A 228743-nucleotide genomic window follows, 5' to 3' on the forward strand; every position below is an offset into this window, starting at 1 on the left:
CATCCATGCCGGCAACATCTATGTCAACCGAAACCAGATCGGCGCCGTCGTCGGCTCGCAGCCCTTCGGCGGCGAGGGTCTGTCCGGCACCGGGCCGAAGGCCGGCGGGCCGCATTATCTGCGCCGCTTCCGCAAGGGCCCCCAAGCCGGCACGGAAGTCGGCGACGGCCACAAGGTGACGGCGACGGAACTCGCCGACAATCTGCCGGACCCGACGCTTGGCGGCTGGTCGACGCGACCAGATCGCGTGGCGATTCTGAGAAAACATCTGCGCGGCAAGGGGGCTGCGGCCATCGCCGCCGCAGCGAGCCTCGATTTCGGGCAGGTCGACCTGCCGGGCCCGACCGGCGAGGCCAACACGCTGTCGCTGGCGCCGCGCGGACGGGTGCTCTGCCTCGGGCCGGATGCCGAGGCGCTGCTTGCGCAGACAATCCAGGCTTTAGCCGCAGGCAATGCCGTTCTGGCAGTGGCCCCAGGCGCGCCGGCGGCGCTGTCGGCGCTGACCGGCAAGGGCCTGCCGCTGGCGGCGATCGACGGCCGGCCGGACCCGGTCGAGGCACGCTCGCTGCGCGTCGACGTCGTTGCCTTCTCCGGCACGCCGGAAGCGGCGCGCATCGTGCGCAAGGTGGTTGCCGAGCGCGCCGGGCCGATCGTGCCGCTGGTCGGCGAAGTGCTTAATCCGGCGGCTTATGCGCATGAGCGCGCGGTCTGCGTTGACACGACGGCGGCCGGCGGCAATGCCAGCCTGCTTGCTGCGGCCTAATCAGGTGCGGGAAGGCCGCCGCGTTAGCGGCGGTCAGGCGCCCTCGACGACCGAAAACCCTTCGAACTGGGGGTGGCCAAGATAATGCACCTTGGCGGTGCCGGCGTTGCGATGGGCGGCGCGGAAGTTCTCCGACTTCGTCCAGGCGATGAAATCGTCCTGGCTTGCCCAGACGGTGTGCGAGGCGAACAGTGTATAGCCCTCGGTCTCGTTGACCGGGCCGCGCAGCAGGTGGAATTCCTTAAAGCCTTTCATGTCGGAGAGGCTGGAATCGCGGCTCTTCCAGACGTTCTCGAAAGCCTCCTCCGAGCCGTTCTGGACCTTGAAGCGGTTCATGGCGATGTACATTGGCTTCCTTTCGAAATGGACGAATTCTGACGTTTAGGGTGGCGGAGGCTTTAAAAAGGGCCGATCCGCGCCTTGAACACCCAACTTGATTTTCCGGTCTCGGGTGGAATGGGAGGGAACGGGGCTTGCTTGCGCACCAGCGTCAAAGCGAACTGATCGAGCTCGGAGGACCCTGAACTTTCAGCGAGCTGCAGGTCGCTGACGCTGCCGTCGGCCGCGACGACGAAAACCACCCTGGCGTTGTTGCGAGCCTTGGCCTGGATCGATTTCGCAACGCGACGGTTGGCGCGCGCAAGCTTCTTCTGGATTTCACCGCTGTAGTGGGATTCCAGGGCATTGCCGGCAGCGGCCTGTTTCTTGCCCTTGCTGGCGGCAACAGGCGCGTCGCGTGTATCGCCATCCGCCGTGCCGCCGGTTGCATTGGTCCGGTCTGCCGCTGCCGATGGGGCTGGGGCGCTCGATGTCGCACTGGGGACCGGTGGCTGTTGAGGCTCGGCAAGGGGCGCTTCAGCGCTTTGCAGTTCGGTCGCGGGCGTAGGTTTGCTGTCGTCGGGGACAGTCTGGTCATCCTGGCGTGGGCTGGTGGCCGCCACGATATCCGGCGCGGAAGCGGCTTCCTTGACGGCTTGCGGCGGAAGCTGAGGCGTCGAGGGTTCGCTTGCTGGTTGCTGCGCTTCGACCGGCGGTGCGGGCTGCGCGGCCTGGCGTTTCACCGGCTGCAGATCGGGCACCAAGGTGACATCCACGGCGCCGGACGACTGGTCGTCCAGGGCGCTGCCGGTGACGTTGGCGCCGGACTGATCTGTGCCCTCGGCCCGAATCGCGTCCATGGAGTCGAATATCCCGGCAGGCGCGAGCAGGAACGCGGCCGCCGCAGCGCCATGTAGCAGGCCGGAAGCGATGATCGCCACCGGCCATTTGCGATGCCCGGCCGAGTGCCGCGGCTGCATGAGCGGCTCGGCCGGCGTGATCGCCGGTTCGCTGCCTGCATCGGAGGAGTGATTGATGTCCTGCATGTCTCGCGCCGAGACCTGCCGTACGCGATAAGAAATTGTCAAATCAAGATCGGTTGCCGCCCATGGCCCACGCCATGGCGTCTCCTTGGCGGGCCGGATGCACTCCCCACCTCTATACGCCGAAGGCGATGGCGGTTTTAGTCGAGGTCTTCAGGTCGCGCATGCAGGCCGTCGGCTCGACGCCGGTTCCAGCGCATTCCGTCGCGCTGTTGATCAGCACGCGGCCGAGCTTGCCGCATTCGGCGCCCGCGAGATAGAAGCGCGTGACTTTAGTCTTGCCGAGCGGCAGGTCCTTGAAATCGAGCACGGTGAGGCGGTCGACAACGCCTGACTCATTGAACAGCGCGATCTCGAAAGCGGCCTTCGACAGGTCGGCGCCGAGCGCGTTGCTGACGACGAAGGTCAGCCGGCAGCCCTTGTCCGAAGGCTGCACGGCGTTGAGTTCGAGATTAAGGGCCGGCGCCGGCGCGGACTGGGCGCATGCCGGCACCGGGCCGAGCGACATCGCCAGCGCCGATGTCAAGAGACGGAGCGATGTCGTCAAGTTCATGGTTCTCAGCCTCCGAAACGCATGGTTGCCGCAAGCTTCAGCGTGACGCCCGGTTCGTAGAGGACGGCAGTCGTGCTTGCGTTGAGCGGATTGGTGTATTTGACCTCGAACAGATTGTCGGCGCGGACGTCGAGCCTGAGGTTGTCGGTCGCCTGGTAACTGGCAAAGGCATTGACCAGCGTATAGTCCTTGGTCACCGGATTGCCCTTGGGCTTGCCGTTATATTGCACCTCACCGCCGACGGTGAGCCTGTCCTCGAGGAAGCGAAGGCCGAGCTGCGCCGTCACCTGCGAGGAGGGGATGGTGGCAAGGTCGGCCCGCTCGCCCTCATACGAGATGGTGTGGCCGTTGACGATCGAGGCCGAGAAGCCCGCATAGCCCCAGCCGGCGTCATAGACGCTTTCCAGTTCGAAACCGTTGATCTTGGCCTTGGCGAAGTTCTGGTACTGGAAGCAGATCGGGATGCCGGGGCCGAACGGGCAGCCGCTGGTCGGGTCGAAGGCCGACAGCGTGACGCCGTCGATATAGTCTTCGACATTGTTGTTGAAATAGGCGGCCTTGAGCCGCAGAGCGTCGCCGCCTTCGAAAATGTCGTTCTGCTTGTAGTTGACGCCGAACTCGACGGTCTTGCCGGTCTCAGGCTTGAGATTTGGATTGGGCAGGAAGGGGAAGGTGACGCCGGCCGGATGGTTACCGCTGATCAGCGTCTCCGTCAGCGAGGGTGAACGGTAGCCTTCCGCAAAGGTGCCGTAAAACTGCAGGCCGGCGAAGCCAGCGCTTTCGAAGGGCGATACGCCGACGGTGATGCGCGGCGACAGCCGGTCGCCCGAGGTCTCGTGCTCGGAGTCCTTCAGGCTGTACCTGTCGTAGCGCAGGCCGGTGATGACCTCCAGCCATTCCCAGGTCAGCTTGTCCTGGACATAGGCGCCGGAGACGTTGCGCTTACCTGACGGCGTGTAGAAGCTGTCGCCGCCGGCTGTGCCCCCGGTTTCGACGTCGTCGCCGACCCAGTCACCGCCGTAAGTCAACTCATGCGCAATGCCGGCGGTCTCGAATCGCGACGTGTTCCATATGTCGATGCCGGTCGTCCCGACATCGAAAGTCGAGAGCGACCCGGCGGGCAGCACCACGGGCAGGCCGGTCGTCGGATCGAAACGGTTCTGCGGGACGAGCGTCGTCAGATCGAGAAGCGTCTTGTTGTAAGAGGCGTTGATGTGGAGATCGAGCCAGCTTTTGGCATCGTCGGTGATGTTGTAGCGGGCGGTGAAGGTATTCGATTTCAGGTCGACATCGTTGGCCGGAACGCCGCCACTGGTCTCCGTCCACCCGTCCTTCGAGCCGACCCAGCCGAGCTTCAACTCGCTGTTCTCGGTCGGGCGAATGGTGGTCTTGAGCAGGCCGCTCAGCACGTCGAAGCCGGTGCCGGCAACGGTGTCGCCGCCACCGTTCTTGTAGTCGCCGTAGTCGCGGTAGACGATGTTGCCGAGAACGTCCCAGTTCTCGTTGAAGCGATAGGCGCCGCTAGCGCTGGTGGTCCAGCCCTTGCCATTCGTTTCATAGCGACCGGTCAGCGATCCGGCCCAGGTCTCTTCCGGCTTGAGGAAATCTCCGACGTCCTTGGTTTCGAAGAAGACCACTCCGCCGATGGCGCCGGAGCCATAGGTGTTGGCGACCGGGCCGCGGATCACGTCGACCGATTTGATGAGCTCGGGATCGACATAGAAGGTGGACTGCGTGCCGTGGTCGGAGCGCTGGAAATCCTGCCTGGTGCCGTCGACGATCACCGCCACGCGGCCGAAATCCTGCAGGCCGCGGATGTTGATGCTGGAGCTGACGCGTCGCGCGTCGGCCTGCACTGCAACTCCCGGCACGCCAAGCAGCATCTCGTTCGGCGTCGTCGCCATGCGGCGCTCAAGCTGTTCCTTGTCGACATGGCTGGCCGAGGCCAGCGACTGGATCGCCGTCTCGCCGGTGCGGCTAATGACGAGGATCTTGTCGAGCAGCGTCGAGTCGCCTGCACTTTTCTGGTCAGCCTTCTTTGTCTGGTCGCTCTGCTGGTCAGCCGCCGGCTGGGTGGCCTGTTGCGCTTTGGCCGCCGGCATACAGAGCGCGATTGCCGCCGCGCCAGCCAGCAAGGCCGCCATTTCCTTCGCCATCGGCCGATCTGTCGGCCGTCCCCAATTCACCAACCCCATGCCCCAACTCCAGATTCTCAGGCTCGATGCTGGCTGGCGCGGGGCTCGCTCGCATTTTTGATCGCGTCCGGCGTCTTAAATGTTGACTCATTTAGTCCGGTAATGCACGACTAGTAAACATGAGAAATCGACTCAAGAATTTAATCGGCATTTGACGAGGCGACCGGCCCGGTGGCCGGCACAGGAAAAAGGGACCGAATGAGATGAACAGCCATAACCCAAGCGACTTTCGCTACCGCGGCCGCCGCTCCGACGACGTGCCCGCGCGTTTTGACCGCGTGGCGATGTCAGTGCGCACGCTCTCCAGCAACGCGCTGTTCCAGGGCGAGCATGAGATCGGCATCGAACATCATGGTGCTCTCTACCGTCTGAAGATCACCCGCCAGGGCAAGCTGATCCTCAACAAGTAAGCACGATCGGCAGGCGAACAGGGCAGACAAAAAGTGGGCAGGTGAACGATATGGACCAACGCGTGAAGCCGTCGCCGGACGAGATCCGGGGTTCGCGGGAAAACAATCCGAAGATGCGCGAGCGCGATTTGGCGGCCCAACTCGGCATTTCGGAAGCAGAGCTGGTCGCGGCACATTGCGGCCATGGCGCCGTGCGCGTCGAGCCGCGCGTCAATGACTTGCTGAGCGGCCTCGAAGCGGTCGGCGAAGTGATGGCGCTGACCCGCAACGAAAGCGCCGTGCACGAAAAGATCGGCGTCTACGACAAGGTCGTCACCGGCAATCACAACGCCATGGTGCTCGGCGAGAACATCGACCTGCGCATCTTCCCGAAAGTGTGGGCACATGGCTTTGCCGTCGAGAAACGCGACGGGGGCGAGATCCGCCGCAGCCTGCAGTTCTTCGATGCGGCCGGCGAGGCCGTTCACAAGGTGCATCTGCGGGCGGCCTCGAACCTCTATGCTTACCAGAAGCTGGTCGCGAGCCTTGAATCGTCGAACCAGGAGCCGACGATCGCAATCGCCTCAAGCGCGCCGGAAGGCGAAGTGGAGGTGCAAGCCTCGGTAGCCAGCATCGACGACCTCCGCGACCGCTGGAGCCGGATGACCGACGTGCATCAGTTCTTCGGCATGCTGAAGACGCTGAAGCTCAGCCGCCGTGAGGCGGTGCGCATGGTCGGCCAGGACTATGCATGGCTGCTCGACAATGATGCCGTCAGCGCCATGTTTCACCACGCGGCGGAAGGCGAGATGCCGATCATGTGCTTCGTCGGCAACCGCGGCTGCATCCAGATCCATTCCGGCCCGATCAAGTCGGTCAAGCCGATGGGGCCGTGGATCAACGTGCTCGACGAGACCTTCCACCTGCATCTGAGGACCGATCACATCCATGAAGTCTGGGCGGTGCGCAAGCCGACCAAGGATGGCCATGTCACGTCGCTCGAGGCTTATGACGCCAAGGGGGGCATGATCATCCAGTTCTTCGGCAAGCGCCATGAAGGCGAGGGCGAGCGCGAAGACTGGCGCTTCCTGGCCGAGAACCTGCCCCGCATCCCCAGCCCGACCGCTGCATGAGGCGAGACTCGATGCGTGTCGTTCACCGTTTCCGCTCTACGCTTGCGCCGCTGATCGGCGTTCTGCTTGCCGCCGCCGCTCTGCCTGCCGGAGCCGATGAAGGTAGGGCCGTCTTCTCCGACACCTCGCGGATTGCCTCCATCGGCGGCTCGATCACCGAGATCGTCTATGCGCTCGGCGAGGAAGGTCACCTCGTCGCCCGTGATTCGACCAGCTCTTTCCCGCAAGCCGCGCAGAAATTGCCCGATGTGGGCTATATGCGCGCGCTGTCGCCGGAGGGCGTTCTGTCGGTCAATCCATCGGGGATTCTAGCCCTGCATGGCAGCGGCCCGAAGGAAACCGTCGACGTGTTGAAGAAATCGAGCGTGCCCTTTATCGAGGTGCCAGAGCGCTACAGCCATGAAGGCATCCTCGAAAAGATCCGCACCGTCGGGAGGGCGCTGGGGGTTGAGGCCAGGGCGGAGAAGCTCGCTGCGGAGACGGACGCGAAGCTGAAGTCGGCCGAAATGCAGACGGCCGCGATCAAGGAGCGCAAGCGTGTCCTGTTCGTGCTGTCGATGCAGGGCGGCAAGATCCTGGCCGCGGGCAGCGATACGGCTGGCGACGGCATCATCAGGCTTACCGGCGCCGTCAACGCAGTCGAGGGTTTTTCGGGCTACAAGCAGATGTCCGACGAGGCGATCGTCACTGCAAGGCCGGATGTGATCCTGACCATGAAAAACGCCGGTCCGCCGATCTCGGAAGATGAGCTGTTGGCCAATCCATCGATCACCTCAACGCCCGCGGGAGCTGCTCGCAAGCTGATCAGCATGGATGGCGGCTACCTGCTGGGCTTCGGGCCGCGCACGGCCGCGGCCATCCACGACCTCGCCGTCTCGCTTTACGGCAATCAGGTCACGGACTGAGCGGTGATGGCCGAACAGTCGATTGCGGGGCCGGCGGGCAGGGTGAGGGCATCCGATGGCGACCGCTCGGCGCGGGCAAGGATCGTCATCCTGCTTTTGTCTGTCGCGCTTGCGCTGTCCATATTCCTGTCGCTGACCTCGGGCGCTTCGGACGCGTCCGCCCTTCGCGTCATACGCGACTGGCTGACCGGAGGCGTGCCGGTCGATACGGCGCTCGCCGCGCGCGACCGGCTGATCGTCTATGACATCCGCATGCCGCGCGTGCTGCTCGGCGTGCTGATCGGCGCCGCGCTCGCCGTCTCCGGCGCGGTGATGCAAGGACTGTTCCGCAACCCACTCGCCGATCCCGGCCTGATCGGCGTCTCGGCCGGCTCGAGCCTTGGCGCGGTGGCAATCATCGTGCTCGGCACAACCTGGCTTGCGCCTGTCACGCTCGCCCTTGGCACGCTCGCCCTGCCGCTGGCAGCCTTCCTCGGCGGCCTGGCGGTGACGCTGCTGCTCTATGCCATTGCGACGCGCCACGGCCGGACGTCAGTCGCCACCATGCTGCTCGCCGGCCTGGCGATCGCCGCCCTTGCCATGGCGCTCACCGGCATACTGGTCTTCGTGGCCGACGACAGGCAATTGCGCGACCTCACCTTCTGGCAACTCGGCTCGCTTGGCGGCGCCACTTGGCCGAAAATCGGCACGGTCGGGCCGGTGATCTTGCTGGCATTGGCGACGATGCCGTTCCTGTCGCGCGGCCTCGATGCGCTGGCGCTCGGCGAGGCGACCGCCGGCCATCTCGGCATTCCGGTTCAGCGGCTAGAATACACGGCCATCGTTGGCGTCTCGGCGGCGGTCGGTGCGTCGGTCGCCGTCAGCGGAGGCATCGGCTTCATCGGCATCGTCGTGCCGCATCTGTTGCGCCTCGCCATCGGTCCGGAAAACCGCTACCTGTTGCCGGCCTCGGCCTTGCTCGGCGCCTCGCTGCTTCTGCTTGCCGACGCGGTCGCCCGCACCATCGTCGCTCCGGCCGAACTGCCGATCGGCATCGTCACGGCAGTGGCCGGCGCGCCGTTCTTCCTGTGGATCCTGCTGCGCAAGCGCGGCGTCATTGATCTGTGAGCAGCCGATGATCGAAGCCCGGGACATCTCCGTAGCGATCGGCTCCAGGCGCATCGTGTCGCATGTCGATTTCACGGCGCGGCCGGGCGAGGTAACGGCAATCGTCGGGCCCAATGGCTCGGGCAAGACGACGCTGCTCAAGGCGCTGACGGGCGAGCTCTCCTATACCGGCACTGTCATCCTCAATGGCCGAGACCTGGTTTCCATGAAGCCGGTGGAGGCAGCGACGCATCGCGCCGTGCTGCCGCAGTCCACCACGCTGTCCTTTCCCTTCACGGTGCTAGAGGTCGTTCGTCTCGGCCTGATCGGCGGGCGTTCCGGGGTGCTGTCCGGCGAGGATGCGCGCTTGCCCGAGCGGGCGCTGGCGCGTGTCGATCTCGACGGCTTTGCCGGCCGTTTCTACCAGGAACTTTCAGGCGGCGAGCAGCAGCGCGTCCAGCTTGCCCGTGTGCTTTGCCAGGTCTGGGCCCCGGTTCTCGAGGGCAGGCCGCGCTACCTTTTCCTGGACGAGCCTGTCTCCAGCCTCGACGTCAAGCACCAACTCATCATCATGAATATCGCGCGCGATTTCGCCCGGCGCGGCGGCGGCGTGGTGGCGATCCTGCACGACCTCAATCTGACGGCCATGTATGCCGACCGGATTTTCGTGCTCTCTCGTGGCCAGCTGGCTGCCGCCGGCTCACCGCAAGACGTGCTCAATGACGAGCTGATCGAAAAGGTGTTCGACTGTCGGCTCAAGGTCGGCGCACTGCCTGCTGGAAGCGTTCCGTTCGTGTTGCCGCAATCGGCAGCTTAGGCGGCCGGGGCGCGCTGCTCCAGGAGGTCGATGCCAAGCAGGTGGCGCACATTCGGGCGCGCCGCGACGAGGTCGGCGATCGTGTAGCGGGAGAGCACGGCGAAGAAGGCGTTGAGCGCTTCGCGCAGCGCCGAATTCAAGGCGCAACTGTCGACCAGCGGGCATTCGGCGGCGTCGTTCTCGAAGCACTCGGCCATGGCGAAGCTCTCTTCGGTGACGCGGACGACGTCGAACAGGCTGATCTGCTCTGCGGGGCGGCCGAGCCTGACGCCGCCATTGCGGCCACGCACCGTCTCAACCAGGCCGGCCTCGACCAGCGGCTGCAGGATCTTGAACAAAAACAGCTCCGAAACCGAATAGGCGGTGGCGATCTCGGGGATGCGGCTCAGCCGGTCGCTGTTCGCTGCGCAATACATCAGTATGCGCATCGCATAGTTCGTCTGGCGCGTGAGCCGCATGGTGATCCTCGCGAAATGAGCTTGGGCCGAATATGGCCCATAGTTTGGAACAATTCCAGACTGGACCGCTAGATAGCTGAATAATCTTGTCAACTTTTTGTGCGTGTCCGCCGCATCGCACCGCAATGCGCTTTGAGCGAGCGTTTCCCCGGCGCAGGCCCTAGATAAGTCCGGGTGCAATAGGGAAGACCTTTCCATGTCACAATCAGCTCAGGCCCTCGCGCCGGTTCGATTCGACGCCGATGCGCAGGCAAAGCTCTCGGCATTGCGGCGGACCAAGTTCGTCGCCGCCGCAGCGCTTGGCCTATGCATCCTTGTCTTCGCGCTCGCCAAGTCGTTGGAGGTCACCCATCCGTGGCTCGGCTTTGTTGCCGCGTTCGCCGAGGCGGCGATCATTGGCGGGCTGGCCGACTGGTATGCGGTCGTGGCGTTGTTCAGGCGCCCGCTCGGCCTGCCGATCCCGCACACGGCCATCATTCCCGAGAACCAGCACCGCATCGCCGACAATCTCGGCCGGTTCATCGAGGCCAATTTCCTTGCGCCGGAGCCCGTGCGGGAAAAGCTCGCCGAGGTCGACTTTGCGGCCCTCGTCGCCGACTGGCTGGCCGACGCCGAACGCGCCGCCGACCTGTCGCGATTCGTCGCCCGCCTGGTGCCGCAGACGCTGACCGCCGTGGAGCAGTCCGGGCTGCGCGACTTCGTCACCAGCCGCTTGCTGGAGCAGATCGAAAAAGTGCCGCTGGCGCCTTTAGCCGCGGAGCTGTTGTCGGCGCTCACCGACGACCGGCGCCACCAGAAACTGTTCGACGAGTTCACCAGGGTGGTCGGGCGCTTCCTGAACGACGAGAAGGCGCTGGCGACGATGCGCGAAAAGATTCGTGAGGAACTGCCATCGCTGTTCAACCTGTTTCGCGCCGACGCCTATCTGCTCAAGAAGATTGTCGCTTCCGCCGGGTTGCTACTGGAGGAGGTGCGGGCCGATCCCGATCATCCGGCGCGCACCGAGTTCGACCGTTTCGTACTTCGCTTCGTCGAGCGGCTCAGGACCTCGAAGCAATATGCAAGGCGCGCCGAAAAGCTGAAGCGGGATTTCCTGGGCCGTCCGGAAGTCAGGGCTCTCGCCGGCGACACTTGGGCAAGCCTGCGCTTGTTCATCGAGCAGGACGCCAACGCGGCCAATTCGACGATTCGCGAGCACCTCGCCAATCTGTTCGTCGAGGTCGGACGACATTTGGCCGACGATGCCCAGATCAGGGCCGACATGAACCAGGGTTTTGTTGTGGCGTTCGCCTCCTTCGTCGAAAGCCAGAAGAGCGGCGTGTCGAAATTCATCGCCGATCAGGTCAAGCGCTGGGATCTGGCCCAGCTGACGCGGCTGATCGAGATCAATATCGGCAAGGACCTGCAGTATATCCGCTTCAACGGCATGGTAATCGGCGGTCTGGCCGGCTTGGCACTCTATACGGCGGAGCGGCTGCTTCTCCTCAATTGACGCGGACCGGGCGCGCACTATTCTCCCTAGTGGGCGCTGTAAGAGCGGCAGATCGGGAGGCGACGACATGGCAAGACAACCGGAATCCGACTCTTTTCTGGACATCTTCAGCAGGTTCGGCCGCGACTTGAAGCTGCCGAAGGTCGACATCCAGGCGATCCTGGATCACCACCGCAGGAATCTCGAGGCTCTGGAGAAGTCGGCCCGGGCAAGCGCCGCCGGCGCGTCATCCATTCTGTCGAGACAGCACGAAATGGTGCAGGAGGCGCTCGGCGAAATTACCCGGATGGCACGCAACTACCAGCCTCCGGGCAATCCGCAGGAGTTGATGACGAAGCAGGTGGATTTCGCCAGGAAATCCTTCGAGACAACGCTGAAGAATGCCGGCGAGGTCGCCGACCTGGTTCGGAAATCCGGCACCGAATCGGTCGAAATCCTGCGCGACAGGATTAAGGACGCGATGGCGGAAATCCGGGCCGGCTACGACGGGAAGTGAGCAATCCAGGGCGCCTATTCGGGTTTTCCGGATCGGGTTCAGGCGGCTGAGCAATCGGCGCGTGCGGCTGCGCGTTCGCTGCTTGCCGTAAAACCGCCAAGTCTGAGGGTGAAATCGAGGCGCCGCGAATTGACAGGAGCCGCCGGTTCATGGTCGGGAGATTGGCAGAAGCCAGCAGGAAAGCAGGAATGACGGAAAATCGGCCGAGGACGCCGCCGACCTTCGAACAGTTGCGGACAATGGCCGGCCAGGAGATCGGCGTGTCGGACTGGACGACGGTCGACCAGCAGCGCATCGACCAGTTCGCCCAATGCACGGGCGACCACCAGTGGATACATGTCGATCCGGAGCGCGCGAAGCGGCAGAGCCCGTTCCGCACTACGATCGCGCATGGCTATCTGACGCTTTCGATCATCGGCGCGCTGGCGCTGGAGATGGGCATCGTGCCGGAAAACACGCAAGCCGCCTTCAACTATGGCTTCGACAAAGTGCGCTTCCTCGCGCCGGTGAAGTCCGGCGCACGTATCCGGCTGCGCACGACGCTGCTCACCATGGAAGATCGCGGCCCCGGCCAATATCTGATGAAGGCCGCGAACACCGTCGAGATCGAGGGCGAGCAGAAGCCGGCGCTGACTGCCGAGACGCTGGTGATGATGTATGAGCGCCGCAAGCGGGCAGGCGCCTAAACTCTGCCGCTGCCGGGCTGCGACGCGCCTTTGCGGCGGGACGCGGCCATTGCCCTTTCAAGCACTCTGAAGTTGCGCTCATCGGCGCATTGGGCGACGTTGAAACGCATGAAGCGGCCGGCGGAGTGCGACAGGCTGAAGGCGTTGCCGGGCGCCAGCACGACATTATCCGCCAGCGCATGGCGGGCGACATCGGCGGCGTCGGTGGCGTCGGGCAGGCGGCACCACAGGAACATACCGGCCCCCTGATCGATCCAGGGCATAACGTCCATTGCTTTCAGCCTGCCGGCTGTTTCGGCCATTGCGCGCGACAGGCGGGCGCGCAACTGCTCGACATGCTTGCGGTAGCTGCCGTCCTTCAGCAGAGTCAGCACCAGTTCCGAGGAGAGCCTCCCGCCGCCGAAAGTCGTGGCGATCTTGAGGTCAATCAGCCGTTCCATCCAGTCGCGGGGCGCGGCGATGAAGCCGCATCGCACCGAAGCCGACAGCGTCTTCGAGAAGGAACCGATCTGGACGACGCGGCCGAGGCCATCGAAGGCCGCCAGCCGCGGCGCCGGCGTGTGCTCGAAATCGGCGAAAATGTCATCCTCGATGATGGCGAGATCCGGTTGATCGGCAAGCTTGAGCAGCCGGTGCGCTATAAGCGGCGAGAGCACCGCGCCGGTCGGGTTGTGAAGCGCGGAATTGGTGATGTAGAGGCGCGGCTTGTGCTCGGCGAGCGCTTGCGCGAAGAGGTCGATATCGGGCCCTGAGGGTGTCATCGCGACACCGACCACTTTGGCGCGGTGCGCGCGCAGCAGCGCATGGAAGTTGAAATAGCAGGGGTCATCGACCAGCACCGTATCGCCCGGCTCGAGGAGCAAGCGGCACAGCAGGTCGATCGCCTGCGTCCCGGACTCGGTGAGCATGATCTGGTCCGGCGAAGCCTCGACGCCGTGTGTCGACAGGCGGCGGGCAAGCAGCTGCCGCAGTGCCGGCAGGCCAAGCGGCGTGCCGTAGTCGGCAAGCGTCGCATCGCCGGCTCGGGCGGCGCCGCGCAGTGCTTGCCGCAACGCGGCCTGAGGCATCCAGGAAGCCGGCAGCCAGCCGCAGCCCGGTTTCAGCATATCGTCGCCTGCCTCCAGTGCTTGCCGCGAGACCCAGAGCGGGTCGACGGCGCGGTCGAGCCGCGGGCCGATCTCGGCCAGCGACAGCGGCGCAAGCGGGCCGGCGGCAAAGAAGCCGGAGCCCGGCCGCGAGCGGATCGTGCCTTCCGCCGCAAGCCGCTCATAGGCCTCGACCACCGTAGATTTTGACACCTGCATCGTGCCGGCGAAGGCGCGGATCGAAGGCAAGCGCGCGCCCGGCGTCAGGATGCGCGCGGCGATCCGCTGCCGGATTGCCGACATGACGGCTTCGACGAGCGTTCCGGCATTCGTCGCCTTCGGGTCGGGCGTGTCCATCTGTATTTCCCTGCTGACCAATACAGTTTTGCAGAATTGTACCCCACTGTCTCTGGCAAGGCCATGCGCTGCGCCGGTACAGAAGCGCAAACGGAGCGGATGATGGATAAGAGTTTCAACGGCTGGCTCAACGGCTTCATCGGCGTGCTGATCTTCAGCGGGTCGCTGCCGGCGACGCGCGTGGCGGTGGTCGATTTCGACCCGACCTTCCTGACGTCGGCCCGTGCGGCGATCGCCGGCCTGCTCGGCATCGCAATGCTGTTCCTGTTCCGCGAGAAGCGCCCGGATCGCGGGGATCTGGTCTCGCTGGTCGTCGTTGCGCTAGGCGTCGTGGTCGGCTTTCCTCTCCTGACGGCGCTGGCGCTCACACATGTTACTGCGGCGCATTCCATCATCTTTGTCGGCCTGCTGCCGCTGGCGACGGCGATCTTCGGTGTGCTGCGCGGCGGCGACCGTCCGCGCCCGGCCTTCTGGCTGTTTTCCTGCCTGGGCAGCACGCTCGTCGCGGGTTTCGCGCTGTTGCAAGGCGTGACGGCCTCACCGGTCGGCGACGGCTTGATGCTCGCCGCCATCATCGCCTGCGGGCTGGGCTATGCGGAAGGTGCGGCGCTGTCGCGCAAGCTCGGCGGCTGGCAGGTGATCTGCTGGGCCTTGGCGCTGTCGCTGCCGGTCATGTTGGCGCTGAGTTTTGCGACCCTGCCGCCGTCTTTTGCCGCTGTCGGCTCCGGCGCATGGATCGGCCTCGCCTATGTCTCGCTGTTCAGCATGCTGATCGGCTTCGTGTTCTGGTATCACGGCCTGGCGCAGGGCGGCATCGCCGCGGTCGGGCAATTGCAACTGTTGCAGCCCTTCTTTGGCCTGGCGCTCGCGGCGAGTCTGCTGCACGAGCAGGTCAGCCCGCTGATGGTGGTGGTCACGCTCGGCGTGGTGGCCTGCGTGTTCGGGGCGAAGAAGTTCGCCAGGTAGGGAGCCTACTCAAAACTTCGTCACCACGCCGATGCCGATGCCCTCGAAACCGCCCATCGCCATCAATGCGGCCGGCGCTTCCTCGAGGCTGATCCTTTTGCCGACCAACAGTTCGGGCTTCAGCTTGCCGGTGCGGATCATGTCCATCATGGCGGAATAGCGGTAGGCCTGCATGCCGTGGCTGCCGAGGATTTCGAGCTCGAAGGCGATGACCTTGTCCATCGGCACTTGCGGGCGGGCATGGTCGCCCAGCATCAGCCCGACCTGAACATGGCGACCGCGCCGGCGCAGATTGGCGATCGAGTTGAAGCACGTGGTTGGATGGCCGAGCGCGTCCATCGACATATGCGCGCCGCCGTTGGTGATCTGCTTGACGGCCTTGACGACATTGGGCGTGGTCGAAGCGTTGATGGTCGCGACCGCGCCGATCTTTTTCGCAAACTCCAGCTTCTCGTCGGTCAGGTCAATGGCGATGACATTGGCGCCCATGGCGCTGGCGATCATGATCGCCGAGAGACCGACACCGCCGCAGCCATGCACCGCCACCCACTCGCCGGGCGTCACTCGGCCCTGGTCGACGATGGCGCGGAAGGAGGTGACGAAGCGGCAGCCGAGGCTGGCGGCAGTGGCGAACTCCATCTCGTCCGGCAGGCGTACGAGATTGGTGTCGGCATGCTCGATGCCGACATATTCGGCGAACGAGCCCCAGCCCGTGAAGCCAGGTTGGGTCTGGTGCTCGCAGACCTGATGGTTGCCGGAGTTGCATTCGAAGCAGCGGCCGCAGCCGACGGCGAAAGGCACGGTGACGCGGTCGCCGGCCTTCCAGCGGCTCACCTGCTTGCCGGCGGCGACGACGACGCCCGCCAGTTCATGGCCGGGGACATGCGGCAGCGTGATGCCGTCGTCATGACCCATCCAGCCATGCCAGTCGCTGCGGCAAAGACCGGTCGCCTCGACCTTGATGACGACGCCATCCCCCGCCGGCTTGGGGTCAGGCACGGTCTGGATCGTGGGAGCTTCGCCGAATTTTTCGAAGACGACAGCTTTCATGGGAGTGCTTTCTATCCAGTTCAAAGGGCAGGGCGATTTTGGGTAATAGGTCCCAAGCTAAGTCGGCCATGGTGGTTGGTCGAGCAATGGTTGCCGCTTCCAAAACCACTCGCCGGCTTCGGCATCCCATGGCCAAACACCGGAGTTTGTCGGAAGATAAGCTGCATAATCCCGTCGTAAAACCATAGGCCCCAACCGAAATATTCAGGGTAGTGGTCGGGATGGACCGCACCGAATTGACAGTCGAAGCCACCTCCCAGGAAACCCGGCGCCCGCTCTCCAACCTTGAACCTGTCGCCGCTGCGCACTCGTCGGCAATACTCGTTGATGATGGTCTGCGAAAGCTCCGGCTTGAGCCCGATGACGACCAGCTCAGGGGCTTTGAAATTGTACTCTATCCCCACCGAGTAAGCGAATGGCGGGTGCTCGCCGTCCTCCAGCACGTAGAGAATATGACAGCCATACTCCTCGATATCTGCGAGCGTCTTAGCTTCGTCGGGATCCCTGGCTACTCTATTCGGCATCGATCTGGTTCTGCGGCGCAGCCTTCTGGAACGCCGGCAGCGCCATGCAGGCGGCGTGGATGCGCGAGATCACCGGATAGGCCGCCATCTCGACGCCGAAGCGGGCATTGTTGGTGACCTGGGCGGCAAGGCAGATATCGGCGAGCCCCGGTGTATCGCCATGGCAGAACCCGCCGGTCTCGGGCGAGGAGGCCAGAATCTTTTCAAGCGGCTGGAAACCTTCATTCACCCAATGCCGGAACCAGTTGACGACATCCTCGTCGCCGGCGCCGAACAAGGTGCGCAGCGAGGTGAGCACGCGCAGATTGTTCACCGGATGGATGTCGCAGGCGATCATCTGCGCCAGCATCCGGACCCTGGCGCGTCCCAGCGCATCCTTGGGCAGCAGCGGCGGCTCGGGCTCGATCTCGTCGAGATATTCGATGATCGCCAGCGACTGGGTTAAGAGCGTTCCGTCGTCGAGCACCAGCGCCGGTACCAGCCCTTGCGGATTGACCGCGAGATAGGCGGGCTCGAGATGCTCGCCATGGCGCAGATGGTGGGGCACATAGGTGTAGACACGCCCCTTCATCTCCAGCGCGATCCGCACCCGGTAGGAGGTGGAGGAGCGATAATAATTATGGAGGACGAGGTCGCTCATCGCTTCGGCTGCCCGATGGTGACCTCGACGGCGCCGATGCCGTCGACGCCACCAGTGATCTTGTCGCCCGCCTGAACCGCACCAACGCCGGCCGGCGTGCCGGTGAAGATCAGGTCGCCGGGCTGGAGCTCGACCGCTTCGCTGCAGATCGAGACGACATCGGCGACGGGCCAGATCAGCTCGGCGAGGTCGCCGTCCTGTTTTATGTCACCGTTTACAGCGAGCCAGATGCGGCCCTTTTCGGGATGGCCGGAATTTGCGACGGGAAGCAGCGGGCCGCAAGGCGCGGAGAAGTCGAAGGCCTTCGACCAGTCCCAGGGGCGAGCCGCTTTCTTCGCCTGGTCTTGCAGGTCGCGGCGAGTGAGGTCCACGCCGACGCCATAGCCCCAGACATGCGCGAGCGCCTCGGTGAGGGGGATGCGGAAGCCGGCCTTGCCGATCGCCACGACCAGCTCGATCTCGTGGTGGAGATTGCCAGTCAGCGGCGGGTAGGGGATCTCTGCGCCGCTGTCGACCACGGCGTCGGCCGGCTTGGTGAAGAAGAAGGGCGGATCGCGCTCGTCATTGCCGAGTTCTCGCGCATGCGCCGCGTAGTTGCGGCCAACGCAGAAGATGCGGCGCACGGCAAACCGTTCCGCCGAGCCGGTCACCGCGACCGAAGCGATCGCGGGCGGAGGGAGGACGAAGTCTGCCATAGGCGGTCTCTGCGTTGGATATGAATCGATCCGCACATTCGGCCGATTTCGGCAGGCGGGCAAGGCATTAGGCCACGAAACATTGCCGACTATGGCGGCTTCACCAAGCGGCGGCAGGACCCGCCCGCGGCCCCTTTTTCTTTTGTGTTCGCAATCGCTTGGCAGGAACTGCCTGTGAATTCGCTGCTTCGCACTTGCACAAGATTATTCCGCACTGCAAAATAAATGCGGCGGGGAAAACGAAGCGGTTCCAGGCACGGCTTGCCGGGACCTCGAGTTGCAAGGGACGGGCATGACCGACATCTCCGCGACGGCCGGCGTCCTGCCGCGGGCCGCAGCCGACAAAGCGGCACGGGCAAGGCTGGCCTATCTCGACGGCTGGCGCGGCCTGTCGATCGCCCTGGTGCTGATCGGCCATTTCTTTCCGATTCGCGGCATCAACCTCGGCGTGCTCGGCGTCGAGTTCTTCTTCGTGCTGAGCGGCCGGCTGATGGGAGAAATCCTGTTCGTCGAGCGCTTTCCGCTGAAGAAATTCTTCAAGCGCCGCTTCGCCCGCGTCTATCCAGCCCTGCTGGTGTTCGTGATTGCCGTCATGATCGGGCTCTCCGGCACCTTCATTGCCTTCAAATGGAAGGCGGCGCTTACCGCGCTGACATTCACCTACAACTATGCCGGCATTCTCATCAATCGCGCGGGCGCGCTCGACCATATCTGGTCGCTTGCCATCGAGGAGCATTCTTATGTCATCCTGGCGCTGATCAGCGTGGCGGTTTCCAGGCGCGCGAATGTCGTGCGCTTGCTTGTCATGCTGTCGCTGCTCGCTATGGCCAACGGCGCTATTTCCTACTGGGTCTTCGGCATGGACTACGAAACCAGCTACTGGCGAACCGACGTGCATATCGCCTCGATCCTGCTGTCGGCGGCGATCTGCCTGCTCAAGGCCGATGGACACCTGCCGGCATTTGTCAGGAACCGGCATCTGGCGCTGGGGGCCGCCGTGGGGGCAGCCTTGCTGTTCCTCGATCCGGTGCCGACGCCCTTGCACTATCTGCTGGGCGTGCCGCTGCTGGCGCTCGCCGTCAACACGCTCGACTTCGCCGGCGGCTATCTGACCGGCCTACTGTCGTCGCGGCCGATGGTGATGCTGGGGCTGTGGTCCTACTCGCTCTATCTGTGGCAGCAGCCCTTCTACAAATTCGTCCATGACCGCGACGTGGCGCCGATCCCGATGCTGGCCGCAGTCTTCGCCTGCGCCCTGGCGAGCTACTACATCGTCGAGAAACCGGCGCGCGGCTGGCTCAACCGCAATTGGTGAGGAGGTCAGGCCTTGCCGGTTTTTTGTGCGGCGAGATAGCGCCGAAGCCCGGCTTCGCCGCGAGGTGTGGTCCAGCGGTGATTCCACGCGAAAACCGGTCTGAGCAAGGGTGCCAGGAGTTTGAGGATCGGCCTCTCCACGATGACCTGCCAGGTGAGCTTCGCATGCGTTCCGCTTCCGGCTGGCGACAGTTCGGCCCGCCACAGTCCGTCGAAATCGCCGAAGGTCTTGACCACCACCAGCCGGCCAGGCTCGAGCTCTGCGGCCTCGATGATGAAGTTCAGCTCGTAGGGCAAGGCGCCTCGCGCCCTGGCTCTTGCCCGTGACCCGACGACGGCCTTGCCTTTCTTGTCGAGCGGCTCGACTTCCTTGTAGGCGTCGCCCCACCAGAGCGGCAGCAACTCGGCGTCGGACAGAACGTCCCACACTTCCTGCGGCGTGGCATCGGGAATGTTCCAACTCTCGTCGAAGCGGAAGACGTTGCTTGGCATGATGTCACGCCCCCAGCACACGAAGGCGATACATTAGCTGTAGCTTCTGTTTGTGGCCAGTGCGGCCGTCGCACGAACCTTGTTTGGCTCATGGTTGAAAGCCTCTGGCTTTCAGGGCCATGCGCTAGTCGATCGGCTTGGCGTAGTAGCGCACCGACTTCCTGCCGCCGTGGATCACGGCATCGCCGACCTCGGCAAAGCCGAGCGCGGCGTGAAAGGCATCCGATGTGGGGTTCGGGGGATCGGCATTGACCTCGCAGGTTACGATCGTGTGGCATGCGCGCCTGACATGCTCGAACAGATCCTCGTAGAGACGGCGGGCATGGCCACGGCCGCGCGCTTCGGCCGCGACCACCACCCGGTCGACATAGACGAAGCGGGGGTAGCGCTCACGAAACCAGAGGAAGTTCGGGCTTTCGTAGCTGGCATCCTGATCGAAGCACATGATGAAGGCTTCGAGCGTCCCGATGCGGCGCGTGTAGAAAGCCTGCCCGATCAGGAATGACAGGCGCTCCGGCTCCAGCCAGGACAACTCGGCGGCATGCTCGTTGTTGAGAGCAAGAATGGCGGCCTCGTCGGCAGGCGAAACGCGTTCGATCGGCACGCGATCTTTCGACATCGTCACTTCCGGCATCAGACCCTCGCGGCCGCGATCGTTGCCGCCGCCAAGTCCTGGTCGGTCACCGTGTTGCGGTACTCGCGATCGAGATCGGTGCCGCCCATGCCGACATGCGGGTTGCGGTAGCGCATGGCGCTCGGCACGTCGGCAAGCGCGGCAAAATGCATCTCGGTCAGTCCGGTTTGCCGGCGAACCTCGCCGATATTGTCGGGCGCCAACCCGCCGCAGCCGAGGATGATGATGCGTGCGCCGGCCTGGCGAACCAAGCGCGCGAGCAGATCGACGCCCTCCAGCGCCGTGTCGCGTTGCCCGCTGGTCAGCACGCGGCCGACCTTGCAGCGGATCAGCGCTTCGAGCGCCTCGGCCGGGTCACGCGTCATGTCGAAGGCGCGGTGGCAGGTGACATTGAGGGGACCGGCGGCGCGCACCAGTTCGCTCATTCTCGCTTCATCGATTGCGCCGTCAGCGGTCAGGCAGCCGACGACGATGCCGGCGACGCCGAGATCGCGCAGCGCGCCGATATCGGCCAGCATCGATTGGTATTCCGCCTCGCTGTAGAGAAAATCGCCGCCGCGCGGGCGCACGATAACATGAAACGGGATGGTCGCACGTTCGAGTGCTACGCGCACCGTGCCGAGGCTCGGCGTAATGCCGCCTTCGACGAGGCTGGCGCAAAGCTCGACCCGGTCGGCGCCGGCGGCCTGCGCGGCAAGCAGCCCGTCAATGCCTTCGACGCAGAGTTCGATCAGGGGCCTTTGAGCGTCGGTCACCATCATCCATCCATGTTGAAGAGAAAGCGCAGCCCTAGCATCGGGGCGATCGAGGCGGAAGCCGCATCAATCGGTCCAGCAAGCGAAAGCGTCACTTTGCACTTTCGGTTTTGTTCGGCGCGCAGTTATTGATTGCTCAAGCCTTGGAGCGCCCGCCCTACCGCGGAACAGCTGAGCCCCGTTGCCTCGCTACTGCATCAGGATTGTGTTCTTGGCGCCTTGTTCGACCTGGTCGATCACCAGCAGCTTCACCGGATCGCTGCCGATATTGGTCGCCTGATGCCACTGGCCGATCATCTCGACGATGAAATCGCCGGTCTTGTAGGTGTTGCTGTTGCCGGTCTCGACGTTGGTGACCTTGAGGGTGCCTGCCTCGACATAGGCATAGCGCGGGAAGGGATGTTTGTGCACCGGCAGCGTCGCGCCGGGCGCGATCTGATAGGCCGAGACCTGGACCTCGACATTCTTCTGGGGCAGCTTGATCGGCTGGCCGGATGCCGTCGTCGTCTTGGACGCCAATGGCGTCACGACAACAGGTGTGGCCGAACTGTCCAGAGCGTCGGCGGTGGTTGCATAAAAAGCGGCCGCCAGCAGCAGCGCCGATGCCGGAATGTTTCGCACGATTTCCTCCCGAAATGATCGCAAAATCGCCTAAGCGCTGTCGACTCGCAAGGAGAAAGGATTTTGGGGCTTCCCGGGCTGTATGAACTATCAGCTGCCAGGTCCTTCAAATCTGCCCCGCACTTGGGTGCTGCCGCACCCAGTCCCTTGATAGACCGGAATCATCCCCTAGTTAGTTTCCCTGGCGTAGTCGCGAGTTGCCTGGGGGCTACTGCGCCGTTCTGACGGCATGCGGCGGAAGGACGGCCGGCCGAAGCGCCTTTGGAGGGTGCCGTGCGTCAATATCTGGGATCCAGCTTGGTCCGTTTCGCGTTCGCGTGCTCTGTCGCGATAGCTTGCGCGGGAGCCGCGGCCGCCGGCGAGCGCGGCCAAGGTCATAACGCTGGTGGCGATCACGGGAATAGCGGAGGTCATGGCGCTGGCAGCAACAACGGTCAGCACAACGGAACTAGCGGCGATCCCGGCGGCTCCGGCGGCAGTCCGCCGTCTGACCCACCGTCCCCACCGTCTAACGATGACGGAAGCAGCCCCACCACAACCGGGTCAGTGACGTCAAGGGCGGGCGTAGCCGGCAACGGCGGAAGGTCGCTCGACCTTCCGCCCGCCCTGCTGCCCTTCGAAGACAGCGCCATTCCACTGGCAGTCCATCCAATCGAAGTGCTGCCGGGTGTCCCGGACAACATCGTTCGGGCCTGCCGTGAGGCAATCGAGCAGGCCGCAGCTCAGTTTGGCGCGACCAGTGTGCGCGTCAGCAGTGCAGGTTCCGTACGGCGGTTGAGCCGTCAGAGGATATCGGCTCCCGTCCAGGTCAGCATCGACTACGGGTATCAAAACGGCGTCGAGACGCGCCAGGCGCCGGTCGGCTGCGAATTGAACGCGAAAGGCAGCGTGATCGGGCTGACATAGCGCACAGTGGGAGCCCTCGCCGTAGACGTCCGAGTTCATGCCGCCCAGCGCCCGATTTTCCAGGGCAGTCGTTCCAGCTCAGTCCAACGTCGAATGGCTTGGCCGGAGGGAAAACGGAAGCGTGATGGCACGCACACGGATTTCGCGCGACGGTTTGCGAACCTTGCTGGACGTAGTCTTCTTTTGGCTGACAGCTTTCGTCTGGCCTGCGCCGGCCGATGCGCGGCCAGTGCGCGGCTTCAGCGGCGGCTCGATCTGAGCGTCGCGGCGCTGAGCCCGAAGCTTGTCATTGTCGGCGCGCGCGGCGGCCAGCTCGCGGGCGAAAGAAACCGTCGCTTCACGTTGCTTGTCCAGAGCCTCCTTCAGCCTCATGGCGGCCTGTCCCAAGAGTTGGCGGGCTGTGTCACGCTCGAGGCGGGCTTTGTTGAGGTTGTCTCCGGCCGACACTGCTGAAGCGCGTTCTCGTTGCAGAGCCTGCGCCGTCTCGGCAGCACTCTGCTCCGCATGCTCGCTCGCTGCGGCTGCCTTGGTGCGCTCCTGCAACGCTGCGTCGCGCTCCAGCCGGGCTTTGTCGAGGTCCTCCCGGGTCGCGACTGCCGAAGCGCGTTCGCGCTCCAGCGCCTGCGCCGTCTCGGTAGCAGTCTGCTCCGCACGTTCTCTCGCTACGACAGCCCTGTCTCGCTCCTGCAACGCCGCGTCGCGCTCCAGCCGGGCTTTGTCGAGGTCCTCACGGGCCGCGACTGCCGAAGCGCGTTCGCGCTCCAGCGCCTGCGCTGTTTCAGTTGCAGCCTGCTCGGCATGCACTTTCGCCGAGACAGCCTTAGCTCGCTCCTGCTCAGCCGCGTCGCGCTCGAGGCTGGCTCTGTTGACGTCCTCTTGGGCCGATATTGCTGAAGCGCGTTCGCGTTCCAGAGCCTGCGCCGTCTTGGCGGCAGTCTGCTCGGCACGCTCTTTGGCTAAGACGGCCTTGGCTCGCTCCTGTTCGGCCGCGTCGCGCTCGAGCCGGGCTTTGTCGAGGTCCGCACGGGCCGCGACTGCCGAAGCCTGTTCCCGCGCCAATGCCTGCGCCGTCTCGGCAGCAGTCTGCTCAACCCTTGCTCGCGTCGCGGCGGCACCGGTCCGTTCCCGCTCAGCCGTGTCCGCGATCGCGGCCTTGGACTGCTCCATTTCAGCGATGTCGCCACGAAGGTCCTCCGACTTCCGGCGCTCCTCGTCAAGCATCCCGCTCGCTTGCGCCAGCGAAGCCTCGGCTCTGGCGCGATCCCCGGCGGCTTTGGCTTCCAGCTGTTCAATTTGCGCTCGCGCTTGCGCTAGGTCGCGCGCCATCTGTTCGGTTCGCTCCCGTTCGAGGCGAGCAGCGGGCATCTGTATAAAGACATGGTCGATGGTTTCGCTGATCCGCGCGCGGACATCTTGCGCAATCCACCGCAATGCCTCGAGCGTGCGGGCTGCCACAAGTTCGTTGCGCAAACGGTCCTCGCTGGCGTCGTCGGCGGCTGCCATGCTTGTCTTCAGCACTTCGATCTGCTTGCGCGTCTCAGCGAGCGCACTCTCCAGAGAGGCACTCCTGGCGCGCTCCTCCTCCATCGCTCGGTGCTCTTGGCCAGCCAATTCCGTTGCAGCTGCTGCCTGAGCACGAGCTGCCTCGACCTGTGCTTCGGCAGCGTTGAGATCCGGTTTGGGCAATTCGCCGTTCGTGGGTGCGTCGGTTGATGCCGTGCTGGCAGGAATCTCCAAGGGGCGTGAAAGATCGGGAAGGGAGTAGCTATCGGCCCGCGAAACAGCGGGGGCGCTTTCGACCGGCTTTTGTCTCGTCAACGCATAGCCAAGCGGCACGGCCAGACAAATTGCGGCGACGCTCAAGCGTAACAAGGGGCTCGTTCTGCGAACACGGGGAGGTAAGGCCAAAGCATCGGGCAGGTCCTCGCGCGAGTTCTCGCCCGCTTCGGGCGTCGTGTTGAGATAATCCTTTCGCACCCCGGACTTACCGGAGTTTAGACCCTGAACATCCGGGGCTGGGGGGACGGCGGCCCGGGAAGAAGCCGGCTTGGCTGCACGATTGCGTGGGCGATCCCAGGCCCAAGAAGCCTCATCGAGGGGAATAGGCGTACTTTCGCTCAGGTAGCCATACTGGTGACGCCGTCTCGCTGCGATGAGGATACGCCGGACCACAAGGAAGAAGCCGACCAATACAAATATTGTCATCCCGCCCAGGAGAGCGAGACCTGTGTCGTCTGCGTAAAACCCGGCAAGATCTGACATCGCGGTACCTGCGCGGTTTCCGATGTAACTTTAAGCTCGTGAAGCGGTGTGTGGCTCCTCGCCCTGGCTAACTGCCTGCCTTCGAAGCTGTCATCGCTTCGGCCCCAGTACTGGGGGAATTTTGGCGATGCATGGCTGGGCGCCGGTCGAAAGCCAGCTCGCGCCTCTCCATCCTCAACGTCCCGGGGAGTTCTCCCACGGTGCGCGCCATGCCACCATTTCGGAGTCTGGGACGCTCCATTGTAAAGCTAGGTCACAGACCTCGGTGGTCAACCATCTGGGCGACAGTTCGGCCATGCAAAATGGCCATCGCGGTGCCCGGCACGAGCGCCAAGACTCCCGCGGCTACCTCATCAAGCTCGACGAACTGGTGACGATGCCGAAATCGGCAGGCCATTTGGTCCTGCTGCTGAGAGAGGATCTGGCGGATCTCAGTAGATCGTCATGAGGATCGGCAGGTAACTGCCTGCTCGCAGTTGTTCGATTGCTTCAATGGCGGGATAGGCTGCGGGGAAGTACAGTCCATCCTGGAAGTTGCGCTTGAGCGCTTTCGGGGAGAAGACAACTTCGGCAGAGTCCGTATATTGGGACAGTTTCGGCCAGAACAGCGGCGTATAGCGCGCATAGGAATCGTATTGCGAGCCGAAGATCGTCTTCAGGTGTTCGGCCTCTTTGGCTGCCGTGATGACCAAGATCCAATAGCTGAAAAATCCCAGCGCCAGAGCGACGGCGATCGATCCATGGATCAATCCGATCCCAGCTGCTCCAAGCGTAGAAAAGAGATAGAGCGGGTTTCTGGTCAACGAGTAGGGGCCGGAGGTAATCAACTCCAGATTCTTCTTTGAACCGATATAGAGAATGCTCCACATTCTGCCAACGAAGCAGGTGAGGACCAGGCCGAGACCCGCCATCTGGATCAGTTCATGTACGCCCCCACCCAATCCGGGGTGCGAAAACAGGATAACAGTTGCAGCAACCAGCCCCGCTGCCCGAGCGGCGTTTATTCGCATCCTTTGATTGACTGACTGAACTCTCATCGAGGCCCCCGGGAATGAAGAGGCCGCGTTTCTGGGCTCCGCATTTTGACGGCACCCCCCGATATGCGGCTCGCTTGCGCTTGCCAGGCTTTGCTGGCCGTGCGGTTGAACAGGAGGGGTATCGATCATTGGATCGTCTCCTCGGTAAGCTGAAGGAAGACGTCCTGGAGCCGCCCGCCCTCGGCCTCGAAGGCGAGAATCGGCATCTCGGCGCGGATCAGGACGTTCGGGATTTCGTTGTTGAGATGGCGGCTTGGAGGTGTTTTGGTCGGATCAAGAAGCTCGACGCGCAGCCAGCCCGCGTCTCCGTTGACAAAATGTCCCGTGATAGGCTGCAGAATGGTCGTCAGGATGCGGATGGAGGTCGCTTCTGTGTCGATCGTTCCGCCTGCGCGCCGGCCGGGTTCTTGGCTTCCTCGGCCCAAACGGCGCTGCAGGCAAAACGCCTTTCGTGACCCATAGGACTTGTTAGGGTCTTCGGGCACGAAGACGTGAGCAGACGAGCCGGGCGCTACGGCGACACTTCCGCGAGACATTCAGTGCAGGCTCCCTCGTGCCTGCCAGCACGCTTTCAGGTTGACGCGCCTATTTATCGCTGCAGTCGTTAGGCTTTACGATTCGGCAGTTGAGCTGACTCGCTTGCGACGGGATTACCCCTTTTTGCGAAGGGGCCTCGTTCGTGATGTCCGACATCAACGCCAGAGTGGGCTTAACCGACAGCGGGATTTCGGCTCATTGTAGCGCTTGAAGGAAGTCGTCGCCGAGCAGGCGCTGGAGCTGCGGCTGCAAAAAGGCATGATCGCGACGGGAGCGACGACGGTCCCCGGAACGGCGCCACCTCCCGCTGGGGGCGTCCGGAACTTCGCATGAGCCGCTACGGCTTTCGGTTAGGCCGGCAAAGCCGTTTTGGGCTATCGGTCCGCCGGCGCGCTTTGTCCTATCTTGGGTTTCCAACGTCGGGCAACGGTCGCTCAGGCTGCCTTAGCCAGCCTACGCTCCGCTGGGTAGCGCGGCGCGTGGGTTCCGCAACACTTGCCATTGGTGGATCGCAGTGCTGCAGGCGAAGCTCGCGCAAATACGTACAGCCGCACACCGCCGCAGAGCCACTAGGAGTAACCCAACTCGGCGCCGCGGCAGAGGCGGCAAAGCGGCACCGCTGCTTGTCTGGTCGACTCCAGTGTTGGTGCTCCGTGAAAGCCGATGAGGTCATATGAAGGAGGTCCCCCCATGAAACCTGTTCGTTACTGCCTGGCGCCCGGCGCGTTCGTCCTCGTGCTTGCCGGGGCGACCGGCGCGTCGGCCGCGGAACAGCCGATCGCCTGCAAGAAGGTGCCGTTGGTGGTGCGGGACATGTTCCACAAGGATTTTCCCGTCGCCAAGGTCAAGGCATGCGCCCGCGAGGTCGAGAACGGAGAACTGGTTTTCGAGATAGCAAGCGTCGAGGGCGCAATGACGCGCGATGTGCTCTACCATAAAGACGGCAAGGTCATCGTCGTCGAGGAATCAATTCCGATGGAAGCGGTGCCTCAATCGGTGCGTGCGGCCGTTGATACGAAATTCGCAGGTGGAAAGATCAAGCTTGCGGAGAAGCTGATGCGCGACGGCAAGGTGAGTTACGAGTTCCAGATAAGCTACAAGGGCAAGAACGTTCAGCCCGTCTTCGATCCGGATGGAAAGGAAGTGAAGGGCTGATGGGCGAAACTCTTGCACTGAAGGGTCGCTGACATAGCTTCAATCAGCCTGAGAGAAGAAACAAGTCCGGCGCAGGCAGACGGGCTTGCGGACCTCACTCGAGTTCAGCAGAAGGCAGCCGTCAACAAGCGCCGGACATCCGGACGATCGAACCTACCTGCCTAACTTCACGTGTCCGCCGAATTGGAGCGTCGCGCGCACACTGAAGGTGTGCGTTCTCTCGTCCTCAGCATTCTCCGCGAATGTGTAGGCGGCGCCGAGGTTCCATTTCGCCGCGCCGGACGGCGCGTCTTCTTCTTCCCCAGACGCATAAATTACTTCGAAATCCGCCAATTGCTCGCGGGTGTCCGGACCGTCGGCGACAAAGTTCCGCTGATGCGTGTAGGTGGCTATGTAGGTCATAGGTTGCACTTCCAGCGCGACAGATCCGGTGAGAAGCAGAGCGTCGTCCGGACCGCCATCGAAATGCTTAAGGTAGGCCGATTCGCCGAGAAGCCTCAGTGTGTTCCCGTTGAGGTCGAAGCTTCCAGTGGCGGCAGCAAGGTAGGCCAATTCATTGCCGGTCCCCGGCAGCGGTTCCTCTTCTTCTTCCTCCTCCTCCTCCCCTGTGTCGACGGCCAGCCCGGGCTTCTGGTATCGGATGCCAAGGCGATAGCCGAATTCACCGTCCTTGTAACAATCGCCCTTTTCCGCCCCTTTGCAGCCATCAAGGGTAACTGAGAATGAGGATAAACCGGTGGTGTTGCCGGCACCGCCATCCGCCAGCGCGAGCCGTCCACGGTTGGTAAAGAGCGACTCGCTGAGGAACGTCCGGTCGGTCGTAAATACCGTCGCGGCCAGGGCATGGTTCAGCCCAAAGCCCTCGAAGCCAACAACAGCTTCGCCACCCAGACGTTCGTCAGCGTCGAAAACAGACGCCAGATCCGGGGCGTGTATCCCCGGCAGGGCTTCGCTGGCCAGGCTGAACACCGTGTCGAACTTTCCGGCCCTCACGGTCAGGGGATCGACCTTAGTGAGAGCGTAGAGCTCACCGACATAGGTGCCGATCCCTTGAAAGGCCGCATCCTCCCCGGGTTCCGGGTCGACCACGGGCTCGGTAACGATGGCACTCACGAACCGAAGATAATCCGTCGGCGCGTAGAAAAGATCGAGTTCGAACTTCGGAAACAACACATTGGACCTCAGGAAAGACGGATGTGCGCCAAATATCCAGTCGTTCTGCAACTCCGCGGTAGCCTCGTACCCCGCGCAGGGCGCGGCGCATTCTTCGGCCAGAGCCGGTATCGTTTCTTCGGCCAGAGCCCGTTCGTGCTCCTCCGCCAGTGCAGAAGCCGAAGAGTACAGCAGCCATATGCCACTAAGCGCTAAGATAAAAAGGCGAATGACCGTCGAGCCCCCATGAGATGCACCACGCGTCGATGATATCCGATGAGTCCACTGCGGCAACTGCGATTTCGTCATTTTGTCCCTTACAAACGCGGCTTGTCTCATACAAACGCAAACGTGTCGCATCTCTACAACACTTCTTCGCTATTCCGCGCCCGGTACGCTCCCCCAAGGACCGCCGGCGCAGCAAATTGGCGGTCCCGCTTCGCCTTCCTCGAATGAATATTCGGGCACTCCCCGACCGAGGCAAATTGCGCCAGAGCACGTCCAGCCTTTCGCTGGAAACAGACACACGCGCATGCAACCGACGCGAGCACTCACGGCGTGAGTGGCTATCCTAATAAATTTGTATGAACTATTTCTCTACTCCAAAAGTTAGAGACCCGCCGGATATACGGTAATAGCGCCTTGCAATATTGATTAATTATGCGGCGCCCTCCCGCATGATACGCTTTGGGACTGTCTCTGATCTGTCGCAGGCGCGCTTTCGCGCGCCGCGGAATCGCGGGGGGTTGCCGTGCTGCAAACGCTCGTCAAGCTGAGTCTCGAATTTCGGCATCTGGTCCTAGCAGCCGCGCTACTCTTGGTAGCGGCGGGTGCCGTTCTGCTTCCCAAAGCCAAAACCGATGCTCTTCCCGAGTTCGGGGCGCCGGTCGTGGAGGTGCAGACCGAGGCGCTCGGCTTGTCGACAGGCGAAGTGGAAAGCCTGGTGACCATCAATCTCGAAGAGATTCTGACCGCGACGCCCTTCCTCAAATCAATTCATTCCAAGTCGGTGCCGGGGATGGCTTCGGTGTTGCTCACCTTCGAGCCCGGCATGGATCCGATGAAAGCCCGACAAATGGTGCAGGAGCGTCTTACGATGGCTTGGGCCCTGCCCAATGTCTCGAAGCCGCCCACCATGCTGCAGCCGAAGTCGGCGGCAGGCCGTGCCATGATCGTCGGACTGTCGTCCAAGACCGTGTCGCTGATCGACATGTCGGTGCTGGCCCGATGGACGATGACGCCGAAGCTGCTCAGCGTGCCGGGCGTCGCCAACGTCGCGATCTGGGGCCAGCGCGCTCGCCAGCTTCAGGTGCAAATCCAACCTCAGCGCCTCGAATCGGCCGGCGTCTCGCTCGATGAGGCCGTAGAGAGCGCCGGGGATTCGCTCTGGGTCTCGCCGCTCAGTTATCTGGAAGCGTCAGTACTCGGAAGCGGAGGCTGGATCGACACGCCGAACCAGAGGCTCGGCATCCAGCATGTGCAACCGATCAGCAAGGCCAGCGACCTGACGAAGGTTGCTGTCCCGTCTTCCGCGCTCAGGCTAGGAGACGTGGCCGAGGTCGTCGAAGGCCATCCGCCGCTGATCGGCGATGCGATGATCAACGGACAGCCTGGCCTCATCCTCGTTGTCGAGAAGCTTCCCAACGTCGACACCAAAGCGGTCGTAGCGGGGGTCGAAGCTGCGCTCGCGGAGTTGAGCCAAGGCATGCCGGGCATCGACATCGACGCCTCCCTCTACCGCGCCTCCGACTATGTCGACAGCGCCTTGGCCAATCTGGTCCGGATGGTGATCGCCGCCATGGTGGTCGTGTCCGTAGCCCTCTTCCTGTCCTTGACGCCGGTCGGCGCGGCGAGCATCGCCGTCGTCGCGATCGTCCTGTCGTATGTCGCGGCACTTGTCGCTCTCTATTTCAGCAGCCCGATCTTCAACCTGATCCACCTGGCCGGCCTCGCGGCCGCGCTTTCCCTCGTGGTCGACACTGCGGTAGTGGCTGCCGAGGCCATCGGGCGGCGCCTCCGCGCCGGTGGCGGCCGTCCGCTCGCCGCGCCTCTATTCGATGCGATCGGCGAGATCGGCAAGCCAATGATCTATGCAGCGGTGATCGGTCTGCTGGCGGTTGCTCCGATTCTCGGACTCGACGGCGAAACCGCGGCATTCTTCCGGCCGCTGGCTCAGGCCTATGGCGTCACGGTGGCCGCTGCCATGGTCGTCGTGCTCTTGGCGGCGCCCGCCCTCGCGATGGTTTTTTTCCGTTCGGGCAGCGCAGCAGGAAACAGGTCCGAACCTGTGGTGGCGCGGCTGTTCGGTGCGGCCTATGGGCGGCTGCTGGGGAGGTTCTCGGCGACGACCGGTCCTGCCTATGCGATCGTGGGTCTCGGAGCGTTGGCGCTACTCGCGGCGACGCCCGCCCTGAAGTGGTCGCCGTCGCCGTCCTTTGACGAAGGCACCGTCCGCGTTTCGTTCAAGGCCGCGCCGGGTGCATCCTTGCCCGCCATGATCCGCACGATGGCGCGACTGGAATCCGAAGTCCGCGCAATCGATGGAGTCAGCTCTGTCGCTGGCCATCTCGGCAGGGCCATCACGGGCGACCAGGTCACCGGCATCGAATCCGGGCAGCTCTGGATTGGGCTCGACGAGCGGGGGAACCGAGCCGCCGCACTGTCGCAAATTCGCGACACGATGGAAGGCTTCGCGGACCTCGAGGTGAAGGTTGAAGGCTATCTGGCCAGTACGGCCGGGCGGATCTTCGCCGACGCCGGCGAACCAGTGGTGGTCCGCATCGAAGGGGCCGAGACGGCCGTGCTTGAAGAGCAGGCAAAGCTCGTCGCGGCGAGAATCGCCGCCGTTGACGGCATCAACTCCGTACGCATCGACAAGAACGCTTTCTCGCCCGAAATCGAGGTCAAGGTCGACGTTGCGGAGGCTGCCGCACGTGGACTGAAACCGGGAGACATCCGGCGCGCGGCAGCGACGGTCTTCGCCGGGCTCGAGGTTGGCAATCTGTTCGAGCAGCAAAAGGTCTTCGAAGTGGTCGTTTGGGGGGCTCCCAACGCACGAAGCAGCATCGCCGACGTCGAGAATCTTCTGATCGAAACGCCTGATCGCCCGCATACACGCCTTGGCGATATCGCCGAGGTGCGGATGGTGCCGCAGTTGAGCACCATCGAGCGTGACGGCGTCACGCGCAGCATGGACGTTCACGCCAGCGTCGCAGGCCGCAGCGTCACGGCAGTGGCGGAAGACGTGGCGGCAGAGCTCAAGAAGGTGCAGCTCCCCTTCGAATACCATGCCTACGTTCGGGGCGAGTATGCCGAGAGCCGTGCAGCCATGCTGCAGGTGACGCTCTTCGCAGCGTCGGCGGCAGTGCTGATCTTCTTCCTGCTGCAGGCGGCGCTGCAAAGCTGGCGACTGGCGACCGGCATGTTCCTTTCGCTGGTGGCAGTGTCGGGTGGCGTCGCGGCGATCCTCGTGGCGGTAACGGGCACCGTTTCGGTTGGGGCGCTTGCCGGACTTCTCGCCGTCCTCGGGCTTGCACTCCGCAACGGTCTGGTTCTGGCCAGCCGCGTCGATCAGACCCGGGAGGGTGACGAATCCTGGCCGGACCATGTCGCGGCGGCCGCGCGCGAGCGCTTCGCGCCCATGCTGACGAGCACGCTGGTCACCTGCCTCGCCTTCCTTCCCGCAGTGGTCATGGGCAGCGCCGCTGGTCTGGAGATTTTGCATCCAATGGGATGGGTCGTGATCGCAGGCGCAGTCATTTCAGTCCTGATCAATCTGTTCGTCCTACCGGCCATGATGCTCCATTCCGGCCCGGTTTCACGACGCCTTGGAGGAGTTGCACATGCTTCGCAATAGGCTTTTTCTTAAGTCATCCCTCGTCGCCGGTGTGGCTTTCGTCGTGGTAGCCACGGGACCCCTCGCGGCCGCGGAGTCGCCCGCAGGCGCGCCTGCCAAGCTGGTAGAGGTCGCAGGTTCCCCATTTCCACGCGTGGTTCTGACCGAACAGGCTGCCAAACGACTGAGCATCCAGACCGAAGCGCTGCGGGAGGAGACGGCCAAGCGGTGGATGATGATGAACGCCCAGGTCGAGATTGCGAGCTTTGAACCGTCGGTGAATGCAATTACGGAGACGGCTTCCATCGCGCCGGCCGGTGAAAGCGGCCAAGCACGGCAATCCCTGATCAAGGTGCCTGTGGACGCGGCGAGCCAGATGTTGATCGCGGTTGTCGACGACGAGGATGACGAGGACGAGACCGGCGACCACGACGAGTTTGCCGAGATTTTCGGCGTCGCCAACCCGGCGGACGAGGATAAGGACGGTCTAGTGGTCGTGCTGCTGACCGGCCAAGGCCGCTCCGGTAAATATTACACGGCGCGGCCGGTGGCGGTGAAGGACCGGGACGACGGGCGGTTCTTTGAATTCCTCGAGGCAAGCAGCGGCGTCAAGCCAGGCGATCATGCGTTCGTGGCGATGAAGGCGCCGGAGAGCGGCAGCATGGCGAAGATCGTGCCCTACTCGTCGGTTGTCTATGACGAGCACGGGGACAGCTGGCTCTACTCCAATCCGGAGCCGCTCGTCTTCGTCCGCCAAAAAGTGGCTGTCGAGCGCGTCCTTGGCGACATAGCAGTGCTGTCGGACGGACCAGCGCGCGGTACGCCGGTCGTGTCGGTCGGCGCGGTCGAGCTGATGGGGGTTGAATTGAAGTTTGGCGGCCACTGAGCGGGCGTGAAAGACATTCCGTCGCTTGCGAACGCCTGAGTTAGCCGGCGTCCAATCATCCGAACAAAGGACAGGGCCATGTTCCGCTGGATCATCGGCACGAATCTGAAATACCGGTATCTGGTACTGGCCGCGGCAGCGCTGATGGTGCTGCTGGGTCTGGACGTGTTCCGCAAGATGCCCGTGGACGTCTTCCCCGAATTCTCCCCGCCGCTGGTGGAGATTCAGACCGAGGGTATCGGCATGTCGACCGCCGAGGTCGAGGAGCTGATCACCATTCCCCTCGAGGATGCACTGCGCGGCACACCGGAACTCGACGTCATCCGCTCGAAGAGCGTGATGTCGCTGTCCTCCATTGTCATGATCTTCAAGCGGGGAACCGACATCATGCACGCCCGGCAGCTCGTCCAGGAGCGCGTGCAGCTTGCGTCGGCCAGACTGCCGTTCGGCTCGAGCCCGCCCGTCATGCTGCAGCCCTTGTCGTCGACCAGCAGGACCATGAAGATCGGCCTTTCGTCGAAGGAGCTCACTCAGCTCGACCTGTCGATGACCGCCTATTGGAAGATCCGCTTCCGCCTGCTGCGCGTGCCCGGCGTCGCCAACGTGGCGATGTGGGGCGAAAAGCTCAAACAGCTGCAGATCCAGGTCGATCCCGCACGCATGCTGAAACACGGCGTGACGCTGAACGAGGTCATGGAGGCTTCGGCCGATGCGCTGGACTTCGGCCTGCTGCCGATGTCGAGCTCAGCCAAGAGCCAGACCGTAGGCTTCATCGACACTGACAACCAGCGGTTGTATGTCGGCGCCGACATAGCGTCCAGCGTGAAGCTGGAGGACGTCAAGAGAATTCCGGTCGAGTCAAAGGCCGGCGAGCGACTGGTACTGGCGGACTTTGCCGACGTCACCTGGGGGGAACCGCTGCCGATCGGCGACGCTGTGATCAATGACGGTCCCGGCATGATGCTGATCGTCGAGAAGTTCCCGTGGGCGAATACGCTGGAGGTCACGCGCGGCGTCGAGGCCGCCTTCGCCGAAATGAGGGACGGCCTCAAGGGCATCGACGTCGACCTGCAGATCTTCCGCCCGGCGACGTTCATCGAGCTCTCGATCCATAATCTGACAATGGCCTTGCTGGTGGGATCGGTCCTGGTCGTCTGCGTTCTCGGCGCCTTCCTGTTCGAGTGGCGGGTGGCGCTCATCAGCCTGCTGGCGATTCCGCTCTCCCTGGTCGCGGCGGGACTTGTTCTCTACTGGCTCGGAACGACCATCAACACGATGGTGCTGGCCGGCTTCGTCGTGGCGGTGGGATCGGTGGTGGACGACGCTATCATCGACGTTGAAAACATCACGCGGCGATTGCGCGAGAATCGCCGCAGCGGCGCTGGCAAATCGGTGGCATCAGTTATCCTGGAAGCATCGCTCGAGATCCGCAGCCCGATCGTCGCCGCGACCCTCATCATCGTCATCTCGGTCGTCCCTGTGTTCTTCATGGGTGGTCTGTCGGGCACTTTCTTCGTACCGCTGGCGACGTCCTATTCCATCGCGCTCCTCGCTTCGATGGCCGTGGCGCTGACGGTGACGCCGGCACTCTGCCTTATCCTGCTTCAAGGAGCGCCGATCGAGCGCGTCTCGCCGCTTGTCGGGCGGTTGCAGCGAGGCTATGCCGCCATGCTGTCGCGGATCATCGCGGCTCCTCGCACGATCTTTGGGATCACCGCGTTCGTCGTGGTCGCGGGATTGGCCGTTTGGCCGCTGCTCGGAACCTCGCTCCTGCCCTCCTTCAAGGAACGTGACTTCCTCATGCACTGGCTGACGCCGCCCGGGACATCGCATGCAGAGATGTACCGGATGACGGTGGCTGCCAGCAAAGAACTGAGATCCATTCCCGGGGTGCGCAACTTCGGCGCTCACATCGGCCGGGCGCTGGTGGCCGACGAGGTGGTGGGCATCGACTTCACGGAGAACTGGATCAGCGTCGATCCGAAGGTCGATTATGACGAGACCCTGAAAGCGGTTCAGGACACGGTCGGCGGCTATCCCGGTATCTATCGCGACGTCCAGACCTACCTTCGCGAGCGCGTGAAGGAAGTGCTCACCGGGTCGGGCGAGTCGATAGTGGTTCGGATTTTCGGGCCTGACGCGGCGATGTTGCGGGAGCAGGCGGTGAGGGTCCGCGACGCCCTGACCGGCATCGAGGGCCTGATTGACCTACACGAGGAGCCGCAGAAGACGGTACCGCAAATTCAGGTCACCGTGGATATCGCCAAGGCGGCTTCCAGGGGTCTCAAGCCCGGCGATGTTCGTCGCGCTGCTGCCGTGATCTTCGCCGGTCACGAGGTGAGCGACGTTCATCGCATCGGAAAGGTGTATGACGTCATGGTATGGTCGACGCCCAAATCGCGGCGCGGCCTTGACGACGTACAGAACGTTCTCCTGGATACCCCCGACGGCGGTCAGGTCCGGCTCGGCGACGTTGCCGAAGTCAAGATTGCCCCGGTGGCCAGCACCATAAAACGTGAGAACGCCTCGCGCCGCCATGACGTGCATGCCAACGTGCGCGACCGCGACCTGGGCTCGGTCGTCCATGAGGTTGAGGAGCGCCTGGCCAAGTTCGAGTTTCCGCTCGGCTATCATGCCCAGCTGCTGGGCGAGGCGGCGGAACGCAGGGCTGCGCAAAGCAGGCTCGTCTATGCCTCTGTTGTCGCCGCGGTCGTGATCTTCATGCTGCTGCAGGCCTCCTTGAGAAGCTGGAGGCTCGCTGCCCTGGTTTTCCTGTCACTGCCGGCCGCTATGGTCGGCGGGGTCATCGCCGCGTATCTGGGCGACGGCATCATCTCGCTAGGCGGCCTCGTGGGGTTCCTGACGGTGTTGGGCATCGCGGCCCGCAACGGGGTGCTTCTGATCCACCATTTCCTGTATCTGGAGCGCGAGGAGGGCGAGCCCTTCGGACCGGAACTTGTCCTGCGCGGCGCGCGTGAACGCCTTTCGCCCATTCTCATGACGACGCTGGCGACCGGTCTTGCGCTCGTCCCCCTGGTTGTCACCGGCAACATTCCCGGGCAGGAAATCGAACATCCGATGGCTATCATCATTCTGGGCGGGCTGATCACGTCAACGCTTCTGAACCTCTTCGTCGTGCCTGCCATCTATCTCAGACTCGGTTCGCTGCAGGCGCGATCGCCGGCGCGGACCACAGGTCTCGGCCTGGAACCATCTCCCCTTTGATGCAAAGCCCGAGATTTAGACCAGAACGTTCGTGACTCTACCGCATCCAATCCACCGGCTATACCGTTGGCGATCATCTCGATCGCGCAGCGAAAGAGCATGACAACTTACAAAACTCGGAGGACTTGGAGCAGCAAGGAAAGCGTCCGTGTTCACAAAGCAGGCGGACAGAGCCGGGGCTAGCCGGCGGGGGCTAGGAAACGAAATACGGCACCGGCTGACGACAAATATACGCTCCTGCCGCTATGATGGGGCACGCATCCATAGGTGAAGCAGCGTCGCTAATTCCCGCGCGGTCTGGGTTTTGGTCCTGGTAGGCTTTCGCACGGATTTGCGGCCAATCTGGCGATTCGCGGATCTCTTAGCCAGACAGTCTTCTTTCTTCTTTCTAGAATCTCGTTGCGGCCCACATCGACGGCCGATTGGCCTTTCGCGGCAAGGGCATAGTCGGCTCGGTTCGTGCGATAGTCTTCCTTTTGGATGGACATCTTTTTCCTCCCGGTCCGCGGCTCCCTCCACTAGCCTGGACGCAGAACACTAGCTGCCGATGCATGGCAGGAGTCTACAAATTGAGGATTGTATTAAAATGATACACTCCACCCGCTCGTCTCACGCGCACGCCACCCAGCATTGCCCTGAACCGGCCTGTATGCCGCGCCTATTATCCTCGTCCTCGCTTTCGGGATGCTGTTCCGGACCGCATCGTCCGCTTGCTTTTCAACGTGCGCTTGGCAGCCTTGGTCATAGCCGTGGAAAGTTTCTTGCGCATTTGCCGGGGCGGCAACAAGGCCGGGTTGTCGCCGTGCAAGATGGTCACACCACAGCACCGGCTCCCAGGCGGGCAAGCAGGGTGAGTTATGCTATATACGTCGCGTTCTTGGTCGGATACGAGCCGATGGATCAGGAAAGACTTCTGGCCGCAGTCCTCCTAGCTGATGTCGTGGGCAGCACGCCGCTCTATGAGCGCATCGGCGACGATGCCGCTCTGCAGCAGATCTCGGATTGCCTCGACGCGATACGCGAGATCGTCGCCCGGCACGGCGGTGACTTCATTTACTCGAAGGGCGATGACGTGCTCAGCCTGTTCGACAGTTCGGAGGCGGCGCTGAGGGCCGTCTTCCAAATCAGCAGCGAACTGACGAAAGGGCCGTTGCACGCCCGGATCGGATTGCATTTCGGGGCGGTCATTCGCGCGCGGGGCGCGGTATTCGGAGACGTTATCAATGTCACCGCAAGGTTGTCCACCACGGCCAACCCCGGGGAGGTGCTGATCAGCCAGAGCTTCTTCGAAGCCCTTTGTGCGGATAGCCGCAGTGCCTTGCGGCTCCTCGACAAAATGGCTTTCAAGGGAAAGCAAGAACTCTTCGATGTCTATACCCTGGGGAGCGAGGATCGGGCCCTCAGTACGCAGATCGTCAGCCGGGGCACCGTTATCGAGAGACGCTCCGCCCCGCCGCGGCAGATCAATCTGGTCATCCGCTATGGAGATCAGTTGCGATCCTGCCGAAACAACGAATTGGTGACGATCGGCCGATCCCCGGAATGCAACATCGTCATCCAGCGGCCCTGGGTCTCAAGGCACCACGCGACCTTCACCATTTCGAATGGCAAGGCGGTGCTTATCGAGCGAAGCTCGTCGGGCACATTTGTGTCGATGGGACCCGACCATGAAGTATTCGTGCGCCGCGAAGATATTCTTCTCTTCGGCTCCGGCGTCATCTCGCCTGGACGCAGATCGTCCCTCGACGACGCCGAAATCCTTTACTACGAAATTACCTCAGACTGGCCCGGCCCGGCTTGACCGTTGCCGCATGCTGCCGGATCCAGCGCCGCGCGCTTGCAGAATCGGAAGTTCATTCAATCAAATGAAACAATGGCAATTGGCTCCCCGGGCCGGATTCGAACCAGCGACCAACCGGTTAACAGCCGGTTGCTCTACCACTGAGCTACCGGGGAACGGAGGCTCTGACGTGAGTGGCGCAGCCTATAGCAAACACCTTTCGGCTTTGCAAAGCAGCAATTCGCAATTTTTCTGCAGTTTTTCGTGCGGCGATTTGTGGCATCGCTTCGGCGTGCCCACATATGAGCGGCTTGACACCGGCATGGAACAATGCGGCTGGTCGTCCTTTGGTATTTATGACATCGGCCGCGCAGATGGGATCTGGCTTTGAATGACGGCAACTGACGACGATAACCCGCCGGCGCGCAAGATCACGGTCTTCGGCCGCGACTTCTCCATGCCGCGCTCGCGGGGATTGCGGATCGCGATCGGCGTGCTGCTCACAATCGGCGGGATTCTGGGCTTTCTGCCGATTCTCGGTTTCTGGATGGTTCCGATCGGCCTGCTGGTCCTGTCCTACGAATTCGCACTGGTGCGTCGTCACAGGCGCCGCTTCGTGGTCTGGTGGGAACGCCGCCGCCGGCCGGATTGAGAGCTTTGCAGGGAGAGAGTCCGGCAGGTGCCGGCGACACCATCGGGATCGGCCGCAAGCAATCGGCAACCACTGCCTTCGATGAGGAATGGGAAAGCATCGGGAATGACTTGCCGGTGCTTGACGACCTTTCACCGCCAACATATTGAGTTGCCCCGGAACGCCGGGAGCATGGAAGGCCTCGTGGCGGAGTGGTTACGCAGAGGACTGCAAATCCTTGCACCCCGGTTCGATTCCGGGCGAGGCCTCCAATGCCCGGGCTCCGGCGCTGTCGCGCCGGGGCGCTAGGTTCCGGTCGAATTGGCCCGCGTCATTTGCCTGGAAAATCGGATCGGGCGCGGGGCACGAATTGGGCGCGGGAAGCGGGTTGGTTGGGACATGAACGCTGATTTCTCCGAACGCCGCGTGAAGATGGTCGATGGCCAGATCCGCACCACCGATGTGACCAGCGCGCCGCTGATCGAAGCGATGCTTTCCGTGCCGCGCGAGGCTTTTGTCGGCGCCGGGCAGCGGGACCTGGCCTATATCGACGAGGACATCCGCGTCACCGATGGCGTCAGTGGCGGCGGTGCCCGCTATCTGATGGAACCGTCACCGCTCGCCAAGCTTTTGCAACTGGCCGAAATCAGCGACACCGATTCGGTGCTCGATGTCGGCTGCGGCACCGGCTATTCGGCCGCGCTGCTTTCCCGAATCGCAAAATCGGTGGTCGCGCTCGAAAGCGACCCGGCGCTTGCCGAAGCGGCGAAGTCGACCCTTTCGGCACTGGATTGCCAGAACACCACCGTAGTGATCGGGCCGCTACCGCAGGGTCATGCCGCCGCGGCACCCTATGACGTCATCTTCATCGGCGGCAGCGTCGAGGAGGTGCCCGCGGCATTGCTCGGCCAGCTCGCCGAGGACGGACGGCTGGTTGTGGTCGAGGGGCAGGGCAACTCTGGCGTTGCGCGTCTTTTTGTCAAGGCCGGGGGGGTTGTAACCGGCAGACGCGCATTTAATGCGGCAATTAAGCCACTACCGGGGTTCGAACGTGCTCATGCGTTCGAATTTTGAGCGGTTTTGCCTTGCAGCGAAGGCGCTGTCATGATCGCTTGCGCTTGAACAATCGTTGCTGATTTGCTTCACGTGCATTTTCGGGGGCTGTCAGCGGGGGACGATAAACACGCGGCGCTAGCTGATCCGGATGGAAAAGGTGCGCGGCGTGGTTCCCATGCAAACGAATGAGGGATAATACGTGCCGCCCCTACACAAGACTTTTCTATCAGCCATACTTGTTTCGGCGACCGCGCTTTCGCCGCTGGCAGCATCCGCCGAAACTATCACCGGCGCGCTCGCCAAAGCCTATCAATACAATTCCCAGCTGAATTCCGCCCGCGCGGGCACCCGTGTCACCGACGAGGGCGTGGCCATCGCCAAGTCCGGCTACCGCCCGACGATCAGGGGATCGGCAAGCATCGACTACACCAGCAGCCGCAACAACAACCTGGGTCAAACCTTAAATATCACTACGGGCAATTTCGGGGTTGAGATCGACCAGACGCTGTTCGACGGCTTTCAAACCAAGAACAATGTCGCCGCCGCCGAAGCGCAGGTCAGGGCCTCGCAAGAAAGTCTCCGCAACACCGAAGAGAACATCCTGTTCAACGCGGCAAGCGCCTACATGGATGTGATTCGTGATCGCCAGATCGCGGTCCTGACCGCACAGAACCTGCAATTCCTGACCGAGCAGGCGCGCGCCGCGCGGTCGCGCTTCGAGGTCGGAGAGGGCACCCGCACCGACGTCGCACAGGCCGATGCCTCGCGGGCGACCGCGGTGGCGCAACTCGCCAGCGCTCGCGCGACGGCGCTGGCGAGCGCTGCGACCTACCACCAGATCATCGGCGACGAGCCGGGCAAGCTCAAGGCGGCCGCGCCGGTTGGAAAGCTGCTGCCGGGAAGCCTCGATTCGGCCTTCACCATTGCCGCCGCGGAGCATCCGGCCATCCTTGCCACCGAGCATCTCGTCGACGCCGCGGCCTTTTCGGTTAAGTCGGCCGAAGGGGCGCTTTTGCCGCAGCTTTCCGCCAGCGCCGGGATTTCGAGCCAGTATCGCAACACCTCGCCCGGCGTTTTTGCATCGGCGGGTTCCGAAGGAACGACCAATTCGGCCAATATCGGTGCAACGCTTACCGTGCCGATCTATTCGGGCGGGCGCACCTCTGCGCTGGTTCGCCAATCGAAGGAATCGCTCAGCCAGGCCCGCATCGAGGTCGACGTCAGTCGCGACCAGGTGCGCCAGGCCGTGGCTTCGGCGTGGACGCAATACACCGCCGCGCGCGAAAGCGTGGATGCCAACAGGCAGGTGATCGCCGCCGCGCAACTGGCGCTCAACGGCGTCATCGAGGAACGCAATGTCGGCCAGCGCACGACGCTCGACGTGCTCAACGCGCAGAACGCCGTCATCACCGCCAAGATCAACCAGGCGAGCTCCGAGCGCGATGTCGTCGTGGCGAGCTACGCCATCCTGTCGGCGATCGGCCGCCTGTCCGCCGGCCAACTCGGCCTGGCGGTCACGAAATACAACCCGGAAGAGCACTACAACGCCGTCAAGGACAAGTGGATCGGGCTGCGCACGCCGGACGGCCGCTGAACCTTTGGCATTTCCAAAAGCGCCGCGTGTCCAATGGATGCGCGGCGCTTTTGCATTGGAACCAGACGGTCGGCTGCCGGCGGCGTAGCGAGCTAATCTGTTGAAATCCAACGTCTCCCCAGATTGGGGATTCTCGGATGACGATCGGTCGGTTACGCTGTCCGCATTGATTCGAATTCCGGTCTTGCCGGAATGGAAATCTTGAACAAGTCACAAAGGCGGCGGATGTGACGATGGCGACAGCGAGCAGCGCGCAGCGCGAACCTTCCATGGAAGAGATACTTGCTTCCATCCGAAGGATCATCGAGGACAGCGATACCGGCCGCAAGCAACCGGCGGCGGACAACGGTGACGTTCGCCAGGACCTCCGGCCGACGCCGGCGGCGCAGACGGCCGACCTTAACCCCTTCCGTTCCGAGCTCAACGCCGGATCCGCTCCCAGCAAGCCGGTGAGTTTGGCGGAGATACAGTCCCAGCTTGCGGCGTCCGATCCGACGATCGCCGAGACCGGCCCTGAACCGGTGAAGACCGCGCCCGCTCCCACCACCCTGGCGGAAGTCGGGGCCAGGGTAGCCGCCGAGCCGGACACCCCGGCGGTCGCGAGGGCAGCGGAGAGCGTGCCGCAAAGTGCCGATACCATCGTCGCCGATTGGCGGCGCGAGATCGCCGCCGTTGGCGGAAGTTCCGTCAAGGCGAAGGTAGCAACTCCGGAAGTGGCGCCCGAAGTCGAGATCGACGAGGAGGATCTTGCGGCGCCAACGGCCGAAACCGCGGCGCCTGGCAACGTTTCGGCGCCATCCTCGTCCGACCTGCCGCCAGCCCGGCCGGCAATCCTGTCCGAGCATGCGGGCCGTCAGGTCGCGGCGGCCTTCGGCGAGCTTTCCGATGCCTTCGCCAGCCGCAGCAAGAAGAGCTTCGACGAGATGGCCGAGGAGATGCTGCGACCGATGCTGCAGGACTGGCTCGACAACAACCTGCCGACACTGGTCGAACGGCTGGTGCGCGAGGAAATCGAGCGCGTGGCGCGCGGCGCGCAGTGATTTCGTCTGGGCTTTCAGCGTAAAAGCGCCGCCGTCGGGCCATGCTTTTTATCTACGCGAAAATGCGGCCGCGCGATTTGTCTTGCGATGCGTCGTGGGCTTGCCGCTGATCGCCGCAAGCCTATCTGGGCAAGGCGGCTCATCCTTCTCGCGGTTGACTCGGCCAAGAGCTTCCGATTTACACCGGACGCTTGTTCCCGACAGTTCGGACTTCCTCCATGCTTGATAAAACCTACGACGCCAAAACCGTCGAGCCGAAGATCGCCAAAATCTGGGAAGAGGCCGATGCGTTCCGCGCCGGCGCCGGCGCGGAGGAAGGGGCGGAAGCCTTCACCATCGTCATCCCGCCGCCGAACGTTACGGGCTCGCTGCATATGGGGCACGCGCTCAACAACACGCTGCAGGATATCCTGGTGCGGTTCGAGCGCATGCGTGGCAAAAATGTGCTGTGGCAGCCGGGCATGGATCATGCCGGCATCGCCACGCAAATGGTGGTCGAGCGGCAGTTGATGGAGAGGCAGATCCATCGCCGCGACCTGTCGCGCGAGGAGTTCATCGAAAAGGTCTGGGAGTGGAAAGCCGAATCCGGCGGCGCGATCTTCAATCAGCTGAGGCGGCTCGGTGCCTCGGCTGACTGGAGCCGAGAGCGCTTCACCATGGACGAGGGTCTGTCCAAGGCGGTGCTGGAGGTGTTCGTCACCCTCTACAAGCAGGGACTGATCTACAAGGACAAGCGGCTTGTGAACTGGGATCCGAAGCTGTTGACGGCTATTTCCGACCTCGAGGTCGAGCAGCATGAGGTCAACGGCAATCTCTGGCATTTCCGCTACCCGGTCGAAGGCCTGGCGTTTGATCCCGAGAATCCGCAGACGTTCATCACCGTCGCCACGACACGCCCGGAAACCATGCTGGGCGACACGGCGGTGGCGGTGCACCCCGACGACGAGCGGTTTCGCGACCTGGTCGGCAGGAACGTCATCCTGCCGATCGTCGGCCGCAGGATACCCGTTGTGGCGGATGAGTATTCGGATCCGGAAAAGGGTTCCGGCGCGGTCAAGATCACCCCGGCGCATGACTTCAACGACTTTGAGGTCGGCAAGCGCCACAAGCTGCCGGCGATCAACATCCTGACCGTCGAGGCCTACATCAAGCTCAAGGATAACGAGGAGTTCCTTGCCGGTCTTGAAGTGACGCCGCAGCGCCAGTCCGTCTGGGATGAACTCGACGGGCTGGATCGCTTCGTGGCGCGCAAGAAGATCGTCGAGCTGATGGAAGCGGGCGGCTTCCTGGAAAAGGTCGAGCCGCATCGCCACACCGTGCCGCATGGCGATCGCGGCGGCGTGCCGATCGAGCCGTTCCTCACCGACCAGTGGTACGTCAACGCAGCGGAGCTCGCCAAGCCGGCCATTGCCTCTGTGCGCGAGGGCCGCACGAACTTCGTGCCGAAGAACTGGGAGAAGACCTATTACGACTGGATGGAGAACATCCAGCCCTGGTGCATCTCGCGGCAGCTGTGGTGGGGGCACCAGATTCCGGCCTGGTACGGGCCGGACGGACGCGTCTTCGTCGAGAAGACCGAAGAGGAGGCGCTGGCCGCGGCGGTCGAATATTATTTGGCGCTGGAAGGCCCGTGGAAGGCCTGGGTCGAGGACAAGCTTGAAAATTTCAAGCCGGGCGAGATCCTGACGCGCGACGAGGACGTTCTCGACACCTGGTTCTCCTCGGCGCTGTGGCCGTTCTCGACGCTCGGCTGGCCTGACCAGACGCCGGAGCTGAAGACCTACTACCAGACCGACGTGCTGGTGACCGGCTTCGACATCATCTTCTTCTGGGTGGCCCGGATGATGATGATGGGCCTGCATTTCATGAACGAGGAGCCGTTCCACACGGTCTATGTTCATGCGCTGGTGCGCGACAAGAACGGGCAGAAGATGTCGAAGTCGAAAGGCAACGTCATCGACCCGCTCGAACTGATCGACGAGTATGGCGCCGACGCGCTGCGCTTCACCTTGACCGTGATGGCAGCGCAGGGGCGCGACGTGAAGCTCGACCCGGCACGTATCGCCGGATACCGCAATTTCGGGACCAAGCTCTGGAACGCCACGCGCTTCGCCGAAATGAACGAGGTCGCCAGGAACGACGATTTCTGGCTGCACGACGCCAAGCTCGCGGTCAACCGCTGGATCCTGACCGAGCTGACGCGGGCGGCGCGGGCGATCACGGAGGGCATCACCACCTACCGCTTCAACGAGGCGGCGGGCGCCGCCTATCGCTTCGTCTGGAACTTGTTCTGCGACTGGTATCTGGAACTGCTCAAGCCGGTGTTCATGGGCACGGACGAGGCGGCCAAGGCGGAGAGCCGGGCCTGTGTCGCCTTCGTGCTGGACGAGATCTACAAGCTGCTGCACCCGATGATGCCGTTCATGACCGAGGAGCTGTGGGCGCAGACCGCGGGCGAGGGGAAGGTACGCACCTCCCTGCTTTGCCACGCCGCCTGGCCCGCACCCGATTTCGAGGATGACGAGGCTGCCGCCGACATCAACTGGCTGGTCGAGCTCGTCTCCGGCATTCGCTCGGTGCGCTCGGAAATGAACGTGCCGCCGGCGGCGATCGCGCCGCTGATGGTGATCGGCGCCAATGCCCTTACACAGGAAAGGCTGGAGCGCCACACCCAGGCCATCAAGCGGCTGGCGCGCGTCGGCGACATCGCGCTGGTCGATGCGCCGCCGAAAGGCTCGGCCCAGATCGTTCTCAACGAGGCAACCGTCTGTCTGCCGCTCGGCAGCCTGATCGACCTTCAGGCCGAAGCGACGCGGCTGCAGAAGGAACTGGCCAAGGTGACCGAGGAGATCGCCCGCCTGCACAAGAAGCTTTCCAACGAGAAGTTCGTCGCCAACGCGCCGCAGGAGGTGGTCGAGGCAGAGCGCGAAAAGCTCGCCGAATATCGCGAGGCGCAGGAGAAGCTTTCAGTCGCTTTGACCAGGGTCCGAGACGCCGGGTGAACGGCAAGATTCGGCTCCGCTGGAGGGCGCTTTACGAAGCGTCACTACACTCGGATACGGGCCTGCCGTTGGGTTAATTTTGACGTAAACGGAAAGTTTTGGCCCCATTGTTGCCGTAATGTAACAATGGGCACCATTCCGTTCAAAATGGCCCGTTTTTGAGCTGTTTCGGACCGTTTTTGCAATTTTTTCTCTCGCTCCGATGCCGAGCGAGCCGCTTTTAGGGCTCAATTGGTGGTCGATGACCATGGCGAAAATGCGGGCTGTCAAGGTGTACATGTACAGCTCACGAATTCGTTGTTGCGCCGTTAACCTGAATTGGTTCTAGCTTGCCCCACTTAGTGTTTCGGGGAGGGATTTCCATGGACGTTTTGCGGCTCAAAGCACTGCTGGGGGCAGGGTGCTTTTCGTTGGCTTTGATCGGATCGGCGATGCACCCGGCGCATGCCGGCGGGCTCGAGCGCGGCGGCTACGACATCGACCTGCTGTTCGACCCGGCGCCGTTCGCGACGGAAGCGGAAGCTACCTATGTGATGCCGGATCGCAAGTACAAGAATGCGACTGGTCTGAATGGGACATTCAATTTTCTCAGTTCCACGGCGGATGGCGCCGAGGGTTATTGGGTGCCGCGCATCGGGGGCAAGGTTCAGGTTGTGCCGGGCGTCGACTGTATGATCGACTATTCACAGCCGTGGGGCGCTCACACCGCCCCTGGCGCGTCGTGGAATGGCGCTTTTTCCAACGTTGAAACGGATATCAAGAGCAATAACTACGCCGGTACCTGTTCATACAAGTTCGATGTCGGTAAGGGCCAGCTCCGTTTTATCGGCGGCGCGTTCTACCAGGATATTTCAGGCTTCAAGGAAAGCTTAGTGGGTTTCAATCCATTTGGGCCGTCACCGATTGGCCGCGTCGACCTGGAGGCCAGCGGCTGGGGCTGGCGCGCTGGCGTTGCCTACGAAATCCCTGAGATCGCACTCCGCGCCAGCTTGGTCTATAATTCGCAGGTCAAGCTCGACAACATCTCCGGCACACTGACGTCACCGACATTACCCACGGGCTCTGCGCCGATCTACGGCAGCACCCAGTACATGCCGGACTCCGTGGAGTTGAAATTGCAGTCCGGCATCGCGCCAGGCTGGCTTGCTTTCGGTTCGATCAAATGGGTGAACTGGAGCGTGCTGCAGAGCGTTCCCATTTGTATTGTCGGGACTCCCACCGCCGCATGTTTTACGGGCAATGATGCTTCCGGCTCTCTTCAGGCCACCTCGCTGGACCTGATGTATCGCGACGGTTGGACGGTGTCGGGCGGCATAGGCCATAAGTTCAACGATCAGTGGAGCGCCGCCGGTCAGCTCACCTGGGATCGCGGCACTTCGCACGGCTATGGCGCGCAGACCGATACTTGGACACTTGGGGGCGGCGTCGCCTACACGCCGCGGCCGAACATCGAGGTTCGATTGGCTGGTGCATTCGGTGTGCTGACCAGCGGGCATTCCGGCATCGTGACCGGAGACAACGGTTATCAGGCCGGCACCGACGCCAGCTACGACTTCGGCAACGATCTGGTCACGGCGATCTCGGGTGGCATAAAGATCAAGTTCTAAGCCGCTCCCGCAATTCCGCGAAGAAGGCCGGGCACCGCCCGGCCTTTTTCTATTGGGCAATCAACGGCCTGGGCTGGTTGGCCGATCCTGTGTTGCAAATTAGCTGCACAGCCGGCGCTTCAGACGATTGTGACGTTTCAGCAACAGTTTATGAACAACCCCGAAGCTAAAAGGCTAGCCGAGGGAACTGCCCATTTCCCGCCATAAACCCGGAGCAACTCGAGTAGGTCTCGGGACGCGTGCCAGGTTGGCCCGGCGATGGGACCGGCCGCGGGGTGTGCGGCAAGGACGACGATGGACGCCAAGGCAATCTCCAAGGCCAAGCTGCCCAGCCGCTACGTGACCGAAGGTCCGGCGCGCGCGCCGCATCGTTCATACCTCTACGCCATGGGACTGTCGGCGGCCGAGATCGCGCAGCCGCTGGTCGGCGTCGCCAGTTGCTGGAACGAGGCCGCACCCTGCAACATCTCGCTGATGCGCCAGGCGCAGGTGGTGAAGAAGGGCGTCGCGGCCGCCAATGGCACGCCGCGCGAATTCTGCACCATCACCGTCACGGACGGTATCGCCATGGGCCACCAGGGCATGAAGTCGTCCCTGGTGTCGCGCGAGGTGATCGCCGATTCAGTCGAGCTCACCATGCGCGGCCATTGCTATGACGCGCTGGTCGGGCTTGCCGGCTGCGACAAGTCGCTGCCCGGCATGATGATGGCGATGGTGCGGCTCAACGTGCCGTCGATCTTCATTTATGGCGGTTCGATCCTGCCCGGCAGCTACCGCGGAAGGCAGATCACCGTGCAGGATGTGTTCGAGGCGGTCGGGCAGCATTCGGTCGGCACGATCTCCGATGCCGAGCTGCTCGAGATCGAGCAGGCCGCCTGTCCGTCGGCAGGGTCGTGCGGCGCCCAGTTCACCGCCAACACCATGGCCACGGTCGCCGAGGCGATCGGGCTGGCCTTGCCCTATTCCTGCGGCGCGCCTGCGCCCTACGAAATGCGCGACCGGTTCAATTTCGCCTCCGGCGAAAAGGTCATGGAGCTGATCGCGAAAAACATCCGGCCGCGCGACATCGTTACCCGCAAGGCTTTGGAGAATGCCGCGACGGTCGTGTCGGCCACCGGCGGCTCGACCAACGCGGCACTGCATCTGCCGGCGATCGCGCATGAGGCGGGTCTCAAGTTCGACCTCTTCGACGTGGCGGCGATCTTCGAAAAGACGCCTTATATCGCCGACCTCAAGCCCGGCGGCAAATATGTCGCCAAGGACATGTTCGAGGCCGGCGGCATTCCGCTCTTGATGAAGACGCTGCTCGACCACGGCTATCTGCATGGCGACTGCATGACGGTCACTGGCCGCACTTTGGCCGAAAACATGGAGCACGTTGCCTGGAATGAGAGCCAGGATGTTGTGCGTCCCGCCAATCGGCCAATCACCAAGACAGGCGGCGTTGTGGGCTTGAAGGGCAACCTCGCCCCCGAAGGCGCGATCGTGAAGATCGCCGGCATGTCGGAGCTGAAATTCTCAGGCCCGGCGCGCTGCTTCGATTCGGAAGAGGAGTGCTTCGAAGCGGTCACGCAGCGCAATTACCGGGAGGGCGAGGTCCTCGTCATCCGCTACGAGGGGCCGCGCGGCGGTCCGGGCATGCGCGAGATGCTGTCGACGACGGCAGCGCTCTACGGCCAGGGCATGGGCGGCAAAGTGGCGCTGATCACCGACGGGCGTTTTTCCGGTGCTACACGTGGTTTCTGCATCGGCCATGTCGGGCCGGAGGCGGCGGTCGGCGGGCCGATCGGGCTCATCAAGAATGGCGACGTGATCTCTATCGATGCCGTGAATGGCACGATCGAGGTGGCGCTGTCGGATGCCGAACTGGCGGCCCGGGCCAAGAAATGGAAGGCGCGCAAGACCGACTATCAGTCCGGCGCGATCTGGAAATATGCGCAGACCGTAGGGTCGGCCCGCGACGGTGCGGTCACCCATCCGGGCGGCGCAAAAGAAACACACTGCTATGCGGACATTTGAGGTGTTGAGGTCATTTGTCTTGCCGGCACTGGTCGCGGTGGCGACCTTGGGCGCCGTCGGGCAGGTCATGGCCTTCGACGACAAGGTGTTCGACGACAAGACCGGGGTCAAGCCGCAGTCGAGCCCGTGGGCGGTGTTCCAGTTCGGCTTCTCCGCCTACAAGAACGGCCACAAGGACCAAGCGGTCGAGGCCTATAAATATGCCGCCGAGAACGGCCAGATCGGCGCCACCTGGAAGCTTGCGCGCATGTATGCCCAGGGCGACGGCGTGGCCCGCGACGACTATGCGGCCTTCAAGTTCTTCTCGGAGATCGTCGACCAGGATGTCGAGCCCGGCTCGCCCGAGGAAAGCTATGTCTCCGACGCGCTTGTCGCGCTCGGCGACTATCTGCGCAAAGGTATCCCCGGCAGCCCGGTCGAGGAGAACGAGGTTGCGGCGCAGGAATACTACATGCGCGCCGCCGCCAACTACCGCAACCCGAACGCGCAGTTCGAGATCGGTCAGATGTTCCTGAAAGGCGAGGGCGGCGTGAAGGCCAGCGTCAAGCAGGCCGGGCGCTGGCTGCAACTCGCGGCCGAAAAAGGCCATGCCGGCGCGCAGGCGACGCTCGGCAACCTGTTGTTCCAGAGCGGCAAGATCGTGCGCGGCCTGGCGATGATGACGGCTGCCTTGGAGCGTGCCCCGCCGGCGGATCAGCCCTGGATCCGCAGCATGCAGGAAGAGGCCTTCGCCGCGGCTGGCGAAGCCGACCGTCGCACGGCGATTTCGCTCGCCGACGACATCCTGACCAAGGGCAACAACGGCGACCAGTAGGCCGCAGCTTCGGCTTCAATTTTCGGTAGGTTCCGTCGGCGCCGTGATTGAGGTCGGGTGCAGTTTCGGCGCCTGATTCTCGCCGGGGCAGTCGTCCTGGACCTTCGTCCAGGACGTGTTGTTGAGAACCATGTCGCAGCGGGCGAGGTGACTTTCGCCGGCAATGGTCAGGCAGGCCGTCTCACCGAGCTTGAACGATTTGCCGTTGGCAAGGCACTCCGGGGCCGCGAGCGCCGGCGCGGCAAATGCCAGCGCAAGGCCGACCGGGCAAAGAACAAATCGGATCGCCATCGAACCCCGCAACAATCCCGCATCAGACACACGATTTGTGGCGACATCAGGGTTCGGCAAGAGTCCGCAAGCAGCGCCTTCAGGCCGGCTGCAAGCGCAGATCGATGGCCACTGGCACGTGGTCGGAAGGTTTTTCCCAGGCGCGGACGTGCTTTTCAACCGAGGCCGACGAGAAGCGGTTAGCGGCTTCGGGAGACAGCAACAGATGATCGATGCGGATGCCGTTGTTCTTCTGCCAGGCGCCGGCCTGATAGTCCCAGAAAGTATAGACATCCGGCGAATCGGTCACGGCGCGCACGGCCTCCGTGAAACCGAGATTCTTCAGGCGGCGGAAGGCCTGCCGCGTCTGCGGCTGGAATAGTGCGTCACTGCGCCAGTTTTCGGGGAACCTGGCGTCGGCGGGCTCGGGGATGACGTTATAGTCCCCGGCCAGCACCAGCGATTCCTCGAGCCTCAGCCGCTCTTCCGCCCAGCGCTCTAGCCTCGCCATCCATGACAGCTTGTAGGAAAACTTCCGCTCGTCATCGACTGGGTTGCCGTTCGGCAGATAGAGGGAGGCGACCCGCAGCGCGCCCTTATCGGTCGAGAAGACGCCTTCGATGAAGCGCGCGTGGTCGTCGGCATCGTCGCCAGGCAAACCGCGATTGACCTCGTCGAAGGGCAGCTTCGACAGGAGAGCGACGCCGTTGAAGCTCTTTTGGCCGTTGGTCTCGACATTATAGCCCAGCGCCTCGATCTCGGCCCGCGGGAACTGGTCGTCGACGGTCTTGATCTCCTGCAGGCACACGATGTCCGGCGCGCTCTCGGTCAGCCAGTGGGTGAGGTTGCCGATGCGGGCGCGAACGCCGTTGATGTTCCAGGTGACGATCTTCATGCGGACCTCAATGTTCTTCCGGCGCAAGGCGCTCGACGAGGCCGATCGTATTGCCTGCCGGATCCTTTAGAAAGGCCATCCATTCGCTTTCCCCCGCCGGACCGAACCGGCCCTCGGTGTCGCGATGGACCAGCGCCGGCGACGCGGTGAAAGGAACACCGGCGGCTTTCGCCTCGGCATGGAAGGCCTCGAGGCCGGCAATATCGAGATAGACGGTGCCAGGGGGCACGCCGTCGCCAAAGAACAGCCGCACGCCGCCCGCGATGATGAAGGCGATGCCCGGCGGATCGTAGCGCGCATGCACGCTCATGCCGAGCACATCGTGCCAGAAAGCCAGCGTTCTATCGAGATCGCGCCCGGCCGACAGCGCGACCTGACGGACCGCGCCTATCGTGGGCATGGCGGCCCGCTAGACGGAGAAGCTGGTGCCGCAGCCACAGGAGGCGACGGCGTTCGGGTTTCGAATCTGGAAAGACTGACCCATAAGGTCATCGACGAAATCGATCACCGAGCCGCCCATATAGACCAGCGAGAGGTCGTCGATGAGGATCGTGGCGCCATCCTTCTCGATGGCTACGTCGTCGTCGTTGCGACTGTCGACGAGATCGAACTTGTAGGAGAAGCCGGAGCAGCCGCCGCCTTCGACGGAAACGCGCAAGGCATTCTTGCCCGGCTCGCCGGCCAGAATCCTGGCGATCCGCTTCGCGGCCGCTTCGGTCATTTCGACCTTCATGGCAGTCTTGGCATCCGCGCCCATCGGCGTCACCTTGCTTTCGGTTTCCCATGATAGGTATGAAGCTGAGGGGGGCAAGTCAACTGGTGGGCGAATGGGCAAGGGTGCTCTCGGCGATATCGGTTTCGGCTACCGGCCGCGCGCCGTTTACGCGAGCGATCCGGCGCGCTCGCGCGGCCGCCTGTTCGATGAGCCGGAAAGTCCGACCCGGACGCCATTCCAGCGTGACCGCGACCGCATCATCCATTCCACCGCCTTCCGCCGGCTGAAGCACAAGACGCAGGTGTTCATTGCGCATGAGGGCGATCACTACCGCACAAGGCTGACGCATTCGATCGAGGTGGCGCAGATTGCCCGCGCCCTGGCACGCGCGCTGCGCGGCGACGAGGATCTGGCGGAGGCAGTGGCCTTGGTGCACGATTTCGGTCACACGCCTTTCGGCCATACCGGCGAGGAGGCGCTGAACGAAAAGATGGCCGGCTGGGGCGGCTTCGATCACAACGCGCAGTCGCTGCGCGTCGTCACCCGGCTCGAGCGGCGCTACGCCGAGTTCGACGGGTTGAACCTCAGCTGGGAGACGCTGGAAGGGCTGGTCAAGCATAACGGGCCGCTTACCAATGCAAGCGGGAAGGGGCTCAAGGGCGCCGTGCCGCAGGCGATCCGCGACTATTCCGCACTGCACGACCTCGAGCTCGACCGCTTCGCCGGAATCGAGGCGCAGTGTGCCGCGATCGCCGACGATATCGCCTACAACACGCATGACATCGACGACGGCCTGCGTGCCGGCCTGCTGACGCTGGACATGCTGGAAGACGTCGGCCTGCCGGGCTCGATCCTGAGTGGCGTGCGCGCCCGCTACCCGCAACTCGACAACGTTCGCACCGGCCACGAGCTGATGCGGCGGCAGATCACGCTGATGGTGGAGGATGTCATTGCTGCCGCTACCGCCAATATCGAGCGCCTCAAGCCGGACAGCGCCGATGCGGTGAGGGCCGCGGGTGAGACGATGGTCACCTTCTCGGCCAAGATGGCGGCAGCCGAAAAGGAGCTGAAGGCCTTTCTCTACAAGCATCTCTACCGGCATGCCGAAGTGATGCGCGTGCGGGCCGATGCCGAGCAGATCGTCCGCGACCTGTTCGATGTCTATTTCGCCGACCCGCGCGCCATGCCGGACGGCTGGCGCGAAGGGCTCGACAGGGCGCAGGATCGCATCAAGGCGCGCAGCGTCGCCGATTTCCTGGCCGGAATGACCGATACCTATGCGCTCAAGGAGCACAGGCGATTGTTTGACCATACGCCGGATTTGGGCTAGGGCGAGCCACGATTTTGTCGGCCAAGCAGCCGGTCCCTCTTAAAGCCCAGAGCATACCCGATGAATATCTTCGCCGATTTCAACGCGCGGATCGTAAGAGCCGTCGAAGCCCTTGATCTGAAGGACAAGGATGGCGGAGCGCTGGATCTGTCGCGCATCGCGGTCGAGCCGCCGCGCGACGCCAGTCATGGCGACCTTGCCACCAATGCGGCGATGGTGCTGGCAAAGCCCACCGGCCAGAACCCGCGCGCGCTGGCCGAGCAGCTGACCGCAGCGCTGCGCAGCGATGCCGACATCGCTTCCGCCGATGTCGCCGGCCCGGGCTTCGTCAATCTCCGGCTGAAGGACGGCTTCTGGCAGGCGCATTTGGCAGTGCTGCTCGGCGAGGGCCGCAACTATGGCCGCTCCAAGATCGGCGGCGGCCGCAAGGCCAACGTCGAGTATGTCTCGGCCAATCCGACCGGCCCGATGCATGTCGGCCATTGCCGGGGCGCCGTCGTCGGCGACACTTTAGCCAACCTGATGGCCTTCGCCGGCTACGACGTGACCAAGGAATATGTCATCAACGATGCCGGCTCGCAGATCGACGTGCTTGGACGCTCGACCATGCTGCGCTATCGCGAGGCGCTCGGCGAAGCCGTCGGCGAGATTCCGCCAGGCCTTTATCCAGGCGACTATCTGATACCCGTCGGGCAGGCGCTGGCCGAACAGTTCGGCCTCGGCCTGCTGGAGATGCCGGAAGACGAAGCGCTGGCGATCGTCAAGGATCGCACGGTCGACGCGATGATGGCGATGATCCGCGATGATCTGGCGCTGCTCAACGTGCATCACGACGTGTTCTTCTCCGAACGCACGCTGCATGCCGACAACGCCAAGAAGATCCGCGCGGCAATCGCCGACCTGACGCTGAAGGGTCATATCTACAAGGGCAAGCTGCCGCCGCCGAAGGGCGAGAAGCCGGACGACTGGGAAGACCGCGAGCAGACGCTGTTCCGCTCGACCGCGGTCGGCGACGACATGGACCGGGCGCTGGTGAAGTCGGATGGCTCGTTCACCTATTTCGCCGCCGACGTCGCCTATCTCAAGGACAAGGTCGAGCGCGGCTTCGTCGATCTCATCTATGTGCTCGGCGCCGACCATGGCGGTTACGTCAAGCGGCTCGAAGCGCTGGCTCGAGCGGTCGCCGGCGACACGGTCAAGCTCACGGTCCTGCTCTGCCAACTGGTGAAGCTGTTCCGCGACGGCGAGCCGGTCCGCATGTCGAAGCGGTCAGGGGATTTCGTCACGCTGCGCGACGTGGTGGAGGAGGTCGGCCGCGACCCGATCCGCTTCATGATGCTCTACCGCAAGAATGATGCGCCGCTCGATTTCGACTTCGCCAAGGTCACCGAGCAGTCCAAGGACAATCCGGTGTTCTACGTGCAATACGCTTCGGCGCGCTGCCACTCGGTGTTCCGGCAGGCGAGCGAGCAACTGGGCGAAGCGAATTTCGACCGCGACCGGCTTGTGGCCTCGGTTGCGTCGCTGACGGACGAGGGCGAAATCGGCCTGATCCGGAAACTCGCTGAATATCCACGGCTAATCGAATCCGCGGCGCTTGCGCTGGAGCCGCACCGGCTGGCATTCTACCTCTACGATCTGGCGTCGAGCTTCCACGCACACTGGAATCGGGGCACCGACAACCCAGACTTACGTTTTGTTAAGGTTAACGACCCACAATTGACGTATGCCAGACTGGGGCTGGTGCAGGCTGTTTCGGATGTTTTGACCTCCGGCCTGACGCTGATAGGAGCTGATGCGCCTACCGAAATGCGTTAGGTTTGACTAAAAAGCCTGTCACCTTTTGCCCACATTGCGCTGGTAAGGGCCAACCCTGCGCGACGTCCATGGCGTCCGACTGTGTGCGAGTTCGGGAACAATAATGGCAGACAGAACCCAGCTGAAAGTAGCCGCAAGCAATCACATCGCCGACGACGATCCGTTCGCCGAACTGACCCGCATCATGGGTTTCGATCCGCGTCAGCCGGTCAGGCCGCAGTCGCCGGCGGCCGCAAAGGCTGCGTCCGCGAACCAAGCTGCCGATGGGGCCGACTTCGACATCGACCTCGAAAAGGAGCTGATGGGCGACTTCGACATTGCCGAGGAAAGCGAGCCGGTGGCGCAGCAGGCTGCCCAGGCTGTGCCGGCCTACTGGGCTGCCACTCTCAGCGACGACGAGCTCGCCGCTTCCCTCGAACGGGATTTCGTCTTTGACGATGCGGCGGATCACGCCCATTTTGCCACGCCCGCTGTTGCCACGCCCCCTGCGCCGGAGCCGGCCGCGGACACGGCATTCGACGATGATTCCGACAAGGCGGTCGCGCGTTCGTTGGAAGTCTCGCCCGTGCAGGACGACCTTTCCGTCGATCAGGAAATGGCGGCCTCCCTGGATGAGGGCTTCTGGATCGACGACCAGCCTGACACGGACGAGAGCGCCGCCGCGGCCGCCGAGCCTGCTGTCCTTGCGCCTGCGGACGAGACGGCGTTCGACGCTGATTTCGACACTGCGGTCCAGATGTCGCTCGAGGACGAGTTGGCCTTCGATGACCGTGATATCGAGCAGCCCGAAGGCGCCGACGTGCAGCCGATCGAGGCTCACGCCGCTGTCGACCAGCCGATCGCCGCTGAAGACTACGAGAGTGGGTCCGATCAGGCCGAATTCGTTCGGGCCGCAGTTGATCAGGCCCATCTCGATCAGGCTCAATTTGATCAGGCCCAATTTGAGCAGGCGACGGCTGATATCGCCATGGATATCGATCAGCCGCAGCACCTGATCCTGGAACAGGAACTGTCGGTCGATGACGAGCCATCGCCGGCCCTCGAGGCGCCTGTCGAGGCCGAGCATTTCGCCGCCGATCCCGAGCCCGCCTTCGATCCCCAACCCGATCACGGAGCTGTAGCCGATCAGGTCTTCGAAGACGATTTCGAGCTCAGCTTCCGTGACGCGCTTGCCGAGGAGCCGGAAGGCCCGGCTGTCGATCCTGAACCGGTCGCCGGTCACGAGGCTGCGGCTGAAGAGGTCTTCGGAGACGATTTCGAACTCAATTTCGACAACGTGCCGTTCGGGGAACCGGAAGCGCCGGCTGCCGAGCCCGTCGCCGCGGCGGAGCCGTCAATCGCGGAGCCTGCTCCTTCTGTATCGGCACCGGTTCCGCCGGTTGCGGCAGTCGAGCCGGCTAAGCCGGCCGCAGGCGAGCGCAGCCTGGAAGACGAACTCAATGCGCTGCTTGGCGCCATGACGGCGCGGCCGATTCCGGTTGCGCCGGTCCCGGTTGCTCCTGTTCCGGCCGCCGCATCGGAACCGCGGTCGGTCGTTCAGCCAGCTGGCGACACCGACCAGAAGGCTGGCGTGGCCGATGAGCTCGATTGGGACCTCGACGCACGCAACGAGCCCGCCTACGGCACGCAGACCGCCCAGTCCGCCGATGCCGATCTCGATAGGCTGCTCGCCGGCGAACTCGACCGGCAGGGCTTCGAAGGCGCGGCTTCCGAACAGGATGCCGAACCCAGCATAGATTTCGATGACGAGGCTTTCGACGCCGCCTTCGCCAAGGGCATCGAGATGGACGCGCCGGTCGCGCCTGCCGAACCGCCAAAGTCGTGGAGCCGCGTGACCCCGGTCGCAGCGCCGGTGCACGCCTCTTATGCCACGCAGCCTGCGGCTACGGCGCCGCAAACCGCGGCCCCTGCCTACGAACCGGTGAAGGATTATTCCGCATACGCCAAGCCGGCGCCGCAGATGCCGACGCCTGCCTATCGTGCGGAGCCGGCGAAGGACTATGCCGGTTACGCCACGCCGGCCCCGGCGCCGCAGATGCCGACGCCTGCCTATCGTGCGGAGCCGGCGAAGGACTATTCCGCTTACGCCAAGCCAGCCGCGGCGCCGCAGTCTCGCCATCAGGAGGAAATGCCCGATGTCGAGACGGTCGACGTGCCGGAGCGCGTGGTAGCGTTGGCCGACGACCTCGACATTCCGGAGCTCAGCTTCGAGGAGGATCAGCCTGCGGCGCCTGCCTATGACGATCTCGATGCCGAGTTTGCCGGCCTGCTTAGCGAGATGAACGCAACCGAGATCGCTCAGGCGCCTGTGCAGAGCCGGGGCTATGAGGACGACTCCCTCAATGCCGGATTCAAGACCGGCTACGACCGCCGCGAGTTGCGCGCCGAGACGGCCGCTGCGCCGGCGACCCTGTCCCATTCCGCAGCTGCAAGCCAACTCGATGCAGACGATTTGCCCGGCAGCCGGCCGGTCTCGCAGGCGGACGACTTCGCCGTCGACGAACTTGACTACGATCCTGAGCTCGACGAGGCGATGACTGTGCCCGGCTTTGCCGAGCGCGAAGCCGCGAAGCCGCGAAGCCGTGGCATGATGCTTGCCGCGCTCGTCGGCGCCGTTGTGGTCGCGGGCGGTCTCGGCGCTCTCGCCTTCTCCTTTGGCGGCAAGGGCGGCAGCGAAGCGCCCGTGATCGTGAAGGCGGACAATTCGCCGATCAAGGTCAAGCCGCAAAATCCGGGTGGCACTGTGGTGCCGAACCAAGACAACAAGGTCTATGACGCCGTGGCCAAGGGTGGGGCGGCCAAGCCCGCCGAACCGGCGCAGCAGAAACTGGTGACCAATACCGAGGAACCTATCGACGTGGCGTCGAAGGAACCCCCGCAGAGCCGGATCGTCGACCTTTCGCCTGACGACACCGACGCCGCGCCTGGCACCAACTCAGCCGGCAATGCGGCCGCGGCAGCGCCGGTTCCGGACACAGCAGCTCCGGCCGCAGCCGCGCCGGCACCGGCCGAAGCCGCGCCGGCTCCGGAGGCCGCAGCGCCGGCACCGGACGCAGCAGCGCCGGCACCGGACGCAGCAGCGCCAGCGCCGGCTGACGCCCAGGCCGCCGCCCCCGCAACCCCACAGCAGGCCGCTCCGGCGCCGAAATCGGAAGACCGCATCGCCCAGGTTCTGCAGGAGGCAGACAAGGGGACCAACAACGATGTCGTCGCCGTGGCGCCGCGCAAGGTGAAGACCATGATGGTGAAGCCTGACGGCTCGCTGGTTCCGCGAGACGACCCGGCTCCCGCGCCGCAGGTCGCGGCGACCGAACCGATCGATCCGGCGCCGCAGCACGTCGCTTCCGCCGGGCAGGGCGATGCCCAGCCGACAGGCGCCGTCACGCCGGCAACCGATCAGGCTGCCGACCAGGGCGGTGATGACCAGAGCGATGCCGCAGCGGTGAAGCCCGCCGCCGCGCCGAAGACCGAAGCCAGGGTCCAGTCCGCCAACACGCCGGCGAAGGTGCCGGTGGCGCCGCCGCGTCCGTCCGATCAGCCGGTCGATATCGTGGGCGAGGTCAAGCCCGACCAGGTCGCCTCCATCGATCCGGCGGCGGCAGGCGGCGGCTCGTGGTCGATGCAGATCGCTTCGCAGCCGACGGTTGAAAGCGCCCAGTCCACCTACCAGGACCTGCAGCGCCGTTACGGCAGCGTGCTTGCCGGACGCACAGCCAACATCGTCAAGGCGCAGATCGCCGGCAAGGGCACTTTCTACCGCGTCCGGGTTCCGGCCCAGTCGCGCAACGACGCGATCAATCTGTGCACCAACTACAAGGCGGCCGGCGGCACCTGCTTCGTGTCGCGCTGATCATCTAGCACCGTTCAGAGCCGGCGCCGCCGCGAGGCCGCGCCGGCTTTTTCGTTGTGGACGGCTATCGGCATTCATGCGGCAGCGGTCAGGGTCAGTCCCTTTGCTTTCGCAAATCTTAGGGCGGTTCAGCGCCGGCAGAAACGCAGAACCGCATAACTCCTTGTTTTTGCGCAATTCCGGGCACAAAACGGTTACACATTGTTCCTGGAATTGCTCTAAGCTTCGATTCATGACCGAATCAAAATCCATGATCCTCGGCTGTGCCGGGAAATCCCTCACCGAAGATGAAATCCGCTTCTACGGCGACGAACGTCCTTGGGGCTTCATCCTGTTCGCGCGCAATGTCGGCGAGACCGAGCAGATCCGCGACCTGGTCGCCTCGATGCGCGAGAGCGTCGGACGCCCGGATGCCCCGGTCTTCATCGACCAGGAGGGCGGCAGGGTGCAGCGCCTGCGGCCGCCGCTGGCGCCGAACTATCCTGCAGGCGGAGCGCTCGGCGCGCTTTGGCGCGACGATCGCGAGGCCGGCCGCCGCGCCGCGTGGCTGCTCGCGCGGCTTCACGCCTTCGATCTGCTGCGCCACGGCATCACCGCCGACTGCCTGCCGGTGCTCGACGTCCCCATTGCGGGCGCCAGCGATGTCATCGGCGCGCGCGCCTATGGTATGGAGCCCAATGCCGTGATCGAGCTTGGCCGGGCTTCGGCCGAGGGCCTGATGTCGGGTGGCGTCCTGCCGGTCATGAAGCATATTCCCGGCCACGGCCGCGCCTTTGCCGATACGCATTTTGCGCTGCCGACGGTCGACACGCCCCTCGCCGAGTTGCGGCAACATGATTTCGCCCCGTTCAAGGCGCTCAACCACCTGCCGATGGCGATGACGGCGCATGTCGTCTACAGCGCGATCGACCCGGACAATCCGGCGACGACCTCGGCCAAGGTCGTCAACGAGGTGATCCGTGGCGAGATCGGCTTCGACGGGCTCCTAATGAGCGACGACACCTCGATGAAGGCACTTTCTGGGGATTTCCCGACAAAGGCGGCCGCGATCCTTGCGGCGGGCTGCGATCTCGTCCTTCACTGCAACGGCGTTTTCGAGGAAATGTCGGGGATCGCGTCGCGTACGACGGTGCTCGAAGGCAAGTCCTTGGCGAGAGCGGAGCGGGCGCTGGCCTATATAAAGGACCGCGACGTCGCGGACGAAAGCACCATACGCGCGGAATTCGCCACCTATTTCGACGCGGTGGCCTGAACCGAAGGGAAAGCAAGGCAAGTGGCGGAAACATTGGACAGCAAGGCCGCGAAGGCCGCACCGATGGACCGTCTGTGGGCCGAGAACGACGAGTCACGTCTGACCGGCGATCCGTCGCTCGTGGTCGATGTCGCCGGCTTCGAGGGCCCGCTCGATCTTCTGCTGCATCTGGCGCGCAACCAGAAGGTCGATCTCGCCCGCATCTCGATCCTGGCGCTCGCCGAGCAATATCTGGCCTTCATCGAGAAGGTGAGGGCGCTGAGATTGGAGCTCGCGGCCGACTATCTGGTCATGGCGGCATGGCTTGCCTTCCTCAAGTCGAAGCTGTTGATCCCGAAACAGCCGGGCGAAGAGGGCGAGAGCGGCGAGGAACTGGCAGCGGTGCTGCAATTCCGGCTGAAGCGGCTGGAGGCGATGCGTGATGCCGCTGCGCGGCTGGTCAACCGCAACCGGCTCGGCCGCGACGTCTTCGCGCGCGGCATGCCGGAAATGGTGATCGTCGAGAAGCGCAATGCCTATTCGGCCTCGCTCTACGATCTGCTGACCGCCTATGCGCAGCAGCGCCAGCGGCAGGCGATCAGCAACGTGACGATCGCCAGACGCGCCGTATGGTCGCTGAAGGACGCACGCGACGTGCTGGCACGGCTGGTCGGAACGATTGGCGACTGGACGGCGCTCGACAGCTTCCTGATCCAGTATCTGGCGGCGCCGGAAGAAAGGCGCACGGCAGTCGCCAGTTCGTTCGCCGCGACACTCGAAATGGTGCGCGAGGGCAAGCTGGAAGTGCGGCAGGATCAGGTCTTCGCGCCGATCTATCTGCGCGGCCGCGCACAAGGGGTCAAGGCAGTCGAGGTGGCATCATGAGTGAACGCGCCAACGCTTCGGTCATCCCGTTCAAGGTCGAACCGGAAGCCGAGATGGCCGAGCAGGGTTCTATCGAGAACCCCGCCGAGCGGCTGCAATTGTCGGAAGCAGTCCGCATGGCCGAGGCGATCATCTTCGCCAGTGCCGAGCCGGTCAGTGAAAGGCAACTGGCGGCGCGCCTGCCCGAGGGCGTCAACATCGCGGCGGCAATGGCCGATCTGCAGGAAATCTACGCCAAGCGCGGGGTCAACCTGGTGCGGGTCGGCGACGCCTGGGCGTTCCGCACCGCCGGCGACCTGGCTTTCCTGATGAGCCGGGACTCGGTCCAGCAGAGAAAGCTTTCGCGCGCGGCGCTCGAAGTGCTGGCGATCATCGCCTATCATCAGCCGGTCACCCGCGCCGAGATCGAGGATATCAGGGGGGTCGAGACCTCGAAGGGCACGCTGGACACGCTGCTGGAGACGGAGTGGGTCAGGATGCGCGGCCGGCGCCGCACGCCCGGCCGTCCCGTGACCTACGGTACGACCGACGCTTTCCTCGATCACTTCGCGCTGGAGGAGATCCGCGACCTGCCCGGCATGGAAGAGCTGAAGGGCGCCGGATTGCTCTCGACGCGCATGCCGTCCAATTTCTCGATGCCTGTGCCGCCGGCCGATCCGGACGCGCTGGCCGAGGACGAGGATGCGCTGACCGATATCGACCTCGAGGAGCTCGGATTGCTCACGCCGCGCGTCACCGAAGAGTGAGTGCGAAACCGATACGAATGGTTTATTAGCAGGGGCTGCGCGGATTCGTAGCAAGGCGCTCACGCCGAAAGTGCGTGACATCCGCTAGCCATTTTACCAACTTCATTGCGGTTGTGTTTGAATCCCCGAGCGAAAACGCATAGATCATCGCCGAGGGAAAACATTCGAGAGAGATTGTTATGGGTTCACTATCGATATGGCACTGGCTGATCGTTCTGGTCATCGTGCTGCTCCTGTTCGGCCGCGGCAAGCTGCCGGAGCTGATGGGCGACATGGCCAAGGGCATCAAGAGCTTCAAGAAGGGCATGGCTGAGGACGATACCGACGACAAGCGGACCGTCGAGCACCGCGCCGACGAGACCGTATCGCCGGGCAAGGAAAAGGTCAGCAAGAGCTGAGTCCGGTTGTTGCTTTGAGCATGTCGTTGTCCCAGAACCCTTTCGTGTTTTTGGGCGACAGGCTCTCGTTGGAATAGATTGCCATGTTCGAAGTCGGCTGGAGCGAGCTGCTGGTGATCGCGGTCGTCATGATCGTGGTCGTCGGGCCGAAGGATTTGCCCAACATGCTGCGCACGTTTGGCCGCACCGCGGCCAAATTGCGCGCCATGGCGGGCGACTTCCAGAAGCAGTTCAACGACGCCCTGAAGGAAGCCGAGCTTGACGATGTCAAGGACTCGGTCGACAGCCTTCGTGGGCTCAGCCCGATGAACGAAATCCGCAAGCAGCTCAATCCGTTCGAGCAGGCGGCGGCCGACGTGCGGGCCGGCGTCGATACGATGATGAAGCCCAAGCCGGCTTCCGATCAGGCGCCCTCGGATGCAACGACCCCGCAGCCTGCCGAGCCGCTGAAGAACGGCGCGACGGAAATCCCGGGCATCAACGGAACCGACGTCGCCCCGGCTGTGCCGATGTCCCCGCCAGCTGCGCCGATCTCCCCGGCCTTGACTGAGGCCTCTGTGACCACGCCCATTGCGGAGACCGCCGGGTCCGCCCAGCCGGCGAAAAAAGTGGCCGCGTCGAAGACGAAAGCCGCCGGTGCAGCGGCGAAAGCCGCATCGGCCAAGGCTCCGGCGCCTAAAGCCCCGGCAAAATCTGCGCCGGCGCCCGCAAAGGCCGCAGCGCCTGCTAAGAAGGCGGCACCCAAGGTTGAGGCCAACCCCGCGGCGAAGAAGCCGGCCGTGAAAAAGGCGGCCGATGCCAAGAAGACGGCAGGAGCCGCCAAGTGAGCGTCTCGGACAAGGAGAGGGAAGAGATCGAGAAATCCTCGGCGCCGCTGATCGAGCACCTTGTCGAGCTGCGCCGGCGGCTGATCTGGTCGCTGGGCGGCTTCTTCATCGCCTTCCTCGCCTGCTTCTTCTTCGCCAAGCGCCTGTTCAACCTTCTGGTCGTCCCGTTCAAATGGGCGACGCAATGGGCTGGGCTCGACCCGCACAAGGTCGAGCTGATCTACACGGCGCCGCAGGAGTTCTTCTTCACCCAGGTGAAGCTCGCCATGTTCGGCGGCATGGTCATCGCTTTCCCGCTGATCGCCACGCAGATCTATAAATTCATCGCGCCGGGTCTCTACAAGAACGAACGCAGCGCCTTCCTGCCGTTCCTGATTGCGTCGCCCATCTTGTTCCTGATGGGCGCCTCGCTGGTCTATTTCTTCTTCACCCCGATGGTGATGTGGTTCTTCCTCGCCATGCAGCAGGTCGGCACCAACGACCAGGTGCAGATCTCCTTGCTGCCGAAGGTGTCGGAATATCTCAGCCTGATCATGACGCTGATCTTCTCCTTCGGCCTGGTGTTCCAGCTGCCGGTGGTGACCAGCCTGCTGACGCGCGTCGGCCTTCTGTCGTCGCAAGCGCTGGCCGAGAAGCGCAAATGGGCGATCGTCATTGCCTTCGTCGTCGCCGCGGTGTTGACCCCGCCAGATCCGATGAGCCAGATCGGCCTCGCTCTTCCGACCATCGTGCTCTACGAGGTCGCGATCTTCACTTCGCGCCTGATCGAGCGCAGCCGGGAGCGCGACCGTTTGGCGCGCGACAGGCAGGAAGAGGCAGACAGCGCTGTCGCCGGAAAGACGCCGGACGCGCCGTCAACCTAGCGCTAAAACCTGGTCCCGGGCCTGAAAAACACGGCTGCCGGCTGCTGCTGTCTTGCATCGATCAGGGATGCGGTTTACGCCCTCGAACCTTACTCGAGGACGGAAAGCCATGCTTGACATCAAATGGATTCGCGACAACCCGAAGGCCCTTATCGAAGCGCTGGTGAAGCGCTCGTGGTCGGCTGAGGACGCCCAGTCCGCCGTCGAGGATCTGATCGCCAGGGACGAGGAGCGCCGCACCCATCTCAGCGAATTGCAGGTCAAGCAGGAGCGCCGCAATGCCGCTTCGAAGGAAATCGGCAATGCCATGCGCTCGGGCGAGGCCGTGCTTGCTGAAAAGCTCAAGGCCGAGGTCGGCGAGATCAAGGCGTTCATCCAGAACGGCGAGGCGCGCGAGCGCGAGCTCGACCAGGCGCTGAACGACGCGCTTGCGGTCCTGCCCAACGTGCCGCTCGACGACGTGCCGGTCGGCAAGGACGAGCACGACAATGTCGTCAAGCGCGTCGTCGGCGATGTGCCGACCCGCCCGAACTGGGTGAAGGAGCATTTCGAGATCGGCGAAGCGCTCGGCATGATGGATTTCGAGCGTGCGGCGAAGCTGTCCGGCTCGCGCTTCACGGTGCTGAAGAGCCAACTGGCGCGCATGGAGCGCGCGCTCGGCCAGTTCATGATCGACCTGCACACGACAGAGCACGGCTATGAGGAGATCCAGCCGCCGCTGATGGTGCGCGACGAGGTTCTCTTCGGCACCAACCAGCTGCCGAAATTCGAACTGGACCTGTTCTTCACGCCGCATGGCGACGGACGGCTGGGCCTGATCCCTACGGCGGAAGTGCCGCTGACCAATCTGGTGCGCGAGGAGATCACGCCGCATGAGAAGCTCCCGCTGCGCTACACGGCGCTGACGCCGTGCTTCCGCTCGGAAGCGGGCTCGGCCGGCCGCGACACGCGCGGCATGCTGCGCCAGCACCAGTTCTACAAGGTCGAGCTGGTGTCGATCACCGACCAGGAAAGCTCGCTCGCCGAGCATGAGCGCATGACGCAATGCGCCGAGGAGGTGCTGAAGCGGCTCGGCCTGCCGTTCCGCACGGTGACGCTCTGCACCGGCGACATGGGCTTTGGCGCACGCAAGACCTACGACATCGAGGTCTGGCTGCCGGGCCAGAACGCCTATCGCGAAATCTCGTCCTGCTCGGTCTGCGGCGACTTCCAGGCGAGGCGCATGGATGCCCGCTACAAGGACAAGGACGGCAAGGGCAACCGGTTCGTGCACACGTTGAACGGCTCCGGCACCGCGGTCGGCCGCGCTCTCATCGCCGTCATCGAAAACTACCAGAATGAGGACGGCGGCGTAACCATTCCTGAAGTGCTGCGGCCTTACATGGGTGGTCTTGCCAAGATCGAATCGAAATGAGTTCATGCGCATCCTGCTGACCAATGATGACGGCATCCACGCCGAAGGCCTTGCGTCGCTCGAGCGCATCGCCCGAACGCTCTCGGATGATGTCTGGGTGGTGGCGCCCGAGCAGGACCAGTCCGGCTACGCGCATTCGCTTTCGATTTCGGAACCGCTCAGGCTGAGGAAGGTCGGCGAGAAGCATTTCGCCGTGCGCGGCACGCCGACCGACTGCGTCATCATGGGCACGAAAAAGATCCTCCCCGGGCCGCCTGACCTCATCCTTTCGGGAGTCAATTCCGGCGCCAACATCGCCGACGACGTTACTTATTCGGGCACGGTTGCCGGCGCCATGGAGGGGGCGCTGCTCGGTATCCGTTCGATCGCGGTCAGCCAGGCCTATTCCTATCTGGGCGAGGACCGCGTCGTCCCTTACGAGACGACCGAAGCGCTGGCGCCGGCGCTGCTCGAAAAGCTGATCGCAACGCCGCTGCCGGAAGGCGTGCTGCTCAACGTCAATTTCCCGAACTGCGCACCCGACGAAATCGAGGGCACGGTCGTCACCGCGCAGGGCAAGCTCGTGCACAGCCTTTGGGTCGACGAGCGCCGCGACGGTCGCGGTCTGCCTTATTACTGGCTGCGCTTCGGTCGGGAGCCGGTCGAAGGCAAAAAGGGCACCGATCTTTACGCGCTGCGCAACCGGCTGGTGTCGGTGACGCCGCTGCACCTCGACCTCACCGCCCATGAACTCCGCGACCAGCTGACCAAGGCGCTGTCATGACCATGGCTATCGACGACCGTGAAGGTTTCGCCGCTTTCCTGCTGCGGCTGCGCGGCAGGGGCACGGCGCCGAAGGCACTGGTCGCTGCTTTCGAGGCGACGCCGCGGCGCGGCTTCCTATCCGCGCAGTTCCATTCGATCGCCTGGTCGGAAGGCATGCTGCCGATCGAATGCGGCGAGGCGATCGAGGGCGCGGACCTGCAGGCGGCGGTGGTTGCGGCTTTGGCCATCGAGCCGGGCAACCGCGTGCTCGAGATCGGCACCGGGTCCGGCTATACGGCAGCCGTGATGTCCAGGCTTGCCGCGCGCGTCGTCAGCGTCGACCGCTACAAGACCTTGACCGAGCAGGCAAAGCAGCGATTCGAGGCGCTCGGCATCAGCAATGTCATCGTACGCCAGGCCGACGGCTCCAACGGCCTGCCCAACGAAGGGCCGTTCGACCGCATCATCGCCTGGGCGGCCTTCGAAAGCCTGCCGCGCTTCCTGCTCGATCAATTGTCGAGCGGTGGCGTCGTCATCGCGCCGATCGGCCCGGAGGAGGGCGAGCAGGTGCTGGCCAAGCTCACCAAGGTCGGCAGCCGTTTCGAGCGCGAGGACATCGGCATGGTGAGGCTGCAGCCGGTCCTGCGCAGCGTTGCCGCGGTGATCTAGCGCGCCAGCCCTGCGATCGACGGCTAACCGCGTCGAACGCGCCTGCGACCCATCACTGTAGTCAGCCACCCCAGCGGTAGTTCAGGTGCAAACCAACGAGATCGACATCCTGATCGATGCGCTCGGTGCTGAAGGGGCCCCCGGGCGCGCCAACGACCGTGAAGGTGGTGGTCTTGTCGGGCATGAACAGGTGATCGTATTCGATCGCGAGTGACCAATTCGGGGCAAAGCCATATTCAAGACCGGCACCCAAGGCACCGCCCCAGCGGGTCTGATCGTCTGTCTCGCCGGCGGGCGTGTCGGGTGAAAAGAAAACATCGAAACGGTCGTGAGTCACGGCCGCGCCTCCCTTGACGTAGAATAGGGCGTTGTCGACGCTGTACCCGACTTGGGCGGTCAGCAAGCCAAACCAGTCGACATGGGACCGATTTATGAAGACGGGAACAACGATGTCGACGTTGGAACCTTTCAAATCGGCCCAATTCCCTTGAGCCTCCAGGCCGAAGACCCAATCGCTGCGCTGCCAGCGGTAGCCGAGCTGAGAGCCGGCCGTCCCGCCGGTGGCGTTATGACAACCTTCGCTGCCAAAAAACGCTGAGGTCCAGCAGGAGTGGCTCGAGCCCCAGCCGCCATTGGCGCCGATGTAAAAGCCGCTCCAATCATACCCAACGTCGGTCTTCGTAGGGACAGGAACGGCGAGATCGGCGGCGGACGCGTGCGCAACGGCGCTTAGAGCAGCAGCAAAAGCCGCTGCGGCGATCAGAACTCGTTTCATCAGGGTACCCCTCCCGGTTGCATCCACGTTAGCCGAACTCAACCGAAAAATGCTGTTACCTCGGCGCAACAGCAAGGATATTTCCAGAAGCCTGGACGATTCTGGCAGGCACCGCTTTGGCAGCGCAGGCGTGGTCAAGTGAGGGTGGTGCCGCTGCTCGCCCGGTCTCATTTCGTGCGCTTCGCCGGCTCCCGAGACGTCCCTCTCGTCTCGATCGGCACGATCTGTCCGGACTTCGTCGCGCCTGTCGAAAAATGTTTTAAGAAAATTTTCGGCGGATTCTAATGGGTTAACCGGCCAGTAACATTAACGCGCTTTAATCATGACCAGTTTGTACCGGGTCTGTGCGGGTTAGTGCGATGCAATTCAATGGTTTGAAGGCAAACGGACGCAATCTGGCGCGCGGCTGCGCCGTCCTCATGATCGCCGGTGCCGCGGCAGGCTGCAGCTCCCAGGCGATGCGCTTCAATGGTGTCGACGACGTCTTCACATCGTCCACCAACAATCAGCGCGCCATCATCAACAAGCAGAATGTCGACCAGCCCTATCCGGGCGATACGGTCGCGCCGGCGCCTGTCGACGGCAGTCACACCCAGTCCGTGAGTCGCTCCAGTCTCGAGCCGGTGACGTCCCAGCAATTGCCGCCGCCCTCGGCGCCGGCCGCCGCCAAGCCGATGCGCACCGCCTCGGCCCCGGCACTCGCGCCGGCGCCTGCCGCGCCGCATCTGGACAGGACGGCCACCAATACAGTCGCCCCGGCCGCGAAGCCGTTCAAGACCGCCGAGCCCGACGCGGTGCGCAACGCAAGCGCGGCGCCGCACGCGACCGAGATCGTGGTGAGGGAAGGCGAGACGATTTCCGGTCTGGCCCGCCAATATCATGTGCCGGCCGATGTGATCATCAAGGTCAATGGGCTCGATGCCAGCAAGGGCATCAGAACCGGCCAGAAGATCGTCATTCCGGCCTATGCCTATTCGAGCAAGGGCGGGCCGAAGGTTGCCGACGGCACCAAGCCCGCCAACACGCCGAAGCAGCCCGCCGGCGCGCCGGAGAAGGTTGCCGTGCTGCCGCAGCAGCCAAAGCTCAAGGACGGCAAATCCCTCGCGCAGGTCGATGCATCGGCGGCGGCCAGCGGTTCGAAGAACGCCACGCCCGCCCAGATGGCCGAGGCAAAGCCGGCCGGCGCCGGCGGTACCTACACCGTTCAGCAGGGCGATTCCCTGTCTTCGATCGCCCGCAAGACCGGCGTCGGCGTCACGGCGCTCAAGCAGGCCAACGGCATGAAGGACGGCCTCTTGAAGATCGGCCAGACGCTCAAGGTTCCGGCCGGCGGCACCGTTGCCGTCGCTGCCGCGAAGCCTGTCGCGACCAAGCCGACCGTCGATCCGGTGACGACGGCAACCACGCAGCCGCCGGCAAAGACCACACCGTCGGAGACGCTCGCCTCCTACACGCCGCCGAAGAAGGACGCCAAGGTCATCCAGCAGGCCGAGGACGACGATGCAGTGGCGCCGGATGCGACCGGCATCGGCAAGATGCGCTGGCCGGTGCGCGGCCGCGTCATCTCCGGCTTCGGCTCCGGCAAGGACGGGGTCGACATCGCGGTGCCGGAAGGGACGCCGATCAAGGCGGCCGAAAACGGTGTCGTCATCTATGCCGGCGACGGTCTCAAGGAGTTCGGCAACACGGTGCTGGTGCGCCACGAGAACGGCCTGGTCACCGTCTACGGCCACGCCAGCTCGATCGAGGTGCAGCGCGGCCAGAAGGTCAAGCGCGGCCAGGAGATCGCGCTGTCCGGCATGAGCGGCACCACGGACTCGCCGAAGCTGCACTTCGAGGTGCGCAAGAACTCTGCCCCGGTCGATCCGAGCGGCTATCTCGAATAGAACAAGAATAAATTGCGGGCCGCCTGACCTCCAGTCCGGCCCGCCGGCTTCAGCCCGCTCCGCCAGGAGCGGGCTTTTTCAGTGCAGCCGGTGATATGGGCTATCAGTCCTTAAGCGGCTTGCCGAGCCGTCCGGCAAGATCCTGGGTGAACTGCCAGGCGACGCGGCCGGAGCGGCTGCCGCGCGTCGTTGCCCATTCCAAGGCTTCCGCGCGCAACGTCTCGGGATCAATCGCGAGGGCATGGTAACGGACATAGCCGTCGATCATGTCGAGATATTCGTCCTGCGAGCACTTGTGGAAGCCGAGCCACAGGCCGAAGCGGTCGGAGAGCGAGACTTTTTCCTCCACCGCTTCCGACGGGTTGATGGCGGTCGAGCGCTCATTGTCGATCATATCGCGCGGCAGCAGGTGCCGACGGTTCGACGTGGCGTAGAAGATGACGTTGGCCGGGCGGCCCTCGACGCCGCCTTCGAGCGCCGCCTTGAGCGACTTGTAGGAAGTGTCCTCATGGTCGAAGGAAAGGTCGTCGCAAAACAGGATGAAGCGGTAGGGCGCCGCCTTCAACAGGCTCATCAGCTTGGGCAGGGTGTCGATGTCCTCGCGATGGATCTCGATCAGCTTCAGGGGCCGGTCAAGCTTGTCCGAGGCATTGACCTTGGCGTGCACGGCCTTGACCAGCGACGACTTGCCCATGCCGCGCGCGCCCCAGAGCAGCACATTGTTGGCGGCGAAGCCGGACGCGAAGCGCTCGGTGTTGTCGAGCAGGATGTCGCGGACCCGGTCGACTCCGCGGATCAGGCCGATGTCGACGCGATTGACCTTGTGGACCGGCTCCAGGCAGCCGGGATCGGCCTGCCAGACGAAGCAATCGGCCGCGCCGAGGTCGGTCTCGGGAACCGGTGGCGGGGCGAGACGGGAGACCGCATCGATCAGGCGGTCGAGCTTTTTGTTCAGGGCATCCAGGCTATCGGTCATTTCCGGTCTTTTTAACTTGGCAATCACGGAACGTGAAACGGATCCGCGGCTGCGCACCAAGAACCAACTGCAAGCTTCTGTTGTAGCACGATCTTTTCGGCCGGCTCCAACCGGCTTCAGACTGCGACGCTCTAGCACGCGCCAAACGGCTGGAAAAGCAACGGATTCGGCGGGTCGCGCAGTTGCATTGGCAACTTTACCGACTATATTCCGGCCAAAATTTCGCGGGGCCGTCCCGGCGGTATTTCACCATCCAGGAGTTTCTTGATGTTCGTCACACCGGCATACGCCCAAGGCGTCGGCACCTCGCCCGATATGTTCATCAGCATTTTGCCGTTTGTCCTGATTTTCGTGATCATGTATTTTCTGATCATCAGGCCGCAGCGCACGCAGCTGAAGAAGCGCCAGGAAATGCTGGCCGCAGTGCGCCGCGGCGATACGGTGGTGACCGGCGGCGGCTTCGTCGGCAAGGTGACCAAGGTGATCGACGACAATGAGCTGGAGATCGACCTTGGCGGCGGGACCAAGGTGACGGCGCTGCGCTCAACGATCTCCGACGTGCGGGTCAAGGGCGAGCCGGTGGCGAACCAGAACGCCAAGAAGTAATCACCACCTCGATGGCGGAACGCTGCCGCTTGTACGCCTGAACGGATAAGAACTAATGCTTTATTTCTCGCGCCTGAAGATGATCCTGATCTGGCTGGCCGTGGCCGTGACAGTGGTCCTCGCCGCGCCCAACCTGTTTCCGGCAAGCATGCTGGCGCAACTGCCGAGCTGGGTGCCAAAGCGGCAGATGACGCTCGGCCTCGACCTTCAGGGCGGCTCGCACATCCTGCTTGAAATGAATCAGAACGATCTGATCAAGGATAGGATGGAGACGACGCGCGACGAGATCAGGACGCTGCTGCGCGAGGCCAATCCCAGGATCAACTACACCGGCCTTTCCGGCTCCGGCCGCACCGTGCAGGTTCGCATCACGGACCAGGCTCAACTCGACCAGGCCAAGAAAGTCCTGAAGCCGCTGACCGATCCGGTGGCGGCGGGACTGTTCAGCGGCGGCTCCATCCAGGAAATGTCGCTGGATGACTCCGAGCCCGGCCTGCTCAAATTCACGGTCACCGACGCCGGCCTGAAATACCGCACCTCGACGGCTCTGTCGCAGTCGATCGAAGTGGTCGAGCGGCGCGTCAACGAGCTCGGCACGACCGAGCCGATCGTGCAGCGGCAGGGCGACGACCGCATCCTTGTCCAGGTGCCGGGCCTGCAGGATCCGCAGCGACTGAAGGAAATCCTCGGGCAGACCGCCAAGCTGACCTTCCAGATGGTCGACCAGTCGATGCCTGTGCAGGATGCGCTGAAGGGCCGTCCGCCCGCGGGCTCTTCCGTCCTGTACTCGCAAGACGATCCGCCCGTCCCGTATCTCATCGAAAACCGCGTCATCGTTTCCGGCGAAAATCTGGTCGACGCGCAGGCGACCTACAATTCGCAGACCAACGAGCCGGTGGTTTCGTTCCGTTTCGATTCCAAGGGAGCGACACGGTTCGGCCAGGCGACGGCGCAGAATGTCGGCAAGCTGTTTGCCATCGTCCTCGACAACCAGGTGATTTCGGCGCCGCAGATCCGTGAGCCCATCCTGGGCGGTACCGGGCAGATTTCCGGCAATTTCACCCCGCAGAGCGCCAATGACCTTGCCGTGCTGCTGCGCGCCGGCGCGCTGCCGGCAACGCTGACGGTCATCGAAGAGCGCACCGTGGGTCCAGGCCTCGGCCAGGATTCCATTCATGCCGGCAAGGTGGCGGGCGTGATCGGTTCGATCCTCGTCGTCGCCTTCATGTTCGTCGCCTACGGCTTCCTCGGCTTCCTCGCCAACATCGCTCTGGCTGTCCACGTGGCGATGATCGTTGCGCTACTGTCGCTGCTGGGCGCCACGCTTACTTTGCCCGGTATCGCCGGCATCGTGCTCACCATCGGCATGGCGGTGGACTCCAACGTTCTGATCTATGAACGCATTCGAGAGGAGCGGCGACTTGGCCGCTCGGTGATCCAGTCGATCGACACCGGCTTCGCCAAGGCGCTGGCAACGATCGTCGATTCCAACGTCACCTCGCTGATTGCCACCGTGGTGCTGTTCTGGCTGGGCACAGGACCGGTCAAGGGTTTCGCCATCACCTATGCGATCGGCATTCTGACCACCGTCTTCACCGCCTTCACCTTTACCCGCATGCTGGTGTCGATCTGGCTGCGTCGCGCCCGTCCGAAGGAATTGCCGCGCGCGCCGGTCACCTTCATTCCGCCCGGCACCAGGATCCCATTTATGGGTATCCGCCGCTGGACGTTCGCTTTGTCCAGCATCTTGTCGATCCTGTCAGTTGTCGGGTTCCTCACCATCGACATCAATTACGGCATCGACTTCAAGGGCGGCTCGATGATCGAGGTGCAGTCCAAGCAGGGCGACGCCGATCTCGGTGACATCCGCAACAGGCTCTCCGAGCTCAACATAGGCGAGATCCAGGTGCAGCAGTTCGGCGCGCCGAACGACGTTCTGATCCGCGTCGGCACGCAGGACGCCGGCGAGAATGCCGAGCAGACCGTCATCGACAAGGTGCGCGGCGAACTGCAGGACCAGTACGACTTCCGCCGCGTGGAGGTGGTCGGACCGACGGTCTCCGGCGAGCTCGCCAAGCAAGGCACGATCGCCATGCTCATCGCGCTGGTCGGCATCCTGCTCTATGTGTGGTTCCGCTTCGAGTGGCAGTTCGCCGTCGGCGCCATCATCGCCACGGTGCACGATGTGGTGATGACCATCGGCTTCTTCGTCATAACCGGACTGGAATTCAACCAGTCGTCGCTCGCGGCGATCCTGACCATCATCGGCTACTCACTCAACGACACCATCGTCGTCTATGACCGCGTCCGCGAAGACTTAAGAAAATACAAGAAGATGCCGTTGCCGCAGCTGTTGAACAACGCCATCAACGAGACGCTGTCCAGAACCACGCTGACCTCGGTGACCACCATCCTTGCGCTGTTGGCACTGGTGCTGTTCGGCGGCGAGGTGATCCGCTCCTTCACGCTGGCGATGCTGTTCGGCGTGGTGTTCGGCACCTATTCGTCGATCTTCATCGCCGCGCCACTGCTGATCCTCTTCAAGCTCAGGCCGCAGGCCGCAACCGCCGAAGAGACCAAGCCGGCGAACGGCAAGGCCGTGGCGACCTGAAGCCGTCAGAGCCGGATGATCTCAGGTCGAGTCGACCTGAGATCTGAATCCGCTCTAAATCAAAGAGATAGAGCATGATGTCGTCCGAAAACCGCTCCACCCTTTTCGGCATCATGCTCTAGCCCCATGGCCAAAGGCATCGTCATCCGAGAGGCGCATTTCCCGGGCAGGGCGCCGGTCGAGGCCTATGGCAATGGCGGGTTCCGCTTTGCCGACATGTCGCATCGAGGCTCGCTGCTCTGCCTGCCGTCCGGTATCCATGGCTGGGAGCCGGCCGATCCGTCGGCGCTGAAGGCCTCCGACTTCGACAAGCTGTTCGCCCAGGCCGACAAAGTGGAAATCCTGCTGGTCGGCACCGGCAAGGATCTGCGGCCGCTGCCGGCTGCACTCCGCTCCGCGCTGAAAGAGGCCGGCATTTCGGCCGACCCGATGTCGACGGGCGCGGCCGTGCGCACCTACAACGTGCTGCTGGCCGAGGACCGTGCCGTGGCAGCAGCGCTCATTGCCGTCGATTGATGGTCGGCATGCCCAACATCGTCATGGATGCGGTGCGTGTCGCAGACCATGATCGCTATCTATCCGCGCTCTACGCGCCCGCCGACAGGCGTGACGCGTTGCTTGCGCTCTATGCCTTCAATGCCGAGGTCGCCGGCGTTCGCGACCGCATCCACGAGCCGCTGCCGGGCGAGGTCCGGCTGCAATGGTGGCGTGATGTCATCTCGGCCGAGGGCGAGGCGGAGACAGGTCATCCGACCGCCGACGCGCTGAGGGCGGCGATTGCCGCCAACCATCTGCCGAAGGCCGCTTTCGAGAACATGCTCGAAGCGCGTATCTTCGATCTCTACAACGACCCGATGCCGTCGCGGACCGACCTGGAGGGTTATTGCGGCGAGACGGCCGCGGCGCTCATCCAGCTTGCGGCGATGGTGCTCGATCCGAATGCCGCGCCGCGCTTTGCCGAACTGGCGGGCAGGGCGGGCTGCGCGCAGGCCATCACCGGCTTGCTGCTTTTGTTGCCGCTGCACCGTCGCCGTGGACAGTGCTTTATCCCCTCCGATATGCTGGCAGCCGCCGGCTCCTCGCCGGAAGAGTTCGTCAAAGGAGCGGGCGATGCTGCCGCCGAGCGCGCGGTTGCGGCGATGATCGCGCTGGCGCGAGAGCATCTCGGCGCTTTCGAGAAGGGCGCGTCGGCTCTCCCCGGGACGTTGCGCCCCGCCTTCCTGCCGCTGGCGCTCACACATGCCTATCTCGACAGGATGGAAAAGCCGGGTCGGTCTCCACTCGGGGGCACTTCGACAATCTCAACCTTGCGCCGGCACTGGCTGCTCTTGCGTCATGCCATGCATGGCTGGACGCCCCTTTGACGTAAACGTCAACCATGCTAGGGGTTCTGCGCGTGGACTCGCATCAGAGAAATGCGAGCCAGCGGAGGACCGCCTTTCCATGAGCCTGCCAGTTTTGGTCGTCCTTGTCGTGTTCGGCATCGCGCTGTCGGTGGCGGCCGTGCATTTCACCGGCGGTACGACGACCGCGACGCTTGCCGGGGCTGAACACGCGCTCGCACGTTTTGCCGAAGACTTTCCAGACGAAAAGCCTGGGGCGGTCAGGCTGACATCCGACAGGCAAGCCGCCATTCTGGAACTCGACCCGCAGCGCTGCGCCATCGTACAGAGCATCGGCGACTGTTTCCTAACCCGCATCGTCACGCCGCGGGATGTGCTCGCCCTGGTGCGGGAAGGTAATGTCTTGTCGCTGAAAATGGATGATTTCACCTGGAAAGGCGGGCGGTTTGCCTTCGCCGACGAGGCAGACGCGCTGAGCGTGGGGGCGGTGCTGCTGAGGCACGATCAGATCCGAGAGGCGGCGTGATGGACGATTACAATTTCCCGCAGGTCACCCAGCTTGCCATCCCGTTCTTCGTCACGGCGATCCTGATCGAGCTCTGGCTGGTACGCACCGGCCGCGCCAAGGGATCGTTCGAGACGCGCGACACGTTGGCCAGCCTGATGATGGGGACGGGCAATGTCGTCGCCGGCCTGCTGCTCGGTGTCGTATCCTACTGGGCGCTGCTGTGGCTTTGGCAGTTCCGTTTCTTCAATCTCGGCCTGTCGATCTGGGTGTTTGTCGCCGCCTTCCTGCTCGATGATTTGCGTTACTATGTCTACCACCGCATCGCGCATCGGGTGCGCTGGGTTTGGGCCGAGCACGTCAACCATCATTCCAGCCAGCATTACAATCTCTCGACGGCGCTCCGGCAAAGCTGGACCGGCCTCTTCACCTTCATGTTCGTGCTGCAGGCGCCGCTGGTGCTGCTCGGCTTCCATCCGGCCGTCATTGCCTTCGTCTTCGGCTTCAACCTCGTCTGGCAGTTCTGGATCCACACCGAAACGATCGGCAAGATGTGGGGCTGGTTCGAATTCGTCTTCAACACGCCCTCGCACCACCGCGTCCACCACGCCACCAATCCGCGCTATCTGGACGCCAACTATGCCGGCACGCTGATCATCTGGGACCGCATGTTCGGCACTTTCGTCGCGGAACTGGACGAGGACCGGCCGCGCTACGGCATTGTCAAGAACATCGGCACCTTCAACCCGCTGAAGGTCGCCTTCCATGAATGGATCGGCATGTTCAAGGATGCGATGATGCCGGGACTGACGCTCGGCCAGCGTCTCAGCTATCTGATCCGGCCGCCAGGCTGGAGCCATGACGGCTCGCGCGATACGTCGGAGACGTTGAAGGCGGCCTATGTGCGGAGGAATCCGTCCGAAGCAGGAAAGCCGGGATTGCCGGCGGCGAGTGCCGAGCCGGCGGAGTAGCTATTCCGCTGCCTGCGCCTGCGAAGGCAGGCCCAGCCACACGCGACAATCGGCCAATGCGCGCGCCGTGATCGCGCGGCGCTTGGCAACGGTCTTGTCCTTGCCGCGCAGGCGCTTGCCTTCAGACTTTGGAGCCTCGACCGGCGGGAACAGGCCGAAATTGACGTTCATCGGCTGGAAGGAGCGCTTGCCCGGCTCGTCGTCGGAGACGATGTGGCCTCCGGTAATATGGTTGAGCAGCGCGCCGAAGGCCGTGGTCGACGGCGGCAGTGAGGCCGCCCGGCCGAGCCGTTCGGCCGCGGCGAAGCGGCCGGCGAGCAGGCCGATCGCGGCGCTTTCGACATAGCCTTCGCAACCGGTGATCTGGCCGGCAAAACGCAGGCCGGGGCGCGACTTCAGCTGCAGCGACGGATCGAGCAGCGTCGGCGAGTTGATATAAGTGTTGCGGTGCAGGCCGCCGAGGCGGGCGAATTCGGCATTCTCCAGTCCGGGAATGGTGCGGAAGATGCGGACCTGCTCGGCATGCTTCAGCTTGGTCTGGAAACCGACCATGTTGTAGAGCGTGCCCAGCGCATTGTCCTGGCGAAGCTGCACCACTGCATAGGCTTTGACCGACGGATTGTGGACGTTGGTCAGCCCCATCGGCTTCATCGGCCCGTAGCGCAGCGTCTCGACGCCGCGCTCGGCCATCACCTCGATCGGCAGGCAGCCGTCGAAATAGGGCGTGCCTTCCCACTGCTTGAACTCGGTTTTTTGGCCGTCCAGCAACGCCGCCACGAAGGCGAGATATTGCTCCTTGTCCATCGGGCAGTTGATGTAGTCCTTGCCGGTGCCGCCGGGGCCAACTTTGTCGTAGCGCGACTGGTACCAGCAGGTGTTCATGTCGATGGTGTCGAAATGCACGATCGGCGCGATGGCGTCGAAAAAGGCGAGCGCATCGGCGCCGGTTGCTTCGGCAATCGACTGCGCAAGCGAAGGCGCGGTCAGCGGACCGGTGGCGATGATCGCCTGGTCCCAATCCGCCGGCGGAAGTCCAGACACTTCCTCGCGCTGGATGGCAATCAGCGGATGCGCTTCGATTTTTGCGGTTACTGCCTCGGAAAAAGCGTCGCGGTCGACGGCTAAAGCGCCGCCGGCCGGGACTTGGTGCGCGTCGCCGGCGCTCATGATCAGCGAGCCGGCGAGCCGCATTTCGGCATGGAGCAAGCCAACTGCATTGGTCTCGGCGTCGTCCGAGCGGAACGAGTTGGAGCAGACGAGCTCGGCGAGCCCGTCGGTCTTGTGCGCGTCGGTGCCGCGCACCGGGCGCATCTCGTGCAGCACGACCGGCACGCCGGCTTCTGCGATCTGCCATGCGGCTTCGGAGCCGGCGAGGCCGCCGCCGATGACGTGAACGGGATCTTTGCTCATGAGCGCCGAGATAGTCGCTTGGCGCGGCGAATGCAATTGCCGGCTTCGACGGGCCGACTACCTCCAAAACAACAACACCCGCCGGGGGAGGAGGTCCGGCGGGTGTCGTTTTGGGGGTCGATCCTCGGGAGGAGGTGAAGATCGACCATATTCGTCATTGCCGGGGAGGAGGTCGGCTTTGACGAAATTCCTTCCGCCAATTGAAGGGGCGGATCCTTTCGGAGAACAACGCCCGCCGGGGGAGGAGGTCCGGCGGGCGCCGTTTCGGTGGTCAACCTTCGGGAGGAGGTAAAGGCTGACCGTATCCGTCAGGGTCGGGGAGGAGGTCGACCCTGGCGAGATTCCTTGTCAAACCGCCTTGCGGGCGATCATCTTGATCTCGTCGCGAACGATGCCGAGATCATTGAGCTGGCGGTTCGAAAGCCGACCCAGCTCAGAAACCGTCTCGCGATAAACGCGCCAGTTACGGTAGCTGCGGATCAGGTTCATTGTCTTGCTCTTCTCAAAAACTGGTTCGGACCATTCGCGGTCCGAAGCGGATTAGACCGCCTTGCGAGCGACGTAGTGAATGTCGCTGCGGCTGATGCCGAGGTCGGTCAGTTCACGGTTCGACAGGCGGCTCAGCTCGGAAACGGTGTCCCGGTAGCGGCGCCAGTTGCGGTAGTTGCGGATCAGGTTCATGGTAGTGCTCGTTTCGTCTTTGGTTCGGATCATTCCGTTTGTGTACGAACGGAAAATAGGCGGGGTCATATCGGTTTAAAAGTGCCATTGGTGCATGGCAGCAATGCAAATTGTGCAATGCAACATTAACGGCGATTCACGCTTGCGCCATAAGCAAGACCGAATCGGAAAATGCCGTTGCGTCAACGATTTGCGGCGCGCGGTTGTAAAATGGCCAAAGCTCGGGGGAACGGATGGCGGGCTATGCGACGAAGGTGAGGGCCGATATCGCCCGCTGGCGGGCGGCGGGCCTGATCGACGCGCCGACGGCCGACGCATTGACGCGTGACGTTGCCGCCAACGATCGCGCCTCGCTGAGCTTCGGCTCTATCCTGGCGATGATGGCGGCGTTACTGTTCGGTGCCGCGATCCTGATCTTCGTCGCCGCCAACTGGGAAGCCATTCCGCGCCTGGCGCGCGTGACGGCGCTGTTTGCTGTCATCCTCGGCGGTTACGTCGCTGGCGCCGTTCTGAAGACACGCGACCATGCGGCGATCGGTGAGGCGCTATGGATCGTCGCCGCCGCGGCCTTTGGCGGGTCAATCGCGCTGATCGGTCAGATGTATCATCTGTCGGGCGACGAGGCTTCGGCATTGCTGACGTGGTGCGCCGGCACGGCGCTGGCGGCGGTCGCATTGCGCTCGAACCCGCTCACCGTCGCCTCCGTCGGCATCGCCGATGCCTGGCTGTTCCTTAAATGGGGAGGATTTTTCCGCCGGGCCGAGTTCCCGCATCTCTTCGCCGCTATCGTGCTGGTGCTGTTCGCCATTTCATTCTGGACACGCAGCCAGGCGGCGCGGCACGTCATCATCCTTTCGATCGTATTCTATCTCCTGCTGCTGGCGATCGACCACAACACGCTCCAGGTCGCGATTCCGCTCGTGCTCGTCTCGATGCTGCTGTTCGCGGCAGCGATCTTTGTCGCCGAACCCGTCGACAGCGTCGTGCAACTCGGCGGCAGGCTGCCATTGCATGCGCTCATCGGCTTTCTTGCCGGCCTCGCAATGGTCCAGTTCGAACTGGCCGATGAGGCGAGCTACAACAGCGGCTTTGCCATTGCCTCGGCAGCCGCGCTTGCCGGCATCGTCGCGGCGATCATGCTCGGCGGCCGTGAAAGCAGAGGCTTGCGCTGGGTGGCCTATGCCGGCTTTGCCTTCGAGCTTGCCATTATCTATGTGGTGATGTTGCAGTCGATGCTCGACACGGCGGGCTTCTTCCTGTCCGCGGCCGTGCTGCTGGGGATACTGGCGCTGGTCATCATCCGCGTTGAAAAACGAATGAAGACGCCCGCCGGAGGAGCAGCGGCATGAGCGGCAAAAGACTGATCATCGCGGCGCTGGTGACGGCGCTTGTTCAGATCGGCTTGCTGGGCTGGATCATCGCCGGACGCGCGGCGATCCTGCGCAACGGCAAGGAGGTCCTGCTCAAGGTCGAGCCCGTTGACCCGCGCGATCTTCTGCGCGGCGATTACATCTCGCTTGGCTATGACATCTCGCGCATCCCGGTGAAGCTTATCGCCAACATTCCGCCGGGCAAGTTCACCAGCAACGACTCCGAGATCGTCGTCAGGTTGAAGAAGGCTGTGGACGGCTACTGGCAGCCGAGCGCGGCATGGTTCGATCAGGTGCCGGCGCCTGCCGCTTCCGATGAGGCCGACATTGTCGGGCATGTAGCGGATGGCTGGGATCTGCGCTCACCCGAGATGACGATCACGCCGGAATACGGGATCGAGCGTTTCTACCTGCCGGAGGGCAAGGGGATGGCGATCCAGAACGACATGCGCGTGCGGCCGTTCGGCGTCAAGCTGGCGCTCTCCGCCAATGGCAAGGCGCAGATCAAGGCGCTCATGGACGGCGACAAGACGCTGTTCGAGGAGCCGCTTTATTAGTGTGTTCGGGCCTGGGCGTCAGCGCGACGGTCCGCGTTAACGACGGTCATGGTTATGGCCGGACATCGCCCGTCTCGGCGGTGATTTTGGGATAGGGACCGATCGATATCGTATAGCTGAAGTCCGCTAGGCCTTTCTCCTGCTTGTGTGTCGAGGGGCTGCGCACAATCCAGTCGTAGATGCCTGAGACCTTGCAGCGATCGTTGGCGCAGCTGACCGCAATGCTGTCATTGCGGACGTTGTATCCGCGTTCAGGCCATCGCTGGTAATAGCTCCTCTTGTCCTCAATGATCGAACTTAGGTTCGTCAACTTGCCATGATAGTCGACCGTGGGAGCGTAGGACGCCCGAGCCTGAGCAAGAGCGAAATCGTTGTTATCGCCATGATGCTCGATGAGATCCCTGACGAAGGCGACCGCAACGCTTTCCGGCTGTTGCCTGGCGTCGGGGCAGGAGCGGACACGGACGCAGGATCCGGCGTCGTTGATACCTGCAATGCATCCGCTTGCGGCTGGTTCGCTGCGGCATTGGTCACACGCAACTCTGCCATTTCGCTGGCCGATAGGTACCGTATGTCATGCTTGTCATAGCTCGAAGCCAATTCCATCAGCTTGGGATCCGCTCCCATCTCGACCACATAGGATATGATTGCGGCCGTGCCGAACTGGAAACGGGCCTCCGCGTCTTCATTTGACATCCCGTCGGCCGGTTTGAGGGACGGCCGATGAACGCCGATGGAACCTGGTTCGGCAACGCGGTGGACGCCGCCAGGAAGGCCAGTGAGCAGGCTGAAGCGCACTGCAATTGGCGAAGCTGAAGAGTATCCGACCCCGCCGCCTGGATCATTCGCCCCAAGCGAATCGCACTGCCGACGTTACCGCCGGGGGAGTTGAATACGATCATCCTGGCCCTGCTGCTCGCAACCGCGCTACTGAAGGCGTTCAGGGGTTCATTGGCGCCAAATTCACCGGATACAAGAGCATTGGCTGCTGGCCCGGAGAGGAAATCGAAGTGTACTCCACGGCCTCAACGTGACATGTCGCTGCCGCGACAGCCGACCCAACCGCCAGAACCAGAGAAACTACGCGCACAACCTGACAGAGCCCCAACCTGCCTGTTGCTGCGACTAAGAACCTGTCGACAGGCTATTTCAAGGGCATTGGACACGAAAAAGCGGATTGTCTGCTCGAGCCTTGCGTGCGCCGCCAGGAGTTGATGGCTCCGGTCCTTCCTGCCAAAGGTTCGGAGGACACCCTTCGCTCTGACGACCATGGGGTGGCCTACCAACAGAAGCTCGCAGGCGAAGGGTGGTGCGGATGAAGGGACTCGAACCCCCACGCCTTTCGGCACTGGAACCTAAATCCAGGGCGTCTACCAATTCCGCCACATCCGCGTTCCCCGGCAATCCCATGTAGCCATCATTCTGTCAATGTCGGGGTCCAAGTCACCGTCATTCTCGTAATCGCGAAGATGGTTGAAAATTAGCCTAGCCTGTGACAAAAGGCGTGTCGAATGTGACGGGACGCGACTATCCGCTTCTGCCGAATGCAAGAAGAAGTAGGAAAAACAAAGACTTCTTCACATTTTGGAAGCGCAGTTCAGGAGAGTTTGAGCCGCATTGGCGGTCAAATCACCAGGTTCCGTACCAAAGCCATTTCCGGCAAGATTATACCGGCAGGCTGTGAACGGCTAAGGACCGTTTGGCAGCCTCGTTGGTGAAAACAAAGGTTTTAGGATGCAGGTCACCGAAACGCTCAACTCCGGTCTCAAGCGCGAGATCAAGATCACCGTGCCGGCCGGTGACATGGAAGCCAAGCTGATGGCGCGGCTGAACGACGCCCGCGGCAAAGTGCGGATCAATGGTTTCCGCCCGGGCAAGGTACCGGTGCAGCACCTGCGCAAGATGTACGGCAAGTCGTTCATGGCCGAGGTGGTCAACGAGATCCTCAACGACTCGACCCGCTCGATCATCTCGGGCCGCGGCGAAAAGGCCGCCATGCAGCCTGAAGTCATCATGACCGAGGACGAGAAGGAGGCGGAGAAGATCCTGGCCGGCGGCGCCGACTTCGAGTTCCGCCTCAATTACGAGGTCATCCCGGCCATCGATGTCAAGGATTTCTCCGACATCAAGGTGACGCGTCAGGTTTACGACGTGCCGGAATCGGAGGTCGACGACCAGGTGAAGCGGGTCGCTGAATCGGCTCGCAGCTACGAGCCCAAGGAGGGCAAGGCCGCCGAAGGCGATCGCGTGAGCATCGATTATGTCGGCAAGATCGGCGGCGAGGCGTTCGCCGGCGGCGCCGGCACCGACCAGCCGCTGGTGCTGGGCTCGAAAGAGTTCATCCCGGGCTTCGAGGACCAACTGGTCGGCACCAAGGCGGGCGATGAGAAGCAGGTCACGGTGACCTTCCCGGAGAACTACCAGGCAGCGCATCTGGCCGGCAATGAAGCCACCTTCGACGTCACCGTCAAGGAAGTGGCCAAGCCGGGCGCGCTCGAGATCAATGACGAGACGGCCAAGAACCTTGGCCTGGAATCGCTGGAGCGCCTGCGCGAGATCGTGCGCGGCCAGATCGAGAACCAGTTCGGTTCCATGACCCGCCAGAAGGTGAAGCGCCAGCTGCTCGACCAGCTCGATGCCGCCTATTCCTTCGAGGCACCGTCGAAGCTCGTCGAGGCCGAGTTCAACAACATCTGGGCGCAGGTCAACCGCGACCTCGAAGCCGCCGGCCGTACCTTTGCCGACGAAGAAACGACGGAGGAAGAGGCGCGCGCCGAATATATGCGCCTGGCCGAACGTCGCGTGCGTCTCGGCTTGGTTCTTGCCGAGATCGGCGAGAAGGCCGGGGTCACCGTGTCGGACGATGAACTGCAGCGCGGCCTGTTCGAGCAGGTTCGCCGCTTCCCGGCCAACCAGCAGCAGGAAGCTTTTGAGTTCTACCGCAGCAACCCCGAGGCGATTAATTCGCTCCGCGCGCCGATGTTCGAGGAAAAGGTCGTCGACTATTTGCTGGGCCAGATTTCGGTTGAGGATGTGAAGGTCAGCAAGGAAGAGCTGATGGCGGACGACGAGGAGGCCGAGAGCGCCAGCAAGGCGAAGCCGGCGAAGAAGGCTTCCTCCAAGAAAGCCGAGGCCAAGGCCGGCGAAGCAGCCGGTGAGGCGGAAGAGCCCAAGAAGAAGGCCGCGCCGAAGAAGAAGGCCGCCAAGGACGCCGAGTAAAACCGGCGATAAGCTGATTTCGAAAGGCCGCCCACGAGGCGGCCTTTTTCGTTCATGTTCTCTGTTGTTGCTGCGGGGCAACACCACCCGCTTCAGATGAATGCACGCTGCTGGCGATACCGAACATTGATGATTATCTGCTCGATATCACATTGCGCAGGGTCGTTTGGAGGCGTCGGTGGGTGTGGCATTCACGATGAGGGGCGTGGTCGTTACCGCGGCGCTCTTGCTTGCCGCGGCCGGTGTGGCAGAGGCCGGACCCGATCTCGGCAACTGGCGCGTCGACGCCGGCAACGACGGCCAGGTCACTGCGTCGCTATACGCCACCAACAAGCTGATCACCGGCGGCGGCGCGCTGGGCTACAGTCCGGTGCTGACGCTGGCTTGTCGACCGGGCGGCGAACCGCGTTGGAGCGAATGGCTGCAACTCAACGATTCAGTCTCCGCCAGCCGCAAGATCACCATGTCGGTCATGGTCGATGGCGGCGGCAAGTTCGATGAAAGCTGGTCTGTCGGCCCACGCGGTAAAATGCTGGTCAGGGACGGAGCCGATGGCATCAAGCGGCTGGTTTCGGCGAGCCGGCTGTTGCTGTCATGGCGCTTCGGCCTGCTGTCGGGACGCGGCGAGGCCGACTTCGAACTCGCCGGACTGTCCGAGGCGATCGGACAGATGGCTGCAAGCTGCAATACCGATCCGCCGTGAGTCTCAATACACGGCCTAAAGGGCGTCGCGAGGAGCCGGACTCAGGCGACGCGCTTTAGGTCCGTGTTTTTGATGCATGTCGTTCTGCCAGAACCGCTGCGCAGCTTGGGCGACGTGCACCTTCGCACAAATTGCCGTTTCTACCCATTGGCTTGATACTGTGGTATGTAGATGCCGCAATTCCATTGGTGGGACCACGGATATTCCGCTGTACCGTGCAGGCCGCCCCAGCGCGGCTGGCGTGGTGCGGATCGTCCGGCGCAGATGACGATCGATCAGGGAGGAATGCCATGCGCGCAATCGCACTTTTCATCGCCTCGGCGGCCACGATCTTCATTGCAAGCCCTTCGCGGGCGCAGGATGCAGCCGCAGGCGAGAAGGTCTTCACCAAGTGCAAGGTCTGCCACATTGCAGACCAGGACCAGAACAAGGTCGGCCCGTCTCTGCACGGCGTCATCGGGCGCACGGCGGGCACGCATCCCGGTTTCACCTTTTCCCCGGCTATGATCGAGGCCGGAAAATCCGGCATCAAATGGGATGAGCCCACGCTGACGAAGTATCTTCAAGACCCCAGGGGCATGATCAAAGGGACGAAGATGGTGTTTCCCGGCCTCAAGAACGATCAGGACGTAGCCAACGTCATTGCTTACCTGAAACAGTTTTCGAAGTAAGCGGGCCCTTCCAGGCCCGTCGGTGGCGCCGGCTCGCTCCGACCGAGGGCGGCCGGCATGACGCTGCTGGAATGCCGCCGCCGGCCCTGTCATGCAGGCAGCGCAAAGAATCCCAGCACCAACAGAATGGCTATGCCGAGGCCGAGTATGAGAAGCGTTCGCGTGTCCATGACGTTCGCCTTCGACCAGGCGCATGACCCGGAAAACAGGGAAAGGATCACGGGCCAATCAAAGTGATCCAGCCTCCTTGCGCGTCCCGGAGGGCGCTGCGTTGTAGCTGTATAAGAATACCGCAAAAAAACCTCTGGAACCAGCGTGCAGCTCTGGCCGGCCACCGCACCCTCGTTCCAATGAAAAGAGACAAATCGGGCGCAATGGAGTATGTTGGCTGCCGGTGCAGGTCGCGGTTTTGCGTGGCCAACCATGCAGAGCGGTAGCACCGCGAATTCGCGACCTTGCCGGACCCTGGTCTGGAGGAATGGTCATGGCAAGCTTTCACGTCATTGCAGGCGCTAGCGAAACGCTCGAGCATACCAGAGTGAGAAAGATCGGCCTTTCCGATCTTTTCGACGCGCTCAGGCGCGGTATCGACGATTTCATGGTGAAACCCTCGCATATCGTGTTTCTGTGCATGATCTATCCGCTCGTCGGCGTGGTGCTTGCTACCTGGACATCGGGAGCGAACGCGCTGCCACTGCTGTTTCCGCTGGTGTCCGGTTTTGCGCTGATCGGCCCATTCGCGGCGATCGGTCTTTACGAGATCAGCCGCAGACGGGAAGCCGGGCTCGATGCATCCTGGCGCCATGCCTTCGAGGTCAGGAACTCCCCGGCGCTGCCGGCCATCGCCGCGGTCGGGATCATGCTGTTCGCGATCTTCATCGCGTGGCTTTTGACCGCCAAAATCTTCTACGAGCAGCTGTTCGGTCCCGCGCCCCCGGCATCGCTGTCCAGTTTCATCGCTGACATATTCGCCACCGGGCGCGGTTGGACCCTGATCGTGCTGGGTCACGCCATCGGATTCGTCTTCGCCGTGGTCGTGTTGTGCACCACCGTGGTGGCTTTTCCGCTGCTGCTTGATCGCGATGTCGGCGCCTACGAAGCCATTCACACTTCCGTACGCGTAGTGCTGGCGAACCCCATCGTAATGGCCGTCTGGGGACTGATCGTCGCCGTTGGGCTGATCGTCGGCTCACTGCCGGTGTTCGCAGGGCTGGCGGTTGTGCTGCCAGTCCTCGGCCATGCCACCTGGCACGTGTATCGCAAGGTCGTGGAAGCGCCGGCCGCCCCAAGACCGGCGAACTAGCAAACCCTGTCGAGCACGGGCGGGAGTGCCGGTGTCTCACAGGGCCGGGTGGCTGAAGCGTGCCCGACGCGCGCCTGTGGTCAGGTCGCGGAAATCCTTGCCGCTGACATGCACAAGGGTCTTGTGGTCGCCGCCCTCGAAATAGATATCGGCGGCATCGCCGAGGCTTTCGTCCAAAATGACCGGCACGTCATAGGCCGCGCCGATCGGCGGTACGGCGCCGATATCGCAATCATCGAAGAGCGAGACCAGCTCTTCCTCGGAAGCGAGCCCGAGGCGCTTGTCCATGACGTCCTGGAGCTTGGCGAGTTCGATCCTGTGGGTGCTTGGGACCACGGCCAGCGCATAGCCGAGCTCGTGGTGAACGACCACGGACTTGGCCATCATGCTGCCGGGCACGTGGGCGGCAATGGCGGCCTGCCTGCTGGTTGCAGTCCGATGATGCGCGACGGTGTCGTACGGGATTCCCTTGCCGTCTATGAAATTCCTCAGTCTGTTCGCTATCGTCATTTTCCGCGTCCTTTGCTTGAGTTCACGACGCATATCAAAACCAAACCGCCGGTTGTTTCGAGGCACCGGCCATTTCGGGCTGATTAGGCTGCGGTTTATCCAAACCGCGCGTCAGGGGCCGGGCCCGAAAAACGCGATACGGGTCAGCAGCGTATAGTCGGCCTCGAAGACCATCATCGCCACGAAGACCAGCACCAATATCGGCGGCAAGATGATCGCATACATCATCGCCAACCGTTCCCAGGCCATGTGCATGAAGACGGCCACGATCAGTCCTGCCTTGAGCATCATGAAGATCAGGATCAGCGACCATCTGAGATAGCCGTGCAGGCCGAAATAGTCGACCATATAGGAGCAGGCGCTGAGTATGAACAGCCACACCCAGACCACCAGATAGAGCTTGATCGGGTGTTCCTGGTGCGTGTCCGATTTGCCGGCGGTCGCCGCATCGTGGGTGGAGTGCAGCGCCTGTTGTCCGAGACCGTTTGCGGTTGCTTCAGCCATTTCGTCCTCTCAGCAAAGCCTGCCTCTCACCAAAGATAGAAGAAGGCGAAGATGAACACCCAGACCAGGTCGACGAAGTGCCAGTAGAGTCCCATGATCTCGACATTCTCGTAGTGGCCCCGGCGACTGGTGAAAAACCCTGGACGCCCGATGTCGTAATCGCCGCGCCAGACTTTTCGCGCCACGATTATCAGGAAGATGACCCCGATCGTGACGTGCGTGCCGTGGAAGCCGGTGATCATGAAAAAGCATGAGCCGAATTGCGCGGCTCCCCAGGGATTGCCCCAGGGCCGCACTCCTTCGGTGATGAGCTTGGTCCATTCGAAGGCCTGCATGCCGACGAAGGTTGCGCCGAGCGCGGCGGTCAAAAGCATCAGGATCGCGGTTTTGCGGCGATCGCGGCGGTAGCCGAAATTGACCGCCATGGCCATGGTGCCGCTGCTGGAGATCAGCACGAAGGTCATGATGGCGATCAGGATCAGCGGGACCTCCGACCCGCCGATGTGCAGCGCGAAGACCTTGCTTGGGTTGGGCCACGGCACGCGCGTCGACATGCGGGCGGTCATGTAGGAGAGCAGGAAGCAGCCGAAGATGAAGGTGTCGCTGAGCAGGAAGATCCACATCATGGCCTTGCCCCAGGACACGTTCTTGAACGCGCGCTGATCCGAGGCCCAGTCGGCGGCAATCCCGCGCCAGCCCTGGGGGCGATCCAACTGGCTGCTATCCGTCAGTGTCGTCTCGGCCATCGCCAGTCTCCTAGGTCAGCAGCCGTTGGCAAATGCTCACGAATGTCGCCGCCCAGCCGGCCAGAACGGCGAAGATGCCGAGCCAGACGAAAAGCAGGAAATGCCAGTACATCGCGCAGAGCTCGATCCCGAGGCGAAGCCGTTGCGGCCGGGCGCCCGTCCAGGCGCCGATGCTCGTCCTGCCAAGGCCGACCAGCCCGCCTAGTATGTGCAGGCCGTGCATGGCGGTGATCAGATAGAAGAAGCTGTTGGCCGGGTTGGAGTCCAGCAGGTAGCCGTCATCGGTCAGCTGCCGCCACGCGATCAGTTGGCCGATCAGGAAGGCGAGGGCGGTCAGCCCGGCCGTCGCAAGACCGAGCCTGACCATGTCCGTCTGGCCTCTGCGCGCCGCGATCACGGCGCATTGCAGCGCGACGCTGCTCAGCACCAGCACGCCGGTGTTCAGCCAGAGCAGGCGCGGCAGCGGCAGAGGCCGCCAGTCCGGCAGACCCATGCGCATGAAATAGGCGCTGGTGAACAGCGAAAACAGACAGCCGACAACCGCGAGGAAGACACCGAGGCCGATCTTGGCGGTGGGCAGGGCCGATCGCTCGAGGCCGACGAAATCCCCGGCCAAGCCTTGCTCGAGCCACGGCTTCGCGGTCAGCCGCTGGTGCGAAAGCCACCATCCGGCAAAGCCGGCGATCACCAGCAGGAAGACCAGGATGACGCTCATGCCGGCTCCCTCGATGGGATGAAGGAGCCCGGCACGTTCTGCGGGATGAAATCCTCCTTCGCGCCCGGCACGCTGTAGTCATATGCCCAACGATAGACGATCGGCAGTTCCTTGCCGAAATTGCCGTGCGCCGGCGGCGTCTGTGGCGTCTGCCACTCGAGCGTCGTTGCCCGCCACGGATTGCCGCCGGCGTCACGGCCGTGACGGATGCTCCAGATCAGGTTGAACAGGAACACCATCTGGGCGAAGCCGACCAAGAAGGCCATGATGCTGATGAACGAATTCAGATGATGGGCCGACTCCGTCATGATCGTCATGTCTGTCAGTTCGGCGTAGCGGCGCGGTACACCAATCAGGCCGATATAGTGCATGGGGAAGAAGATCAGGTAGGCGCCGAGGAAGGTGACCCAGAAGTGAAACTGGCCGAGCGCCTCGTCCAGCATCCGTCCGGTGACCTTCGGATACCAGTGATAGATCGCGCCGAAGATCACCAGGATCGGGGCGACACCCATCACCATGTGGAAATGGGCAACGACGAACATCGTGTCCGACAGGGGAACGTCGACGACGACATTGCCGAGGAACAGCCCCGTCAAACCGCCATTGACGAAGGTGACGATGAAGGCGAGCGCGAAAAGCATTGGTATCGAGAGATGGATGTCGCCGCGCCACAGGGTCAGCACCCAGTTATAGACCTTGATGGCGGTCGGAACGGCTATGATCAACGTCGTCGTGGCGAAGAAGAAGCCGAAATAGGGGTGCATGCCGCTGACATACATGTGGTGCGCCCAGACCACGAAGCTCAGCGCGCCGATGGCGATGATCGCCCAGACCATCATTCGGTAGCCGAAGATGTTCTTGCGCGCGTGCGTGCTGATGAGGTCGGACACGATGCCGAAGGCCGGCAGGGCCACGATGTAGACTTCCGGATGGCCGAAGAACCAGAACAGATGCTGAAACAGGATCGGGCTGCCGCCACTGTGCTGCAACTGTTGGCCCATCTCGACGATCGCCGGCATGAAGAAGGAGGTGCCGAGCGCGCGGTCGAGCAGCATCATCACACAAGCAACGAACAGCGCCGGGAAGGCGAGCAGAGCCATGACGGTGGCGGTGAAGATGCCCCATACGGTGAGCGGCAGGCGCATCAAGGTCATACCCCGCGTGCGGCCCTGCAGCACCGTCACAACATAGTTCAAGCCACCCATGGTGAAGCCGATGATGAACAGGATGAGCGAAGAGAGCATCAGGATGATGCCCCAGTCCTGGCCACCGGGCGTGCCGGTCATGATCGCCTGCGGCGGGTAGAGCGTCCAGCCGGCGCCGGTCGGTCCGCCGGGCGCAAAGAAGCTTGCGACGAGAACGAGCACCGCCAACAGGTAGACCCAGTAGCTCAGCATGTTGACATAGGGGAAGACCATGTCGCGGGCGCCGACCATCAGCGGGATGAGATAGTTGCCGAAGCCGCCGAGGAAGAGTGCGGTGAGCAGGTAGATCACCATGATCATGCCGTGCATGGTGATGAACTGGTAGTAGGCCTCCGGAGTAATGAAATCGAACGTGCCGGGGAAGCCGAGCTGCAGGCGCATCAGCCAGGACAGGAACAGCGCTACAAAGCCGATCGCCGTTGCCGTTGCCGAATACTGGATCGCTATGATCTTGGCGTCCTGCGAGAAGACGTATTTCGTCCACCAACTGTGCGGATGGTACAGTTCCATTTCCCCGACTTCGGCGGGGGGAACGGCATCTGCGGGTGTGACGTCGACCATGGGAGCACCTCCCTGTTCAGCGGGCCTCGACAGTTTCGACTTTTGCCCCGACGTCCAAAGCGGACGCCATTGTCTTTCCTGGCAGCGGGTTCGCCGAGCCCGTTTGCTGAGGCGCCGACAGTTGCGCAAAAGTCTGCTGCTGCCCGAGCCAGGTCAGGTAATCCTGCTCGGTGTCGACCATCACCATGCCATGCATCAGCGGATGTCCCTGGCCGCAGAGCTCGGCGCACAGGACCTGGAAGGTTCCGGTCCTTGTTGGAGTGAACCAGAAATAGGTGACCGATCCCGGGATCATGTCCATCTTGGCGCGGAATTCCGGGATGTAGAAATCATGCAGCACGTCGATCGAACGCAGCAGCATCTTGACCGGTTTGCCGACCGGCAAGTGCAGGTCCGCCGCCTCGACCACGACGTCGTCCTGGCCGTTGGGATCCTTTGGGGCGATGCCTAGCGGGTTCTCAGCGGCTACTTCACGGGTGTCCGAAGTGCCGAGCTTGCCGTCCTTGCCCGGCAGGCGATAGCTCCACTGCCATTGCTGAGCAACGACCTCGATTTCGGTCGCATCGCTCGGCACGTTGACGAAGCGGCTCCAGACGAACAGGCCGGGAACGAGCAAGGCGGTGACGCCGATCGCAGTGACGATCGTCAGCCACCATTCGAGACGCTTGTTCTCCGGTTCGTATACCGCGCGATTGCCTTCGCGATGGCGAAAGCGGAACACGCAATACGCCATGAAGAGCACAACGGCGGCAAAAACGACGCCGGTGATCCAGAAGCTGATGATGATGGTGTGGTCGATATAGTCCCAGTTCGAGGCAATCGGCGTCCACCACCATGGGCTCAGGAAGTGGAACAACACCGAGCCCACGACGATCAAAACGAGTACAAGCGCGATGGCCATGTCCCGTCCTCCGGTATTTCATGGGAGCGCGAAGCATCCAACGCCAATACCAAGCCGCATCATGCTCGATTTCCGGTTGAAATTCCAGAGCCGACTAGCTGATGTGCAAAACGTTGCTGCGCGCCCGGACCTTTTGGGGCGGGGGGCCTTGGCGCAGCGGGCCCTTCGTCGAAGCATTGCCCTTGCGGACGATGTGCAGAGGGCTGAATGGCCGGCTTGATGCCGCTGGCGGGTAGATCAACTAGTTCATTTTAGGCGTGCGGACGGCTGCCCTGGCCTTTTGCCGGCGAGATTTGACCGCCTCCAGCAGTTCGCGTTCGCTGGTGTGAGCATTTCGAAAGATGGCCACAACCAATACCGCTAGAATTTCGGCGTCCGGGTCCAAAGGATCGAGCTGTTCATCTGCGCAGACCTGATTGAACACGCGTTCGCAAACGGCCAGATCGAGAGGGCTAAGGCAGGTGCGATTGAAACGCCGACGCAGCATTTGAGCGAACCTTTCAGCGCCCGCCGCCCGTGCTTTGCGGCGGGGCCTTGTCACCGAGGCTTGAAAAGATGTTGTCCCCAGCTTCTAGTAACGTTACTCCATGCTCGGCGATTGTGTTGTCAATAATCCCAAAATCTGTGCGCAGTCCCGAGATCTATATTGGCCGACCCGCATGAGCTGGTAATAGTCTTGCCGTTTGTTGTCGGGTATACGGAAGCCGCGTCGAAAGTCAGCCGCCTCTTTCGGGGCGCGAGTGCAGCCAAGTTTGCTGGCGCTGACTTTCAAACTCGCCAGTGAGCATCCGAGCTTTGCCGCAATGTCTTTCAATGGCTCGTTGTTGACATATCCATCAAGAATTATCTTGCGGCGAGCTTCTCCTTTGACTTTTTCATTCATTACCTGGTCTCCTCAACGTCGCTTTCACGATGTCGGAATCTATAGGCGCCGGTCTGAAGTGTGTCGTTAGCCTCGTATCCAGAAACTTATCTCGGGATGCATTTCTTATTGTAACCCAGCGTGATCGACGATGCGGTCCACAGGCTTGCCAGATCCCGGGATACACCACATGATTGCGGGGGCATGGGCATACCGGAATCGGATATGGCACCACGCGCGATGGACGCTAAGGAGCAAGACGAGGCGCATACCGGGCCTGTACCGGAGCGTGAGCGACGGCGTTGGCCTCGCGACGTTCAACCCGACAACGAGGCGGCTCGGCCAATCGCGCCGGCACTGGAACCGCTGTCCTTTTCAACACTCGAACTGGCAGCAGAGGATCAATTCCCCGCTTGGCAAGCGCATGTGGCACCGCTTGTCGAGGTCAGGCTGCCGGATGACAAATCGCTGGACGACGGCTTCCCCGCAGCGCACAAGGCTTGGAATCTCGGCGGCATGCTGATCGTCGAACAGCGGACGCCGGCGCACAGTTATATCCGTTCCGCCGCAAAGCTTCGGTCCAGCTCGATCGATCATTGGTATGTCGTCTTGCCACATACCGGCCGGTCGTGGACGGAGGTCAATCGACGTGTCGCGGAGGGCCAGCCGGGCAAACTTGAGATCAGGTCGCTAGGTTACCCGTTTCGCGGGAGGATGACCGAATCCGAAAGTCTCGTTCTATATTTGCCGCGTGATTTGTTCGCCGACGCGGCGGCAACCCTCGACGCAAACAACAATTCAATTCTTTCCGGCAATTTTGCAAACCTTTTGATCGACTATGTCGACGGCATCGTAACAAGACTGCGCAGCCTCACCGCTGACGACCTGCCTCGCATCGTACACGCAACCCGCAGCATGATCATTGCGTGCCTAGCGCCGCCGGCCGAACATGCGGCTGCGGCCGAACAACTGGCGAGTGTCGCGCTGATGGAGCGGGCCCGTCGATACGTCCAGAACAACCTGGAAGCGGCTCATCTGACGCCGGATTCAATGTGCCGGGCGCTCGGTGTTTCGCGATCTCGTCTCTACCAGCTGTTCGAACCGAGCGGTGGGGTGCTCCATTACATTCAAAGTCGCCGACTTCTAGCGGCCCATGTTGCGCTCAGCGATCCGGCGGACAGCCGGCGCATCGTTCAAATTGCGGAGGCCTTCGGGTTCAGTTCAGCGGCAAATTTCAGCCGGGCGTTCAGCAAGGAGTTCGGTTACAGCCCCCGCGAAGGGCGCAGGACGACGGTGTTGCCGCGCCCCGCCCACTCTGTTTCGCTTGGCGAGCACGAGAAGACCTCCTCGTTTGAAGGATGGCTCAAGGCGCTTGGAAGCTGATCATAGCATCCGCGGCGGACGTTTCATCAGTATGCCCGGAGTGATACTGGATCCGGCGACAATCCTTGCCGGGCAAGCGATCCTTGGCTGGCGGTACCCCATTGGGCAAAATCCCTGGCGAGAGATGCCGTGCCGATCGAGATATGTACGCCCGGATAAGTATCTGGATGCGCAGCTAACGACAGCGCGGCCTTATTCGTAGATGTTCGCTGTGACTTAGCGGGGGGCTCGGCACAGGCGGCAGGTTTCCAAGTTGGGGGGAATATCGCACCGCCTGTGCCGACCGCGCCGCCGCAAACCGTCAAAGGCGTAAGTGAGTTAGCGTGCCAAGGCCGAGGCGGCCGGTTGGTGTTCATTCCGCCGCAAAATAGCTTAGTGGGGGCTCGATGGCTTGGGGGCTCGGCACAGGCGGCAGATGTCCAAGTTGGGGAAATCGGATCGCCTGTGCCGCTCGCGCTACCGCTATCCGTCGAAGGTGTGGCGTAGTTGAGTAAGCGTGCCAATGGCCGGGGGGCGGCTGGCCGGTGTTCATTCCGTCGCAGAATGGCTTAGTGGGGGCAAGGCACAGGCGGCAGGTGTCCAAATGGATACCAGATCGCCTGTGCCGCTCGCGCCACCGCTATCCGGCAAAGATGGTGGCGTAGTTGAGTCAGCGTGACAAGGTCGACGACGAACGGCTGGAGTTCATTCCGCCGCAGATACCAACTCTTGTCGAGCGGCCGCCCGAAGATGAAGGGTGGGTCCACGAGGCCAAATTCGACGGCTACCGCACGCAAATCATCATTGATAAGAACGGCGCGCGTCTTTACAACAAGAACGGACGCGACTGGACGACTAAATACTGGCCCATCGCGCTAGCTGTCGACCTGCCATGCCGGGCTGCCATTCTCGACGGCGAGGTGATTGTCTCAGGCGAGCGGGGCTCGCCCGGTTCTCCTGATCTGGAAGCTGCGATCTGGAACGAGCCGAGCCGGCTGGTGTTCGTCGCTTTCGACATCCTCCATCTCGACGGTCGCAATCTTATCCCCTTACCCCTGCTGCAACGCAAGCAAGCGCTGTGGCGACTGGTTGAGCCTGGCCTCGGCAAGATCCAATACAGCGAGCATTTTGAGGGCGACGCGCTCGCGATCTTTCGCGCCACCGAGAAAACCGAGCTCGACGGCGTCATCTCGAAACGCGCCGATAGCCCCTACCAGAGCGGACCGTCGAAAACGTGGCTGAAAACCAGATTTTTGAGAAAGCCGATTTCGAAACACTAGGTCTGTGATCGATCCCAGGCCGCGAACTCCGCTCTGTCCTGTGGGTCGCAATATTTCGAATCAGGCCTGGCGCGACGCCGATTATCTGTCGATCCGCGATTTATTAACAATGAATGAACCTCCATCGTGGAATAACCTGCCGCCAATCACAGCGGAGCAGCCATTGCAATTACAGCGCATGCCGCGCTTGTTGAAATAGCGAGTTGAAAGTTTGCCAAGCTTGTTACTTATGCTATTTCTAAACTGGGGGACGCTAATTTTCACCGCCTACGGAGGTGGCTTTTGCGTTCAGAGGCATCAGGCGTCGGCACGCTGAATGAGGAGTCGTCCTCAAGCGATGGTTCACGTGCCGGCGAAGCGCTTCTCGCTAACCTGTTGGCGAATACGACCGAACTTCTATCGTTCTATGATAGCGACTTCCGCCTAACTCACTACGCCGCCAGGCTTAAACGCCTGTATGGAGGTGCGGTGGTGCCAGGCGCAGCCATTTGGGAGATCTATCCAAGCTTCCTCGATACGAGGTGCCGCGACGAATTTCTTCGGGTGTTCCAGGGCGGCTCTGCGGCAAGCATTGACCTGCCGCGATCATCGGGCGAAGCGCTCCGCTCCGTTTTCGTCTTCGGCACTGCAGATGGTGTGGGAATCATTGAATCCCGGGAGCAGGCGGAGCGCAGCGCGGCGCAGGAGCAGGAGCATATGATTCTGCTCCATCAGGCGACGCACGACGTGCTGACCGGACTGCAGAATCGACGGCGATTCGGTGAGCGGCTGCAGCAAGCGCTGGCGGCCATCGGCGGATCTCAGCCGAAAGCCGCCCTGCTGCAAATCGATCTTGACGATTTCAAAGCGGTCAACGACACGCTCGGCCATGGGGCAGGCGACACGCTTCTGCAACTCGCGGCAGGTCGAATCCGCGACGCGCTGGAGGACGGCGAATCTGCGTACCGGTATGCCGGCGACGAGTTCGCCGTCATCCAATTGGGCAAGGAGCAGCCCGCGGAAGCCGAGCGCCTCGCCACATCGCTGGTCAACGCGTTCAAGGACCCTTTCGTCATCAACGGCATTCCCGTCTTCGTCGGTTCAAGTATCGGAATCGCTTTCGGGCCGGAGCACGGGACCGATGGCGAGCAGCTGATGAAAGCCGCAGATATTGCTCTTTACGCAGCCAAGACGGATGGTCGCGGCTGCGCTCGAACGTTCAATCGCTCGATGCTGTTGTTGCTTGAGCAACGCGAAAATCTGAGGCGCAGCCTTCGAACCGCGCTGGAGCGGGGCGAGCTTTACCTGGACTATCAGCCGCTCATCAGGCCTCCTTCGTCGGTGATTGGTTTCGAAGCGCTGCTGCGGTGGCGACACCCCGAGATCGGAATCATTCCGCCCGGCGTGTTCATTCCGATCGCCGAAGCCGACGGTCTGATGGACGAAATTGGACGATGGGTGCTCGAGCAAGCCTGTCGCCAGGCATTGGCGTGGCCTTCCGCGCTGACAGTCGCAGTCAACCTGTCGCCGGCTCAGTTCCTGAGCGGTTCGCTGACGGATACGGTCGCTCAGATCATCGACGCAGTTGGAATCCGGGCTGAAAGGCTTGAACTCGAGATAACCGAAACGGTTCTTCTTGAGAAGACTATCGACAATATAGATACATTGAATACGTTGAACGTCCTGGGAATACGAATCTCGCTCGACGATTTTGGAACATACTATTCATCCTTGAGCTACCTTAAGAATTTTCCGTTTGATACCTTGAAGATAGATCAATACTTCATCGCGGACCTGGAGACGGATCTGAAGAGTCAAACGATTGTGCGATCGATCATAAGTCTGGCGCACGGCCTGGGAATAAGCGTCACCGCCGAGGGGGTCGAGACGTCGGCGCAGGCACGGTGGCTGATCAAGGAAAATTGCGATTACCTGCAAGGCAATTTCATGGGACGGCCGCTCGGATCCGAGGCAACCGGCGATTTCATCAGGCGGTCGCCGGCGAAGGGGCTGGAAGCGATGGAGGAATCAAATCGGGCGCGCTAGCCACTTGCACCGTTTGTAAATCGGAGGGCTGTAAAAACGATCGAGCTAGATGCCGCGCAATGCGGGACTGGCTCATCACGAGGCGGTCAAATTTCCGTCCCGGAGTTCATCGCGTCACCTGGGCTCAAATACGGATGGAATAGGAGAGGATGCGGATGGGATCTGTTCATGACCCGGTTGGCGAACCGACTTTTGAGCCGATGATCCAGATCGACATGGAAATCAAGACTTTTGTCTCCGCTTGGAAACACTGCGATTATGTCTCGACGTACATCGCCCGGATGATCAGTCAAAACAGATCAGACTCGGTGCGGCATTCGAATCTCTTTTCCTCTGCGTTCAACGAATTACTGGAAGTCGCCTTTCGTACCCGCCACGCCGACGGCGAACTGGCATGCAGGGTGTCTCGCCATGGCGCGACGGACAGGATCGAGCTGACATTTCCCTGCATGCCGGAGGAGCGCCAATTCTACGAAGAAGCCGTTTCGCAAGTCGCGGGATTTGAGGCCAAGGAGCTATATCTCAATTCTGTGTCTGGGGATCTGGCGCCCAGCCGGGAGGTGGTACTCCTGGAACTAGCTGTCGACTACAACGCGGCACTCAGGGTCGAGGAGGCCGACGGCGATGCGATCACGCTCGTCGTGGATCTTCCGCTTGAGGGCCTGCAACATTGAGCCCTTACAACCCGCACCCGCGCTTCAAGGCGCAATACGATGCGAACAACCAGGAGTTCTCCATATCTGGAGTGGTCCGGCCTCAGGCGATCGATGAGCTTGGGCCCAGCCTGGCATTGCTTCGCGATGCGATTGGCCGAGTACGCGGCGTTCTCTACGTCAATGTCAGACGCTTGGCGCAGATGAACAACGCCGCATTTCACGCTTTTTCGAGGATCATCATCGATGCCTGTCGCGCTCGACCCGATCTCAAATTTGTTGTCATCACGTCGAGCGTCGTCGGATGGACCTCGCGAAAATTCGGTCGGCTGAGCGGAATCGAACCGAACATCACGGTCGAGGAGTATGACAGCGAATTCTATCCAGGGCAGGGCTTCCTCGAGGAAGGCGGGTTCGTTCCAATCCTGCGCACGCAGACAAAGATGACCTGGCGCCACGAGCGTGCAATCCTGCCGCGGCATGGCATGAGACCCGGGATCGTTATGGCCGACATCTGTTGCGGGATCGGCGATTTCGCCGTGCTCGTGCAGAAAGAGTTCCAGCCGTCGCGGATTGTCGCCCTCGACCACTCCATATCAAGCCTGGACTACGCCAGACGCGTGATGCGGGAGTTCGATATCCGGGGCATCGAATATACTTATGGCGATGCCTCGGAAATGCTGCTCGACGAGGAGCAGTTCGACTTGGTCACCTGCCGACATTCGCTTCAAATCTTCAATCGACCGGAACTCATCCTCAAGGAACTCTACCGCATATGCAAGCCAGGCGGGCGGGTCTACATCACCAACGAGAAGAATTCGCATTGCCTCGGCGAGCCGCGCGCCGAAAGCATCCGTTGGACATACAATGAAGTGGCGAAGCTGTTCGCGCATTTCGAAATGGACGTTGAGCTCGGGCCCAAGAGTCGCCGATATCTGATCGAAGCCGGATTCGACGACATACGTGTCGAGACCTTCACCGTCACCAACTTGGACGGAGATGCGCAGGACTTCGCCGATGTCATTGTAGCATGGGCCGATGTGTATGCCGGCGAGATGGCAACCAAACGCGGCGACGGGCCGGAGTTCGTTGCACGGTTCCGGCAGGGCTTCCAGGATCACATATTCGCTGCGCTACACCCCAAGGGTTATGCGGGTTGGCCGATCTGGGTCGCATCGGGGCGAAGGCCGCAATGAAAGCCGACGATCAGCCTACACCGCGCTTCGGCCTGCGCTCCTTCCGGGCGAAATTCGTATTGGTCGTCGGCGGCGCCGTGCTGTTCGACCTCCTGCTGAGCGGTGGCCTGGCGCTCTGGAACGTTCAAAAGCTGTCGCGCGACGCCACGTCGGAAGTCGGTGAGGGCCTGACCACCGCAAACCAGGAATACATTCGCTCCTATGCCGACTCGACAGCGTTAAGCGTCGACCTCCTGCTCGATCGAGTTCATGGGGACGTGAAAGCGCTGGCCGGCGTCCTGCAGGCCCAGACCGACGATCCGAGCCGGCAGCGACAGGTCGGAGCAACCCTTTCGCATGAAGCACCCGGCTCGGTGAAGGTCGTCTATGACGCGAAGGGCGATTGGGCGCAGAACCTGCCGGGCGCGCCTTCCGTGATTAGCGTCTGGGGCTACCTGCTGGGCGCCGACCACACGCCGCTGCCGAGCGTTGAGCAGGAAATCGAAGACAGTACCGTTCTGGATCTCGTCGCGCCGACCCTTATGGCCAGCGGATCGCCAAAACTGCAGATGTACTATATTGGTCCGAAGGAACGGCCGATCTTCAGGACGGTACCGTATACGGACCAGGCGCAGACCTTCGATCGACTCTATCCAGGCCACAACAAGGCGGAGTTCTGGGAGTTCTTCTTTCCGGGGATCTACGGGTCATGGCAGCAATGGGCGAGTGATCCAGCCTCACGTCCAGTCCCCGACGACATCACTCAGACAGCGCCCTACACCGATGCGATCACGGGAAAGCTGATCGTCAGTTTCTTCCACCCGCTGTGGACGCGCGACCGTACCGGTATCGCCGGTGTAGCGGGTGCAGACATCACTCTCGATCAACTCGCGGAAGTCGTCGAGCGCGTCAAGATCGCCGAAACCGGGTTCGGCTTCCTCACCATGTCGACCGGCAATGTAGTGGCGATCAATCCATCGGGCGAGGCGATCATAGGCCTGACTTCATCCAACGATGCGGGCACGCAGGGCGTCACCGGCCTGGAGAGGTCGCTGCGGGGAAGCACGCAGCCGGCCATCGCGTCGCTGCCGCTCGACCAGAACAATGACGGTGTCATTCAGCATATCATGCTCGACAACAAGGGCGAACACGTACCCTACATAGTTGTCCTCAAAAGATTGAAGCCGACCAATCTGTGGAGCTCGGGACCGATCAAGTCTGAAACGATGTCGGTCGGAATCGTCGTTCCAGAACGCGAAATCTATGCGTCCCTGGTCGCCGCGCAAAAGAGTATTTCCCGCGCGACCAATCGTATCCTGCTCTTTCAGGTCGCCGCCATCGTCGTTTCGCTTCTGATTGTCTTTGCGGCAGTGCTCGGGATCTCCAAGCGGATCACGGCCGGCCTCAGGGCGCTTGCCAGCGCCGCCCAGAGGCTACAGTCCAAAGATTATTCGGTCCGCGTTCGCGTTCCAACGCGCGACGAGGTTGGAGCGGTCGGAGTCGCCTTCAACCGTATGGCCGAGCAGATCAGCTTTCACACGGAAAACCTCGAGCAACTCGTCGACGAACGAACCAGGGAACTCGGCGACGCAAATCAGGAGATTTCCGCGCTCAACGAAAAGCTGCGGGACGAGAACGTCCGTCTCGGCGCCGAACTCGCGGTCGCCAGGCAAATCCAGATGATGGTCCTGCCGAAACCGTTCGAACTCGAAGCGATTCCGGGGCTGGAGATCGCGGCCTACATGCGGCCGGCCGACGAGGTCGGCGGGGACTACTACGATGTCCTGCAGAACGGATCACGGGTCAAGATAGGCATCGGCGACGTGACCGGTCATGGTCTCGAGAGCGGCGTGCTGATGCTGATGGTCCAATCCGTTGCACGCGCGCTGCAGGAGGCCAACGAAGGCGATCCGCACCAGTTTCTGGTTCGTCTGAACAGAGCCATCTACAAGAACATCGAGCGGACGAACACCGACAAGCATCTCTCGCTGGCCTTTCTCGACTTTGAGGATGGGCGGGTAACGCTATCCGGCCAGCACGAGGACATTCTGGTCGTGCGTGCGGATGGGGACGTCGAACGTATCGACACGCTTGATCTGGGTCTGCCCGTTGGCCTGGAGAACGACATCTCGCAGTTCGTTGACACGCGAGACATCGTGTTCGGGAGCGGCGACGTAATCGTGTTGCACACCGACGGTGTGACCGAGGCGGAAGATGAAGACAGAAGACTGTTCGGGTTCGATCGCCTCTGCAAGAGCGTGCAAAAGCGCCATGGCAGGAGCGCCGAGGACATCAAGACCGGGATCATCGAGGATTTGATGGCCCATATCGGAATCCAGAAGATCCACGACGACATCACACTCGTGATCATAAGGCATACGTAGGATGACAGCGCTGTTCGGTACGCCTGACATTGCAATCGGGATGAAGGGGAGCGTCAGTCGCGTGCGGCTGTTCGACGGACCTCTCGACTTGAGTTGGCGTCATTGCGCCACGACCTCGGACTTCATTGCCGATCTTTTCGCGTTGCGCTTTCAGTCGTCGCGCAATGACTACATGGAGGTGCGGCATAGCATCGGATATCTGATCAACGAACTCATCGAAAACGCCGTCAAGTTCCGCGCACCAGGCGAGATCGTGGTTGAGGCGTCGATGGATTCGGAGTGCTTCAAGCTCAAGGTGTCGAACGACGTCCTTGGTGAAATCGCGTCCGAGTTCCAAAGCCTCCTGGCGGACATCACGGTTGGCGACCCAAAGGACCTGCTGATACAGCGGATTGAGGCGAATGCCGCGAACCCCGACGTGGGGAGTTCCGGGCTTGGATTGCTGACGTTGATGAGCGACTATGGCGCACGCTTGGCCTGGATATTCAGCCCCGCCGATGAAAACGATCGTATTTGCCTGGAAACATATGCCTCCATTCCGATCTCGCCAACTCACAACTAGATGAAACGAAGCCAGATATGGAAATCAAGACAGACGACTACCGCGTGTGGACTGAGGGAAGCGATATCTTTTTCGACGGTGCAATGCGGCTTGCCAGTTCCGAGGCGGGTGCGCCGATCACGGCTTTGGCGACCAGTGTTCTTGCCTCAAATCCCGCTTCCATCACACTCAATTTGAAGGACCTTCACTTTCTCAACTCTTCCGGCATCAACCTGCTGGCGAAATTTACCATCGAGGTGCGCAAGCATCCCGATGTTCGACTTGTCGTGCGCGGAACGCCCGACATACCCTGGCAATCGAAATCATTGCCGAACCTGAAGAAGCTGCATCCCGCTCTGGTGCTTTTGATGAACTAACCTGCTTGTCTGAACTGTCGCGTGTTCTCTCGAAGCTAGTTTCGGCTTCGCTCGTAGAATGCCATCCACATTGCGGGGTTGTTGGCCTTGTCTTCCATGTTTGCAGTTGGATGACTAAAAAGAAAAACCCGCCGGCCATAGCCAACGGGCTTCCCAAATCGCCTCACGCCATCGACGATCTAAAAACGGTAGTTGAGGCTCAGCGACACAGTGTGCGTGCTGGGTTTCACGATCGTCGGTCCCACGGCCGCGCTGTCTTCCGAGAAGTCGTGCTTTGCGAAATGCGAATAGGCGTAGTCGACGCCCACCACCCATTTCTCGTTCAAAGCGTAGTCGGCTCCGAATCCAACCGTCCAGCCGGTGTAGGTACGGTCAAATTTGGCAATCCCGAAACCCGATTCGTAGCCAGTGTCGTGAAGGTGCAGGAAAGCTACGCCGCCCTTGAGGTAAGGGAGAAAATTGCCCATACCGTAGCCGGCTTTCGCCACGATGTTGCCTTGCCAGTTGGCACCGGTTTCAAAGGTTTCGTCGTCGTGGGTCGGCACAGTCTTCTTGTTGAACACTGCCACCAGTCGCGCTTCGGCTCCGAGGACGACGTTGTTGTCGAACTGGTACTGATAGCCGATCTGCCCGCCGATCGACGCGGATGTACTATCTCCGTCATAACCAGTGGGATCGTACGCAGGTATCGTCACATCCCCCTGCAAAAAGTTTACACCGGCGACGGCGCCGATGTAGCCGCCACTCCAGTTGTATGAAGCAGGGCCTCCAACCGAGAGGGCATCCGCCGCGAACGCTGACGAACTAAATGCACAGTAGAGAGCTATAGAGCCTATTAGCTTTTTCAAAGTCGGACCCGCCCAGGTTGTTACAAGCAGTGGTTGTTTTAGCAGAACGTTCGGGATTGGCTGTACCCCGACCGCAACACTCGCTTGCGAATGACGCAGGCTGAGGTTGGGGATCACGCAAACGTGAGAGCAAAGGCCGTGAATCCATGCAGGCCTGATGGGACGGGGGCTTGCCTACACCGGAACTCGTCAATCTCGCGCTTCACGTTCTGGATGACGTCGCGGATGCCCACCTACGCTGGCGGCTCTGGCGGCCGACGCAACGACTACGGCCAGCAAAAAACACCCCTTAAAGGCGCGCTAAGCCGCGCCTTCCATTCGTCGCATATGGTCGGGTTCGCCAGCAGACAACCTATTTCTATCCGGCTATGTCCGCTGGTTCTACTCCCGCGCACGGAGGCCTCCGACCAATGTGGGCGACAGCCATTCTTAGCTGCGAGACCCTGAGGGACTGAGGGAAGCGATATGTTTTTCGACGGTGCAATGCGGCTTGCCAGTTCCGAGGCGGGTGCGCCGATCACGGCTTTGGCGAGCAGTGTTCTTGCCTCAAATCCCGCTTCCATCACACTCAATTTGAAGGAGCTTCACTTTCTCAACTCTTCCGGCATCAACCTGCTGGCGAAATTCACCATCGAGGCGCGCAAGCATCCCGATGTTCGACTTGTCGTGCGCGGAACGCCCGACATACCCTGGCAATCGAAATCATTGCCGAACCTGAAGAAGCTGCATCCCGCTCTGGTGCTTTTGATGAACTAACGTCAACGCGTCTCGATCGAGCCATTGCCCGCGAGGTGCCCGCCGTCCGATGATTTCCTGATCGGTATCCAGCTGATATTCGGGACTGTCAGATCAGCAGCAGGCCCTTCATCGAGGCATTGCCCTTGCGGCCGATGATGATGTGGTCGTGCACGGCGATGCCGAGCGGCTTGGCCGTCTCGATGATCTGCTTGGTCATGTCGATGTCGGCGCGCGAGGGCGTCGGGTCGCCGGACGGGTGGTTATGCACCAGAATGATCGCGCTGGCGGAAAGTTCGAGCGCGCGCTTGACCACCTCGCGCGGATAGACAGGCGTATGGTCGACCGTGCCGGTCTGCTGCACCTCGTCGGCGATCAGCCCGTTCTTCTTGTCGAGGAAGAGAATGCGGAACTGCTCGCGGGCCTCGAAGGCCATGGCCGAGCGGCAATAATCGAGAAGCTGCGTCCAGTTCGACAGAACCTCGCGGCCGCGCACTTCGCCGCGCGCCATGCGCTGCGCCGTGGCGGCGATGACCTTGAGATCGGTCGCCACCGTCGGCCCGATGCCCTTCACTTCCTCGAGCAGGGACGCCGGCGCGCCGAGCACTTCGGCAAGCGAACCAAAGCGCGCGATCAGCGCCTTGGCGATGGGCTTGGTGTCGACGCGCGGGATCAGCCGGAAGAGAAGCAGCTCAAGCAGTTCGTAGTCGGGCAGGGCGTCCGGACCGCCGGCCAAGAAGCGTTCGCGCAGACGATCACGATGGCCGTGGTAATGCGGCTTCTCAACAGGCGCCACCTCTTTCTTCGGCGGCTCTACCCAGGCTTCAGAGAAAAACGCCCGCTCGTCCTCGACTTTTCCCATCGCCCGCCCACATCGCTGATCGAAAGAAGACCTTTGCCGGAGACTAAAGCATGATTCTGAAACGCGAAACGGTTCTCGATCATTTCAAGAAAGTAGCCGGGAGCGTTGCTGGGACATATCAAGACGCCGTGAGGATGAGGGCTGCATCGCCTATTGGCGAGCGTTAAACATGAGCACCCTCCGCAGCCTGCTTCTTCACTGTTCTTGCCCCGCTGACCGAAACAGCGATGCCGAGGACGACAAGGGCGGTTCCGAGAATGTGGATCGTCGTGATGGTCTCGCCGAGAAGAAGAAACGAGAGCGCGAGTGCCGCGACCGGCAGCACTGCCATGAACACGCCAGCCTCTCCGCCGCTGGCGCGCGCGGCTCCTGAATACCAGAGCCAGAAGCCGATCACGGTGGGAAAAATGCTGATATAGACTGTCGCCAATAGGGCGGCAGGTGCTGCTGCAACGGTGCTAGACGCGGCAAGGGCGGCGGCGAGCGGCAAGGTCAGCAGAAGTGAAATGCTGCTCATCAGCGCCGCGAGATAGAGCGGCGCCAGCGGCTTGCTGATTCTCTTGTTCAGGATCGCAAACAGTGCTTCGCCGGAAACAGCGAGGACCACCAGCAGGTTACCCGCTAGCAGCTTCAGATCGAGGCCAAAGCCCTTGGCAGAGGCGACATTGACAAGAAGTGCGCCTGCCGTGACAGCGCCGACGGCGATCCATAGCTTGGCGCCAAGCCTCTCCTTCAAGGCCAGCGTTGCAACGAGGGCAGCCAATACAGGCAAAAGGCCGTGGATGACGCTGGCATTGGCACTCGTCGTCAAGGTCAAGGCGAGGATCATTAGAATGCTATAGCCGGCGCTGCCCGCGGCCGCCTGAATCATCACAATCACATATTCCTTTGCCAAGAGCCGCGGCCGCGGCGTGCTTGTCAGGAAGACGAGTCCCCAGAGGATCGGCGTCGAAATCAGGAAACGCAGGGGAACGGCGAGGAAAGGGTGCATGCCGCCGGCAATGATTTTCGAGGCCACCACGCCGGATCCAACCAGCGTCATGGCTATGGTCATGAGGGCGCCTGCAATGATGCGTTGCGAATCCATGTGTTAGCCTACGGTATAGGGGCCGCGCGAACGCGCCTCCTTCAGCGCAAGAGCCCACCACTTGAGTTGGTGGAGCATGGTTGCGACAGCGCCGGAGCTGCGCTTCGGATCGAGCGGGCCCGCACCATCGGCAAAATGCTCCCACACCCCGTGAAAGCTTACTGCGTCCCGGACGGTGACGGCGTGGAGTTCGGCAAATACCTGCCGAAGATGTTCGACCGCCCTCAACCCGCCGGAGACGCCACCGTATGAAACGAAGCCGACCGGCTTGGCGTGCCACTCGTCAGTAGCTTGGTCGATAGCGTGCTTAAGATGGCCGGGCATGCTGTGATTGTATTCGGGGGTGATGACAACGAAGGCGTCTGCCTTGGCGAGCTTACCGGTGAATGCCTTCATCGCCGGTGTCGGCTCCGCCAAGTGCCGGCTGGGCAGATCAATGTCTGCAACATCGATGAGGGAAAGCTCGAAATCGCCCAGTCTCTGCGCCTCCTGGGCAAACCAGTGTCCGACCTTGTCGCCATAGCGTCGTTCCCGCGTGCTGCCGATCAGCGCTGCGAGCTTGAGCCGTTCAGTCACTTCGCTCTCCTGTCTCAGGCCAGGAAACTGATGACACATCGGGACGATCGATGGGATTGCTAAAAGTTGGCGCTTTCTGATCTAATTGATCGATCATGCTCGACGCGCTCACTCTCGATCAGATGCGGATGTTCCTAACCGTGGCGGACGCGGGTAGCTTTCGCCTGGCCTCCATGCGGCTCGGTCGCGCCCAGTCGGCGGTAAGCCACGCGATTGCCAATCTGGAGACCGAACTCAAGACGGTCCTGTTCGACCGGTCGACTCGTCGGCCGACCTTGACCTCGGACGGACGGGCCCTGCTGGACGACTGTCGCTCGCTGGTTCTACGCGCCGATCTGCTGCGCGCGAAGGCGCAGGGTATGGGCAGCGGCATTGAAATCGAGCTTGCGCTCATGGTGGACACGCTTGTTCCATTGCCGGCCGTCGGCAGGGCTCTTGAAGCCCTCCACGCCACCTATCCGACGGTTGGCGTCCGGTTGCAGATAGGTACCCTTGGGGAACCGATCGATTGCCTCCTGCAAGGCACGGTCGACCTCGCGATAACGGTGGGCGAAGACCTGCGCGATCCGCGCCTGGAATTCGATTCCCTCGCGCCGCTGTCGATGGCGGCGGTCGTCGGTGCTGGGCACGCTCTGGCCTTGATAGCGAAGAAAGGCCGGGTGAGTACGCCAGAGCTGGCCGATCACATCCAGATCGTCCTGATGGACCCTTCTCCTCGCTCCCATGGCCGCGACTATGGCGTGCTCTCCCAGCGCAAGTGGCGGGTGGGTAGCCAAGAGGCGAAACTGGCGTTGATCAGAGCAGGCATCGGTTGGGGGCGGCTTCCACTTTGGTTGATCGAGCAGGATCTTGTCGAAGAGCGGCTCGTGCAGCTTTCAGCCGCTGCGCTTGGTGAAAATGGGACAACGAAGAGCTGGGTCTATCTTGCCCGACGGCTCGACAAACCCTTGCTGCCAGCAGCCAGGTGCCTCAGGTCCGCGCTTCTGGCCGGAGCCGGGCTTGGTGATACTGCCGGGCTTCCAGCCTAGGCGCGCCTCGCCAATTGTTATGGACATCAGACCGTGCCGATGCCGTGCCTGCGGCAGACTAATCCGGCAAGCCGGGGCGGTCGAGCTTCTTTGGCGACAGCGTGAAGATCTCGCAGCCGCTATCGGTGACGCCGATCGTATGCTCGTACTGTGCCGACAGCGAACGGTCGCGCGTCACCGCCGTCCAGCCGTCAGAGAGCACCTTCACATGCGGGCGGCCGAGATTGATCATCGGCTCGACGGTGAAGATCATGCCGGGCCGCATCTCGACGCCTTCGCCGGCGGTGCCGTAATGCAGGATGTTCGGCGCGTCATGGAAAAGCTGGCCGACGCCGTGGCCACAGAAGTCGCGCACCACCGAGCAGCGCTCGGCCTCGGCATAGGTTTGGATAGCGGCGCCGATGGCGCCGGTGCGAGCGCCCGGCCTGATTGCGGCGATGCCGCGCATCAGGCATTCGTAAGTCACCTCGAGCAGGCGCTCGGCGGCGCGCTTGATCGTGCCGACCGGATACATGCGCGAGGAATCGCCGTGCCAGCCGTCGAGGATGTAGGTGACGTCGATGTTGACGATGTCGCCGTCCTTGAGGGGCTTGTTGTCAGGAATGCCGTGGCAGACCACGTGATTGATCGAAGTGCAGGACGATTTGGTGTAGCCGCGATAGTTGAGCGTGGCCGGCAATGCACCGTGATCCATGCCGAACTCGAAGACGAAACGGTCGATGGTCTCGGTGGTGACGCCGGGCTTCACCATCGACACAAGCTCGTCAAGACAGCGCGCGGTGAGATCGCAGGCCTTGCGCATGCCCGCAAACCCTTCCTCGCCATAGAGGCGGATCTGGCCGGTGTTTCTCAAGGGGGCCGTTGCGGCGTCGAGATAGGTAACCATTCTTGTCCGTTCGCGGGTTGGCTCCTGACGCGAGCCGGTGCGGAAATTTTCTCCAGATTTGGCACCGGAAGCCGCAAGGTTCAAGGACGAAGTGCCTGCAACCGGTTTGCCGCGGGAATATTCGCTGGGCGCGCGCGTCTGGGCGTCGCAAGCTTTCCTTTCACCATCCCATGAGGTAGGCCGGGACCGCATGCAGGAGATTTACGCCCGTTGACGGCACCGGAACGCGCAAGATCGACGGTGCTGCCAAGCAGGACCGCGTGCTCGGCCCTGATGGCGCTGCTTGCGCTTGCGCTGGTGAGCTTCGCCCAGGCTGAGGTCTCCGCCTCGACAGCGTTTGCCTCGGGCGGCGCCGGCATCAGCGCGACGCGGCAGGGCGAAACGCTTGCCTTGCTGAGGATCGCCGGCAAGGCGCAGGCCCTCGAAGCCCGCGCCGGCCGGCCACTGCCAGTAAAGCTCGTCAGCGGCAATCCCGGCATTCTCGCTCCGGCATCCGATTTCCTTGTCGCTGGCGGGGCTTTGCCGGCGGAGGGCGGCATCACGCCTGCCTTTGTGGCCGCGCCGCTCTCGCATACCAATCAGCCTCGCGCGCCACCAACTGCCTGAGCCAGGCGGTCGCAGACCTTTCTCACCTCAACTATTCCTTTCGCGCCGCGACCTGGCGACGGCTATCGGCTGTCGGCAGGTTGCGTGGCGCGTGTCCATTGGACATTTCTCGATGCAACGTATCAAGACATTCAAGACACTCACGCGCGCTGCTTCGGCAGCCGCGTTTCTCGCCGTCCAGGCAGTCATCTGCATAGGCACCGTCTATTGGGCTGTAGCCGCAACGCTTCGCGTGGAAGGAACGGCGGTGATCGTGCTCGGCGTCATCTTCGCCGTGCCGTCCGCCAATCTGCTGATGGTGGTCTCGCGCATGGCCTACGAGGCGGAGACGGACCCGGCGAACCAGTAGACGCAACCTCGACAGGGCGATGCCGGTTGCATCGCCCGGTCGAACGATGTGGCCAGAGCGCCGATCTGCCGCGGCAGTCGCCGGGCCCGCACCGCACTGAGGTCACATTCCTGCGTCAAAAACCGGTCAAAGAACTTTTCAGAACGAACGGCGTTGCTCCGACTTCGCCAGTTCGGGAGACAGGGAATGGACAGACTGCAATTCGAGGTGCCGGTGCGCATCACGCCCGCGCCCGGCCTGCCGGTCGAGGAAATCTACAGCGTCGAGCAGGCGCTCGATTTCCTGCAGAACTGGCCGAAGCGCCGGCAGGGCAAGGTTTATGACGCCGCGTTTAACGCCTGCTTCGGCGCGACAGTCGATGTGGCAAGCGCCGAGGAAGCGTGCCGGGCCTTCATGGGCTTCTGCCGCGTCAGCGGTTTGCTCGCAAGGGACATGATGTTGCCGCTGAAGCGCGGCGGCAGCGCAAGAGGGTTTCGCGAAGCGAGAGCGTGACGCTTTAACCGGCGAAAGATACCCCTCTGTAGTGCATTCCCACCTGCACGCCTCGAACGATCAACCTGGACAGGATCTCCATGTCCAGCGGCATATCCGGGCGCCACACATCAAGCAACAAGGCGATACGCGCCTGATCGGCGCTGTTCATGACCTCGTGCTCGAAAGTGTCGTCCCACAGCAGGCATTCGCCGTCGGCGATCCGCTTTTCCTCATGGTTGATCATCATGATCGTTGCCGGGCGGCCGTCCGCCAGTTTCGGAATGACAAGGCCGAGATGAAATCTCATGATGCCGCGAAAGGGGCCGCGGTGGGGCGGGATGTGCTTGCGCGGCGCCAGGAATGAAACAGCCGCCGATTTGACCTCGGGGCACTCGGACAGCAACCGGCTGAGGGTAGGCATCTTCCCAAGGTTTTCCGGGATCGTCATGTCGTAGGCCTTGAGCACGAACATGCGCCAATCGAGGCCGTCATTGGCCGAAATCTCGGCCTGTTCCGGCATGATGTCGTGAAAACGCGGCACCCGGTTCAGTTGCAGGGACAGCGCTTCATCGCGAATACTCTGCCAGACGGCCGCGAACTTTGTCGCGTTGGGAAAATGCGTGGAGGCATCAAGAATCGCCGGTGCATCTATGCGTTTTTCATAGATACGACGCACCAGATCGCTTCCAAGATCGTAGACGTTCGACATCGCATCGCCTCGACCATGTTATAATATAGTGCACGATTGCTTTCAGCTATGGGTCACGGAGATTTGTTCCGAGGCGTCAGGCAGAGGTTCGGTTTTGTATCACTGCGTCTTGGATGTCATCTGCGGACCAGTCGTGACGCCTCGATGACTTCGGGCGTCGTGCTGTCGATCGTGGCGTCTCAGCGCCAGCGGCACACTTCCCATACGCCATGCCTGAAACGCGCCGTCTTCCTAGCCTGTCCCTATCGAACATGAATCGGGCAGCGCACCCCAAAACCTAGTGTGGTAGCGCCGCTACAGCATTTCGCTGTCACGTCGGCTATGGGTGAGCTTACGGGTGGGGATGATTTCATGATCAAGATTTTCTATGCGTCGGTCGCCTTGGCTGCCCTGGCAGCGCCAGCGAACGCTCAAGACGGTAGCTGGGCGGGATATTACGCTGGCGCGGAGATCGGAGCCGGGTTTTCGCATCCCGGGTTCGATGGGCCTTCGGCCGTCAGCAGTTCGGATTTCAGCGACACGGCCTTCATAGGTGGCGTCTACGTCGGCCACGACTGGCAGGCAGGCCAATTCGTCTACGGCGGCGTCGCAAGTTTCGATTTCCTGGGCTTTCACAACCAGAATTCGTCTCATGTCGTGGTGGACCCGATCTTCGGCGGAAAGACCCACTCATACAATTACGATTTGGATTGGGTAGCGTCTGCTCGCGCGCGTGCGGGCTTCTTGGCGTCGGATCAGTTCTTGCTGTACGGCACAGCCGGCGTTGCCGTTTCCCGTTTTGAGACTTCCTCATCGACAACCGGAATCTTGGGCGGGGCGGACGCAGTCAACACGACCAAAGTCGGCGGGGCATTCGGTGCAGGTGTCGAATACGCTTTCGCTCCGCATTGGGCGCTCAAGACAGAATACGTCCACTACGTGTTCAACAATGTTCACGTGGGCGGCAATGGCGCCGATCAGGTGACATTCAAACCGTCGTTTGGCACCTTGAATTTCGGCATTTCCTACCGCTTCTAGCGAGTAAAAGCGCGTCCCGCTTTCAAGTCTTTGATTTTGACGCCTGTCGGTCCCCCAAAAGCGCTGCGCACTTTGGGCGCGACATTCACTAGGAAAAGTTGCGGCCGAATGACTTGGCTGTCTCGCGCACGAAGTGGCGCGACAAGCCGGGTCCCTCAAAAACCGGAAGGGACGGAACAACTCGCACGCGCTTCTTGAACTCGTCCACAGTCAACGCAAAGACAAGCTGATCCAGGCGTTCACCCGTTTTTATGTCGAGTCGGTGGGACAGCAACGTCCCCTCTTGGCGCAGCATTCCAAGCCGGCAAGCTGTCACTGCTGCTTGATTTCGAGCCAGCGGCTCAAACATCAGCTTTTCCAATCTGCGTTCGACGAACAGATGCCAGATTGCGAGACGAGTGGCCTCGATTGAAATCTGGAGCTTCCGCTGTGCTTTGTCCCCGACGATGATGTGCAGAGACCCAATGCGGTGACGTGGATCAATCTCGATCATGATCAAGCCGATCGGGTCTTCGTCGAGCAGGCGGATGGCCAGCAGGTTACGCCGTACATTGTCGAAACTATTGACATACGTGCGGAACGATTCGAGCCCCATTGCCGTGCCAGCCATGTTCAACCCGGCGCTGACAGCTGGATCGGCAAGCCACCTTGTGAAGCGCTCATTCACTTCATTCGGCCGCAAGGTGCGGATCCGGCAAGTTTCGCCGGACCGGTCAACAAACATCGGTTTTTGAGCTGCGGCTATTGGTGGCAAACTTACGCGTTGGCCGGCGTGAGGCATCTTGGGCATCTGCGGGACTCATATCAAGACTCTGACCGGACAATGTCATCAAACTCCCGCCAAGGGGAGGATTCAATTCCGCCGGACCTATTGGAAAGGCCTTCGGAGCCGTTCTTCCGGGTCGATCCGGCGCGTACGCAATTCATTCCAGGCGCCGGGCGGGGGGCTGACGATAGCCAAGGAAGATTATTGAGCGGTATGGCGGGTGAGAACCGGCAAGGCGGCGGTGGTGTTTGACGCTGCTTCCTAGCGGATCCGCGCCGATAAGACCGCATATCTGTGCTGTTCAATCACCGGAGCCGTCGGCTGCATGCGTCCGGCGTGCAACTCAGAACCCGCTCCGCTGACGCTTGGGCAATGCGCGACGTGCTGTGTCAAAAAAATTGCCAGGACGCACAAAGCCCCGCCGGCAACTTGCCAGCGAGGCATTTGTTGGAACCCGATCGTCAATCAGTGGCGATCGTGTCCGCGGCCGCCGCTCTGGTGGCCGTTGTTTGCGGCACCCAGGCACTGGTTCCAGTAGCCATTGTGATTGCTGCAAGAAGTGATGGTCTGCTGCTGAGCATAAGCCGCACCGACCAAGCTGAAAACCGCGACAGTAGCCAGAATCGCATTACGAGCGATGTTGGTCATTTGAGTTTCCCTTTGCTCTCATTTCCGGCAGTGCCGGTCGACGCCGTTTTTGCAGCGATCATGTTTCGATCTGATGGTGTGCAATTTCGGCTTTGTTTCGAGGAGGCAACGGCACACGCTCCCTGTGCGTGGGATGCCTGGGACAACTCCGATCACCTCAAAACCTTCTGACCAGCTTGGTTGTGTGAGAGCGTTTCAGGGGCAACTGTTTGGTTACAGCCGGTGAGCTTGCGTGCGACGCGTCGGAAACAATCATCGACCATCTAGTACCGATCGAAAGCAGCCGAAGATCGTTCGCGGGACGGCTTCGGCACATGGAAGGATGATGAGCCATGCCGATCTTAAAAACGTTCAACCGCATGGGAGTGGCCCTGAAATATGCGCATGATGCCCAAAAAGCGAGGCGGATGCTGAACGGCCCGCCACGCGAAATGCAAATGGATCTTGGCTGGGCAGTTATGCCGACCACCAAGTATCTTTCTTCCAACACTTGGGACGGTATCTGACGAAATTCAGCGTAGAGCCGGCTCAAGCCGCCTGTTGGGCAGGAAGGACAAATCCGCAGCGTGCTGATGCCATCACCGACGGAGCCGCAGAGGTCAAGGCGAAGCTGGCCCAAGTCGATCTTGCTGCGCGATTCCTAGCCCACCCGATGGAAACCCTGCACGGCGATCCCTACCGGATTGATATCGACCACTCCACTGGCTTCGTCTTGGATCGGGTGGAGAATGTTTGGCGGCGGAAAGAGACGGGCTGCTGATCGATACTCTTCGGACGAGGTTCGGCTGCTCAGGTGGCCCGGCTATTCCTTGTGCGGAACAATATACCTGACATTGCTGTCGCCGCGCGTAACCGTAACTGTCGTATAGCCGGCTGGCAAAGAGCCCGTGATGGTCGGATCGACCACCTGGCATCGGCCGACCATTCTTCCGCTAGGAGCGCCAGCGAGTTCAGCTTCCAATGTGACACGGCATTCGTTGAGGGAGGCGAAAACCCGAGGCGGCGTATTAAGCGGTTTGCAGATCGAAGCCTCGCCTGGGCTGCACAAAAGCAAAACCATCACCGCTGCCGTAGCCGGGTCCATCGTCGAAGCTCCTTTGTGGAGCTTTAAACGCTCGCGAAATCCCTTTGTTTCAGATGTCGCTAAAATACGAGGCAATTCCCGGCGACCTCGGTGGCCGGGCCTGTCGATCCTCGGGAACAAGACGCGTTAGTTCGCTGTTATTATTAGCAGAGGCTAATACGATGCCTTTTAGCGTCACCAGTGCGACTTCGGATGCTGTTCTCGAAGCCAGGAACACTGACGCTGAGATCCTTGGAGTCGTCGACCTCGCCAACAAGACTGATGCCAAGATCGGCACCATGCGTCTGGGGCAAGCTATCCAGTTCGTTGCGAATGCATCCGTGCTTGGATACGGAGTTCGCGGAGCGATGGTGTTTTACGGAAAAGCAGGAACACCGAGCCTCAGGGCGAGAGAATGTGAGCAGTTGTGGGCGCTATATGGTTTCGCACTCCTTGAGCCATAATGTCTGGCTCGATGGAGCGCTGGAAGGCGTTCACGTTATGAAAAGCGCGAACGGATGACAGGAGCCGCCACGGATTCTCAGAGCGGGCCATTTCGCGGTCACCCGTCGGCCGTAATACGCAGTCGCTATTTGACGCTTATTGGATGATTTGCCGGGAGAGGGTGCTAACTCCCTGACATTTGCTGGTACGCCCAAGGGGAATCGAACCCCTGTTACCGCCGTGAAAGGGCGGTGTCCTAACCGCTAGACGATGGGCGCGCTCAGACGAAGCGGCTTATAATTGCGTTGTTCGCAACCGGCAACCCATCTGCCGCCACATGCGACAACTTTTTTCGCGAGCCTGCAAAACGCATGTTTGGCAACCGGAAAACAGTTCGATTGAAGGCAGGCAAGCCGCTCAGTTATCGCCACCGCCGCCGCGCCGGCGGCAGCGCCAGTTCCAGTCGCGCTCGGGGCCGACGTCGACATGGACGGATTCGGTGTGGCAGTAGGTTCCGACGCCGCCGCGGCCGGGCATCGAGCGCACATAGCTCGCCAGCTCCCACTTGGAGACGCCGGGCACCTGGATGTCAGCGGCGGCGCAGTACATGTGCAGCGAGTTCTTGGCGCCGTTGGCGCGACGGTTGCGGGCAGGGTCGCGATAGCCGGAGGTGACGATCATCTTGCGGCCGAAATGACCCTCGATCGTCTTCAGCACGCGCACCAGCGAAGGCTTCAGGCAGGCAACGTCGACGCTTTCGTTCTGTCTCAAGAGGCCGTTGGGCGCGAGCCTCGCCATGCCGGCGGCCGACGCCACCTGGTAGGAGCCGCCGCCTTCGTCCTCATTGAGATCGACGTCGCTCTCGTCGTCGATGCCGGACTTGCGCTTGATCTCGAACAGCGCCGTCTGGCGCACGCCGGGCAAGGCATCGGCGCCGGTGATGTGGTTGCTGCTGTCGTCACCGAGGGAAGCCAGTTGCACCGGCTTGTCGCCCGGGGTCGCGGAGGCGAGGGTGACGATCGGCTTTGTCGCCGGCGACGTGGTCTTGGCCTGGGCGGCGGGCTGGTCGCTGGAGCGCGTGTTGATCAGCGGGGCAGGCGCGGCCGAGGCCGGCGTGGTGCTGAACAGAGAAGCAAACAGCCCCTTCTTCGGCGCGGCGATCGGCTGCTGCTGGGACTCGCCCGCTGTCACGTAGACGCCTTTGCTCATCGCCTGCACGGTCGCCTGCGCTTGCGATGCGACCGCGGCGGCATCGCCGGCAGCGACTTTGTCGGCGGCCGCTTTCGTCTCCTCTGCCGTCTGCGGCGGATGTACCAGCGGTTGCGGCGTGTTGCCGGCGATCGAGCCGGCGTCAGCAGGAACCGCTACCGCGGGGAAGGCTGCTCCGGGCCGGGTTTCCGGCACATAGGCAACTTTTTCAGGCAACGGTTTGTCGTCTTCGCCCATCACGGTCGATGCCGCCTCCGGGGATGCCGGGGAGGTCGACGCCGCCTGCGAGGTCGAATCGGCCGACGCCGCGGACTGGGCGCTGGAAGCCGCGCTCATCTCTGTGGCGGTTGAATTGTAGGCGGGCGTGACGACCGACATCGTCGGGTCGCCGGTCGAGGTGCAGGAGGCCAGAAGCACGGATAAAAGCGCTGCCACGATGCTGCGGCTTTCCCTTCGTGCGAGGCGCCAACCTGCTGATTTCAAAATAAAATTCCCCCTCGGCATCCGGTCCGTACATCGTCGCCGCAGCACTCCAGTGCCTCTGGCGGCGACCTCCTGTTCCCGAACCGGAAACGGGATCTGTATCGATCTGCAAAGCCTCGGATTTATTGTTTGTCTGCAGGCGAGCTGAGGCTACGAAAACGATTAACATCACCATTTCGCCCTGTTTGGGCGGCCCGTCAACTCACCAGACATTACAGCCGGTTACACACGCACCTTGACATAGGTGCCCGGCGCGTCCCCCAAGGTTTTCATACGCTTGCCCGGTTTGCGGGCGGGCACATGGATGTTGTCCTGGCATTCGATCCAGTGCTGCCAGTGCGTCCACCATGAGCCGGCATGCTCGTGCGCGCCGGCGAACCAGGTGCTGAAATCCCCCACCGGCTTGCCGCCGGTCCAGTACTGGTACTTGTGCGCCACCGGCGGATTGACGACGCCGGCGATATGGCCGGAGCCCGCCATGACATATTCGACGTCGCCACCGAAATAGCGCGAGCCGAGGAACACCGAAAGCGCCGGCGCGATGTGGTCTTCCTTCGTGGCGAGGTTGTAGACAGGGATCGTTATGTCGGCCAGCGAGACGGTGCGGCCGGCAAGCTCCATCGTGCCGCGGGAGAGATTGTTCTCGAGATAGCAATTGCGCAGATAGAAGGAATGGTTGGCCGCCGCCATGCGGGTCGAATCGGCGTTCCAGTAGAGCAGGTCGAAGGGCAGGGGGTCCTTGCCGCGCATATAGTTGTTGATGACATAAGGCCAGATCAGGTCGCCCGAGCGCAGCATGTTGAAGGCGGTCGCCATCCTGGTGCCGTCGAGATAGCCCTTTTCGCTCATCGAGCGCTCGACCGCGGCAACCTGGTCCTCGTCGACGAAGACCTTGAGATCGCCGGCATAGGTGAAGTCGACCTGGGTGGTGAAGAAGGTCGCCGACCTGATGCGGTGGTCGCCTTCCTGTGCCAGCAGCGCGAGCGCCGCGGCCAATAGCGTGCCGCCGACGCAATAGCCGATAGCGTTGACCTCCTTCTCGCCGGTCGCCTTCTCGACCATGTCGAGGCCATATTGCAGGCCCTCGCGGATATAGGCCTCCCAGCCTTTGGCGCCGTGGCGCTCGTCCGGGTTGATCCAGGAGATGACGAAGACGGTGTGGCCCTGCTCGATCGCCCAGCGGATGAAGGATTTCTGCGGGTTGAGGTCGAGGATATAGTATTTATTGATCCAGGGCGGGCAAATGAGCAGGGGGCGCTTCAGCACCGTCTCCGTCGTCGGATCGTATTGGATGATCTCGGCGACATCGCTGCGGCCGATGACCTTGCCGGGTGTCGTGGCGATGTTCTTGCCGATCTCGAACGGCGCGTAGTCCGCCTGGCGCAGCTTCAGGTCGCCCCTGCCGGCGGCGATGTCCTCGGCCAGCATCTTCATGCCGCGCACCAAATTCTCGCCGTTGGAGGCGACGGTCTCGCGGAACAGCTCGGGATTGGTCAGAATGAAATTCGACGGCGCGATAGCGTTGGAAACCTGCTTGACGTAGAAGCTCGCCTTGTGGCGGGTGTGCTCGTCCAGGCCCTCGGCATGATCGACGAGATCGGAGGCCCAGCGCGAGGTGACGAGATAGGCCTGTTTCAGGAAGTCGAAGAAGGCATTGCGGCCCCATTCCGGATCCTGGAAGCGCTTGTCGCCGCGCTCGGGCTTGACCGCGTCCTCGGGGGCTTCGGCGTTCGGGCTCGGGCTGACCTTCTGAATGGCGTTCGCCCAGACCGTCATGTAGCCGGCGAACAGACGCGTCTGCGCTTCAAGCGCGCGCTGCGGGTCGGCCAGCCAGTACTCCGAGAGCTTGGAGAAGGTCTTGACCATGTCGACCACGGGTTCGGCGACGTGGTCGCGCACTTCACCCTTTTCGCGCGGCTCGGCCCAGGCGGAGGCCGCCTTGCCGGCCTGCTCGATCATGCGCGCCATGTTCAACGCGAAGCGTTCGGGATCTTTCACCAGATATTGCTCGACGGTCGAAGGTCCGCCATTTTCCGCTTTGTCCGAATCGGGCGCTTTGGACATGGTTCGCGGGGTTCCTCCCGGAGCGTTTTCTTGACATATTACCATGGGACATCTGACCGGGTCCAACACGCTCTAACCCGGCTGCCAGGAAAACAATATGACGATTAATGTTGGCGGGACTTATTTTCTCGGCGCCGGTTCGATTTGCCGCATCGCCGCCGCAGCCGCGGTGCTGTGCACGCCGTTGCTCGCGGGCGGCTGCGAGACCAGCAGCAACGCCAGCAATGCGAGGCCGACCGCGGTGACCGAGGGGCCGAAGGACACCGGCTCCTATCCGAACCTCAACATTCCGCCGCCGGTAGCGGCCAAGCAGCTCACGAAGGAAGAGACTGCCGCCAAGCTTGCCCAGCTCAAGGCCGAGCAGCAGGCGCAGCTTGCCAAGGGCGGCCGCGCGAAGCCAGCCGCCAATACAGCGGCGCTGAACACGCTCGCCAGGACGCATGGCGACGACGCGCTGAAGCAGATCGAAGGCAAATGCGATCCCGCCCTCGACCCTAACTGCAATTAGGTCTATATCGCGCGCCGAAAAGCGCCCCCTTTGCTCGTCTGGAACTCCAATGGAAGAATTTCATAAGGTCCGCCGGCTTCCGCCTTACGTGTTCGAGCAGGTCAATCGGCTGAAGGCCAGCGCCCGCTCGCGCGGTGCCGACATCATCGACCTGGGCATGGGCAATCCGGACCTGCCGACGCCGAAGGCCATCGTCGACAAATTATGCGAAGTGGTGCGCGATCCGCGCACGCATCGCTATTCGTCCTCGCGCGGCATTCCGGGCCTGCGCCGGGCCCAGGCGAACTACTATGCCCGCCGCTTCGGCGTGAAGCTCAATCCCGACACGCAAGTGGTGGCGACGCTCGGCTCGAAGGAGGGCTTTGCCAACATGGCGCAGGCGATCACCGCGCCCGGCGACGTCATCCTGTGCCCCAATCCGACCTACCCGATTCACGCCTTCGGCTTCATCATGTCGGGCGGCGTCATCCGCTCGCTGCAGGTGGAACCGGATGACGGCTTCATCCCGGCGGTCGAGCGCGGCATCCGCCACTCGATCCCAAGGCCGCTGGCGCTGATCCTCAACTATCCGTCGAACCCGACGGCGCTTGTCGCCTCGCTCGATTTCTACAAGGACGTGGTCGCCTTCGCGAAGAAGAACGACATCATCATCCTGTCGGACCTTGCCTATTCCGAGATCTATTTCGATGGCAATCCGCCGCCTTCGGTGCTCCAGGTTCCAGGCGCGATGGATGTCTGCGTCGAGTTCACCTCGATGTCGAAGACTTTTTCCATGCCCGGCTGGCGCATGGGCTTCGCGGTCGGCAACGAGCGGCTGATCGCGGCGCTGACGCGCGTCAAATCCTATCTCGACTACGGCGCCTTCACGCCGATCCAGGTGGCGGCGGCGCATGCGCTCAACGGCGACGGTGCCGACATCGCCGAGGTGCGCGAGGTCTATCACAAGCGGCGCGATGTGATGGTCGATTCCTTCGGCCGTGCCGGCTGGACCATTCCGGCGCCGGCGGCCTCGATGTTCGCCTGGGCGCCGATTCCGGAACAGTTCCGCCAGCTCGGCTCGCTCGAATTCTCCAAGCTGCTCATCGAGCACGCCGACGTGGCGGTGGCGCCGGGCATCGGCTTCGGTGAGCACGGCGACGATTTCGTTCGTGTGGCGCTGGTCGAGAACGAGCACCGGATCCGCCAGGCGGCGCGCAACATCAAGCGCTTCCTGGCCTCGACCGCCAAGCAGCCCAACAATGTTGTGCCGCTGACCGCGCGCCGCTGAATTTACCGCACACCACACCGACCAATCTTTGAGGGGCGTCGCCGGACATGGCTGAAGCGTTGCGTGTTGGAATTGCCGGCCTTGGCACGGTGGGCGCCTCGGTGGCGCGCGTGCTCAACGACAAGGCCGCCGAGCTCACCCGCCAGTGCGGTCGCGACATTGTCGTCACAGCGGTTTCGGCGCGCGATCCGAAGCGGGACCGCGGTGTCGATCTGGGCGACACCAAATGGTTCGACGATGCCGCAAAGATGGCCGAGAAGGCCGACATTGATGTCTTCGTCGAGCTGATCGGCGGCGACGAAGGGCCAGCGCGTGCATCGGTGAAGGCGGCGCTCGAGGCCGGCCGCCATGTCGTGACGGCCAACAAGGCGCTGTTGGCCAAGCACGGCGTGCAACTCGCCGAGATCGCCGAGAAGAAGGGCGTGCTGCTCAACTACGAGGCTGCGGTGGCCGGCGGCATCCCGGTCATCAAGACGATGCGCGAGGCGATGGCCGGCAACCAGGTCACCCGCGTCTTCGGCATCCTTAACGGCACCTGCAACTACATTCTGACCCGCATGGAGGCCGAAGGCATCTCTTTCGATGCCTGCCTCAAGGACGCGCAGCGCCTCGGCTATGCCGAGGCCGACCCGACGTTCGACATCGAAGGCCATGACACGGCGCACAAGCTGTCGATCCTGACCAGCCTTGCGTTCGGCACGAAGATTGCCGCCAACGACATCTATATGGAGGGCATCTCCAACATCACCCAGGCCGACATTCGCGCGGCAGCCGACCTCGGCTACCGCATCAAGCTGCTCGGCGTCGCACAGCGCACCGACAGCGGCATCGAGCAGCGCGTGCATCCGACCATGGTGCCGACGGCCTCGGTCATCGCGCAGGTGCATGGCGTCACCAATGCCGTGGCGATCGAGACCGACATCCTGGGCGAGCTTTTGCTCTCCGGCCCCGGCGCCGGCGGCAATGCCACCGCCTCGGCTGTGGTCGGCGACATTGCCGATATCGCCAAGAGCCGGCCGGGCTTCCAGCACGGGCCGGTCTTCGGCTGGCCGGCGAAGGAATTGAAGCCCTACAGGAAAGCGCAGATGCGCAGCCATGCCGGCGGCTATTTCATCCGGCTCACCGTGCACGACCGCATCGGCGTCTTCGCGGCGATCGCCAAGCGCATGGCCGACAACGATATTTCACTGGAATCGATCGTCCAGCAGGCCGCCGGGCCGGCAACCGAAGAGCAAAAGACGGTCATCCTCGTCACCCACGAGACAACGGAAGCGGCGGTGCGCAAGGCGGTCGAAGGCGTCACCAAGGACGGCCATCTCACCGACAAGCCGCAGGTGATCCGTATCGAGCGGGCGGAATAGTTCGAGTCATACTTCACCTTTAATCGATTGATATTGCTGCCATTTCAAAAATTGAAATGGCAAGTCTTGCCGTTGTCATGGAGCTTTGCCAGAAGAAGCGCGCTTCTGGCGGGAGGCAAAGCGCAGTTTCAACGAGGAATGCCCATCCATGAACATGGCCCAAAACATCGTAGCCGGCCTCGATCGTATCCTCACCATGGAAGTGGTGCGTGTGACCGAAAGGGCCGCGGTCGCCGCTGCCAGGCTGCGCGGTCGCGGCGATGAGAAGGCGGCCGACCAGGTCGCGGTCGATGCGATGCGCCAGGAACTCAACCGGTTGGCCATCAAGGGTACCGTGGTCATCGGCGAGGGCGAGCGCGACGAGGCGCCGATGCTCTATATCGGCGAAGAGGTCGGCACCGGCAAAGGCCCGGCCGTCGACATCGCGCTCGATCCGCTCGAAGGCACGACGATCTGCGCCAAGAACCTTCCCAACGCGCTCGCCGTCATCGCCATCGCGGAGAAGGGCAGCCTGCTGTTCGCGCCCGACGTCTACATGGACAAGATCGCCATCGGGCCGGGATACCCGGACAGCCTGATCGACATCGACGCGCCGCCGGCCGAGAACATCGCCAATCTCGCCAAGGCCAAGGGCGTGGCGGTGCCCGACATCACCGCCTGCATCCTGGACCGGCCGCGCCATGCCAAGCTGATCGACGCGGTGCGGGCCACGGGCGCCGCCATCCGGCTGATCGGCGACGGCGACGTCGCCGGCGTCATCCACACCACCGATCCGGAAGAGACCGGCATCGACATCTATCTCGGCACCGGCGGCGCGCCGGAAGGGGTGCTGGCCGCGGCGGCGCTTCGCTGCACGGGCGGACAGATGCAGGGCCGGCTGATCCTCGACACGCCGGAGAAGATTGCACGGGCCGAAAAGATGGGCATTTCGGATCCGAAGCGGGTCTATCGCGCGCAGGACATGGCGCGCGGCGACGTGCTGTTCGCGGCGACCGGCGTCACCGACGGCAATCTGCTCGGCGGGGTGAAGTTCGGGCGCACCTTCATCACCACTCACACCATCGTGCTGCGCTCGTCCTCGCGCACAGTGCGCGAGATCAAGGCGCGTCACCAGGATCTGGAAAAGTTCTGATTTCGTCCTTGTAGACACTTTCGCGCAATTACGGTCGGAGCGCCCTTCCACAGTTTTCCGGGGTGGTTCGCTTTCCCGGAATTGCTAGGGCTGTCGCATCTTGATATCTGCCGAAGGATGGTGTGCAGACGGCGCGTCTCATGATGGGCGAGAGACGCTTCTTCCTCGATGTCAGGCAGTCGGCGACCGGTGTTTCCTGGGAGCACCGGCTGACCGAGCGGCAGGACATGGCCGCTTTGGCCATCGCGCAGGGTCATGGCGTGCCGGACATCGTCGCAAGGGTGCTGGCTGGCCGCGGCGTGACGGTCGAGCAGACCGAGCGCTTCCTCGATCCGACCATTCGCGAGCTTTTGCCGAACCCGGCCTCGCTGACCGACATGGAGAAGGCGGCGGCGCGCATCGCGGATGCGGTCGTGGCCGGCGAGAGGGTGGCGATCTTCGGCGACTACGATGTCGACGGCGCCGCGTCGTCGGCGCTGCTGAAGCGCTTTCTGGCGCATTTTTCGGTGCCGTCCGAGATCTATATCCCCGACCGCATCTTCGAAGGCTACGGCCCGAATCCGGAAGCTATGCGCGAGCTGATCTCGCGCGGCGCGAAGCTGATCGTCACCGTCGACTGCGGCACCAACAGCGCCGTGTCGATCGAGGTGGCGAAAGATGCCGGCGCCGATGTCGTGGTGCTCGACCATCACCAAGTCGGCGGACCGCTGCCGGCGGCGGATGCGGTGGTCAATCCGAACCGGGAGGACGACCTTTCGGGGCAGGGGCATCTCTGCGCCGCCGGTGTGGTCTTCCTGTGCCTGGTGCAGACGGCGAAGGTGCTTCGCGAACGCTTGCCAAACGTCGCGCCGGTCGATCTGCTTTCGTTGCTCGACCTCGCCGCGCTGGCGACCGTTTGCGACGTGGTGCCGCTCACCGGCGTCAACCGCGCTTTCGTAGTCAAGGGGCTGCAGGTGGCGCGCCAGCAGAAAAATGAGGGGCTGGCGGCGCTTGCGCGGGTCTCGCGCATCGGCGAGCCGATAAATACCTTCCATCTCGCCTATCTGATCGGGCCGCGCATCAATGCCGGCGGGCGCATCGGCGATGCCGCGCTCGGCAGCAGGCTGCTTGCCACCGAGGATCCCGTTGAAGCCGCAAGCATTGCCGAGACGCTCGACCGGCTGAACCAGGAACGGCAGCAGATGGAACTGGAGATGCTGGCGCAGGCGCGCGCCGAGGCCGACGCGGAGCTTGCCGGCGGCACCGGCCCTGGCATCGTCGTGACCGCAAGCAACAGCTGGCATCCCGGCATCGTCGGGCTGCTGGCCTCGCGGCTCAAGGACCATGCGCGCCGTCCCGCTTTCGCAATCGCCTTCAATGCCAATGGGATCGGCACCGGCTCGGGGCGCTCGGTCTCCGGTTTCGATCTCGGCCGGCTGGTGCGCGAGGCGGCGCAGGCCGGCCTGATCGCCAAGGGCGGCGGTCACGGCATGGCGGCAGGCATCACCGTGGAACGTGCCAAGCTCGGCGCGCTTCGGGCTTTCTTCGAGGAGCGCGCGGCGGCGGATGTGTTCCGGCTGCAGAGCGAGGAAAGCCTGGCGATCGACGGCGCCTTAGCCGCGGAGGGCGCGACGCTGGCGCTGCTCGATGCGCTGGAGAAAGCCGGCCCGTTCGGCGCCGGACACATCGCGCCGGTGTTTGTGCTGCCGCGCCACAGACTCATCGATGCGCGGCCGATCGGCACCAACCACATCCGCGCCGACCTGCAGTCGCAAAGCGGCGGCAACCTCCAGGCGATCGCGTTCCGCGCCGTCGACACCGCGCTCGGCGAATTCCTGTTCAAGAACAGGGGCAAGACCGTGCATATAGCCGGTTCGCTGTCGGGCAATTACTGGAACGGCAACCGCTCAGTGCAATTCCGCATCACAGATGCCGCGATTGCTTGACTGACGCTTCGGATCAGGCGAGCACCGTCTGCAGCCGCCGCAATTCGCTGATCTGGGACATGGTCGCCTGATAGCCGATGCGGATCGCCTCGTCTGCGCGGTGGAACTCGGTCAGTCCGATATGGCTGAGCTTCGGCTGCAGCGACATGTCGGGCGGATCGCCGGCGAGCCTGGCGCGCGAGATCCGGTCCTGGATGATGTTGAAGGCCTCGACCATGACGCCGGTGATGCCGAGGCGGGTCTGGTGCGGCGGGTGCTGGGGATTGACCTGACCGGGACGCGGCGCGTCGTTCTCGATGACGAGTTCACCCGCGCTGTGCTTGATCACCGCGGCACGCCCGAACAGATCGTAGTGGAGGTTGACGGCCACGACCAGCGGCTGCTCGTAAGCGCGGCAGACCGAGACCGGCACCGGATTGACCAGCGCGCCGTCGACCAGCACGCGCCCGTTGCAGTTCACGGGCTCGAAGACGCCGGGCAGCGCGTAGGACGCGCGCATGGCGGTGATGAGCGAACCTTTCGACAGCCAGATTTCGTGGCCGGTGCGGATTTCGGAAGCGACGGCGACGAAGGGCTTCGACAGTTCCTCAAAACGGATACCGTCGACATGTTCGCGCAGCCGCGCATCGAGCTTCATGCCGCCGAACAGGCCGCTGCCGCGCAGATTGAGATCGAGCAGTCCGAAGAGGCGCCGCTTGGTCAGGCTTCTGGCGAACTCTTCCAGTTCGTCCAATTTGCCGGCGAGATAGCAGCCGCCGACCAGCGCGCCGATCGAGGTGCCCGCTATCATCGAAACTTCGATGCCGGCTTCGTCCAGCGCGCGCAGCACGCCGATATGGGCCCAGCCACGAGCACAGCCGCCGCCGAGCGCTAGCGAGATGCCCATCTTCTTCGCCGATTTCGGATCGAGCACGCCGCCGGACGATGCAAGGCCGTTGGCCTCCTGAACGTCAGGTCTGCTGCGCAATGACGCCCATTCGAGCATCATGATCTCCCTTGTCCCGTGTCCCTTCTATCACAAGGATGTTTGAGAATAGTGAATATGAGTGGTTTGTGAATATCGAATGGTTCACGCCGGCTTCCGATACGTTTCTTGCGCATCGAACAGCGGCTTGCTGCCATCGTCGGCAAGCACCGCCTTGCCGTCGCTGAGCCCCACCGTCCGATAAAAGCAGGAACGCCTACCGGTGTGACAAGTTGCGTCCTGGCCCAATACTTTGACGCTCAACCAAATCGCGTCCTGGTCACAATCCGTGCGCATCTCGAGGACGCGCTGGACGTTGCCCGAGGTCTCGCCCTTTTTCCACAGCGCGTTGCGGGAACGCGACCAATAGTGGGCGATGCCGGTTTCGAGCGTCAGCGCCAGCGCCTCGGCATTCATATGCGCGACCATCAAAAGCATGCCGTCGCCGGCGTCGGTGACGACGACGGTCACGAGGCCGGCAGCATCGAAGCGCGGAGAAAGGACGGTGCCTTCCTCCAGCGCCTTCTTGTCTGCCGGGGCTTTGGGAAATTGCAGTGCCGACATTGCCGGTTCGTCTTTTTGTTGGACCATGATCTTATCCGAAAACCGGGTCCCGCTTTTCGGGACCATGGTCTGAAGGCCGGCAGCAGGCGGCGATCAGGCACGCACCATGGTGACGAAGCGCACCTGTTCCTCGGGCGTGTCCTTGAAGACGCCGGTGAAGGTAGAGGTGAGCGTGGTCGAGTCCTGCTTGCGGATGCCGCGCATGGCCATGCACATATGCTCGGCCTCGATCATGACGGCGACGCCGCGCGGGTTGAGCACGTCCTGGATCACGCCTGCGATCTGCGCCGTCATCGCTTCCTGCGTCTGCAGGCGATGGGCGAAGATGTCGACGACGCGCGCGATCTTGGACAGACCCACGACCTTGCCGTCCGGCAGGTAGCCGACATGCGCCTTGCCGATGATCGGCACCATGTGGTGCTCGCAATGGGAGTGGAACTTGATGTCCCTGACGATGACGAGATCGTCATAGCCGGCCACTTCCTCGAAAGTGCGGCCAAGCTCCTCGGCCGGGCACATGTCATAGCCGTTGAACATCTCGCGAAAAGCCTTGGTGACGCGCTTCGGCGTGTCGACAAGGCCCTCGCGATCAGGGTTGTCGCCGGTCCAGCGCAAAAGCGTGCGCACGGCGGCCTGGACCTCGGCCTCGCTTGGGCGATCGGTGACAGGCTTCTCCATATAGGAGGAAGGGGGCATGAGTTTCTTGATGACGGCATCCATAAAGGCGTCTCCCGTAGTCCCACTCAGAGGTGGGACGAGTTGAACGGACCACGACCTTTCGGGTGAAACTCGCCCGGTTTCCAGCCCGTAAGCGGCGTGAACAGATGAGCAATGACAATGGTTTGAGTTTGCCTTGTCGATGCCCGGCTGCCATCATTATATATGGTCGTGCACAGCGAAAGGAAGACGCAACAGCGGCAAAGCCTGTTCGCTTGGCGGCGACGGATTGGAAAAAAATGATCGACGACATCTACAATGCGAAAATCCTGAGCTTCGCCGGAAACATCGCCAAGATCGGCCGGCTCGACCACCCCGATGCGACCGCCAGAGCGCAGTCCAAACTGTGCGGCTCGACCGTCACCGTCGACCTCAAAATGGATGGCGACGTGGTGACCGATTTCGCTCATGACGTGAAGGCTTGCGCGCTTGGTCAGGCATCCTCCTCGATCATGGCCCAGCATGTCATCGGCGCGAACGCCGACGAGTTGCGCTCAGTGCGCGAGACCATGCTGAAGATGCTCAAGGAAAACGGCGCGCCGCCGGAAGGCCGGTTCGCCGATCTGAAATATCTGGAGCCGGTGCGCGACTACAAGGCACGTCACGCCTCGACCATGCTGACCTTCGATGCAGTGGTCGACGCGATCGGCCAGATCGAGAAGAAGCGCGCCGGAGAGGCTGCTTGAGGGCGATCTCCTGGGCTGCTTGCCTGGTCATGGCGAACTCGCTTCGTATCCCGGCGCCATGCTGAGTGGACAGACAAGCGACCCGTCCGGCGTTCCAGGCGATGAGCGATAAAAGGTCGTTGCGTTCCCGGCTCGAAGCCCACATCTAACGCACAAGGAAGCTGGCTGCGGAGAAGTGGATGGGAGACCATCCAGGACATATCCATGACGTCCGGCCGGTCCGGCATGGGCGAAACTGGCAAGGACCCTGGCGCAAGACGCCGGGCCGCGTCCTCGGCACGTCGCTCGTGCGCCTCTACCAACTGATGCTTTCCGGTTTCGTCGGCAATAGCTGCCGGCATCTGCCGACCTGTTCCGAATATGCGCATGAGGCAATCGCCCGCCATGGATTATGGGCCGGCGGCTGGCTGGCGCTGTTCCGGGTCTCGCGCTGCGGGCCGTTCGGGACGCATGGCATCGACCGCGTGCCGGAGACGCTTGCGCCGCGCTATGTCTGGTTCATGCCGTGGCGCTATTGGCAAATCGGCAGGAAGCGCGACGACGACGCATATGGCTGACTGCGGCAGCGTTTCGCAGCCCGTGTTTACGATCCGGTAGGGTTAACGTCAGCCTGCACAAACACTGCCAATTTGAGACAAAATCGAGACAAGACGCCTCGCTAAGCCGCTCCGCGTAATCCCTTTTCCGGAGTGAGTTTCGATGCGCCAGATGGACCGGTATCCGTTCTTCATTGCCATTATTCTGTTCCTGCTGGCCTGGATGCTCGGCCTGCCGATGCGGGCGCAATCGGCGCCGCTGACGGATATCCACTGCACTTTGATCGAGGATTCGGCGAGCGGCGTGACGCTTTACCAGGAGGGCGTCTGCGACCAGCGCGCCAGCCCGGCTTCCACCTGACCGAAGGGGCTCGTGACGCGGGCGGCTTCCTGAACGATCTTCCCGGGCTCATCAAATAGAACGGCTTGCGGCTTTACGGCGGCGGAAACTCCTCATAAAAGACTGCCGCCCGCCAGCGTCCAAGTGATTGGCGCCTCCGGCCAACCCTGCATGCTCCAGCACATTCCTGCGACATGCATTCACCACCCGCGCTCGTTTGCGGGACTGGATAGGACAACTCTGATGCTGAATTCCGTCTCCCTGACATTTCCCGATGGTTCCGTCCGCGAGTACGACGCGGCCGTGACCGGCGCCGCCCTTGCCGAATCGATCTCCAAATCGCTGGCGAAAAAGGCTGTTGCCTATAGCCTCGACGGCACCGTCCGCGATCTTTCCGATCCGCTCGGCAGGTCCGGCAAGGTCGAGATCATCACCCGCGAGGATCCGCGCGCGTTGGAACTCATCCGCCACGACGCGGCGCACGTGCTGGCCGAGGCCGTGCAGGAGCTTTGGCCGGGAACGCAGGTGACCATTGGGCCGGTGATCGAGAACGGGTTCTATTACGACTTCGCGCGCAACGAGCCGTTCACCCCGGACGATTTCCCGGTGATCGAGAAGAAGATGCGCGAGATCATCGCCCGCAACAGGCCGTTCACCAAGGAAGTGTGGTCGCGCGAGAAGGCGAAGAAGGTCTTTGCCGACAAGGGCGAGCGCTACAAGGTCGAGCTGATCGACGCTATCCCCGAGGATCAGGATATCAAGATCTACGCGCAGGGCGACTGGTTCGATCTCTGCCGCGGTCCGCACATGGCTTCGACCGGGCAGATCGGCAACGCCTTCAAGTTGATGAAGGTGGCGGGCGCCTATTGGCGCGGCGATTCCAACAACCCGATGCTGACGCGCATCTACGGTACCGCCTTTGCCGACCAGGCGCAGCTCGAGGCATACCAGATGCTGCTGGAGGAAGCCGAGAAGCGCGATCATCGCAAGCTCGGCCGCGAGATGGATTTGTTCCATTTTCAGGAGGAGGGACCGGGCGTCGTCTTCTGGCACGCCAAGGGCTGGAAGATGTTCCAGAACCTGGTCAACTACATGCGCCGCCGCCTCGACGAGCACGGCTACCAGGAAGTCAACGCGCCGCAGGTGCTGGACAAGAGCCTGTGGGAGACGTCGGGGCACTGGGGCTGGTATCGCGACGCGATGTTCAAGGTGACGGTTGCCGGTGACGACACCGACGACGACCGCGTCTTCGCGCTGAAGCCGATGAACTGCCCCGGCCATGTGCAAATCTTCAAGCATGGGTTGAAGTCTTACCGTGAACTGCCCGTAAAGCTTGCGGAGTTCGGCAATGTGCACCGCTACGAACCGTCGGGCGCGCTGCATGGGCTGATGCGTGTGCGCGGCTTCACCCAGGACGATGCGCATATCTTCTGCACCGAGGAGCAGCTCGCCGCGGAATGCCTGCGCATCAACGATCTGATCTTGTCGACCTATGCCGATTTTGGCTTCGACGAGGTCGCGGTGAAGCTGTCGACGCGGCCCGACAAGCGGGTCGGCACAGACGAGGCCTGGGACCATGCCGAGGCGATCATGAGCAATGTGCTGGAGACGATCCGCACGCGCTCCGGCAATCGCATCAAGACCTCGGTCAATCCGGGCGAGGGCGCCTTCTACGGGCCGAAGTTCGAATATGTGCTGAAGGACGCCATCGGCCGCGAATGGCAGTGCGGCACCACGCAGGTCGACTTCAACCTGCCGGAACGCTTCGGCGCCTTCTATATCGGCTCGGATTCGGAGAAGAAGCAGCCGGTGATGGTGCATCGCGCGGTGTGCGGCTCGATGGAACGCTTCCTCGGCATCCTGATCGAGAACTATTCCGGCCATTTCCCGCTGTGGTTCGCGCCGCTGCAGGTGGTGGTGGCGACGATCACCTCAGACGCGGATAAGTATGCAATGAAGGTGGTCGAGCGGCTGAAGGCTGCGGGGCTGCTCGCCGAAACCGATCTGCGCAACGAGAAGATCAACTACAAGGTGCGCGAGCACAGCCTGGCCAAGGTTCCGGTCATTCTCGTTTGCGGCAAGCGGGAGGCGGAAGAGGAAACCGTCAATGTCCGCCGGCTCGGCTCCCGCGACCAGGAATCGCTGAAGCTCGGCGACGCCGTGAAATTGCTGGCGGACGAGGCCGTCTCTCCGGACCGCAAGCGCCGCGCGGCCTAAAATCGTTAATCTCCAATCGCTTCTCGAATGGCGGTGGCACATAGGTCCACCGCCATCTTCACACGCCTGTCACGCCAACCTTGTAACCGAGCCGCCATGCTCAAGCTGAAACCGCGGGAAAGGCCGTTTCCCGAGCTCTCCTACGCCAACCGGCATCAGCCGGCGCTGACTCGGTGGTTCATCCATTCCGTCGAAGGCCTGTCGGGCCGCGACCGCTTTGCCGTGCTCTACGACTTGTGGCGGCGCCAGGTCGCTCCAACGGGCGAACGTGTGTTCAGCCGCATGCTGGACTTGATCGACGTCAGGGTGCACCACGCCGGCCGTTGGCCGCCGGCAAATGTGCCGGCTAGTCCGCTGGTGATCGTCGCCAACCATCCCTTCGGCATCGGCGACGGCATTGCAGTGCTGTCGCTCGCCGAGCAGCTCGGCCGTCCGTTCCGGGTCATGATCCACAAGGACCTGCTCAGGATCCGCGAGATGGAAGCCTATTCGCTGCCGATCGATTTTTCCGAGACCAAGGAAGCGCTGAAGAACAACATGGCCGTGCGCCACGAAGCGGTGCGGCTGTTGAAGGAAGGCGTCATGATCGTCGTTTTTCCGGCCGGCGGCGTCGCCACGGCGCCGAAGGGGTTCGGCCGGGCGATCGACCTGCCGTGGAAGATGTTTCCGGCCAAGCTCATCCAGGAGGCCAAGGCCTCGGTCATCCCTTTGCATTTCTCCGGCCAGAACGGCCGTCTGTTCCATCTCGTCAGTGGGCCGATGAACATGGCCGAGCGCGACAACCGCGTGGCGAAATTCGTCGGCAAGGCGTCGCTGACGCTGCGCACCTCCTTGCTCATCCGCGAATTCGCCCGGCTGTCCGGCAGGGCGATCGAGGTGCGCATCGGCGATGTGCTGAAGTGGAGCGAGCTGGAACCGTTGCGCGACCGCAAGGCGCTGCTCGACCGGCTCTACCAGGCGGTCTTCGATCTCGCTCCGGCGGCGGCGCGGCGCGGACGCGTGCCGTTTCTAACCAAGCGGATGCGCAAAGCCGCCTGAGCAGACCGCCTAGTCCGCGCCCTCCTCGGGATCGATGGCGGACGATTCGTTGGCCACGACCTCGATTTCCTGGTTCTGGCCGGCCACGACGGTGAAATCCTTCTGGTAGATGCGGTCGCGGTTCTTGGCGATGATGGTGTATTGGCCCTCGGCCAGCACCATCGAGGCGAAGGCGCCGACGGCTTCCTTGATCGGATCGCCGGATTCGTTGAGCAGCGACCAGGAGGTGTCGGCAATGGCTTCGCCGCCGGGCTCGCGCACCAGCTTCATCGTCATCTCGGCCGCGCGGTGCTCGACGGTGGCCTCGGTCAGCTTGCCGGCCTCGACGCGGATATCGGAGCGGATCACGGCGTTGACCGCGCCATAGGTGGAGACGACATGGTAGGTGCCTGCATTCAGCCGCACCACCGTGTTCGGCTCGACATCGGGGGCGATCAGCGCGCGGTCGCCATTGGCCTCGGCCTGGCCCTCATAGATCGCGAAGCGGAGCTTCTTTGGCGCGATATGCGCGCCGCCGGACGTCACCGCGTCGAGTTTCAAGCCGCCGGCATCGAGAACGAGGCTTTCGCGCTTTGCGTCCTTGCCGACGGTGATGCGCTTGGTGGCGCCGGCCCGTCCGTAAGAGGCGTGGACCAGGTAGCTGCCGGGGTCGAGCTGGAACACCGCCGTGCCGCCATGCGCGGACGCCACCATCGGCAGCTTGCCGTCGCTGGCCGGTTCCGGCTTGAAGACGCGCCAGACGATGCCGCGGGTGATGTCGGCGCCCTTGTCGGTCAGTTGCGCAGAAAGGGTGATCGCTCCGCCGCTGCCGAGCGCCAGCGACCGCTCGCTCTTCGGCGTCGCATAGCTCGAAATGCCCGGCAACTTGATATTGCCGACATCGTTGGCGTTCTGGGCCAGCGCGAACGAAACCGGCACCGCAAGCAACGCGGCGATGAGCCCGATCACGAAAAGGCGCAGAGTCCCCTCAAACATGCCTTGCGTTGAAGCCCAAGGCGGTGGCAATTTCAAGGCTCAAGAGCCTGCCGCCCTCCGCCAGGGCTCTTTATCCGCCGTATAATTGCGCCATTGCCCGAGCCGCCCGACCTCCCGATGGCGCGCTTCAGCTCAAAATTGAATGCTAGGAGACTTGCGCCCATGGCGTCGCCGATCATCGACTTCCTGCTGACCCGCAATTCAGCGCCGATTCCCGACCTCAAGGAGCCGGCGCCGAGCGATGCGGAAATCGCCACGATGATCGCCGCGGCGTCGCGGGTGCCAGACCATGGCCGCCTCGAGCCCTGGCGGTTTATCGTCTACCGCGGCGATGCGCGGGTCGAGATCGGCAAGAAGCTCGCGGCGCTTGCCGAGCAGCGCGAAGGACCGTTGCCGGAGGGGCGCCGCAACCAGGAACTGGCGCGCTTCTCGCGCGCCCCGCTGGTGATCGGCGTCGTCTCCGTGCCGCGGGAGAACCCAAAGATCCCGCAATGGGAGATGTTCCTGTCGGGCGGAATGGCGGCTATGAATCTGATGATCGCGGCCAATGCGCTGGGCTATGGCACCAACATGATCAGCAACTGGTATTCCGACGTTGCGGAGGGCAGGGCGATTCTCGGGCTGTCGCCGCAGGAGCGCGTCATCGGCTTCGTCCATATCGGCTCGTACCAGGGACCGGCGCCGGAGCGGCCCCGACCCGATCCGGCGAAGCTCTATGCCGATTACGCCGGGCCGTGGGCCGGCTGACATGTTCTACGAGCCATCCAAGGGGCACGGCCTGCCGCACGATCCGTCGAAGGCGATCGTTGCACCCCGCCCGATCGGATGGATCTCGACATTGAACAAGGCCGGTGAGATCAACCTGGCGCCCTATTCCTTCTTCAACGCCTTTTCGACTCGTCCCTTCATCGTCTGGTTCTCATCCGAAGGCGCGAAGGACAGCGCCACCTTCGCTGATGAAACCGGCGAATTCGTCGCCAATCTCGTCAGCCGCGAGCTTGCCGAGAAAATGAACCGCACGGCCGTCGATGCGCCGCGCGGCGTCAGCGAGTTCGCCTATGCCGATCTCGCCATGGCGCCGTCGCGCCTCGTCGCGCCGCCGCGCGTGGCGGAAGCGCCCGCCGCCCTCGAATGCAAGGTGACCGAGATATTTCGGCCGCGGGCGCTGGACGGCGCCGAGACCAGCGCCATCGTCGTCGCCGGCGAGGTCGTCGGGGTCCACATCGACGATGCTTATCTCAGGGACGGCCTGTTCGACATCGTCAGGGCCGGCAATGTCGCCCGGCTCGGCTATATGGACTATGCCAGCGTCAACGAGATTTTCTCGATGCGGCGGCCGCGCTGGAGCAAGGATTAACCGAAAGGGCTACACGGCTCACGTCCGCTACAAACTGATCCCCATGGTCTGGCAATTGGCGGTTCAGGCTGAAAGTCCCGCCGCTCTCGCGCGTGCCAGCAGCCGCTCCGCAAGCCGCAGGTGCGGCCGATCATACATCTTGCCGTCGATGCCGACGACGCCCGGATTTCCCGCCGCCGCGAAGGCGTCGACGATCGCCCGCGATCGTTCGACCGCTTCCGGCGACGGCGTGAAAGCGGCGTTGATGACCGGCACCTGCACCGGATGGATCGCCATCTTGCCGGTAAAGCCGTCGCGCTCGGCTTCTCTGCATTCGGCTTCGAAAGCGGCCATGTCGCGAAAATCCGGAAAGACGGTATCGATCGCGGCGATTTCCGCCGCTCCGGCGGCCAGGATGGTCGTCGCGCGCGCCAGGCGGAACACGTCGGTGTAGCGGCCGCTCTCGTCGCGCGCCGAACGCGCGCCGATTGCGGCCGACAGATCTTCCGCGCCCCAGGTAAGTCCGGCAAGCCGGCTGCTTGCTCCGGCGTAGCTCGCGGCAGCCAGCAGTCCGGACGCGGTTTCGGTGATGATCGGCAGGATCTTTATGCCGCCATCCGGCAAGCCGCATTCGGCCTCGTGCACCCGAAGCTTGGCCGCGAGCTGCTGGACATCCTGTCCGCTGTTCGACTTCGGCAGCATGATGCCGTCGGGTTTCACCGGGACGAGCGCCGCAAGATCATCGTCGGTCAGGCCGGTCGACAGATCGTTGACGCGTACGTAGATGGCGGAGTTGGTCTGCCGTCGGTGGCCGGCGATGAAGTTCGCCGCGACTTTGCGGGCGGCCGCCTTGTTGCCGGCGGCTACCGAATCCTCAAGGTCGACGATGACCACGTCGGCGCCGGCGCCAAAGCCCTTTTCCAGCTTGCGCTCGGAATCGCCCGGCACGAAGAGCAGCGAGCGCATCAGGACGCCTTCTTCATCATCATCGCCTGCCTCGTGCATTTGGCGACAAGAACATCGTTCTGATTATAGGCGCGGTGCTCGAATTCGACGATGCCGCGATCGGGCTTCGACCTGGACTCGCGCACCGAAACGACCGTCGTCTCGACGCGAATGGTGTCGCCGTGGAAAACCGGGTGCGGGAAGACGGTCTCCTTCATGCCGAGATTGGCGACAGTGGTGCCGACGGTGATATCGTTCACCGAGATGCCGATCATCAGGCCGAGCGTGAACAGCGAATTGACCAAGGGCTTGCCCCATTCGCTCTTCGCGGCGAAGTCGAAGTCGATGTGGAGCGGCTGCGGGTTCAGCGTCATCACCGAGAACAGCATGTTGTCGCTTTCGGTGACGGTCTTGCGCAGCGTGTGCCGGAAGACGCGGCCGACGACGAACTCCTCCAGATAAAGCCCGGCCATGGTCGATCTCCTCCGCTATTCCTGTTTGATAGGCGTTGGTTGCAAAGCCATCAAGCCGGTTAAGAAACATGGTGAACCGTTCGTAAACCATTTCCAGCTTACCGTTCCCAACGGGGCCGAAACGTTTCGGCAAGGGCGTAGCTGATCGGCATGGTTGTTTCGCATTTTCTAAAGTGGATCGATAAGGCAAGGGTTTCCGAGCGCGCCGCCGCCGCGAGCGCGCTGGCCCGCGCCTACATCAATTCCGACCTGCCGTTCGAGGATCGCTGCGCCGCCGAGGCGGCGCTCACGCTGCTGCTCGACGACGTTTCCGCCAAGGTCCGGCAGGCGCTCGCCGAAGCGCTGTCGATGAGCCATCACGCCCCGCCGCAGGTGATCGCAGCACTCGCTTCCGACCAGCCGGAAGTGGCGGCGCTGGTGCTGGCGCGTTCGCCTCTGCTTACCGATGTCGATCTCATCGACCGCGTCGCCTGCGGCCAGAAGGCCACCCAAAAGCTGATAGCCAACCGTCCCGTCGTCTCGATGTCGCTGGCGGCAGCCATCGCCGAGATCGGCGAGCCGGAAGCCTGCGCCACGCTGGTCGCCAACAGCGGCGCCGATATTGCATCGCTGAGTTTCCGCCGCATGGCCGAACGGCACGGCCACCTGCCGCTGGTGCGTGAGGCGCTGATCGCCGACGCGCGGCTTCCCGCCGACTGCCGGCACATGCTTCTGGTCAAGCTCGGCGAGACGCTGAAGGGATCGCCGCTGGTGCTGGCGCTGATGGGAGCGGCACGGGCAGACCGCGTGATGCGCGACGCCTGCGTGAAGGCCTCGGTGACGCTGATCGAGGGCACGCGCGCCGAGGAGCACGCGGCGCTGATCGAGCATCTCAGACTGCGCGGCGATCTCACCGCGAGCTTCATCATCCGCACCGTCGCGCATGGCAAGGTCGACTTCTTCGGCTCGGCCCTGGTGGCGCTTGCCCAACAATCCGAGCAGCGGGTGAGGGCGTTGCTGGCCGGCGGGCACGACGTTGCGCTGCAGGCGCTGTTCCGCAGCGCAGGCCTCGCCGCCGCCACGCACGGCATCATCCTGCGCGCGCTGAAGATCTGGCGCGAGGTCGCCAACGGCAAGCGTGTCGCCGGCGTGCAGGAGGTGAGTTGGCTGATGCTGAAGGAACTCGGCGGGCAATCGGCCGAGGGCGATCTCGCCGGACTGGTGAAGTCGATCCATCTCGACGCGCTGCGCGAGAACGCGCGCGGGCATGCGCTGGCAATTGCCGCCGCCTAGTTAGAGCGCTCCAGCGTTTCACAGAAAGGCCGAACCGCTCTATCCCTTTGTTTTTACGCAATTCCGGGCGGAAAATCGCTAGAACCTTTCTTAGAATTTCTCTAGTCTGGCATGCCTGCTAACCGCCAGCCCTCTACGAACGGCTCCGCAGCAGTCATACTCTTAAAGGGTATATTCTTAATGAAATCAGCGATTTTCCAGTCTGGATTCCCAGCAAGAAATAGGCGGGCTTCCTCCTGTGCCTCAGAGACTCGACCGGCAAGGGCAAGCGCGACAATCAGGGCCTCCCTCGAACCCGTCCCGTATGTTTCGTCCCGGCTCAAAGACGCTACAGCTTCTTCATGTTGACCGCAGGAAATTTGTGCCAACCCCATGATCCAAAAATACCAACCAGGTGGATGCGGGTTTAAGCGCAGCGCCTCTACACAAGCTGTTAGCGCCGCCTGGGGATCGCCTAAGTAGATTTGAAGCTCAGCCATCCAAGCAACCGCATCTGCATCGTTGGGATTTTGCCGAAGGGCAGCGTCAAACTGGAATTTTGCTTCATCCCAGTTTCGCTCATAAAGCTGAACGCAGCCGAGGATCGTGTGAGCGCGAGAATCCCCGGAATCAATTTCCACAGCTCGTTGTGCGTGCATCAGAGCCCTTGCCCGGCCGGGTATCTGTGGGCCCCCCCAGATCATCCAGCCGAATAGCAGTGAGATGGCAAGATTGCTGTGCGCTTCGCAGTAATTTGGGTCGATCTGAACTGCCCGTTCCAAATCAGCACACGCCTCATGATTGTCTGATTTCGAAATGTTCCATTTGTTTCGTGACCTAACACAAAGATCATAGGCTTCGAGATTTGACGGCCGGGAACGGGCAACAATATCCTTGACACCAAGCTTACCCGAAGTCGCTTCAACAACGCGTCGCGTGACCTCATCCTGGACGCCGAAAATGTCGGCGAGGTCGCGGTCAAAGCGTTCAGCCCAAACATGATTTCCGCCGCCCGCAGCGTCAATCAACTGGACATTTATCCTGAGACGCTCTGCCGAGCGACGCGCGCTACCTTCAAGGATGTATCTCACCCCTAGCTCATGGGCGATTTGGCGCACGTCGGTGGATTTGCCTTTATAGGCAAAGGTGGAATTGCGGGCGATGACGAAGAATCCCGGCACATTCGACAGATCGGTAATGATGTCTTCCGTCAGCCCGTCGGTGAAGAACACCTGTTCTGCATCACCGCTCATGTTGACCAACGGTAGAACCGCTATCGACAGCTTCGGCGGGGACGACTCGGCCCGACGGCTCGTCGCGGGTTGCGTGATTGTGGCAGCCTTCCCGGGCGGCCCTACTTGCAGCGAATATACCCGTATCGGTTCGGCGATGTTTTTGAGTTGCGTGCTGCCAAGGTCGGTGACCGAGAGGTCGAGCCTCGCTCTGACCTGACGATAGGCATCCTCCGAGACGCAGATCGATCCGGGCGCCGCGATGCCCTCCAGACGAGCCGCGATATTGACGCCGTCACCCATCAGGTCGCCGTCGGTTTCTTCGACCACGTCGCCCAGATGAACGCCGATACGGAATTCGATGCGGCGGTCCTGCGGTACGCCGGCATTGCGCTCGACCATTCCGTTCTGCACCTCGATAGCGCAACGCACGGCATCCACCACACTGCGAAACTCGACCAGCGCCCCGTCCCCCGAGCGCTTGATCACGCGACCTTTGTGCACGGCGATGGTCGGATCGATCAGGTCGCTGCGCAGCGCACGCAACCGCGCCAAAGTCCGGTCCTCGTCCTCGCTGGCGAGCCGGCTGTATCCAACTACGTCGGCAGCCAGGATTGCGGCCAGCTTGCGATTGTCGCTCATTGCGTGACCCCTTCTCTGCCAGAATAGCAGGAAGAAACGGTCCACGAGGAACTTTCGTCTGGCCACGGGAACTTATCGTGGCGCGCCATCTCCGACTTCGGCTCGACCTGATCTGAATCTCAATGCGCCCGGATCCATCAGGCCCGCCCCTTCGCGAAAAAATCCGGATAATCCTGCATCGCGGCAGCGATGATGCGCAGTGAGGCCGCGACCTGAAGCATTTCCGGCCGGTCGCCGCGACCGGCGATGCTCGCCGCATATTCCCGCGCCACGGCGATGGTCGAGGTCTGCGGCTCGCCATGCCTCCTGAACAGCAATTCCCGCGCCAGGCCGCGCAGGAAGTTGCCGATCGACTCGACCGTCTCGCGTGGCACGGTGGAGTTCAGTTGCGCCTGGCGCAGCCGGAGCACTTCGAGGCCGACGGTCACGGCGGCAATGCTGCCGCCAAGAATAGGGTCGCCTTTCCTCCCGGTCTGCTGCAGTTGCGGCATCAACTGGTTGATCCGGTCATAGGCCAGGCTTTCGAAGGCCGAACGCCTGGGGACGCGCTCATGCAGGCAAAGGCGCGCCAGGTCCTCGCGCATCGCCTTCGAGATGCGCTCAACAGTGGCCCAGGGATTGGCCGGCAGAACGACGATGAAGACGCCGATGGCGATCAGGATGCCGACCAGGATCGATGCCGATCCGGCGAAGAACGGGCCGGGATCATAGGTCATCATCTGGTGCGGGCTGAGGAAAGCCAGGAAATTGATGGCGAAGGCGGTGGCCACGCCGACATGCCGCGGATTGGCCATGCCGAGCGCTGCCGGCACCAGGATCGGCACGACAAAGAGGGTGAACCAGCCGAAGCCGGGCAGCGCCGGCATTGCGATCTGGCCGACGAGGAAAGCGAAAGGCAAAGCGAGGAGCGTTCCGGTGAAGAAGCCCCAGGCCGACTGAACCGGATCGGGACGTGCCGCGAACAGGCTGGAGACGACGGCGACGAGAATGACGGTGCCCGCCGCCTCCGACCATTTGGTGGTCAGCCAGAAGGCGGCCACCAGAAGCGTGGCGAGCGCGGCGCGCACCGCATTGCGCCAGGCCGCATGATAGTCGCGGTGCACGACCAGGGCCGGCTGCTGCCGCTCACGAGACGTTCGGGAAACCGGCGAGCGAAGCGCATCCAAGCCGCGCATCACCTGCTTCAGCGCCTCCGCGAAATCGGCGGCAATGGTGAGGCGGGTGATGGTGCCGACCTTGTCTTCACCGGGATCGGTGGCCACCGGCGCCGTTTCTCTTGCCTTGGTCGCGGTTGCCTCGAGCCGGGCCACCCATGGGCCGGTGTCGTCCAACGCGTCGCGCGTCGTAGCGAGTTCCCCGACGATTGCCTTCAATTCGCTGCGAAGAGGGATGAGCGTCGCATTCTCCGGGGCGGCATGGGTATGCAGCGCGCGGGCCGCCGAGAGCGCCCACAGGAGCTGTCCGATCGTGCGCCGGACCGGATGGGCGCGGGTCGCGAAGCTCGGCGCTTCAAGGCGCGCATAGGCGCGCATTTCGGCAAGCGTCTGGGCATCGGTGATCAGCTTGCGCTGGAGAGCGGCAAGACCGGCCGGATCGCCGTCGGAAAAGGCGCCTGAGGCGTAGTCGGCGAGATCGAGAATGCTGCGTTTCAGCCTGGAGATGATGGCGTCCGCCGCGAGCTTCGGCAGGATCAGCCGGCTGGTGACGCCGGCGCAGACGATGCCGAGCACAATTTCGGCGCAGCGCGCGACAGCGAGATCGACGACGAGATGCGCCTGCCCGAATGCCGGCAGGCTGATGATCATCGCCGTATAGCCGGCAAGGGCGGCGCCATAGGCTTCCGGATTGCGCAGCAGCGAGGAAACGAGGGTGCTGACGCCGATCCATAGTGCCAGCACCGTCACCAAGAGCCAGGGATTGGTGCCGAACAGCGATGTGATGCCGATCGCCGCCAGGCCGCCGGCCAGCGTACCGAGCAGGCGGTAGAAGCCTTTCGCCAGCACCATGCCGGCGACCGGCTGCGCGACGATGAACACGGTCATCATCGCCCACTGCGGATGATCGAGCTTTAAGGCGTAAGCGGCAAGCAGCGCGATCAGCCCGGCAGAAACCGTGCGCAGGGCGAAGATCCAGTCCGAGCGCGTCGGCTGGATCAGCTCACTTAACGGTGTCCCGGCTAGATCCTTCAGCCGCGTCCAGGTCACATGCAAGTCTCCGTCCCGGAGCCTGTTATGGACCAGTCCGCGTTCAGATATCCAGCACGTCGGCCTCGGCGAATTCGGCGCGTTCCTGGATGAAGCGGAAGCGGGCCTCGGGCTTGGTGCCCATCAGCGCGTCGACGGCGTCCTTGGTCGCCTGCTCGGCATCGATCACGTCGACCCTGAGAAGCGTGCGCTTCCTCGGGTCCATCGTGGTTTCCTTGAGCTGCGAGGCCATCATCTCGCCAAGGCCCTTGAAGCGGCCGATCTCGACCTTGCCGCGCCCGGTGAATTCGGTGCGCAGCAATTCGTCCTTGTGCGCGTCGTCACGCGCATAGGCCACCTTACCGCCCTGACGGATCGAATAGAGCGGCGGCACGGCCATATAGAGGTGGCCACCGCGGATCAGGTTCGGCATCTCCTGGTAGAAGAAGGTGATCAAAAGCGAAGCGATATGCGCGCCGTCAACGTCGGCGTCGGTCATGATGATCACGCGGTCGTAGCGCAGGTCCTCGTCGCGATATTTCGAGCGGGTGCCGCAGCCGAGCGCCTGGATCAGGTCGGAAATCTGCTGGTTGGCGGCAAGCTTGTCGTTGCCGGCGCTGGCGACGTTGAGGATCTTGCCGCGCAGCGGCAGCACCGCCTGGCTGGCGCGGTCGCGCGCCTGCTTGGCCGAGCCTCCGGCCGAGTCGCCCTCGACGATGAAGATCTCGGCGCCGGCCGCGGCGTTCTGCGTGCAGTCGGCGAGCTTGCCCGGCAGGCGCAGCTTGCGTACCGCGCTCTTGCGCGACACTTCCTTTTCCTGGCGCCGGCGCACACGCTCGTCGGCGCGCGCGATCACCCATTCGAGAAGCTTCGAGGCTTCCTGCGGGTTGTCGGCCAGCCAGTGGTCGAACGGGTCGCGGATGGCGGTTTCGACGATGCGCATCGCCTCGATGGTGGCCAGCCGGTCCTTGGTCTGGCCGACGAATTCCGGCTCTCGGATGAATACCGACAGCATGCCGGCGGCCGAGATCATGACGTCCTCGGTCGTGATGATCGAGGCGCGCTTGTTGCCGATGAGATCGGCATATGCGCGAAGCCCGCGCGTCAGCACGTTGCGGAAGCCCGCCTCATGCGTGCCGCCCTCGGGAGTGGGAATCGTATTGCAGTAGGAGTTGAGGAAGCCGTCGCCGCCGAACCAGGTCACCGCCCACTCCAGCGAGCCGTGGCCGCCCTGCTTGTCGCTTTTGCCCGCGAAGACTTCGCGCGTGACCTGGAATTCGTCGCCGAGGGTGGCCTTGAGGTAGTCTTTCAGGCCGCCCGGGAAATGGAACTCGGCTTTGGCCGGAGTTTGATCCTTTTCCTTGATCAGCGAGGGATCGCAGGTCCAGCGGATCTCGACGCCGCCGAACAGATAGGCCTTCGAGCGCGTCATGCGGTAGAGCCGGGCCGGCTCGAAGGCGGCGCCTTTGCCGAAGATCTGCTCGTCGGGATGGAAGCGGGTCCTGGTGCCGCGGCGGTTGTGCACCTCGCCGAGGTGCTCCAGCCCGCTCACCGGAACGCCGCGCGAGAAGCGTTGGCGATAGAGCTGGCGCCCGCGCGCGACCTCGACCTCGAGGTGATCGGACAGCGCGTTGACTACGGATACGCCGACGCCGTGCAGACCGCCGGAGGTCTCGTAGACCTTGGAGTCGAACTTGCCGCCCGAATGCAGCGTCGTCATGATGACTTCGAGCGCCGGTTTCTTGAACTTCGGATGCGGATCGATCGGAATGCCGCGGCCATTGTCGGTGACGGTCAGGAAGCCGTCGGCGGAAAGCTCGACGTCGATGAAGGTCGCGTGGCCGGCCACCGCCTCGTCCATCGAATTGTCGATGACCTCGGCGAAGAGGTGATGCATCGCCTTGTCGTCGGTGCCGCCGATATACATGCCTGGGCGACGGCGCACCGGCTCCAGCCCCTCAAGCACCTCGATGTCGGCGGCGCTGTAGCTCTCGCTGCCGTCGCGGGCGGCGGCCGAGCGCTTCGCGGCCTGCACCAGCGGATCGGCCGGCCGCGAGGGCGCGCGTACTTGCTGGGGCTGCTTTTCCGGGTTGCCGAAAAGATCGCTGGTGTCGTCCATGCTAGCCATTAAGTCCGGTACTGCGAATCACTCCTCGATACTGCCACGCTTTTGGCGGGCGAACGAGTTCCTGTTCCGTTCAGGGATCAAACTGTCTCTTATTCCAAAACCATTCGATAACCAAGCCGCCGGAAATAGGGCGGGCTCCACCCCTTTGGATTCCTGATTCTTTAACATTAACGCCTAGCGTGAGCCTCAACGACAAAAGACCACGGGGCGTCAGGGGTTTCGTTGTGAAGGGCAGGGCCATAACCATGATCGGCATCGCGGCCGTTTTCGGCGCGATCTCGATCTTTGCCGCGGACTTCTGGGTCAAAAGCCAGGCGAGGGCCCAGTCCGAGCAGAAGACGGCATCGATCGTGGTGCCGCACGAGCCCAAAGTCGAGTTCAAGACCATCGTCGTGGCGAATGCGCCGCTGCGCTACGGCATGCAGCTCGACCGGTCGCAACTCACCGAAATTCCGTGGCCGCAGGATTCTCTGCCGCAAGGCGCCTTCCCGACAATCGACAAGCTGCTGGCCGAAGGCAGCCGAGTCGTGCTGTCGCCAATCGAGGTCAACGAGCCGGTGCTGCTCGCCAAGCTGTCGGGACCGAACGGCCGCGCCACACTTTCCAACATGCTGTCTCCGGGCATGCGGGCCGTCACCATCCGCACCGACGAGATCGCCGGCGTCGGCGGCTTCATCACGCCGGGCGACCGGGTCGACGTCGTGCTGACGCGCGATGCCGGCGAAATCCAGGAAGTGTCCAAGAACGCGCAAGGGGCAGCCGGCTCGACGGTCACGTCCGAAATCGTCGTGTCCGACGCCAAGGTGCTTTCGGTCGGGCAGGGCGCGGACGAGCGCAAGACCGAGCCGCAGGTCGCCAATTCCGTGACCCTCGAGGTCACGAACGAAGGGGCGCAGAAGGTAGCGCTCGCCCGCACCGTCGGCTCCTTGTCGCTGTCTTTGCGGTCCGCCGCCGATGCCAGCGCCAGCGGCAACGGGCTTACCACCATCTCGTCCTTCGGCGGTTCGGTTGCCGCGAGCGCCGAGGCGGGCGCCGCCTCGCTGGTCAATGCGGTGGCGAAGGAGCCGGAAGAGCCGAAGTTCAAGACGGTGATCGTGTCGCGCGGCACGAAGGTGGAGGAATACAAGGTTCCCTCCAAGCCCGCCGACGGAGACGTCGTTCCTTCCAACGAACAAGAACAATAGCCGGTGGGGACCGGCCGGGAACGGGACAATGCCTGTGTTGAACAAAGAACGGACGACGAGAGGGCTGCGCCTTCTGCGTGCAATGGCGGCGGGCGCCTTTCTGGCAGCCGCCGGAATGCTAGCCTTTGGGGCGCCGGCCCAGGCAAACAACGACGTCGTATACGTCTCGGCGACCAAGAACGCCTCGATCAAAGTCGCCAAGGGCAAGCCCAAGACGATCATGACGAACGCGGCCTTCTATCAGATCGTCATCGGCGATCCGGAGATCGCCAACGTCAACCCGCTGACCGACAAGTCCTTCTATGTGCTGGGCAACAATCTCGGCACCACCGGCATCGCGCTGTTCGACCAGAACAAGCAGCTCGTCGGCACCATCGACATCGAGGTGACGCTGGATACAGATCAGCTCGCCAACACCATCCGCGCCAGCGTGCCGGATGCCAAGATCAAGGTCGGTTCGGCCAACGGGCGCGTGGTGCTTTCGGGCGAGGCGGAAGACGCGGTCGCGGCCGACAAGGCGAGCAAGATCGCGTCGCGCTTCTCCGGCAATGAGGAAGTGATCAACTCGGTCAACATCTCGTCCTCGCAGCAGGTTCAGCTCAATGTCCGTTTCGTCGAGATCAACCGGCAGGCGGGACAGGATCTCGGCGCGAAATACGGGGCCAACTTTGCCTTCGGCGTCGGCGGTCGCGACGTCATCATCGACCCGGGCACGGTACCGACCGCTGGGACCGGCGAGATCATCGGCCGGTTGCTTTCCAACGGGGTTTCGATCGACATCGCCATCAAGGCGCTGGAAGAGCGCGGTCTCGCCCGGCGGCTGGCCGAGCCGAACCTGATCGCCCGCTCGGGCCAGACGGCGAGCTTCCTTGCCGGCGGCGAGTTCCCGATCCCGGTGTCCGAGGACAACGGCAAGATCAGCGTCAGCTATAAGAAATACGGCGTCGGTCTGGATTTCACGCCGACCGTGCTCAAGGGTGGACTGGTCAGCCTCGATATCGCGCCGGAAGTTTCGTCGATCGATCCCTCCGCGTCGATCGAAGTCAGCAGCGGCATTTCCATTCCTGCCTTCATCGTGCGTCGCGCCAAGACGTCGGTCGACTTGAAAAACGGCCAGAGCTTCATGATCGCGGGCCTTCTGCAGTCGCAGAACGACATCACCACCTCGCGCCTGCCGGGGCTTGGCAAGCTGCCGGTTCTCGGTCCGCTGTTCTCCTCGAAATCCTATCAGCGGCGCGAGACCGATCTGGTGATCATCGTCACGCCCTACCTGGTCAAACCGGTTGACCCGTGGAAGAAGATGGTCGAGCCCACCGACGGAACGCGGCCGCCAAGCAATGCCGACTACTTCCTGAACAACACCGAGGAAGTCGACGCTTCCGCTCCCAAGCGCCCCTTGGCGCTGGCCGACGGCAGCGGGGCCCGTCCGGTGGCGGCGACCACGTCGGGCCATTTCCTCGATCTGCCGAAGGACTGAAGCCATGCGTCTGGCTCCTTGCATCGCTCTGCTGCTCGCCGGCGCGCTCTCCGGCTGCACCAGCGACGACTATGTGCGCACCGAAGGCGTGTCTCCGGCCGCCGGCAACGCCCAGGCGTCCAACACAGCCATGCAGATGGTCGACCCCTGGCAGTACGGCGTCCAGAACACCAGGCTCCTGGTGCCGGCTCCGAGCACGAGCTCCACGGCCAATGCCGCGGGCACGAAGGCCGGCGCGGCGCCGGCTTCGACGACATCGGTATCAACGACAGCAGACTGATGAGCTGACGACCATGGCATCGGGCACCAAGACCAAGAAGATCCTGCTCGTTTCGACCGATCGGGCGTTTTCGCAGGACACGCGGACGGCTTTCGCTGCATCCGAGGTCATCGAGCTTTTGACGGTCGAGAAAAGCGTCAACGAACTGCGCGGCGAGGTCCAGGAGACCGATTTCGGCGCCGTCATTGTCGACATGGACGCGGCCAAGCTCGAAGAGATCGAGTCGCTGCAGCGCATCATGCGCCGAATCGAAGGCCGCGTCCCGGTGGTCGTCGTCACGCAGGAATTCAATGCGGCGGCGGTGCGCATCCTGGTGCAGCTCAAGGTCGCCGACTTCCTGGTGAAGCCGATCACCACCGCCGATCTGGTGCGTTCCGTCATTCGCGCGCTGCAGGGCCCGGGGCGGGAGGAAAACTCCGAATCGCAAATCTACACCTTCATGCCGGCCGCCGGCGGTGTCGGCACCACCACGCTTGCCCTGCAGACCGCCTTCCAGCTGCACCATTCGGTGACGCGCGGCGCCTCGACCTGCGTGGTCGACCTCAATTTCCAGCAAGGCGCCTGCGCCGAATATCTCGACCTCGAGCCGCGCTTCGACATCACCGAAATCGAGAACCAGCCCGAACGCCTCGACCGGCAGCTGCTGGACGTCATGCTGTCCAAGCATGCAAGCGGGCTCTGCGTGCTGGCGGCGCCGACGCGCCCTTCGGAAATGCGCTCGTTCAAGACCGATGTCGTGGTGCGCATGCTCGACCTCGTCTCGGCCTATTTCGACAATGTCGTCATCGACATGCCGCGCACCTGGTTCCCGTGGACCGAGACGGTGCTGCTGGGCTCCAACAAGCTCTATATCGTGGCCGAGATGACGGTGCCTTGCCTGCGCCACACGCAGCGTCTCATCCAGGCCATCTACGAGACGGCCGGCAAGGAAGTGAAGCCGAACGTCATCGTCAACCGTTTCGAGCAGAAGATGTTCGACAGCGGCATCAAGCAGGCCGACGTCCAGGATATCCTCGGCGAGCACTTCGTCGGCGGCATCTCCAACAACTACCGGCTGGTGCGCGAGGCCGTCGACCGCGGCGTGCCGCTGCACGACATCGATCCGAACGCCAATGTTGTGAATGACCTGAAGAAAATCATCCTGCCCGAGGAGGCGGTGGCGACGACGGCAAAATCGAAGTCGCTGTTCGGCCTCGGCAAGGGCCTCTTGAAGAGGAAAGCAGGATGAGCAGCCGCTTCTCCAACCTGCAGAATCGCGATGTTCGTCCGCTGCGGGCGCCCGAACCCGCGCCCGTTGCGCATCACGCCGTGGTCATTCCGACGACCCGCAAGCCGGCGCCGCCGAAGCCGGAAGCAGCACCCGCAAAGAGCGCCAACAAGGTGCTCGACGCGCGCGTGCGCATCCACCGCATGCTGCTCGAAGAAATCAACCTCGTCGCGCTGGAGCGGCTGCCCAAGGACGAAATGCGCCGCCAGGTGCATGAGTTCGTCTCGGAAAAGACGCGTCAGGAGCGAATGGCGATCAACACCGCCGAGCTGGACGCGCTGGTGGATGACATCGTCGACGAGATGGTGGGCCTCGGCCCGCTGGAGCCGCTGCTCAAGGATCCGGAGATCAACGATATTCTGATCAACGGCCATCAGAACTGTTTCGTCGAAAAGCGAGGCAAGCTGCAGCAGGTCCATATCCCGTTCAAGGACGAGGCGCATCTGCTTCGGATCATTAATAAAATCGTCGCGGCCGTCGGCCGCCGCGTCGATGAATCGCAGCCGATGGTCGACGCCCGCATGCTCGACGGCTCGCGTTTCAACGCCGCGATCAGGCCGGTCGGCGTCGACGGGCCGCTGGTATCGATCCGCAAATTCTCCAAGAACAAGCTCGGCCTGCACAAACTGGTAGAGTTCGGCGCCATCACCCAGAACATGGCCGAGGTGCTGGCGGCGGCCGTGCATGCGCGCAAGACGACGATCATCTCCGGCGGCACCGGCACCGGCAAGACGACGATGCTCAATGCCTTGTCGGCCTTCATTCCCGAGGACGAGCGCCTGATCACCATCGAGGACGCCGCCGAGTTGCAGCTGCAGCAGCCGCATGTCGCGCGCATGGAAACGCGCCCGGCAAACATCGAGGGTCATGGCGAGCTGAAGCAGCGCGATCTGGTCAAGAACGCGCTGCGCATGCGGCCCGACCGCGTCATCCTTGGCGAGTGCCGTGGCGAGGAAGCCTTCGACATGCTGCAGGCTATGAACACCGGCCATGAAGGGTCGATGGCGACCATCCACGCCAACACGCCGCGCGACGCCATATCGCGCCTCGAACAGATGCTCGGCATGACCGGCATGCCGATGACGGTGCAGTCGATCCGCAGCCAAATCGCGAGCGCCATCGACATCATCGTGCAACTGACGCGCCTGTCCGACGGCAAGCGCAAGGTGACCAGCGTCGCCGAAGTGACGGGCATGGAAGGCGACGTCATCCAGATGCAGGAGATCTTCCGCTTCGTGCGCACCGGCATGGAGGCGGATGGCAAGATCGTCGGCCATTTCGAGGCGACGGGCATCCGACCGCGCTTCCTCGAGGACCTGCGCAACATGGGCATTGAATTTCCGGGCAAGTATTTCGAACCCGGCCGGCCGCAGGAGTAGCCGGTGCTCGAGGGATTCAGCCCGATCTACGCCGTCTACGCCGCGGCGGCGCTCACCGGCATCATGATCGCCGAAGGCTGCTACCTGCTCTATGCCGGCCGCAGCGACAAGCGCACGGCGATCAACCGCCGCATGAAGCTGGCGGAGAACAAGATCAGCCAGGAGCAGGTGCTGATCCAGCTGCGCAAGGAGCGCGGCATGGAAGAGGGCACGCCCCTCCTTTCCTTCGATCGCTTTCGCGCCTTGCGCACGCAGTCCGGCATGATCATGCCGATGCCCAAATTCCTCACGATCACGTCGGGGATAGCGTTCGCTCTGGCGCTTTTGGCCGTCTGGTACGGCCTGCCTTTGCTGTTCGGGCTGGTCGTGCTTCTGGTGCTGGTGCCGGTGCTGCCGGTTATGGCGATGCGTTTTCTGCGCAAGCGCCGGCATAAGCGCTTCGGCATGCAACTGCCGGAAGCGCTGGAGCTGATCACGCGCGGCCTCAAGGCCGGCCACCCGGTGCCGGTGGCGATCGCGATGGTGGCGCGCGAGATGGCCGATCCGATCGGCACCGAGTTCGGCGTCGTGGCCGACGAAGTGACCTATGGCTCGGACCTGGTTTCAGCGCTCAACAACCTGTTCGACCGCGTCGGCCATGAGGACCTGCCGCTGTTCGTCACCGCTGTGTCGATCCAAAGCAGCTCCGGCGGCAATCTGCGCGAGATCCTCGACGGGCTGTCCTCGACCATCCGCGAGCGCGGCAAGCTGCGGCGTAAGGTGCGCGCCATTTCGACCGAAGGCCGCATGTCGGCCTATATCCTGACCGCCGTGCCGGTGCTTCTGTTCACCGCCATCATGGTGCTGATGCCGCAATTCTACCACGAAGTGTGGGGGATACCGAAGACCTGGTACATGCTGGGCGGCTCAATCCTGTGGCTCCTGCTCGGCAATGCCATCATGTTCAAGATGTCGAATTTCAGGTTCTGAAATGGAAGAGGTCATCCGCTTCCTTGCCTCGCTAGCGCCGACATCGCTGATGCCGGTGGCGGTGCTGCTGCTGGTGATGGGCGGCGGCGCGGTGGCATGGCCGCTGGTCGTTGCGCAGGGCGACCGCAACGAGGTCAAGCGCCGGCTGAAGGTCGAGGCGGCGCAGCCGATCGAGCAGCCCGAGCCGGCACCCAGGAAAAACGCGAACGCCGTGCGCGAGAAGGCGGTGAGGCGGGCGCAGGAATTCTATGCCAAGAGCGATCCGGAGAATGTCGCGCGATTGCGCATGAAGCTCATCCAGGCCGGCTACATGGAGCCGCGCGCCGTCGGGACGTTCTTCCTGATCCGTTTTGCCGCGCTGGTCGGAATGGCGCTTGGGGCATTCCTGGTCAACCATTGGGCGGCCAGCGCCGAATCGACCGTGACCAGCCGCTGGACCTTCATCATCCTGTCGGGAGCGGCCGGCTATTTCCTGCCCGGCCTGGTGCTGACGCAGAAGGTGCGGGAAAAGATGCGCGAATACCGCAATGGCTTTCCCGACTTCATGGATCTGATGATCGTCTGCTCCGACGCGGGCATGAGCATGGAGGCCGGCATCGAGCGGGTCTCGAAGGAACTCGCCAGGACCTATCCGTCGCTCAGCCAGAACCTGCAGCTGGTGTCGCTGGAGCTGAGGGCCGGCCGCAGCCTCGACGATGCGCTGAAGGCGCTCGCCGATCGCCTCAGCCTCGACGAAGTGCGCTCCTTCGCGACGCTCCTGCAGCAGTCCAAGGAGCTCGGCACCAGCCTGTCGGGAGCGCTGCGTGTCTTTTCCGACGAAATGCGCCACAAGCGCATGTCGCTTGCCGAGGAGAAGGCACATGCCTTGCCGGCCAAGATGTCGGTGCCGGTGACGGTGTGCATCCTGCCGGTGGTGCTGATGGTCGCCATCATCCCGATCGTCGTAAGGCTGACGTCGCACTGAGGCCGGCGGTGCTGGTTAACGCATCCTTTGCAAGCAACTGAAATTTAGGCGCATTTCGGCACCGAAGCTTAATCGCTCTCCTGTATGGTCCTTGCTGAAGAACGACCCGGCAAATCGGGCGACGGGGCAGGGCATGCGTCACAGACTTTCCACGGCAGCGGCGGTATCGGCGGCCGTCTTGATGATCACCGGCTGCACGACGAACAGCAGCGTCGACACGACCAAGACCACCGCAATCCAGGCGACGGCCAAGGATATCAGTGCCGCCGACCTGACGGAGGGCAAGGCGCAATTCCGGGAGGCGAATTTCGGTCTCGCAGAACAGCATTTCCGCAAAGCGGTGGAGCTCAAGGCAGACAATGCCGAAGCCTGGATGGGGCTTGCCGCCTCCTATGACGAGCTCGGCCGCTTCGACTTCGCCGACCGCGCCTATGCGCAATTGCTGAGGGTCGCCGGGCGCAAGCCGCAGATCGTCAACAATATGGGCTATTCGCAGCTCCTGCGCGGCAACAAGATGAAGGCAAGGGCGCTGCTGCTCGAAGCCAAGGCCGGTCTCGCCGACCAGACCGTGGTCAACGCCAACCTGGCGCTGCTCGACAAGAGCTGATCTGCTTCCGGCCCGTCCCACCGCGGAACCGTGCCGCAGTGTCAGCTGACATGTCGACGCTTTGTAAACCCTTTGTCGAGCGAGCAGCGGACACCGGCCGAAAAGGGTTTGCGCCACGCCTCTACAACCTACATTGAGGAAGCAACGAGTCTCCCCAACGGCAGATCTTCAGAGATGTTGGATTTCAGCTCGCTCCTGCTCGCGGCGGCGCTGTCGGGCACATGCCTCAGCGTCACGATGCTCGCGATCTGGCTCACCGCGCCGCAGGCGCGTTTCGTGCTTACGGTCGCCTGCGGCATACTCGTACTCGTTGCCCATGTCGTCCTGTTCTGGCGCTATACCAAGGACGCCAACCCGTGGCTCTGCCAGATGGTGCTTGCCCTGCTCAGCCTGGGGTTCCTCGTCATCTGTTTGTCGGCGATGCAGTATCTCGGCATCTGCAGTTATCGCCGCGCCATCGTGCCGGCGCTGGCAGCGATGGCGGCCTGCGCCCTCGTCACCTATTTCGGCTTCGATGGCGTCGGCTTTCTGATCACCTATTCGACGGTGACGGCGCTGCTCGGCGCGATCGGAACGATGTTCTGGATCAAGGGCGATCACGACCGCCGGATACTGCTCGTCGTTTCGTTTCTCAGCGGCGCCTGCGGGATATCCTTCGGCCTGTGCGGCCTGGTGCTGCTGGTGCAAGGGCAATGGGTTCTCGGCGCCGCGCCCGACAACTGGGCGGAGCGGTTGAACTCCGTCGTCGCGGTCGCCTGCATGACCGGCCTCGGCGCGCTGACGCTTTCGTTGCACCATCTGCAGGCGCAGATCGAGCTCAAGGCCGCGACGATGACCGATCCGCTCACCGGCCTGATGAACCGCAGGGCGCTCAGCGAGCTTTACGGCGGTCGCAGCTTCGGTCCGTTCATGGCGATCGCGATGTTCGACCTCGACCATTTCAAGACGACCAACGATGTCTTCGGCCATCCCGTCGGCGATCAGGTGCTTTGCCGGTTCGCGGCGGTGATCAAGAAATATGGCAGGGCCGGGGTCGATGCCTTTCGGCTCGGCGGTGAGGAGTTCGCGCTCGTCCTATCGCGCATGACGCCTGAAAAGGCGCACGATATGGCAAGCAGGATCGGGGTCGCTTTCGGCACCGAAATCGTCCCGACCCAACGTGGTCCGTTGCGCAGCAGCGTCAGCGGCGGCATGGGATTTGGCGCCGCCGATGGTCGGACCCTGGACGAGGTGCTGGCTGAGGCGGACGCCGCGCTCTACGCCGCAAAGCGCGCCGGGCGAAACCGCGTGATCGCCCAACGCCGGGAGGACCAGCCCGATAGCGGGCCAGCCCTGCGCTCGGCCTAACTTGCCCTGACCGTCTACTCTGCGGCGCCGAGATATTCCGACAGCGGCGGGCAGGAGCAGACCAGGTTGCGGTCGCCGGCGACATTGTCGATGCGCGAAACCGGCGGCCAGTATTTTGCTGCCAGATCGACGTCAGCCGCTGGGTAGGCTGCTTCCATCCGCGAGTATGGATGCGGCCATGCGCCTGCCAATGCCTCGGCGGCAGTGTGCGGGGCGTTGACCAGCGGGTTGTCGTCGAGCGGCCATTCGCCCTTTGCCACCTTCGCCGCCTCGCCGGCGATCGCAATCATCGCCTCGCAGAATCGATCGAGCTCACGCTTGGGCTCGGATTCCGTCGGCTCGACCATCAGCGTTCCGGCGACCGGGAATGACATGGTCGGGGCGTGGAAGCCGTAGTCAATGAGGCGCTTGGCGATGTCGTCGACGCTGATGCCGGCGCTCTCCTTGAGCACGCGGGTGTCGAGAATGCACTCATGGGCGATGCGATCGCTCCTGCCCTTGTAGAGGAGGGGGAAATGCGGCGCGAGCCGCGTCGCCACATAGTTGGCCGAAACGATCGCCGTCTCGGTGGCCTGCTTCAGCCCGGAGCCGCCCATCATGCGGATATACATCCAGGTGATCGGCAGGATCGAAGCGCTGCCGAAGGGCGCGGCGGCGACGGCATGCGCCGAACCTTCCGTGACATGGCCCGGCAGATAGGGTTTCAGATGCGCCCTGACGCCGATCGGGCCGACGCCCGGGCCACCGCCGCCATGCGGGATGCAGAAGGTCTTGTGCAGGTTCATGTGGCAGACGTCGGCGCCGATATCGCCGGGGCGGGCGAGACCGACCAGGGCGTTGAGGTTGGCGCCGTCGAAATAGACCTGGCCGCCATGCTCGTGGATGAGGGCGCAGAGATGGCGCGCGCCTTCCTCGTAGACGCCATGCGTCGAGGGATAGGTGAACATCAGCGCCGCGAGGTTCTTGGAATGCTCGTTGGCCTTGGCCCGCATGTCATCCATGTCGATGCTGCCGTCCTCGGCGCAGCGCACGACGACGACGCTCATTCCCGCCATCGCCGCGCTCGCCGGATTGGTGCCATGCGCGGAGGAGGGGATAAGGCACACGGTGCGGTGGCCTTCGCCGCGCGCGCGGTGATAGGCGCGGATGGCGAGCAGGCCGGCATATTCGCCCTGGCTGCCGGCATTGGGCTGCAGGCTGACCGCGTCGAAACCGGTGATCTCCGACAGCCAGGCCTCCAGGTCGCCGACCATGGCCCGATAGCCGGCCGAATGGCTGGCCGGCGCGAAGGGATGCAGGTTGGCGACATTCACCCAACTCACGGGCATCATCTCGGCGGCGGCGTTGAGCTTCATGGTGCAGGATCCGAGCGGGATCATGGCGCGGTCCAGCGCGAGGTCCTTGTCGGCCAGCCGCCGCAGGAAGCGCATTATCTCGGTCTCGGAGTGGTTCTCGTGGAAAACCGGCTGGGTGAGGAACTCCTTGCCGCGCCGCTTACCGGGCATCGAGCCGGCTGCCACCGTGCCGGGCTTGGCGCCGAATAGCGCCGCGATCGCTTCGAGGTCGGCTTCGGTCGAGGTCTCGTCGAAGGCGATGCCGACGTGGTCGGCATCGATGACGCGCAGCAGCCGGCCAGTCTTCTCGGCGGCGGCGGCTATTGCCGCTGCCTTGCCCTTCACTTCCGCCGTCACAGTGTCGAAGCGATGTGCTCCGAGAACGGCCACGCCCGCTGTCTTCAGCCCCGCCGCAAGGCGGTTGGCGAGAGTGTGGACGCGCTCCGCGATCGCTTGCAAACCGGCGGGACCGTGCCAGATCGCATAGGCCGTCGCCATGTTGGCGAGCAGCGCCTGCGCGGTGCAGATATTGGAGGTCGCCTTGTCGCGGCGGATGTGCTGCTCGCGCGTCTGCAGCGCCAGGCGATAGCCTGGGCGGCCCTTGCTGTCGGTCGACTGGCCGACGAGGCGGCCGGGCATCAGACGGGTGAGCTTGTCGGAGACGGCGCAATAGGCTGCGTGCGGGCCGCCAAAGCCCATCGGCACGCCGAAGCGCTGCATCGGACCGACGGCGATGTCGGCACCGAGCTTGGCCGGCGCATCCGTCAACGTAAGCGCGAGCGGGTCGGCGATGAAGACGACCAGAGCGCCAGCGGCGCGGGCCTTCTCGATCGCCGCCTTGTGGTCGCCATAGACGCCGAAAGTGTCCGGCCAGGAGACGAGCAGGGCGGCGGTGTTGTCGTCGATGGTCTCGCCGTCGACCTCGGTGCCGAGCGGTTCGGCGCGGGTGCGCACGACATCGAGCGTCTGCGGATGCGGCGTGCCGGCAAGCGCCACCTTGGTGCGCTTGTCGCGGTGATGGCGCAGTGCGATGCCGACCGCTTCGGCAACGGCGGTGGCCTCGTCGAGCAGCGATGCCGACGCCACCGGCAGGCCGGTCAGCTCGGCAACCAGGGTCTGGAAATTGAACAGCATCTCCAGCCGGCCCTGACTGATCTCGGCTTGGTAAGGCGTGTAGGCCGTGTACCAGGCCGGGTTCTCGAACATGTTGCGCTGGATGACCGGCGGCACATGGACGCCGTGATAACCGGCGCCGATGAAGCTCTTCAGCACCGTGTTCTTCACCATCATCGCCGACAATTCGGCCAGTGCTTCGGCCTCGCTGGCCGGAGTGGGCAGGTTGAGCGGCAGGTCGAGGCGGATCGATCTCGGCACGGCCTGGCTGATCAGCGTTTCGACGGACGGAACGCCGATGGTGGCGAGCATTGCCCTGACATCGTTGACGCTGGGGCCGATGTGACGGGCCGAGAACGGAATGGGTGCTGCGGTCATTTCAAAGATCCTGGTATCAGCCGATATGGGCTTTGTAGGCGGCCTCGTCCATGAGGCTGTCGAGTTGGCTTGCGTTGGAAAGCTTCATCTTCCAGAGCCAGCCGTCGCCGGTCGCCGCCGAATTGACCAACGAAGGATCCGACGACAGTGCTGTGTTGGCTTCGGTGATCTCGCCATCGACCGGCGCGTAGACGTCAGAGGCCGCCTTGACGGATTCGACGACTACTGCAGTGTCGCCCTTCGCGAGCTTGCGGCCGATTTCCGGCAGTTCGACGAAGACGAGATCGCCGAGCTGCTCCTGCGCATAGTCGGTGATGCCGACGGTGGCGACGCCGCCTTCGACGCGCAGCCATTCATGATCCTCAGTAAAATAGGTATTTGCCATCGGAATATCATCCTTTGCGGTAGCGATGTGGCGTGAAGGGCAGCGAAGTGACATCGATCGGGATCCTGGTCCCGCGGACGTCGGCGAATAGTCTGATGCCGGGCTTGGCCAGCGCAGTGTCGACATAGCCCATGGCGACCGGGTGGCCCGTCGACGGGCCGAAGCCGCCCGAGGTCACGTGGCCGGCCGCATTGCCGTCGGCATCGACAAGCGCGGCGCCGGCGCGCACCGGCTGACGACCATCGGGCTTCAGGCCAACCCGCTTCTGAGACGGCCCGCGGTCGAGGATCGAGCGCAGCGCGTCGGCGCCGACGAAGTGACCGGAAGCGCGGAGCTCCTTAGGGATCGCCCACATCAAACCGCCGCTCGCCGGATCGATCTCGGGTGTCAGATCCTGGCCATGCAGGCAGAGCCCGGCCTCGAGCCGCAGGCTATCGCGGGCGGCAAGGCCGATCCATTGCACGCGCTCATCCTGCAGCAGCTTGCCGACGAGATCGCGGGCATCCGCTTCCGGCAGCCCGATCTCGAATCCATCCTCGCCGGTGTAGCCGGAGCGGCTCATGAACCAGTTTTGCCGGGGCTCGACACCATGCATGAACAGCAGCGAGCCCGTTTCGATACCGGCTCGCGAAAGGGCCGCCCAGGCATCCGGGCCCTGGATCGCCAGGAAGACGCGGTCGAGCGGCTCGACCTTGGCATCGAAATCCGCGGCCAACGCACGCAGATGCCTTTCATCCTCGGCCGCATTGCCGGCGTTGGCCACCACCATGAATCGGCCATCGTCAAGACGCGTGACGATCAAGTCGTCGATGACGCCAGCGGCCTCGTTGAGGAAGAAGGTATATTTGGATTGGGCAATCTCCAGCGCGCCGGCGTCGAGCGGGCAGGCGCGGTTGAGTAGGGCGGCGGCGCCCGGGCCGCCGACCTCGAACAGCTTCATATGCGAGATGTCGAACAGGCCGGCATGCTCGCGCGTGTGGAGGTGCTCCTTCATCACGCCCGCCGGATAGGTCAGCGGCATCGACCAGCCGGCAAAAGCGCCGAAACGCGCGCCCGCGGCGCTATGCAAATCCTCGAGGGGTAGATGTTTGGTGTCTTCGCCGGTCATGTCTTCTCCAGAGTCGCACGCAATCGACCGCCATTGGCGGTCCAGTCCGTGCCCCTCTGTCTGAAGCCTGAGAGACTCGCGCCCCGTAACTCTGTCGGCAGCGCTTACACCTTCGGCGCGGGAAGATTCCCGACTTTCCAGAGTTGTCTTTCCCGTCCACGGTTCTTTTGCCTGAGAGATTTCGGGCGATTTCCCCTTCGGCGACAGCTTGCGCTGTTCTCTCCCGCAAACAGGTAGGACTCAGTCACCTGAGCCCTCGACGCGCCATCCATAGCCCGTCGGCGACACCTTGTCACCTCCCAGCGACATATCTCTCGGCAGCCGACGCCGATGACAACACCCGATCTGGTCTGAACGGCGGCCCAGCAAGGCGGCCTAGTCGCCCGAGGCCATCGTCTTGCAAAGGATGATGTTGGAATGGCCGATTGTCGCCGTGAGGCTTTTCTCAATCGCGTTGAACTCGGCTGACGCAAGATCGTGCTCGGCCTGCAGGCGAAGCGCCATCAAATACCGGCATACCAGTCGTAGCCATTGTCTTCCCAATAGCCGCCGCGACCGCCGCCGACATTGGCGAAGCCGTCGACCAGCTCGATCTTGTAGAGATATTTCGGCATCTTGTAGCCGAGCTGGCGCTCGACCCGCACCCGCAGCGGCGCGCCGTTCTCGACCGGCAGCGGCTTGCCGTTCAAGCCGTAGGCCAGGATCGTTTGCGGATGGCGGGCATCGATCAGGTCGATGCTGCCGTAATATTTGATGTCGCCAGACAGGCTTTGCTCGATCGTGTCGAGGCAATGGAACATGACGTAGCGCGCCTGCGGCTTGACGATGGCCTGATCGAGCACCAGCGAGAGCGGCGTGCCGGTCCATTTGGCGATGCAGCTCCAGCCTTCAACGCAGTCGTGGCGGGTGATCTGGGTGCGGCTCGGCATGTTCTGCAACTGCTCGCGGGTGAGCGACAGCGGTTTTTCGACGAGGCCGGTCACCTCCAGGCGCCAGTCGGCGAAATTATTGGCGAGAAGACCCTTATAGGTGTCGTCGTCAGGCGCGGTGACGCCGTTCGGCCGCTGCGGCTGGCGGATGTCGGCCTCGCTGAATTCCGGTGCCAGCGCGTCCCGGCCGGCAAGCAGGCGCTGTGCGCGGTATGTCAGCCCGTTGGCATTTTCGAGGAAGCTGCGCAGCCCGCTGCCGACGCCCAGACCGCTGTCGAAGGCATCGCAGCCCGACAGCGCGATGCCTGACAGACCGAGGCTGGCGGAGGTTAAGAACTTCCGGCGGCTAATCTGGAATTTTGCCATGTCAGGCGCTCCTCTCGGTTGCCTGGTCGTGCTTTGCGGGCGGGTCGGTGCGGTACCAGCCGGTGATGATCGAGCGCAGCTCGTTGATCGGGCCGGCAGCCACGATCATCAGCATATGGACGACGAAGAAGAGCACGAGCAGCACCATGACAATGAAGTGGATGGTGCGAGCCGTCTGCCGACCGCCCAGGATTTCATTGAGCCAGGGAAGCACCGAGTTCATGCTCGGCGACATCGCAAGCCCGGTGATGATCATCAGCGGCAACAGCACGAAGAGCACGCCGCCATAGGCCATTTTCTGCAGCGTGTTGTATTCGCGCGCGTGGTGGAATTTCAGCTTCGCATGGTCGACGATGTCGCGCGGCAACTTGCGCAAGTCATCCAGGCGAGGGGCAAGATCGCGGCGGATATGGCCGTTGATCAGGCTCGCGATCAGCCAAAGGAGCAGGGTTGCGCTCAGCACCCAGGCGAAGAAGAAATGCACGACGCGGGCCGTGCCGAGGTCGTAGTAGGACGGGATCGTCGCCCAGGACGGAAAGGCGCGCGGCGTTTCCTGTCCGGGAGGGCCGGACCAGCCGAGCACGCCGGTGGTGTCGAAGCGATGCCCGAAGATTTTGGCAAAGCCGCGCGGTCCGCCGTCTGTGTTTTCGGCGCCGATCTCGAGGATCGTATTGTTGTATTGGAAGCCCGATTCCTTGCCGATGTAGAGTTGCGGGCGCGCGTTGAAGATCTGCAGGCCCGAAAGCAGCATGAAGAACAGCGAGAACGCCCAGAGCCAATGGGTCAGGCGCGTCCAGCCCGATTGCCGGTAAATCAGCGTCGGGTCCTTCGGCGTGGATGCTTCTACCTCGGTGGAGGGTTCGCTTCTGGCGACGGTCTCCATATCTGGATGTCCTCCCGGCTCGCTCGTCTGCGGCCTCTCAGAGCCTTGTTCTCCTCCCAATACGTCTCCGGCCCAAGCGTTGTTTCATCCGATCACGGATTTATTATGGACTGCCCAGGCTGACCGCGAGATTGACCGCGGCGGCGACGATCACCGTGTTAAAGAAAAAGCTCAGGATCGAATGGACGAGCACGACCTGGCGCATGCGCGAGGTCGTTATCCCAGTGTCGGCGGTTTGCGCAGTCATGCCGATGACGGTCGCGAAATACAGGAAATCCCAGCCTTCCGGGCGTTTGCCGCCGGGAAAATCGAGGCCGCCGACCGGATTCTTCTTCCTGGTTTTCTCGTCGATCTCGTCGCCGTCCATCCAGTAGACATGCGCATAATGCAGCGCCGCCATGGCATGGATTGTGAACCAGCCAAGCGGGATCGACAGCATCGCGAACAGAACCTCCAGCGGATGCGCGGCAGCCTTTTGGTTGATGAGCTGAAACAGCGAGCCGATGGCGAGGCCGACGACCAGGAGCGTGACCGCAAAAATCAGCAGCACCGGCAGGTCCGTGGCACGCGCGTTCTTGCTCAGGTAACGGACGGTGAGCCTCGGCATCGCGACCAACACCAGAAGAGTGTAAGCGGCGAAGAAGAGGTTGGCGCCGATGGAGTAGGGCAGCGGCGCCCCCAGCATCAGGGCGAGAAGCAGCGCGACAATGCCGATGGCCGCAGCCAAAGCGAACTGCACGTGCCGGTGGATCGGCGTGTTGAGGGATATGTCGTCGCCCATGGCCGGTTCTCAAGGGCTTCGGGTCAGCCGGGTGTGGCGGGTTTGAGCGCCCGCCGCAAGATGCGGTCGAGCTCGCCGAGAAAGTTTGACCTGTCCTTCGCCGTGAAGGCGGCGTTCAAGCCGCGGCTTTCGCCGGTCTCGCGCAGATGCTGCTTCAAATCCCGCATCGCCACCGCCATGCCGATGGTCTCGGGCGTGAAGGGACGGCCCGTAGGTCCCAGCACATGCGCGCCGAGCGCCACCGTGCGCGCGGCAAGCGGGATATCGGCCGTCACCACGACATCGTTGGGTTTGGCGTTCTCGACGATCCAGTCGTCCGCAGCGTCCGCGCCCTTGGAGACTACGACATTGCGGATCATCGGATCGCGCGACGGGCGCAGGCCGCCATTGGAGACATAGGTAACCACGACGCCGTGCCGTTCCGCCACCTTCTCGACCTCGGCCTTCACCGGACAGGCATCGGCATCGACATAGATGATGGGTGCTGGCATCGTCTCTCCAAATGTGCAAAGGGCCGGCGTTGGCCGGCCCTTTACCAGAAATCCCGCAATCGTCAGGCCGCCAAGGCTCCCGACTTCTTCGCCGTCCAGGTGGCGATGTAGTCCATCAGGGCGGGGTTGAGGCAGTCATAGGGTTCGAGCCCGATCGACTTCAGCTGGCCGCGGATGCCGTCCATGCGGCTCGGGTCGACGCCGGCTTCGATGATGGAGGAGACGAAGGCGGCAAAGCCCGGCGGCGACCAGCCGTCCTCCTCGAAACGCTCGGGATGGATGAAGGACAGACCCTTGAAGGGATGGTCGCGCTCGACCGGGCCGTACATGTGGACGCCGCAGCTGGTGCAGGCATGGCGCTGGATCAGCGCTGCCGGGTCGACCACCTTCAGCTTGTCGCCATTCTCGGCCACAGTGACGTCGCCGGTGCCGGCAACGGCCACGACCGAGAACACCGCGCCTTCCGGCTTCCAGCATTTGGTGCAGCCGCAGGCATGGTTGTGGGCGATCTGGCCCTTGACCTTCACCTTCACCGGGTTGCTGGTGCAGAGACAGACCAGCGTGCCGCCGGAAAAGGCAGCACTTTCCTTCGGCAGCCCGTTGTCGATCTTCGGATGCAATTTTTCCGCCATTCGTCCTTCCTCCCATGTTGAGCCGCATCGGTCGCGGGCTCCAGCCCGCGACCGATGCGGCATTGCTTCAATAAACCACGACGCTGCGGATCGACTTGCCCTCATGCATGAGATCAAAACCCTTGTTGATGTCGTCGAGCGTCAGCGTATGGGTGATCATCGGGTCGATCTGGATCTTCTTGTCCATGTACCAGTCGACGATCTTCGGCACGTCGGTGCGGCCGCGCGCGCCGCCGAAGGCGGTGCCCATCCAGATGCGACCGGTGACCAACTGGAAGGGCCGCGTCGCAATCTCCTGGCCGGCGCCGGCAACGCCGATGATGACCGACTTGCCCCAGCCGCGATGCGAGGCTTCCAGCGCCTGGCGCATCACCTTGGTGTTGCCGGTGCAGTCGAAAGTGTAGTCGGCGCCGCCGATCTGGTCGGCGCCGCGCTTGGTCAGGTTGACCAGGTAAGGCACGATGTCGCCGTCGATCTCCTGCGGATTGACGAAATGCGTCATGCCGAACTTCTCGCCCCAGGCCTTCTTGTCGTTGTTCAAGTCGACGCCGATGATCATGTCGGCGCCGGCCAGGCGAAGGCCCTGGATGACGTTCAGGCCAATGCCGCCGAGGCCGAAGACGACAGCGGTGGCGCCCTGCTCGACCTTGGCCGTGTTGATGACGGCGCCGATGCCGGTGGTCACGCCGCAGCCGATATAGCAGATCTTGTCGAAGGGGGCGTCGGGATTGACCTTGGCGACCGCGATCTCCGGCAGCACGGTGAAGTTGGAGAAGGTCGAGCAGCCCATATAGTGGAACAGCTTCTCGCCGCCGACCGAAAAGCGCGAGGTGCCGTCCGGCATCAGGCCTTGGCCCTGCGTGGCGCGGATGGCGGTGCACAGATTGGTCTTGCGCGACAGACAGGACGGGCACTGCCGGCATTCGGGCGTATAGAGCGGGATGACATGGTCGCCCTTCCTGACCGAGGTCACGCCCTTGCCGACATCGACGACGATGCCGGCGCCCTCATGGCCGAGGATCGCCGGAAAGATGCCTTCCGGATCGGCGCCCGAGAGCGTGAACTCATCGGTGTGGCAGATGCCGGTCGCCTTGACCTCGATCAGAACCTCGCCGTCGCGCGGCCCCTCAAGGTCTACCTCCATGATCTCCAGCGGCTTTCCGGCACCAACGGCAACTGCGGCACGCGTTTTCATGAGGCATTCCTCCCAAGGCAATCTTAAAAGTCTCAGCTTTATGGCAGGCCGCCGAGCCTGCCCGGCGAGGCGAATACCGCCTGCCATTTTCTTGCGCTCGCCACCACCTTACCGGGTTCGAAGGTGGCGGCCAACGTCTGTTACGACGTTTTTCGACGCCGTTCTGCAAAAGCATCGAGTGCCGAAGGGCAGGGGCTGGAGACACTTGAGGCGCGTCGGGATTGTCCATAGAACTGGACCGCTTCGCCGGAGGAACGACATCCGAATGTTCAAGAAGATCCTGATCGCCAATCGCGGCGAGATCGCCTGCCGCGTGATCAAGACGGCGCGCAAGATGGGGATCGCCACGGTCGCGGTTTATTCGGACGTCGATCGCGACGCCGTGCATGTCGAAATGGCCGACGAGGCTGTGCATATCGGCCCGTCGCCGGCCGCGCAGAGCTATCTAGTGCCTGAGAAGATCATCGCCGCCTGCAAGGAAACCGGCGCCGAAGCGGTGCATCCGGGTTATGGCTTCCTGTCGGAACGCGCCTCTTTCTGCGAAGCGCTGGAAAAGGAAGGCATCATCTTCATCGGACCGAAGCCCAAGGCGATCCGCGCAATGGGCGACAAGATCGAATCGAAGAAGTTCGCCAGCCAAGCCAAGGTTTCGACCGTACCCGGCTGGCTGGGCGTGATCGACAATGCCGACCACGCCGAAAGGATTGCCGGCGAGATCGGCTATCCGGTGATGATCAAGGCCTCGGCCGGCGGCGGCGGCAAGGGCATGCGCATCGCCTGGAGCAGCGCGGAAGTGCGCGACGGCTTCGAGCGAGCGCGTTCGGAAGCGAAAAGCTCTTTCGGCGATGACCGCGTCTTCATCGAGAAATTCGTCGTCGACCCGCGCCATATCGAGATCCAGGTGCTGGCCGACGCGCATGGCAATGCGCTCTATCTGGGTGAGCGCGAATGCTCGATCCAGCGCCGCAACCAGAAGGTGGTCGAGGAAGCGCCGTCGCCGTTCCTCGACGCCAAGACGCGCAAGGCCATGGGCGAGCAGGCTGTGGCGCTGGCGAAAGCCGTCGATTACCAGAGCGCCGGCACGGTCGAGTTCATCGCCGACAAGGACAGGAACTTCTATTTCCTTGAAATGAACACGCGACTACAGGTCGAGCATCCGGTGACGGAGCTCGTCACCGGCATCGATCTGGTCGAGCAGATGATCCGCATCGCCGCCGGCGAAAAGCTCGGCATCAGCCAAAGCGAGGTCAAGCTGAACGGCTGGGCGGTGGAAAGCCGTCTCTATGCCGAGGACCCGTTTCGCAATTTCCTGCCCTCGATCGGCCGGCTGACGCGCTACCGGCCGCCGCAAGAGGGCACGTTCGGCGATGTGGTGATCCGCAACGACACCGGTGTCGCCGAAGGCTCCGAGATCTCGATGTTCTATGACCCGATGGTGGCAAAGCTCTGCACCTGGGCGCCGACGCGGCTCGAGGCTATCGATGCCATGTCCGAAGCGCTGGACGGTTTTGTCGTCGACGGCATAGAGCACAACATTCCGTTCCTCGCTGCGTTGATGCAGCATCCGCGCTGGCGCGAGGGGCGGCTTTCCACCGGCTTCATCGCCGAGGAGTATCCGGACGGTTTCGCGCCGGTCGAACCGGACGGTGAGGAGAGGGCGGTATTCGCCGCGATCGCCACCGCAATCGAGCTGCTGCGGCGGGACCGGCTCGACCGGCTCAGCGGCCGGTTGGCACCGCATTCGGGCCATCTCAAGCGCGACTGGGTGGTGAAGATCGGCGCGGACTATCTTTGCGCCAGCATCCTGGACGGCATGGTCTCGATCCCGATGGAGATCGATCTGTCGATCGATGGCAGCGAGCCGCTGACGGTCGCTTCCGACTGGCGGCCAGGGGACGCGATCTGGCGCGGCACGGTCGGCGGCAACCGGATCGCGGCGCAGGTCCGGCCAGTGCTGAACGGCCTTTGTATCGCCTGGAAGGGCATGTCGGTGACGGCTCAAGCCATGCTGCCGCGGACGGCGGAGCTGGAAAGGCTGATGCCGGAAAAGCTGCCGCCGGATACCTCGAAAATGCTGCTTTGCCCGATGCCAGGACTGGTGGTGTCGATCGCCGTCGCCGAGGGCCAAGACGTCAAGGCCGGCGAGACGCTGGCCGTGGTCGAGGCGATGAAGATGGAGAACGTGCTGCGCGCGGAGCGCGACCTCACCGTGGCGAAGCTAAACGCCAAACCGGGCGACAGCCTGGCGGTCGACGCTGTGATCATGGAGTTCGCCTGAGCCAGGGCGACATAGGCCGCAACCTTGTGGTTCGCGGTCGATTGTACTGGACTGGCATCGCGGCGTCCGGGACAATACATCTGCACGGATGAGTCCTTGAGGTAGCGCGAAAAAACATGGCGGATGAACGACTTCCACGCGACCCTTTGCAGCGCGAAGCTGTCGTGAAGGCTACGCAGCCGGAGACGCCTGCGCGGAGGTTCATCCATCTGCGCGTGCATTCAGCCTATTCGCTGCTCGAGGGCGCCCTGCAGCCCGGCGCCATCGTCGGCCACGCGGTCAAGGATGAAGCGCCGGCGATCGCAGTGACCGACACCAACAATCTGTTCGGCGCGCTCGAATTCGCCCAGAAAGCGGTCAAGGACGGTATCCAGCCGATCATCGGCTGCCAGGTCGATCTGGTCTTTTCCGGCGAAACGAGCGACACCCAACGCGACCGCCGCCGGCACGGTCCCGAGATGTCGCCGATCGTGCTGATCGCCGCCAGCGAGGCCGGCTATGCCAATCTGGTCCGGCTGATCAGCAAGGTTTATCTGGAAACGCCGCCCGGCGAGCCGGTGCACATGACCAGCGCCATGCTGGAGAGCCATCGGGATGGCCTGCTATGCCTGACCGGCGGCCCGCGCGGCCCGATCGGCAGCGCGCTGAAGGCGGACCGCCGCGACCTGGCCGAACAGCGGCTGCTGGTCCTCAAAGAGCTTTTCGGCGACCGTCTCTATGTCGAGCTGGAACGGGTCGCCGGCTATGACCGTATGGTCGAAAAGTCGACGCTCGACCTTGCCTATATTCACGAACTGCCGCTGGTCGCCACCAACGAGGCCTTCTTCTCCAAGCGTGAAGACTATGAGGCGCATGACGCGCTGATTGCGATCGCCGAAGGCTCGGTGGTGGCCGCAGACAATCGCCGGCGGCTTTCGCCTGACAATTTTCTGCGCGGCCAGGCCGAGATGGCGCGGCTGTTCTCCGACCTGCCGGAAGCGATCGACAACACGGTCGAGATCGCCATGCGCTGCTCCTATTATCCGAAAAACCGCAGCCCGATCCTGCCGCGTTTCACCGGCGCCGACTCCGCCGACAAGGACGCCGCCGAGAAGGCGGAAGCCGCCGAGCTCGCGCGCCAGGCGCGCGAGGGCCTGGAGGCGCGGCTTGCCGCGCACGGACCGACGCCCGGCTACACGGTCGAGCAATATCGCGAGCGGCTCGAATTCGAGCTCGGCATCATCGAGAAGATGAAGTTTCCCGGCTACTTCCTGATCGTTGCCGACTTCATCAAATGGGCGAAGGCGCAAGGCATCCCGGTCGGACCGGGGCGCGGTTCGGGCGCCGGCTCGCTTGTCGCCTATTCGACCACCATCACCGACATCGACCCACTGCGCTTCTCGCTGCTGTTCGAGCGCTTCCTCAACCCGGACCGCGTCTCGATGCCGGACTTCGACATCGACTTCTGCCAGGACCGGCGCGAGGAGGTCATCCGCTACGTCCAGCAGAAATACGGCCGCGACCAGGTCGGGCAGATCATCACCTTCGGAACGCTGCAGGCGCGCGCGGTGCTGCGCGACGTCGGCCGCGTCCTGCAGATGCCCTATGGCCAGGTCGACAAGCTCTCCAAAATGGTGCCGCAGAACCCGGCCAACCCGGTCAAGCTGGCGGACGCCATCGCCAACGAGCCGCGCTTCGCCGAGGAGGTGGAAAAGGAGCCGATCGTGCAGACGCTGCTCGACACCGCGCAGAAGCTCGAGGGCCTCTACCGCCATGCCTCGACGCATGCCGCCGGCATCGTCATCGGCGACCGGCCGTTGTCGGAATTGGTGCCGATGTACCGCGATCCGCGCTCGGACATGCCGGTCACCCAGTTCAACATGAAATATGTCGAGCAGGCCGGGCTGGTGAAATTCGACTTCCTCGGCCTGAAGACGCTGACGGTGCTGGAAACGGCGGTGAAGCTGATCCGGCGGCGCGGTGTGGATATCGATCTTGCCCGCATCCCGCTCGACGACCCCGAGACTTACGCCATGCTGTCGCGCGGCGAGGTGGTCGGCGTGTTCCAGGTTGAAAGCGCGGGCATGCGCAAGGCGCTGATCGGCATGCGGCCGGACTGCATCGAGGACATCATCGCGCTGGTCGCGCTCTATCGCCCAGGCCCGATGGAGAACATCCCGACCTACAATGCCAGAAAGCATGGCGAGGAGGAGATGGCCTCGATCCACCCCAAGATCGACCACCTTGTGAAGGAAACTCAAGGCGTCATCGTTTACCAGGAACAGGTGATGCAGATCGCGCAGGAGCTTGCCGGCTATTCGCTCGGCGAAGCCGATCTTCTGCGCCGCGCCATGGGCAAGAAGATCCGCGCCGAGATGGACAAGCAGCGCGAGCGCTTCGTCACCGGCGCCGTCGAGCGCGGCGTCGGCAAAGCGCAGGCCGATTTCATCTTCGATCTGCTGGCGAAATTCGCCGACTACGGCTTCAACAAGTCGCACGCCGCGGCTTATGCGGTCGTTTCCTACCAGACCGCCTACCTCAAGGCGCACTGTCCGGTCGAGTTCCTGGCGGCGTCGATGACGCTCGACATGAGCAACACCGACAAACTGGCGGATTTCCGCCAGGACGCGCTGCGCCTCGGCATCGAGGTGGTGGCGCCGTCGGTGATGACCAGCTTCCGACCGTTCGAGGTCGGCGAGAACAAGATCTTCTACTCGCTGGCGGCGCTCAAGGGCGTCGGCGACGCGGCGGTCGAGCACATTGTCGAGAAGCGCGGTGAGAGGCCGTTCAAGAGCCTTGCCGATTTCTGCGAGCGCGTGGATCCGAAGATCGTCGGCAAGCGCGTCTTCGAAAGCCTGATCATGGCGGGGGCCTTGGACTGCTTCGGGCACGACCGCGCCGTGATGATGGCCGGCGTGGAGCGGATGATGGGGCTCGCATCGCTGGCGCAGCAGAACGCCATCTCGGGCCAGACGGATATTTTCGGCGCCTCGCTCGGCGCGCAATCGCAGGCGCTCAACCTGCCGGCGGCCGAGCCATGGCTTGCCGCCGACCGGCTGCACCGCGAGTTCCAGGTGGTCGGCTTCTATCTCTCGGCGCACCCGCTCGACGAATACAAGGCCGCGCTGCAGAAGATGCGGGTGCAGAACTGGGCGGAATTCTCCGCCGCGGTCAAACGCGGCGCCGCGGCCGGCCGGCTCGCCGGCACCGTCACCACGAAGCAAGAGCGCAAGACCCGCACCGGCAACAAGATGGGCGTCGTGCAGTTTTCCGACACCACCGGCCAGTACGAGGCGGTGCTGTTCTCCGAAGGCCTGGCGCAGTATCGCGACATGCTGGAGCCCGGCCGTTCGGTGGTGATCACCGTCTCGGCCGAAGACCGGCCGGAGGGCATCAATCTGCGCATCCAAACGGTGCAGTCGCTGGAGGACGAAGCAAGCCGCATCCAAAAGGCGCTGCGCATCTTCGTGCGCGATGCTCAGCCCATCAACATCCTTGCCAACCAGCTTGCCGTGAAGGGCGAGGGTCAGGTGAGCTTCGTGCTGATCAAGGAAGCCGGCCAGGGCGAGGTGGAGATCGAACTCCCCAACCGCTATCGCATCTCGCCGCAGGTCGCGTCGGCCATGCGCGCGGTGCCGGGTGTCGTCGAAGTGGAACTGGTGTAAGCGTTCCACTACTGTTCCCGCGCAACTCCGAACAGAAACCGGCTCACGCTTTTCCCGGAATGCTTTGGCGCGAGACGTGGCCACCAATTCAAGCCCGGCCGCCATCACCCGTACTGGCCAAACCACGTCATTCGCTCAACGACGTATGGTCCTGTATATCTTTGCCTAACTTGTTGTTGCTAATCTTGCAGCTGGGCTGCGGAAATGTTGGGGCCCAAGCTGTAAGCAAGGCTGACGATTGGGCAGGAGCGGGCACGATGGTCGACAAGTCGAATCTCGCAATAGTCGCAACTGATCTCGATGGGCAGCACGCCGATGACGCAGGGGCCCCTCTCGTGTCGGCCATTATCCCTTGCCTGAACGAAGAGCGCACGCTCGGCATCTGCATCCGCAAGGCGCTTGACGTTTTTTCGAAGCGGGGCATTAAGGGCGAGGTCGTCGTCGGGGACAATGGGTCGACCGATCGGTCGGTGGAGATTGCCGAGTCCCTCGGCGCGCGTGTCGTGCACCAGCGGGTCAAGGGATACGGCGCGGCGATCAGCGCGGCGGCTGAAGCTGCACGAGGCAAGTACCTCGTCATGGCGGATGCGGACGATTCCTACGACTGGAGCAGCCTAGGCGACTTCATCGACGCGCTGGAGGGTGGTGCCGAACTGGTCATGGGCGATCGCTTCGCCGGCGGTATCGAGCCCGGCGCCATGCCCGCTCTGCATCGGTATCTCGGCAATCCGGCGCTTTCAACGATTGCCCGCTGGCTTCACCATTCTCCGATACACGATTTTCATTGCGGCATGCGAGGATTCACCCGCGATGCGTTTCGCCGAATGGGCGCGCGCTCGCCTGGCATGGAATTCGCCTCGGAGATGGTCATCAACGCGCATCGCGCAGGCCTGGTGATCCGCGAGGTGCCAATCAAGCTCTATCCGGACAAGCGCGGCCGCCCACCTCACCTGCGTTCGTTCCGCGACGGTTGGCGACATCTGCGGCTGATCGTGGCGCATGCACCCAACACCATGTATCTCATACCGGGAGCGACGTTGCTGGTGTCCGGTAATGCTGGTCTTGCGGTCCTCGCGGCGGGACCTGTCCGGATCGGAGGGTGGTATTTCGGAATTCACTTCGTCGCGCTCTCCGCGATGGCGACGCTGATTGGCCTTTCGGCCATCCTTTTCGGTATGCTGGCCAAGGTGGCGATCGCTATCTATCACCCGGGCCACGGCGGCCGGGTCGTGCCTTGGCTGATGCGCGGCCGCCCGCTGGAATGGCTGGTCTTTTCCGGCGGCATGCTCGCGGTGGCGGGCTTTGTCGCGGACGTATTGCTGGCACTGCATTGGATCTTCATAGGCGGCCCGATGGAGCAATCGGTGCACCTGACCTTCGTGATCACCACCGCCTGCGTGGCCGGGATGTCCATGGTGCTGTCCGGCTTCGTTCTCAAGTTGCTGCTTGATAATCTGGACGATAGGCGTGCGTTCTGAGCGCTTCGACATCGAGCGCCTGGCGCGACGGAAAAAAGATAGAGTCGGCGCCAGCAGGTCGGTGGTGCATTGAAAGCTGGTGGGATGAGGGGAAGCAGGGCGGTTCCGCGGATTTGGGATACGGACTGGCTGGTCTTGCGCGGGCTAGCTCGGCTGTTGCGAAAAGAGGCGAGGGCGCATGTTAGGCCGGGCACACTAATGGTCGATCTCGGCTGTGGTGACATGCCCTATGCTGACATGATGTTCGAGATGAAGATCGACTATCGCGGCGCGGATATCGGCGAGGGCAGCTTCCTGAAAATTGACGAGCAGGGCCGCGTGCCACTAGCAGATGGCATCGCTGGAGCAGTACTTTCAGTACAGGTCCTCGAGCACGTGCGCGACCTTGACTCGTACTGCGCCGAGATTCGGAGACTGCTGCGCGATGACGGTGTGCTGTTGTTGTCTACTCACGGCAGCTGGCTCTACCACCCTCACCCTGAGGACCATCGTCGTTGGACACGCACCGGACTTGTCGTAGATCTTGCCGATCGCGGCCTCGAAGTCGAAGAGGTGCATGCGATTGCCGGGCCCTTGGCAACCACGACGCTAATCCGCCTTACGGGCTTTGCTTTCTTCCTTCGCCGCCTACCGATCATAGGCGCAATTTTGGCGTCGCTCCTTGCCCTGTTGATGAACCTGCGCGCTCAATTGGAAGATCGTCTAACGCCCGCCCAGATACGCGACGACAATGCCTGCGTTTTCTTGGTCCGCGCTCGGAAGGCAGCGATATGAGCGTGCGCACGCCCTTCGCCTATATGGTGATCGCCGGCATCTGCATCGCGCTGCACAACGTGGTCATCATCTTGTCTGACAGGGTCGGGATACGTTTGGGGCTGGCCGTACTGTTGTCCTTCTGCGTCGTGGCGAGCACTGGCTATGTGCTTCATAGCGTATTCACCTTTCGGCGACCATTGGCTCCCATAACCTTCGCACGGTACGTCATTGCAATGGTCGCCAACATACCATTGGCATTTGTCACCATATGGTTTTGGCATCAGCAGGCCGGCCTGCCGATGGTGTTCGCCTCGCCACTTGCCTCGGTCTGCATGCTGGCGCTGAACTTCCTGCTTGGTCGATGGGCTATCGCCACGCCAAACCGCTGGATGACGGGGGGACCATGACCTTGGCCACGGCAATGGGCCCGATCGATCCGAAGCTTCTGCAGGACATCCTGTCGCGTCACCTCGCCTTTTATCGAAACAAGGCGCCGACTTATCAGGCGGTTATGCTCGATAGTCTACGCGAGCTATGGGACAAGCAGCATTGCAAATTGCTCGACGTCGGTGGTGGCACTGGGGTGATCGCTCAAGCCATAGCCGAACTCTTTCCGGTGGATGAGGTGCAGACAGTGGATATGGTTGACCGTTTCTGCCCTTCGCTGAGCGTGCTGACCAAGCAGTATGACGGCAAAACCCTGCCTTTCGCGGACCGTAGTTTTGATGCGGCGACACTCAACAATGTAGTTCATCACGTTCCAGTCACAGCACGTACGGACTTGCTGCGTGAAATTCGGCGCGTGGTTGATGGTCCGCTTTACATAAAGGATCACGAAAGCTGCGGAAGGCTGGACGACCTGCGCCTCACCGCAATGGATGCGATAGGCAATATCCCATTTGGCGGAATGATCTGGGCGCGCTACTTGAAGCGGGCAGAATGGGGGAAGTTAGCAACCGAAAGTGGCTACCGCATTGCTCGTCGCGCTGCGCCGAAGCAATATCGAAAAAGCATCCATGAACTGCTGTTTCCCAATCGTCTCGAAGTGACAATGCGCTTCGAGCCCGCTTGATGGGTCGGTCCGGTGCGCATTTTGACCGTCAGCCATTTCTATGAAGGTCACGGCGGCGGCATAGAGCGTGTGGCCGGGCATTTGTGCCGACAATTCACGCAACTGGGCGTTCAGGCTGTTTGGGCCGCCAGCGATGCCGATCAGCCGCCGGAAAGCGACGTTGAAGCGGTCCCTCTTGCCTGCGTCGACCCAATCGAGAAGGTCATTGGGCTGCCAATGCCGCTGGCGCGCGTCCGTGCGATTCGCGCGCTGGCCCGCGAAATGCACCGTAGCAATGCGGTCGTAGTGCACGATGCGCTGTACATGACATCGATCCTGGCATTGCTGATGTCGAAGGCTTTCCGCAAGCGCGTGGTGCTGATCCAGCATATCGCCGGCATCCCCTTCTCTTCGCGCATTCTCCGCTCCGTGATGGCACTAGCCAACATCGTCATCACGCGCCCGATGCTCCGAGCCGCTGACGCAGTTGTGTTCATCAGCGACACCGTGCGCCATGATCTTGTGGGCACGCCAGCGCGCATTCCCTTCCAACTGCTGTTCAACGGTGTTGACGGTGCGATTTTTCATCCCGCTTCAGGCCCGCTGCCTGTGCCGGAGGCCCCTGCGGCGATCTCGATCCCCCCGGGTACGCGTCGCATTCTTTTCGTTGGTCGCTACGTCGAGAAGAAAGGATTGTCGGTGCTGCGGGCTTTGGCCGCGTTCCGCCAGGATCTCGCATTTTTGATGGTCGGCAGCGGCCCGATCCACCCCGGCAAATGGGGACTTGCCAATGTTCACGACCTTGGTGTCCAGAGCCCTCAGGCCCTGGCGGACCTTTATCGGGGGGCTGACTTCCTGCTGTTGCCGAGCGTCGGAGAGGGCTTTCCGCTCGTTATTCAAGAGGCAATGGCCTGCGGACTGCCTGTCGTCTGCGGCGAACCGAGCAACCGTGCCGACCCAGGCGCGGCCAAATGGCTGCGTGGCGTTGCCATCGACCTCACCAATCCCGACGGGTCGGCCAGGCGTTGCGCCGATGCCATCGACAGCCTTGCCCTCACCTCCGAGGAGCGAGCCGCCATGGCTCGTTACGCGTTGGCGCAGTACGACTGGCGCGCAACGGCGCTCGGCGTGCTGACCTTGGCAGGCGGAGGAGTGGCCAAACTTTGACCTACTTCGCCATGGTCGATGCGGTGTCGCGTCCGCATCTGGGCGAAGTTCAGGCGCTTTCGGCCCTGGCCTGTGCTTGAGGCCTTCCAGCAACGAACACCGAACAGGGCTCCAAACGTCTGGGCCGTGTGGCCTAGCCAATTTTCTTAATTAACGTCGCTTAAATCTGAGGTTCATTCCAGGGCGGGATTGAATGCGATCAGAAGCAGGTCTGACTGATTTATTCGGTGCAGGATCGCGCCGCTTAACGATCTTTCTACGCGCTTTGATCGTACTGAAGATCGCGTTGTTGTTCGCCTTGGCTTGGAATTGCCGATTCGTCATGGACGAATTTGGTCAGCTTGGATACGCGAAGCATTTGTTTAATGGCCTGTTCGCCACCGTGCAGCCAAGCAAGGCGGTCGGTTCCACCGCCTTTTACAAGCTGGCTCACCTGATCGGTTGGGATGCCACGTCCATTCTGCTTGTCGGTCGTATGCAGACCGCGTTGCTGGCATGCGCGACCATTGCTTTGGTCTACGCCTGCGCTCGCGCGCTTGGGGAGGATCGGGTTCGTGCCTTGGCCATTGTCCTCGTCCTCTTGTGCTTCTCGAATTTCATGGAGCGCATCTTTCGCACTATCGCCGAACCGCTGGCGGTGTTCTTCGCCGTAGGGGCGCTGCTGGTCGTGCTACGGGCCCGTGAATTGAGGGGATGGCAGCTTGTCGCTGCCGGCGCCTTGAGCGGCCTGTCGTTTCTCGCAACGCAGAAATCAATCTACTTCAACCTTGCGCTAGGCTTTGGCCTTGTCGCCGACGCGGCTTTGATGAAACGCTACCTGGCAGGCATGGCCCGCGGGGCATGGCTCGTGCTGGGATGGACTCTCCCTATAATCGCATATTGCTTCATGTTCGGCGGCGCCGACCCTGTTCCCATCGCCAAGAGCCTGGTGTTCGGCCCTGTTGAGGTCGCGACGCGCGGCGGCGGTGACTACGGGGGGCTGAGGCGCTTCGTGGTTCAGACGCTCGCGCGCAACTATGTTCTTTACGTCTTCTGTTTCGCCGGCATGGCTCTGTCTCTGATACAGATCATGAAGCTCGACGAGCGGAGGCGAATTGCGCTGATCTTCTCTGTCGTCATCACGGTGCTGGTCTTCGCGCATGACCAGCCGTGGCCCTACGTGTTCATCATGGCGTTGCCGTTCATGTCGCTATGGTCGTTGACGATGCTCGACGGCCTCGCAGCCCGCGCGCGTTATCTGCGCCTGGCGTGGATAGCCTTGGTCACGGCGATGGCCATAAGCTTCGTTGCCAATTTGCTTTACTTTCGCTTTGACAATACCGCCCAACTTGAGCTGGTGGCGCGCGCAGAGTCATTGCTTGCACCCGATGAGCGGTACTTCGACGGCATAGGAATGTTGCCCAATCGAATGGAGCCGACAACTTTGTGGCTCGACAAACACTACGTGCTCGTGACCTTGCGGGAAAGCGGGCGTTCCGAGGCTTACAATGTGCTGAGCAAGTCTCGCCCGAAGCTGATCCTGTGGTCCTACCGGATGGACTATATCTATCCGGTAGTCGCGCCCCTGATCTTGAACAGTTATGTCCGTGTGGCGCCAAACCTCAGGATCGCTGGTTTCCGCCTGCAACCCGGTGAGCGGAAGATCTTTGATGTTCCTATTGCTGGAACTTATGCGCTCTACAGCGCCGATGGAACGCCTTTGCGGGGCCGGGTCGAAATCGACGGCACCGTGCTTGATCCGCCATTTCACCTTGCGACCGGGCCAAAGACCGTAACATTGCGCAACGGTGCGGGCGAAGCCCTGCTGCTGCCAGCGGGCGCTTACGCCGGACATTTCAAGGCCGGCGGCGACAACGATTTTCTATTTGACGGCGTCTACGATTGAGCGACGCAGCGAGTGATGACGGTCCCGCCGACGCCAGCCAGCTTGTCGGATCGCAGGCAACCCAACCGGGCGTCTGACCTCACAGCTAGGAGGTCGCGATTTCGGCAGGCTGAGGCGCCTTGCGCTGCAGGTTGAGGAGATTGCCCGTCAGGATCAGCAAGGCGCCGCCGGCGGTGAAGACATCGATCTGCTCGTTGTAAAGCAGCCATCCGATCAGCGCCGACAGCGGGACGCGCAGGAAGTCCATCGGCGAAATGACGGTCGCATCGGCGTGGCTGAGCGCGCGGGCCATGCAGAAATGGGAGGACATGCCGGTGAAGGCGACCACCAATATCGACGGCCACAGTTCGACTGCCGGGTTGCGCCAGACATAGAGCGCCGGGACGAGGCCGACCACCGACTGAATGATCAGCATCCAGAAGATGATGCGCACGACGCTGTCGGTTTGTGTCAGCGACTTGACCATGACCACCGAGACGCCGAAGCACATTGCGGCTCCCAGCACGACGAGTTGCCCGGGATCGACCGAGCCGACGCCGGGACGCACGATGATCACCACGCCGATCAGCCCCAGCACGATTGCCGTCAGCCTGGGCCGCGACAGCCTTTCGCCGAGAAAGCTCACCGCCAGGATCGCCGTCCAGATCGGGGTCGTGAACTCGATCGAGATCAGCACGGCAAGGGGAATCAAGGTCAGCGCATAGAGCCAGGCGGCCTGGCCGGCATAATGGACGACGTTGCGGGCGATGTGGGCGAGCGGGCGCTGGGTGCGCATCGCCCTAAAGCCGCCGCCCGTCAGCACCAGCGGCAGCAGGATGAAGAAGCCGATCACCGAGCGCAACTCCAGCACCTGGAAGACATTGAGCGCGGCCGTCGCGGTGCGGCCGGCGACCGACATCGCCAGGAACGAGGCGATCGACAGCGCCATCCAGAGCGCGGCCTTGGTGATAGAGGGAGCGGGTGCCATTGGCGCTATGTCGCAAGACCGTCGTTGTGCCGCAATCGGTAGTCGCGGCATTCGACTGGGCCAGACGGCCGCATTCCGGCTCAGCTTCCGGCGAGCGACAGTGCGCGGGCGCGCTCGCGCAGCAGCTCAAGCAACTGGTTGCGACGCGGCTCCGGCGTATCGACCGGCAGCACAAAGCAAAGCGTCGTGTTGATGGCGCCGTGGCTGTCGCGGATGGGAGCCGCCATGCACCAGGTGAAACGGTCGGCGAGCGCCGAGGTCTCGCTGAAGCCCTGCCGGCGAGCCAGGTCGACATCCGCGAAGAATTCGTCGGGAGCGATGACCCGGCCGTCGGGGAGTTCGTAGTCGGCGGCAGGAATGAAATCCTTGAGTTCCGTCTCCTGCATATGGCCGACCAGCAGCCGCCCCGACGCCGTCCAGGGGATCGGCACCTCGACACCGACATCGCTCGAGATGCGGAAAGGGCCGGGAGAATCCCGGCAATCGAGAACGACATATTTGTTGCCGCGCAGACCACAGAGCTGAACGGTCTCGCCGGTCTCGGCCGCCATCCTGTCCAGCGTTTCAAGGATGCGGCGATAGTGTGCGTTGTGATGCGAGTACGCCCATCCGAACAAGTGCATCGCCCGCCCGAAATAGACGTAGCCCTCGGACCCGACATTTTCGAGCATCTCGGCTTCGAGCAGGCTGTTGACGATCTCATAAGTCGTCGAACGGGGTGCGTTGATCATCTTTGCGATGTCGCCGATGCGCATCGGCGCGCGATGCTTCAGCAGGGCCTCGAGCAGCATGATGACGCGGTCGATGCCGCGGCGGCGCTCGCCGGGCTGTGGTTGTGCCCCGGCGCCTGCCTCGATCAAACCAGTTGCGCCTTCGCTCATGCCAGCCGCCCAAAAATCATTTTCGGCTCTCGTCTCAAGACGCTTGAAAGATGTCAAGGCTCAGTCTAGCATCCCGTTTGTCCGATATACAGACATGTTGTCTGGAATATCGGACAAACTAACGAGCCGGGCAGAAGAAGTCCAGACGACGAACGAGCGGTTTCCGCGACGCGGCGACCGCGGTGTTTCGCCGTCCCGACTCCGCACGTCCGGACAAGAGCTACAGAAGGGGAACCGTCATGAAGAAGTCATCGTTTTTCGCATCCGCCAGCGCCCTTTGCCTCGGTCTCGTCCTGGCCGTCGGTGTCGCCTCGCAGGCCGATGCGGCCGCGAAGTGCATCAAGGGCGACCGCAAGGCGCCGTATACGATCGGCTGGGCCAACATCTATTCCGTGCCGACCTGGATGAAGCAGACCCAGGGCACGATCGAAGCCGAGGTCGAGGCGCTCAAGAAGCAGGGGCTGGTCGACAAGCTGGTCGTGACCGACGCCCAGGGCGACGCCAATGTGCAGATCCAACAGATCCAGTCGATGATCGATTCCAATGTCGACGCCATCATTCTGATCGCCGGTTCCTCGACCGCTCCGGCGCGCGTGATCGCGGATGCATGCGCCAAGGGCATCGCGATCATCAACTTCGACAGCCTGGTCGATACCGACCAGGTGACGGCCAAGGTCAACACGGATTCCTCGCAGTGGGGCGACCAGGCTGCGAAGTTCCTGATCGACGCCATCGGCGGCAAGGGCAAGATCCTCATCCTCAACGGCCCGGCCGGCGTTTCGGTCAGCGACGACCGCCGCAAGGGCGCCGATGCCGAGCTCAAGGCCCATCCCGACGTGAAAATCCTCGCCGAGACCAACACGCCGTACAATGTCGCGCCGGCCCAGGAAGCCGTCACCAGCCTGCTGTTCGCCAATCCCGAGATCGACGGCATCCTGTCGCTCGGCGGCGCGCTCTCGGCCGGTGCGGTGCTCGCGCTCGACAAGCAGGGCCGCGACCAGGTGCCGATCACCGGCGAGAATGCGCGCCAGTTCCTCGAGCTGTGGAAGGAAAAGGGCCTGAAGAGCTGGGCGACCATGCAGCCGAACTGGCTCGGCGCCTTTGCCACCTACACCGCGGTCCAGGCGCTGGAGGGCAAGGACGTGCCGGCCTTCGTCAAGATTCCGCTGCCGGTCATCGATAATTCCAACATCGATCAATACCTCGCCCGGGCGAAAGATTTCCCGGCTGACGGCTACATCTATTCGCCCTACGATGAGGAGCTGTTCAAGAAGCTGCTGGCGCAGAAGTAGGCCGGAAGGGTCGCAGCATTGACCATGGCTCCGCTCCTTGCCGCGCGGGGGGTGTCGAAGGCGTTCTTCGGCAACCCCGTCCTGCGCGACGTCTCCATCGCTCTCCAGCCGGGCCGCGTGCATGCGCTGCTCGGCGAGAACGGCGCCGGAAAGTCGACCTTGATCAACCTCCTGTCGGGCGCCTTGCGCCCGGACAGCGGGACCATCGAGGTCGATGGGCGTGCCGTGGCACGCATGACGCCAGCGCTCGCGCGGCAGGCCGGCATCGCCGTCGTGCAGCAAGAGCTCAGCCTGACGGCCAGCCTTTCGATAGCCGAGAACATCGGCATCGGCGCCTATCCCAAGCGCTTCGGGCTAGTCGATTACAGGGAGCTTGCCGCGCGGGCGAAGGCGGCATGCAAACTTGTCGGCCTCGACGAGCCGTTGTCGACACCGGTTGGGAATCTATCTCTCGGGCGACGGCAGATGGTGGAGATCGCCAAGGCTCTCTATCGCCGGCCGCGCGTGCTCATCCTCGACGAGCCGACCTCGTCGCTCTCGGCGACGGAAACGAAAATACTCACCGCCCTGTTGGGACGGTTGCGTGGAGAAGGCGTCGCCATTCTCTACATCTCGCACCGGCTCAACGAGGTGATGGCGCTCTGCCAGCATGTGACCGTGCTGAAGGACGGCACCTGCACGGCCGACCGGTCGCTGGAGGGAACCGACGCGACTGGATTGGTGCGCCTGATGGTCGGCCGCGACCCCGGCGATCTCTTTCCGAAATGGCAGCCGTCGGTATCGCCCGGCGCCGCCATCTCGGTCCGCGGCTTCTCGGCCGGCCTGATGCACGACGTCGACCTCGACATCGGGACCGGCGAGGTGCTGGGCATAGGCGGCCTGGTCGGTCAGGGGCAGGAGGATCTGCTGCTCGGTCTTTATGGGGCCATCCCGGCGAGGACGGTTTCGGCGACGGTAAACGGCGTGTCGGGCCTGCCGGGCAATGTGCCGAAAGCCAACGCGCTGGGGCTCGCCTATGTGCCAGCCGACCGTAAGCGCGAGGGCCTCCACCTTATTCATCCGATCATCACCAACATGATGTTGCCTTCCCTCGCGAGGCTTCCGTCGTTGAAGCTGCGCAGCCGCAAGGCTGAACGCCAGAAGGGAAGGGATCTCGCCGCCCAGCTTTCCATCAAGGGCGACCTGCAGCGTCCGGCGCAGGCCTTGTCGGGCGGTAATCAGCAGAAGGTCGCACTGGCGAAGTGGATGCCGCACGATCCGCTGGTGCTGCTGCTCAACGATCCCACGCGTGGCGTCGATGTCGAGACCAAGCGCGAAATCTATCTGATGCTTCGCGCCTTCGCCGCGGCTGGCAAGGCGGTCGTGCTGCTCAGTTCCGATACGCCGGAACTGGTGCATCTATGCGACCGCGTCGCGGTGGTTCGTGAAGGTCGCGTCGTCAGGATGCTCGAGCGTGCCGCGCTGAGCGAGGAAGCCATCGTGTCGGCGGCGATGGGTGCAGAGAGGCGGAAGGTGGCGGCATGAGCATCATTCCATCCGCGAGAGCCGACGGCGCGCTCTACTGGCAGGTGCAGGCGCGCCGCAACATCGGCGTTCGCAGCCTTTTCCTGGTGGTGCTGGCGTTTCTCATCGCCTATGCCGTGCTTTTTCCGGGCCTGTTCACGGTCTCCGGCTTTGCCAAGTTCACCCAGAGCTGGTTCCCGCTGGCGCTGGTGGCGATGGCGCAGGCGATCCTCATGCTCACCGGCGGCATCAGCCTTGCGATCGGTGCGACCGTCAGCCTCGGCGCGGTCATTGCCGCGACCACCATGGGCGGACCGCTGGGCGTCGCCGGCGGCGCGGCCGCCGTGGCGCTTGCCGGGCTCGGCATTGGCGCCGCGACCGGCTTCATCGTGGTCAGGCTGCGCCTGCCGGCGATCGTGGTGACGCTCGCCGGCTCGTTCATCATCGGCGGCGCCGCACTGCTGATCCTGCCGAGGCCCGGCGGCTCAATCCCGACTTGGCTGTCCGACCTGCTTGCCGGCGACACGCCAGCGGCGTTCGTGCTGCTGGTGGTGATCGTCCTGCTATGGAAGCTCTATCTCGCCACGCCGCCTGGATTGAGCCTCTATGCCGCCGGCGAGAATCCGGTCGGGGCTTACCGTTCCGGTGTGCCGGTCGACGCGGCGCGTGTGGCTGCCTATGCGATCAGCGGCCTCTTGTCGACCGGCGCCGGGCTGTTCGTCGCCGCGCAAACGGGGTCTGGCGATCCGGTCATCGGCACCGCCTTCACGCTCAATTCCATTGCCGCTGCCGTGCTTGGCGGCATTGGCTTTCTCGGCGGGCAGGGCACCATGCGCGGCGCGCTCGCCGGCAGCCTGCTGCTCAGCCTGATGATCAGCGTGATGTTCTTCCTCGGCTTCACCCCGGTAGCGCAGTATGTCGCGCAAGGGCTGATCATCATCGGCGCCGTCGCCATCCCGCAATTCCGCAAGGTGCAGCAATGACAGCGTGGACCGACAGCGCCGGCGGCAGACGCGCCAGGGCGATCCTCACCAGCCGGCCGTTCCTCACCCTTGCCATCGTCGTCGCAGTCTGGATCGCGGCGAGCTTCGCATCGCGCGGCTTCGGCGCCTACGGACATCTGCGCTACCTGGTAGAACTTGGCGCGGTGATCGGCCTCGTGGCGGCCGGGCAGACCTTCGTGGTGATCGCCGGCGGCATCGATCTCTCCGTGGCAGCGATCGTCACCGTCAGCGCTATCAGCCTGCCGCTGCTGTCATGGCAGGCCGATCCGACCGGCCTTGCCTCCGTGCTCGCGGTGCTCGCGCTGACCACGGCTATCGGCGTGGTCAACGGGTTAGGGGTGGCGCTGCTGCGCGTCCATCCGATGATCATGACGCTGGCCATGGCGACATTCCTGCAGGGTCTGCTGATCATCATTGCCGGCGGCAGTGCCGTCACCGCCGAGAACCCGCTGGTTCATTGGCTTGGCAATGCGAGGCCGGCCGGCATTCCGGCCGGCATCCTGCTATGGATCGCGGTTTCCGTGCTCGTGCTGACACTGATGCATGCAACGCCTTTCGGCGCCCGCATCTTCGCCATGGGCGCCAATCCGCTTGCGGCTTCGTTATCGGGCGTGCCGATCACTTCCACGACATTGGCTGTCTACGGCATCAGCGGATTCACGGCGGGGCTCGCGGGCGTGCTCGTGCTCGGCATGAACGGGCAGGGCTATGTCGGGATCGGCGATCCTTATCTGCTCGCCTCGATCGCCGCAGTGGTGCTTGGCGGCACCTCGATCCTCGGCGGGCTCGGCACCTATGCCGGCACCATCCCGGGAGCCATCCTGCTGGTGACGATCACTGCGCTGATCACCGTGGTCAATGCATCGCCCGGCTGGCGCAGCATCCTGTTCGGTTCGTTGATCCTCGGGCTGCTGCTGCTCTCAGGCAGGGAGCAAGCCCGGCGATGACCCGGCGTCCAGGCGATAGATGCGAGCGGCGTTGCCAAAGAACAGCGCCGCCTGCTCATCCCGGGAAAGATCGGCGGTGATGACCTTGAAGCTGTCATATACCTCATCGAACGAGGCGTGCAGGCCGGCGACCGGGAAGTCGGAGCCGAACATGGCGCGCTTCATGCCGAAGCAGTCGATGCAATGCAGAACGATCGGCCGCAGACTTTCGAGCGTCCAGTCATGATCGTAAGCGACCAGGTCGGATATCTTGATGGCGACGTTGTCGCGCTCGGCCAGCAGGCGCAGCCCGTCTCGCCATCTCTGCAAGCCTTCGGGGTCACGGTCGATCGGGCTGCCGCAATGGTTGAGGACGAATTGCTGGTCGGGAAAGGCTGCGGCGAGGTGCGCTGCCTCGGCCAGTTGGCGTGGAAACACCATCAGGTCGAAGGAGAGCCCGTACCGGGCGAGCGAGCCAAGGCCGGCGCGCCAGGCGGGATCGTCCATTATGCCGTCGCGAGCGGCGAAGCGCCGGGCGGGATCAGGGTCCCAGCTCAGAATGTCGCGTATGCCGATGACGCGGTCGAACGCGGCCTGCGCCTCGATCAACTCCGCCGCGTTGTGGCTCGCCAACGGCACATGGACGACGTAGCGCGCCGCTACGCCGCCGCACGACTTGTCGAGCGTCTCGAGCCAGCGGGTCTCGCCGACGCTGTCGTCGCTCGCCCAGCCGGCTTCGACATGGACGCTGGCGACGATATTGTGCCGCGCGGCGTCGCGCAGATAATCCTCGGGCAGATAGTTGCGGCGCAAGGCATCAAGCTCGCCGAGGCCGCCGCGTTCGCCGGCAGAGGCGGCCAGCCAGGGATGGCGGCCGAGGCTGAGATCCCAGAGATGGTGATGGGCGTCGATGATGGGTCCGGAGTAGGGATTTGGCACGCGGTTCCCTCAGGCCTTGGCCGGCAATCGGTTGAGCCATTGTTCGGCGACGGAAGGGTTAGCATCGGATGAGCGAGAACACACCGGCCCAATTGCTTGTCGTGCATGAAAATTTCATGCTCGACGATCGTATCCGTGGCGTGCCCCCCGGCACGTCCGGATTGGATTCCAGCCTGGCCGGACAGCAAGGCTGGCATCCGGCCGATGGCCGCATGTCGCTGCCGCTGCTCACCCTTGACGAAGCGGCCTTCGCCTCAAATCGCGACTTGTTCCTGCGTTATGCGCGCGAGCAGGGCGCTGCGGTCGCGCCGCATGCCAAGACGCCGATGGCGCCGGATCTCGCCCATTCGCTGGTCAAGGCCGGTGCCTGGGGCACGACGGTCGCCGATATAAGGCAGGCAACGGTGATGCTGAAGGCGGGTCTCTCGAGACTGATCATTGCCAACGAGGTCGGCGGCGCAGGTGGTGCAGGCCGGCTCGCGAAACTGACTGGCGCGTGGCCGGATGCCGAGCTCTATGTCTTCGCCGACTCGGTCGCGGCCGTGCGGGCACTGGCGGATGCGTGGCGGGCAGCTGCCGATCTCCCGCCGTTGCGTGTCCTGGTCGAGCTCGGCGCGGCGAGGGCGGGCGCACGAACCACGGCAGAGGCCGAGGCAATCGCCGATGCCGTCGCTGCGACCGGCGGACCGCTGCGCATTGCCGGCGTCGGCACCTATGAAGGCGCCGCCGCTCAGCCTGATCCGCTGCGCACCGATGAAGCGGTCTCTGCGCTGCTGGCAGCGGTGGGCGACATGTTCCTCAGGCTCCGCGCTCGCCTCGGCAGCGAGGCTCCCCTGGTCGTGACGGCCGGCGGGTCGGTCTTCTTCGACAGGGTGGTGGCGGCGCTTTCGCCGCTGGTCGAACAGGACGGCAAGGCGACGCTGGTGCTGCGCAGCGGCGCCATCTTCTTCCACGACCACGGCGTCTATGACCGATCGCTTGGCGCGGTCGACAGCCGCAGCGGTTTCGAGCTCGGCGGCGCCACCGCCTCGGCGCGCAATTCTTTCCGTCCGGTCCTGCGTGTCTGGGCCGAAGTGCTTTCGCGGCCGGAACCTGATCTCGCCATTTGCGGCATGGGCATGCGCGACGTCTCCTTCGACCAGGGTTTCCCCAAGCCGCTCAGGGTGTATCGTTCGGGCGATCCGCTGCCAGCTTCACCTGAGAAATCACAGGTAATCAAGCTCAACGATCAGCATGCCTTCCTGGCTCTCCAGCCTGGCGACGACATCGCGGTCGGCGACGTCATCGAATTCGGCATTTCGCATCCCTGCACCTGCCTCGACCGCTATCGCGTTCTTTTCGGCGTGGATGCGACCGGTCGTGTAGCCCATGCCATTCCGACCTATTTCGGCTGACCAGGCCTCCAAAAAGAACTCGAAAGGATCCGAGATGATCAAATACTTCCAGTCCGGCTCTCGCATGTCACAGGCCGTGGTGTATGGCGGCATGGTGCATATAGCCGGCCAGGTCGCCAACGACCGCAAGGGGGGCATCGAAGCGCAGACCAGCGATGTTCTGGCCAAAGTCGAGGCGCTGCTGCATGAGGCCGGCAGCAGCAAGTCGAAGCTCGTGGCGGTCAACATCTTCCTGCCGCAGATCGGCGATTTCGACGCGATGAACAAGATCTACGATGCCTGGGTGGATCCCGAGCGCCTGCCGGCACGCGCCTGCGTCGAAGCGCGTCTGGCCGACCCGGACCTGCGCATCGAAGTCACCGCCGTCGCGGCCGTCTGAGAGGACAGCATGCATACCGGCCTTGTCCACACGCTCGATTTTGACCGCGAAGGCAAAACGCTCGGCTATCTCAGCATTCCGTTCTCGGTCGACCGCTCTCCCTATTTCCAGGTCAAGGTACCGATCTGCACCATTCGCAACGGGAAGGGTCCCTCACTGCTGCTGATGGCTGGCAACCACGGCGACGAGTATGAGGGCGAGCTGTCGCTGGCCAAGCTGATCCGCCGGCTCGATCCGGCCGCAATCAGCGGTCGCATCACAATCCTGCCGATGGCGAATGCGCCGGCGGTTATGGCCGCCAAGCGCTGCTCGCCGCTGGACGGCGGCAACCTCAACCGCGCGTTCCCGGGCGATCCGTCGGGCACGCCGACCAGTCGGCTCGCCCATTTCCTGGAAACGGAACTGTTTCCCCGTCACGATGTCGTTTTCGACATTCACTCGGGCGGCACCTCGATGGAGCATCTGCCGACGGCACTGGTCGAGCGTAATGCCGATGCCGAGCGCCATCGGCGGGGTGTCGAGCTAATGCGCGCGCTCGGGATGCCGTTCGGCTTCATCGCAGACAACGGCCAGGCCTCGCCGACCTCGATGGGTGCCGCGCGCCGGGCGGGCGCGATCGGCGTCAGCGGCGAATTCGGCGGCGGCGGAACCGCTACCGTCGATTCGATGACGCTTACCGCTCGGGCGCTCGATCGCCTGATGGTCGTGCTGGGCGTGGTCGCGGCGCCGGTGCTCACATCGGACGCAGAGCCGGCGAAGCCGACGCGGTTGCTTTCGCTGTCGAGGCACAGCCAGGGTATCTACTCGACGCGGCGCGGGTGGTTCGAGCCTGCGGTCCGCCTGGGCGACCGCGTGAGTGCTGGCCAGCTTGCGGGATGGTATCACGATCTCGAACGGCTGGAGCTTGCCGAGGAGGCGCTGCATTTCTCCGAGAGCGGCATTGTGCTGTCGCGCCGGCTGCACACCATGTGCGAGGCGGGCGACTGCCTGATGCAAGTGGCCGAGCCGGTCGAAGGCTGACGCCGGCACCGGAAGGGGCGAGGATCCAAAGGATGAGCATGCAGCTTTCGATGTGGACATATCCCTGGGACATTCAGGATCTCGGCCTGGAGACGGTCGAGCGTGATATTGTCCAGCGCGCCGGCCTCAACATGATCAGCCTGGCCGCCTCCTATCATGCCGGTCGCTTCCTGCAGCCGCGCAGCCCACGGCGGAAAGCCTATTTTCCAGAGGATGGCACCATCTATTTCAAGCCGTCAGCGGCGCGATGGGCCGACCTCGCCATCCAGCCCAAGGTCGCGGATGTTATCAGCGAAGGCGGCGACGTGCTTGGCCAACTCGTCCGCCGGCGGGAACAGGGCGGCCCCGGGGTCTCTTGCTGGACGGTGTGCCTGCACAACACCCGCCTCGGCATGCTTCATCCCGAGGCGGTCACTCGCAACGCCTTCGGCGATCCCAACTATTACAATCTCTGTCCCTCGCATCCCGACGCGCGCGCCTATGTCCGGGCGCTGGTTGCGGACATCTCGCACGGTTACAAACCGGACAGGATCGAACTCGAAAGCCCTTCCTTCATGGGATTTGCCCATGAATACCATCACGAGAAGGACGGCGTCGGCCTGACGCCCGAGGAGGATTTCCTGCTGTCGCTGTGCTTCTGTCCGTCCTGTGTCGATCGCGCGGCTAAAGCCGGGGTCAACGCCGAACGGGCGCGAGCGCTCGTCCGGCAATGGATCATCGAGACCTGCGAGCGCGCAGTGCCGGAGCGGCGCTTCCCCGGTTTTCCAGCGGGCGGACTCGAGGTTTTCGGGCCGTGGCCGGAGCTACACGCCTATCTGGTCTGGCGCTTCGAGCCGGTGACCAGTCTGGTCGCCGAGTTGCGCGAGGTGGCGCATCCGGTCACCAAGGTCCTCATCATCGACCTCAAGGAAGGCTGGCTGGGCGGCTGCGATCTGGCGGCTGTCGGCAAGGTCTGCGACGGGGCGATCCTGTGCGCCTATGACATGCAGGCCGAGGATGTCGCAAGCCTGGTGACGGACGGCCGCGCCGCGCTCGGCGCCGGCAAATTTCTCGGCACCGGCTACCGGCTTTTCTACCCGGAAATGGCGGGTCCGCAGTTGCTAGCGGCGAAGGTCAGCCCGGCGCGGAAAACTGATGTCGATGGCATCAATTTCTATAATTACGGGCTGGTGCCGGCAGCGCGGCTGGATTGGGTGAAGGCCGCGCTCTCGGCCTGAGCCGCCGCCGGCTTAAAATACCCTCACGGCAACCGGCCTTGTTGCAAAACGGTCATATCGGCAGGGGAACCTGCCAAGATCGCTTGCGTTCCTGAGTCTGTTTGCACCTTCCGAAGCCAGGAGGCGTGTTTCGGCTCCAACGGGGGAGAATTTCGATGAGACCAGTGGTTCCGCTCGTTCTCGCCGGCTGCCTGATGACTGCCGCAAGCGCCTACGCCGACGATGCAGATTTCCTGCGCTCGTTCCAGGGCAGCTTCGCCGGCAACGGCACCTTCAAGGTGAGCGCGAATGCGCCGACGGTGAATATCTCCTGCGACTTCAAATCCGGCGCTACCTCGACCTCGCTGTCGCTCGACGGCAAATGCCGCGGGCTGATCTTGATGACGCGGGAGATCAGCGCGGATCTGAAGGCCACCGGCAGGGGCTATAGCGGCGTCTACATCGGCTCGCGTACCGGGCCGGCGCAATTGAACGGCAGCCGCTCGGGCAACGCGCTCAATCTCGGCATCCGTTGGGCAAAGGAGGTCAATGGCGACCGCAAAGCGCAGTTGACCGTCGAAAAGACCGGCAGCGACAGCATGCGGCTGACAGTGACCGACACGGATCCGAAGACCGGCAAGACCATGGTGACGAGCCGGATCGACCTGCAGCGCACCTGATCAAGCCAGCCATGAATGCCAGCCGGTCTCAGTCCTCGAGCGGCTCGGGCGGGTTGGCGGCACGGCCCTTGCCGAAGGTGTAACCGGTCTCGACGGCCTTCCTGCCGAACTTGTCGCGCAGCTCGTCGATCGCGGTTTCGGCCATCGCGCGCTTGCGCGACTGGACGTCGACCAGATCCGGCGGATCGGCCTTCCCGTCGTCGGAAAGATCGCTGACGCCGATGCCGAGCAGGCGGAATTTGGTGCAGTCGGTCTCGCGACGCAACAAATCGAGCCCGGTCTGGAAGATGCGATCGGCCAGCCGTGTCGGATCGCCAAGCTGGCGGTTGCGGGTGCGCAGCTTGAAATCCTGCGTCTTCAGCTTCAGCACCACGGTGCGCCCGGCAATGCCGGATTTCTTCAGCCGCGCCGAGACTTTTTCCGACAGGCCGCGCAGCACCGGCACCAATTCTGCCAGCGAGCCGATGTCGTTGTCGAAGGTGGTTTCGGCCGATACGCTCTTGGCATCGCCGTCGGGGTCGACGCGGCGGTCGTCCTCGCCGCGCGAAAGCCGGTAGAGCCGGTCGCCCATGACACCGTAACGGCGCATCAGCTCGCCGCGCTCCATGCGCTGCAGTTGGGCAATGGTGCGGATGCCGTCGCGCTCGAGCGTCGCGGCCAAGGCCTTGCCGACGCCCCAGATCAGCGTGACCGGCTGCCCGGCAAGAAAGCTTGGCGCTTCCGCTTTGCCGATGACTGAAAAGCCGCGCGGCTTGCGGAAGTCCGACGCGATCTTGGCCAGGAACTTGCAGTAAGAGAGACCGGTGGAAACGGTGATGCCGAGTTCCTTCTCGACGGTCTGCGCGAAGCGGGCCAGCACAAGCGCCGGCGGCATCCCATGCAGCCGCTCGGTACCGGCGAGGTCGAGAAAAGCTTCGTCGATCGACAGCGGCTCGACCAGCGGCGTCAGCGCCTGCATCAGCGCGCGCACCTCGCGGCCGACGCCGACATATTTTTCCATGTTCGGCGCAATCACCACGGCCTCGGGACAAGCCTCGAGCGCCTTGAACATCGGCATCGCCGAGCGCACGCCCTGGATGCGGGCAATGTAGCAGGCAGTGGAGACGACGCCGCGCCTGCCGCCGCCGACGATCAGCGGCTTGTCCTTCAGCGCCGGATTGTCGCGCTTTTCGATGGCGGCATAGAAAGCGTCGCAGTCGATGTGAGCGATGTGCAGCCGGTAGAGTTCCGGATGATGGACAAGGCGCGGGCTGCCGCAGCGCTCGCAACGGCGCGTCTCGCTGCGCTGAGAAGCCAGGCAGTCGCGACAAAAGCCGTGTTCGGGATTGTTGACAGGAGCCGCCATCGCTGCGAACATAAAGAGAACAAGTGCAATGGTACGACAGTGCAGGGCCGGCAACAAGCTTGGCCTGGGGAGAACGTATGAGCACGACCATAGTACCGCTGAGTCCTGAGCGTTGGACCGATTTCGAGGATCTCTTCGGCAAGCAGGGCGCCTGTTACGGCTGCTGGTGCACGCATTTCCGGCTGACTCCGGCGGAGCGGCGGGCGAGCGACCGCGAGCGCAACAAGGATCACATCAAGGCGCGCATCGGAGCCGGCCCGCCTCCAGGGCTTCTGGCTTTCGAGGACGGCAAGGCCGTCGGCTGGATGCAGGTCGGCCCGCGCGCCGACGTGCCCGAATGGAACAATCAAGGCCGGGGCTCGGCGCCTGTCGATCCCGCGGATGCCCAAGACCCGAACGTCTGGGCGATCTCCTGCTTTTTCATTCGCGCCAAGGCGCGGGGCAGGGGCATCACTCATCGCCTTGTCGACGGCGGCATCGCCTTTGCCCGCGAAAATGGCGCCAGGCTGCTGGAAGCCTGCCCGATCGATCTGTCGCGCGATTCGCGTTCGATCGGGCTGTTCGTCGGCTCGTCGCGCGTGTTCGAGAAGGCCGGGTTCGAGAGGCTTCTGGAGCGCAAGCCCGGCAGGCCGCTGATGCGGCTGGTGCTTTAGCCGCTTGAGGATTTGGCTTACGGTCATCGTCTTGCGGCTGTAATGCTTCTTTTCTACCAGAAGACGAAACGATTTGCCTTCCGAGACCGACGGAGACTGACGTGAAGCGTGTTTTGCCACTTGTTTTCATTCTTGCTTTCAGCGCGCCGGCCGTTGCACAGACCGTCGACAGCCAGGGCGCCAAACAGCTTTCGGACAATCTGGCGCGCTATTTCGGCAAGCAGGCGTTCGAGAAGGGCGTGCTCAAGGTCTCGGTCGAAGGCGACGCCTACAAGATCGCAGTGGACGTCAAGGCCCTGGTCAGCGCCCTGCCGGAGCAGAAGCCGTTCAAGATCGACCTCGCGCCCTATGCCTTGTTGGTGAAGCCGCGCAGCGATGGATCCTGGGACGTCAGCTCGGATTTTTCCCAAACCATGTCCTTCGAATTCAACGGACCCGAAGGCCCGCAAAGCATGCAAGTTTCGGTCAAGGACGGCAAGGGCTCCGCCGTCTACGATCCGAACCTGGCGGCGTTCACCAGCGGCGCCAGCTCGATGGCGGGCATGACGATGACGTCTCGGGAAGCCAAGCAGCAGGCGGACGTCACCGCCGGTGCCGGCACCGCGACGATTGCCGCCACCAAGTCGGCCAATGGCGGCGTCGACTTCAAGGCAACGCAAAAGGTCTCGAGCTTCGTCGAGACGATCAAGATCGACGATCCCAACAGCGGAATGAATTTTCCAGTCGCCCTGAAAACGCCCGAACTTTCCGTTGATGCGAATGGCAAGGGCGTACGGACGAAGCCGTTGCTCGACCTTCTTGCCTTTGCCGTCGCCAACGAGGACGAAGCCAAGCTCAAGGCTAACCAGGCGGAGCTCAAATCGCTCCTGTTGGCCGCCCTGCCCGTCTGGGAAAGGATCGACGGCAACTACAGCTTCAAGGATTTCGAGGTGGAGAGCCCCGTCGGCAAGTTCGCGGCGAAGCAGTTCAGCACCGCGTTCGCGATGGACGGAATCTCACCGAACGGCAGAGTCGATTACTCGATCAAGGCCTCCGGCCTGACGATCCCGCAGCAAGCGCTGCCCGCCTGGAGCGTCGCGTTGCTGCCGACGGATATCGACCTCAACTTCGGTGGCGCCAATATTGATCTCGATACGATGGCAAGGAAGACGATCGAAGCCTTTGATCTCAATAAGAATCCGTCGCTGCCGGATGCATTCGGCAAGGCTTTGGTCGAGGATTTCAAGGCCAAGAAGCCCAAGATCGTGTTCGGGCACTCGACAGTGAAGAATGGCGGTATCGAAGTCGCCATGGAAGGCGAGGTGTATTTCCCGGATAGCAAGAAAGCCGATGGGAGCGTGACCATCGACGTCGCCGGCTACGACAGGATCGTCGATGCCCTGAAGGAAGCGGCAAAGAGCGATGAGCAAATGGTGCAGGCCTTCCCGTTCGCGCTTGCCGTCAAGGGTTTTGGCAAGACACTGCCTGACGGTCGCCTGGAGTGGGTGATCAACACCAAGGCCGATGGGTCCATCGTCGTCAACGGCGCCATGCTGAAGGGCCCGGATAAAGTCCAGGACGACAACGCGGGGCAGGACGACAATTCGGGCGGCGATGACGGCGCGAACAGAACGGACAATTCAACCGGCGGGGCCGATTCGGACGGCGGCGACAATGGCGGGGCTGGAGCGAAGCTGCAGCCCTGAGCACTTGAAGGTAAGGCGTCTAACGTTTTCGGACGGAGCTACGGGGAGCCCAACGCTCGCACTTTTCCTGCATCGCCCTAAAGGCCGAGCGCGGCCGCAATCCTCGGCGCCGCCTCGCGCCAGTTATCGACCGAGATGATGTCGTCCGGCGTCGGCGGCAGGAAAGCGCGCAGCGAATTGTCGGCCATCAGGTGGAAGAGATGCGCGTCGGTAACCGAATTGCGCGCCGACACCAGGTTGGCGGGCTGGTCGTCGACGAAGGCGACGGGCCGGCCCTTGGCGCCGCGCAGCTTGGCGATCGCCGGACCCTTGGCCATTTCCGTGGTCAGCAGAGGGTAGTTCAGGCCAAGCGCGTCGAGATACGTCCGGCGCACGGCGCGGTGCTTGTGTGGCATCGCGGTCAGGAGCACGATCTCGGCGCGCTGTCCGAGCGACGTCAGCGCCTCCGCGGCGCCGTCGGTGATGCTTTGCCAATCGGCCTGGGCATCGAAGAAATCGCCGAGAAGCGCCGTCACTTCCGCCTGCTCGATCAGCCGGCCGGACGCCGTCTCGGCGATGTTGCCGGTGAGGCGGAAGGAGGCGAGGGTGAGTCCGAAGCCGCGCGACCTCAGGTAGTGCGGGAAGGGACGGATAAATTCGAGCACGACATCATCGACATCGAGCACCAGCAGCGGCCGGTCGTCGGCCGCCAACTCCTCGATCTGGCGCGCGGTTTCGGGATCGTCGCTCATGTCGAGCGCTCATGATCGTCATTGCCGAGCGGCAGCGCCCGCAAGGCCTTGCCGACGGCAGCCGGTGGCGTGCCAGTTTCCTCGGCAAAGCGCAAAAGCGTCGGCTCGTGGGCGAGGATGAACTGCAGCACGCCGGCAAGGAAGCCCGGCTCCGCGGCAGCGTGGCGGATCGACCGCGCCTCGATGCCGGTTATCGCCAGGAAGCGAGGCAACAGCTCCGGATCGCCGGCGACGAAGCCAAGCGCCCTGACGGCAAGGGTTTCCGCCTCCTCGCGCATTGACGCTGCGTTCGTCATCATTACCTTTTGCCGATGTGCATGTTGAGTCTTTCTTCCGCAGTAATGGCAAGCGTCGCTTGCGGCAAGTCTCAGCCGCTTCAGCCCTGCAGCCGCAAGTGGAATGGGTGTGCTTTTCCAACGGCAGGTTTGCGTTTCGTCAATCATATTGACGTAGGGTACAGGCGGGTTGGGTGCGATCCGGCAAGGACGCATGACGGCGGTCTTCGGCTCAGGGGACCGTCGGGACGGGAAATTGATGGCTAAGAAGGTCATGATCGTCGAGGACAATGAGCTCAACATGAAGCTCTTTCGGGACCTCATCGAAGCCAGCGGTTACGAAACGGTCCGCACGCGCAACGGCCTGGAGGCGCTGGATCTCGCGCGCCAGCACCGGCCGGACCTGATCCTGATGGACATCCAACTGCCCGAGGTTTCTGGCCTGGAAGTGACCAAGTGGCTGAAGGAAGACGACGAATTGCACTCGATCCCAGTCATCGCCGTCACCGCCTTCGCGATGAAGGGCGACGAGGAGCGCATCCGCCAGGGTGGCTGTGAGGCCTATATTTCCAAACCAATCTCGGTGCCGCGCTTCATCGAAACGATCAAATCCTATCTGGGCGATGCCTGAGCCGGAGCCTTTGAGATGACCGCGCGGATCCTCGTCGTCGATGACATCCCCGCCAATGTGCGGCTGCTGGAGGTTCGGCTGCTGGCCGAATATTTCGAAGTGCTGACGGCCGGCAACGGCCCGGATGCGATCGAGACCTGCGAAAACGGCAAGGTCGATGTCGTGCTGCTCGACGTGATGATGCCGGGCATGGACGGCTTCGAGGTCTGCAAGCGGCTGAAGAGCGACCCGGCGACCTCGCATATTCCGGTTGTCATGATCACCGCGCTCGACCAGGTATCGGACCGGGTGCGCGGCCTTGAGGCGGGCGCCGACGATTTCCTCACCAAGCCGGTCAATGATCTGCAACTGATGACGCGGGTGAAGAGCCTGGTCAGGCTGAAGTCGCTGACCGACGAATTGCGGCTGCGCGCCTCGACCACGCGCAACATCGGCATCGAAGAGCTGCTCAGCCGCAACTTCGCGACGGAAGACACCAAGCCCAAGGTGCTTCTGGTGGACGAGCGCAAGTCGTCTATCGAGCGTATCCAGAAGATGCTTCGCGGCAGCGCCGATCTCGACGTCGCCACCGATCCGAATGCCGGATTCTTCCAGGCCGCCGAGACCGCCTATGAATGCGTGCTGATCTCGACGGCCTTCGCCGATTTCGATGCGCTCCGGCTTTGCTCGCAACTGCGCTCGCTCGACCGCACCCGCTTCCTGCCGATCATGCTCTTGGCCGATGAGGGCGAGGAGGGCCGCATCATCCGCGGCCTCGAACTCGGCATCAACGACTATCTGACGCGGCCGATCGATCAGCACGAGCTGACGGCCCGGCTGCGCACGCAGGTGCGGCGCAAGCGCTATAACGATCAGCTGCGCGCCAGCGTCACCCAGACCATCGAGATGGCGGTGACCGACGCGCTGACCGGCCTGCACAACCGCCGCTACCTGGATAGCCATCTTGAGACGCTGTTCGACCGCGCCGTGGCGCGGCGGCGGCCGCTCTCGGTGATGATCACCGACCTCGACCGTTTCAAATCCATCAATGACGCCCATGGCCATGACGGCGGCGACGACGTTCTGCGTGAATTCGCCAGGCGGCTGCGCAAGAACGTGCGCGGCATCGATCTCGCCTGCCGCTTCGGCGGCGAGGAGTTCGTCGTGGTTATGCCGGATACCGACGGGCCCATCGCCGAGAAGGTGGCCGAGCGTATCCGCGCCGAGATCGCGCAGGCGCCCTTCGCAATCGGAAGCGGTGGCAAGACGATCGAGGTGACGGTCAGCGTCGGCGTGTCATCGGTGCTGAGGGGAGCCGATACGGTCGCGGCGTTGATGAAGCGAGCCGACCTTGCGCTCTACGAGGCCAAGAGCGGCGGCCGCAACCGGGTTGTCGCCAAGGCCGCCTAATCCATGCCACCCAATTGGTGCGCAGCAGTTTTGGCGCACCGACATGGACAAGACCAGAAGACTTAAGCGCGTTGCCTGAATCGTTGCGCCGCGATGCGGTTACCCACGGAAGCCCCAATTCCGCGTCAACCCGATAGAGTTAGGAATTTACCTTAATCCAAGCGATTCGGGAGCCGTGGTTAAGAAATGGTTGATTTTCATAAGTTCTTGAGCAAATCTGCTTGGCATAGAACGAAGACGAAGCCGGCACGAGGGTAGACTGCCCGGCTCGATCCAGAAAATACCCCATGATGCTCAGGTCCGCCGCATCTCCTGGGTCCGTGGGGTCGGCCGGCCGGCGCTGGCACATAGTGGCCTCCTCGTACCGCTGCCAACCGCCGACCGGCCCCCTTTTTCTCATGCATGATTCAGCGTCAGGCAGCCGCGGGCTTTCTTGCTCGAGCGTCCGCCCGCTGAAAACAAAAACGCCGCCCCAAGGGGCGGCGTTCGGCATTTCAGGATAAACCGGATTACTTGATCTTGGTTTCCTTGAACTCGACGTGCTTCTTGGCAATCGGGTCGTACTTACGGAACGACAGCTTGTCCGTCTTGGTGCGGCTGTTCTTGCTGGTCACGTAGAAGAAACCGGTGTCGGCGGTCGACAGAAGCTTGATCTTGATGTTTGCGGCTTTGGCCATGATGTTCGTCCGTTAATGTTCGTGGAGTTTTGGCCGCTGGAGCACGGGGAAAACACCCGGACGCGGGAAACTTGGCGCGACACATAAAGAACGCGCCCGGAAAGTCAAGCCCAAGCCCCTTCTTGCCCCGTTTTGACGCGGCGGAACTCGCCGCGTCAGGCGTTCTCCCTGACCTGCAGATCGGCCTTCTTCCAGTCGCCGCTGGTGTTCCACCAGCGGTTCGGATTGGTACGGTCGTCGAGTCCCTTGGAACGGCTGGTCAGCAGCGGCTGAATGCGGATCACAGGCTCCTGGTAGGAATGGGCCTGGAATATCGCTTCGGCGACACGGGCGGCGAGCGCCTGATCGTCGGGCAGTTCGAACGATACCTCGACCGTGCCCGGCCGCCTGCGCAACTCGATCTCGGCGCCCGCGGCAGCGCCTTCGAGCGTCCGGTATCGCTCTATGCCTTGCGCCGACTGGTACGCATTGCCGTCATACTTGCCCATGCGCAGCGGCGTGATCGCCACCACCGCCTCCATGATGCGCTCGACATCGGCCGCCGGCGCCTGGAAGGTGACGAGCAGAAGCAGTTCCATCCTGAGGGATTTGGTTTCAAAGCCGCTGTCGATCATCGCTATATCCTCGCTCTTCCTGCATCGGAGCGAGGATATAGCAGGCGGCCTGCTGACACGGTGATGTCAGCATGCCCGGTGCTGGGCGACATTTTCACTAGAGGATCTTTCGCACCAGCCTGACGAGGACCAGGAGCATGTACGCGGCAAAGAACAGCGCCAGCGACCAGCCGAAGCCCGAAGGGCCGAAGGCGTCCATGCCGATGCCGATCGCCTGCGGACCGATCACCATGCCGACGCCGTAGCAGAGCACGAAGGCGGCGTTGGCGGAGGCGAGCTCATGGCCGGAAAGCTGGGTACCCAGATGCGCAAGGCCGATCGTGTACATGGCCGCGACCACACCGCCCCAGACGAACAGAAGCGCCGCCATCAGGTGCCAGTCCTTGGCAAAGAAAGGCATGAACACGGTTCCGATGAGGCCGACCGTGGCGCAGGCCAAAAGCAGGTAGCGGCGGTCCGAGACTCGGTCGCTGATCATGCCAATCGGTATCTGCAGCAGCACGTTGCCGAGCCCGATCATGGTCAGCAACAGCGCAGCGTCGGCCTCCGAATAGCCGATGCGGCTGCCATAGACCGGGAACAGCGAAAAGCCGCCGGTCTCGACGGCGCCGAACACGAGCACGGCGAAGGTTGCTGTGGGCACCATCCAGATATAGCGCAGGAAATGGCTGGCTTCGCCGTCGGCGACGATCGCCGGGCTCTCGTTACGAGCCGCCAGCACCGGGATGGCAGCAAGCGTTACCAACGCAATGGTGACGCCGAACGGCAGGAACCCACCGGAGCCGACATGGGCGAACAGCCACGGCCCGGCGGCGAAGCCCAGAGAAAGCACCGTAGCGTAGATGCCAAGCACAAGGCCGCGACGATGCGGGGGCGCCGAGGTGCTGATCCAGAATTCCGACAGAATGAAGAGCACTGTCAGCGAAATGTGCAGCGCGACGCGGAGCGGAAACCACATCCAGAAGGCCGGCGCGAAATGAAAGCCGACAAAAGCGAGCGCGCCAACGGCGATCATCAAAAGCATGGTCTGGGCGACGCCGAGGCGCATGGCCAGCGGCGTGGCGAGCGGCGCGCCGGCGATCGAGGCGAGCCCGGCGACCGCCGTGTTGAGGCCGATCATCGAGGCCGAGTGGCCGCGCGATTCGAGGATGACGCTGAGCAGCGGCATGCCGAGGCCGATGGCGATGCCGACCACGCTGATCGAGGAGATCGCCGCAGTCATCGGCAGCCAGTGTACGCGTTCGTCGCCCTGTTGCTGGGTATCGACCGTCATCGATGTGGATGCTCTGCTTCTAAAGGACTTCGCGAACGAAGCGGTTTCGGATGAGCCGGAAGAACGGCACTGCGCCGCCCGGACGCAGTAACGGATCGCGGGCGAGGCGCCTTTCCAGTTCTTCCAGGATCATGCGGGTGATGTCGGGAATATCGGCCTTGCGGGCGTTGCCAAGCGGTAACCAGACGAGCTCTTCCAACTCGTTGGTTGGACCGCCGTCGGGCAATTCGACGGCAACATCCTCACGCCAGGCGCTGAAGAACCGGGTATCGAAGCGGCGCACGCGGTTGGGCGGCGTGATGGCGCGCGCAATAAAGCGCAGGGCGTCCAGCGACGGTGCGACGCTGTGTTCGACGAAACCCTGCCAATCGCGCTTGGCGGTGGCGAACGGGCCTTTACGACCGATCAGCAGGCCGGCTTCCTCGTAAGTCTCACGAATTGCCGACATGGCGATGGCGCGCGCCCGTGCGGCACTCGCGCGGCCGGGGCCGCTCACAAGCCTCGCCTCTTCCTCAGGATGCAGCGGGGCAGCCACCGGAACGCGGCTGTCGGCGGGATCGGTGCGGCCCCCGGGGAAGACGAATTTTCCCGGCATGAAGGCGTGGCCGGCGTGGCGGCGGCCCATCAGCACCAGAACGTCGCTGGCTCTCCTGTCGAGCAGGATCAAGGTTGCGGCATCGCGCGGGCGAAGCGGCCGACCGCCGTGCACGGCCAAGCCTTTATCGAGCTTGTCGACATCCGCCTTGGTCATTCCTTCCATGCGCTCGACCTAGCGGAAACTTCTCGAACGCGAAAGTGGCTTACGTGTTCGGGCCTTTGCACCAGCCCGGACCAAACGTCGCTGCCGGAGCAATTCCAGGAAAAAACGCGCAGCGGTTCTCGATCTGGAATTCCACTGCTCGGAGATGGTCGTTGTTTGTATCAAGGACAGAACCGCTCCAGGCTTAGAGATGCGGCTCGAACTCGTCCTTCTCGCCGCCGAAGCCGTGCATATAGAGCGCCCATTGCAGGCCGATGACGGCGCCTTTGACCGGCTGCAACAGCGCGACGGCCAGAATAATGGTCAGCGGCACCCAGATCAGCGCGTGCTGCCAGGTCGAAAGCGTGGTGGCGGCCTCCACAGTCATGAAGGCGCCAACCACAATGTGGCCGACGATGACGATCACCAGATAGGCGGGAAGGTCGTCGGCGCGATGGTGATGAAGCTCCTCGCCGCAGACGCCGCATTTGTCGACGGGCTTTGTGAAGGCGCCGAACAGCTTGCCTTCGCCGCAATGCGGGCACCGGCCAAGCATGCCGCGCTTGATTGCCGTCCACAGCGGACGCGCGACGTGGCCCGAATGGTGCTCGCCGCCGAAAACCTGTTCTTCCATGCCCTTCGACATCATCTTCTCCTGCCGCGGGGACCCATGCGCGACTGCGACGCGCGGGCGCGGCCCTTGGTCTTGTGGAACGACCGTCGCGAGCCTGGCAGCGGCTTCGGGTCGCTCAGCATTTCGAAACGCATCGCGCCCGCCATCGGCGCAACCTCGAGCAGCCGCACCTCGACGCGGTCGGCTAGTTGGTAGCCCTTGCCAGTGCGCTCTCCGAACAGCGATCGAGCGGTTTCATCGTAGATATAGTAATCGCCGTCCAAACTTGACACCGGGATGAAACCATCGGCGCCATACTGCGGCAATTGGACAAAGAGTCCCGCCTTGGCGACGCCGGAGATGCGAGCGTCGAAGGTGTCGTTGATGCGCTCGGCGAGATAGGCCGCGATCAGCCGGTCGACCGTGTCGCGTTCGGCCGCCATGGCGCGGCGTTCGGTGGCCGAGATCAGCGCGCCGACCTCTTCCAGGCGATCCGCTTCCTGCTGCGTCAGGCCGCCGGGACCGAGGCCGAGCGCGGCAATCAGTCCGCGATGCACGATGAGATCCGCATAGCGCCGGATCGGCGAGGTGAAATGCGCGTAGCGTCTCAGGTTGAGACCGAAATGGCCGATGTTCTTCGGCGAGTATTCGGCCTGGCTCTGTGAGCGCAGCACCACTTCATTGACCAGCGCCTCGTTGTCGGCGCCGCGCACCCGCTCCAGAATGCCGTTGAACTGTCCGGGCCGCATCTGCGCGCCGCGCGCCAGCGACAGGCCAAGCGTGTGCAGGAACTCGCGCAGCGATTCCTGTTTCGCCAGCGACGGCGCGTCGTGGATGCGGTAGACGAGCGGCTCTTTCTTGCCTTCAAGCGTCTCCGCGGCCGCGACATTGGCCTGGATCATGAACTCCTCGATCAGCTTGTGGGCGTCGAGGCGCTCCGGCACGACGACCCGGTCGACGGTACCGTCGGGCTTGAGCAGGATCTTGCGTTCCGGCAGCTCCAGTTCGAGCGGCTGGCGGCTGTCGCGGCCGCGCTTGAGCACGGCATAGGCGTCCCAGAGGGGCTTCAGAACGCCTTCGAGGATCGGCCCCGTCTTGTCGTCGGGCACGCCATCGATCGCCGCCTGCGCCTGCGGATAGGCGAGCTTGGCCGCCGATTTCATCATGATGCGGTGGAAGGAGTGCCTGAGCTTGCGGCCTTCCGCCGAAAAGGTCATGCGCACGGCGATCGCGGGACGGTCCTCGCCTTCGCGCAGCGAGCAGAGGTCGTTGGAGATGCGCTCGGGCAGCATCGGCACGACGCGATCCGGGAAATAGACCGAATTGCCGCGCTTCAGCGCCTCGCGGTCGAGCGGCGTGTCGTAGCGGACATAGGCCGCGACATCGGCGATTGCCACAGTGACGATGACCCCGCCGTGATTCTTCTCATCCGTATCGGGCGTGGCGAACACCGCGTCGTCATGGTCCTTGGCGTCGGCCGGATCGATGGTAACCAGCGGCAGATCGCGCCAATCCTCGCGCCCGGCAAGCGCCATAGGCCTCACGGCGTCGGCTTCGGCGATCACATCGGCCGGAAAGACGTGGGCGATGTCGTGGGCGTGGATTGCGATCATCGAGACCGCCTTCTCGCTGGTCAGCGAGCCCAGCACCGCCAGCACCTTGGCCCGCGGCAGGCCGTAGCGCGAAGCGCGCGCCGGCTCGACCTCGACCAGATCGCCATTTTTGGCGCCGTTCTGGAATTCCTTGTCGACGATCAACTCGGGCTGGCGGCGTTCCACCGGCTCGATGCGAAAGGTGCCGTCCTTCAGCACGCGGAAGACGCCGAGCACGGCTTCGCTGCGCTTCTCGAAAATCTTCATGACCCGCCCGGTATAGGCGGGGCCTGAGGGATCGTCGGTCGGGAAGGTCTTGGCGAGGACGCGGGCGCCGATGCCCGGAACCGGGCCGCTGGCGCCGCGCGAAATGCGGATGGCGATCACGGGCGGCGAGCCCGGGCCGGTGTATTCGCTCGGATGCGCCAGAAGCACACCGTCGTTATCGCGGCCGAAAATGTCGAGCACGGCGACATGCGGCAGGGAGCCGGCGCGGGTGAGCCGCTTGCGGTTCCTGGTCAGCAGGCCCTCATCCTGCAGGTCGCGCAGCAGATCCTTGAGCCAGATGCGGTCCTCGCCGCGCAGCGCGAAAGCCTTGGCTATGTCGCGTTTTCCGGAGCGGTCGGGGTTCTCGGCGATGTAGCGCAGGATTTCGTCGCGCGAGGGCCGGTAGTCATCCTTGACCACCTTCGCCCTGGTGTCGGCGCTGCGCGGATCGCCGTGACTTCTTCCGGAGATCCTGCGCGCCACGTCGTGCTATCCTTTCTTTGCCGCCCGGCGGAACGGCTTCTTGCCGCCTCCGCCCTTGGCTTCCTTCTCGGCAATCAGGGCGATTGCCTCGTCCATCGTCACCGATTGCGGATCCTTGCCCTTGGGCAGCGTGGCATTGACCTTGCCGTAATTGACGTAGGGTCCGTAGCGGCCGTCGCGCACGACGATCTTGCCGCCGCCGTCGGGATGCTCGCCCAGTTCCTTCAACGCAGCCGGCGTGCTCCCGTTGCGGCCGCCCTTGCCCTTCTGATGCTTCTCGGCGATCACCGAAACGGCGCGGTTCAGGCCGATCGAGAACACGTCCTCGATGCTTTCGAGATTGGCGTAGGTGCCGTCGTGCAGCACGAAGGGTCCGTACCGCCCAAGACCGGCCGAGATCATCTTGCCGGTTTCCGGATGCTTACCGACATCGCGCGGCAATGCCAGCAGCGCCAGCGCCTTCTCATGGTCGATCGACTCGGCGGTCCAGCCCTTGGGCAGGCTCGAGCGCTTGGCGTCCTTGCCTTCGCCGCGCTGGATGTAGGGGCCGAAGCGGCCGCTCCGGAGCGTGATCTCCTCGGCGGTGTATGGATCCTTGCCGAGCAGCTTGACGCCGTCGTCGCCGTTGCCGTTCTCGCCGTTGGGATTGGCGGCGTCGCCAAGCTGGCGGGTATAGGAGCATTCCGGATAATTCGAGCAGCCGACGAAGGCGCCGAATTTACCGAGCTTCAGCGACAGATTGCCGGTGCCGCATTTCGGGCAGACGCGCGGGTTTGAGCCGTCCTCCCGCGCGGGGAACACCAGCGGCGCCAGCTCGTCGTTGAGCGCATCGAGCACGTCTGAGACGCGCAGTTCCTTGATGTCGTCGACGGCGCCCGAAAAATCCTTCCAGAAGTCGCGCAGCACGTCCTTCCAGGCGAGCTTGCCGTCGGAGATCTCGTCGAGCTTTTCCTCGAGCGAGGCTGTGAAGTCATATTCGACATAGCGCTCGAAGAAGCTTTCGAGGAAGGCCGACAGCAGCCGGCCCTTGGCCTGCGGCACCAGCTTGCGCCGGTCGATGGCGACGTAGTCGCGGTCCTCGAGCGTCTTCAGGATCGCCGTGTAGGTCGACGGCCGGCCAATGCCGAGCTCTTCCAGCTTCTTGATCAGCGACGCCTCGGAATAGCGCGGCGGCGGCTCGGTCGTGTGCTGGGTGGCGTTGATCGCCTCGCGGGCAAGCTGCTCGCCGGCGCGGATTTCGGGCAGGCGGCGGCTTTCCTCGTCCTCCGCGTCCTCGTCCTTCTGGTCGGTGTAGGCGGCGCTGAAGCCGTCGAAGCGGATGACCGAGCCGACCGCGCGAAGCTCGGCGGTGCGGGCGCCGTTGACCGCCTCGATCTCGACCGTGGTGCGCTCGATCTCGGCCGGCTGCATCTGGCTGGCGATCGCGCGCTTCCAGATCAGCTCATAGAGGCGCGCCTGATCGGCATCGAGATATTGCCTGACCGATGCCGGCGTGCGCTTGAAATCGGTAGGGCGGATCGCCTCATGCGCTTCCTGGGCGTTCTTGGCCTTGACCGAATAATAGCGTGGGTTTTCGGGCAGGTATTTCGCGCCGAACTCGCTGGCGATGGCATCGCGCGCCGCGGTGATCGCCTCCGGCGCCATCTGCACGCCGTCGGTTCGCATATAGGTGATGAGGCCGGCGGTCTCGCCGCCGACATCCATGCCTTCGTAAAGCTTCTGCGCCACCTGCATGGTGCGGTTGGCCGAGAAGCCGAGCCGCGAGGAGGCGGCCTGCTGCAGCGTCGAGGTGGTGAAGGGCGGGCCCGGATTGCGCTTGGTGGGCTTGGCTTCGACCGACAGCGCCTTGAAGGTCGCACCTTCGAGCATCGCCTTGATGTCGTCGGCCCGGGCCTTGTTGGCGATGTCGAGCTTCTGCAGCTTCTTGCCGGCATAGGCGGTCAGCCGCGCCTCGAAACTGTCGTTGCGCGGCGTGTTGAGGATGGCGGCGATCTGCCAGTATTCCTCGCGGACGAAGCGCTCGATCTCGGATTCGCGGTCGCAGACCAGCCGCAGCGCCACCGACTGCACGCGCCCGGCGGAACGGGCGCCCGGCAGCTTGCGCCACAGCACCGGCGAGAGGGTGAAGCCGACGAGATAGTCGAGCGCGCGGCGCGCGAGATAGGCGTCCACCAGCGGCGCATCGATCTGGCGCGGATTGGCCATGGCCTCCATTACCGAGGTCTTTGTTATGGCGTTGAAGACGACGCGGCTGACCGGCTTGTCCTTCAGCGCGCGCTTCTGCCTCAGCACTTCCAGCACATGCCAGGAAATCGCCTCGCCCTCGCGATCCGGGTCGGTGGCGAGGATCAGCCCGTCGGCGTCCTTGACCGCCTTGGCGATGTCGGCGAGGCGCTTGCCGGAGGCGGTGTCTACCGACCAGGACATGGCGAAGTCCTCGTCCGGGCGCACCGAGCCGTCCTTGGCCGGCAGATCGCGGACATGGCCGAACGAGGCCAGGACCTTATAGTTCTTGCCCAGATATTTGTTGATTGTCTTCGCCTTGGCCGGCGATTCGACGACGACGACGTCCATGAGGTCTCTTATCAGCTGTGAGGCGGCGGAAGAGCTCCGCGGCGCACGACGAAATCCCACTCTTTTCGTCGCTCACATGGCCGTGCTTTTGCAATCGGTCAAGGGGACAGGCCCAATTTGCGAACTGGCCGACAGCGATACACTCTTAGAGTGTATGGCGGAGAACACATTTTTTGGCGCACCGACGGATCGTGTCTTGGCTCGGTCTTTTACCGAGGGGAGTCGCCGACAGAACCAGCATCGGCCCGGCGGTACGCGGACGGCACGCGGCACTGGCGCGCCATCCATTGAACGCGCAGCGGCCGCCGCTTCTTCCTCGGCTAGCGACCACGCGCCACACAATGGTGATTGGCACGAGGGCGCCGGCATCGCTATATCGGCGCCAGCACAACCGGGGCATCGTGAAATGGCATTGGACATCGGCTATGTCAGCGCGGTCGGAGCAGGGGCGATCTCGTTCCTGTCGCCGTGCGTGCTGCCGCTGGTGCCGCCTTATCTTTGCTACATGGCCGGCGTTTCGGTCGACGATTTCCGCGGCAACGCCGGCGCGACGGCGCGGGAAGGCGCACGTGGCGCGCTGCTCTATGCCTCTGTTGCCTTCGTGCTCGGCTTCTCGACCGTCTTCGTCGCGCTTGGCGCCGGCGCCTCGACGATCGGCCGGCTGCTGCGCGTCTGGCAGGAACCGCTGGCGATGGTGGCCGGCGCGCTGATCATCATCATGGGCCTGAATTTCCTCGGCATCGTGCGCATCCCGCTCTTGTCGCGCGAGGCGCGCTTCCAGTCGCAGGGCAAGCCGGCCAGCATGATCGCCGCCTATGTCATGGGGCTGGCCTTTGCTTTCGGCTGGACGCCCTGCATCGGCCCGGTGCTGGGGCCGATCCTGACTTTAGCCGGCGGCCGCGAGACGGTGGGCGAGGGCGCGCTGCTGCTCGCCGCCTATTCGCTCGGGCTCGGCATCCCCTTCCTGATCGCGGCGCTGTTTTCCGGCGCCTTCATGCGCTTCCTGGGAAAATTCCGCGTCCATCTCGGTCGCGTGGAAAAAGCGATCGGCGCGCTGCTCGTCGTCGCCGGCGTGTTTTTTCTCACCGGTGGCGTGCAGAGCGCATCCTACTGGCTGCTGGAAAACTTCCCGGCGCTCGGGCGGCTCGGGTGATCTGCCACTTCGTGCACAGGATCGAATTGTGGACCCGACGATCAAGAGTCCAGGTGATCCGCTGTCTCACCGGAATTTAACCGCATTGGTGCAGCATCACGCCGCTGCTAGCATGCGATGATTTGAATCCTTTCATACGGTTGCCCTATGAGCCAGAGATCCTGCCTGTCCGTCATCCTCGCCGCCGGCGAAGGTACGCGCATGAAGAGCGCGATGCCCAAGGTGCTGCACGCCATTGCCGGCCTGCCGATGGTGGCTCATGTGGTGAAGGCCGCTGAGGCCGCCAGGGCAACGGGTCTGGCGCTGGTGATCGGCCACGGCGCCGACGAGATGCGGAAGGCGGTGCAGAAATTCGCGCCGAAAGCCGAGACCTTCGTGCAGGAGAAGCGGCTCGGCACGGCCCATGCGGTGCTTGCCGCGCGCGAAGCGATAGCGAAGGGCTACGACGACATCCTCGTCATGTTCGGCGACACGCCGCTGATCGATGCGGCAGCGCTGGCTGCCGCGCGGCAGAAGCTGGCGGAGGGTGCTGCCGTTGCGGTGATCGGCTTCCGCCCGCCCAGTCCGACAGGCTATGGTCGGCTGATCGAGAAGGGCGGGCGTCTCGTCGCCATCAGGGAGGAGAAGGACTGCTCCGAGGCGGAAAAAAAGATCGGCTTCTGCAATGCCGGGATGATGGCGGTGGCCGGCAACCAGGCGCTTCGGCTGCTCGACAAGGTCGGCAACAACAATGCCAAGGGCGAGTTCTATCTCACCGACATCGTCGAGCTCGCCGGCGCGGACGGGCTCGATGTGGTGGCCACGGAGGCGAGCTTCGAAAGCGCGCTCGGCATCAACAACCGGGCCGAGCTCGCCGAGGCGGAAGCTATCTGGCAGGCGCGCCGGCGGCGCGACGCGATGCTTGCCGGCGTGACGCTGATCGCGCCTGAAACCGTCTACTTCTCGCACGACACCGAGATCGGTGCCGATACGATCGTCGAGCCGCATGTCTGGTTCGGCCCGGGCGTCAAGATCGCTTCAGGGGCGAAAATCCACGCCTTCAGCCATATCGAAGGCGCCACGATCGCTTCCAATTGCGATGTCGGGCCGTTCGCGCGGCTGCGGCCGGGCGCTGATCTGCGGCAAAAGGCCAAGGTCGGCAATTTCTGCGAGGTCAAGCAGGCAACGATCGAGGAAGGCGCCAAGGTCAACCACCTGACTTATATCGGCGACGCGCGGGTCGGTGCTGGGGCGAATATCGGCGCTGGCACCATCACCTGCAACTATGACGGCTTTTCCAAATTCTTCACCGATATCGGCGAGGGCGCGTTCGTCGGCTCCAACTCCGCGCTGGTGGCGCCGGTCACGATCGGCAAGGGTGGCTACATCGCTTCGGGCAGCGTGATCACCGAGAGCGTGCCCGACGATGCGCTGGCCTTCGGCCGCGCCCGCCAAAAGACGCTGCCCGGAAAAGGCAAGGAACTGCGCGAGCGCTTCGCGTCGGCGACCGCGGCGAAGAAAAGAGCCGCGGAATGATCGTCAAAGGACGTTTGCTGGGCCGGCGCCGCTGGCGCCAACCATAAATGATCGAGCACCGCGCCGCAAAAAACCAACCATTTGCAGTAACTGGATTGCAAGCGCGGCGTGTCATGGTGCATCAGTCGCAAAACCGTTCCGGGTGACACCGAACGAAACGCAAAGTGACTTTCGCGGCAGGCCGGCCATCCGTAAATAGCGCTGGGTTTTCGCGGGGAATCGGGGGCAGCGCATGTGCGGTATCGTTGGAATTGTCGGCCATTCACAGGTCGCGCCGCTGATCGTCGATGCGCTGAAGCGGCTCGAATATCGCGGCTATGACTCGGCCGGCGTCGCCACCATCGAGAATGGCACGCTCGGCCGCCGCCGCGCCGAAGGCAAGCTCATCAATCTCGAACGCCGGCTGAAAGAAGATCCGCTGGAAGGCACGATCGGCATCGGCCATACCCGCTGGGCGACCCATGGCGTGCCGAACGAGACCAATGCGCATCCGCATTTTTCCGAAGGCGTCGCGATTGTCCACAACGGCATCATCGAGAACTTCGCCGAGCTGCGCGACGAGCTCTCCCGCGATGGCTACAAATTCGCCTCTCAGACGGACACCGAGGTCGTCGCGCATCTGGTCGCGCGGGAGCTCGCCAAGGGGCTGAAGCCGGTCCAGGCAGCGCACCAGGCGCTGAAGCGGCTCTCGGGCGCGTTTGCGCTGGCGATCATGTTCAAGGGCGACGAGGATCTGATCGTCGGCGCCCGCAACGGTCCGCCGCTTGCCGTCGGCCATGGCGACGGCGAGATGTTTTTGGGCTCGGACGCGATCGCGCTGGCGCCTTTCACCAACGCAGTCACCTATCTCGAAGATGGCGACTGGGCGGAAGTGCGTCGCAACAGCGTCACCATCTATGACGCCGACGGCAACAAGGTCGACCGCAAGCGCCAGCAGTCGCTCTCGACCAGCTTCATGGTCGACAAGGGCAACCGCCGCCATTTCATGGAAAAGGAAATCCATGAGCAGCCGGAGGTGATCTCGCACACGCTGGCGCATTATGTCGATTTCGTCTCCGGCGTGTCGAGGCCGCTCGATCTGCCCTTCGACTTTGCCAAGATCGGCCGGTTGGCGCTCTCGGCCTGCGGCACCGCCTATCTGGCCGGGCTGATCAGCAAATACTGGTTCGAGCGCTATGCGCGGCTGCCGGTCGACATCGACGTCGCCTCGGAATTCCGTTACCGCGAGATGCCGTTGTCCGGGAACGACGCGGCGTTCTTCATATCGCAGTCGGGCGAGACCGCCGACACGCTGGCTTCCCTGCGCTACTGCCGCCAGGCCGGCATGAAGATCGGCGCGGTCGTCAATGTGCGCGAATCGACCATGGCGCGCGAATCCGACGTCGTGCTGCCGACGCTTGCCGGGCCGGAGATCGGAGTCGCCTCGACGAAGGCTTTCACCTGCCAGCTCTCCGTGCTGGCCTCGCTCGCAGTGCGGGCCGGCGTGGCGCGCGGGACGATCTCGCGCGATGAGGAGAAGCGGCTGGTGCGCGAGCTTTCCGAGGCGCCGCGCTTTGCCACACAGGTGCTGAAGCTCGACGAGCAGATCGAACGCATCTCGCGTGAGCTGTCCCGCTACAAGGACGTGCTCTATCTCGGCCGCGACACCAATTTTCCACTAGCCATGGAAGGGGCGCTGAAGCTCAAGGAAATCTCCTACATCCACGCCGAAGGCTATGCCGGCGGCGAGCTGAAGCACGGACCGATTGCGCTGATCGACGAAAACATGCCGGTTATCGTGATCGCGCCGCATGACCGCATCTTCGAAAAGACGGTTTCCAACATGCAGGAAGTCGCGGCGCGCGGCGGCAAGATCATCCTGATCACCGACGCCAAGGGCGCGGCCCAGGCCGGCATCAAGTCGATGGAGACGATCATCCTGCCCGAAGTACCTGAGATCATCGCGCCGATCATCTACGCGCTGCCGATCCAGATGCTCGCCTATTTCACCGCGGTGTTCATGGGCACGGATGTCGACCAGCCGCGCAATCTGGCGAAATCGGTCACGGTCGAATAGCACTGTCACTGCTTCTTTTGGGCACCGTAGTTCGAAGTATGGCTTGCCGATGGCCCTTTCACTCCTCGGCGGGCGTCGCGGAATGGATCCTCGGGTCTACGCCGCGTCGCTTCGCTCCTTGCTCCGCGCGTGGATGACGAAGGGAGGGGTGTTGCAGCCAGTCGCGAACGCAGGAGCTTCATTTGGAACGCTGAAAGCCGCTTCATAGAGCGCGCTCTTTAAAAACTTCGCAGTTCCAAACCGAATTGCGGTTCACTAAAGTTCAACCGCAATCTGCGCCGCGGTGATCCTATGTCCGACGCCCTGAAGACCTCTGGCATGACCCGGCTCAGGAATTACTTCCTGACAGGCTTCATCGTCTGCGCGCCGCTGGCGATCACCGCCTACATCGCCTGGTCGCTCATCGGCTGGGTCGATTCTTGGGTGAAGCCCTACATTCCCGCCCGCTACAACCCCGACACCTACCTGCCGTTTCCGGTCCCCGGCTTCGGGCTGATCGTGGCGCTGGTGCTGATCACGTTCATCGGTTTCATGACGGCCAACATCGTCGGCCGCGCAATCGTCAATTTCGGCGAGCGGCTGCTTGGCCGCATGCCGCTGGTGCGCGGCATCTACCGCTCCCTGAAGCAGATTTTCGAGACGGTGCTGTCAAACAAGGGCGACATGTTCCGCCAGGTCGGGCTGGTCGAATATCCGCGCAAGGGAGTCTGGTCGCTGGTCTTCGTCGCCAGCGAGAAGGAAACGGAGATCAACCAGAAGCTCGACCAGGAAGGCGATCCGTTGATCGCGGTGTTCATGCCCTGCACGCCGAACCCGACCACAGGCTTCCTGATGTATGTTTATAAATCCGAGATCGTGCTGCTCGACATGACGATCGAGGACGGCGCCAAGCTGATCGTTTCGGCCGGCATGGTGGCGCCGGAGGTCAAGGCCAAGCTGGTGACGCTGAACGGCGAGCCGATCGAAGGGCCGCTTGCCAATCCGGCGCTGGGCGCGGCTCAGCCGGCGCGCAGCAGCCGCACCGCCTCGTCGCGCCCGAACAGGTAGAGCAACAGCCTAAGCGCCTCGCCGCGCCCAGACTGCAATTCGGGGTCGCGCGACAGGATCAGCCGTGCGTCGTCGCGGGCGGCTTCGAGCAGGTCGGCATGGAACTCGATGCGCGCGACCTGGAAACCTGGCGTGCCGGACTGGCGGGTGCCCAGCAGCTCGCCTTCGCCGCGCAGCTTCAGATCCTCCTCGGCGATGCGAAAGCCGTCCTCCGTCTCGCGCATGACCGACAGCCGGCGCTTCGCCGTCTCACCGAGCGGATCCTTGTAGAGCAGCACGCAGGATGAGGGCTTGTCGCCGCGCCCGACCCGTCCACGCAACTGGTGCAACTGGGCAAGGCCGAAGCGCTCGGCATGCTCGATGACGATGATCGTGGCGTCCGGCACGTCGACACCGACTTCGATGACGGTGGTGGCGATCAGGATACGCGTCTCGCCCTGCTTGAAGGCGCGCATCGCCTCGTCCTTTTCCGCGCCCTTCATGCGGCCATGCACCAGGCCGATCTGGTCGCCGAAGAGCGGCTTCAGCGAAGCGAAGCGGTCTTCCGCCGACATCAGCTTGATCTCTTCGGATTCCTCGACCAGCGGACAGATCCAGTAGATCTTCTGACCCTCGGCGACGGCGTCGACCATGCGCCCGACTAACTCGTCCAGCCTCTCCATTGGCAAAGTGACGGTGCGTATCGACTGGCGGCCCGCCGGCTTTTCGGTGAGCTTCGAGACATCCATGTCGCCGAAGGCGGTCAGCACCAGCGTGCGCGGAATGGGCGTCGCCGTCATCACCAGCATATCGGGCGCGTCGCCTTTGGCGGTGATGGCGAGACGCTGGTGGACACCGAAGCGATGCTGCTCGTCGACGACGGCAAGCACGAGGTCGTGGAAGGTCACCGTTTCCTGGAACAGCGCGTGCGTGCCGACGACGAGATCGATCGCACCGCTGGCGAGGCCTTCCAGTGTTTCGGCGCGTTCGCGTCCCTTCTCCCGGCCGGTTAGGACGGCGACGCTGAGGCCGGCTTTTTCCGCCAGCGGGGCGATGGTCCCCAGATGCTGCCGCGCCAGGATTTCGGTCGGCGCCATCAGCGCAGCCTGGCCGCCTGCCTCAACCGCGCGCCCCATGGCAAGCAGCGCGACCACCGTCTTGCCGGAGCCGACATCGCCCTGCAGCAGACGCAGCATGCGTTCGGGGTCGGCCAGGTCGGCGTTGATTTCGCCGAGCGCGAATTCCTGGCTGGGGGTGAGCCTGTAGGGCAGGGCAGCGCGCAGTTTCTCGACAACGCTTCCATCGCCGACCAGCGGCCGGCCCGAAAGGCGGCGGATTCTGGCGCGCACCAGCGCCAGCGACACCTGCCCTGCCAGGAGCTCGTCATAGGCCAGGCGCCGCCAGGCCGCACCCTCGACGGCAACGTCGATCGGGTCCTTGGGATAGTGGATGCGGGTGAGCGCATCGCCGAAGGACGGAAAGGTGTGGCGGCGCATGAAGGCGTCGTCCTGCCATTCCGGCAGTTCCGGCAAGCGGCCGAGCGCCTGTCCGATGGCGCGGCGCAGCACTTTTGCGGAAAGGCCGGCGGTGAGCGGATAGACGGGCTCGACCAGCGGCAGGCCCTCGGCCTCATCGAGCGGCGCGATATGGTCGGGATGAACCATGGTCGGGCGGCCGTTGAACCATTCCATGCGGCCGGAGATTACGACGCGCTCGCCCTCCGGCAGCATCTTCTGCAGATAGGCGGCATGGGCATGGAAGAAGGTCAAGGCGATCTCGCCGGTGTCGTCATGGGCGTAGATCCGGTAGGGCACGGACCTGTTGCCGCGCGGCGGCGGCTGGTGGCGGTCGACCCGTACCTCGAGTGTTACGATCTGGCCTTCGGCCGCTAGCGCGATGCCAGGCCGGTTGCGGCGGTCGATAACCGTGTTGGGCAGCACGAACAGAAGATCGGCGGCGCGCGCGGCGCGGTCGCCGAGATCGGCCGGCACGACACGTTCGATCATGGTCCCGACCTTCTGGCCGACGCCGGCGAGCGAGGTGATCGGGACGAACAGGGGATCGAGGATGGAAGGACGCATCTCATCAGCTTATGTCGCGGAGGCCGCAGCGCAAAGGCTGACACCAATCGCTATCCACGCTATATGCGCCGCTTCGAACAGGGATGCAGCGCGATGACCGGAACACAGCGATCAAGCGAGGGACTGGACGTCCGCCGCCGCAAGCTCCTGTTCCGCTCCTGGCATCGCGGCATGCGCGAGATGGATCTCATCCTGGGATCCTTCGCCGATGCCGAGATCGGCGCCTTGACCGCCGACGAAATCGACCAATATGAAAAGCTCCTCGAAATCCCCGACACCGAATTCCTGCCGATGATCACCGGCGAGCGCCCGGTTCCGCCCGATATCGATTGCGCGGTGCTGCAGAAGATCCTGGCGTCGCGCCGGACCATGACATTTTGAAAGAAGCATGAGTCTCATTCCCTCCATTGGCCTGCCGAAGGGCCGCGCCGGCCAGTTCATCGTCGATGGCGTCGCCGACGGTTACGAAGCTTTCGCGCTGGCGCGGACGGCGCAGGAGATCGCGCCCGACAAGCCGGTGCTGTTCGTCGCACGCGACGGTCAGCGGCTGCCGGCGATAATCGATGCGCTCGCCTTTGCCGCTCCCGGCCTCCCGGTTCTGGAACTGCCTGCCTGGGACTGCCTGCCTTACGATCGTGTCTCGCCGGGCGCGGATGCCGCCGCGCGGCGGCTCGACGCGCTCTCCGCCATCGTTGCGCTGGCGAAAAAGCCGCACCGCGCCGTTATCCTCACGACGGCCAATGCGCTCTTGCAGCGCATTCCGCCGGCCGAACTGATCGAGGCGCAGACCTTCCACGCCAAGCGCGGCAACCAGATCGACATGAACGTGCTGATCGCGCGGCTGGAGAATTCCGGTTTCGAGCGCGTGCCGACCGTGCGCGACGTCGGCGAGTTCGCGGTGCGCGGCGGCATTCTCGACCTCTTCGCGCCCGGCTGGAGCGAGGCGCTGAGGCTCGACTTCTTCGGCGACACGCTGGAATCGATCCGCGTCTTCGACGTGGCGACCCAGCGCACGACCGGCCAGCGCAAGTCGATGGCGCTGCAGGCGATGAGCGAGGTGGCGCTGACGCCGGAAACGATCAGCCGCTTCCGCCGCTCCTATATCGAAGCCTTCGGCGCGCCGTCGCGCGACGATGCGCTCTATGCAGCCGTCAGCGAAGGACGGCGCTTTGCCGGCATGGAGCACTGGCTGCCTTTCTTCTACGAGCAACTGGAGACGGTGTTCGACTATCAGCCGGACGCGCCTGTCATCTTCGATCATCTCGCGCATGAGGCGCTGGCCGAGCGCCATACGCTGATCCTCGATCACTATGAGGCGCGGCGGAAGCAGGCTGACGGCGCGCTGAAAGATGCCGTGCCCTATAGGCCGGTGGCGCCGGATCTGCTCTATCTCTCGCCGGAAAATCTCAAAGCCTCGCTCGGACCGCGCGAGGACATTGATTTCACCGTCTTCGACGCACCCGATGTCGGCGGCAAGAAGGTCTTCCATGCGGGCTCGCGGCAAGGCCGCAGCTTCGCCGAGGAGCGCGCCGACCCGAACAGCAATGTCTTCGACGTGGTGGTGAAGCATATTGCCGACGAGCGCGCCGCGCGCCGCCGCGTCATCGTCGCCGGCTGGACCGAGGGCTCGCTCGACCGCCTCGGCCAGATCCTCGCCGAGCATCATCTCGGCAACCTGAAACCGGTGGCGACTCTTTCCGAGGTCGAAAAGCTCGAGCCGGGGCAGGCCGGTCTTGCCGTGCTGCCGCTCGAATCCGGCTTCGAGACCGACGGGATGGTCGTCGTCGCCGAACAGGACATTCTAGGCGACAGGCTGATCCGCCGCTCCAAGCGCAAAAAGCGTGCCTCCGACTTCATTGCCGAAGCATCGTCGCTGTCATCCGGCGACATCGTCGTTCACGCGGACCACGGCATCGGCCGATTCATTGGTCTGCGCACCATCGAAGCGGTCGGCGCACCGCATGACTGTCTCGAAATCCACTATGCCGGCGACGACCGGCTGTTCCTGCCGGTCGAAAACATCGAGCTCCTGTCGCGCTACGGTTCGGATTCGGCGGAAGCGCCACTCGACAAGCTTGGCGGCGGCGCCTGGCAGGCGCGCAAGGCGCGGCTGAAGAAGCGGCTGCTCGACATGGCCGGGCAATTGATCCGCATCGCCGCCGAGCGGCAGATGCGCGCAGCACCCGCCATGATTCCGGCCGACGGCCTTTATGGCGAGTTCGCGACGCGCTTTCCCTATGAAGAAACCGACGACCAGCAGACGGCGATCGATTCTGTCATGGACGATCTCGGCGCCGGCAGGCCGATGGATCGGCTCGTTTGCGGCGACGTCGGCTTCGGCAAGACGGAAGTGGCGCTGCGCGCCGCCTTCATCGCGGCGATGGAAGGGTTCCAGGTCGCCGTCGTGGTGCCGACGACGCTGCTGTCGCGGCAGCACTTCAAGACCTTCTCGCAACGCTTTTCCGGCCTGCCGATCCGCGTCGCGCAGGCATCGCGCCTGGTCGGCTCCAAGGAACTGGCCGAGACCAAGAAGGGCGTCGCCGACGGCACGGTCGACATCGTCGTGGGCACGCACGCGCTGCTCGGTAGCTCGATCTCCTTCAAAAATCTCGGCCTGCTGATCATCGACGAGGAGCAGCATTTCGGCGTCAAGCACAAGGAGCGGCTGAAGGAGCTCAAGAATGACGTGCATGTGCTGACACTTTCGGCGACGCCGATTCCGCGCACGCTGCAGTTGGCGCTGACCGGTGTTCGCGAGCTGTCGCTGATCGCCACCCCTCCGGTCGACCGCATGGCGGTGCGCACTTTCATCTCGCCCTTTGATCCGCTGGTCATCCGCGAGACGCTGCTGCGCGAGCGCTACCGCGGCGGCCATTCCTTCTATGTCGTGCCGCGTATCAGCGATCTTGCCGAAATCCATGATTTCCTGAGAGAATCCGTGCCGGAGCTGAAAGTAGCGGTCGCCCACGGCCAGATGCCGGCTGGTGAACTCGACGACATCATGAACGCCTTCTATGACGGCCAGTACGACGTGCTTCTGTCGACGACCATCGTCGAATCCGGCCTCGACATTCCGACCGCCAACACGCTGATCATCCACCGAGCCGATATGTTCGGTCTGGCCCAACTCTATCAGTTGCGCGGCCGCGTCGGCCGCTCGAAGGTGCGAGCCTATGCGCTGTTCACGCTGCCGGCCAACCGCAAGCTTACCGATACGGCCGAGCGCAGGCTCAAGGTGCTGCAGTCGCTCGATACGCTCGGCGCTGGTTTCCAACTTGCCAGCCACGACCTCGATATCCGCGGCGCAGGCAATCTCCTCGGCGAGGAACAATCCGGCCACATCAAGGAGGTCGGTTTCGAGCTCTACCAGCAGATGCTGGAGGAAGCGGTGGCCGAAGTGAAGGATTCCGGCGAAGTGCTGGATGGCGGCTGGTCGCCGCAGATCGCGGTGGGCACCGCGGTGATGATCCCGGAGAGCTATGTGCCGGACCTGCAGCTCAGGATGGCGCTCTACCGCCGCCTTGGCGACTTGGAGACCACCGAGGAGATCGACGGCTTCGGCGCCGAGCTGATCGACCGCTTCGGGCCGCTGCCGGAAGAAGTGACGCATCTGTTGAAGATCGTCTTCATCAAGGCGCTTTGCCGCAAGGCCAATGTCGAGAAGCTCGATGCCGGCCCCAAGGGCGTCGTCATCCACTTCCGCAACCGCGAATTCCCCAATCCGGTCGGACTGGTCAAATTCATCGGCGAGCAGGGCTCGCTGGCCAAGATCAGGGCCGACCACAGCGTCGTCTTCATGCGTGACTGGCCGAATGCCGAGAAGCGGCTGGCCGGCTCGGCTGTTGTCATGACTCAATTGGCGCGGCTGGTCGACAAAGCTGCCTGACGCCTTCACACCGGCATCCGAGCAGTTCAAGGCATTCGCCACTGCTGAAATTCCCGGCTAGAATAGAAAATCGGCTTCGTGTAAGGAGCCGCGACCTCTGATTGGGGTGGGAATGGCGGGCGAGACCGCTCGCCAGTTTGTTTTGACGCAATTCCGGACGTAAACCGTTCACAGTTTTCCTGGAATTGCTCTGAAGAGTTTTGGGTGCAGCGATGACAAAATGGTCGCCGAATTCGTGGAGAGCAAAGCCGATCAAGCAGGTTCCGGCCTATCCGGACCTTGCGGCGCTGGAGGCCACGGAAGCCCGGCTCACCACCTATCCGCCGCTGGTGTTTGCCGGTGAAGCGCGCAAGCTGAAGAAGCAACTGGCGGCGGTCGCCGCCGGCGAGGCCTTCCTGCTCCAGGGCGGCGACTGCGCCGAGAGCTTTGCCGAGCATGGCGCCGACAACATCCGCGACTTCTTTCGCGTCTTCCTGCAGATGTCGGTGGTGCTCACCTTCGCCGGCGCGCAGCCGGTGGTGAAGGTCGGCCGCGTCGCCGGCCAGTTCGCCAAGCCGCGCTCCTCCGACAGCGAGACCAAGGCCGGCGTGACGCTGCCGAGCTATCGCGGCGACATCATCAACGGCATCGAGTTCGACGCCGCGTCGCGCATCCCGGATCCCGCAAGGCAGGAGATGGCGTATCGCCAGTCGGCGGCGACCCTCAATCTCCTGCGCGCCTTCGCGCAAGGCGGCTATGCCAGCCTGGAGAACGTGCATCGCTGGATGCTGGGCTTCGTTGCCGACAGCCCGCAGGGCGAGAAATACGAATCGCTCGCCAACCGCATCACCGAGACGATGGATTTCATGCGCGCGGTGGGCATCACGTCGGAAACCAATTTCGCGCTGCGCGAGACCGATTTCTACACCAGCCACGAGGCGCTGCTGCTCGGCTACGAGGAGGCGCTGACCCGCGTCGATTCGACTTCCGGCGATTGGTACGCGACTTCGGGCCATATGATCTGGATCGGCGACCGCACCCGCCAGCCCGACCATGCGCATGTCGAATATTGCCGCGGCATCGAGAATCCGCTCGGCCTGAAATGCGGTCCGTCGCTGACGCCGGACGGCCTGCTGGAGCTTATCGACCTGCTCAACCCCGAGAATGAGCCCGGACGGCTGACGCTCATCGCGCGGTTCGGCTCCGACAAGGTCGCCGAGCATCTGCCGAAGCTGGTGCGGGCGGTGAAGAAGGAGGGCCGCAACGTGGTGTGGTCTTCCGACCCGATGCATGGCAACACGATCGAGGCGGCCGGCTACAAGACGCGGCCGTTCGACCGTATCCTGAAGGAAGTGCAGACCTTCTTCGAGGTGCACCGCGCCGAAGGCGCGCATCCGGGCGGCATCCATGTCGAGATGACCGGCAAGAACGTCACCGAGTGCACCGGCGGCGCCCGGGCCATCACGGCGGAAGACCTGCAGGACCGCTATCACACCCATTGCGATCCGCGCCTCAATGCCGACCAGGCGATCGAACTGGCCTTCCTGGTCTCGGATCTGCTCAAGAAAAGCCATACGATCCAGCACAAGCAAGCCGCGAACGCCTGAGCGGCCTGCCAGCGATCGAACCGGGGCGTCGGACAAAGTCCGATGCCCTTCTCGCTTGGGCCGATCCTGCGAGGCGCCGGCCGCCGAAATCTTACGAAAATTTATAGTTACGCGACCATCGCAAGACCAAGATTGAGGTGGAGGTGTCGCCCGCGGTCGAAAAACCGCGCACACGACACAGGTCCCCCCATGCGCCACGAGCATGCCATCGTTCATCACCGCGCGATCGATTTCTGGTCGGCGCGGGCGGCGGTGCTTGTCGTTATCTGCCTGCAGCTTCTGGTCATCAACGACCTGTCCTTCGGTCCGCGGTGGCTCGCGCCCGCGATCGAGGCGGCGCTGCTCGTACCTTTGTCGATCGCAACGGCCTGGACGCAAATGGCGACTCAGAAGGCCGTCGATCACGAGCATTGGTATGCGATCGGCCGGTTTCGCGTCTTCATCCGCCGTACCGCCTTGGTCATGACCGGCGTCATCAGCATCATGAATTGCGGCTCGCTGGTCTTTCTGGTCCAGAAGCTGCTGGCAGGCCATGCCGGCGCCGGCACGACGCTGCTTGTCGACGCGCTCAACATCTGGGTTACCAACGTCATCGTCTTCGCGCTGTGGTTCTGGAGCACCGACCGCGGCGGCCCGCCGACCTGCGGCCTGGTCAAGCGCGCACATGCCGATTTCCTGTTCCCGCAGATGACGCTGTCCGATCGCGAGATCCGCGACTGGCTGCCCGGCTTTGTCGATTACGTGTTCCTGGCCTTCACCAATGCGACGGCGTTCTCGCCGACCGACACATTGCCGCTCACTCAGCGCGCCAAGCTCCTGATGATGGCCGAGGCAATGATCTCGCTGCTGACGATCGCGCTGGTCGCCGCGCGTGCGGTCAACATTCTGGCTTAACTAGAGCGTCGGACCATCAGATTGAATCGCGAAGGATTCCGCTGATGTAAGGTTTGTGATTCACTTCCTTGTGGAGGTGATTTGCCATGCCCAAGCCCTATTCGCTCGATTTGCGTGAACGTGTTGTGCGGTTTGTCGAGGCGGGCCATTCTCGGCGTGCGGCGGCGGCACATTTTGAGGTGTCGGTTTCGTTCGTCGTTATCGTGATGAGGAACTATCGAGAGACCGAGAGCCTGGCGCCCAAAGCCAGTGGTGGCCGCCGCCATTCCAAGCTCGATCCGCATCGTGCGTTCCTGCTTGGTTGTGTGGCCGAGAAGGACGACATCACCATGCCGGAGCTTGCCGCCCAACTGGTTATTGCTGCAGGCGTCCANTGGAAGACGCAGACCTTCATCGCCGGGCTGCGCTGCCATGGGCTTACCGCCCCTTTCGTCGTCGACGCGCCGATGAACCGGCGCATCTTCGAGACCTACGTCGAAACGCAGCTCGCTCCGACGTTGGCAAGGGGGATGTCGTCATCCTTGACAACCTCGCCGCCCACAAGAGTCCAGCCGCCGAGGCAGCCATCAGGGCCAGAGGCGCATGGCTGCTCTTCCTGCCGCCCTACAGTCCGGATCTCAACCCGATCGAAATGGCCTTCGCCAAGCTCAAGGCGCATCTGCGCGCAAAGGCCATCAGAACCATCGACGCTCTGTGGCAGGCCATCGGCGATATCTGCAATCTGTTCTCCTTAATAGAATGCAGAAACTACTTCACTGCCGCAGGCTATGGACTCACATGAAAATCCGCCGCTCTAGCATGCACATAGATGCCAGATTGGCGACCGCTTCGGAAAGGAGGCCGGTAAGCATGCCGCCGGTTGCCAGATGAGCGCCTTCAGGCTGGTCAAGGCGACATATCTCGGCAACGCGTGTCGGCGAAGTCTCCCGAACCGGCAAAGATCTCGTAGGTCGTGCGGCCGAGAACAATGGCCCGCTATCGACAAGCTCGCCCGTTGAATGCGTTCATCTCGCCGTCCAGCTCACACCCGGCGGCTTCTCGAACCTCAGCGACGCGTCGGCGTTGATGAACTCGGCGACGAAAAGCTCTTTCCCATGTTGCGGCGCCACCGCCCGCGGCGAACTGCGTATAGCCTCGTCGCAACCAGCCGCGGCCGAAGCATAAGGCGGGGCACCGACGGCCGACAGATGGACCGGCGGACAGGAAAAGCCCGCTGGTGGCGGGCCGCTGGTGGCGGGCTTTCTGAAGTTACTCGATGGACGGCTTAGTTGATCTTGTACTTGGCGTCGATCCGCACGGTGTGGAAGGACGGCGTCGAGGTGAGGCTGCCGTCCGGCGCGCCCAGGTCCGAAGAGAAGTCGTGCTTCTCGAACTGCGAATAACGGTATTCGATCCCGACGGTCATCTTGTCCGACACCGCCGTTTCCAGGCCGCCGCCGATTGAGAAGCCGCTCGATCCCCAGTCGATGATATCGCCGATAGGGTCGGAGGCATTGAGGTCGAAATGCTGCCAGCTGTAGCCGGCCAGCGCGTAGGCCAGCGTGCCTTCGTTGACCTTCATGCCGACGCGGCCGAGTACGTCGAAGCCATAGTCGCTGTCGAGGTTGATCTGGCCGCCGCCGAGATCGAGTTCCGAAGTCATGCCGGAATAGCGCGCGTCGACCATGATGCCGGCCACCCAGCTACCGAAGTCCTGATCGTAGCCGAGGCTGGCCTCGCCGAACACGCCTTCGCCGCCCAGGCCGTTGAATTCGAGATCGCCAAACGGCGGGACATCGATCTGATGAACCGAGGCGCCGGCGCCATGTCCGCCGCCGATATAGAAGCCGGTCCAGTTGTAGGTTGGCGTCTCGAAGCCGGCAGCCCCGCCGTTGGCGCCATTGAAGCGGTAATTGGCCGCCACCTGGAAGGTGTGGCGCGAGGTGTCGAGGTTGAGCGCGCCGTCTGGAGCCGGCAATCCCGCATCGGAAAGGAGGCTGTTATTGGTGCTGAAGCGCGTGTAGCGGTACTCGCCCTTGATCGTCCACTTGGCGTTGACGGCGGTTTCGACACCGGCGCCGACAAAATAGCCGGCCTGGTCCCAGTCGAATCCGAAACCCGCATTCGTGTCGAGCTTGTACTTCTGCCACGCATAGCCGCCCAGCACATAGCCCAGCGTGCTCGGTGTCAAGAGATAGCCGGCGCGCACGCCGGCGTCGAAGCCGTAGGTCTCCTTGATGTCGGCGCTCAGGCCGCCGGCGTCGAGCGACGTCTTGATGGTGCCGACGTGGGCGTCGAGCAGGGCGCCCAGCAGGAACCGCTCCGAGACCATGTAGTCGTAGCCGACAGTCGCCTCGCCATAGATGCCTTCGCCGCCGATGCCGTTCAGCGAGGCGCCCGGAAGGATATCGCCGCTGATCTCATGCACATTGGCGCCGGCGCCGACACCGAAGCCGACATAGAGCCCGCTCCAGTTGAACCCCGGTGCCTGCTCCTGCACGACATCAGCGGCATGCGCCGCGGATATCATGGCAACGCCCCAAACGGCAGACAAAAGGACAGATTTCGCTGAAAAGCGCGTTAGCATAACCCAAACCCCATTCAACAACCCAGGTGCTTTCTAGCAGGGGTTGTCCAAATTGGTTGTGGCGGAAGAGCCACACCCAGCGGGCAACTGCCGCTACGACACGCAGATTCGGGCGATGCACCCAAAAATGGTCAGCGCTACTTTGACGGTCGATCGCTGCCTTTCGCCAAGCGCTCACCACCTCGCAAACTAGGCCGGTTCCGCCCGCTCTTTAGACCTCGGATAGGTTTTGCCGGTATTTGTCGGAAAAAACGGAGCCGGAAAATCATGACCGAGATCTGGCACTCACTGCTGGCCAATCTTGCGGTGGTCTCCATCCTTATCGTCGCCTGGGACCTTGTGGCGGATTTCACCGGGCGTCTCTCGCGGCGGGCACAGTCGCTGCTTTTGGGCGTGGTCATGTGCGCGGGCGCGGTCATTTCCATGGCGACGGCCTTGTCCGTCTCTGGCTTCATCGTCGACCTGCGTGCCGCGTTTATCGGCGCGGCCGCGTTCTTCGGCGGATGGCCGGCGATGTTCATCGCCGCTGCCGGCTCCATCGCCTATCGTCTTCATCTGGGCGGTCAGGGCGCCGAAGTCGGCGTCATGAGCATCCTGATCACCGCCGTCGTCGGCCTGGCCTGGCACCACATCGTCGCGGTCCGTTCGCGCACCATGTTCGACATACTCGGCCTCGGCCTATCAGTCGCGCTGGCCGGGCTGATCACGCTTCTGGTCATTCCCTCGCAGGTCGTGACCGGCTTCGTGCAGCAGAGCACGTTGCCGTCGCTCCTGTTCCGCTTCCTGAGCACCTTCATCATTGCCGTGCTGCTCGACCGGCAGCAGCGGCGACGCGATCTCGCCATGTCCAACATGATATACCGTGCCATGGTTCGCGAGCTGCCGGATAGTCTCAACGTGAAGGATGCTCGGGGGCGCTTCATCGCGGCCAATCCAGCCACCGCCGAACTGGTGCGCGCCGCCTCCGTCGAGGACCTCATCGGCAAGACGGATTTCGATTTCTATCCCAAGGACGTGGCCGAGCGCTTCAGGCAGGATGAAATGGGCGCGCTGGAGGCTGGGCAGACGTTGCGCATCGATCAGCCCGCGCTCCTGCCTGACGGCAGGCAGGGCTGGCTTTACACGCTGAAAGCGCCGTTCCGCGACGAGGCCGGCAAGATCGTCGGCGTCATCACCTACAATCGCGACATCACCGAGCAGAAGCGAAACGCCCAGCTCAAGAACGACTTCATTTCCACGGTCAGCCACGAATTGCGAACGCCGCTGACATCCATCCGCGGCTCGCTTGGCCTGATCGCAGCCGGCGTCGCGGGCGAGCTGCCGCCCAAGGCCGCTAACCTCGTCAACATCGCCCACAACAACAGCGAAAGGCTGGTTCTTCTCATCAACGACATTCTCGACATGGAGAAGATCGAGTCGGGCGTCATCACCTTCAAGATCAAGCAGATGCCCGTGCGTGCGGTCCTGGAGCAGGCCATCGCCGCCAGTTCCAATTACATGGCCGAGAGCGGGATCCGCATCGTCCTGGTCGACGATGCCCCGCGCGCCGAAGCCAATATCGACCCCGATCGCCTGCACCAGGTGATGGCGAACCTGCTGTCGAATGCGATCAAGTTCTCCGATCCCGGCGGCACTGTCATGGTGAAGCTCCAGCGTCGCGAGCGCGACATGCTGCGCATCTCCGTTATCGATGAAGGCGCCGGCATCCCGGAAGCGTTCCGCAGCCGCATATTCGGCAAGTTCGAGCAGGCCGATGCCTCCAGCACCCGCAAGAAGGGGGGCACCGGCCTGGGCCTGAGCATCGTCAAGACCATCGTCGAGAAGCTCGGCGGCGCCGTTTCCTTCGAAAGCGAGGAAGGCAAGGGGACCTCGTTTCACGTCGATCTTGCCGAAGCGCAGAGACAGGCCGAGAAGCCGGTTTTGGTCGAGCGCCGGTCGCGAAAGCGCGATGGACGCCTGCGCGTCCTCATTTGCGAGGACGAGTCCGACATCGCTGCGGTGATCGCGGCGCTTCTCGACGCCGACGGCTTCTCCAGCGATGTCGCCCCCGATATCGGTACCGCAAAAGCGCTCCTGAACTCCCGCGACTATGTGGCGCTGACGCTCGACATCAAGCTGGCCGGAGAATCCGGCATCAAGCTCTTCCACGACATCAGGGTCTCACCGGTGAATTCCGAGATTTCGGTCATCGTCATCTCCGCCATCGCCGACGAAGCCAGGCGCTCGCTGAACGGAACCGCCATCGGCATCGTCGACTGGCTGGAGAAGCCGGTGGATTCGGCGCGCCTTCACGCCGCTCTCGCCAAGATCCTCGCCAGCAAGGTCGAGCGGAGGCCGAGGATCCTCCACGTCGAGGACGACGAGGGCGTCCTTGCCGTGATGTCAGCTGGCTTGGGTCCAGGCGTCTTGATCGCTTCCGCCAAAACGCTGCAGGAGGCCCGGAAGGCGGTCGCAAAGCATCGCTTCGACCTGGTCATCCTCGACATACTGCTTCCCGACGGATCGGGACTGGATCTGCTCATCGATCTGCCGCTGGAAACCCAAGTCATCGTGTTCTCGGCGGCCGAGTTGGATCAGAACCTCGGTGACCGGGTGCAGGCGATGATGACCAAGACCAAGGCGTCGGAGATCGATGTCGCCAGGCTGGTCAGGAGCATGTTGGTCTCATCGCTCGATAGCGCCAGACCCGCCTCCAGTGCCAAGGAGTGATGATTATGCCGGCAAGGATCCTCTATGTGGATGACGAGGACGACATCCGCGAAATCGCCCAGATGTCGCTGGAACTCGAGCCGGAATTCGAGGTGCGGTCCAGCGCCTCGGGCATCGCAGCGCTGACCGATGCCGCCGATTGGCGCCCTGACCTCATCCTGCTCGACGTGATGATGCCGGACATGGACGGGCCGGAAACACTGAGGCGCCTGGCCGATTCGCCGCTGACGGCCGCGATTCCGGTGGCGTTCATCACGGCGCGCACCCAGACGCATGAGGTGGAGCGTTATCTCGCCATGGGAGCCGTGGGAGTGATCGCCAAGCCGTTCGACCCGCTGGCGCTTGCGGGCGAGGTGAGAAGGCTGCTTTCGGGGCGTTCCGGCCCGGTTTAGCCGGCGAGAAAGCCGCGCAAAAGATGCGTGTCGGCAAAGTCGGTTTTGCGTTTGCCGCTCCTATACCATGGCCCAATATTCATCTAGTGATTGTGTCGAAATGCGGCCGCCGCGAATCGGCTTTATCTAAGATCGCGCGGCCGTCATCACTCCGGGGGGCGACGGAACCGGAGCAGGACTGGTGGTGGATGGAGCGAAGGCAAGAGTTCTGATCTGCGATGATGATCCCTTGTTGCTCGAGCTGATGGAATTCAGGCTGAGGGCGAAGGGATACGAGGTCATCAAAGCGGTGGACGGCGCCGAGGCGCTGGCGAAGGCGGAGCAGGACGGCCCCGACATCATCGTGCTCGACGCGATGATGCCCAAGGCCGACGGCATCGAGGTGCTGGCGCGCATCAAGGGCGACCCGGTGCTGTCGAAGACTCCGGTGGTGATGCTGACCGCGCGCAAGGCCGAGAAGGACATCGTTTCGGCGCTTGAAAAGGGCGCCGACGATTATCTGGTGAAGCCGTTCATTCCCGAGGAGCTACTGGCCCGGCTGGCGCGTCTCATCGCCCGCAAAGGCGGGAAGCGCTGATGCGGCGCGGCCGGCGCTCAGCCTTTGCCGCATGCCTGATCCTGGCGATCGCCGCCGCTCCCGGCGCGGCGCTGGCGCAGACTGTCGACGAGCTCTACGCATCCGGCGTCAAGGCCAGGCAGGCGCAGCATTTCGACGAGGCCGCCGATCTTTTCCGGCGCGCGCTGGCGTTGAAAGCTGACAATGCCGACGCTCTTGTGCAGCTTGGCTTCGCCGAGCTCGGCCGCAACGATCTGCCGGCGGCGCGCGACGCCTTTTCCAGGGCGCTTTCCCTTGCCCCGGCCTATCGCGATGCGAGCTTCGGCATGGCCCAGGTCGAATTCCGCTCCGGCAATCTGGATGCGGCTCTGCCGCTCGCCGAGAGGGTCGCTGAGGCAGAGCCCGGCAATGCCGACGCGGCAGCACTTCTAGAGAACATCCGCAAGGCCAAGCAGGCCAGCCAGGCGAAGCCGGTTCCGGCTGCCGCGGCGCCGGCGAAGAAGCCGCCCCACCGGCGGCCCGATCCCGTCGCCATCCAGTTGGAGCAGGGCAGGCGGCTGCGGGCGGCGGGAAAGCTGGCTGAGGCCGAGACCGCCTATCGCCGCGCGCTCAAGCTGTCGCCCAGGAACACCGACACCCTGGTCGCGCTCGGCCTCGTTGTTGGCTCCAGCCAGCGCTTCGACGAAGCCGGGCGGTTCTTCGACCGGGCGCTTGCGATCAGGCCCGGCCTTCTCGACGCGCGGCTGGGCAAGGTCCGCCTGGCGATCTGGCAGGGCGACGCGCCGCGCGCCCGCGCCCTGGTCGACGATGTGCTGGCCTCGGCGCCGGACAATGTCGAGGCTCTCAGCCTTGATGCCAGAATCGCCTTGCTCGAGGCCGACTACAAGCGGGCCGGGCAATCGTTGCAGCGCGCGCTGGCGCTGGATCCGCGCAATGCCGAGGCGCTGGTCGGGCTCGGCGATGTGCGCCGCGCCGAGGGCGACGACGAGGCCGCGCGGCAGGCTTACGGCCAGGCGCTCGCCATCGAGCCGGGTTCCGCCGATATCGAGCAAAGGCTGGCCGTGCCGCCGCCGCGCAAATGGCGGCTCGACCTCGGCAGCGAGGTAAGCGATCTCACCGACGGGCTTGGCGACTGGACCGACAGTTCGGCCGGCCTTGCCTATCGGCTGTCGCCCCAAACGACGATCTCCGGCCGCACGCGGCTCGCCACCCGCTTCGACCACACCGACGTCCAGATCGAGGGCCGCGTCGACCAGGCCTTCTCGCCGGCCTTCTCCGCCTATGCGCTGGCCGCGGCGACGCCGGATGCCGACTTTCTGGCGCGCTATTCGCTCGGCGCCGGCGCTTCGTGGCAGGTCGTGGCGCCGGCGAAGGTCTTCGGCCCGCTGTCGCTCAACATCGACGCCCGCTACGACAATTTCGCCGACGCCGACGTCACCAGCATCCAGCCCTGGCTGCAGGGCTATCTCCTTGACGACCGCCTGGGGCTTTCCGCCCGCTGGGTGCATGCCAAGGACGATATCGGCACGCGCGCGGACGGCTATGTGCTTCGCGCCGACCTCGCGGTGACGCCGCATGTCAATCTCTTCGGCGGCTATGCCGACGCCCCCGAAATCTCCGACGGCACGCTGGTGCCGACGCGCACCGTCTTTGGCGGCATCTCCTTCGACGTCAGCGATCCGCTGACGCTGCGCGCCAGCATCGCGCATGAACAACGCCCGACATTCGACCGAAGCATATTCGGGCTCGGGCTGACCGCGCGGTTCTGACCATGTGGTACGTCTGGAATCTCTCCATACTGCTCAGCGCGCTCTCCCTGGTGATCATGCTGTTTTTGATCGCGCGCCGTTTGCTGCGGGAGCGCCGGGACGCCGCCAGAGCCGGACAGCGGCGGCAGCTTCTGACGGCGCTGATCACCTTCGCCGAAGACCGCGACCGCCAGACGCTGAAAACGGCCATTCTTTCGGTGCCGCCGGGCGTGGCGATCGAGGCCGGCTTCGAGTTCGTTTCGCTGCTGCGCGGCGAGGAGCGTGACGATGTCCTTGTCGCCTTCAACGAATGCGGCCTGCCGGCCCTCGTCGGCAGGCAGCTGGAACGGGGCAATGTGGCCGAACGCATCCACGCGGCCGAGATGCTGGCGGCGCTGGGGTCGCAGAATGCGACGGCAAGCCTGCTTTCGGCGCTGGACCAGGACCGCTCGCGCGAAGTCAGGATCGCCGCCGCCATCGCGCTCTGCGATCTCGGCAGCCTGCCCCTGCTCGGCGTCGCGCTGGACAAGATCGGCGTGGCGGGACAGCGCTCGCGACGCCTGATCGAACTGTTCAGGCGCTTTCCGCGCACGCGCTTCAACGAGCTTGCGATCCATGCATCGCGCGTCGACGCCGTGCCCTTCATTAGGGCGGCCGCGATCGACGCGCTCGCCCGCGCCGGCGGCTTCGGCTTTGCCGCCTTCTTCGCCGGCTTGACCGGCGATGCCTCGCCTGAGGTTGTCGCCGCGGCGCTGCGCGCGCTTGGCCTCACCGGACACGCCGATGCGCCGGCGATCCTGACGAGCGCGATGGCAAACGACGACTGGGACGTGCGCGCCGCCGCCGCCGAGTCCGCGGGACGCCTCGGCCTTCCCGAACTTGCCGCGCCGCTGTCCAGGCTGCTGGACGACGAGGTCTGGAACGTGCGCTATGCCGCCGCCAACGCGCTGCGCTCCTTTGGCCAGCCGGGCGAGCGGCTGCTGCGCCAAATCGCCGACAGCGAGGTCTCGCGCAGCCAGCGCACCGCCTCGCTCATTCTTGCCGAGGGGCCGGCCGCATGATTGCCGACTGGAGCGACGAGATCGTCCTTGCCGCCACCATCCTGTCCTGGTTCATCATCGCGGCGGGGCTGGCGCAGACGACAATCTATCTGCTGCAGCTCGTGCTCGCCGGCTATGCGCTGTCCAAGCGCCCGCCGGTGGCGCGCTCGGCGCTGCTCTGGCAGCGCTACGGCGAGGTCGCGCCGCCGATCGCGCTTCTGGTGCCGGCCTATAATGAGGAAGTGAATGTGGTGGAGAGCGTCCATTCCATGCTGGCGCTCGAATATCCGAATTTCGAGGTCATCGTCATCAATGACGGCTCGAAGGACCAGACCTTGCAGCGCCTGATCGAGGGCTTCAAGCTGGTGAAGTTCCACCGTCCCTACGAGGACGCGCTGGCGCACAAGCCGATCCGCGGCCTCTATTCCTCGCCGATGACCGAGCGGCTGTTCGTGATCGACAAGGAGAATGGCGGCAAGGCGGACGCGCAGAATGCCGGCATCAATGTCTGCCGCGCGCCGCTCTTTTGTGTGATCGACGGCGATTCCATCCTCGAGCCCGATGCGCTGATGCGCGCCGCCCAGCCCTTCATCGACGATCCCGAGCGCACCATCGCGGTGGGCGGCACGATCCGCATCGCCAACGGCTCGAAGATCGAGGCCGGCAGGGTGCGCGAGGTGCATCTGCCGCGCCGCCTGCTGCCGCTCTTCCAGGTGGTCGAATATCTGCGCGCCTTCCTGATGGCCAGGCTTGCCTGGAGCAGCGTCAACACGCTGATGCTGGTTTCCGGCGCCTTCGGCATGTTCCGCCGCGCCGAAGTGGTGGCGGTCGGCGGCTTCACCAAGGGCTCGATGGGCGAGGACCTCGACCTTGTCATCAAGCTGCACCGCCACATGCGCGACAAGAAGCGCAAATACCGCGTTCAGTTCATTCCCGAGCCGGTGTGCTGGACCGAGGCGCCGGAAACGCTGAGCGTGCTTGCCCGCCAGCGCACGCGATGGCAGCGCGGCGCGCTCGAGTGCTTCTTCCGCTACCGCGCCATGTTCTTGAACCCGCGCTATGGCCGCGTCGGCTTCCTCGGCTTCGGCCACATCTTCATCGTCGACGTGCTGGGGCCGGTGGCGGAGGTGCTGGGCTATATCCTGATCCCGGCCTTCTGGCTGCTCGGCATCCTATCGGCCGAATATCTCCTGGCCTTCACTTCGCTGATCTTCACCTATGGCGTCTGTGTCAGCGTCTGCTCGCTCATCCTGGAAGAGGCCGAGCTGCAGCGCTTTCCGCGCGCCAGGGATCTCGCCGTTCTGACGGCGGCCGCCGTGATCGAGAATTTCGGCTACCGCCAGCTCAACAATTTCTGGCGCGTGAAGGGCTGGTGGCAGTTCTTGCGCGGCAACCAGGGATGGGGCGAGATGACCAGGACCGGCCTCGGCGCCGCCAAGAAGTGAGCCCGGCGGGTGCCGTCAGGCCAGCGTCCGCTCGATCTCCCCGATTAAGGCATCGAGCGCCGCGCGGACATCGCCGCCTTCCGCCTGCTCGATGAGCAGCGTTTCCAGCGCTGACGCCCGCACGCTGATCTCCGCAAAGCCGAAAGTGCCGGCCGCGCCGGCGAGCGAATGCGCGAGCTTGGTCAGGTCGGAGCCGGGCAGCGCCTCGCGCGCCGCCTGCAGCTCAGCGAGCTGAGAGGCGCAGCGGGTGAGGAAACGTTGGCGCAGGGGGGCGAAGGGATCGGTTGAGATGGAGATTCTCCCGAGAATGAGGAGATATTGAAGCAGAAAGCGGGGCGAAGCGGAATGGCGGGTGGGGCTACTTACCGCTCATCTGTCGCGCTTGCTTGGCTGCGTCTCCGGCCCCGCCGGTTACGCTGCGTTTAGCGCCGCCGTATAAGGAAAGGGAATCCGGAGGGCAGCACGCTGATGTTGGACAATTACGAGGTGGACCGATTTGGCGTGATCCACCAAATCGACTTCACGCCGATCAAATACGACAAGCAATATATTTCCTATTACGAGGACCTGAGCGACCGCACCATCAAGCTCGGATATCAGCGGCTTGGCTGGGTGCTGGGATTGACCGGCGCGATCCCCCGCTCGGTGCTGGAGATTGGATACGGCACCGGCACGTTCATCGAAGCCGCGAAGATAACCGGGGTCGCCGATTGCGCCGGCTACGACATCGCCGAGTTCCCGCTGCCCGCGGGCGTCCGCTTTGTCGGTTGGGAGGAAGCGCTGGCCAGTTCCTGGGATCTGGTCGCCATGTTCGACGTGCTCGAACACATCCCGGATCTGGGTTTCCTCGACCGCCTGCAGACCCGGCACTTGGCCGTCGCCGTCCCGTATTGCCGCTGGCGTGAGCTCGGCGCCGACGGCGACGCCTGGTTCCGAAGCTGGCGTATGCGTCTCCCCAACGAGCATTTGCACCACTTCGACCGCGACTCGCTGGTGGCACTGCTCGGCCACAGCGGCTTCGACTGCGTGACGCTGAACTGCTTCGAGGACGGGATCAGGCTGCGGCCCGGCGAAGCCGGCCCGAACATTCTGTCCGGCTTCTTCAGCAAGCGATAGGCCAGTTCCGCCCGCGCCCAAAGGAAGAGCCGGGCGAAGGGGCCGCGCTCATGCGCGACGGCCTTCAGCTCCGCCAGCAGCCCAAGACCGTCGGACCAAAGCAACAAAGGAGCAGTCTGGGCGTTCTGATCAGCCGCTTGCGGAGCAGCCGAAGACATGACCATGCCGCAAATCCTGTCGTTCGCCGTCACCTTCGTGATGATGGCAGCGTTCGTATGGGGCCGCTATCGCTATGATCTCGTCGCTGCCGCGGCGTTGTTGCTCGCCCTCGCCGTCGGGATTGTGCCGTTTGACAAAGCCTTCAGCGGGTTTAGCGACGATATCGTGATCATTGTCGGCAGTGCTCTGCTGGTGAGCGCGGGCATAGCGCGATCGGGCATCATGGAACTCGCCATCGCGCGCTTTGCTCCGAAATTGTCGGGAGTTCGCTCGCAACTGGCGCTGCTGGTGATCGTGGTGACGTGCCTTTCTGCCTTCGTCAAGAATATCGGCGCGCTGGCGATCATGATCCCGATCGCCTTTCAGTTCGCGCGCCGGTCCGGCACCTCGCCATCGATATTTCTGATGCCCATGGCGTTCGGGTCGTTGCTCGGCGGTCTCATGACGCAGGTGGGCACTTCCCCGAACATCGTTGTCTCCCGGGTGCGAGAGCAGTTGACCGGAACGGCGTTCACAATGTTCGACTTCGCGCCCGTTGGAGCGGCTGTCGCCGCCGCCGGAATGATCTTCCTGCTGTCTTTTTATTGGCTGTTGCCGGTGCGCGAAAAGCTCGGCGGGGCGCTGAATGAAGCCCTCGACATCAAGGACTACCTCACCGAGGCGCGCGTTGTCGGCGATTCCACCGTGCTTGGGAAAACCGTCGCCGACGTCATGAAGCTTGCCGGCGGCGATGCCGTCGTGACGTCGATCCTGCGCAATCGCACGATGCGGATGACGCCGCTGCCCGATGCCGTCCTTAAGGTGAACGACATCCTGTTGCTGGAAGGCGACCCGGCGGCGCTGGATCGCCTTGTCTCGCAAGGCAAGCTCAGCGTCACGGGCGATCGGGTGAATGAAGAGGTCACCACCAGCGAGATGGTCGCTATCGAGGCCGTCATTGGCGAAAGCTCGCCTTTGATCGGCTGGACCGCCAAGCGACTTGCCCTCTACGATCGCTTCAACGTCAACCTCCTGGCTGTCAGCCGTCGCGGCCAGCGCCTCGACCGCAGGCTCGCCAAGGTCGAGCTAAGGCTCGGCGACGTGGTCGTGCTGCAGGGCAATGCAACCACAATGCCCGAGATACTGCGCGGACTAGGCTGCCTGCCGCTGGCGGAAAGGCCCATCCTTCTTGGCAGCGTTCGCAAGGGTATCGTGCCCGTGGTCATCCTCGCCCTTGCCATGCTCACGACTGCCGTTGGTCTGCTCCCGGTTCCCGTCGCTTTCTTTGCGGCCGCGGTCGGGATAGTGCTTTTCAAGGTCATCCCGCTGCGCGACGTCTACCAATCGCTGGATGGCCCAATCCTCGTGATGCTCGCCGTTCTTATCCCGGTGAGCGATTCGCTGCGCACGACGGGGGCGACCGCACTGGTCGCCGCAGAGCTTGCCAGGTTCGGGACCATTCTT

205 protein-coding genes, 4 tRNA genes, 2 pseudogenes and 1 riboswitch (2 of these 212 cut by a window edge) are annotated in these 228743 nt (G+C 63.2%); of the genes and pseudogenes, 130 read left to right on the forward strand and 81 right to left on the reverse strand.

Going from position 1 to position 228743, the window contains the following annotated elements; genetic code table 11:
- A protein-coding gene (putA, locus tag A9K71_RS20195; protein ID WP_066999836.1) for a bifunctional proline dehydrogenase/L-glutamate gamma-semialdehyde dehydrogenase PutA crosses the window boundary here: on the forward strand, positions 1–763 show its end. The gene continues 2846 nt to the left of window position 1, outside the view; the window shows 763 of its 3609 coding nt (coding positions 2847–3609); its start codon lies beyond the left edge, outside the window; its stop codon occupies positions 761–763.
- A 33-nt stretch (positions 764–796) separates the two neighbouring features.
- Here putA and A9K71_RS20200 read toward each other — a convergent pair whose 3' ends face one another.
- The 4 genes from A9K71_RS20200 to A9K71_RS20215 form a co-directional block, all read right to left on the reverse strand.
- Positions 797–1111, reverse strand: a complete 315-nt coding sequence (locus A9K71_RS20200) for an antibiotic biosynthesis monooxygenase (protein ID WP_066999839.1) — start codon at positions 1109–1111, stop codon at positions 797–799.
- A 50-nt stretch (positions 1112–1161) separates the two neighbouring features.
- Positions 1162–2127, reverse strand: a complete 966-nt coding sequence (locus A9K71_RS20205; RefSeq protein WP_066999842.1) for a TonB family protein — start codon at positions 2125–2127, stop codon at positions 1162–1164.
- A 112-nt stretch (positions 2128–2239) separates the two neighbouring features.
- Positions 2240–2677 carry a hypothetical protein gene (locus tag A9K71_RS20210; RefSeq protein ID WP_066999845.1) on the reverse strand — a complete coding sequence of 146 codons (438 nt, stop codon included), beginning with the start codon at positions 2675–2677 and terminating at the stop codon, positions 2240–2242.
- 5 nt (positions 2678–2682) lie between these two features.
- On the reverse strand, positions 2683–4872 hold the full coding sequence (locus A9K71_RS20215; RefSeq protein ID WP_066999848.1) for a TonB-dependent hemoglobin/transferrin/lactoferrin family receptor: 2190 nt from the start codon (positions 4870–4872) through the stop codon (positions 2683–2685).
- A gap of 203 nt (positions 4873–5075) precedes the next feature.
- On the opposite strand from A9K71_RS20215, the gene hemP reads away from it, so the two are divergent.
- Genes hemP through A9K71_RS20240 form a run of 5 tightly spaced genes read left to right on the forward strand, consistent with a single transcriptional unit; the run spans position 5076 to position 9202 of the window.
- Positions 5076–5282: a hemin uptake protein HemP gene (gene hemP, locus A9K71_RS20220; RefSeq protein WP_066999851.1), complete on the forward strand. Its 207-nt coding sequence runs from the start codon at positions 5076–5078 to the stop codon at positions 5280–5282.
- Positions 5283–5332: 50 nt separating this feature from the next.
- Positions 5333–6394, forward strand: a complete 1062-nt coding sequence (locus tag A9K71_RS20225; protein ID WP_067000860.1) for a hemin-degrading factor — start codon at positions 5333–5335, stop codon at positions 6392–6394.
- An 11-nt stretch (positions 6395–6405) separates the two neighbouring features.
- On the forward strand, positions 6406–7299 hold the full coding sequence (locus A9K71_RS20230; protein ID WP_066999854.1) for a hemin ABC transporter substrate-binding protein: 894 nt from the start codon (positions 6406–6408) through the stop codon (positions 7297–7299).
- A gap of 6 nt (positions 7300–7305) precedes the next feature.
- Positions 7306–8406 (forward strand): iron ABC transporter permease, encoded by a 1101-nt coding sequence (locus A9K71_RS20235; RefSeq protein WP_066999857.1) that lies wholly within the window; start codon positions 7306–7308, stop codon positions 8404–8406.
- Positions 8407–8413: 7 nt separating this feature from the next.
- A complete protein-coding gene (locus A9K71_RS20240; RefSeq protein WP_066999860.1) occupies positions 8414–9202 on the forward strand; it encodes a heme ABC transporter ATP-binding protein in 789 nt (262 codons plus the stop codon).
- On the opposite strand, the gene rirA is transcribed toward A9K71_RS20240, so the two are convergent.
- Entirely contained in the window at positions 9199–9660 is a 462-nt protein-coding gene (gene rirA / locus A9K71_RS20245; RefSeq protein ID WP_066999863.1) for an iron-responsive transcriptional regulator RirA, read from the reverse strand. The two genes, A9K71_RS20240 and rirA, sit on opposite strands and share 4 nt — an antisense overlap.
- A gap of 196 nt (positions 9661–9856) precedes the next feature.
- Here rirA and A9K71_RS20250 point away from each other — a divergent pair, with 196 nt between their 5' ends.
- The 3 genes from A9K71_RS20250 (at position 9857) to A9K71_RS20260 (ending at position 12334) form a co-directional block, all read left to right on the forward strand.
- Positions 9857–11152 carry a DUF445 domain-containing protein gene (locus A9K71_RS20250; RefSeq protein ID WP_066999866.1) on the forward strand — a complete coding sequence of 432 codons (1296 nt, stop codon included), beginning with the start codon at positions 9857–9859 and terminating at the stop codon, positions 11150–11152.
- A gap of 67 nt (positions 11153–11219) precedes the next feature.
- A complete protein-coding gene (gene phaP / locus A9K71_RS20255) occupies positions 11220–11648 on the forward strand; it encodes a TIGR01841 family phasin (RefSeq protein WP_066999869.1) in 429 nt (142 codons plus the stop codon).
- Positions 11649–11836: 188 nt separating this feature from the next.
- Positions 11837–12334, forward strand: a complete 498-nt coding sequence (locus tag A9K71_RS20260; protein ID WP_066999871.1) for a MaoC family dehydratase — start codon at positions 11837–11839, stop codon at positions 12332–12334.
- Here the strand turns inward: A9K71_RS20260 and A9K71_RS20265 are convergent.
- Complete coding sequence (locus A9K71_RS20265) at positions 12331–13776, reverse strand: PLP-dependent aminotransferase family protein (RefSeq protein WP_066999874.1); 1446 nt, start codon at positions 13774–13776, stop codon at positions 12331–12333. The two genes, A9K71_RS20260 and A9K71_RS20265, sit on opposite strands and share 4 nt — an antisense overlap.
- Before the next feature lie 102 nt (positions 13777–13878).
- Between A9K71_RS20265 and A9K71_RS20270 the strand changes: the two genes are divergently transcribed.
- Entirely contained in the window at positions 13879–14742 is an 864-nt protein-coding gene (locus A9K71_RS20270) for a DMT family transporter (protein ID WP_067000863.1), read from the forward strand.
- 9 nt (positions 14743–14751) lie between these two features.
- On the opposite strand, the gene A9K71_RS20275 is transcribed toward A9K71_RS20270, so the two are convergent.
- Genes A9K71_RS20275 through A9K71_RS20290 form a run of 4 tightly spaced genes read right to left on the reverse strand, consistent with a single transcriptional unit; the run spans position 14752 to position 17651 of the window.
- Entirely contained in the window at positions 14752–15792 is a 1041-nt protein-coding gene (locus tag A9K71_RS20275) for a zinc-dependent alcohol dehydrogenase family protein (protein WP_066999876.1), read from the reverse strand.
- A gap of 20 nt (positions 15793–15812) precedes the next feature.
- Positions 15813–16316, reverse strand: a complete 504-nt coding sequence (locus A9K71_RS20280) for a DUF4262 domain-containing protein (RefSeq protein WP_197504258.1) — start codon at positions 16314–16316, stop codon at positions 15813–15815.
- Positions 16306–16956 carry a maleylacetoacetate isomerase gene (gene maiA / locus A9K71_RS20285; protein ID WP_066999878.1) on the reverse strand — a complete coding sequence of 217 codons (651 nt, stop codon included), beginning with the start codon at positions 16954–16956 and terminating at the stop codon, positions 16306–16308. The genes A9K71_RS20280 and maiA overlap by 11 nt, the downstream gene beginning before the upstream one ends.
- Entirely contained in the window at positions 16953–17651 is a 699-nt protein-coding gene (locus A9K71_RS20290) for a fumarylacetoacetate hydrolase family protein (protein ID WP_066999881.1), read from the reverse strand. The genes maiA and A9K71_RS20290 overlap by 4 nt, the downstream gene beginning before the upstream one ends.
- Before the next feature lie 292 nt (positions 17652–17943).
- On the opposite strand from A9K71_RS20290, the gene A9K71_RS20295 reads away from it, so the two are divergent.
- Positions 17944–18966 carry an acyltransferase gene (locus A9K71_RS20295; RefSeq protein ID WP_066999884.1) on the forward strand — a complete coding sequence of 341 codons (1023 nt, stop codon included), beginning with the start codon at positions 17944–17946 and terminating at the stop codon, positions 18964–18966.
- A 5-nt stretch (positions 18967–18971) separates the two neighbouring features.
- On the opposite strand, the gene A9K71_RS20300 is transcribed toward A9K71_RS20295, so the two are convergent.
- The 4 genes from A9K71_RS20300 to A9K71_RS20315 all read right to left on the reverse strand — a co-directional run bounded on the left by A9K71_RS20300 (position 18972) and on the right by A9K71_RS20315 (position 21467).
- Positions 18972–19457: an SRPBCC family protein gene (locus A9K71_RS20300; protein ID WP_066999887.1), complete on the reverse strand. Its 486-nt coding sequence runs from the start codon at positions 19455–19457 to the stop codon at positions 18972–18974.
- A gap of 124 nt (positions 19458–19581) precedes the next feature.
- Complete coding sequence (locus tag A9K71_RS20305; RefSeq protein ID WP_067000866.1) at positions 19582–20076, reverse strand: GNAT family N-acetyltransferase; 495 nt, start codon at positions 20074–20076, stop codon at positions 19582–19584.
- A gap of 14 nt (positions 20077–20090) precedes the next feature.
- Complete coding sequence (locus tag A9K71_RS20310; RefSeq protein WP_067000869.1) at positions 20091–20849, reverse strand: copper homeostasis protein CutC; 759 nt, start codon at positions 20847–20849, stop codon at positions 20091–20093.
- Between the two features lie 186 nt (positions 20850–21035).
- Complete coding sequence (locus A9K71_RS20315; RefSeq protein WP_066999890.1) at positions 21036–21467, reverse strand: cupin domain-containing protein; 432 nt, start codon at positions 21465–21467, stop codon at positions 21036–21038.
- A gap of 546 nt (positions 21468–22013) precedes the next feature.
- Between A9K71_RS20315 and A9K71_RS32145 the strand changes: the two genes are divergently transcribed.
- The gene (locus A9K71_RS32145; protein WP_170950190.1) at positions 22014–22373 is read left to right on the forward strand and encodes a hypothetical protein; all 360 of its coding nucleotides are present in this window, start codon (positions 22014–22016) and stop codon (positions 22371–22373) included.
- Positions 22374–22451: 78 nt separating this feature from the next.
- Here A9K71_RS32145 and A9K71_RS20325 read toward each other — a convergent pair whose 3' ends face one another.
- Positions 22452–24236 carry a hypothetical protein gene (locus tag A9K71_RS20325; protein WP_156752728.1) on the reverse strand — a complete coding sequence of 595 codons (1785 nt, stop codon included), beginning with the start codon at positions 24234–24236 and terminating at the stop codon, positions 22452–22454.
- A 664-nt stretch (positions 24237–24900) separates the two neighbouring features.
- On the opposite strand from A9K71_RS20325, the gene A9K71_RS20330 reads away from it, so the two are divergent.
- Positions 24901–25083 carry a hypothetical protein gene (locus A9K71_RS20330; RefSeq protein ID WP_066999899.1) on the forward strand — a complete coding sequence of 61 codons (183 nt, stop codon included), beginning with the start codon at positions 24901–24903 and terminating at the stop codon, positions 25081–25083.
- Here A9K71_RS20330 and A9K71_RS20335 read toward each other — a convergent pair.
- Positions 25067–25801 carry an isoprenylcysteine carboxylmethyltransferase family protein gene (locus A9K71_RS20335; RefSeq protein ID WP_245299689.1) on the reverse strand — a complete coding sequence of 245 codons (735 nt, stop codon included), beginning with the start codon at positions 25799–25801 and terminating at the stop codon, positions 25067–25069. The genes A9K71_RS20330 and A9K71_RS20335 overlap by 17 nt on opposite strands.
- Here A9K71_RS20335 and A9K71_RS31685 point away from each other — a divergent pair.
- Together A9K71_RS31685 and A9K71_RS20345 are read left to right on the forward strand one after the other, a co-directional pair.
- Positions 25801–26127, forward strand: a complete 327-nt coding sequence (locus A9K71_RS31685; protein ID WP_156752729.1) for a hypothetical protein — start codon at positions 25801–25803, stop codon at positions 26125–26127. The genes A9K71_RS20335 and A9K71_RS31685 overlap by 1 nt on opposite strands.
- 772 nt (positions 26128–26899) lie before the next feature.
- Positions 26900–27364 (forward strand): hypothetical protein, encoded by a 465-nt coding sequence (locus A9K71_RS20345; RefSeq protein ID WP_127403953.1) that lies wholly within the window; start codon positions 26900–26902, stop codon positions 27362–27364.
- A 153-nt stretch (positions 27365–27517) separates the two neighbouring features.
- On the opposite strand, the gene A9K71_RS20350 is transcribed toward A9K71_RS20345, so the two are convergent.
- Positions 27518–28825 carry a hypothetical protein gene (locus A9K71_RS20350; protein ID WP_156752730.1) on the reverse strand — a complete coding sequence of 436 codons (1308 nt, stop codon included), beginning with the start codon at positions 28823–28825 and terminating at the stop codon, positions 27518–27520.
- Positions 28826–29267: 442 nt separating this feature from the next.
- Here A9K71_RS20350 and A9K71_RS20355 point away from each other — a divergent pair, with 442 nt between their 5' ends.
- The 4 genes from A9K71_RS20355 to A9K71_RS20370 all read left to right on the forward strand — a co-directional run bounded on the left by A9K71_RS20355 (position 29268) and on the right by A9K71_RS20370 (position 38263).
- Complete coding sequence (locus A9K71_RS20355; RefSeq protein ID WP_066999918.1) at positions 29268–32372, forward strand: efflux RND transporter permease subunit; 3105 nt, start codon at positions 29268–29270, stop codon at positions 32370–32372.
- Complete coding sequence (locus A9K71_RS20360; protein ID WP_156752731.1) at positions 32359–33237, forward strand: hypothetical protein; 879 nt, start codon at positions 32359–32361, stop codon at positions 33235–33237. Before A9K71_RS20355 ends, A9K71_RS20360 begins: the two co-directional genes overlap by 14 nt.
- A 78-nt stretch (positions 33238–33315) precedes the next feature.
- Positions 33316–36462: an efflux RND transporter permease subunit gene (locus tag A9K71_RS20365; protein ID WP_066999925.1), complete on the forward strand. Its 3147-nt coding sequence runs from the start codon at positions 33316–33318 to the stop codon at positions 36460–36462.
- An 895-nt stretch (positions 36463–37357) separates the two neighbouring features.
- Positions 37358–38263: an FHA domain-containing protein gene (locus tag A9K71_RS20370; protein WP_066999928.1), complete on the forward strand. Its 906-nt coding sequence runs from the start codon at positions 37358–37360 to the stop codon at positions 38261–38263.
- 80 nt (positions 38264–38343) lie between these two features.
- Here the strand turns inward: A9K71_RS20370 and A9K71_RS20375 are convergent.
- Positions 38344–38418: transfer RNA gene (locus tag A9K71_RS20375), tRNA-Asn, on the reverse strand.
- Between the two features lie 14 nt (positions 38419–38432).
- Between A9K71_RS20375 and A9K71_RS31690 the strand changes: the two genes are divergently transcribed.
- The 10 genes from A9K71_RS31690 to A9K71_RS20420 all read left to right on the forward strand — a co-directional run bounded on the left by A9K71_RS31690 (position 38433) and on the right by A9K71_RS20420 (position 50005).
- Positions 38433–38633: a hypothetical protein gene (locus A9K71_RS31690; protein WP_095780750.1), complete on the forward strand. Its 201-nt coding sequence runs from the start codon at positions 38433–38435 to the stop codon at positions 38631–38633.
- The gene (locus tag A9K71_RS20380) at positions 38634–38894 is read left to right on the forward strand and encodes a hypothetical protein (protein WP_066999931.1); all 261 of its coding nucleotides are present in this window, start codon (positions 38634–38636) and stop codon (positions 38892–38894) included.
- 177 nt (positions 38895–39071) lie between these two features.
- Positions 39072–39145: transfer RNA gene (locus A9K71_RS20385), tRNA-Cys, on the forward strand.
- Between the two features lie 127 nt (positions 39146–39272).
- Positions 39273–39947, forward strand: a complete 675-nt coding sequence (locus tag A9K71_RS20390) for a protein-L-isoaspartate O-methyltransferase (protein WP_066999934.1) — start codon at positions 39273–39275, stop codon at positions 39945–39947.
- A gap of 181 nt (positions 39948–40128) precedes the next feature.
- Positions 40129–41523 carry a TolC family outer membrane protein gene (locus A9K71_RS20395; RefSeq protein WP_066999937.1) on the forward strand — a complete coding sequence of 465 codons (1395 nt, stop codon included), beginning with the start codon at positions 40129–40131 and terminating at the stop codon, positions 41521–41523.
- A gap of 233 nt (positions 41524–41756) precedes the next feature.
- Positions 41757–42563, forward strand: a complete 807-nt coding sequence (locus tag A9K71_RS20400; protein WP_066999940.1) for a PopZ family protein — start codon at positions 41757–41759, stop codon at positions 42561–42563.
- A 218-nt stretch (positions 42564–42781) separates the two neighbouring features.
- On the forward strand, positions 42782–45565 hold the full coding sequence (locus A9K71_RS20405) for a valine--tRNA ligase (protein ID WP_066999943.1): 2784 nt from the start codon (positions 42782–42784) through the stop codon (positions 45563–45565).
- 362 nt (positions 45566–45927) lie between these two features.
- On the forward strand, positions 45928–47172 hold the full coding sequence (locus tag A9K71_RS20410; RefSeq protein WP_066999945.1) for an OmpP1/FadL family transporter: 1245 nt from the start codon (positions 45928–45930) through the stop codon (positions 47170–47172).
- A gap of 294 nt (positions 47173–47466) precedes the next feature.
- Positions 47467–49191, forward strand: a complete 1725-nt coding sequence (ilvD, locus tag A9K71_RS20415) for a dihydroxy-acid dehydratase (RefSeq protein ID WP_066999948.1) — start codon at positions 47467–47469, stop codon at positions 49189–49191.
- The gene (locus tag A9K71_RS20420; protein WP_066999951.1) at positions 49178–50005 is read left to right on the forward strand and encodes a tetratricopeptide repeat protein; all 828 of its coding nucleotides are present in this window, start codon (positions 49178–49180) and stop codon (positions 50003–50005) included. The genes ilvD and A9K71_RS20420 overlap by 14 nt, the downstream gene beginning before the upstream one ends.
- A 15-nt stretch (positions 50006–50020) precedes the next feature.
- On the opposite strand, the gene A9K71_RS20425 is transcribed toward A9K71_RS20420, so the two are convergent.
- The 4 genes from A9K71_RS20425 to erpA all read right to left on the reverse strand — a co-directional run bounded on the left by A9K71_RS20425 (position 50021) and on the right by erpA (position 51927).
- Positions 50021–50296, reverse strand: a complete 276-nt coding sequence (locus A9K71_RS20425; protein ID WP_066999955.1) for a hypothetical protein — start codon at positions 50294–50296, stop codon at positions 50021–50023.
- A 79-nt stretch (positions 50297–50375) separates the two neighbouring features.
- Positions 50376–51170, reverse strand: a complete 795-nt coding sequence (gene xth, locus A9K71_RS20430) for an exodeoxyribonuclease III (RefSeq protein ID WP_066999958.1) — start codon at positions 51168–51170, stop codon at positions 50376–50378.
- 7 nt (positions 51171–51177) lie between these two features.
- On the reverse strand, positions 51178–51570 hold the full coding sequence (locus A9K71_RS20435) for a VOC family protein (protein ID WP_066999961.1): 393 nt from the start codon (positions 51568–51570) through the stop codon (positions 51178–51180).
- Positions 51571–51579: 9 nt separating this feature from the next.
- Positions 51580–51927, reverse strand: coding sequence for an iron-sulfur cluster insertion protein ErpA (erpA, locus tag A9K71_RS20440; protein WP_066999964.1), 348 nt, complete (start codon positions 51925–51927; stop codon positions 51580–51582).
- 70 nt (positions 51928–51997) lie between these two features.
- On the opposite strand from erpA, the gene A9K71_RS20445 reads away from it, so the two are divergent.
- From A9K71_RS20445 to A9K71_RS20500, 12 genes are all read left to right on the forward strand, one after another.
- On the forward strand, positions 51998–53215 hold the full coding sequence (locus A9K71_RS20445) for a deoxyguanosinetriphosphate triphosphohydrolase (protein WP_066999967.1): 1218 nt from the start codon (positions 51998–52000) through the stop codon (positions 53213–53215).
- A 60-nt stretch (positions 53216–53275) separates the two neighbouring features.
- A complete protein-coding gene (gene argS, locus A9K71_RS20450) occupies positions 53276–55033 on the forward strand; it encodes an arginine--tRNA ligase (protein ID WP_066999970.1) in 1758 nt (585 codons plus the stop codon).
- A 103-nt stretch (positions 55034–55136) separates the two neighbouring features.
- The gene (locus A9K71_RS20455; RefSeq protein ID WP_066999974.1) at positions 55137–58883 is read left to right on the forward strand and encodes an SPOR domain-containing protein; all 3747 of its coding nucleotides are present in this window, start codon (positions 55137–55139) and stop codon (positions 58881–58883) included.
- 232 nt (positions 58884–59115) lie between these two features.
- Positions 59116–60135, forward strand: coding sequence for a beta-N-acetylhexosaminidase (gene nagZ, locus A9K71_RS20460; protein WP_066999978.1), 1020 nt, complete (start codon positions 59116–59118; stop codon positions 60133–60135).
- A gap of 63 nt (positions 60136–60198) precedes the next feature.
- Positions 60199–60999: a ScpA family protein gene (locus A9K71_RS20465; RefSeq protein ID WP_067000872.1), complete on the forward strand. Its 801-nt coding sequence runs from the start codon at positions 60199–60201 to the stop codon at positions 60997–60999.
- On the forward strand, positions 60996–61745 hold the full coding sequence (gene scpB, locus A9K71_RS20470; protein ID WP_066999981.1) for an SMC-Scp complex subunit ScpB: 750 nt from the start codon (positions 60996–60998) through the stop codon (positions 61743–61745). Before A9K71_RS20465 ends, scpB begins: the two co-directional genes overlap by 4 nt.
- Positions 61746–61924: 179 nt before the next feature.
- A complete protein-coding gene (locus A9K71_RS20475) occupies positions 61925–62143 on the forward strand; it encodes a twin-arginine translocase TatA/TatE family subunit (RefSeq protein WP_066999984.1) in 219 nt (72 codons plus the stop codon).
- Positions 62144–62226: 83 nt separating this feature from the next.
- Entirely contained in the window at positions 62227–62970 is a 744-nt protein-coding gene (tatB, locus tag A9K71_RS20480) for a Sec-independent protein translocase protein TatB (RefSeq protein ID WP_066999987.1), read from the forward strand.
- Positions 62967–63833, forward strand: coding sequence for a twin-arginine translocase subunit TatC (gene tatC, locus A9K71_RS20485; RefSeq protein WP_066999990.1), 867 nt, complete (start codon positions 62967–62969; stop codon positions 63831–63833). Before tatB ends, tatC begins: the two co-directional genes overlap by 4 nt.
- 109 nt (positions 63834–63942) lie before the next feature.
- Positions 63943–65247, forward strand: coding sequence for a serine--tRNA ligase (serS, locus tag A9K71_RS20490; protein WP_066999993.1), 1305 nt, complete (start codon positions 63943–63945; stop codon positions 65245–65247).
- Between the two features lie 4 nt (positions 65248–65251).
- Entirely contained in the window at positions 65252–66010 is a 759-nt protein-coding gene (surE, locus tag A9K71_RS20495; RefSeq protein ID WP_066999996.1) for a 5'/3'-nucleotidase SurE, read from the forward strand.
- The gene (locus A9K71_RS20500) at positions 66007–66660 is read left to right on the forward strand and encodes a protein-L-isoaspartate(D-aspartate) O-methyltransferase (protein WP_066999999.1); all 654 of its coding nucleotides are present in this window, start codon (positions 66007–66009) and stop codon (positions 66658–66660) included. Before surE ends, A9K71_RS20500 begins: the two co-directional genes overlap by 4 nt.
- Before the next feature lie 61 nt (positions 66661–66721).
- Here the strand turns inward: A9K71_RS20500 and A9K71_RS20505 are convergent, their stop codons facing one another.
- Positions 66722–67435: an outer membrane beta-barrel protein gene (locus A9K71_RS20505; RefSeq protein WP_067000875.1), complete on the reverse strand. Its 714-nt coding sequence runs from the start codon at positions 67433–67435 to the stop codon at positions 66722–66724.
- Between the two features lie 359 nt (positions 67436–67794).
- Here A9K71_RS20505 and A9K71_RS20510 point away from each other — a divergent pair, with 359 nt between their 5' ends.
- Positions 67795–69321 carry a peptidoglycan DD-metalloendopeptidase family protein gene (locus A9K71_RS20510; RefSeq protein ID WP_067000003.1) on the forward strand — a complete coding sequence of 509 codons (1527 nt, stop codon included), beginning with the start codon at positions 67795–67797 and terminating at the stop codon, positions 69319–69321.
- A 103-nt stretch (positions 69322–69424) separates the two neighbouring features.
- On the opposite strand, the gene A9K71_RS20515 is transcribed toward A9K71_RS20510, so the two are convergent.
- Positions 69425–70297, reverse strand: a complete 873-nt coding sequence (locus tag A9K71_RS20515; protein ID WP_067000006.1) for an ATP-binding protein — start codon at positions 70295–70297, stop codon at positions 69425–69427.
- A gap of 267 nt (positions 70298–70564) precedes the next feature.
- Here A9K71_RS20515 and yajC point away from each other — a divergent pair, with 267 nt between their 5' ends.
- The 6 genes from yajC to A9K71_RS20545 all read left to right on the forward strand — a co-directional run bounded on the left by yajC (position 70565) and on the right by A9K71_RS20545 (position 76333).
- A complete protein-coding gene (yajC, locus tag A9K71_RS20520; protein WP_067000009.1) occupies positions 70565–70903 on the forward strand; it encodes a preprotein translocase subunit YajC in 339 nt (112 codons plus the stop codon).
- A 55-nt stretch (positions 70904–70958) separates the two neighbouring features.
- The gene (gene secDF, locus A9K71_RS20525; RefSeq protein WP_067000012.1) at positions 70959–73514 is read left to right on the forward strand and encodes a protein translocase subunit SecDF; all 2556 of its coding nucleotides are present in this window, start codon (positions 70959–70961) and stop codon (positions 73512–73514) included.
- 126 nt (positions 73515–73640) lie between these two features.
- Complete coding sequence (locus tag A9K71_RS20530; protein ID WP_067000016.1) at positions 73641–74030, forward strand: Mth938-like domain-containing protein; 390 nt, start codon at positions 73641–73643, stop codon at positions 74028–74030.
- Between the two features lie 8 nt (positions 74031–74038).
- Complete coding sequence (locus A9K71_RS20535; RefSeq protein WP_245299690.1) at positions 74039–74878, forward strand: phytoene/squalene synthase family protein; 840 nt, start codon at positions 74039–74041, stop codon at positions 74876–74878.
- Positions 74879–74957: 79 nt separating this feature from the next.
- A complete protein-coding gene (locus A9K71_RS20540; RefSeq protein WP_067000023.1) occupies positions 74958–75383 on the forward strand; it encodes a hypothetical protein in 426 nt (141 codons plus the stop codon).
- Positions 75383–76333 carry a sterol desaturase family protein gene (locus tag A9K71_RS20545; protein ID WP_176477710.1) on the forward strand — a complete coding sequence of 317 codons (951 nt, stop codon included), beginning with the start codon at positions 75383–75385 and terminating at the stop codon, positions 76331–76333. Before A9K71_RS20540 ends, A9K71_RS20545 begins: the two co-directional genes overlap by 1 nt.
- Here the strand turns inward: A9K71_RS20545 and trmFO are convergent, their stop codons facing one another.
- From trmFO to A9K71_RS20560, 3 genes are all read right to left on the reverse strand, one after another.
- Positions 76334–77743, reverse strand: a complete 1410-nt coding sequence (gene trmFO / locus A9K71_RS20550; RefSeq protein ID WP_067000028.1) for a methylenetetrahydrofolate--tRNA-(uracil(54)-C(5))-methyltransferase (FADH(2)-oxidizing) TrmFO — start codon at positions 77741–77743, stop codon at positions 76334–76336.
- A 348-nt stretch (positions 77744–78091) separates the two neighbouring features.
- Positions 78092–78232, reverse strand: a complete 141-nt coding sequence (locus A9K71_RS20555) for a DUF1127 domain-containing protein (protein ID WP_067000031.1) — start codon at positions 78230–78232, stop codon at positions 78092–78094.
- Between the two features lie 51 nt (positions 78233–78283).
- Positions 78284–78424 (reverse strand): DUF1127 domain-containing protein, encoded by a 141-nt coding sequence (locus tag A9K71_RS20560; RefSeq protein WP_006335194.1) that lies wholly within the window; start codon positions 78422–78424, stop codon positions 78284–78286.
- A 233-nt stretch (positions 78425–78657) separates the two neighbouring features.
- Between A9K71_RS20560 and A9K71_RS20565 the strand changes: the two genes are divergently transcribed.
- Together A9K71_RS20565 and A9K71_RS20570 are read left to right on the forward strand one after the other, a co-directional pair.
- Entirely contained in the window at positions 78658–79773 is a 1116-nt protein-coding gene (locus A9K71_RS20565; RefSeq protein WP_067000033.1) for a DUF2157 domain-containing protein, read from the forward strand.
- Positions 79770–80351 carry a GDYXXLXY domain-containing protein gene (locus A9K71_RS20570; protein ID WP_067000036.1) on the forward strand — a complete coding sequence of 194 codons (582 nt, stop codon included), beginning with the start codon at positions 79770–79772 and terminating at the stop codon, positions 80349–80351. The genes A9K71_RS20565 and A9K71_RS20570 overlap by 4 nt, the downstream gene beginning before the upstream one ends.
- Positions 80352–81658: 1307 nt before the next feature.
- Here the strand turns inward: A9K71_RS20570 and A9K71_RS20585 are convergent.
- Positions 81659–81743 (reverse strand) — tRNA-Leu (locus A9K71_RS20585).
- Positions 81744–82085: 342 nt separating this feature from the next.
- Here A9K71_RS20585 and tig point away from each other — a divergent pair.
- From tig to A9K71_RS20605, 4 genes are all read left to right on the forward strand, one after another.
- Complete coding sequence (tig, locus tag A9K71_RS20590) at positions 82086–83570, forward strand: trigger factor (protein WP_067000044.1); 1485 nt, start codon at positions 82086–82088, stop codon at positions 83568–83570.
- 196 nt (positions 83571–83766) lie between these two features.
- On the forward strand, positions 83767–84273 hold the full coding sequence (locus tag A9K71_RS20595) for a hypothetical protein (RefSeq protein ID WP_067000878.1): 507 nt from the start codon (positions 83767–83769) through the stop codon (positions 84271–84273).
- A 290-nt stretch (positions 84274–84563) separates the two neighbouring features.
- The gene (locus tag A9K71_RS20600) at positions 84564–84944 is read left to right on the forward strand and encodes a cytochrome c family protein (RefSeq protein ID WP_067000047.1); all 381 of its coding nucleotides are present in this window, start codon (positions 84564–84566) and stop codon (positions 84942–84944) included.
- 484 nt (positions 84945–85428) lie between these two features.
- Positions 85429–86247 (forward strand): DUF2189 domain-containing protein, encoded by an 819-nt coding sequence (locus tag A9K71_RS20605; protein ID WP_067000881.1) that lies wholly within the window; start codon positions 85429–85431, stop codon positions 86245–86247.
- A gap of 36 nt (positions 86248–86283) precedes the next feature.
- Here the strand turns inward: A9K71_RS20605 and A9K71_RS20610 are convergent, their stop codons facing one another.
- From A9K71_RS20610 to A9K71_RS31695, 8 genes are all read right to left on the reverse strand, one after another.
- Positions 86284–86757 carry an aminoacyl-tRNA deacylase gene (locus A9K71_RS20610; protein WP_067000050.1) on the reverse strand — a complete coding sequence of 158 codons (474 nt, stop codon included), beginning with the start codon at positions 86755–86757 and terminating at the stop codon, positions 86284–86286.
- 111 nt (positions 86758–86868) lie between these two features.
- Positions 86869–87261, reverse strand: a complete 393-nt coding sequence (locus tag A9K71_RS20615) for a cytochrome C oxidase subunit IV family protein (RefSeq protein WP_082980618.1) — start codon at positions 87259–87261, stop codon at positions 86869–86871.
- 26 nt (positions 87262–87287) lie between these two features.
- Positions 87288–88007 carry a heme-copper oxidase subunit III family protein gene (locus A9K71_RS20620; protein ID WP_067000053.1) on the reverse strand — a complete coding sequence of 240 codons (720 nt, stop codon included), beginning with the start codon at positions 88005–88007 and terminating at the stop codon, positions 87288–87290.
- Positions 88008–88017: 10 nt separating this feature from the next.
- Entirely contained in the window at positions 88018–88722 is a 705-nt protein-coding gene (locus tag A9K71_RS20625) for a cytochrome c oxidase subunit 3 (protein ID WP_067000057.1), read from the reverse strand.
- A complete protein-coding gene (locus A9K71_RS20630; protein WP_067000059.1) occupies positions 88719–90488 on the reverse strand; it encodes a cbb3-type cytochrome c oxidase subunit I in 1770 nt (589 codons plus the stop codon). The genes A9K71_RS20625 and A9K71_RS20630 overlap by 4 nt, the downstream gene beginning before the upstream one ends.
- A gap of 16 nt (positions 90489–90504) precedes the next feature.
- Positions 90505–91389, reverse strand: coding sequence for a cytochrome c oxidase subunit II (locus A9K71_RS20635; protein WP_067000063.1), 885 nt, complete (start codon positions 91387–91389; stop codon positions 90505–90507).
- Positions 91390–91630: 241 nt separating this feature from the next.
- Positions 91631–91876, reverse strand: a complete 246-nt coding sequence (locus tag A9K71_RS20640) for a hypothetical protein (RefSeq protein ID WP_067000066.1) — start codon at positions 91874–91876, stop codon at positions 91631–91633.
- Between the two features lie 93 nt (positions 91877–91969).
- Entirely contained in the window at positions 91970–92272 is a 303-nt protein-coding gene (locus A9K71_RS31695) for a hypothetical protein (RefSeq protein ID WP_127214219.1), read from the reverse strand.
- Between the two features lie 204 nt (positions 92273–92476).
- Here A9K71_RS31695 and A9K71_RS20645 point away from each other — a divergent pair, with 204 nt between their 5' ends.
- The 8 genes from A9K71_RS20645 to A9K71_RS20680 all read left to right on the forward strand — a co-directional run bounded on the left by A9K71_RS20645 (position 92477) and on the right by A9K71_RS20680 (position 102048).
- Positions 92477–93634 (forward strand): AraC family transcriptional regulator, encoded by a 1158-nt coding sequence (locus tag A9K71_RS20645; RefSeq protein WP_245299691.1) that lies wholly within the window; start codon positions 92477–92479, stop codon positions 93632–93634.
- A 644-nt stretch (positions 93635–94278) separates the two neighbouring features.
- On the forward strand, positions 94279–94893 hold the full coding sequence (locus A9K71_RS20650) for a DNA ligase (protein WP_067000069.1): 615 nt from the start codon (positions 94279–94281) through the stop codon (positions 94891–94893).
- Between the two features lie 375 nt (positions 94894–95268).
- Positions 95269–96918 carry an EAL domain-containing protein gene (locus A9K71_RS20655; protein ID WP_156752740.1) on the forward strand — a complete coding sequence of 550 codons (1650 nt, stop codon included), beginning with the start codon at positions 95269–95271 and terminating at the stop codon, positions 96916–96918.
- A gap of 155 nt (positions 96919–97073) precedes the next feature.
- Positions 97074–97592, forward strand: coding sequence for a ubiquinone biosynthesis methyltransferase UbiE (locus tag A9K71_RS20660; RefSeq protein WP_067000072.1), 519 nt, complete (start codon positions 97074–97076; stop codon positions 97590–97592).
- Positions 97589–98767, forward strand: coding sequence for a class I SAM-dependent methyltransferase (locus A9K71_RS20665; protein ID WP_067000076.1), 1179 nt, complete (start codon positions 97589–97591; stop codon positions 98765–98767). The genes A9K71_RS20660 and A9K71_RS20665 overlap by 4 nt, the downstream gene beginning before the upstream one ends.
- Complete coding sequence (locus A9K71_RS20670) at positions 98764–101130, forward strand: SpoIIE family protein phosphatase (protein WP_067000895.1); 2367 nt, start codon at positions 98764–98766, stop codon at positions 101128–101130. The genes A9K71_RS20665 and A9K71_RS20670 overlap by 4 nt, the downstream gene beginning before the upstream one ends.
- A 1-nt stretch (position 101131) precedes the next feature.
- Positions 101132–101692, forward strand: a complete 561-nt coding sequence (locus A9K71_RS20675) for an ATP-binding protein (protein ID WP_197504259.1) — start codon at positions 101132–101134, stop codon at positions 101690–101692.
- A gap of 17 nt (positions 101693–101709) precedes the next feature.
- Complete coding sequence (locus A9K71_RS20680) at positions 101710–102048, forward strand: hypothetical protein (RefSeq protein ID WP_067000080.1); 339 nt, start codon at positions 101710–101712, stop codon at positions 102046–102048.
- A 179-nt stretch (positions 102049–102227) separates the two neighbouring features.
- On the opposite strand, the gene A9K71_RS30690 is transcribed toward A9K71_RS20680, so the two are convergent.
- Entirely contained in the window at positions 102228–102896 is a 669-nt protein-coding gene (locus A9K71_RS30690; protein WP_197504260.1) for an outer membrane protein, read from the reverse strand.
- A 465-nt stretch (positions 102897–103361) separates the two neighbouring features.
- On the opposite strand from A9K71_RS30690, the gene A9K71_RS20690 reads away from it, so the two are divergent.
- Positions 103362–103652 carry a hypothetical protein gene (locus A9K71_RS20690; protein ID WP_067000086.1) on the forward strand — a complete coding sequence of 97 codons (291 nt, stop codon included), beginning with the start codon at positions 103362–103364 and terminating at the stop codon, positions 103650–103652.
- An 88-nt stretch (positions 103653–103740) separates the two neighbouring features.
- Here A9K71_RS20690 and radC read toward each other — a convergent pair whose 3' ends face one another.
- The 3 genes from radC to A9K71_RS20705 form a co-directional block, all read right to left on the reverse strand.
- Positions 103741–104493, reverse strand: coding sequence for a DNA repair protein RadC (radC, locus tag A9K71_RS20695; protein WP_067000090.1), 753 nt, complete (start codon positions 104491–104493; stop codon positions 103741–103743).
- 163 nt (positions 104494–104656) lie between these two features.
- Positions 104657–105580 (reverse strand): DMT family transporter, encoded by a 924-nt coding sequence (locus A9K71_RS20700; protein WP_067000092.1) that lies wholly within the window; start codon positions 105578–105580, stop codon positions 104657–104659.
- Between the two features lie 3 nt (positions 105581–105583).
- The gene (locus A9K71_RS20705; protein ID WP_067000900.1) at positions 105584–106156 is read right to left on the reverse strand and encodes an NAD(P)H-dependent oxidoreductase; all 573 of its coding nucleotides are present in this window, start codon (positions 106154–106156) and stop codon (positions 105584–105586) included.
- 95 nt (positions 106157–106251) lie between these two features.
- On the opposite strand from A9K71_RS20705, the gene A9K71_RS20710 reads away from it, so the two are divergent.
- Positions 106252–107184 (forward strand): LysR family transcriptional regulator, encoded by a 933-nt coding sequence (locus A9K71_RS20710; RefSeq protein WP_067000095.1) that lies wholly within the window; start codon positions 106252–106254, stop codon positions 107182–107184.
- A gap of 58 nt (positions 107185–107242) precedes the next feature.
- Here the strand turns inward: A9K71_RS20710 and map are convergent, their stop codons facing one another.
- A complete protein-coding gene (map, locus tag A9K71_RS20715; RefSeq protein ID WP_067000098.1) occupies positions 107243–108070 on the reverse strand; it encodes a type I methionyl aminopeptidase in 828 nt (275 codons plus the stop codon).
- A 210-nt stretch (positions 108071–108280) separates the two neighbouring features.
- Between map and A9K71_RS20720 the strand changes: the two genes are divergently transcribed.
- From A9K71_RS20720 to A9K71_RS20730, 3 genes are all read left to right on the forward strand, one after another.
- Positions 108281–108676 carry a hypothetical protein gene (locus A9K71_RS20720; RefSeq protein ID WP_245299692.1) on the forward strand — a complete coding sequence of 132 codons (396 nt, stop codon included), beginning with the start codon at positions 108281–108283 and terminating at the stop codon, positions 108674–108676.
- A 112-nt stretch (positions 108677–108788) separates the two neighbouring features.
- Positions 108789–109025, forward strand: a complete 237-nt coding sequence (locus tag A9K71_RS20725) for a hypothetical protein (RefSeq protein WP_067000102.1) — start codon at positions 108789–108791, stop codon at positions 109023–109025.
- A gap of 186 nt (positions 109026–109211) precedes the next feature.
- Positions 109212–109517, forward strand: a complete 306-nt coding sequence (locus tag A9K71_RS20730) for a DUF982 domain-containing protein (protein WP_067000105.1) — start codon at positions 109212–109214, stop codon at positions 109515–109517.
- 4 nt (positions 109518–109521) lie between these two features.
- Here the strand turns inward: A9K71_RS20730 and A9K71_RS20735 are convergent, their stop codons facing one another.
- Positions 109522–110208 (reverse strand): aspartyl/asparaginyl beta-hydroxylase domain-containing protein, encoded by a 687-nt coding sequence (locus A9K71_RS20735; RefSeq protein WP_067000109.1) that lies wholly within the window; start codon positions 110206–110208, stop codon positions 109522–109524.
- 351 nt (positions 110209–110559) lie between these two features.
- Between A9K71_RS20735 and A9K71_RS20740 the strand changes: the two genes are divergently transcribed.
- Positions 110560–111225, forward strand: a complete 666-nt coding sequence (locus A9K71_RS20740; protein ID WP_197504262.1) for an outer membrane beta-barrel protein — start codon at positions 110560–110562, stop codon at positions 111223–111225.
- Positions 111226–111313: 88 nt separating this feature from the next.
- Here the strand turns inward: A9K71_RS20740 and A9K71_RS20745 are convergent, their stop codons facing one another.
- Positions 111314–112015, reverse strand: coding sequence for a GNAT family N-acetyltransferase (locus A9K71_RS20745; RefSeq protein WP_082980620.1), 702 nt, complete (start codon positions 112013–112015; stop codon positions 111314–111316).
- A gap of 348 nt (positions 112016–112363) precedes the next feature.
- Between A9K71_RS20745 and A9K71_RS31700 the strand changes: the two genes are divergently transcribed.
- Both A9K71_RS31700 and A9K71_RS31705 read left to right on the forward strand, forming a co-directional pair.
- Positions 112364–112810, forward strand: a complete 447-nt coding sequence (locus A9K71_RS31700) for a hypothetical protein (RefSeq protein ID WP_156752732.1) — start codon at positions 112364–112366, stop codon at positions 112808–112810.
- A gap of 161 nt (positions 112811–112971) precedes the next feature.
- Complete coding sequence (locus A9K71_RS31705) at positions 112972–113145, forward strand: hypothetical protein (protein ID WP_156752733.1); 174 nt, start codon at positions 112972–112974, stop codon at positions 113143–113145.
- Positions 113146–114349: 1204 nt separating this feature from the next.
- Here A9K71_RS31705 and A9K71_RS20760 read toward each other — a convergent pair.
- From A9K71_RS20760 to phaC, 3 genes are all read right to left on the reverse strand, one after another.
- Positions 114350–114424, reverse strand: a tRNA-Glu gene (locus A9K71_RS20760).
- 139 nt (positions 114425–114563) lie between these two features.
- On the reverse strand, positions 114564–115790 hold the full coding sequence (locus tag A9K71_RS20765; RefSeq protein WP_245299695.1) for a YcbK family protein: 1227 nt from the start codon (positions 115788–115790) through the stop codon (positions 114564–114566).
- 270 nt (positions 115791–116060) lie between these two features.
- Complete coding sequence (phaC, locus tag A9K71_RS20770; protein ID WP_067000128.1) at positions 116061–117902, reverse strand: class I poly(R)-hydroxyalkanoic acid synthase; 1842 nt, start codon at positions 117900–117902, stop codon at positions 116061–116063.
- Between the two features lie 97 nt (positions 117903–117999).
- Between phaC and A9K71_RS20775 the strand changes: the two genes are divergently transcribed.
- The 5 genes from A9K71_RS20775 to recJ all read left to right on the forward strand — a co-directional run bounded on the left by A9K71_RS20775 (position 118000) and on the right by recJ (position 124095).
- Positions 118000–118410, forward strand: a complete 411-nt coding sequence (locus A9K71_RS20775; RefSeq protein ID WP_067000131.1) for a hypothetical protein — start codon at positions 118000–118002, stop codon at positions 118408–118410.
- Positions 118411–118459: 49 nt separating this feature from the next.
- Entirely contained in the window at positions 118460–119677 is a 1218-nt protein-coding gene (locus A9K71_RS20780) for an LL-diaminopimelate aminotransferase (RefSeq protein ID WP_067000132.1), read from the forward strand.
- Positions 119678–119724: 47 nt separating this feature from the next.
- Positions 119725–121038 carry a homoserine dehydrogenase gene (locus tag A9K71_RS20785; protein WP_067000136.1) on the forward strand — a complete coding sequence of 438 codons (1314 nt, stop codon included), beginning with the start codon at positions 119725–119727 and terminating at the stop codon, positions 121036–121038.
- A 148-nt stretch (positions 121039–121186) separates the two neighbouring features.
- Entirely contained in the window at positions 121187–122170 is a 984-nt protein-coding gene (gene glpX / locus A9K71_RS20790) for a class II fructose-bisphosphatase (protein WP_082980638.1), read from the forward strand.
- Between the two features lie 140 nt (positions 122171–122310).
- Entirely contained in the window at positions 122311–124095 is a 1785-nt protein-coding gene (gene recJ, locus A9K71_RS20795; protein ID WP_067000138.1) for a single-stranded-DNA-specific exonuclease RecJ, read from the forward strand.
- Positions 124096–124108: 13 nt separating this feature from the next.
- Here the strand turns inward: recJ and A9K71_RS20800 are convergent, their stop codons facing one another.
- The 3 genes from A9K71_RS20800 to folE all read right to left on the reverse strand — a co-directional run bounded on the left by A9K71_RS20800 (position 124109) and on the right by folE (position 126343).
- Positions 124109–125080 carry a patatin family protein gene (locus A9K71_RS20800; RefSeq protein WP_067000906.1) on the reverse strand — a complete coding sequence of 324 codons (972 nt, stop codon included), beginning with the start codon at positions 125078–125080 and terminating at the stop codon, positions 124109–124111.
- An 84-nt stretch (positions 125081–125164) separates the two neighbouring features.
- A complete protein-coding gene (gene hisI / locus A9K71_RS20805) occupies positions 125165–125623 on the reverse strand; it encodes a phosphoribosyl-AMP cyclohydrolase (protein WP_067000908.1) in 459 nt (152 codons plus the stop codon).
- A 93-nt stretch (positions 125624–125716) separates the two neighbouring features.
- Positions 125717–126343, reverse strand: a complete 627-nt coding sequence (gene folE / locus A9K71_RS20810) for a GTP cyclohydrolase I FolE (RefSeq protein ID WP_067000141.1) — start codon at positions 126341–126343, stop codon at positions 125717–125719.
- A 236-nt stretch (positions 126344–126579) separates the two neighbouring features.
- Between folE and A9K71_RS20815 the strand changes: the two genes are divergently transcribed.
- The 5 genes and pseudogenes from A9K71_RS20815 to A9K71_RS20835 all read left to right on the forward strand — a co-directional run bounded on the left by A9K71_RS20815 (position 126580) and on the right by A9K71_RS20835 (position 131157).
- On the forward strand, positions 126580–127026 hold the full coding sequence (locus A9K71_RS20815) for an iron-sulfur cluster assembly scaffold protein (protein ID WP_067000144.1): 447 nt from the start codon (positions 126580–126582) through the stop codon (positions 127024–127026).
- 179 nt (positions 127027–127205) lie between these two features.
- Positions 127206–127583, forward strand: coding sequence for a membrane protein insertion efficiency factor YidD (yidD, locus tag A9K71_RS20820; RefSeq protein ID WP_067000147.1), 378 nt, complete (start codon positions 127206–127208; stop codon positions 127581–127583).
- A 142-nt stretch (positions 127584–127725) separates the two neighbouring features.
- Positions 127726–127920: pseudogene (locus tag A9K71_RS20825) on the forward strand (class D beta-lactamase); the annotation flags it as partial.
- Between the two features lie 225 nt (positions 127921–128145).
- On the forward strand, positions 128146–130119 hold the full coding sequence (gene thrS / locus A9K71_RS20830) for a threonine--tRNA ligase (RefSeq protein WP_067000152.1): 1974 nt from the start codon (positions 128146–128148) through the stop codon (positions 130117–130119).
- A 96-nt stretch (positions 130120–130215) separates the two neighbouring features.
- Positions 130216–131157 carry a lysophospholipid acyltransferase family protein gene (locus tag A9K71_RS20835; RefSeq protein WP_067000154.1) on the forward strand — a complete coding sequence of 314 codons (942 nt, stop codon included), beginning with the start codon at positions 130216–130218 and terminating at the stop codon, positions 131155–131157.
- A 9-nt stretch (positions 131158–131166) separates the two neighbouring features.
- Here the strand turns inward: A9K71_RS20835 and A9K71_RS20840 are convergent, their stop codons facing one another.
- A complete protein-coding gene (locus tag A9K71_RS20840; protein ID WP_067000157.1) occupies positions 131167–132132 on the reverse strand; it encodes a hypothetical protein in 966 nt (321 codons plus the stop codon).
- 162 nt (positions 132133–132294) lie between these two features.
- Between A9K71_RS20840 and A9K71_RS20845 the strand changes: the two genes are divergently transcribed.
- Together A9K71_RS20845 and A9K71_RS20850 are read left to right on the forward strand one after the other, a co-directional pair.
- Entirely contained in the window at positions 132295–132879 is a 585-nt protein-coding gene (locus A9K71_RS20845; RefSeq protein WP_067000159.1) for a nitroreductase, read from the forward strand.
- Position 132880: 1 nt separating this feature from the next.
- A complete protein-coding gene (locus A9K71_RS20850) occupies positions 132881–133489 on the forward strand; it encodes a flavin reductase family protein (protein WP_067000162.1) in 609 nt (202 codons plus the stop codon).
- A 63-nt stretch (positions 133490–133552) separates the two neighbouring features.
- On the opposite strand, the gene A9K71_RS20855 is transcribed toward A9K71_RS20850, so the two are convergent.
- Together A9K71_RS20855 and A9K71_RS20860 are read right to left on the reverse strand one after the other, a co-directional pair.
- Positions 133553–134434: a CoA ester lyase gene (locus A9K71_RS20855; RefSeq protein WP_067000912.1), complete on the reverse strand. Its 882-nt coding sequence runs from the start codon at positions 134432–134434 to the stop codon at positions 133553–133555.
- Positions 134434–134886, reverse strand: a complete 453-nt coding sequence (locus tag A9K71_RS20860) for a MaoC family dehydratase (protein ID WP_067000165.1) — start codon at positions 134884–134886, stop codon at positions 134434–134436. The genes A9K71_RS20855 and A9K71_RS20860 overlap by 1 nt, the downstream gene beginning before the upstream one ends.
- Positions 134887–135036: 150 nt before the next feature.
- Here A9K71_RS20860 and A9K71_RS20865 point away from each other — a divergent pair, with 150 nt between their 5' ends.
- Positions 135037–136158 carry a DUF2336 domain-containing protein gene (locus tag A9K71_RS20865; RefSeq protein WP_067000169.1) on the forward strand — a complete coding sequence of 374 codons (1122 nt, stop codon included), beginning with the start codon at positions 135037–135039 and terminating at the stop codon, positions 136156–136158.
- A gap of 101 nt (positions 136159–136259) precedes the next feature.
- On the opposite strand, the gene A9K71_RS20870 is transcribed toward A9K71_RS20865, so the two are convergent.
- The 3 genes from A9K71_RS20870 to parE all read right to left on the reverse strand — a co-directional run bounded on the left by A9K71_RS20870 (position 136260) and on the right by parE (position 142313).
- A complete protein-coding gene (locus tag A9K71_RS20870; protein WP_067000172.1) occupies positions 136260–138011 on the reverse strand; it encodes an adenylate/guanylate cyclase domain-containing protein in 1752 nt (583 codons plus the stop codon).
- Between the two features lie 137 nt (positions 138012–138148).
- Positions 138149–140215 carry an FUSC family protein gene (locus A9K71_RS20875; protein ID WP_067000175.1) on the reverse strand — a complete coding sequence of 689 codons (2067 nt, stop codon included), beginning with the start codon at positions 140213–140215 and terminating at the stop codon, positions 138149–138151.
- Positions 140216–140258: 43 nt separating this feature from the next.
- A complete protein-coding gene (gene parE / locus A9K71_RS20880) occupies positions 140259–142313 on the reverse strand; it encodes a DNA topoisomerase IV subunit B (protein WP_067000178.1) in 2055 nt (684 codons plus the stop codon).
- Between the two features lie 254 nt (positions 142314–142567).
- On the opposite strand from parE, the gene cpaB reads away from it, so the two are divergent.
- The 9 genes from cpaB to A9K71_RS20925 all read left to right on the forward strand — a co-directional run bounded on the left by cpaB (position 142568) and on the right by A9K71_RS20925 (position 151796).
- Positions 142568–143506 (forward strand): Flp pilus assembly protein CpaB, encoded by a 939-nt coding sequence (gene cpaB, locus A9K71_RS20885; RefSeq protein ID WP_067000181.1) that lies wholly within the window; start codon positions 142568–142570, stop codon positions 143504–143506.
- An 82-nt stretch (positions 143507–143588) separates the two neighbouring features.
- Entirely contained in the window at positions 143589–144983 is a 1395-nt protein-coding gene (locus A9K71_RS20890) for a type II and III secretion system protein family protein (RefSeq protein WP_245299714.1), read from the forward strand.
- 4 nt (positions 144984–144987) lie between these two features.
- A complete protein-coding gene (locus A9K71_RS20895) occupies positions 144988–145263 on the forward strand; it encodes a hypothetical protein (protein ID WP_067000187.1) in 276 nt (91 codons plus the stop codon).
- A gap of 13 nt (positions 145264–145276) precedes the next feature.
- A complete protein-coding gene (locus tag A9K71_RS20900) occupies positions 145277–146491 on the forward strand; it encodes a response regulator/pilus assembly protein (protein ID WP_067000190.1) in 1215 nt (404 codons plus the stop codon).
- Positions 146488–147909: a CpaF family protein gene (locus tag A9K71_RS20905; protein WP_067000192.1), complete on the forward strand. Its 1422-nt coding sequence runs from the start codon at positions 146488–146490 to the stop codon at positions 147907–147909. Before A9K71_RS20900 ends, A9K71_RS20905 begins: the two co-directional genes overlap by 4 nt.
- A 3-nt stretch (positions 147910–147912) precedes the next feature.
- Entirely contained in the window at positions 147913–148878 is a 966-nt protein-coding gene (locus A9K71_RS20910; RefSeq protein WP_067000195.1) for a type II secretion system F family protein, read from the forward strand.
- Position 148879: 1 nt separating this feature from the next.
- The gene (locus A9K71_RS20915; protein ID WP_067000198.1) at positions 148880–149842 is read left to right on the forward strand and encodes a type II secretion system F family protein; all 963 of its coding nucleotides are present in this window, start codon (positions 148880–148882) and stop codon (positions 149840–149842) included.
- Positions 149843–149975: 133 nt separating this feature from the next.
- The gene (locus tag A9K71_RS20920) at positions 149976–150449 is read left to right on the forward strand and encodes a hypothetical protein (RefSeq protein ID WP_067000914.1); all 474 of its coding nucleotides are present in this window, start codon (positions 149976–149978) and stop codon (positions 150447–150449) included.
- A 174-nt stretch (positions 150450–150623) separates the two neighbouring features.
- A complete protein-coding gene (locus A9K71_RS20925) occupies positions 150624–151796 on the forward strand; it encodes a GGDEF domain-containing protein (protein ID WP_067000202.1) in 1173 nt (390 codons plus the stop codon).
- A gap of 14 nt (positions 151797–151810) precedes the next feature.
- Here the strand turns inward: A9K71_RS20925 and gcvP are convergent, their stop codons facing one another.
- The 10 genes from gcvP to A9K71_RS20970 all read right to left on the reverse strand — a co-directional run bounded on the left by gcvP (position 151811) and on the right by A9K71_RS20970 (position 161391).
- Positions 151811–154621, reverse strand: coding sequence for an aminomethyl-transferring glycine dehydrogenase (gene gcvP, locus A9K71_RS20930; protein ID WP_067000205.1), 2811 nt, complete (start codon positions 154619–154621; stop codon positions 151811–151813).
- 16 nt (positions 154622–154637) lie between these two features.
- Entirely contained in the window at positions 154638–155006 is a 369-nt protein-coding gene (gene gcvH, locus A9K71_RS20935) for a glycine cleavage system protein GcvH (RefSeq protein WP_067000208.1), read from the reverse strand.
- A gap of 7 nt (positions 155007–155013) precedes the next feature.
- Entirely contained in the window at positions 155014–156114 is a 1101-nt protein-coding gene (gene gcvT / locus A9K71_RS20940) for a glycine cleavage system aminomethyltransferase GcvT (RefSeq protein WP_067000211.1), read from the reverse strand.
- Positions 156115–156263: 149 nt separating this feature from the next.
- Positions 156264–156350: riboswitch (glycine riboswitch) on the reverse strand.
- 139 nt (positions 156351–156489) lie between these two features.
- Complete coding sequence (locus A9K71_RS32935) at positions 156490–156618, reverse strand: hypothetical protein (protein WP_259979720.1); 129 nt, start codon at positions 156616–156618, stop codon at positions 156490–156492.
- Positions 156618–157409, reverse strand: coding sequence for a molybdopterin-binding protein (locus A9K71_RS20945; protein ID WP_067000214.1), 792 nt, complete (start codon positions 157407–157409; stop codon positions 156618–156620). Before A9K71_RS20945 ends, A9K71_RS32935 begins: the two co-directional genes overlap by 1 nt.
- A gap of 1 nt (position 157410) precedes the next feature.
- The gene (locus A9K71_RS20950; protein WP_067000217.1) at positions 157411–158292 is read right to left on the reverse strand and encodes a cytochrome b/b6 domain-containing protein; all 882 of its coding nucleotides are present in this window, start codon (positions 158290–158292) and stop codon (positions 157411–157413) included.
- A 103-nt stretch (positions 158293–158395) separates the two neighbouring features.
- Positions 158396–159073 carry a DUF1345 domain-containing protein gene (locus A9K71_RS20955; protein WP_067000220.1) on the reverse strand — a complete coding sequence of 226 codons (678 nt, stop codon included), beginning with the start codon at positions 159071–159073 and terminating at the stop codon, positions 158396–158398.
- Positions 159074–159096: 23 nt separating this feature from the next.
- The gene (locus A9K71_RS20960) at positions 159097–159564 is read right to left on the reverse strand and encodes a YaiI/YqxD family protein (protein ID WP_067000224.1); all 468 of its coding nucleotides are present in this window, start codon (positions 159562–159564) and stop codon (positions 159097–159099) included.
- A gap of 62 nt (positions 159565–159626) precedes the next feature.
- Complete coding sequence (gene gfa / locus A9K71_RS20965) at positions 159627–160196, reverse strand: S-(hydroxymethyl)glutathione synthase (RefSeq protein WP_067000227.1); 570 nt, start codon at positions 160194–160196, stop codon at positions 159627–159629.
- Between the two features lie 67 nt (positions 160197–160263).
- Entirely contained in the window at positions 160264–161391 is a 1128-nt protein-coding gene (locus A9K71_RS20970; RefSeq protein WP_067000230.1) for an S-(hydroxymethyl)glutathione dehydrogenase/class III alcohol dehydrogenase, read from the reverse strand.
- Between the two features lie 265 nt (positions 161392–161656).
- Here A9K71_RS20970 and A9K71_RS20975 point away from each other — a divergent pair, with 265 nt between their 5' ends.
- The 8 genes from A9K71_RS20975 to A9K71_RS21010 all read left to right on the forward strand — a co-directional run bounded on the left by A9K71_RS20975 (position 161657) and on the right by A9K71_RS21010 (position 173650).
- On the forward strand, positions 161657–163669 hold the full coding sequence (locus tag A9K71_RS20975; protein ID WP_067000233.1) for an acetyl/propionyl/methylcrotonyl-CoA carboxylase subunit alpha: 2013 nt from the start codon (positions 161657–161659) through the stop codon (positions 163667–163669).
- Between the two features lie 116 nt (positions 163670–163785).
- Positions 163786–167313 carry a DNA polymerase III subunit alpha gene (gene dnaE / locus A9K71_RS20980; protein WP_067000236.1) on the forward strand — a complete coding sequence of 1176 codons (3528 nt, stop codon included), beginning with the start codon at positions 163786–163788 and terminating at the stop codon, positions 167311–167313.
- A gap of 257 nt (positions 167314–167570) precedes the next feature.
- The gene (locus A9K71_RS20985; protein ID WP_067000239.1) at positions 167571–168791 is read left to right on the forward strand and encodes a glycosyltransferase family 2 protein; all 1221 of its coding nucleotides are present in this window, start codon (positions 167571–167573) and stop codon (positions 168789–168791) included.
- Positions 168792–168989: 198 nt separating this feature from the next.
- Positions 168990–169565, forward strand: coding sequence for a methyltransferase domain-containing protein (locus tag A9K71_RS20990; protein ID WP_197504263.1), 576 nt, complete (start codon positions 168990–168992; stop codon positions 169563–169565).
- Entirely contained in the window at positions 169562–169954 is a 393-nt protein-coding gene (locus A9K71_RS20995; protein WP_067000245.1) for a GtrA family protein, read from the forward strand. The genes A9K71_RS20990 and A9K71_RS20995 overlap by 4 nt, the downstream gene beginning before the upstream one ends.
- The gene (locus A9K71_RS21000) at positions 169951–170619 is read left to right on the forward strand and encodes a class I SAM-dependent methyltransferase (protein WP_067000248.1); all 669 of its coding nucleotides are present in this window, start codon (positions 169951–169953) and stop codon (positions 170617–170619) included. Before A9K71_RS20995 ends, A9K71_RS21000 begins: the two co-directional genes overlap by 4 nt.
- Before the next feature lie 12 nt (positions 170620–170631).
- A complete protein-coding gene (locus tag A9K71_RS21005) occupies positions 170632–171765 on the forward strand; it encodes a glycosyltransferase family 4 protein (RefSeq protein WP_067000251.1) in 1134 nt (377 codons plus the stop codon).
- 193 nt (positions 171766–171958) lie between these two features.
- Positions 171959–173650, forward strand: coding sequence for a hypothetical protein (locus tag A9K71_RS21010; protein WP_156752734.1), 1692 nt, complete (start codon positions 171959–171961; stop codon positions 173648–173650).
- A gap of 85 nt (positions 173651–173735) precedes the next feature.
- Here the strand turns inward: A9K71_RS21010 and A9K71_RS21015 are convergent, their stop codons facing one another.
- Together A9K71_RS21015 and A9K71_RS21020 are read right to left on the reverse strand one after the other, a co-directional pair.
- Positions 173736–174617 (reverse strand): DMT family transporter, encoded by an 882-nt coding sequence (locus tag A9K71_RS21015; RefSeq protein ID WP_067000256.1) that lies wholly within the window; start codon positions 174615–174617, stop codon positions 173736–173738.
- An 80-nt stretch (positions 174618–174697) separates the two neighbouring features.
- A complete protein-coding gene (locus A9K71_RS21020; RefSeq protein ID WP_067000259.1) occupies positions 174698–175498 on the reverse strand; it encodes an IclR family transcriptional regulator in 801 nt (266 codons plus the stop codon).
- Positions 175499–175737: 239 nt separating this feature from the next.
- Here A9K71_RS21020 and A9K71_RS21025 point away from each other — a divergent pair, with 239 nt between their 5' ends.
- Genes A9K71_RS21025 through A9K71_RS21040 form a run of 4 tightly spaced genes read left to right on the forward strand, consistent with a single transcriptional unit; the run spans position 175738 to position 180244 of the window.
- Positions 175738–176790: an ABC transporter substrate-binding protein gene (locus tag A9K71_RS21025; RefSeq protein WP_067000263.1), complete on the forward strand. Its 1053-nt coding sequence runs from the start codon at positions 175738–175740 to the stop codon at positions 176788–176790.
- A 24-nt stretch (positions 176791–176814) separates the two neighbouring features.
- Positions 176815–178314 (forward strand): sugar ABC transporter ATP-binding protein, encoded by a 1500-nt coding sequence (locus A9K71_RS21030; RefSeq protein ID WP_067000266.1) that lies wholly within the window; start codon positions 176815–176817, stop codon positions 178312–178314.
- The gene (locus A9K71_RS21035; RefSeq protein WP_067000270.1) at positions 178311–179276 is read left to right on the forward strand and encodes an ABC transporter permease; all 966 of its coding nucleotides are present in this window, start codon (positions 178311–178313) and stop codon (positions 179274–179276) included. Before A9K71_RS21030 ends, A9K71_RS21035 begins: the two co-directional genes overlap by 4 nt.
- The gene (locus A9K71_RS21040; RefSeq protein WP_067000273.1) at positions 179273–180244 is read left to right on the forward strand and encodes an ABC transporter permease; all 972 of its coding nucleotides are present in this window, start codon (positions 179273–179275) and stop codon (positions 180242–180244) included. The genes A9K71_RS21035 and A9K71_RS21040 overlap by 4 nt, the downstream gene beginning before the upstream one ends.
- Here A9K71_RS21040 and A9K71_RS21045 read toward each other — a convergent pair.
- Complete coding sequence (locus A9K71_RS21045; RefSeq protein ID WP_067000276.1) at positions 180218–181162, reverse strand: amidohydrolase family protein; 945 nt, start codon at positions 181160–181162, stop codon at positions 180218–180220. The two genes, A9K71_RS21040 and A9K71_RS21045, sit on opposite strands and share 27 nt — an antisense overlap.
- Before the next feature lie 68 nt (positions 181163–181230).
- Here A9K71_RS21045 and A9K71_RS21050 point away from each other — a divergent pair, with 68 nt between their 5' ends.
- From A9K71_RS21050 to A9K71_RS21070, 5 genes are all read left to right on the forward strand, one after another.
- Complete coding sequence (locus A9K71_RS21050) at positions 181231–182556, forward strand: alanine racemase (RefSeq protein ID WP_067000279.1); 1326 nt, start codon at positions 181231–181233, stop codon at positions 182554–182556.
- A 34-nt stretch (positions 182557–182590) separates the two neighbouring features.
- Positions 182591–182935: a RidA family protein gene (locus tag A9K71_RS21055; protein ID WP_067000282.1), complete on the forward strand. Its 345-nt coding sequence runs from the start codon at positions 182591–182593 to the stop codon at positions 182933–182935.
- 9 nt (positions 182936–182944) lie between these two features.
- Positions 182945–183955, forward strand: a complete 1011-nt coding sequence (locus A9K71_RS21060; RefSeq protein ID WP_067000285.1) for a succinylglutamate desuccinylase/aspartoacylase family protein — start codon at positions 182945–182947, stop codon at positions 183953–183955.
- Between the two features lie 38 nt (positions 183956–183993).
- Positions 183994–185172: a hypothetical protein gene (locus A9K71_RS21065; protein WP_067000917.1), complete on the forward strand. Its 1179-nt coding sequence runs from the start codon at positions 183994–183996 to the stop codon at positions 185170–185172.
- 155 nt (positions 185173–185327) lie between these two features.
- Positions 185328–185831 (forward strand): hypothetical protein, encoded by a 504-nt coding sequence (locus A9K71_RS21070; protein WP_067000288.1) that lies wholly within the window; start codon positions 185328–185330, stop codon positions 185829–185831.
- A 28-nt stretch (positions 185832–185859) separates the two neighbouring features.
- On the opposite strand, the gene A9K71_RS21075 is transcribed toward A9K71_RS21070, so the two are convergent.
- Complete coding sequence (locus A9K71_RS21075) at positions 185860–187188, reverse strand: DNA polymerase IV (RefSeq protein WP_067000290.1); 1329 nt, start codon at positions 187186–187188, stop codon at positions 185860–185862.
- 65 nt (positions 187189–187253) lie between these two features.
- On the opposite strand from A9K71_RS21075, the gene A9K71_RS21080 reads away from it, so the two are divergent.
- Both A9K71_RS21080 and A9K71_RS21085 read left to right on the forward strand, forming a co-directional pair.
- The gene (locus A9K71_RS21080) at positions 187254–187829 is read left to right on the forward strand and encodes a GNAT family N-acetyltransferase (RefSeq protein WP_067000293.1); all 576 of its coding nucleotides are present in this window, start codon (positions 187254–187256) and stop codon (positions 187827–187829) included.
- Between the two features lie 101 nt (positions 187830–187930).
- Positions 187931–189514 (forward strand): hypothetical protein, encoded by a 1584-nt coding sequence (locus A9K71_RS21085; protein ID WP_067000296.1) that lies wholly within the window; start codon positions 187931–187933, stop codon positions 189512–189514.
- A 77-nt stretch (positions 189515–189591) separates the two neighbouring features.
- Here A9K71_RS21085 and A9K71_RS21090 read toward each other — a convergent pair whose 3' ends face one another.
- Both A9K71_RS21090 and A9K71_RS21095 read right to left on the reverse strand, forming a co-directional pair.
- Positions 189592–190245 (reverse strand): hypothetical protein, encoded by a 654-nt coding sequence (locus A9K71_RS21090; protein ID WP_067000299.1) that lies wholly within the window; start codon positions 190243–190245, stop codon positions 189592–189594.
- The gene (locus A9K71_RS21095; RefSeq protein WP_067000920.1) at positions 190242–190541 is read right to left on the reverse strand and encodes a DUF3572 domain-containing protein; all 300 of its coding nucleotides are present in this window, start codon (positions 190539–190541) and stop codon (positions 190242–190244) included. The genes A9K71_RS21090 and A9K71_RS21095 overlap by 4 nt, the downstream gene beginning before the upstream one ends.
- A gap of 238 nt (positions 190542–190779) precedes the next feature.
- Here A9K71_RS21095 and A9K71_RS21100 point away from each other — a divergent pair, with 238 nt between their 5' ends.
- Positions 190780–191151: a response regulator gene (locus A9K71_RS21100; protein ID WP_027166515.1), complete on the forward strand. Its 372-nt coding sequence runs from the start codon at positions 190780–190782 to the stop codon at positions 191149–191151.
- A 15-nt stretch (positions 191152–191166) separates the two neighbouring features.
- On the forward strand, positions 191167–192540 hold the full coding sequence (locus A9K71_RS21105) for a PleD family two-component system response regulator (protein WP_067000302.1): 1374 nt from the start codon (positions 191167–191169) through the stop codon (positions 192538–192540).
- A 509-nt stretch (positions 192541–193049) separates the two neighbouring features.
- On the opposite strand, the gene rpmG is transcribed toward A9K71_RS21105, so the two are convergent.
- The 7 genes from rpmG to topA all read right to left on the reverse strand — a co-directional run bounded on the left by rpmG (position 193050) and on the right by topA (position 201372).
- The gene (gene rpmG / locus A9K71_RS21110) at positions 193050–193217 is read right to left on the reverse strand and encodes a 50S ribosomal protein L33 (RefSeq protein WP_040995604.1); all 168 of its coding nucleotides are present in this window, start codon (positions 193215–193217) and stop codon (positions 193050–193052) included.
- Between the two features lie 155 nt (positions 193218–193372).
- Positions 193373–193831 (reverse strand): hypothetical protein, encoded by a 459-nt coding sequence (locus tag A9K71_RS21115; RefSeq protein WP_067000305.1) that lies wholly within the window; start codon positions 193829–193831, stop codon positions 193373–193375.
- A 97-nt stretch (positions 193832–193928) separates the two neighbouring features.
- Positions 193929–195104 carry an MFS transporter gene (locus tag A9K71_RS21120; protein WP_067000308.1) on the reverse strand — a complete coding sequence of 392 codons (1176 nt, stop codon included), beginning with the start codon at positions 195102–195104 and terminating at the stop codon, positions 193929–193931.
- Between the two features lie 19 nt (positions 195105–195123).
- Complete coding sequence (locus A9K71_RS21125; protein ID WP_067000311.1) at positions 195124–195864, reverse strand: NUDIX domain-containing protein; 741 nt, start codon at positions 195862–195864, stop codon at positions 195124–195126.
- Positions 195865–196048: 184 nt separating this feature from the next.
- Positions 196049–196489 carry a DUF983 domain-containing protein gene (locus A9K71_RS21130; RefSeq protein ID WP_067000923.1) on the reverse strand — a complete coding sequence of 147 codons (441 nt, stop codon included), beginning with the start codon at positions 196487–196489 and terminating at the stop codon, positions 196049–196051.
- Positions 196489–198798, reverse strand: coding sequence for a ribonuclease R (gene rnr / locus A9K71_RS21135; RefSeq protein ID WP_067000314.1), 2310 nt, complete (start codon positions 198796–198798; stop codon positions 196489–196491). The genes A9K71_RS21130 and rnr overlap by 1 nt, the downstream gene beginning before the upstream one ends.
- Before the next feature lie 6 nt (positions 198799–198804).
- Positions 198805–201372: a type I DNA topoisomerase gene (gene topA / locus A9K71_RS21140; protein WP_067000316.1), complete on the reverse strand. Its 2568-nt coding sequence runs from the start codon at positions 201370–201372 to the stop codon at positions 198805–198807.
- Positions 201373–201778: 406 nt separating this feature from the next.
- Between topA and A9K71_RS21145 the strand changes: the two genes are divergently transcribed.
- The 4 genes from A9K71_RS21145 (at position 201779) to A9K71_RS21160 (ending at position 207143) form a co-directional block, all read left to right on the forward strand.
- Positions 201779–202525, forward strand: coding sequence for a cytochrome c biogenesis CcdA family protein (locus A9K71_RS21145; protein WP_067000319.1), 747 nt, complete (start codon positions 201779–201781; stop codon positions 202523–202525).
- Between the two features lie 147 nt (positions 202526–202672).
- Entirely contained in the window at positions 202673–204040 is a 1368-nt protein-coding gene (gene glmU, locus A9K71_RS21150; RefSeq protein WP_067000322.1) for a bifunctional UDP-N-acetylglucosamine diphosphorylase/glucosamine-1-phosphate N-acetyltransferase GlmU, read from the forward strand.
- A gap of 232 nt (positions 204041–204272) precedes the next feature.
- The gene (gene glmS / locus A9K71_RS21155; protein WP_067000325.1) at positions 204273–206096 is read left to right on the forward strand and encodes a glutamine--fructose-6-phosphate transaminase (isomerizing); all 1824 of its coding nucleotides are present in this window, start codon (positions 204273–204275) and stop codon (positions 206094–206096) included.
- A gap of 291 nt (positions 206097–206387) precedes the next feature.
- On the forward strand, positions 206388–207143 hold the full coding sequence (locus A9K71_RS21160) for a DUF502 domain-containing protein (RefSeq protein ID WP_067000327.1): 756 nt from the start codon (positions 206388–206390) through the stop codon (positions 207141–207143).
- On the opposite strand, the gene recG is transcribed toward A9K71_RS21160, so the two are convergent.
- Entirely contained in the window at positions 207095–209203 is a 2109-nt protein-coding gene (gene recG, locus A9K71_RS21165) for an ATP-dependent DNA helicase RecG (RefSeq protein ID WP_067000330.1), read from the reverse strand. The two genes, A9K71_RS21160 and recG, sit on opposite strands and share 49 nt — an antisense overlap.
- 93 nt (positions 209204–209296) lie before the next feature.
- On the opposite strand from recG, the gene A9K71_RS21170 reads away from it, so the two are divergent.
- The 5 genes and pseudogenes from A9K71_RS21170 (at position 209297) to A9K71_RS21190 (ending at position 216350) form a co-directional block, all read left to right on the forward strand.
- Positions 209297–209584, forward strand: coding sequence for a succinate dehydrogenase assembly factor 2 (locus tag A9K71_RS21170; RefSeq protein WP_067000926.1), 288 nt, complete (start codon positions 209297–209299; stop codon positions 209582–209584).
- A 7-nt stretch (positions 209585–209591) separates the two neighbouring features.
- The gene (mfd, locus tag A9K71_RS21175) at positions 209592–213089 is read left to right on the forward strand and encodes a transcription-repair coupling factor (RefSeq protein ID WP_067000332.1); all 3498 of its coding nucleotides are present in this window, start codon (positions 209592–209594) and stop codon (positions 213087–213089) included.
- Positions 213090–213301: 212 nt separating this feature from the next.
- Positions 213302–214675, forward strand: a complete 1374-nt coding sequence (locus tag A9K71_RS21180) for a 3-deoxy-7-phosphoheptulonate synthase class II (RefSeq protein WP_067000335.1) — start codon at positions 213302–213304, stop codon at positions 214673–214675.
- A 189-nt stretch (positions 214676–214864) separates the two neighbouring features.
- Positions 214865–215569 carry a hypothetical protein gene (locus A9K71_RS21185; RefSeq protein ID WP_067000338.1) on the forward strand — a complete coding sequence of 235 codons (705 nt, stop codon included), beginning with the start codon at positions 214865–214867 and terminating at the stop codon, positions 215567–215569.
- Positions 215570–215655: 86 nt separating this feature from the next.
- A pseudogene (locus tag A9K71_RS21190) lies at positions 215656–216350 on the forward strand (IS630 family transposase).
- Positions 216351–216833: 483 nt separating this feature from the next.
- On the opposite strand, the gene A9K71_RS21195 reads toward A9K71_RS21190, so the two are convergent.
- A complete protein-coding gene (locus A9K71_RS21195; RefSeq protein ID WP_067000340.1) occupies positions 216834–218135 on the reverse strand; it encodes an outer membrane beta-barrel protein in 1302 nt (433 codons plus the stop codon).
- Positions 218136–218402: 267 nt separating this feature from the next.
- Between A9K71_RS21195 and A9K71_RS21200 the strand changes: the two genes are divergently transcribed.
- The 6 genes from A9K71_RS21200 to A9K71_RS21225 all read left to right on the forward strand — a co-directional run bounded on the left by A9K71_RS21200 (position 218403) and on the right by A9K71_RS21225 (position 226025).
- The gene (locus tag A9K71_RS21200; RefSeq protein ID WP_067000343.1) at positions 218403–220844 is read left to right on the forward strand and encodes an ATP-binding protein; all 2442 of its coding nucleotides are present in this window, start codon (positions 218403–218405) and stop codon (positions 220842–220844) included.
- A 5-nt stretch (positions 220845–220849) separates the two neighbouring features.
- A complete protein-coding gene (locus A9K71_RS21205; protein WP_082980640.1) occupies positions 220850–221236 on the forward strand; it encodes a response regulator in 387 nt (128 codons plus the stop codon).
- A gap of 184 nt (positions 221237–221420) precedes the next feature.
- Positions 221421–221813: a response regulator gene (locus A9K71_RS21210; protein WP_067000929.1), complete on the forward strand. Its 393-nt coding sequence runs from the start codon at positions 221421–221423 to the stop codon at positions 221811–221813.
- On the forward strand, positions 221813–223561 hold the full coding sequence (locus A9K71_RS21215) for a YaiO family outer membrane beta-barrel protein (protein WP_067000349.1): 1749 nt from the start codon (positions 221813–221815) through the stop codon (positions 223559–223561). The genes A9K71_RS21210 and A9K71_RS21215 overlap by 1 nt, the downstream gene beginning before the upstream one ends.
- A gap of 2 nt (positions 223562–223563) precedes the next feature.
- Positions 223564–224601 carry a HEAT repeat domain-containing protein gene (locus tag A9K71_RS21220; RefSeq protein WP_067000352.1) on the forward strand — a complete coding sequence of 346 codons (1038 nt, stop codon included), beginning with the start codon at positions 223564–223566 and terminating at the stop codon, positions 224599–224601.
- Positions 224598–226025, forward strand: coding sequence for a glycosyltransferase family 2 protein (locus A9K71_RS21225; protein ID WP_067000356.1), 1428 nt, complete (start codon positions 224598–224600; stop codon positions 226023–226025). Before A9K71_RS21220 ends, A9K71_RS21225 begins: the two co-directional genes overlap by 4 nt.
- A 15-nt stretch (positions 226026–226040) precedes the next feature.
- Here the strand turns inward: A9K71_RS21225 and A9K71_RS21230 are convergent, their stop codons facing one another.
- Positions 226041–226352 carry an Hpt domain-containing protein gene (locus tag A9K71_RS21230; RefSeq protein WP_067000359.1) on the reverse strand — a complete coding sequence of 104 codons (312 nt, stop codon included), beginning with the start codon at positions 226350–226352 and terminating at the stop codon, positions 226041–226043.
- 141 nt (positions 226353–226493) lie between these two features.
- On the opposite strand from A9K71_RS21230, the gene A9K71_RS21235 reads away from it, so the two are divergent.
- Both A9K71_RS21235 and A9K71_RS21240 read left to right on the forward strand, forming a co-directional pair.
- On the forward strand, positions 226494–227141 hold the full coding sequence (locus A9K71_RS21235) for a class I SAM-dependent methyltransferase (RefSeq protein ID WP_067000362.1): 648 nt from the start codon (positions 226494–226496) through the stop codon (positions 227139–227141).
- Positions 227142–227297: 156 nt separating this feature from the next.
- A protein-coding gene (locus A9K71_RS21240) for an SLC13 family permease (RefSeq protein ID WP_067000365.1) crosses the window boundary here: on the forward strand, positions 227298–228743 show its 5' portion. 327 nt of this gene lie beyond the right edge of the window; 1446 of the gene's 1773 nt are visible here — the first part of the coding sequence; its start codon is at positions 227298–227300; the stop codon falls past the right edge of the window.

Origin of the sequence: Mesorhizobium sp. WSM3873 (genome assembly GCF_001672445.1) — a bacterium.
Classification (GTDB): Bacteria; Pseudomonadota; Alphaproteobacteria; order Rhizobiales; family Rhizobiaceae; genus Mesorhizobium.

Coding starts and splice junctions, on each gene's coding strand:
- A9K71_RS20200 (WP_066999839.1), bottom strand. CDS start 1,111: ATGTACATCGCCATGAACCGCTTCAAGGTCCAGAACGGCTCGGAGGAG.
- A9K71_RS20205 (WP_066999842.1), bottom strand. CDS start 2,127: ATGCAGGACATCAATCACTCCTCCGATGCAGGCAGCGAACCGGCGATC.
- A9K71_RS20210 (WP_066999845.1), bottom strand. CDS start 2,677: ATGAACTTGACGACATCGCTCCGTCTCTTGACATCGGCGCTGGCGATG.
- A9K71_RS20215 (WP_066999848.1), bottom strand. CDS start 4,872: ATGGGGTTGGTGAATTGGGGACGGCCGACAGATCGGCCGATGGCGAAG.
- hemP (WP_066999851.1), top strand. CDS start 5,076: ATGAACAGCCATAACCCAAGCGACTTTCGCTACCGCGGCCGCCGCTCC.
- A9K71_RS20225 (WP_067000860.1), top strand. CDS start 5,333: ATGGACCAACGCGTGAAGCCGTCGCCGGACGAGATCCGGGGTTCGCGG.
- A9K71_RS20230 (WP_066999854.1), top strand. CDS start 6,406: ATGCGTGTCGTTCACCGTTTCCGCTCTACGCTTGCGCCGCTGATCGGC.
- A9K71_RS20235 (WP_066999857.1), top strand. CDS start 7,306: ATGGCCGAACAGTCGATTGCGGGGCCGGCGGGCAGGGTGAGGGCATCC.
- A9K71_RS20240 (WP_066999860.1), top strand. CDS start 8,414: ATGATCGAAGCCCGGGACATCTCCGTAGCGATCGGCTCCAGGCGCATC.
- rirA (WP_066999863.1), bottom strand. CDS start 9,660: ATGCGGCTCACGCGCCAGACGAACTATGCGATGCGCATACTGATGTAT.
- A9K71_RS20250 (WP_066999866.1), top strand. CDS start 9,857: ATGTCACAATCAGCTCAGGCCCTCGCGCCGGTTCGATTCGACGCCGAT.
- phaP (WP_066999869.1), top strand. CDS start 11,220: ATGGCAAGACAACCGGAATCCGACTCTTTTCTGGACATCTTCAGCAGG.
- A9K71_RS20260 (WP_066999871.1), top strand. CDS start 11,837: ATGACGGAAAATCGGCCGAGGACGCCGCCGACCTTCGAACAGTTGCGG.
- A9K71_RS20265 (WP_066999874.1), bottom strand. CDS start 13,776: ATGGACACGCCCGACCCGAAGGCGACGAATGCCGGAACGCTCGTCGAA.
- A9K71_RS20270 (WP_067000863.1), top strand. CDS start 13,879: ATGGATAAGAGTTTCAACGGCTGGCTCAACGGCTTCATCGGCGTGCTG.
- A9K71_RS20275 (WP_066999876.1), bottom strand. CDS start 15,792: ATGAAAGCTGTCGTCTTCGAAAAATTCGGCGAAGCTCCCACGATCCAG.
- A9K71_RS20280 (WP_197504258.1), bottom strand. CDS start 16,316: ATGCCGAATAGAGTAGCCAGGGATCCCGACGAAGCTAAGACGCTCGCA.
- maiA (WP_066999878.1), bottom strand. CDS start 16,956: ATGAGCGACCTCGTCCTCCATAATTATTATCGCTCCTCCACCTCCTAC.
- A9K71_RS20290 (WP_066999881.1), bottom strand. CDS start 17,651: ATGGCAGACTTCGTCCTCCCTCCGCCCGCGATCGCTTCGGTCGCGGTG.
- A9K71_RS20295 (WP_066999884.1), top strand. CDS start 17,944: ATGACCGACATCTCCGCGACGGCCGGCGTCCTGCCGCGGGCCGCAGCC.
- A9K71_RS20300 (WP_066999887.1), bottom strand. CDS start 19,457: ATGCCAAGCAACGTCTTCCGCTTCGACGAGAGTTGGAACATTCCCGAT.
- A9K71_RS20305 (WP_067000866.1), bottom strand. CDS start 20,076: ATGTCGAAAGATCGCGTGCCGATCGAACGCGTTTCGCCTGCCGACGAG.
- A9K71_RS20310 (WP_067000869.1), bottom strand. CDS start 20,849: ATGGTGACCGACGCTCAAAGGCCCCTGATCGAACTCTGCGTCGAAGGC.
- A9K71_RS20335 (WP_245299689.1), bottom strand. CDS start 25,801: ATGATCGATACCCCTCCTGTTCAACCGCACGGCCAGCAAAGCCTGGCA.
- A9K71_RS20345 (WP_127403953.1), top strand. CDS start 26,900: ATGAAACCTGTTCGTTACTGCCTGGCGCCCGGCGCGTTCGTCCTCGTG.
- A9K71_RS20350 (WP_156752730.1), bottom strand. CDS start 28,825: ATGACGAAATCGCAGTTGCCGCAGTGGACTCATCGGATATCATCGACG.
- A9K71_RS20360 (WP_156752731.1), top strand. CDS start 32,359: ATGCTTCGCAATAGGCTTTTTCTTAAGTCATCCCTCGTCGCCGGTGTG.
- A9K71_RS20365 (WP_066999925.1), top strand. CDS start 33,316: ATGTTCCGCTGGATCATCGGCACGAATCTGAAATACCGGTATCTGGTA.
- A9K71_RS20370 (WP_066999928.1), top strand. CDS start 37,358: ATGGATCAGGAAAGACTTCTGGCCGCAGTCCTCCTAGCTGATGTCGTG.
- A9K71_RS20380 (WP_066999931.1), top strand. CDS start 38,634: ATGACGGCAACTGACGACGATAACCCGCCGGCGCGCAAGATCACGGTC.
- A9K71_RS20390 (WP_066999934.1), top strand. CDS start 39,273: ATGAACGCTGATTTCTCCGAACGCCGCGTGAAGATGGTCGATGGCCAG.
- A9K71_RS20400 (WP_066999940.1), top strand. CDS start 41,757: ATGGCGACAGCGAGCAGCGCGCAGCGCGAACCTTCCATGGAAGAGATA.
- A9K71_RS20405 (WP_066999943.1), top strand. CDS start 42,782: ATGCTTGATAAAACCTACGACGCCAAAACCGTCGAGCCGAAGATCGCC.
- A9K71_RS20410 (WP_066999945.1), top strand. CDS start 45,928: ATGGACGTTTTGCGGCTCAAAGCACTGCTGGGGGCAGGGTGCTTTTCG.
- ilvD (WP_066999948.1), top strand. CDS start 47,467: ATGGACGCCAAGGCAATCTCCAAGGCCAAGCTGCCCAGCCGCTACGTG.
- A9K71_RS20420 (WP_066999951.1), top strand. CDS start 49,178: ATGCGGACATTTGAGGTGTTGAGGTCATTTGTCTTGCCGGCACTGGTC.
- A9K71_RS20425 (WP_066999955.1), bottom strand. CDS start 50,296: ATGGCGATCCGATTTGTTCTTTGCCCGGTCGGCCTTGCGCTGGCATTT.
- xth (WP_066999958.1), bottom strand. CDS start 51,170: ATGAAGATCGTCACCTGGAACATCAACGGCGTTCGCGCCCGCATCGGC.
- A9K71_RS20435 (WP_066999961.1), bottom strand. CDS start 51,570: ATGCCCACGATAGGCGCGGTCCGTCAGGTCGCGCTGTCGGCCGGGCGC.
- erpA (WP_066999964.1), bottom strand. CDS start 51,927: ATGGGCGCGGATGCCAAGACTGCCATGAAGGTCGAAATGACCGAAGCG.
- A9K71_RS20445 (WP_066999967.1), top strand. CDS start 51,998: ATGGGCAAGGGTGCTCTCGGCGATATCGGTTTCGGCTACCGGCCGCGC.
- argS (WP_066999970.1), top strand. CDS start 53,276: ATGAATATCTTCGCCGATTTCAACGCGCGGATCGTAAGAGCCGTCGAA.
- A9K71_RS20455 (WP_066999974.1), top strand. CDS start 55,137: ATGGCAGACAGAACCCAGCTGAAAGTAGCCGCAAGCAATCACATCGCC.
- nagZ (WP_066999978.1), top strand. CDS start 59,116: ATGACCGAATCAAAATCCATGATCCTCGGCTGTGCCGGGAAATCCCTC.
- A9K71_RS20465 (WP_067000872.1), top strand. CDS start 60,199: ATGGACCGTCTGTGGGCCGAGAACGACGAGTCACGTCTGACCGGCGAT.
- scpB (WP_066999981.1), top strand. CDS start 60,996: ATGAGTGAACGCGCCAACGCTTCGGTCATCCCGTTCAAGGTCGAACCG.
- A9K71_RS20475 (WP_066999984.1), top strand. CDS start 61,925: ATGGGTTCACTATCGATATGGCACTGGCTGATCGTTCTGGTCATCGTG.
- tatB (WP_066999987.1), top strand. CDS start 62,227: ATGTTCGAAGTCGGCTGGAGCGAGCTGCTGGTGATCGCGGTCGTCATG.
- serS (WP_066999993.1), top strand. CDS start 63,943: ATGCTTGACATCAAATGGATTCGCGACAACCCGAAGGCCCTTATCGAA.
- surE (WP_066999996.1), top strand. CDS start 65,252: ATGCGCATCCTGCTGACCAATGATGACGGCATCCACGCCGAAGGCCTT.
- A9K71_RS20500 (WP_066999999.1), top strand. CDS start 66,007: ATGACCATGGCTATCGACGACCGTGAAGGTTTCGCCGCTTTCCTGCTG.
- A9K71_RS20505 (WP_067000875.1), bottom strand. CDS start 67,435: ATGAAACGAGTTCTGATCGCCGCAGCGGCTTTTGCTGCTGCTCTAAGC.
- A9K71_RS20510 (WP_067000003.1), top strand. CDS start 67,795: ATGCAATTCAATGGTTTGAAGGCAAACGGACGCAATCTGGCGCGCGGC.
- A9K71_RS20515 (WP_067000006.1), bottom strand. CDS start 70,297: ATGACCGATAGCCTGGATGCCCTGAACAAAAAGCTCGACCGCCTGATC.
- yajC (WP_067000009.1), top strand. CDS start 70,565: ATGTTCGTCACACCGGCATACGCCCAAGGCGTCGGCACCTCGCCCGAT.
- secDF (WP_067000012.1), top strand. CDS start 70,959: ATGCTTTATTTCTCGCGCCTGAAGATGATCCTGATCTGGCTGGCCGTG.
- A9K71_RS20530 (WP_067000016.1), top strand. CDS start 73,641: ATGGCCAAAGGCATCGTCATCCGAGAGGCGCATTTCCCGGGCAGGGCG.
- A9K71_RS20535 (WP_245299690.1), top strand. CDS start 74,039: ATGCCCAACATCGTCATGGATGCGGTGCGTGTCGCAGACCATGATCGC.
- A9K71_RS20540 (WP_067000023.1), top strand. CDS start 74,958: ATGAGCCTGCCAGTTTTGGTCGTCCTTGTCGTGTTCGGCATCGCGCTG.
- A9K71_RS20545 (WP_176477710.1), top strand. CDS start 75,383: ATGGACGATTACAATTTCCCGCAGGTCACCCAGCTTGCCATCCCGTTC.
- trmFO (WP_067000028.1), bottom strand. CDS start 77,743: ATGAGCAAAGATCCCGTTCACGTCATCGGCGGCGGCCTCGCCGGCTCC.
- A9K71_RS20555 (WP_067000031.1), bottom strand. CDS start 78,232: ATGAACCTGATCCGCAGCTACCGTAACTGGCGCGTTTATCGCGAGACG.
- A9K71_RS20560 (WP_006335194.1), bottom strand. CDS start 78,424: ATGAACCTGATCCGCAACTACCGCAACTGGCGCCGCTACCGGGACACC.
- A9K71_RS20565 (WP_067000033.1), top strand. CDS start 78,658: ATGGCGGGCTATGCGACGAAGGTGAGGGCCGATATCGCCCGCTGGCGG.
- A9K71_RS20570 (WP_067000036.1), top strand. CDS start 79,770: ATGAGCGGCAAAAGACTGATCATCGCGGCGCTGGTGACGGCGCTTGTT.
- tig (WP_067000044.1), top strand. CDS start 82,086: ATGCAGGTCACCGAAACGCTCAACTCCGGTCTCAAGCGCGAGATCAAG.
- A9K71_RS20595 (WP_067000878.1), top strand. CDS start 83,767: ATGAGGGGCGTGGTCGTTACCGCGGCGCTCTTGCTTGCCGCGGCCGGT.
- A9K71_RS20600 (WP_067000047.1), top strand. CDS start 84,564: ATGCGCGCAATCGCACTTTTCATCGCCTCGGCGGCCACGATCTTCATT.
- A9K71_RS20605 (WP_067000881.1), top strand. CDS start 85,429: ATGGCAAGCTTTCACGTCATTGCAGGCGCTAGCGAAACGCTCGAGCAT.
- A9K71_RS20610 (WP_067000050.1), bottom strand. CDS start 86,757: ATGACGATAGCGAACAGACTGAGGAATTTCATAGACGGCAAGGGAATC.
- A9K71_RS20615 (WP_082980618.1), bottom strand. CDS start 87,261: ATGGCTGAAGCAACCGCAAACGGTCTCGGACAACAGGCGCTGCACTCC.
- A9K71_RS20620 (WP_067000053.1), bottom strand. CDS start 88,007: ATGGCCGAGACGACACTGACGGATAGCAGCCAGTTGGATCGCCCCCAG.
- A9K71_RS20625 (WP_067000057.1), bottom strand. CDS start 88,722: ATGAGCGTCATCCTGGTCTTCCTGCTGGTGATCGCCGGCTTTGCCGGA.
- A9K71_RS20630 (WP_067000059.1), bottom strand. CDS start 90,488: ATGGTCGACGTCACACCCGCAGATGCCGTTCCCCCCGCCGAAGTCGGG.
- A9K71_RS20635 (WP_067000063.1), bottom strand. CDS start 91,389: ATGGCCATCGCGCTTGTACTCGTTTTGATCGTCGTGGGCTCGGTGTTG.
- A9K71_RS20640 (WP_067000066.1), bottom strand. CDS start 91,876: ATGCTGCGTCGGCGTTTCAATCGCACCTGCCTTAGCCCTCTCGATCTG.
- A9K71_RS31695 (WP_127214219.1), bottom strand. CDS start 92,272: ATGAATGAAAAAGTCAAAGGAGAAGCTCGCCGCAAGATAATTCTTGAT.
- A9K71_RS20645 (WP_245299691.1), top strand. CDS start 92,477: ATGGCACCACGCGCGATGGACGCTAAGGAGCAAGACGAGGCGCATACC.
- A9K71_RS20660 (WP_067000072.1), top strand. CDS start 97,074: ATGGGATCTGTTCATGACCCGGTTGGCGAACCGACTTTTGAGCCGATG.
- A9K71_RS20670 (WP_067000895.1), top strand. CDS start 98,764: ATGAAAGCCGACGATCAGCCTACACCGCGCTTCGGCCTGCGCTCCTTC.
- A9K71_RS20675 (WP_197504259.1), top strand. CDS start 101,132: ATGACAGCGCTGTTCGGTACGCCTGACATTGCAATCGGGATGAAGGGG.
- A9K71_RS20680 (WP_067000080.1), top strand. CDS start 101,710: ATGGAAATCAAGACAGACGACTACCGCGTGTGGACTGAGGGAAGCGAT.
- A9K71_RS20690 (WP_067000086.1), top strand. CDS start 103,362: ATGTTTTTCGACGGTGCAATGCGGCTTGCCAGTTCCGAGGCGGGTGCG.
- radC (WP_067000090.1), bottom strand. CDS start 104,493: ATGGGAAAAGTCGAGGACGAGCGGGCGTTTTTCTCTGAAGCCTGGGTA.
- A9K71_RS20700 (WP_067000092.1), bottom strand. CDS start 105,580: ATGGATTCGCAACGCATCATTGCAGGCGCCCTCATGACCATAGCCATG.
- A9K71_RS20710 (WP_067000095.1), top strand. CDS start 106,252: ATGCTCGACGCGCTCACTCTCGATCAGATGCGGATGTTCCTAACCGTG.
- map (WP_067000098.1), bottom strand. CDS start 108,070: ATGGTTACCTATCTCGACGCCGCAACGGCCCCCTTGAGAAACACCGGC.
- A9K71_RS20725 (WP_067000102.1), top strand. CDS start 108,789: ATGCAACGTATCAAGACATTCAAGACACTCACGCGCGCTGCTTCGGCA.
- A9K71_RS20730 (WP_067000105.1), top strand. CDS start 109,212: ATGGACAGACTGCAATTCGAGGTGCCGGTGCGCATCACGCCCGCGCCC.
- A9K71_RS20735 (WP_067000109.1), bottom strand. CDS start 110,208: ATGTCGAACGTCTACGATCTTGGAAGCGATCTGGTGCGTCGTATCTAT.
- A9K71_RS20740 (WP_197504262.1), top strand. CDS start 110,560: ATGATCAAGATTTTCTATGCGTCGGTCGCCTTGGCTGCCCTGGCAGCG.
- A9K71_RS20745 (WP_082980620.1), bottom strand. CDS start 112,015: ATGCCCAAGATGCCTCACGCCGGCCAACGCGTAAGTTTGCCACCAATA.
- A9K71_RS31700 (WP_156752732.1), top strand. CDS start 112,364: ATGCGCGACGTGCTGTGTCAAAAAAATTGCCAGGACGCACAAAGCCCC.
- A9K71_RS31705 (WP_156752733.1), top strand. CDS start 112,972: ATGCCGATCTTAAAAACGTTCAACCGCATGGGAGTGGCCCTGAAATAT.
- phaC (WP_067000128.1), bottom strand. CDS start 117,902: ATGTCCAAAGCGCCCGATTCGGACAAAGCGGAAAATGGCGGACCTTCG.
- A9K71_RS20775 (WP_067000131.1), top strand. CDS start 118,000: ATGACGATTAATGTTGGCGGGACTTATTTTCTCGGCGCCGGTTCGATT.
- A9K71_RS20780 (WP_067000132.1), top strand. CDS start 118,460: ATGGAAGAATTTCATAAGGTCCGCCGGCTTCCGCCTTACGTGTTCGAG.
- A9K71_RS20785 (WP_067000136.1), top strand. CDS start 119,725: ATGGCTGAAGCGTTGCGTGTTGGAATTGCCGGCCTTGGCACGGTGGGC.
- glpX (WP_082980638.1), top strand. CDS start 121,187: ATGAACATGGCCCAAAACATCGTAGCCGGCCTCGATCGTATCCTCACC.
- recJ (WP_067000138.1), top strand. CDS start 122,311: ATGATGGGCGAGAGACGCTTCTTCCTCGATGTCAGGCAGTCGGCGACC.
- A9K71_RS20800 (WP_067000906.1), bottom strand. CDS start 125,080: ATGCTCGAATGGGCGTCATTGCGCAGCAGACCTGACGTTCAGGAGGCC.
- hisI (WP_067000908.1), bottom strand. CDS start 125,623: ATGTCGGCACTGCAATTTCCCAAAGCCCCGGCAGACAAGAAGGCGCTG.
- folE (WP_067000141.1), bottom strand. CDS start 126,343: ATGGATGCCGTCATCAAGAAACTCATGCCCCCTTCCTCCTATATGGAG.
- A9K71_RS20815 (WP_067000144.1), top strand. CDS start 126,580: ATGATCGACGACATCTACAATGCGAAAATCCTGAGCTTCGCCGGAAAC.
- yidD (WP_067000147.1), top strand. CDS start 127,206: ATGGGAGACCATCCAGGACATATCCATGACGTCCGGCCGGTCCGGCAT.
- thrS (WP_067000152.1), top strand. CDS start 128,146: ATGCTGAATTCCGTCTCCCTGACATTTCCCGATGGTTCCGTCCGCGAG.
- A9K71_RS20835 (WP_067000154.1), top strand. CDS start 130,216: ATGCTCAAGCTGAAACCGCGGGAAAGGCCGTTTCCCGAGCTCTCCTAC.
- A9K71_RS20840 (WP_067000157.1), bottom strand. CDS start 132,132: ATGTTTGAGGGGACTCTGCGCCTTTTCGTGATCGGGCTCATCGCCGCG.
- A9K71_RS20845 (WP_067000159.1), top strand. CDS start 132,295: ATGGCGTCGCCGATCATCGACTTCCTGCTGACCCGCAATTCAGCGCCG.
- A9K71_RS20850 (WP_067000162.1), top strand. CDS start 132,881: ATGTTCTACGAGCCATCCAAGGGGCACGGCCTGCCGCACGATCCGTCG.
- A9K71_RS20855 (WP_067000912.1), bottom strand. CDS start 134,434: ATGCGCTCGCTGCTCTTCGTGCCGGGCGATTCCGAGCGCAAGCTGGAA.
- A9K71_RS20860 (WP_067000165.1), bottom strand. CDS start 134,886: ATGGCCGGGCTTTATCTGGAGGAGTTCGTCGTCGGCCGCGTCTTCCGG.
- A9K71_RS20865 (WP_067000169.1), top strand. CDS start 135,037: ATGGTTGTTTCGCATTTTCTAAAGTGGATCGATAAGGCAAGGGTTTCC.
- A9K71_RS20870 (WP_067000172.1), bottom strand. CDS start 138,011: ATGAGCGACAATCGCAAGCTGGCCGCAATCCTGGCTGCCGACGTAGTT.
- parE (WP_067000178.1), bottom strand. CDS start 142,313: ATGGACGACACCAGCGATCTTTTCGGCAACCCGGAAAAGCAGCCCCAG.
- cpaB (WP_067000181.1), top strand. CDS start 142,568: ATGATCGGCATCGCGGCCGTTTTCGGCGCGATCTCGATCTTTGCCGCG.
- A9K71_RS20890 (WP_245299714.1), top strand. CDS start 143,589: ATGGCGGCGGGCGCCTTTCTGGCAGCCGCCGGAATGCTAGCCTTTGGG.
- A9K71_RS20895 (WP_067000187.1), top strand. CDS start 144,988: ATGCGTCTGGCTCCTTGCATCGCTCTGCTGCTCGCCGGCGCGCTCTCC.
- A9K71_RS20900 (WP_067000190.1), top strand. CDS start 145,277: ATGGCATCGGGCACCAAGACCAAGAAGATCCTGCTCGTTTCGACCGAT.
- A9K71_RS20905 (WP_067000192.1), top strand. CDS start 146,488: ATGAGCAGCCGCTTCTCCAACCTGCAGAATCGCGATGTTCGTCCGCTG.
- A9K71_RS20915 (WP_067000198.1), top strand. CDS start 148,880: ATGGAAGAGGTCATCCGCTTCCTTGCCTCGCTAGCGCCGACATCGCTG.
- A9K71_RS20920 (WP_067000914.1), top strand. CDS start 149,976: ATGCGTCACAGACTTTCCACGGCAGCGGCGGTATCGGCGGCCGTCTTG.
- A9K71_RS20925 (WP_067000202.1), top strand. CDS start 150,624: ATGTTGGATTTCAGCTCGCTCCTGCTCGCGGCGGCGCTGTCGGGCACA.
- gcvP (WP_067000205.1), bottom strand. CDS start 154,621: ATGACCGCAGCACCCATTCCGTTCTCGGCCCGTCACATCGGCCCCAGC.
- gcvH (WP_067000208.1), bottom strand. CDS start 155,006: ATGGCAAATACCTATTTTACTGAGGATCATGAATGGCTGCGCGTCGAA.
- gcvT (WP_067000211.1), bottom strand. CDS start 156,114: ATGACCGGCGAAGACACCAAACATCTACCCCTCGAGGATTTGCATAGC.
- A9K71_RS32935 (WP_259979720.1), bottom strand. CDS start 156,618: ATGGCGCTTCGCCTGCAGGCCGAGCACGATCTTGCGTCAGCCGAGTTC.
- A9K71_RS20945 (WP_067000214.1), bottom strand. CDS start 157,409: ATGGCAAAATTCCAGATTAGCCGCCGGAAGTTCTTAACCTCCGCCAGC.
- A9K71_RS20950 (WP_067000217.1), bottom strand. CDS start 158,292: ATGGAGACCGTCGCCAGAAGCGAACCCTCCACCGAGGTAGAAGCATCC.
- A9K71_RS20955 (WP_067000220.1), bottom strand. CDS start 159,073: ATGGGCGACGACATATCCCTCAACACGCCGATCCACCGGCACGTGCAG.
- A9K71_RS20960 (WP_067000224.1), bottom strand. CDS start 159,564: ATGCCAGCACCCATCATCTATGTCGATGCCGATGCCTGTCCGGTGAAG.
- gfa (WP_067000227.1), bottom strand. CDS start 160,196: ATGGCGGAAAAATTGCATCCGAAGATCGACAACGGGCTGCCGAAGGAA.
- A9K71_RS20970 (WP_067000230.1), bottom strand. CDS start 161,391: ATGAAAACGCGTGCCGCAGTTGCCGTTGGTGCCGGAAAGCCGCTGGAG.
- A9K71_RS20975 (WP_067000233.1), top strand. CDS start 161,657: ATGTTCAAGAAGATCCTGATCGCCAATCGCGGCGAGATCGCCTGCCGC.
- dnaE (WP_067000236.1), top strand. CDS start 163,786: ATGGCGGATGAACGACTTCCACGCGACCCTTTGCAGCGCGAAGCTGTC.
- A9K71_RS20985 (WP_067000239.1), top strand. CDS start 167,571: ATGGTCGACAAGTCGAATCTCGCAATAGTCGCAACTGATCTCGATGGG.
- A9K71_RS20990 (WP_197504263.1), top strand. CDS start 168,990: ATGGTCGATCTCGGCTGTGGTGACATGCCCTATGCTGACATGATGTTC.
- A9K71_RS20995 (WP_067000245.1), top strand. CDS start 169,562: ATGAGCGTGCGCACGCCCTTCGCCTATATGGTGATCGCCGGCATCTGC.
- A9K71_RS21000 (WP_067000248.1), top strand. CDS start 169,951: ATGACCTTGGCCACGGCAATGGGCCCGATCGATCCGAAGCTTCTGCAG.
- A9K71_RS21010 (WP_156752734.1), top strand. CDS start 171,959: ATGCGATCAGAAGCAGGTCTGACTGATTTATTCGGTGCAGGATCGCGC.
- A9K71_RS21015 (WP_067000256.1), bottom strand. CDS start 174,617: ATGGCACCCGCTCCCTCTATCACCAAGGCCGCGCTCTGGATGGCGCTG.
- A9K71_RS21020 (WP_067000259.1), bottom strand. CDS start 175,498: ATGAGCGAAGGCGCAACTGGTTTGATCGAGGCAGGCGCCGGGGCACAA.
- A9K71_RS21025 (WP_067000263.1), top strand. CDS start 175,738: ATGAAGAAGTCATCGTTTTTCGCATCCGCCAGCGCCCTTTGCCTCGGT.
- A9K71_RS21030 (WP_067000266.1), top strand. CDS start 176,815: ATGGCTCCGCTCCTTGCCGCGCGGGGGGTGTCGAAGGCGTTCTTCGGC.
- A9K71_RS21035 (WP_067000270.1), top strand. CDS start 178,311: ATGAGCATCATTCCATCCGCGAGAGCCGACGGCGCGCTCTACTGGCAG.
- A9K71_RS21040 (WP_067000273.1), top strand. CDS start 179,273: ATGACAGCGTGGACCGACAGCGCCGGCGGCAGACGCGCCAGGGCGATC.
- A9K71_RS21050 (WP_067000279.1), top strand. CDS start 181,231: ATGAGCGAGAACACACCGGCCCAATTGCTTGTCGTGCATGAAAATTTC.
- A9K71_RS21055 (WP_067000282.1), top strand. CDS start 182,591: ATGATCAAATACTTCCAGTCCGGCTCTCGCATGTCACAGGCCGTGGTG.
- A9K71_RS21060 (WP_067000285.1), top strand. CDS start 182,945: ATGCATACCGGCCTTGTCCACACGCTCGATTTTGACCGCGAAGGCAAA.
- A9K71_RS21065 (WP_067000917.1), top strand. CDS start 183,994: ATGCAGCTTTCGATGTGGACATATCCCTGGGACATTCAGGATCTCGGC.
- A9K71_RS21070 (WP_067000288.1), top strand. CDS start 185,328: ATGAGACCAGTGGTTCCGCTCGTTCTCGCCGGCTGCCTGATGACTGCC.
- A9K71_RS21075 (WP_067000290.1), bottom strand. CDS start 187,188: ATGTTCGCAGCGATGGCGGCTCCTGTCAACAATCCCGAACACGGCTTT.
- A9K71_RS21080 (WP_067000293.1), top strand. CDS start 187,254: ATGAGCACGACCATAGTACCGCTGAGTCCTGAGCGTTGGACCGATTTC.
- A9K71_RS21090 (WP_067000299.1), bottom strand. CDS start 190,245: ATGAGCGACGATCCCGAAACCGCGCGCCAGATCGAGGAGTTGGCGGCC.
- A9K71_RS21095 (WP_067000920.1), bottom strand. CDS start 190,541: ATGACGAACGCAGCGTCAATGCGCGAGGAGGCGGAAACCCTTGCCGTC.
- A9K71_RS21100 (WP_027166515.1), top strand. CDS start 190,780: ATGGCTAAGAAGGTCATGATCGTCGAGGACAATGAGCTCAACATGAAG.
- A9K71_RS21105 (WP_067000302.1), top strand. CDS start 191,167: ATGACCGCGCGGATCCTCGTCGTCGATGACATCCCCGCCAATGTGCGG.
- rpmG (WP_040995604.1), bottom strand. CDS start 193,217: ATGGCCAAAGCCGCAAACATCAAGATCAAGCTTCTGTCGACCGCCGAC.
- A9K71_RS21115 (WP_067000305.1), bottom strand. CDS start 193,831: ATGATCGACAGCGGCTTTGAAACCAAATCCCTCAGGATGGAACTGCTT.
- A9K71_RS21120 (WP_067000308.1), bottom strand. CDS start 195,104: ATGACGGTCGATACCCAGCAACAGGGCGACGAACGCGTACACTGGCTG.
- A9K71_RS21125 (WP_067000311.1), bottom strand. CDS start 195,864: ATGGAAGGAATGACCAAGGCGGATGTCGACAAGCTCGATAAAGGCTTG.
- A9K71_RS21130 (WP_067000923.1), bottom strand. CDS start 196,489: ATGTCGAAGGGCATGGAAGAACAGGTTTTCGGCGGCGAGCACCATTCG.
- topA (WP_067000316.1), bottom strand. CDS start 201,372: ATGGACGTCGTCGTCGTCGAATCGCCGGCCAAGGCGAAGACAATCAAC.
- A9K71_RS21145 (WP_067000319.1), top strand. CDS start 201,779: ATGGCATTGGACATCGGCTATGTCAGCGCGGTCGGAGCAGGGGCGATC.
- glmU (WP_067000322.1), top strand. CDS start 202,673: ATGAGCCAGAGATCCTGCCTGTCCGTCATCCTCGCCGCCGGCGAAGGT.
- glmS (WP_067000325.1), top strand. CDS start 204,273: ATGTGCGGTATCGTTGGAATTGTCGGCCATTCACAGGTCGCGCCGCTG.
- A9K71_RS21160 (WP_067000327.1), top strand. CDS start 206,388: ATGTCCGACGCCCTGAAGACCTCTGGCATGACCCGGCTCAGGAATTAC.
- recG (WP_067000330.1), bottom strand. CDS start 209,203: ATGCGTCCTTCCATCCTCGATCCCCTGTTCGTCCCGATCACCTCGCTC.
- A9K71_RS21170 (WP_067000926.1), top strand. CDS start 209,297: ATGACCGGAACACAGCGATCAAGCGAGGGACTGGACGTCCGCCGCCGC.
- mfd (WP_067000332.1), top strand. CDS start 209,592: ATGAGTCTCATTCCCTCCATTGGCCTGCCGAAGGGCCGCGCCGGCCAG.
- A9K71_RS21180 (WP_067000335.1), top strand. CDS start 213,302: ATGACAAAATGGTCGCCGAATTCGTGGAGAGCAAAGCCGATCAAGCAG.
- A9K71_RS21185 (WP_067000338.1), top strand. CDS start 214,865: ATGCGCCACGAGCATGCCATCGTTCATCACCGCGCGATCGATTTCTGG.
- A9K71_RS21195 (WP_067000340.1), bottom strand. CDS start 218,135: ATGCTAACGCGCTTTTCAGCGAAATCTGTCCTTTTGTCTGCCGTTTGG.
- A9K71_RS21200 (WP_067000343.1), top strand. CDS start 218,403: ATGACCGAGATCTGGCACTCACTGCTGGCCAATCTTGCGGTGGTCTCC.
- A9K71_RS21205 (WP_082980640.1), top strand. CDS start 220,850: ATGCCGGCAAGGATCCTCTATGTGGATGACGAGGACGACATCCGCGAA.
- A9K71_RS21215 (WP_067000349.1), top strand. CDS start 221,813: ATGCGGCGCGGCCGGCGCTCAGCCTTTGCCGCATGCCTGATCCTGGCG.
- A9K71_RS21220 (WP_067000352.1), top strand. CDS start 223,564: ATGTGGTACGTCTGGAATCTCTCCATACTGCTCAGCGCGCTCTCCCTG.
- A9K71_RS21225 (WP_067000356.1), top strand. CDS start 224,598: ATGATTGCCGACTGGAGCGACGAGATCGTCCTTGCCGCCACCATCCTG.
- A9K71_RS21235 (WP_067000362.1), top strand. CDS start 226,494: ATGTTGGACAATTACGAGGTGGACCGATTTGGCGTGATCCACCAAATC.